220 protein-coding genes, 2 tRNA genes, 3 pseudogenes and 1 riboswitch (2 of these 226 cut by a window edge) are annotated in these 226,093 nt (G+C 71.9%); of the genes and pseudogenes, 100 read left to right on the top strand and 125 right to left on the bottom strand.

Annotation, left to right across the window (positions count from 1 at the left end; translation table 11 throughout):
• Nucleotides 1-366: the 3' portion of a CoA-binding protein gene (locus tag AC5L30_RS06260; protein WP_494865942.1), read on the top strand. 42 nt of this gene lie to the left of the window's left edge; 366 of the gene's 408 nt are visible here — the last part of the coding sequence; its start codon lies beyond the left edge, outside the window; it ends in the stop codon at nt 364-366.
• Nucleotides 367-492: 126 nt separating this feature from the next.
• Here AC5L30_RS06260 and AC5L30_RS06255 read toward each other — a convergent pair whose 3' ends face one another.
• Nucleotides 493-1,689: an acyl-CoA dehydrogenase family protein gene (locus AC5L30_RS06255; RefSeq protein ID WP_494865941.1), complete on the bottom strand. Its 1,197-nt coding sequence runs from the start codon at nt 1,687-1,689 to the stop codon at nt 493-495.
• Between the two features lie 177 nt (nt 1,690-1,866).
• Here AC5L30_RS06255 and AC5L30_RS06250 point away from each other — a divergent pair, with 177 nt between their 5' ends.
• Nucleotides 1,867-2,403, top strand: coding sequence for a DUF4190 domain-containing protein (locus AC5L30_RS06250; protein WP_494865940.1), 537 nt, complete (start codon nt 1,867-1,869; stop codon nt 2,401-2,403).
• 27 nt (nt 2,404-2,430) lie between these two features.
• On the opposite strand, the gene AC5L30_RS06245 is transcribed toward AC5L30_RS06250, so the two are convergent.
• A complete protein-coding gene (locus AC5L30_RS06245; protein WP_494865939.1) occupies nt 2,431-3,336 on the bottom strand; it encodes an SDR family NAD(P)-dependent oxidoreductase in 906 nt (301 codons plus the stop codon).
• A 118-nt stretch (nt 3,337-3,454) separates the two neighbouring features.
• Here AC5L30_RS06245 and AC5L30_RS06240 point away from each other — a divergent pair, with 118 nt between their 5' ends.
• Nucleotides 3,455-3,985 carry a DUF4190 domain-containing protein gene (locus AC5L30_RS06240; RefSeq protein WP_494865938.1) on the top strand — a complete coding sequence of 177 codons (531 nt, stop codon included), beginning with the start codon at nt 3,455-3,457 and terminating at the stop codon, nt 3,983-3,985.
• 75 nt (nt 3,986-4,060) lie between these two features.
• Here the strand turns inward: AC5L30_RS06240 and AC5L30_RS06235 are convergent, their stop codons facing one another.
• The gene (locus tag AC5L30_RS06235) at nt 4,061-5,017 is read right to left on the bottom strand and encodes an HpcH/HpaI aldolase/citrate lyase family protein (RefSeq protein WP_494865937.1); all 957 of its coding nucleotides are present in this window, start codon (nt 5,015-5,017) and stop codon (nt 4,061-4,063) included.
• A gap of 128 nt (nt 5,018-5,145) precedes the next feature.
• Between AC5L30_RS06235 and AC5L30_RS06230 the strand changes: the two genes are divergently transcribed.
• Entirely contained in the window at nt 5,146-5,970 is an 825-nt protein-coding gene (locus tag AC5L30_RS06230; RefSeq protein WP_494866088.1) for an SDR family NAD(P)-dependent oxidoreductase, read from the top strand.
• 10 nt (nt 5,971-5,980) lie between these two features.
• Nucleotides 5,981-6,256: a hypothetical protein gene (locus AC5L30_RS06225; RefSeq protein WP_494865936.1), complete on the top strand. Its 276-nt coding sequence runs from the start codon at nt 5,981-5,983 to the stop codon at nt 6,254-6,256.
• Nucleotides 6,257-6,280: 24 nt separating this feature from the next.
• Here the strand turns inward: AC5L30_RS06225 and AC5L30_RS06220 are convergent, their stop codons facing one another.
• Complete coding sequence (locus tag AC5L30_RS06220; RefSeq protein ID WP_494865935.1) at nt 6,281-7,225, bottom strand: DMT family transporter; 945 nt, start codon at nt 7,223-7,225, stop codon at nt 6,281-6,283.
• A 106-nt stretch (nt 7,226-7,331) separates the two neighbouring features.
• Here AC5L30_RS06220 and AC5L30_RS06215 point away from each other — a divergent pair, with 106 nt between their 5' ends.
• A complete protein-coding gene (locus AC5L30_RS06215; RefSeq protein WP_494865934.1) occupies nt 7,332-8,051 on the top strand; it encodes an HAD family hydrolase in 720 nt (239 codons plus the stop codon).
• A gap of 8 nt (nt 8,052-8,059) precedes the next feature.
• Here AC5L30_RS06215 and AC5L30_RS06210 read toward each other — a convergent pair whose 3' ends face one another.
• Nucleotides 8,060-8,590, bottom strand: coding sequence for a hypothetical protein (locus AC5L30_RS06210; RefSeq protein ID WP_494865933.1), 531 nt, complete (start codon nt 8,588-8,590; stop codon nt 8,060-8,062).
• A gap of 12 nt (nt 8,591-8,602) precedes the next feature.
• Nucleotides 8,603-9,472, bottom strand: a complete 870-nt coding sequence (locus tag AC5L30_RS06205) for a PhzF family phenazine biosynthesis protein (protein ID WP_494865932.1) — start codon at nt 9,470-9,472, stop codon at nt 8,603-8,605.
• 33 nt (nt 9,473-9,505) lie between these two features.
• Between AC5L30_RS06205 and AC5L30_RS06200 the strand changes: the two genes are divergently transcribed.
• From AC5L30_RS06200 to AC5L30_RS06190, 3 genes are all read left to right on the top strand, one after another.
• Nucleotides 9,506-10,792 carry a magnesium transporter MgtE N-terminal domain-containing protein gene (locus tag AC5L30_RS06200; RefSeq protein ID WP_494865931.1) on the top strand — a complete coding sequence of 429 codons (1,287 nt, stop codon included), beginning with the start codon at nt 9,506-9,508 and terminating at the stop codon, nt 10,790-10,792.
• On the top strand, nt 10,785-11,435 hold the full coding sequence (locus tag AC5L30_RS06195; protein ID WP_494865930.1) for a DUF1003 domain-containing protein: 651 nt from the start codon (nt 10,785-10,787) through the stop codon (nt 11,433-11,435). The genes AC5L30_RS06200 and AC5L30_RS06195 overlap by 8 nt, the downstream gene beginning before the upstream one ends.
• A 76-nt stretch (nt 11,436-11,511) precedes the next feature.
• A complete protein-coding gene (locus AC5L30_RS06190; RefSeq protein ID WP_494865929.1) occupies nt 11,512-12,660 on the top strand; it encodes an Mrp/NBP35 family ATP-binding protein in 1,149 nt (382 codons plus the stop codon).
• Between the two features lie 349 nt (nt 12,661-13,009).
• Here AC5L30_RS06190 and AC5L30_RS06185 read toward each other — a convergent pair whose 3' ends face one another.
• Both AC5L30_RS06185 and AC5L30_RS06180 read right to left on the bottom strand, forming a co-directional pair.
• Entirely contained in the window at nt 13,010-13,432 is a 423-nt protein-coding gene (locus AC5L30_RS06185) for a twin-arginine translocase TatA/TatE family subunit (RefSeq protein WP_494865928.1), read from the bottom strand.
• Nucleotides 13,433-13,508: 76 nt separating this feature from the next.
• Nucleotides 13,509-14,945 (bottom strand): S1C family serine protease, encoded by a 1,437-nt coding sequence (locus tag AC5L30_RS06180; protein ID WP_494866087.1) that lies wholly within the window; start codon nt 14,943-14,945, stop codon nt 13,509-13,511.
• 296 nt (nt 14,946-15,241) lie between these two features.
• Between AC5L30_RS06180 and AC5L30_RS06175 the strand changes: the two genes are divergently transcribed.
• Complete coding sequence (locus AC5L30_RS06175; RefSeq protein WP_494866086.1) at nt 15,242-15,814, top strand: O-methyltransferase; 573 nt, start codon at nt 15,242-15,244, stop codon at nt 15,812-15,814.
• A 54-nt stretch (nt 15,815-15,868) separates the two neighbouring features.
• Here AC5L30_RS06175 and AC5L30_RS06170 read toward each other — a convergent pair whose 3' ends face one another.
• Both AC5L30_RS06170 and AC5L30_RS06165 read right to left on the bottom strand, forming a co-directional pair.
• Nucleotides 15,869-17,344: a leucyl aminopeptidase family protein gene (locus tag AC5L30_RS06170; protein ID WP_494865927.1), complete on the bottom strand. Its 1,476-nt coding sequence runs from the start codon at nt 17,342-17,344 to the stop codon at nt 15,869-15,871.
• Between the two features lie 146 nt (nt 17,345-17,490).
• Nucleotides 17,491-17,658, bottom strand: a complete 168-nt coding sequence (locus AC5L30_RS06165; protein WP_007455245.1) for a DUF3117 domain-containing protein — start codon at nt 17,656-17,658, stop codon at nt 17,491-17,493.
• Between the two features lie 190 nt (nt 17,659-17,848).
• On the opposite strand from AC5L30_RS06165, the gene AC5L30_RS06160 reads away from it, so the two are divergent.
• Genes AC5L30_RS06160 through AC5L30_RS06145 form a run of 4 tightly spaced genes read left to right on the top strand, consistent with a single transcriptional unit; the run spans nt 17,849 to nt 22,077 of the window.
• Nucleotides 17,849-18,667, top strand: coding sequence for a PaaX family transcriptional regulator (locus tag AC5L30_RS06160; protein WP_091394799.1), 819 nt, complete (start codon nt 17,849-17,851; stop codon nt 18,665-18,667).
• A gap of 4 nt (nt 18,668-18,671) precedes the next feature.
• Entirely contained in the window at nt 18,672-19,463 is a 792-nt protein-coding gene (locus AC5L30_RS06155; protein ID WP_494865926.1) for an enoyl-CoA hydratase-related protein, read from the top strand.
• 59 nt (nt 19,464-19,522) lie between these two features.
• Complete coding sequence (locus tag AC5L30_RS06150; protein WP_494865925.1) at nt 19,523-20,821, top strand: DUF1800 domain-containing protein; 1,299 nt, start codon at nt 19,523-19,525, stop codon at nt 20,819-20,821.
• Nucleotides 20,822-20,835: 14 nt separating this feature from the next.
• On the top strand, nt 20,836-22,077 hold the full coding sequence (locus AC5L30_RS06145; RefSeq protein ID WP_494865924.1) for a DUF1501 domain-containing protein: 1,242 nt from the start codon (nt 20,836-20,838) through the stop codon (nt 22,075-22,077).
• On the opposite strand, the gene AC5L30_RS06140 is transcribed toward AC5L30_RS06145, so the two are convergent.
• Nucleotides 22,074-22,697 carry a hypothetical protein gene (locus AC5L30_RS06140; protein ID WP_494865923.1) on the bottom strand — a complete coding sequence of 208 codons (624 nt, stop codon included), beginning with the start codon at nt 22,695-22,697 and terminating at the stop codon, nt 22,074-22,076. The genes AC5L30_RS06145 and AC5L30_RS06140 overlap by 4 nt on opposite strands.
• Before the next feature lie 13 nt (nt 22,698-22,710).
• Entirely contained in the window at nt 22,711-23,292 is a 582-nt protein-coding gene (locus AC5L30_RS06135) for a DNA-3-methyladenine glycosylase I (RefSeq protein WP_494865922.1), read from the bottom strand.
• Nucleotides 23,293-23,404: 112 nt separating this feature from the next.
• On the opposite strand from AC5L30_RS06135, the gene AC5L30_RS06130 reads away from it, so the two are divergent.
• Nucleotides 23,405-24,325: a sterol desaturase family protein gene (locus AC5L30_RS06130; RefSeq protein ID WP_494865921.1), complete on the top strand. Its 921-nt coding sequence runs from the start codon at nt 23,405-23,407 to the stop codon at nt 24,323-24,325.
• Here AC5L30_RS06130 and AC5L30_RS06125 read toward each other — a convergent pair.
• Together AC5L30_RS06125 and AC5L30_RS06120 are read right to left on the bottom strand one after the other, a co-directional pair.
• A complete protein-coding gene (locus AC5L30_RS06125; protein ID WP_494865920.1) occupies nt 24,270-24,767 on the bottom strand; it encodes an SRPBCC family protein in 498 nt (165 codons plus the stop codon). The two genes, AC5L30_RS06130 and AC5L30_RS06125, sit on opposite strands and share 56 nt — an antisense overlap.
• Nucleotides 24,764-25,396 (bottom strand): DivIVA domain-containing protein, encoded by a 633-nt coding sequence (locus tag AC5L30_RS06120; RefSeq protein WP_494865919.1) that lies wholly within the window; start codon nt 25,394-25,396, stop codon nt 24,764-24,766. Before AC5L30_RS06120 ends, AC5L30_RS06125 begins: the two co-directional genes overlap by 4 nt.
• Before the next feature lie 156 nt (nt 25,397-25,552).
• Between AC5L30_RS06120 and folP the strand changes: the two genes are divergently transcribed.
• Nucleotides 25,553-26,422 (top strand): dihydropteroate synthase, encoded by an 870-nt coding sequence (gene folP / locus AC5L30_RS06115; protein ID WP_494865918.1) that lies wholly within the window; start codon nt 25,553-25,555, stop codon nt 26,420-26,422.
• A 67-nt stretch (nt 26,423-26,489) separates the two neighbouring features.
• On the opposite strand, the gene ndhC is transcribed toward folP, so the two are convergent.
• On the bottom strand, nt 26,490-26,867 hold the full coding sequence (gene ndhC / locus AC5L30_RS06110) for an NADH-quinone oxidoreductase subunit A (protein WP_088951356.1): 378 nt from the start codon (nt 26,865-26,867) through the stop codon (nt 26,490-26,492).
• Nucleotides 26,868-26,996: 129 nt separating this feature from the next.
• On the opposite strand from ndhC, the gene AC5L30_RS06105 reads away from it, so the two are divergent.
• The 3 genes from AC5L30_RS06105 to AC5L30_RS06095 all read left to right on the top strand — a co-directional run bounded on the left by AC5L30_RS06105 (nt 26,997) and on the right by AC5L30_RS06095 (nt 31,621).
• Entirely contained in the window at nt 26,997-28,466 is a 1,470-nt protein-coding gene (locus tag AC5L30_RS06105) for a hypothetical protein (protein WP_494865917.1), read from the top strand.
• Between the two features lie 280 nt (nt 28,467-28,746).
• Complete coding sequence (locus AC5L30_RS06100) at nt 28,747-30,594, top strand: 2-oxoacid:acceptor oxidoreductase subunit alpha (RefSeq protein WP_494865916.1); 1,848 nt, start codon at nt 28,747-28,749, stop codon at nt 30,592-30,594.
• Nucleotides 30,587-31,621 (top strand): 2-oxoacid:ferredoxin oxidoreductase subunit beta, encoded by a 1,035-nt coding sequence (locus tag AC5L30_RS06095; RefSeq protein WP_494865915.1) that lies wholly within the window; start codon nt 30,587-30,589, stop codon nt 31,619-31,621. Before AC5L30_RS06100 ends, AC5L30_RS06095 begins: the two co-directional genes overlap by 8 nt.
• 68 nt (nt 31,622-31,689) lie before the next feature.
• Here the strand turns inward: AC5L30_RS06095 and AC5L30_RS06090 are convergent, their stop codons facing one another.
• Nucleotides 31,690-32,334: an FMN-dependent NADH-azoreductase gene (locus AC5L30_RS06090; RefSeq protein WP_494865914.1), complete on the bottom strand. Its 645-nt coding sequence runs from the start codon at nt 32,332-32,334 to the stop codon at nt 31,690-31,692.
• A gap of 82 nt (nt 32,335-32,416) precedes the next feature.
• Between AC5L30_RS06090 and AC5L30_RS06085 the strand changes: the two genes are divergently transcribed.
• The gene (locus AC5L30_RS06085) at nt 32,417-32,896 is read left to right on the top strand and encodes a MarR family winged helix-turn-helix transcriptional regulator (RefSeq protein WP_494865913.1); all 480 of its coding nucleotides are present in this window, start codon (nt 32,417-32,419) and stop codon (nt 32,894-32,896) included.
• A gap of 108 nt (nt 32,897-33,004) precedes the next feature.
• Here the strand turns inward: AC5L30_RS06085 and AC5L30_RS06080 are convergent, their stop codons facing one another.
• Nucleotides 33,005-34,018, bottom strand: a complete 1,014-nt coding sequence (locus tag AC5L30_RS06080; RefSeq protein WP_494865912.1) for a potassium channel family protein — start codon at nt 34,016-34,018, stop codon at nt 33,005-33,007.
• Between the two features lie 262 nt (nt 34,019-34,280).
• Here AC5L30_RS06080 and AC5L30_RS06075 point away from each other — a divergent pair, with 262 nt between their 5' ends.
• A complete protein-coding gene (locus AC5L30_RS06075) occupies nt 34,281-34,766 on the top strand; it encodes a helix-turn-helix domain-containing protein (RefSeq protein ID WP_494865911.1) in 486 nt (161 codons plus the stop codon).
• Between the two features lie 137 nt (nt 34,767-34,903).
• Nucleotides 34,904-35,503, top strand: coding sequence for a ClpP family protease (locus AC5L30_RS06070; RefSeq protein ID WP_494865910.1), 600 nt, complete (start codon nt 34,904-34,906; stop codon nt 35,501-35,503).
• Nucleotides 35,504-35,616: 113 nt separating this feature from the next.
• On the opposite strand, the gene AC5L30_RS06065 is transcribed toward AC5L30_RS06070, so the two are convergent.
• From AC5L30_RS06065 to AC5L30_RS06055, 3 genes are all read right to left on the bottom strand, one after another.
• Nucleotides 35,617-35,689 (bottom strand) — tRNA-Arg (locus tag AC5L30_RS06065).
• Nucleotides 35,690-35,875: 186 nt separating this feature from the next.
• The gene (locus AC5L30_RS06060) at nt 35,876-36,703 is read right to left on the bottom strand and encodes an SDR family oxidoreductase (RefSeq protein WP_494865909.1); all 828 of its coding nucleotides are present in this window, start codon (nt 36,701-36,703) and stop codon (nt 35,876-35,878) included.
• Between the two features lie 294 nt (nt 36,704-36,997).
• Entirely contained in the window at nt 36,998-38,368 is a 1,371-nt protein-coding gene (locus tag AC5L30_RS06055) for a glycoside hydrolase family 6 protein (RefSeq protein ID WP_494865908.1), read from the bottom strand.
• 348 nt (nt 38,369-38,716) lie between these two features.
• Between AC5L30_RS06055 and AC5L30_RS06050 the strand changes: the two genes are divergently transcribed.
• Nucleotides 38,717-38,857: a helix-turn-helix domain-containing protein gene (locus AC5L30_RS06050; RefSeq protein WP_494865907.1), complete on the top strand. Its 141-nt coding sequence runs from the start codon at nt 38,717-38,719 to the stop codon at nt 38,855-38,857.
• 52 nt (nt 38,858-38,909) lie between these two features.
• Here AC5L30_RS06050 and AC5L30_RS06045 read toward each other — a convergent pair whose 3' ends face one another.
• Nucleotides 38,910-39,308, bottom strand: coding sequence for a ChaB family protein (locus tag AC5L30_RS06045; protein WP_494865906.1), 399 nt, complete (start codon nt 39,306-39,308; stop codon nt 38,910-38,912).
• Between AC5L30_RS06045 and AC5L30_RS06040 the strand changes: the two genes are divergently transcribed.
• Complete coding sequence (locus AC5L30_RS06040; RefSeq protein WP_494865905.1) at nt 39,307-39,477, top strand: hypothetical protein; 171 nt, start codon at nt 39,307-39,309, stop codon at nt 39,475-39,477. The two genes, AC5L30_RS06045 and AC5L30_RS06040, sit on opposite strands and share 2 nt — an antisense overlap.
• A 57-nt stretch (nt 39,478-39,534) precedes the next feature.
• On the opposite strand, the gene AC5L30_RS06035 is transcribed toward AC5L30_RS06040, so the two are convergent.
• The 9 genes from AC5L30_RS06035 to AC5L30_RS05995 all read right to left on the bottom strand — a co-directional run bounded on the left by AC5L30_RS06035 (nt 39,535) and on the right by AC5L30_RS05995 (nt 50,470).
• On the bottom strand, nt 39,535-39,684 hold the full coding sequence (locus AC5L30_RS06035; protein WP_494865904.1) for a hypothetical protein: 150 nt from the start codon (nt 39,682-39,684) through the stop codon (nt 39,535-39,537).
• Nucleotides 39,685-39,820: 136 nt separating this feature from the next.
• On the bottom strand, nt 39,821-41,095 hold the full coding sequence (locus AC5L30_RS06030) for a CE1 family esterase (protein ID WP_494865903.1): 1,275 nt from the start codon (nt 41,093-41,095) through the stop codon (nt 39,821-39,823).
• A 330-nt stretch (nt 41,096-41,425) separates the two neighbouring features.
• Entirely contained in the window at nt 41,426-42,571 is a 1,146-nt protein-coding gene (locus tag AC5L30_RS06025; RefSeq protein ID WP_494865902.1) for an alanine racemase, read from the bottom strand.
• Nucleotides 42,568-44,166: an IucA/IucC family protein gene (locus AC5L30_RS06020; RefSeq protein WP_494865901.1), complete on the bottom strand. Its 1,599-nt coding sequence runs from the start codon at nt 44,164-44,166 to the stop codon at nt 42,568-42,570. The genes AC5L30_RS06025 and AC5L30_RS06020 overlap by 4 nt, the downstream gene beginning before the upstream one ends.
• Nucleotides 44,163-45,791: an IucA/IucC family protein gene (locus tag AC5L30_RS06015; RefSeq protein WP_494865900.1), complete on the bottom strand. Its 1,629-nt coding sequence runs from the start codon at nt 45,789-45,791 to the stop codon at nt 44,163-44,165. The genes AC5L30_RS06020 and AC5L30_RS06015 overlap by 4 nt, the downstream gene beginning before the upstream one ends.
• On the bottom strand, nt 45,788-46,957 hold the full coding sequence (locus AC5L30_RS06010; protein WP_494866085.1) for an ATP-grasp domain-containing protein: 1,170 nt from the start codon (nt 46,955-46,957) through the stop codon (nt 45,788-45,790). The genes AC5L30_RS06015 and AC5L30_RS06010 overlap by 4 nt, the downstream gene beginning before the upstream one ends.
• Before the next feature lie 50 nt (nt 46,958-47,007).
• Nucleotides 47,008-48,507, bottom strand: a complete 1,500-nt coding sequence (locus tag AC5L30_RS06005) for an MFS transporter (protein WP_494865899.1) — start codon at nt 48,505-48,507, stop codon at nt 47,008-47,010.
• The gene (locus tag AC5L30_RS06000; RefSeq protein ID WP_494865898.1) at nt 48,504-49,763 is read right to left on the bottom strand and encodes an MFS transporter; all 1,260 of its coding nucleotides are present in this window, start codon (nt 49,761-49,763) and stop codon (nt 48,504-48,506) included. The genes AC5L30_RS06005 and AC5L30_RS06000 overlap by 4 nt, the downstream gene beginning before the upstream one ends.
• On the bottom strand, nt 49,760-50,470 hold the full coding sequence (locus AC5L30_RS05995) for a siderophore-interacting protein (RefSeq protein WP_494865897.1): 711 nt from the start codon (nt 50,468-50,470) through the stop codon (nt 49,760-49,762). The genes AC5L30_RS06000 and AC5L30_RS05995 overlap by 4 nt, the downstream gene beginning before the upstream one ends.
• A gap of 81 nt (nt 50,471-50,551) precedes the next feature.
• Here AC5L30_RS05995 and AC5L30_RS05990 point away from each other — a divergent pair, with 81 nt between their 5' ends.
• Nucleotides 50,552-51,112, top strand: coding sequence for a GNAT family N-acetyltransferase (locus tag AC5L30_RS05990; protein WP_494865896.1), 561 nt, complete (start codon nt 50,552-50,554; stop codon nt 51,110-51,112).
• Nucleotides 51,113-51,166: 54 nt separating this feature from the next.
• Here the strand turns inward: AC5L30_RS05990 and AC5L30_RS05985 are convergent, their stop codons facing one another.
• Genes AC5L30_RS05985 through AC5L30_RS05975 form a run of 3 tightly spaced genes read right to left on the bottom strand, consistent with a single transcriptional unit; the run spans nt 51,167 to nt 54,471 of the window.
• Nucleotides 51,167-51,865 carry a hypothetical protein gene (locus AC5L30_RS05985; protein WP_494865895.1) on the bottom strand — a complete coding sequence of 233 codons (699 nt, stop codon included), beginning with the start codon at nt 51,863-51,865 and terminating at the stop codon, nt 51,167-51,169.
• 24 nt (nt 51,866-51,889) lie between these two features.
• Nucleotides 51,890-52,573, bottom strand: coding sequence for a DUF305 domain-containing protein (locus AC5L30_RS05980; protein WP_494865894.1), 684 nt, complete (start codon nt 52,571-52,573; stop codon nt 51,890-51,892).
• A gap of 14 nt (nt 52,574-52,587) precedes the next feature.
• The gene (locus AC5L30_RS05975; protein ID WP_494865893.1) at nt 52,588-54,471 is read right to left on the bottom strand and encodes a sigma-70 family RNA polymerase sigma factor; all 1,884 of its coding nucleotides are present in this window, start codon (nt 54,469-54,471) and stop codon (nt 52,588-52,590) included.
• 321 nt (nt 54,472-54,792) lie between these two features.
• Between AC5L30_RS05975 and AC5L30_RS05970 the strand changes: the two genes are divergently transcribed.
• Both AC5L30_RS05970 and AC5L30_RS05965 read left to right on the top strand, forming a co-directional pair.
• Complete coding sequence (locus tag AC5L30_RS05970; RefSeq protein WP_494865892.1) at nt 54,793-54,978, top strand: hypothetical protein; 186 nt, start codon at nt 54,793-54,795, stop codon at nt 54,976-54,978.
• Between the two features lie 232 nt (nt 54,979-55,210).
• The gene (locus AC5L30_RS05965) at nt 55,211-56,017 is read left to right on the top strand and encodes a SigB/SigF/SigG family RNA polymerase sigma factor (protein ID WP_494865891.1); all 807 of its coding nucleotides are present in this window, start codon (nt 55,211-55,213) and stop codon (nt 56,015-56,017) included.
• 6 nt (nt 56,018-56,023) lie between these two features.
• Here AC5L30_RS05965 and AC5L30_RS05960 read toward each other — a convergent pair whose 3' ends face one another.
• The 7 genes from AC5L30_RS05960 to AC5L30_RS05930 form a co-directional block, all read right to left on the bottom strand.
• Nucleotides 56,024-57,091: a DUF2855 family protein gene (locus AC5L30_RS05960; RefSeq protein WP_494865890.1), complete on the bottom strand. Its 1,068-nt coding sequence runs from the start codon at nt 57,089-57,091 to the stop codon at nt 56,024-56,026.
• Between the two features lie 95 nt (nt 57,092-57,186).
• The gene (locus tag AC5L30_RS05955) at nt 57,187-58,404 is read right to left on the bottom strand and encodes a PP2C family protein-serine/threonine phosphatase (protein ID WP_494865889.1); all 1,218 of its coding nucleotides are present in this window, start codon (nt 58,402-58,404) and stop codon (nt 57,187-57,189) included.
• Between the two features lie 442 nt (nt 58,405-58,846).
• Nucleotides 58,847-60,337 carry a glycoside hydrolase family 130 protein gene (locus AC5L30_RS05950; protein WP_494865888.1) on the bottom strand — a complete coding sequence of 497 codons (1,491 nt, stop codon included), beginning with the start codon at nt 60,335-60,337 and terminating at the stop codon, nt 58,847-58,849.
• A complete protein-coding gene (locus AC5L30_RS05945) occupies nt 60,334-61,338 on the bottom strand; it encodes a glycosyltransferase (protein WP_494865887.1) in 1,005 nt (334 codons plus the stop codon). The genes AC5L30_RS05950 and AC5L30_RS05945 overlap by 4 nt, the downstream gene beginning before the upstream one ends.
• 44 nt (nt 61,339-61,382) lie before the next feature.
• Nucleotides 61,383-62,519, bottom strand: a complete 1,137-nt coding sequence (locus AC5L30_RS05940; RefSeq protein WP_494866084.1) for a glycosyltransferase — start codon at nt 62,517-62,519, stop codon at nt 61,383-61,385.
• Between the two features lie 116 nt (nt 62,520-62,635).
• Nucleotides 62,636-63,640 (bottom strand): glycosyltransferase family 4 protein, encoded by a 1,005-nt coding sequence (locus tag AC5L30_RS05935; RefSeq protein ID WP_494865886.1) that lies wholly within the window; start codon nt 63,638-63,640, stop codon nt 62,636-62,638.
• Nucleotides 63,637-63,810 carry a hypothetical protein gene (locus AC5L30_RS05930; protein WP_172862148.1) on the bottom strand — a complete coding sequence of 58 codons (174 nt, stop codon included), beginning with the start codon at nt 63,808-63,810 and terminating at the stop codon, nt 63,637-63,639. The genes AC5L30_RS05935 and AC5L30_RS05930 overlap by 4 nt, the downstream gene beginning before the upstream one ends.
• Before the next feature lie 420 nt (nt 63,811-64,230).
• Here AC5L30_RS05930 and AC5L30_RS05925 point away from each other — a divergent pair, with 420 nt between their 5' ends.
• Nucleotides 64,231-65,412 carry a low temperature requirement protein A gene (locus AC5L30_RS05925; protein ID WP_494865885.1) on the top strand — a complete coding sequence of 394 codons (1,182 nt, stop codon included), beginning with the start codon at nt 64,231-64,233 and terminating at the stop codon, nt 65,410-65,412.
• A gap of 7 nt (nt 65,413-65,419) precedes the next feature.
• On the opposite strand, the gene AC5L30_RS05920 is transcribed toward AC5L30_RS05925, so the two are convergent.
• The 4 genes from AC5L30_RS05920 to AC5L30_RS05905 form a co-directional block, all read right to left on the bottom strand.
• Entirely contained in the window at nt 65,420-66,451 is a 1,032-nt protein-coding gene (locus tag AC5L30_RS05920; protein WP_494865884.1) for a medium chain dehydrogenase/reductase family protein, read from the bottom strand.
• A gap of 88 nt (nt 66,452-66,539) precedes the next feature.
• On the bottom strand, nt 66,540-67,082 hold the full coding sequence (locus AC5L30_RS05915; RefSeq protein ID WP_494865883.1) for a TetR/AcrR family transcriptional regulator: 543 nt from the start codon (nt 67,080-67,082) through the stop codon (nt 66,540-66,542).
• A 67-nt stretch (nt 67,083-67,149) separates the two neighbouring features.
• On the bottom strand, nt 67,150-67,287 hold the full coding sequence (locus AC5L30_RS05910) for a hypothetical protein (protein ID WP_494865882.1): 138 nt from the start codon (nt 67,285-67,287) through the stop codon (nt 67,150-67,152).
• Between the two features lie 9 nt (nt 67,288-67,296).
• On the bottom strand, nt 67,297-68,229 hold the full coding sequence (locus AC5L30_RS05905; protein WP_494865881.1) for a helix-turn-helix domain-containing protein: 933 nt from the start codon (nt 68,227-68,229) through the stop codon (nt 67,297-67,299).
• A 155-nt stretch (nt 68,230-68,384) separates the two neighbouring features.
• On the opposite strand from AC5L30_RS05905, the gene AC5L30_RS05900 reads away from it, so the two are divergent.
• Entirely contained in the window at nt 68,385-69,251 is an 867-nt protein-coding gene (locus AC5L30_RS05900; protein ID WP_494865880.1) for an oxidoreductase, read from the top strand.
• Here the strand turns inward: AC5L30_RS05900 and AC5L30_RS05895 are convergent.
• A complete protein-coding gene (locus tag AC5L30_RS05895) occupies nt 69,248-70,810 on the bottom strand; it encodes an MFS transporter (protein WP_494865879.1) in 1,563 nt (520 codons plus the stop codon). The two genes, AC5L30_RS05900 and AC5L30_RS05895, sit on opposite strands and share 4 nt — an antisense overlap.
• Nucleotides 70,811-70,913: 103 nt before the next feature.
• On the opposite strand from AC5L30_RS05895, the gene AC5L30_RS05890 reads away from it, so the two are divergent.
• The 3 genes from AC5L30_RS05890 to AC5L30_RS05880 all read left to right on the top strand — a co-directional run bounded on the left by AC5L30_RS05890 (nt 70,914) and on the right by AC5L30_RS05880 (nt 73,277).
• Complete coding sequence (locus AC5L30_RS05890) at nt 70,914-71,393, top strand: winged helix-turn-helix transcriptional regulator (protein WP_494865878.1); 480 nt, start codon at nt 70,914-70,916, stop codon at nt 71,391-71,393.
• Between the two features lie 144 nt (nt 71,394-71,537).
• Nucleotides 71,538-72,788 (top strand): HNH endonuclease signature motif containing protein, encoded by a 1,251-nt coding sequence (locus AC5L30_RS05885; RefSeq protein WP_494865877.1) that lies wholly within the window; start codon nt 71,538-71,540, stop codon nt 72,786-72,788.
• 147 nt (nt 72,789-72,935) lie between these two features.
• The gene (locus AC5L30_RS05880) at nt 72,936-73,277 is read left to right on the top strand and encodes a hypothetical protein (protein ID WP_494865876.1); all 342 of its coding nucleotides are present in this window, start codon (nt 72,936-72,938) and stop codon (nt 73,275-73,277) included.
• 54 nt (nt 73,278-73,331) lie between these two features.
• On the opposite strand, the gene AC5L30_RS05875 is transcribed toward AC5L30_RS05880, so the two are convergent.
• Genes AC5L30_RS05875 through AC5L30_RS05855 form a run of 5 tightly spaced genes read right to left on the bottom strand, consistent with a single transcriptional unit; the run spans nt 73,332 to nt 80,705 of the window.
• Entirely contained in the window at nt 73,332-75,539 is a 2,208-nt protein-coding gene (locus AC5L30_RS05875; protein ID WP_494865875.1) for a DUF8189 domain-containing protein, read from the bottom strand.
• A 46-nt stretch (nt 75,540-75,585) separates the two neighbouring features.
• Nucleotides 75,586-77,673 carry an alpha-galactosidase gene (locus AC5L30_RS05870; RefSeq protein ID WP_494865874.1) on the bottom strand — a complete coding sequence of 696 codons (2,088 nt, stop codon included), beginning with the start codon at nt 77,671-77,673 and terminating at the stop codon, nt 75,586-75,588.
• A complete protein-coding gene (locus tag AC5L30_RS05865) occupies nt 77,670-78,491 on the bottom strand; it encodes a carbohydrate ABC transporter permease (RefSeq protein WP_494865873.1) in 822 nt (273 codons plus the stop codon). Before AC5L30_RS05865 ends, AC5L30_RS05870 begins: the two co-directional genes overlap by 4 nt.
• Nucleotides 78,488-79,408, bottom strand: a complete 921-nt coding sequence (locus AC5L30_RS05860) for a carbohydrate ABC transporter permease (protein WP_494865872.1) — start codon at nt 79,406-79,408, stop codon at nt 78,488-78,490. Before AC5L30_RS05860 ends, AC5L30_RS05865 begins: the two co-directional genes overlap by 4 nt.
• A 1-nt stretch (nt 79,409) precedes the next feature.
• Nucleotides 79,410-80,705 carry an ABC transporter substrate-binding protein gene (locus AC5L30_RS05855; RefSeq protein ID WP_238671294.1) on the bottom strand — a complete coding sequence of 432 codons (1,296 nt, stop codon included), beginning with the start codon at nt 80,703-80,705 and terminating at the stop codon, nt 79,410-79,412.
• 159 nt (nt 80,706-80,864) lie between these two features.
• Here AC5L30_RS05855 and AC5L30_RS05850 point away from each other — a divergent pair, with 159 nt between their 5' ends.
• The 9 genes and pseudogenes from AC5L30_RS05850 to AC5L30_RS05810 form a co-directional block, all read left to right on the top strand.
• Nucleotides 80,865-81,611, top strand: coding sequence for an SDR family NAD(P)-dependent oxidoreductase (locus AC5L30_RS05850; protein WP_494865871.1), 747 nt, complete (start codon nt 80,865-80,867; stop codon nt 81,609-81,611).
• 35 nt (nt 81,612-81,646) lie between these two features.
• Nucleotides 81,647-82,357, top strand: a complete 711-nt coding sequence (locus tag AC5L30_RS05845) for a FadR/GntR family transcriptional regulator (protein ID WP_494865870.1) — start codon at nt 81,647-81,649, stop codon at nt 82,355-82,357.
• Nucleotides 82,354-83,499, top strand: a complete 1,146-nt coding sequence (dgoD, locus tag AC5L30_RS05840; RefSeq protein WP_494865869.1) for a galactonate dehydratase — start codon at nt 82,354-82,356, stop codon at nt 83,497-83,499. Before AC5L30_RS05845 ends, dgoD begins: the two co-directional genes overlap by 4 nt.
• Nucleotides 83,493-84,335, top strand: a complete 843-nt coding sequence (locus tag AC5L30_RS05835) for a hypothetical protein (protein ID WP_494865868.1) — start codon at nt 83,493-83,495, stop codon at nt 84,333-84,335. Before dgoD ends, AC5L30_RS05835 begins: the two co-directional genes overlap by 7 nt.
• Before the next feature lie 9 nt (nt 84,336-84,344).
• On the top strand, nt 84,345-84,965 hold the full coding sequence (locus AC5L30_RS05830; RefSeq protein WP_494865867.1) for a bifunctional 4-hydroxy-2-oxoglutarate aldolase/2-dehydro-3-deoxy-phosphogluconate aldolase: 621 nt from the start codon (nt 84,345-84,347) through the stop codon (nt 84,963-84,965).
• Complete coding sequence (locus AC5L30_RS05825) at nt 84,962-85,903, top strand: sugar kinase (RefSeq protein WP_494865866.1); 942 nt, start codon at nt 84,962-84,964, stop codon at nt 85,901-85,903. The genes AC5L30_RS05830 and AC5L30_RS05825 overlap by 4 nt, the downstream gene beginning before the upstream one ends.
• A gap of 20 nt (nt 85,904-85,923) precedes the next feature.
• Nucleotides 85,924-86,805: an SMP-30/gluconolactonase/LRE family protein gene (locus AC5L30_RS05820; protein ID WP_494865865.1), complete on the top strand. Its 882-nt coding sequence runs from the start codon at nt 85,924-85,926 to the stop codon at nt 86,803-86,805.
• A 100-nt stretch (nt 86,806-86,905) separates the two neighbouring features.
• Nucleotides 86,906-88,009 carry an L-dopachrome tautomerase-related protein gene (locus tag AC5L30_RS05815; protein WP_494865864.1) on the top strand — a complete coding sequence of 368 codons (1,104 nt, stop codon included), beginning with the start codon at nt 86,906-86,908 and terminating at the stop codon, nt 88,007-88,009.
• Nucleotides 88,010-88,028: 19 nt separating this feature from the next.
• Nucleotides 88,029-88,901, top strand: a pseudogene (locus tag AC5L30_RS05810) (SDR family oxidoreductase); the annotation flags it as partial.
• A 115-nt stretch (nt 88,902-89,016) separates the two neighbouring features.
• On the opposite strand, the gene AC5L30_RS05805 reads toward AC5L30_RS05810, so the two are convergent.
• From AC5L30_RS05805 to AC5L30_RS05770, 8 genes are all read right to left on the bottom strand, one after another.
• On the bottom strand, nt 89,017-91,026 hold the full coding sequence (locus AC5L30_RS05805) for an FAD-dependent oxidoreductase (RefSeq protein ID WP_494865863.1): 2,010 nt from the start codon (nt 91,024-91,026) through the stop codon (nt 89,017-89,019).
• Between the two features lie 99 nt (nt 91,027-91,125).
• Entirely contained in the window at nt 91,126-91,806 is a 681-nt protein-coding gene (locus AC5L30_RS05800; protein ID WP_494865862.1) for a response regulator, read from the bottom strand.
• The gene (locus tag AC5L30_RS05795; protein ID WP_494865861.1) at nt 91,803-94,352 is read right to left on the bottom strand and encodes a sensor histidine kinase; all 2,550 of its coding nucleotides are present in this window, start codon (nt 94,350-94,352) and stop codon (nt 91,803-91,805) included. Before AC5L30_RS05795 ends, AC5L30_RS05800 begins: the two co-directional genes overlap by 4 nt.
• Nucleotides 94,353-94,424: 72 nt before the next feature.
• On the bottom strand, nt 94,425-95,306 hold the full coding sequence (locus tag AC5L30_RS05790; protein WP_494865860.1) for a potassium-transporting ATPase subunit C: 882 nt from the start codon (nt 95,304-95,306) through the stop codon (nt 94,425-94,427).
• A complete protein-coding gene (kdpB, locus tag AC5L30_RS05785; RefSeq protein ID WP_494865859.1) occupies nt 95,306-97,501 on the bottom strand; it encodes a potassium-transporting ATPase subunit KdpB in 2,196 nt (731 codons plus the stop codon). Before kdpB ends, AC5L30_RS05790 begins: the two co-directional genes overlap by 1 nt.
• A gap of 20 nt (nt 97,502-97,521) precedes the next feature.
• Nucleotides 97,522-99,177: a potassium-transporting ATPase subunit KdpA gene (gene kdpA, locus AC5L30_RS05780; RefSeq protein WP_494865858.1), complete on the bottom strand. Its 1,656-nt coding sequence runs from the start codon at nt 99,175-99,177 to the stop codon at nt 97,522-97,524.
• On the bottom strand, nt 99,177-99,266 hold the full coding sequence (kdpF, locus tag AC5L30_RS05775) for a K(+)-transporting ATPase subunit F (protein ID WP_036410889.1): 90 nt from the start codon (nt 99,264-99,266) through the stop codon (nt 99,177-99,179). The genes kdpA and kdpF overlap by 1 nt, the downstream gene beginning before the upstream one ends.
• A gap of 438 nt (nt 99,267-99,704) precedes the next feature.
• Nucleotides 99,705-100,745 carry a TRM11 family SAM-dependent methyltransferase gene (locus tag AC5L30_RS05770; protein WP_494865857.1) on the bottom strand — a complete coding sequence of 347 codons (1,041 nt, stop codon included), beginning with the start codon at nt 100,743-100,745 and terminating at the stop codon, nt 99,705-99,707.
• 72 nt (nt 100,746-100,817) lie between these two features.
• On the opposite strand from AC5L30_RS05770, the gene AC5L30_RS05765 reads away from it, so the two are divergent.
• Nucleotides 100,818-101,717, top strand: a complete 900-nt coding sequence (locus tag AC5L30_RS05765; RefSeq protein WP_494865856.1) for a zf-HC2 domain-containing protein — start codon at nt 100,818-100,820, stop codon at nt 101,715-101,717.
• A gap of 13 nt (nt 101,718-101,730) precedes the next feature.
• On the opposite strand, the gene AC5L30_RS05760 is transcribed toward AC5L30_RS05765, so the two are convergent.
• Nucleotides 101,731-102,375, bottom strand: coding sequence for a TetR/AcrR family transcriptional regulator (locus AC5L30_RS05760; RefSeq protein WP_494865855.1), 645 nt, complete (start codon nt 102,373-102,375; stop codon nt 101,731-101,733).
• A gap of 131 nt (nt 102,376-102,506) precedes the next feature.
• On the opposite strand from AC5L30_RS05760, the gene AC5L30_RS05755 reads away from it, so the two are divergent.
• The 8 genes from AC5L30_RS05755 to AC5L30_RS05720 all read left to right on the top strand — a co-directional run bounded on the left by AC5L30_RS05755 (nt 102,507) and on the right by AC5L30_RS05720 (nt 110,447).
• Nucleotides 102,507-103,673: an acyl-CoA dehydrogenase family protein gene (locus tag AC5L30_RS05755; RefSeq protein ID WP_494865854.1), complete on the top strand. Its 1,167-nt coding sequence runs from the start codon at nt 102,507-102,509 to the stop codon at nt 103,671-103,673.
• Nucleotides 103,663-104,877, top strand: a complete 1,215-nt coding sequence (locus AC5L30_RS05750; protein ID WP_494865853.1) for an acetyl-CoA C-acetyltransferase — start codon at nt 103,663-103,665, stop codon at nt 104,875-104,877. Before AC5L30_RS05755 ends, AC5L30_RS05750 begins: the two co-directional genes overlap by 11 nt.
• A gap of 14 nt (nt 104,878-104,891) precedes the next feature.
• A complete protein-coding gene (locus AC5L30_RS05745; RefSeq protein ID WP_494865852.1) occupies nt 104,892-107,057 on the top strand; it encodes a 3-hydroxyacyl-CoA dehydrogenase NAD-binding domain-containing protein in 2,166 nt (721 codons plus the stop codon).
• A complete protein-coding gene (locus tag AC5L30_RS05740) occupies nt 107,057-108,175 on the top strand; it encodes a CaiB/BaiF CoA transferase family protein (protein ID WP_494865851.1) in 1,119 nt (372 codons plus the stop codon). The genes AC5L30_RS05745 and AC5L30_RS05740 overlap by 1 nt, the downstream gene beginning before the upstream one ends.
• A 112-nt stretch (nt 108,176-108,287) precedes the next feature.
• Nucleotides 108,288-108,746 carry a YbaB/EbfC family nucleoid-associated protein gene (locus AC5L30_RS05735; RefSeq protein ID WP_494865850.1) on the top strand — a complete coding sequence of 153 codons (459 nt, stop codon included), beginning with the start codon at nt 108,288-108,290 and terminating at the stop codon, nt 108,744-108,746.
• Nucleotides 108,747-108,749: 3 nt separating this feature from the next.
• The gene (locus AC5L30_RS05730) at nt 108,750-109,091 is read left to right on the top strand and encodes a WXG100 family type VII secretion target (protein WP_494865849.1); all 342 of its coding nucleotides are present in this window, start codon (nt 108,750-108,752) and stop codon (nt 109,089-109,091) included.
• Nucleotides 109,069-110,154, top strand: coding sequence for an IQM protein middle domain-containing protein (locus tag AC5L30_RS05725; protein ID WP_494865848.1), 1,086 nt, complete (start codon nt 109,069-109,071; stop codon nt 110,152-110,154). Before AC5L30_RS05730 ends, AC5L30_RS05725 begins: the two co-directional genes overlap by 23 nt.
• Before the next feature lie 14 nt (nt 110,155-110,168).
• The gene (locus AC5L30_RS05720) at nt 110,169-110,447 is read left to right on the top strand and encodes a hypothetical protein (protein WP_494865847.1); all 279 of its coding nucleotides are present in this window, start codon (nt 110,169-110,171) and stop codon (nt 110,445-110,447) included.
• Here AC5L30_RS05720 and AC5L30_RS05715 read toward each other — a convergent pair whose 3' ends face one another.
• Nucleotides 110,448-111,275: a cytochrome c oxidase assembly protein gene (locus AC5L30_RS05715; protein ID WP_494865846.1), complete on the bottom strand. Its 828-nt coding sequence runs from the start codon at nt 111,273-111,275 to the stop codon at nt 110,448-110,450.
• Between the two features lie 17 nt (nt 111,276-111,292).
• Nucleotides 111,293-111,775 (bottom strand): DUF2243 domain-containing protein, encoded by a 483-nt coding sequence (locus tag AC5L30_RS05710; protein WP_494865845.1) that lies wholly within the window; start codon nt 111,773-111,775, stop codon nt 111,293-111,295.
• A gap of 223 nt (nt 111,776-111,998) precedes the next feature.
• Between AC5L30_RS05710 and AC5L30_RS05705 the strand changes: the two genes are divergently transcribed.
• The 4 genes from AC5L30_RS05705 to AC5L30_RS05690 all read left to right on the top strand — a co-directional run bounded on the left by AC5L30_RS05705 (nt 111,999) and on the right by AC5L30_RS05690 (nt 115,751).
• Complete coding sequence (locus AC5L30_RS05705; protein ID WP_494865844.1) at nt 111,999-113,261, top strand: DUF2786 domain-containing protein; 1,263 nt, start codon at nt 111,999-112,001, stop codon at nt 113,259-113,261.
• Nucleotides 113,262-113,408: 147 nt separating this feature from the next.
• A complete protein-coding gene (locus AC5L30_RS05700) occupies nt 113,409-113,765 on the top strand; it encodes a YciI family protein (RefSeq protein WP_240639083.1) in 357 nt (118 codons plus the stop codon).
• A complete protein-coding gene (locus AC5L30_RS05695; RefSeq protein ID WP_494865843.1) occupies nt 113,762-115,015 on the top strand; it encodes an RNA polymerase sigma factor in 1,254 nt (417 codons plus the stop codon). The genes AC5L30_RS05700 and AC5L30_RS05695 overlap by 4 nt, the downstream gene beginning before the upstream one ends.
• A 91-nt stretch (nt 115,016-115,106) precedes the next feature.
• A complete protein-coding gene (locus AC5L30_RS05690) occupies nt 115,107-115,751 on the top strand; it encodes a class I SAM-dependent methyltransferase (protein ID WP_494865842.1) in 645 nt (214 codons plus the stop codon).
• A gap of 67 nt (nt 115,752-115,818) precedes the next feature.
• Here the strand turns inward: AC5L30_RS05690 and AC5L30_RS05685 are convergent, their stop codons facing one another.
• The 4 genes from AC5L30_RS05685 to AC5L30_RS05670 all read right to left on the bottom strand — a co-directional run bounded on the left by AC5L30_RS05685 (nt 115,819) and on the right by AC5L30_RS05670 (nt 119,499).
• Nucleotides 115,819-115,992 (bottom strand): CsbD family protein, encoded by a 174-nt coding sequence (locus AC5L30_RS05685; protein WP_036410891.1) that lies wholly within the window; start codon nt 115,990-115,992, stop codon nt 115,819-115,821.
• Between the two features lie 74 nt (nt 115,993-116,066).
• Nucleotides 116,067-118,313, bottom strand: coding sequence for a heavy metal translocating P-type ATPase (locus AC5L30_RS05680; RefSeq protein WP_494865841.1), 2,247 nt, complete (start codon nt 118,311-118,313; stop codon nt 116,067-116,069).
• A gap of 12 nt (nt 118,314-118,325) precedes the next feature.
• A complete protein-coding gene (locus tag AC5L30_RS05675) occupies nt 118,326-119,276 on the bottom strand; it encodes a DUF8832 domain-containing protein (protein WP_494865840.1) in 951 nt (316 codons plus the stop codon).
• Between the two features lie 13 nt (nt 119,277-119,289).
• Nucleotides 119,290-119,499: a heavy-metal-associated domain-containing protein gene (locus AC5L30_RS05670; protein WP_091395144.1), complete on the bottom strand. Its 210-nt coding sequence runs from the start codon at nt 119,497-119,499 to the stop codon at nt 119,290-119,292.
• Nucleotides 119,500-119,594: 95 nt separating this feature from the next.
• On the opposite strand from AC5L30_RS05670, the gene AC5L30_RS05665 reads away from it, so the two are divergent.
• From AC5L30_RS05665 to AC5L30_RS05655, 3 genes are all read left to right on the top strand, one after another.
• Nucleotides 119,595-119,891 (top strand): metal-sensitive transcriptional regulator, encoded by a 297-nt coding sequence (locus tag AC5L30_RS05665; RefSeq protein ID WP_030329541.1) that lies wholly within the window; start codon nt 119,595-119,597, stop codon nt 119,889-119,891.
• Between the two features lie 299 nt (nt 119,892-120,190).
• A complete protein-coding gene (locus AC5L30_RS05660; protein WP_494865839.1) occupies nt 120,191-121,561 on the top strand; it encodes a YibE/F family protein in 1,371 nt (456 codons plus the stop codon).
• A 166-nt stretch (nt 121,562-121,727) separates the two neighbouring features.
• A riboswitch (cyclic di-AMP (ydaO/yuaA leader) is annotated at nt 121,728-121,858 on the top strand.
• A 4-nt stretch (nt 121,859-121,862) separates the two neighbouring features.
• The gene (locus AC5L30_RS05655) at nt 121,863-122,882 is read left to right on the top strand and encodes a coiled-coil domain-containing protein (protein WP_494865838.1); all 1,020 of its coding nucleotides are present in this window, start codon (nt 121,863-121,865) and stop codon (nt 122,880-122,882) included.
• Nucleotides 122,883-122,938: 56 nt separating this feature from the next.
• Here the strand turns inward: AC5L30_RS05655 and AC5L30_RS05650 are convergent, their stop codons facing one another.
• Nucleotides 122,939-123,676 (bottom strand): carbonic anhydrase, encoded by a 738-nt coding sequence (locus tag AC5L30_RS05650; protein ID WP_494865837.1) that lies wholly within the window; start codon nt 123,674-123,676, stop codon nt 122,939-122,941.
• A gap of 238 nt (nt 123,677-123,914) precedes the next feature.
• On the opposite strand from AC5L30_RS05650, the gene AC5L30_RS05645 reads away from it, so the two are divergent.
• Together AC5L30_RS05645 and mycP are read left to right on the top strand one after the other, a co-directional pair.
• Nucleotides 123,915-124,238: a helix-turn-helix transcriptional regulator gene (locus tag AC5L30_RS05645; protein ID WP_494865836.1), complete on the top strand. Its 324-nt coding sequence runs from the start codon at nt 123,915-123,917 to the stop codon at nt 124,236-124,238.
• Between the two features lie 51 nt (nt 124,239-124,289).
• Nucleotides 124,290-125,519 carry a type VII secretion-associated serine protease mycosin gene (gene mycP, locus AC5L30_RS05640; RefSeq protein ID WP_494865835.1) on the top strand — a complete coding sequence of 410 codons (1,230 nt, stop codon included), beginning with the start codon at nt 124,290-124,292 and terminating at the stop codon, nt 125,517-125,519.
• A gap of 92 nt (nt 125,520-125,611) precedes the next feature.
• Here mycP and AC5L30_RS05635 read toward each other — a convergent pair whose 3' ends face one another.
• From AC5L30_RS05635 to eccCa, 3 genes are all read right to left on the bottom strand, one after another.
• On the bottom strand, nt 125,612-125,890 hold the full coding sequence (locus tag AC5L30_RS05635) for a WXG100 family type VII secretion target (RefSeq protein WP_030329555.1): 279 nt from the start codon (nt 125,888-125,890) through the stop codon (nt 125,612-125,614).
• Between the two features lie 25 nt (nt 125,891-125,915).
• Complete coding sequence (locus tag AC5L30_RS05630; RefSeq protein WP_030329557.1) at nt 125,916-126,224, bottom strand: WXG100 family type VII secretion target; 309 nt, start codon at nt 126,222-126,224, stop codon at nt 125,916-125,918.
• Nucleotides 126,225-126,430: 206 nt separating this feature from the next.
• Nucleotides 126,431-130,396, bottom strand: a complete 3,966-nt coding sequence (gene eccCa / locus AC5L30_RS05625; protein ID WP_494865834.1) for a type VII secretion protein EccCa — start codon at nt 130,394-130,396, stop codon at nt 126,431-126,433.
• Nucleotides 130,397-130,562: 166 nt separating this feature from the next.
• Here eccCa and eccD point away from each other — a divergent pair, with 166 nt between their 5' ends.
• Nucleotides 130,563-131,960 (top strand): type VII secretion integral membrane protein EccD, encoded by a 1,398-nt coding sequence (gene eccD / locus AC5L30_RS05620; protein ID WP_494865833.1) that lies wholly within the window; start codon nt 130,563-130,565, stop codon nt 131,958-131,960.
• Nucleotides 131,961-131,982: 22 nt separating this feature from the next.
• On the opposite strand, the gene AC5L30_RS05615 is transcribed toward eccD, so the two are convergent.
• Nucleotides 131,983-133,170, bottom strand: a complete 1,188-nt coding sequence (locus tag AC5L30_RS05615; protein WP_494865832.1) for a type VII secretion protein EccE — start codon at nt 133,168-133,170, stop codon at nt 131,983-131,985.
• Nucleotides 133,171-133,332: 162 nt separating this feature from the next.
• Between AC5L30_RS05615 and eccB the strand changes: the two genes are divergently transcribed.
• The 8 genes from eccB (at nt 133,333) to AC5L30_RS05575 (ending at nt 139,903) form a co-directional block, all read left to right on the top strand.
• Nucleotides 133,333-134,922 carry a type VII secretion protein EccB gene (eccB, locus tag AC5L30_RS05610; RefSeq protein ID WP_494865831.1) on the top strand — a complete coding sequence of 530 codons (1,590 nt, stop codon included), beginning with the start codon at nt 133,333-133,335 and terminating at the stop codon, nt 134,920-134,922.
• 46 nt (nt 134,923-134,968) lie between these two features.
• Complete coding sequence (locus tag AC5L30_RS05605; protein ID WP_366332639.1) at nt 134,969-135,379, top strand: hypothetical protein; 411 nt, start codon at nt 134,969-134,971, stop codon at nt 135,377-135,379.
• Nucleotides 135,372-136,667: a WXG100 family type VII secretion target gene (locus AC5L30_RS05600; RefSeq protein WP_494865830.1), complete on the top strand. Its 1,296-nt coding sequence runs from the start codon at nt 135,372-135,374 to the stop codon at nt 136,665-136,667. The genes AC5L30_RS05605 and AC5L30_RS05600 overlap by 8 nt, the downstream gene beginning before the upstream one ends.
• Nucleotides 136,668-136,873: 206 nt before the next feature.
• On the top strand, nt 136,874-137,248 hold the full coding sequence (locus AC5L30_RS05595) for a hypothetical protein (RefSeq protein WP_494865829.1): 375 nt from the start codon (nt 136,874-136,876) through the stop codon (nt 137,246-137,248).
• A gap of 154 nt (nt 137,249-137,402) precedes the next feature.
• Nucleotides 137,403-138,221: a hypothetical protein gene (locus AC5L30_RS05590; protein ID WP_494865828.1), complete on the top strand. Its 819-nt coding sequence runs from the start codon at nt 137,403-137,405 to the stop codon at nt 138,219-138,221.
• A 33-nt stretch (nt 138,222-138,254) separates the two neighbouring features.
• Nucleotides 138,255-138,596 (top strand): YkvA family protein, encoded by a 342-nt coding sequence (locus AC5L30_RS05585; protein ID WP_494865827.1) that lies wholly within the window; start codon nt 138,255-138,257, stop codon nt 138,594-138,596.
• A gap of 31 nt (nt 138,597-138,627) precedes the next feature.
• Entirely contained in the window at nt 138,628-139,035 is a 408-nt protein-coding gene (locus AC5L30_RS05580) for a pyridoxamine 5'-phosphate oxidase family protein (RefSeq protein WP_494865826.1), read from the top strand.
• Between the two features lie 223 nt (nt 139,036-139,258).
• Nucleotides 139,259-139,903, top strand: a complete 645-nt coding sequence (locus AC5L30_RS05575) for a C39 family peptidase (RefSeq protein WP_494865825.1) — start codon at nt 139,259-139,261, stop codon at nt 139,901-139,903.
• Nucleotides 139,904-139,913: 10 nt separating this feature from the next.
• Here AC5L30_RS05575 and AC5L30_RS05570 read toward each other — a convergent pair whose 3' ends face one another.
• Nucleotides 139,914-141,230: an FUSC family protein gene (locus AC5L30_RS05570; protein ID WP_494865824.1), complete on the bottom strand. Its 1,317-nt coding sequence runs from the start codon at nt 141,228-141,230 to the stop codon at nt 139,914-139,916.
• A 169-nt stretch (nt 141,231-141,399) separates the two neighbouring features.
• Here AC5L30_RS05570 and AC5L30_RS05565 point away from each other — a divergent pair, with 169 nt between their 5' ends.
• Nucleotides 141,400-142,005, top strand: coding sequence for a hemerythrin domain-containing protein (locus AC5L30_RS05565; protein ID WP_494865823.1), 606 nt, complete (start codon nt 141,400-141,402; stop codon nt 142,003-142,005).
• 70 nt (nt 142,006-142,075) lie between these two features.
• Here AC5L30_RS05565 and AC5L30_RS05560 read toward each other — a convergent pair whose 3' ends face one another.
• Entirely contained in the window at nt 142,076-142,246 is a 171-nt protein-coding gene (locus AC5L30_RS05560) for an antitoxin (RefSeq protein ID WP_433270979.1), read from the bottom strand.
• Between the two features lie 213 nt (nt 142,247-142,459).
• Between AC5L30_RS05560 and AC5L30_RS05555 the strand changes: the two genes are divergently transcribed.
• Nucleotides 142,460-143,560 carry an AI-2E family transporter gene (locus AC5L30_RS05555; protein WP_494865822.1) on the top strand — a complete coding sequence of 367 codons (1,101 nt, stop codon included), beginning with the start codon at nt 142,460-142,462 and terminating at the stop codon, nt 143,558-143,560.
• Here AC5L30_RS05555 and AC5L30_RS05550 read toward each other — a convergent pair whose 3' ends face one another.
• Entirely contained in the window at nt 143,561-144,214 is a 654-nt protein-coding gene (locus AC5L30_RS05550; protein ID WP_494865821.1) for a dienelactone hydrolase family protein, read from the bottom strand.
• A 192-nt stretch (nt 144,215-144,406) separates the two neighbouring features.
• Between AC5L30_RS05550 and AC5L30_RS05545 the strand changes: the two genes are divergently transcribed.
• Nucleotides 144,407-144,601: a hypothetical protein gene (locus AC5L30_RS05545; protein ID WP_494865820.1), complete on the top strand. Its 195-nt coding sequence runs from the start codon at nt 144,407-144,409 to the stop codon at nt 144,599-144,601.
• 73 nt (nt 144,602-144,674) lie between these two features.
• On the opposite strand, the gene AC5L30_RS05540 is transcribed toward AC5L30_RS05545, so the two are convergent.
• From AC5L30_RS05540 to AC5L30_RS05495, 10 genes are all read right to left on the bottom strand, one after another.
• Nucleotides 144,675-147,047: a glycoside hydrolase family 65 protein gene (locus tag AC5L30_RS05540; RefSeq protein ID WP_494865819.1), complete on the bottom strand. Its 2,373-nt coding sequence runs from the start codon at nt 147,045-147,047 to the stop codon at nt 144,675-144,677.
• A complete protein-coding gene (locus AC5L30_RS05535) occupies nt 147,044-147,847 on the bottom strand; it encodes a beta-phosphoglucomutase family hydrolase (RefSeq protein ID WP_494865818.1) in 804 nt (267 codons plus the stop codon). Before AC5L30_RS05535 ends, AC5L30_RS05540 begins: the two co-directional genes overlap by 4 nt.
• A gap of 59 nt (nt 147,848-147,906) precedes the next feature.
• Complete coding sequence (locus tag AC5L30_RS05530) at nt 147,907-148,371, bottom strand: DUF4442 domain-containing protein (protein WP_494865817.1); 465 nt, start codon at nt 148,369-148,371, stop codon at nt 147,907-147,909.
• A gap of 61 nt (nt 148,372-148,432) precedes the next feature.
• On the bottom strand, nt 148,433-149,440 hold the full coding sequence (locus tag AC5L30_RS05525; RefSeq protein WP_494865816.1) for a hypothetical protein: 1,008 nt from the start codon (nt 149,438-149,440) through the stop codon (nt 148,433-148,435).
• A gap of 94 nt (nt 149,441-149,534) precedes the next feature.
• Nucleotides 149,535-150,833, bottom strand: a complete 1,299-nt coding sequence (locus AC5L30_RS05520; protein WP_494865815.1) for an ABC transporter ATP-binding protein — start codon at nt 150,831-150,833, stop codon at nt 149,535-149,537.
• Nucleotides 150,834-150,958: 125 nt separating this feature from the next.
• The gene (locus AC5L30_RS05515; RefSeq protein ID WP_494865814.1) at nt 150,959-153,169 is read right to left on the bottom strand and encodes a bifunctional glycosyltransferase/CDP-glycerol:glycerophosphate glycerophosphotransferase; all 2,211 of its coding nucleotides are present in this window, start codon (nt 153,167-153,169) and stop codon (nt 150,959-150,961) included.
• 14 nt (nt 153,170-153,183) lie between these two features.
• Nucleotides 153,184-155,244, bottom strand: a complete 2,061-nt coding sequence (locus AC5L30_RS05510; protein WP_494865813.1) for a DUF5941 domain-containing protein — start codon at nt 155,242-155,244, stop codon at nt 153,184-153,186.
• The gene (locus AC5L30_RS05505; protein ID WP_494865812.1) at nt 155,241-155,987 is read right to left on the bottom strand and encodes an ABC transporter ATP-binding protein; all 747 of its coding nucleotides are present in this window, start codon (nt 155,985-155,987) and stop codon (nt 155,241-155,243) included. The genes AC5L30_RS05510 and AC5L30_RS05505 overlap by 4 nt, the downstream gene beginning before the upstream one ends.
• Before the next feature lies 1 nt (nt 155,988).
• Nucleotides 155,989-156,816: an ABC transporter permease gene (locus AC5L30_RS05500; protein ID WP_494865811.1), complete on the bottom strand. Its 828-nt coding sequence runs from the start codon at nt 156,814-156,816 to the stop codon at nt 155,989-155,991.
• A 73-nt stretch (nt 156,817-156,889) separates the two neighbouring features.
• Complete coding sequence (locus AC5L30_RS05495) at nt 156,890-158,260, bottom strand: L-serine ammonia-lyase (protein WP_494865810.1); 1,371 nt, start codon at nt 158,258-158,260, stop codon at nt 156,890-156,892.
• Nucleotides 158,261-158,893: 633 nt separating this feature from the next.
• Here AC5L30_RS05495 and AC5L30_RS05490 point away from each other — a divergent pair.
• Complete coding sequence (locus AC5L30_RS05490) at nt 158,894-159,103, top strand: PspC domain-containing protein (RefSeq protein WP_030486383.1); 210 nt, start codon at nt 158,894-158,896, stop codon at nt 159,101-159,103.
• 277 nt (nt 159,104-159,380) lie between these two features.
• On the opposite strand, the gene AC5L30_RS05485 is transcribed toward AC5L30_RS05490, so the two are convergent.
• From AC5L30_RS05485 to pdxH, 7 genes are all read right to left on the bottom strand, one after another.
• Complete coding sequence (locus AC5L30_RS05485; protein ID WP_494865809.1) at nt 159,381-160,235, bottom strand: DUF4230 domain-containing protein; 855 nt, start codon at nt 160,233-160,235, stop codon at nt 159,381-159,383.
• Between the two features lie 99 nt (nt 160,236-160,334).
• Nucleotides 160,335-161,498: an acyl-CoA dehydrogenase family protein gene (locus AC5L30_RS05480; RefSeq protein ID WP_494865808.1), complete on the bottom strand. Its 1,164-nt coding sequence runs from the start codon at nt 161,496-161,498 to the stop codon at nt 160,335-160,337.
• 44 nt (nt 161,499-161,542) lie between these two features.
• Nucleotides 161,543-161,848, bottom strand: a complete 306-nt coding sequence (locus AC5L30_RS05475; RefSeq protein WP_030329612.1) for a type II toxin-antitoxin system VapB family antitoxin — start codon at nt 161,846-161,848, stop codon at nt 161,543-161,545.
• A 187-nt stretch (nt 161,849-162,035) separates the two neighbouring features.
• Complete coding sequence (locus AC5L30_RS05470; RefSeq protein ID WP_494865807.1) at nt 162,036-162,638, bottom strand: nitroreductase family protein; 603 nt, start codon at nt 162,636-162,638, stop codon at nt 162,036-162,038.
• Nucleotides 162,638-163,567, bottom strand: a complete 930-nt coding sequence (locus AC5L30_RS05465; RefSeq protein WP_494865806.1) for an aldose 1-epimerase family protein — start codon at nt 163,565-163,567, stop codon at nt 162,638-162,640. The genes AC5L30_RS05470 and AC5L30_RS05465 overlap by 1 nt, the downstream gene beginning before the upstream one ends.
• A gap of 18 nt (nt 163,568-163,585) precedes the next feature.
• Nucleotides 163,586-164,884: an MFS transporter gene (locus tag AC5L30_RS05460; RefSeq protein ID WP_494865805.1), complete on the bottom strand. Its 1,299-nt coding sequence runs from the start codon at nt 164,882-164,884 to the stop codon at nt 163,586-163,588.
• Nucleotides 164,881-165,510: a pyridoxamine 5'-phosphate oxidase gene (gene pdxH, locus AC5L30_RS05455; RefSeq protein WP_494866083.1), complete on the bottom strand. Its 630-nt coding sequence runs from the start codon at nt 165,508-165,510 to the stop codon at nt 164,881-164,883. The genes AC5L30_RS05460 and pdxH overlap by 4 nt, the downstream gene beginning before the upstream one ends.
• Before the next feature lie 278 nt (nt 165,511-165,788).
• Here pdxH and AC5L30_RS05450 point away from each other — a divergent pair, with 278 nt between their 5' ends.
• The 3 genes from AC5L30_RS05450 to sepH all read left to right on the top strand — a co-directional run bounded on the left by AC5L30_RS05450 (nt 165,789) and on the right by sepH (nt 169,481).
• Nucleotides 165,789-166,895 carry a citrate synthase 2 gene (locus AC5L30_RS05450; RefSeq protein WP_091395245.1) on the top strand — a complete coding sequence of 369 codons (1,107 nt, stop codon included), beginning with the start codon at nt 165,789-165,791 and terminating at the stop codon, nt 166,893-166,895.
• 193 nt (nt 166,896-167,088) lie between these two features.
• Nucleotides 167,089-168,216 (top strand): phosphoserine transaminase, encoded by a 1,128-nt coding sequence (serC, locus tag AC5L30_RS05445; protein WP_494865803.1) that lies wholly within the window; start codon nt 167,089-167,091, stop codon nt 168,214-168,216.
• Between the two features lie 185 nt (nt 168,217-168,401).
• Nucleotides 168,402-169,481: a septation protein SepH gene (gene sepH, locus AC5L30_RS05440; RefSeq protein WP_196920761.1), complete on the top strand. Its 1,080-nt coding sequence runs from the start codon at nt 168,402-168,404 to the stop codon at nt 169,479-169,481.
• A 54-nt stretch (nt 169,482-169,535) separates the two neighbouring features.
• Here the strand turns inward: sepH and AC5L30_RS05435 are convergent, their stop codons facing one another.
• Complete coding sequence (locus tag AC5L30_RS05435; protein ID WP_494865801.1) at nt 169,536-170,366, bottom strand: alpha/beta fold hydrolase; 831 nt, start codon at nt 170,364-170,366, stop codon at nt 169,536-169,538.
• A 15-nt stretch (nt 170,367-170,381) separates the two neighbouring features.
• Entirely contained in the window at nt 170,382-171,050 is a 669-nt protein-coding gene (locus AC5L30_RS05430) for a DUF4097 family beta strand repeat-containing protein (protein WP_494865799.1), read from the bottom strand.
• A gap of 237 nt (nt 171,051-171,287) precedes the next feature.
• Here AC5L30_RS05430 and AC5L30_RS05425 point away from each other — a divergent pair, with 237 nt between their 5' ends.
• Nucleotides 171,288-172,055, top strand: a complete 768-nt coding sequence (locus tag AC5L30_RS05425) for a helix-turn-helix domain-containing protein (protein ID WP_494865797.1) — start codon at nt 171,288-171,290, stop codon at nt 172,053-172,055.
• Here the strand turns inward: AC5L30_RS05425 and thpR are convergent.
• From thpR to AC5L30_RS05400, 5 genes are all read right to left on the bottom strand, one after another.
• The gene (gene thpR, locus AC5L30_RS05420) at nt 172,025-172,603 is read right to left on the bottom strand and encodes an RNA 2',3'-cyclic phosphodiesterase (RefSeq protein ID WP_494865795.1); all 579 of its coding nucleotides are present in this window, start codon (nt 172,601-172,603) and stop codon (nt 172,025-172,027) included. The two genes, AC5L30_RS05425 and thpR, sit on opposite strands and share 31 nt — an antisense overlap.
• A 13-nt stretch (nt 172,604-172,616) precedes the next feature.
• The gene (locus AC5L30_RS05415) at nt 172,617-173,126 is read right to left on the bottom strand and encodes a hypothetical protein (RefSeq protein ID WP_494865793.1); all 510 of its coding nucleotides are present in this window, start codon (nt 173,124-173,126) and stop codon (nt 172,617-172,619) included.
• Between the two features lie 96 nt (nt 173,127-173,222).
• Nucleotides 173,223-174,506, bottom strand: coding sequence for an MFS transporter (locus tag AC5L30_RS05410; protein WP_494865791.1), 1,284 nt, complete (start codon nt 174,504-174,506; stop codon nt 173,223-173,225).
• Nucleotides 174,507-174,578: 72 nt separating this feature from the next.
• A complete protein-coding gene (locus AC5L30_RS05405) occupies nt 174,579-175,028 on the bottom strand; it encodes a MarR family winged helix-turn-helix transcriptional regulator (protein ID WP_030486369.1) in 450 nt (149 codons plus the stop codon).
• Nucleotides 175,029-175,142: 114 nt separating this feature from the next.
• Entirely contained in the window at nt 175,143-176,621 is a 1,479-nt protein-coding gene (locus AC5L30_RS05400) for an NCS2 family permease (protein ID WP_494865788.1), read from the bottom strand.
• An 88-nt stretch (nt 176,622-176,709) separates the two neighbouring features.
• Between AC5L30_RS05400 and AC5L30_RS05395 the strand changes: the two genes are divergently transcribed.
• The gene (locus AC5L30_RS05395) at nt 176,710-176,955 is read left to right on the top strand and encodes a DUF2530 domain-containing protein (RefSeq protein ID WP_494865786.1); all 246 of its coding nucleotides are present in this window, start codon (nt 176,710-176,712) and stop codon (nt 176,953-176,955) included.
• A 36-nt stretch (nt 176,956-176,991) separates the two neighbouring features.
• On the opposite strand, the gene AC5L30_RS05390 is transcribed toward AC5L30_RS05395, so the two are convergent.
• On the bottom strand, nt 176,992-177,831 hold the full coding sequence (locus AC5L30_RS05390; protein ID WP_494865785.1) for a DUF3027 domain-containing protein: 840 nt from the start codon (nt 177,829-177,831) through the stop codon (nt 176,992-176,994).
• A gap of 88 nt (nt 177,832-177,919) precedes the next feature.
• Here AC5L30_RS05390 and AC5L30_RS05385 point away from each other — a divergent pair, with 88 nt between their 5' ends.
• Complete coding sequence (locus tag AC5L30_RS05385) at nt 177,920-179,521, top strand: MFS transporter (protein ID WP_494865783.1); 1,602 nt, start codon at nt 177,920-177,922, stop codon at nt 179,519-179,521.
• A complete protein-coding gene (locus AC5L30_RS05380; RefSeq protein ID WP_494865781.1) occupies nt 179,518-180,168 on the top strand; it encodes a futalosine hydrolase in 651 nt (216 codons plus the stop codon). The genes AC5L30_RS05385 and AC5L30_RS05380 overlap by 4 nt, the downstream gene beginning before the upstream one ends.
• 68 nt (nt 180,169-180,236) lie before the next feature.
• On the opposite strand, the pseudogene AC5L30_RS05375 reads toward AC5L30_RS05380, so the two are convergent.
• Nucleotides 180,237-180,410 (bottom strand): annotated as a pseudogene (locus AC5L30_RS05375) (helix-turn-helix transcriptional regulator); the annotation flags it as partial.
• A 335-nt stretch (nt 180,411-180,745) separates the two neighbouring features.
• Here AC5L30_RS05375 and AC5L30_RS05370 point away from each other — a divergent pair.
• Entirely contained in the window at nt 180,746-181,594 is an 849-nt protein-coding gene (locus AC5L30_RS05370) for a 1,4-dihydroxy-6-naphtoate synthase (RefSeq protein WP_494865779.1), read from the top strand.
• Here AC5L30_RS05370 and AC5L30_RS05365 read toward each other — a convergent pair.
• Nucleotides 181,555-181,941, bottom strand: coding sequence for a cold-shock protein (locus AC5L30_RS05365; RefSeq protein WP_074316242.1), 387 nt, complete (start codon nt 181,939-181,941; stop codon nt 181,555-181,557). The two genes, AC5L30_RS05370 and AC5L30_RS05365, sit on opposite strands and share 40 nt — an antisense overlap.
• Nucleotides 181,942-181,968: 27 nt before the next feature.
• The gene (locus AC5L30_RS05360; RefSeq protein WP_494865777.1) at nt 181,969-182,592 is read right to left on the bottom strand and encodes an HAD family hydrolase; all 624 of its coding nucleotides are present in this window, start codon (nt 182,590-182,592) and stop codon (nt 181,969-181,971) included.
• Between the two features lie 84 nt (nt 182,593-182,676).
• Here AC5L30_RS05360 and AC5L30_RS05355 point away from each other — a divergent pair, with 84 nt between their 5' ends.
• Nucleotides 182,677-185,163 carry a helicase-associated domain-containing protein gene (locus tag AC5L30_RS05355; protein WP_494865775.1) on the top strand — a complete coding sequence of 829 codons (2,487 nt, stop codon included), beginning with the start codon at nt 182,677-182,679 and terminating at the stop codon, nt 185,161-185,163.
• A gap of 30 nt (nt 185,164-185,193) precedes the next feature.
• On the opposite strand, the gene AC5L30_RS05350 is transcribed toward AC5L30_RS05355, so the two are convergent.
• Both AC5L30_RS05350 and AC5L30_RS05345 read right to left on the bottom strand, forming a co-directional pair.
• A complete protein-coding gene (locus AC5L30_RS05350; RefSeq protein ID WP_196920744.1) occupies nt 185,194-185,436 on the bottom strand; it encodes a hypothetical protein in 243 nt (80 codons plus the stop codon).
• A gap of 97 nt (nt 185,437-185,533) precedes the next feature.
• A complete protein-coding gene (locus AC5L30_RS05345) occupies nt 185,534-186,403 on the bottom strand; it encodes a L,D-transpeptidase family protein (RefSeq protein ID WP_494865773.1) in 870 nt (289 codons plus the stop codon).
• Between the two features lie 172 nt (nt 186,404-186,575).
• On the opposite strand from AC5L30_RS05345, the gene AC5L30_RS05340 reads away from it, so the two are divergent.
• Nucleotides 186,576-188,255 carry a DNA repair helicase XPB gene (locus AC5L30_RS05340; protein WP_124854244.1) on the top strand — a complete coding sequence of 560 codons (1,680 nt, stop codon included), beginning with the start codon at nt 186,576-186,578 and terminating at the stop codon, nt 188,253-188,255.
• Between the two features lie 232 nt (nt 188,256-188,487).
• Here AC5L30_RS05340 and AC5L30_RS05335 read toward each other — a convergent pair whose 3' ends face one another.
• Both AC5L30_RS05335 and AC5L30_RS05330 read right to left on the bottom strand, forming a co-directional pair.
• A complete protein-coding gene (locus AC5L30_RS05335; protein WP_494865771.1) occupies nt 188,488-189,450 on the bottom strand; it encodes a zinc metalloprotease in 963 nt (320 codons plus the stop codon).
• Nucleotides 189,451-189,609: 159 nt separating this feature from the next.
• Nucleotides 189,610-190,362 carry a TIGR03089 family protein gene (locus tag AC5L30_RS05330; RefSeq protein ID WP_494865769.1) on the bottom strand — a complete coding sequence of 251 codons (753 nt, stop codon included), beginning with the start codon at nt 190,360-190,362 and terminating at the stop codon, nt 189,610-189,612.
• Nucleotides 190,363-190,506: 144 nt separating this feature from the next.
• Between AC5L30_RS05330 and AC5L30_RS05325 the strand changes: the two genes are divergently transcribed.
• Complete coding sequence (locus AC5L30_RS05325) at nt 190,507-191,598, top strand: hypothetical protein (protein WP_494865767.1); 1,092 nt, start codon at nt 190,507-190,509, stop codon at nt 191,596-191,598.
• Between the two features lie 11 nt (nt 191,599-191,609).
• Nucleotides 191,610-191,966 carry an esterase-like activity of phytase family protein gene (locus AC5L30_RS05320; RefSeq protein WP_494865765.1) on the top strand — a complete coding sequence of 119 codons (357 nt, stop codon included), beginning with the start codon at nt 191,610-191,612 and terminating at the stop codon, nt 191,964-191,966.
• 314 nt (nt 191,967-192,280) lie between these two features.
• Here the strand turns inward: AC5L30_RS05320 and ligD (AC5L30_RS05315) are convergent, their stop codons facing one another.
• A complete protein-coding gene (gene ligD, locus AC5L30_RS05315; protein ID WP_494865763.1) occupies nt 192,281-193,192 on the bottom strand; it encodes a non-homologous end-joining DNA ligase in 912 nt (303 codons plus the stop codon).
• Entirely contained in the window at nt 193,182-194,123 is a 942-nt protein-coding gene (gene ligD / locus AC5L30_RS05310) for a non-homologous end-joining DNA ligase (RefSeq protein WP_494865761.1), read from the bottom strand. Before ligD (AC5L30_RS05310) ends, ligD (AC5L30_RS05315) begins: the two co-directional genes overlap by 11 nt.
• Before the next feature lie 85 nt (nt 194,124-194,208).
• Here ligD (AC5L30_RS05310) and ku point away from each other — a divergent pair, with 85 nt between their 5' ends.
• The 6 genes and pseudogenes from ku to AC5L30_RS05280 all read left to right on the top strand — a co-directional run bounded on the left by ku (nt 194,209) and on the right by AC5L30_RS05280 (nt 199,508).
• Nucleotides 194,209-195,234, top strand: coding sequence for a non-homologous end joining protein Ku (gene ku, locus AC5L30_RS05305; RefSeq protein ID WP_494865759.1), 1,026 nt, complete (start codon nt 194,209-194,211; stop codon nt 195,232-195,234).
• A gap of 73 nt (nt 195,235-195,307) precedes the next feature.
• Entirely contained in the window at nt 195,308-195,946 is a 639-nt protein-coding gene (locus AC5L30_RS05300) for a DUF4241 domain-containing protein (RefSeq protein ID WP_494865758.1), read from the top strand.
• Nucleotides 195,947-196,092: 146 nt separating this feature from the next.
• Nucleotides 196,093-196,764: an FKBP-type peptidyl-prolyl cis-trans isomerase gene (locus AC5L30_RS05295; protein ID WP_494865757.1), complete on the top strand. Its 672-nt coding sequence runs from the start codon at nt 196,093-196,095 to the stop codon at nt 196,762-196,764.
• 189 nt (nt 196,765-196,953) lie between these two features.
• Nucleotides 196,954-197,781 carry an SCO6745 family protein gene (locus tag AC5L30_RS05290; RefSeq protein WP_494866082.1) on the top strand — a complete coding sequence of 276 codons (828 nt, stop codon included), beginning with the start codon at nt 196,954-196,956 and terminating at the stop codon, nt 197,779-197,781.
• 33 nt (nt 197,782-197,814) lie between these two features.
• Nucleotides 197,815-198,469 (top strand): annotated as a pseudogene (locus AC5L30_RS05285) (HAD family hydrolase).
• 28 nt (nt 198,470-198,497) lie between these two features.
• On the top strand, nt 198,498-199,508 hold the full coding sequence (locus AC5L30_RS05280; protein WP_494865755.1) for an NADPH:quinone reductase: 1,011 nt from the start codon (nt 198,498-198,500) through the stop codon (nt 199,506-199,508).
• A 184-nt stretch (nt 199,509-199,692) separates the two neighbouring features.
• On the opposite strand, the gene AC5L30_RS05275 is transcribed toward AC5L30_RS05280, so the two are convergent.
• Complete coding sequence (locus AC5L30_RS05275; RefSeq protein WP_494866081.1) at nt 199,693-201,327, bottom strand: fatty acid--CoA ligase; 1,635 nt, start codon at nt 201,325-201,327, stop codon at nt 199,693-199,695.
• Between the two features lie 71 nt (nt 201,328-201,398).
• Between AC5L30_RS05275 and AC5L30_RS05270 the strand changes: the two genes are divergently transcribed.
• Both AC5L30_RS05270 and AC5L30_RS05265 read left to right on the top strand, forming a co-directional pair.
• Nucleotides 201,399-201,890, top strand: a complete 492-nt coding sequence (locus AC5L30_RS05270) for an NUDIX domain-containing protein (protein WP_494865754.1) — start codon at nt 201,399-201,401, stop codon at nt 201,888-201,890.
• Nucleotides 201,891-202,035: 145 nt separating this feature from the next.
• Nucleotides 202,036-202,188: a hypothetical protein gene (locus AC5L30_RS05265; RefSeq protein ID WP_494865752.1), complete on the top strand. Its 153-nt coding sequence runs from the start codon at nt 202,036-202,038 to the stop codon at nt 202,186-202,188.
• Nucleotides 202,189-202,202: 14 nt separating this feature from the next.
• Here the strand turns inward: AC5L30_RS05265 and AC5L30_RS05260 are convergent, their stop codons facing one another.
• Nucleotides 202,203-203,312 carry an NAD(P)/FAD-dependent oxidoreductase gene (locus AC5L30_RS05260; protein ID WP_494865751.1) on the bottom strand — a complete coding sequence of 370 codons (1,110 nt, stop codon included), beginning with the start codon at nt 203,310-203,312 and terminating at the stop codon, nt 202,203-202,205.
• Nucleotides 203,313-203,462: 150 nt separating this feature from the next.
• On the opposite strand from AC5L30_RS05260, the gene AC5L30_RS05255 reads away from it, so the two are divergent.
• Nucleotides 203,463-204,317 carry a helix-turn-helix domain-containing protein gene (locus AC5L30_RS05255; RefSeq protein WP_494865750.1) on the top strand — a complete coding sequence of 285 codons (855 nt, stop codon included), beginning with the start codon at nt 203,463-203,465 and terminating at the stop codon, nt 204,315-204,317.
• 42 nt (nt 204,318-204,359) lie between these two features.
• Here the strand turns inward: AC5L30_RS05255 and AC5L30_RS05250 are convergent, their stop codons facing one another.
• Together AC5L30_RS05250 and AC5L30_RS05245 are read right to left on the bottom strand one after the other, a co-directional pair.
• Complete coding sequence (locus AC5L30_RS05250) at nt 204,360-206,036, bottom strand: MDR family MFS transporter (RefSeq protein WP_494865748.1); 1,677 nt, start codon at nt 206,034-206,036, stop codon at nt 204,360-204,362.
• 175 nt (nt 206,037-206,211) lie between these two features.
• Nucleotides 206,212-206,754, bottom strand: coding sequence for a type 1 glutamine amidotransferase domain-containing protein (locus AC5L30_RS05245; protein WP_494865746.1), 543 nt, complete (start codon nt 206,752-206,754; stop codon nt 206,212-206,214).
• 182 nt (nt 206,755-206,936) lie between these two features.
• Here AC5L30_RS05245 and rfaE2 point away from each other — a divergent pair, with 182 nt between their 5' ends.
• Nucleotides 206,937-208,772, top strand: a complete 1,836-nt coding sequence (rfaE2, locus tag AC5L30_RS05240) for a D-glycero-beta-D-manno-heptose 1-phosphate adenylyltransferase (RefSeq protein ID WP_494865744.1) — start codon at nt 206,937-206,939, stop codon at nt 208,770-208,772.
• The gene (locus AC5L30_RS05235; RefSeq protein WP_494865742.1) at nt 208,769-209,647 is read left to right on the top strand and encodes a glycosyltransferase family 2 protein; all 879 of its coding nucleotides are present in this window, start codon (nt 208,769-208,771) and stop codon (nt 209,645-209,647) included. Before rfaE2 ends, AC5L30_RS05235 begins: the two co-directional genes overlap by 4 nt.
• A 1-nt stretch (nt 209,648) precedes the next feature.
• On the opposite strand, the gene AC5L30_RS05230 is transcribed toward AC5L30_RS05235, so the two are convergent.
• From AC5L30_RS05230 to AC5L30_RS05220, 3 genes are read right to left on the bottom strand one after another with little or no spacing between them, the layout of a single operon-like run.
• Nucleotides 209,649-210,755 (bottom strand): glycosyltransferase family 9 protein, encoded by a 1,107-nt coding sequence (locus AC5L30_RS05230; RefSeq protein WP_494865740.1) that lies wholly within the window; start codon nt 210,753-210,755, stop codon nt 209,649-209,651.
• Between the two features lie 8 nt (nt 210,756-210,763).
• Complete coding sequence (locus AC5L30_RS05225; RefSeq protein ID WP_494865738.1) at nt 210,764-211,315, bottom strand: Hsp20/alpha crystallin family protein; 552 nt, start codon at nt 211,313-211,315, stop codon at nt 210,764-210,766.
• Entirely contained in the window at nt 211,315-211,818 is a 504-nt protein-coding gene (locus tag AC5L30_RS05220; protein WP_494865736.1) for a DUF2231 domain-containing protein, read from the bottom strand. The genes AC5L30_RS05225 and AC5L30_RS05220 overlap by 1 nt, the downstream gene beginning before the upstream one ends.
• 166 nt (nt 211,819-211,984) lie before the next feature.
• On the opposite strand from AC5L30_RS05220, the gene AC5L30_RS05215 reads away from it, so the two are divergent.
• Nucleotides 211,985-212,602 (top strand): pyridoxamine 5'-phosphate oxidase family protein, encoded by a 618-nt coding sequence (locus AC5L30_RS05215; protein ID WP_494865734.1) that lies wholly within the window; start codon nt 211,985-211,987, stop codon nt 212,600-212,602.
• 39 nt (nt 212,603-212,641) lie between these two features.
• On the opposite strand, the gene AC5L30_RS05210 is transcribed toward AC5L30_RS05215, so the two are convergent.
• Genes AC5L30_RS05210 through AC5L30_RS05200 form a run of 3 tightly spaced genes read right to left on the bottom strand, consistent with a single transcriptional unit; the run spans nt 212,642 to nt 213,636 of the window.
• Nucleotides 212,642-213,196, bottom strand: coding sequence for a DUF4240 domain-containing protein (locus AC5L30_RS05210; protein ID WP_494865732.1), 555 nt, complete (start codon nt 213,194-213,196; stop codon nt 212,642-212,644).
• A gap of 31 nt (nt 213,197-213,227) precedes the next feature.
• Complete coding sequence (locus tag AC5L30_RS05205; RefSeq protein ID WP_494865731.1) at nt 213,228-213,401, bottom strand: VOC family protein; 174 nt, start codon at nt 213,399-213,401, stop codon at nt 213,228-213,230.
• A gap of 4 nt (nt 213,402-213,405) precedes the next feature.
• A complete protein-coding gene (locus AC5L30_RS05200) occupies nt 213,406-213,636 on the bottom strand; it encodes a hypothetical protein (RefSeq protein ID WP_494865729.1) in 231 nt (76 codons plus the stop codon).
• Between the two features lie 74 nt (nt 213,637-213,710).
• Here AC5L30_RS05200 and AC5L30_RS05195 point away from each other — a divergent pair, with 74 nt between their 5' ends.
• Entirely contained in the window at nt 213,711-214,355 is a 645-nt protein-coding gene (locus AC5L30_RS05195; protein ID WP_494865728.1) for a class I SAM-dependent methyltransferase, read from the top strand.
• A gap of 161 nt (nt 214,356-214,516) precedes the next feature.
• Here AC5L30_RS05195 and AC5L30_RS05190 read toward each other — a convergent pair.
• A tRNA-Thr gene (locus AC5L30_RS05190) sits at nt 214,517-214,590 on the bottom strand.
• Between the two features lie 144 nt (nt 214,591-214,734).
• Between AC5L30_RS05190 and AC5L30_RS05185 the strand changes: the two genes are divergently transcribed.
• Entirely contained in the window at nt 214,735-216,489 is a 1,755-nt protein-coding gene (locus AC5L30_RS05185; RefSeq protein ID WP_494865727.1) for a metallophosphoesterase family protein, read from the top strand.
• Between the two features lie 152 nt (nt 216,490-216,641).
• On the opposite strand, the gene AC5L30_RS05180 is transcribed toward AC5L30_RS05185, so the two are convergent.
• The 6 genes from AC5L30_RS05180 to tmk form a co-directional block, all read right to left on the bottom strand.
• Nucleotides 216,642-217,481: a PSP1 domain-containing protein gene (locus tag AC5L30_RS05180; protein WP_363609146.1), complete on the bottom strand. Its 840-nt coding sequence runs from the start codon at nt 217,479-217,481 to the stop codon at nt 216,642-216,644.
• A gap of 309 nt (nt 217,482-217,790) precedes the next feature.
• Entirely contained in the window at nt 217,791-218,471 is a 681-nt protein-coding gene (locus AC5L30_RS05175) for a hypothetical protein (protein ID WP_494865725.1), read from the bottom strand.
• Nucleotides 218,471-218,776: a hypothetical protein gene (locus AC5L30_RS05170; RefSeq protein ID WP_494865724.1), complete on the bottom strand. Its 306-nt coding sequence runs from the start codon at nt 218,774-218,776 to the stop codon at nt 218,471-218,473. Before AC5L30_RS05170 ends, AC5L30_RS05175 begins: the two co-directional genes overlap by 1 nt.
• 1 nt (nt 218,777) lies before the next feature.
• The gene (locus AC5L30_RS05165; protein ID WP_007454690.1) at nt 218,778-219,107 is read right to left on the bottom strand and encodes a YbaB/EbfC family nucleoid-associated protein; all 330 of its coding nucleotides are present in this window, start codon (nt 219,105-219,107) and stop codon (nt 218,778-218,780) included.
• 122 nt (nt 219,108-219,229) lie between these two features.
• Entirely contained in the window at nt 219,230-220,492 is a 1,263-nt protein-coding gene (locus AC5L30_RS05160) for a DNA polymerase III subunit delta' (protein WP_494865723.1), read from the bottom strand.
• A complete protein-coding gene (gene tmk / locus AC5L30_RS05155; RefSeq protein ID WP_494866080.1) occupies nt 220,492-222,591 on the bottom strand; it encodes a dTMP kinase in 2,100 nt (699 codons plus the stop codon). Before tmk ends, AC5L30_RS05160 begins: the two co-directional genes overlap by 1 nt.
• A gap of 308 nt (nt 222,592-222,899) precedes the next feature.
• Between tmk and AC5L30_RS05150 the strand changes: the two genes are divergently transcribed.
• A complete protein-coding gene (locus AC5L30_RS05150; protein WP_494865722.1) occupies nt 222,900-224,108 on the top strand; it encodes an amino acid deaminase/aldolase in 1,209 nt (402 codons plus the stop codon).
• Nucleotides 224,109-224,158: 50 nt separating this feature from the next.
• Here the strand turns inward: AC5L30_RS05150 and AC5L30_RS05145 are convergent, their stop codons facing one another.
• Nucleotides 224,159-224,764: a TetR/AcrR family transcriptional regulator gene (locus AC5L30_RS05145; protein WP_494865720.1), complete on the bottom strand. Its 606-nt coding sequence runs from the start codon at nt 224,762-224,764 to the stop codon at nt 224,159-224,161.
• A 226-nt stretch (nt 224,765-224,990) separates the two neighbouring features.
• Between AC5L30_RS05145 and AC5L30_RS05140 the strand changes: the two genes are divergently transcribed.
• On the top strand, nt 224,991-226,093 hold the 5' portion of the coding sequence (locus AC5L30_RS05140; protein WP_494865718.1) for a D-arabinono-1,4-lactone oxidase. 214 nt of this gene lie beyond the right edge of the window; the window shows 1,103 of its 1,317 coding nt (coding positions 1-1,103); the start codon lies at nt 224,991-224,993; its stop codon lies beyond the right edge, outside the window.

Raw genomic sequence — 226,093 nt, 5'->3', positions numbered from 1 at the left:
GCCGTCGTGGGCGCGTCCCGCGACCCGTTGAAGGCCGCGCACGGCGTGCCGTTGCAGATGCAGCAGTACGGCTGGCGCATCATCCCGGTCAACCCGACGGTCGACGAACTGTTCGGGGAACGGGCCTACAGGACCCTCGCCGACATTCCGCACCCCGTCGACCTGGTGGACGTGTTCCGGCCGGCGGCCGACGCCGTGCAGGTGGTCCGGGACGCGGTGGCGATCGGCGCCCCCGCGGTCTGGCTTCAACTGGGCATCGTCTCGGCCGAGGCACGGCGCATCGCCGAGGAGGCCGGCATCGACTATGTCGAGGACCGCTGCCTCATCGTCGAACGCGCCGCCGCCAACCTGACCCGCCTGACCTGACCCACCCGCTCACCCCACCCGCGCCGCCCTCCCCAAGCCGCGATCTTGGACTTACTGTCCCGACAAACCCGACGTAAGGGCCGAACGGGCAACCGGAAGTGCAAGATCGCGAAGACGGGGGGCGGGTCAGAGCTTGTACTCCTTGAGGAGGCCGCGGGAGATGATGGTCTTCTGGATCTCCGAGGTGCCCTCGCCGATGAGCAGGAACGGGGCCTCCCGCATCAGCCGCTCGATCTCGTACTCCTTGGAGTAGCCGTAGCCGCCGTGGATGCGGAACGCCTCCTGGACGACCTCGGCGCAGTACTCCGAGGCGAGCAGCTTGGCCATCCCGGCCTCGACGTCGTTGCGCTGACCGGCGTCCTTGAGCCGGGCGGCGTTGACCATGAGGGCGTGCGCGGCCTCGATCTTCGTGCCCATCTCGGCGAACTTGAAGGCGATCGCCTGGTGCTTGGCGAGGGGCTGACCGAAGGTCTTGCGCTGCTGGGCGTAGCTGACCGCCAACTCGAAGGCGCGGATGGAGATGCCGCAGGCGCGGGCGGCGACGTTGACCCGGCCCACCTCGATGCCGTCCATCATCTGGTAGAAGCCACGGCCCACCTGGTCGGCGCCGCCGAGGATCGCGGAGTCGGGCACGGTCACGCCGTCGAGCACCATCTCGGTGGTCTCGACGCCCTTATAACCCATCTTCTCGATCTTGCCGGGGATGGTAAGGCCGGGGGCGGTCTCGCCGAAGCCGGGCTCCTTCTCCAACAGGAAGGTGCTCATGTTGCCGTAGACGGACTCCGCGCCGGTGTCGGTCTTGACCAGGGTGGCCACCACCGAGGAGTACGCCCCGTTGGTGAGCCACATCTTCTGCCCGTTGAGCACGTAGCGGTCGCCGTCGCGGACGGCCCGGGACGTGATCGCGGAGACGTCGGAGCCGGTCTCGGGCTCGGACATGGAGAACGCCCCGCGCACCTCGCCGGTGGCCATCTTCGGCAGCAGCCGGGCCTTCTGCTCGGCGGAGCCGTGCTGGGAGATCAGGTACGCCACGATGAAGTGGGTGTTGACGATGCCGGAGATCGACATCCAGCCCCGGGACAGCTGCTCCACCACCAGGGCGTAGGTGAGCAGCGACTCGCCGAGCCCGCCGTACTCCTCGTCGATGGTGAGACCGAAGAGCCCCATCTCGCGCATCCCGTCGAGGATGTCGGTGGGGTACTCGTCGGCGTGCTCCAGCCGCTGCGCGTGCGGGATGATCTCCTTGTCCGCGAAGTCCCGGACGGTCTCCAGGATCGACTGTTGCACATCGGTCAGGCCGGGCGTCTGGGCGAGTCGGGCCATCTCAGCCTCCGGGGATCCGCGCACTACTCGTGGGTAACTGAACGCTGGGTCAGTATCGGCCCCTCGGGTCGACGAGGCCAAGGTGACCAGTCCACACAACCGCTGTGAAAAGGTTCACCGCTGCGGGTAGCGTCCGGCAAGAGGGACTTTTCCGGCACCGGCAGGAGGAGGACAGCTGTGAGCTACCCGCCGCCGTCGGGACCGCCCGAGGACGAGCAACCGCCGTCACCCTACGAGCCACCCAAGGACCAGTCGCCGTACGCGCCACCGCCGGCCGGCCAGCCGTACCCGCCCCAGCCGGACCAGCCGGCGTACGAACTGCCAGCGGAACGGTCACCGTACGGGCCACCGGCGGGCGAACCGTCACCGTACGGCCAGCAGGGGCCGCAGCAGTCGGCGCACTGGAGCCAGCAGCCGCCGTACCCCCCGCAGGGCCCCTACGGCCAGTACGGCCCGCCGCCGTCCGGGCCGGGTCGGGGCACCAACGTCCTGGCGATCCTGTCGCTGGTGTTCGCCTTCGTCTTCCCGCCGGCCGGCGCCGTCCTCGGCCACCTGGCCAAGCGGCAGATCCGCACCAGCGGCGAGGACGGCGACCAGCTCGCGACGTGGGGGCTGATCCTGGGCTACGCCTTCACCGGGCTCACCGTGTTGGCCTGCTGTGGCTGGCTGGCGCTGGTGGCCTTCGGCAACACCGGCGACACCGGCGGCTACTGACAGACGGGCCGGCGCGAACCGGCGCGGTCAGCGGAAGCGGGCCTCGCGGACGCTGTTGCCGCCGTCCACCACCAGCATCTGGCCGGTGATGTACGAGGCGGCCGGCGAGCAGAGGAAGCTGATCGCCGCGGCGACCTCGTCCGGCGTGCCCGGTCGCCCCACCGGGGTGCCCAGCCCTTGCTTGATCTCGGCCATGGTGGACGCCGCGGTGTAGATGGTGCCGGGTGCCACCGCGTTGACTGTCACGCCGTCGGCGATCATCTCCATGGCCAGGGCCCGGGTCAGCCCGACGACCCCGGCCTTCGCCGCGGCGTACGCGGCCTCGGTGGGCAGGGCGTTGACCGGGCCGGCCGTGGCCGCCAGGTTGACGATCCGACCCCAGCCCCGCTCGGCCATCCCCCCGATGAACGCCCGGCTGCACAGGAACGCGGTGGAGAGGTTGCGGTCGATCTCACCTCGCCACTCGTCGTAGGTCAGCTGCGCTACCGGCCGCAGCACGCCCTGGCTGGCCCGACTGGCCAGGCCGGCGTTGTTGACCAGCACCTCGACGTCGCCCAACTGCTCGGCGACCGCATCGGCCAGCGCGCCGACCTCGGACTCGTCGGTCAGGTCCGCGACGAAGCCGGTCACCCCCAGCTCGGTCGCCCGCTCGTGGATGCGTCGGGTGGTGGAGACGATGGCCACCCGAGCGCCCAGGTCGGCGAGTCGTCGGGCGGTGGCGTACCCGATACCGTCCGGGCTGCCCGCCCCGGTGACCAGGGCGACCCGCCCGTCCAGACGCATGGTGACCGGGTCGGCGAGCGCGGCCGGCTCGTCGGGGCCGGGGCTGCCCGCCGGGGCGGCCGTCCGGGCGCGCCGGGCCGCGCCCGGGCGGCTGACGTCCCGTCGGGGTCGACTGCCGGAACGGTCCGCGGCGCGCGCGTCGAATGCCATGCCAGGGATCCTGCCCGTTACGACCGGCCCGAGCAACGCGGCACCCGGAAGCAGGGGCGTCGGGTTTGGGCGGCGGTGGCTACCCTGTCTCCGCACCCCGACGTGACGGAGAGTTCGCATGACCAATCCCCCGCCGCCCGGCAACTGGACCGATCCCACGTGGTCGGCCCAGCCGTCGAGCCCCGCACCCGACCCGACCCTGGTGGCCGGTCAGCCGGTGCCCCCACAACCTGGCCCGTACGCGCCCGACCCGTACGCCCCGGTCGACCCGTACGCCGGCGCGCAGTCGCCAGCGACCCAACCGATGCCCGGGTACGCCCCGCCCGGTTACGCCCAGCCCGGCTACCCGCCGCAGTACCCCGGCTACGGCTACCCGCAGCCGCCGAAGACCAACGGGATGGCCATCGCGGCGTTCGTGCTGGCCCTGCTCGGTTTCACGTCCTGCATCACCGCGCCGGTCGGCGCGATCCTCGGGCACGTCGCGCAGAAGCAGATCCGGCTCAGCGGCGAGGGCGGCGCGGGGATGGCGAAGGCCGCCATCATCGTCGGCTGGATTCTCACCGGGTTCCTGGTCGTGGTGATCGCCATCTACGCCGCCGCGATCATCTACGCGATCGCGACGAGCGACAACAGCAGCAGTAGCTACTGACCGGCGGGCGGGCCGGCGTACCGCCGATTGTCGAGCCGGATCGACAGCCGGCGGCGGTCGTCCCGGCCCGGCCGGTCAGTGCTCCGGTGGGGTGAACGACGAGGTACGGCTCATCCCGGCGGCCCGGCCCTTGGCGGCGACCACCAACGCCATCTTGCGGGACGCTTCGTCGATCATTTCGTCGCCGAGCATCACGGCGCCGAGCCGGCCGCCGGCCTCCGAGGTGTAGTGCTCGTACGCGTCGAGGATCAGCTCGGCGTGGTCGTAGTCGGCCTGCGCCGGCTGGTAGACCTCGTTGGCGGCGTCGATCTGGCCCGGGTGCAGCACCCACTTGCCGTCGAAGCCCAGCGCGGCCGAGCGCTTGGCCACCTCGCGGAACCCGTCGACGTCGCGGATCTGGAGGAACGGGCCGTCGATGGCCTGCTTGTCGTGCATCCGCGCGGCCATCAGGATGCGCATCAGGATGTAGTGGTACGGGTCGCCCGGATAGTCCGGGATCAGGCCGCCGACCACCATCGACTTCATGTTGATCGACGCCATGAAGTCGGCCGGGCCGAAGATGATGGTCTCCACCCGCGGCGAGGCGGCGGCGATCGCGTCCACGTTGACCAGACCGGCGGCGTTCTCGATCTGCGCCTCGATGCCGATCCGGCCGACCTCCAGGCCGATCGTCTTCTCGATCTGGGTGAGGGTCAGGTCCAGCCACTGCACCTGGGCGGCGGTCTGCACCTTCGGCAGCATGATGCAGTCCAGGTTGGCGCCGGCGCCCTCGACGACCTCGATGACGTCCCGGTAGGTCCACGGCGTGGTCAGGTCGTTGACCCGGACCACCCTGGTCTTGCCGGCCCAGTCACCCTCGTTCAGTGCGGCCACGATGTTCTTGCGCGCGTCCGGTTTGGCCAGTGGGGCGACGGCGTCCTCCAGGTCGAGGAAGACCTGGTCGGCCGGGAGTCCCTGGGCCTTGCCGAGCATCTTCACGCTGGAACCCGGTACGGCGAGGCAGGACCTGCGGGGGCGACCGACTGCGGCCATGGATGCGCTCCTTCCAGCGTCCGGCGGGCATGCCGACGCCACCTGACGACAGATCCGAGACCTTAACGATCCCAAAGGGCGTTGTGACGCCACGGTAACCTCGCGCCATGACCGGGGTGAATGGACCTGTGGAAGATCTCACTGGGCGCCGGCTGGTGGTGGTGACCGGGGCCAGCTCCGGCATCGGGCTGGCCGCCGCCGTGCACCTGGCCTGCCGGGGCGACCAGGTGGTGCTGGTCGGGCGCGACCCGGCCCGCCTCCAGGCCGCAGCCGTTCGGGTGCGGGAGAACTCCGGTGAACGTCCGGAGCTGTTCCGGGCCGATTTCGCGATCCTCGACGACGTACGCCGACTGGCCGAGCAGCTCCGGGCCGCGTACGACCGGATCGACGTGCTCGCCAACAACGCCGGCGCGATCGCGCTGCAACCACTGAGCACCGTCGACGGCTTCGAGATGTCGATCCAGGCCAACCACCTGGCCCCGTTCCTGCTGACCAACCTGCTCGCCGACCGGGTGGGCCGGGTCGTGGTGACCGCCTCCGGCGCGCACCGCTTCGGCGCACTCGACCCGGACGACCTGAACAAGCCGCTGCGTGACTACCGGCCGATGGGCGCGTACGGCACCAGCAAGCAGGCGAACGTCCTGTTCGCCGCCGAGGCCGCCCGGCGCTGGCCGGACATCGCCGCGTACAGCTTCCACCCCGGCGTGGTCCGTACCCGGTTCGCCAACGACAGCAGGCTGGTCGCGTTCGGCATGCGTTTCATGCCGTTCCGCAGCCCGGAGAAGGGCGCCGAGACCCTGGTGTGGTTGGCCAACCAGGACCGCTCCCGGCTGATCAACGGGGGTTACTACGCCGACCGTCGGCCGCGCCGGCCACTGCGAAAGGCGGCCGATCCGCAACTCGCCGCCCGGCTCTGGGCGGCGAGCGCCAAGGCCGTCGGTCTGGACGAGTGACGTGGCCGGCGTGCTGACCCTTGTCGCGATCGTCGAGTTCGCCGCCGGGGCCGAGGCGGCCGGGCAGCGGTACGAGGACGCCGTACTGGCCCTGCTGGGACGGCACGGCGGCCGGTTGGAGCGGCGACTGCGCGGCACCGACGGGCAGACCGAGGTGCACCTGATCCGGTTCGACGGGCGGGCCGGCTACGAGTCGTTCCTCGCCGACCCGGACCGGGCGGCCCTGCGTACCGCCCTCGGCGAAGCCGCCCCGACGACCCGGGTCATCGAGGTGTACGAGAGCTAGCCCGCTCGGCGGGTGGATCTGCGATCAGTCGGCCAGCGGGGTCGGGTCGGCCGGCAGGGCGCTGGGTTCGCTCCGCCGGCCGCCGAGCACCACCACCGCCACCCCGGCCAGCAGCAACGCCATCCCGAGCAGCGCGTACGGGCGGGGCAGTTGCCCCAGCCAGGCCCAGCCGAGCAGGGCCGCGCCGGGCGCCTCCAGCAGGATCAGCACGCTCACCGTGGTCGCCGGGATCTTCCGCAGGGCGTAGTTGAACATCGAGTGCCCGAGCAGTTGGGCGCCGGCCACCAGGGCCAGGATGGCCAGCCAGGTACGCCCGTCGAACCCGGTCAGCCGTACGCCGCCGACCAGGCACAGGGCCAGCAGGATCAGCGCGCAGATCCCGTAGCAGATGGTGGTGTAGGTGGTGGTGCTGATGCTGGTCCGCGCCCGTTCCCCGAAGGCGGTGTAGACGGCGGCGAACATGGCGCCGACCAACGCCAGCACGTCACCGAGGACGGCCCGGCCGGAGACCCCCACGTCCACCCCGGTGGCGACCGCCGCGCCGCCGACCGCGACCGCGATGCCGATCCACACCACCCGGGGCAGGGGGCGCCCCTGGGCGCGGGCGATCAGCCCCTGCCAGACCGGCTGGGTGGCGACCAGGGCGGTCGACGTGGCGACCGAGGTGAGCTGGGCGCTCGGCACCCAGGTCGCGAAGTGCCCGGCCAGGGCGACCCCGGACAGAACGCAGAACAGCCCTTCCCGTCGACCCGCGCCTACCGTCAGCCTGCGGAGTTCGGCGCGACGCTGGACCAGCGCGAAGGGGCTCAGCACGGCCACCGCGAGCAGGTTGCGCCAGAACGCGATGGCCAGCGCGGGAGCGGCGGCGTACGCGATCAACGGCGCGGACGACGACACGGCGACCACGGCCAACCCGACCGCGCCGGTGGTCAGCGGGTCCAGAATCGGCCGGTGTGAAGGTGGGGGCACGGGACGTAATCCTCACACGTATGACGGTCAGCACGGAGGGTCATCACTCCGTTACGATCACGCGGTTCCGCGCCGGCGACCCTCGACCGCCCGGAGGCGTTCCCCCATGCCCAGCTACCAGGCGGTGCTGTTCGACTTCTTCGGCACCCTGACCCGTTCGGTGCAGCGCGGCGTCGCCCACCTCGGCACCGCCGAGCTGCTCGGGTGCCACACCGACACGTTGACCGAGGTGCTGGACCGCACCTACTACGAGCGGGCCACCGGCCAGCTCGGCAACGCGGAGGCGACCCTGCGCTGGGTGTGCGCCCAGGTCGGCGTGGACCCCAGTGACCACGCGGTGCGGGCGGCCGTGGCGTCCCGGCACCGGGCGGTCCGCGCGGACACCTGGCTGCGGACCGACGCGGTGCCGGTGCTGGCGGCCCTGCGCCAGCGCGGCCTGCGTACCGGCGTGATCAGCGACTGTACGCACGAACTGCCGGCCTTCCTGCCGCAGCTCGCGATCGCCCCGCTGCTCGACGTACGGGTCTTCTCGGTGCAGGTCGGGCGGTGCAAGCCGGATCCGGCGCTCTACCTGACCGCCTGCCAGCGGCTCGGGCTCGTGCCCGGCGACTGCCTCTACGTCGGTGACGGCGGCAGCCAGGAGTTAACCGGCGCCGAGCGGGCCGGGATGACCGCCGTCCGGCTCGCCGCACCGGATCTGGCCACGCACATGGTGTTCAACGCCGACCGGGACTGGCACGGCCGCACCCTCGGCACCCTGGGTGAGGTGCTCGCCCTCGTCGACGCCGACGCCGCGGTGGCGGGGGTCGGCGGTCGGGCGGGCTGATCAGTTGATCAGCGGCGGCGGACCCGGTGCAGGCGGAACGGCTTGCGGGTGGCCCGGACCGCCGGAGTCGGCCGGGGCGGCTCGGCCTGCGCGTCGGCCGGCAACTCCGCTCCGGCCAGCGGCGCACCGGCCGGGGCGAGCCGGTTCACCGCGCAGCCGTCGGCGGCCCAGCGGGCCACCAGATCAGCGGTCGGACCGGGCGCGTTGAGGCGCTTCGCCGCCACCAGCGGCGCGGTGACGTCCCACGCCTCGGTGCCCGGCCGCAACCGGCTCACCCGGGCCGGCCAGGTGACGATCCGACCGCCGTGGTCGCCGCGCAGGGTGACCTGGGCCTCGGTCGCGTCGGCCAGACCCGGTGCGGCCTGCTCGCCCGGCCCGCTGACCACCAGCAGCGCGCCCTCCAACGGGGCGCACCAGAGCGCGAGCGCGGGCCCGCCGGCAACGCTGATCCAGGCCACGGCGGCTTTCTTCATCGCCTCGTCGACCAGTGGGGTGCCCCCGGGGGCGTCCTCGTCCGTCACACCCGCATCCTCCCGCATCGGCGCCTCCGCTCAGCCCACGAACGGCGGCACGGCGATCTCACCCCGGGCCACCGGCATCACCTGACCGGCGACCGTCGCGCCAACCGCCACGCCGTTCGCCGCGGTGACCGTGCAGGCCAACGCGGACGGGCGGTTCATCTCCACGCCCTGACGCACCGCGTACTCCGACCGCCCCTCACCGGGCAACAGACCACTCGCCACCAGCCAGACACCGAGGCCGAGCGCCGCCGAACCGGTTGCCGGGTCCTCCGGAACGCCGATCCCCGGCACGAAGACCCGGGCGTGCGCGGTTTGCGCGTCCGCGTTCCAGGAGAAGACGCTGACGTGCGACACCCCGTACCGCTGCGCCGCCGCCGGGTTCACCCGGGCGCGGGCCACCGACTCCGGCCGCACCGGCAGGTACGGGAACTCCAGCCCGCAGCCGGCGACCCGTGGGGCGGGCCCGACGTGGTCGTCGGCGACCAGCCCGGCGATCTCCAGCAACGGCTCCGGGTCCAGCTCCGGCCCGAGGGTCGGGGTGCCACCGGTCAGCGTCGCGCCGGACGCGGTCACCTCGATCGGCAGCACACCGGCCCGGCACTCCTGGGTGACCTGCCCCACACCGAACATGCCCCGCCGGCACGCGGTGACCGCCGCGCCGACGCTGGGGTGCCCGGCGAACGGCAACTCCTCCACCGGCGTGAAGATCCTGGCCCGGTAGGTGCTGCCGACCTGGGTCGGGGGCAGCACGAACACCGTCTCGGAGAGGTTGAACTCCAGGGCGAGCGCCTGCATCTGCTCGGTGGCCAGCGCCTCCGCGCCGAACACCACCGCCAGCGGGTTGCCGGCGAAGGGGCGGTCGGTGAAGACGTCCACGATCTCGTAGGCCAAGGTCGACATGTTGATAAACACTAGGCGCTTAGGCTGGTGCCCGTGAGCACGCCGACCCGGGTCTACATCGCCCGCCTCGCCGGAGTCGCCGTCTTCGACCCAAACGGCGATCAGGTGGGGCGGGTTCGTGACGCCGTGGCCCGGCTCCGGGCGACCAAACGTCCGCCGGAGGTGGTGGGCCTCGTCGCCGAGATGCCGATGCGTCGTCGGATCTTTCTGTCCATCAACCGGATCACCTCCATCGACGCGGACGCCGTCGTGCTCGGCTCCGGCACCCTCAACCTGCGCCGGTTCGAAAAGCGCCCGAACGAGCTGCTGGTGCTCCAGGAGCTGCTCGACCGGCGGGTGCAACTCGACCCGGGCGGCCAGCCCGGCGCGGTCGTGGACGTCGCGATGGAGTGCAGCCGGGGCGGCGAGTGGTCACTGACCCGAGTCGCCGTACGCGAGCAGACCGGTCGACTCAGCCGCCGCGGCCACCTGCACCAGGTCGAGTGGGACCGGGTGCGCGGGCTCAGCGGCATCGCCGACAACCGGGGTACGGCCAACCTGCTCGCCGTCCTGGAGGACATGCGCCCCGCCGACCTGGCCAACGCGTTGCAGGATCTGCCCGACGCGCGGCGCAACGAGGTCGCGGCCGCACTGGACGACGAGCGGCTGGCCGACGTGCTCAGCGAGCTGCCGGAGCACGACCAGGTGGAGATCCTCGCCGCCCTCGACCGGGAGCGGGCCGCCGACGTGCTGGAGGAGATGGACCCGGACGACGCCGCGGACCTGCTCAACGAGCTGCCCCCACCCGAGCAGGACGTGCTGCTGGACCTGATGGAGCCGGACGAGGCCGACCCGGTACGTCAGCTGCTGAAGTACACCCCGGGCACGGCGGGCAGTGTGATGACCTCGGAGCCGGTCATCCTGCCGCCGGACGCCACCGTCGCCGAGGCGCTGGCCCGGATCCGGGAACCACAGCTCTCCCCCGCCGTCGCCGCGCAGGTCTTCGTGACCCGGGCACCGCAGAACACGCCGACCGGCCGCTACCTGGGCATGGTGCATTTCCAGGCGCTGCTGCGCGAGCCCCCGGCCGACCTACTGGGCAAGGTGGTGGTCAACGACATCGACCCACTACGCCCCACCACGCCGCTGCCGGAGATCACCCGCCGGATGGCCACCTACGACCTGGTCGCCATGCCGGTGATCGACCGGAACAACCGGCTGGTCGGCGCCGTGACGGTGGACGACGTGCTGGACCACTCGCTACCCCGGGACTGGCGGGACCGCGACACCCTGGCCGCCTCGGGCACCACCGACACCACGCTGGACGGCGCGGATGGCTGACCAGCGGCGGACGGAGCGTCTCGACCAGCCACGCGAGCCCCGGGGCGTGAAGCTGCCCCGGTTCGACGCGGAGGCGTTCGGTCGGTGGTCCGAGGGCATCGCCCGGGGCATGGGCACCGCGAACTTCATCGTCGTCATGACCGTGGTGATCACGATCTGGTTCGTCTGGAACACGTTGGCCCCGGCGAACCTGCGCTTCGACCCGTACACCTTCACGTTCCTGACCCTGGTGCTGTCCTTGCAGGCCAGCTACGCGGCCCCGCTGATCCTGCTGGCCCAGAACCGGCAGGCCGACCGGGACCGGGTGGCGCTGGAGGAGGACCGACGGCGAGCCACCGCACAGAAGGCGGACACCGAGTACCTGGCCCGGGAGATCGCCGCCCTGCGGATCGCGCTGGGTGAGGTCGCCACCCGCGACTTCCTCCGCTCCGAGCTGGCCCGGCTGGCCGAGGAGTTGGACGAGATGGGGCAACGTCGGCAACGACTGGAGCGCCGCCAGCAGGAGAAGGACAGCCGGCAGGAGCGACGGGGCCAGCGGCCGACCGACGGTGTCGGCCTGGACGAACCCCGTGACGACCTGGACGGCGACCTCACCCGGGAGGCCCGGCCGGACGGCGCCGGCCCGCGCCGGTCAGAGAGCTGACCGACGGGTCATCGATTGGCTCACACCGCCCCGGGCAGCGGCGGCAACGGATGCCCCGCGACGTAGCATTGCGGGCATGTCAGCACCCGTGAGCACCGTCGAGGACGCGATCCAGGCCGCCCTGGCCACCGTCAACGACCCGGAGATCCGCCGGCCCATCACCGAGCTGGGCATGGTCCGTTCCGCCACGATCGGTGCCAGCGGTGTCGTCCGCGTCGAGCTGCTGCTCACCGTCGCCGGCTGCCCGCTGAAGGACAAACTGCGTAACGACATCACCGCCGCCGTCGCCGCGGTGCCCGGCGTCACCGGCGTGGAGATCGACTTTGGGGTGATGTCCCCCGAGCAGCGGCAGTCGTTGCAATCGCAGTTGCGCGGCGGCGGCGCCACCGAGGAGCCGGTCATCCCGTTCGCCCAGCCCGGCTCGCGCACCCGCGTCTACGCGGTGGCCAGCGGCAAGGGCGGCGTCGGCAAGTCCAGCGTGACGGTCAACCTGGCGGCGGCGCTCGCCGCCCGTGGGCTCTCCGTCGGGGTGGTCGACGCGGACATCTACGGCCACTCGGTGCCCCGGATGCTCGGCACGGAGGCCCGGCCCACCCGGGTTGAAGACATGATCATGCCGCCGCAGTCGCACGGCGTGAAGGTGATCTCCATCGGCATGTTCACCTCCGGCAACGCCGCGGTCGTATGGCGCGGCCCGATGCTGCACCGGGCGCTGCAACAGTTCCTGGCCGACGTCTACTGGGGCGACCTGGACGTGCTCCTGCTCGACCTGCCGCCGGGCACGGGTGACGTGGCCATCTCGCTGGCCCAGTTGCTGCCCAACTCGGAGATCCTGATCGTCACCACCCCGCAGACCGCCGCCGCCGAGGTGGCGGAACGGGCCGGGGCGATCGCCCTGCAGACCCACCAACGGGTGGTCGGCGTCATCGAGAACATGTCCTGGCTGGAGCTGCCGGACGGCTCCCGGATGGAGATCTTCGGTGCCGGCGGCGGCACGGCCGTGGCCGAGTCGCTGAGCCGGACCATCGGCGCTCAGGTGCCGCTGCTCGGCCAGATCCCCCTGGACACCCGGGTCCGCGAGGCCGGCGACGCCGGCAACCCGATCGTGCTGGCCGAGCCGGAGTCCCCGGCCGCGCAGGCACTCGGCACGATCGCCGACCGGCTCGCGCTGCGCCGCGAGTCACTGCTCGGCAAGCCTCTCGGCCTCAAGCCCGCCGGTCGCTGACCAACCACGAACACCGTCAGCCCGTCGGCCACTGTTGGCCGGCGGGCTGAGTCGTGTCGGTGGGGGTCCAGGCAGGCCGCCAAGACGTGGCCGGCGTGGACTGCGGGGGCCGGCGTGGGCTGCTCGGGGCGTCGTGGGCTGCTCGGGGCCGTCGTGGGCTGCTCGGGGCCGTCGTGGGCTGCGGAGCCGGGCCGAGGGGCATGGCCGGCATGGTCAACTCGGGTTTCCGGAAGTCGCGGCATTCCACGCCGGTTGAAGGGCCGACTTCCTGAAAACCGAGTCGATCAAAGAAAGCGACCGGCCGGAGTCCGGGCCGCGCGGGTACGAGCCGGTCAAGGGTACGGGTCGGTCAGGTGGCGTCGTCGTAGCTGGCCCGAGGGGCCGGCGCCGAGGGGGTGCTGGTGGCCGTGCCGGGCCGGGCCTCGTTCGACCGGAGGTCGGCGGCGTTGGCCACGTCCTTCAGGTCGTTGTGTACGCCGCTGACGTCCGCGCGCAGGTTGTCGTAGACGCCCTGCAACGGCTTGCGGATCGCCGCCTCGTCCTCCTCGCTGAGGAGGTGCTTGCGGATGAACGCCTTCGGGTGCAGGTCTTCCAGCTGGATGTCGGTGCCCAGCTCGCGGCTCAGGTCGCCGGTGGCGTTACGGGCCATGTTGCGCAGGTTGCGCACCAACCGCAGGCCGTCGGTGATGACGGCGGGGAGCCGGTCGCCGAAGATCAGCAGCGCCAGGAGCAGCAGCGCCCCGATCTCCCACCAGTTCAGGTTGTCGAGCATCCCGCGGGCCTCCTCTCGGCGTCAGCAGCAAGACTACGCACGGCGGACCGCTTTCGGGCAAGGGGTGCGCCGCTGTTCACTTGGCGTCCGCAGCGAGAGTTACCGAGGTGTTCTGCCGGGCGGAGCCCCGCCGATACTCGACGGTCACGACCGAGCCCGGCGCGTACTTGCGGACCAACGCGGTCAGGTCCGTCGGCTCAGTCATCGGCCGCCCGTTGATCTTGAGGATCACGTCGCCGACCTTCAACCCGGCGCCGTCCGCGGGGCCGGACGGCTCCACCTCGGCCAGCCGCAGGCCACCCCCGACAACCCCGGTCGGGCCGTCCGCCCGGGCGCCGATCACCGTACGCCGGGCCTTGCCGGTGCCGATGATGTCCTGGGTCACCCGCTTGGCCTGGTTGATCGGGATGGCGAAGGCGAGCCCGATGTTGCCCGCCTCCTGCCCCTCGGCGACCAGTGACTTGATGGTGGAGTTCACCCCGACCACCCGGCCGGCGCCGTCGACCAGTGGACCGCCCGAGTTGCCGTGGTTGACCGCGGCATCGGTCTGGATGGCGGCGTAGTAGCGCACCGGGCCGCCCGGCTCGCCGGCCTGCATCGTCCGGTCCAGGGCACTCACGATGCCGGCGGTGACCGTGTTGGCCAGCGACAACGGCGAGCCGATGGCGAGCACCGGGTCGCCGACCGCCAGCGCGTCGGAGTCGCCGAACTCCACCGGCCGCAGCCCGGGACGACTCACCTTGATCACCGCGATGTCCGACTCCGCGTCCTGGCCGACGATGGTCGCCGGCGCGGTGCTGCCGTCGTTGAAGACCACCGAGGCCTTGCCGGTGCCGCCGGCCACCACATGGTCATTGGTGATCACATGGCCGTCGGCGGTGGCGATGAACCCGGAGCCCTCACTGGTTCCGCCGAGGCTGCTCACCCGTACGGTGACCACGCTGGGCAGGACCCGCTCGGCGACCCCGGCCAGCGACTCCGGTTTGCGCTGCGCCAGCGCTGGCACCTCCGCGGGCGCAGCACCGAGGACCGCCGCACCAGCGCCGCCACGGACTGCGAACGCGTAGCCCAGCGCACCGCCGAGGGTGCCGGCCAGCAGCGCGGTGATCACGGGGATGAGCAAGAGGTGGCGCAGTGTCGGCCGGCCTGGCGCGTCGGGGTCGGTGACCGGCTCGGGCTCGGTGCCGGGGGTCACCACTGCGGGCACCACCACCGCGGTCGGCGCCGCCGGGTCGCGCCAGGGATCGGCGAGCGCGTCGGACCACCAGGGCGACGCGTCGGCCGAGTTGGGCCCGCCTGCGGCCGATCCCGGCCAACTCGGTGCCGGCCCGGTCGGAGACGCCGGCCAACTCGGTGCCGGCCCGGCGCCTGGCGAGCCGAGGGGCGTGCGGTCAGCCCCCGGCATGGTCGGCGGCCCCACCGACAGGGCTCCTGCCCCGGGCGGTCGCGCCGGAGCCGGAGTCTCACCGCCCCGGCGCCAGTCCCAGCCGTCGGTCACGTCGGTGCCTCCCAGTCCGTCCCCGGATCCCGCGCCGCGTCGCCCGGCCACGGGCCGGTCTGGTCGCGGCTGACGGGATACCGCCTCCAGGATTGCACGGATGTACGCGGTGCAGTCAGCGGTTGCCCCGGTGATCGCTTCCGGCGGAGGCGCGGCTGCGCCCCACGACGGTCGCCTCTACGCTCACAGTGCCAACCCGCCCCCGCACCACGCACCGCCCCCGGAGGTGCCCCATCGCCACGGTCGCCGGTTCCGGCAGTTCGACGACGCAGGCTCAGCAGTTCGCCGAGTCGTACGTCACCGAGGATCTCGTGCTCCGCACCGCCCGCAGCCTGGCCCGGGAGGTGGGCCTCGACGCGGTCACTCCCGGCGCGGGAGCGGCGCTGCGGCTGCTGGCCGCCGCCGGCAATGCCCGTGCGGTGGTGGAGATCGGCACCGGCACCGGGGTGAGCGGCGTCTGGTTGCTGCGCGGCATGCGCGCCGACGGCGTGCTCACCACCATCGACGTGGAGGTGGAGCACCAGCGGATCGCCCGGCGGATCTTCGCCGAGGCCGGCTTCGCGGCCGGCCGCACCCGGATCATCACCGGCCGGGCGCTCGACGTGCTGCCCCGGCTCGCCGACGGTGCGTACGACCTGGTCTTCGTGGACGCCGAGGCGACCGGCTTCCATGCCTGTGTGGAGGCGGCGCTGCGGCTGTTGCGCCCGGGGGGCGTGCTGGCGCTCAACGGCGTGCTGGCCAGCGGCCGGATCGGCGACCCGGCCGCCCGGGACGCAGAGACGGTGACGGTTCGCGAGACGATCAAGGCGGTCCGGGAGTCCGAGCACTGGATTCCCGCGCTGCTTCCGGTCGGGCACGGGCTGCTCGCCGCGGTGAAGTGCTGACCGGGGCCCAGGACGGGTCGAAGCCTCGGTCGAGCCGAGTCTTCGACCCACGCCCTAGTTGACGTCGGCGAGCCAGCGGAGCAACGACCGGACGCCCCAGCCGGTGGCGCCGCGGCTGACCTCTGCCTGGTCGCCGTCGGCCCAGGACGGGGCGGACATGTCCAGGTGCAGCCAGCGGTCCCGTAGTTCGCCGGTGAACTCGCGCAGGTAGAGCGCGGCCAGCACCGAGCCGGCACCCTGCGTCGGCGCGCTGTAGAGGTCGGCGATCTCGCTGCCGAGGTATTCGACGTAGTCGGTGTGCAGCGGCATCCGCCATGCCGACTCGCCGGCCGCCTCGGCCGCCGCCTGCACGCTGGCGGCCAGTTCGTCGTTCTCGCTGTACAGGGCGGCGGTGCGCTTGCCCAGCGCCACCGAGTTCGCGCCGGTAAGCGTTGCCAGGTCGAGCAGCAGGTCCGGCTTGAGCTGCTGCACCGCGTACGCCAGCGCGTCGGCGAGGACCAGCCGTCCCTCGGCGTCGGAGTTGGTCGTCTCGCTGGTGATGCCGCCGTAGTGCCGGATGACGTCGCCGGGGCGGAACGCCGAGCCGCTGACCATGTTCTCGGCGAGCGGGGCCAACGTGGTGATCCGGACCGGCAGCCGCAGTGCGGCGGCGCCCAGGGTCGCGGCGACGACCGCGGCCGCGCCGGCCATGTCCTTGCGCATCAGCTTCATCGACGCCACCGGCTTGATCGAGATTCCGCCGGTGTCGAAGGTGATGCCCTTGCCGACCAGCACCACGTGGGTACGCGCATTGGCGGGGTGCCAGTCCAGTTCGACGAGCCGGGGTCCGCTGGCGGAGCCACCGCCCACGGCGAGGATTCCGCCGAAGCCCTCGGTGGCCAGCTCGGCCGGGCCACGGACCCGCAGCCGCAGGTCCGGAAGATCGGCTGCGGCGGAGGCCACCTGGTCGGCGAACCACTGCGGGGTCTTCACCGAGGAGGGGGTGTTGGTCAGGTCCCGGGCGAGATGGGTCATCGCGGCCGTGGTCCGGGCGGTGGCGAGAATGTCCTCGTACCCGGTCGGGTCGTCGAGCAGCAGGTCGACGCCGGTGAGCGCCGGCCGGTCGCCGGCCCCGGTGAGTCGGAACCGGTACGGGGCGAGCAGCAGGCCCTCGGTCAACCCGCGAACCGCGGCCGGGGTCACCTCGGCCGGCAGGGCGATGGTGATATGCGTCTCAGCTGTGGCGGCGCGGGCCAGGGCCGCGCCAGCGGCCCGCCAGGCCGCCTCGTCGCCGTCACCGATGCCCAGCAGCAGCAGCCGGCCCGGGGTACCTCCGGGGCGCAGCTGGGTGTGGATCTCGCCGGCCCGGCCCGTCAGTCGGGCGGCTGACGCCAGCGCGGCGGCCTCGTCGGCCGTGCCGTCCGGGGCGGCCACGGCGGTCGACATGGGCTCGGCCGAGGTGTCACCTTCCACCGTCGAATCGGCCGGGCGGACGGGCAGGACGAGGACGTCGAGCCGGTCGGGCTCGGCGATCAGACGGATGGCGAGCACGCGGAACCGAACCTCCAGGAAGTGTCGCGGACCGGAGGCGAACCCACCTGCCCGCAGCGTTGAAGACCCTGAGCCACCGGCGATTCCGGTGGCTCAGGGTCCGAAGAACGTTCCGGGCGGCTCGCGCCGCCCGGAGCACTCCTCACTCAGCCGGCCGCTGCCTTCAGTGCGTCACCGAGCGCGTTGGCCTCGTCGGGAGTCATCTCGACGACGAGCCGGCCACCGCCCTCCAGCGGGACCCGCATGACGATGCCCCGCCCCTCCTTGGTGACTTCCAGCGGACCGTCGCCCGTCCGCGGCTTCATCGCCGCCATGTTGTCTCCCCTCAGACCTACACCAGGGTCGGTGGGTTGCCCCACAGCCACTTCGTCACGACCACCCGCAACGGTCACGGGGGTGTCGACCAACGATTTTCCCTGATGAACACCGCCGGACCCAAACCGGAGCAGCATTGATGTAACAGCATCTAGCTTATCTTGAGAAGGCCTGTCACAATGTGCGGTCATGCAGGCACGGTCGGCACTCTTCGACCTGTACGGCGACCACCTCCGTCCGAGGGGTGGCCGGGCACCGGTTGCTGCCCTGGTCAAGCTACTGGCGCCGCTGGGAATCGCACCGCCGGCAGTTCGCACCGCTGTCTCCCGGATGGTGCGTCAGGGCTGGCTCGAGCCCCTCCGGTTGGTCTCCGGACCGGGATATTCGATCACACCGAAAGCCGCCCGCCGACTCGACGAGGCAGCGGCCAGGATCTACCGGACCGGCCGGGTCACCTGGGACGGCCGGTTCGATCTGCTGGTGTTGGAGGCCCCGGGCTCCCGGCGGGACCGCCAGCGGCTCGCCGCCAACCTGAGCTTCCTCGGCTACGGGACGCTGGACGAGCAGACCTGGGTCGCCACCCGCCCGGCCGAGGATGTCGACCTGCTCCTCGCCGAGACCGGCATCCGGTTCGAGCGGTTCACCGCCTCGCACTTCTCCGGCACCCCGGGCGCGATGGGCGTGGTCCGACGCGCCTGGAACCTGGCCGAGATCGGCCGCGCCTACGAGCGGTTCGTCGCCGACCAGCGTCCGCTGCTCGCCGCGGTCACCGTGCGCAGCAGCGACGAGGAGGCGTACGCGACGCGATTCCGCCTGGTGCACGCGTGGCGTACGTTCCTCTTCCAGGATCCGCAGCTGCCCCCGGCGCTGCTGCCCGAGCGGTGGCCTGGCACCGCGGCGGCCAGTTTCTTCGATCGGCACGCGGCCCGCCTGCGTCCGGCCGCCGACCGGTACGTCGAACAGTGCCTCGACGCCGGCAACCGCATCGTCCGACAGAAGGGTCGTTAGACACGTGACCGAGCCGCTGCTGGTCGACCGGACCGACGCCGTCGTCACCCTCACGCTGAACCGGCCGAACGCGATGAACGCGCTCGACGTGGCGCTCAAGGAGGCGCTGCGGGACGCCCTGGCGGAGCTGGAGACCGACCGGTCCTGCCGCGCGGTCGTCCTGGCCGGGGCCGGCGGGTCGTTCAGCGCCGGTCAGGACCTGCGCGAGCACGTGGCCACCCTGGAGAACTCCGCCAGTGACCCGTTGGGCACCGTGCGGGCGCACTACAACCCGATCGCCGCCCGGCTCGCCAACCTGCCCAAGCCGGTGATCGCCGCGGTCCGTGGCATGGCCGCCGGGGCGGGCGCGTCGCTGGCGTTCCTGGCCGACATCCGCATCGGCGGTCCGACCACCAGCTTCCTGATGGCCTTCGCCAAGGTCGGTCTCGCCGCCGACACCGGCGCCTCCTGGACGTTGCCCCGACTGGTCGGCCACGCCAAGGCGGTGGAGTTGTTGATGCTGGCCGAGCCGGTGCGCGCCGAGGAAGCCTGCCGGTTGGGCCTGCTCAACCGGTTGGCGGACGACGACGAGCAGGTGTTGCCCGTCGCCCAGGAGTTGGCCGCCCGCCTCGCCGCCGGCCCGACCGTCGCGTACGGGGCGATCAAGCGGCAGCTCTCCATCGCCGACGCCGGCACCCTCGCCGACGCCCTCTCCGCCGAGGCGCAGGCCCAGTCGATCTGCGGCGCCACCGCCGACCACCGGGCGGCCACGCTCGCCTTCGTCGGCAAGCAGAAACCGGTCTTCGAGGGACGCTGAACGCGATCCGGACGCCGCCCTTACCGTCCTCGAATACGGGCCGCCTAGCGTCGGCCGGTATGAGCGATCGTGAAGCGGTGGCGCACCTGCTGCGCCGGGCCACCTTCGGGCCGACCGCCGACGAGGTGGACGCGGCCGAGCGGGCCGGGCCGGCGGCAACCCTGGAGCGGCTGCTCACCCCGCCGGCGACGGACCGGGGTGCGGCGGCCACTCCGGTCCCGGCACTGCCCGCCGACCCGTACGCCGAGCTGACCAAGGATTCCACCCGCGAGCAGCGGCAGCAGGCCAACGCGGAGCGCCGCAAGCAACTCCAACAGGTCACCGAGGGGTGGCTGGACCGGATGGTGGCCGCCGAGGACGGGCTGACCGAGAAGTTACTCTTCTTCTGGCACGGGCACTGGGCCACCAGCGCGCAGAAGGTCAAGTCGGCGCGGCTGATGGTGGGCCAGTTGGCGACGCTACGCCGGCACGGTCGTGGGCCGCTGGGCCCGCTGGTCGCCGCGATGGTGCGCGACCCCGCCCTGATCCTCTGGCTGGACGGGCAGAAGAACACCCGCAAGGCGCCGAACGAGAATCTGGCCCGCGAGCTGATGGAGCTGTTCACCCTCGGCATCGGCGCCTACAGCGAGGCTGATGTGAAGGCCGGCGCGCGGGCGCTGACCGGCTGGGTGGTGGACCGGCGTACCGGCGCGGCCCGCTTCGAGGCCCGTCGGCACGATCCCGGCGAGAAGAGCATCCTCGGGCAGAGCGGCCGGTTCGACGCCGAGGCGTACGCCGGTCTGCTGGCCGCCCAACCGGCGGCGGCGACGTTCGTGGCCGGTCGGCTCTGGTTCCGTTACGCGGGCGCCGAGACCCCGGCACCGGGCGGCCTGGCCGGCCCGGACACCATCGCTACCCTGCGCGCGCTCTTCTCCGCACCGGCCTTCGCGCAGACCCGGGGCACGCTGGTGAAGCAGCCGGTGGAGTGGCTGGTCGGTGCGCTACGGCAGCTCGGCATCCGACCGTCCGCGCTGCCCGAGCAGCAACGCAAACAACTACTGGCCGGCCTGAACGCGCTGGACCAGGTGCCGCTGCGCCCACCGAGCGTGGGCGGCTGGCCGGCCGGGGCCGCCTGGCTGACCACCTCGTCGTTGCAGGCCCGGCTGCGGACGGCCGGCGTGCTGGCCGCCGCCACGGCGCCAGCCGTGCTGGCCCGGCTGACCGCCGCGCCCACCGCCGGCCGACCCGACGCGCTGGCCCGACTGCTGGTGGTCGACGGCTGGGGCCCACGCACCCGCGCCGCCCTCACCCCGCTGGCCGGTGAGCCCCGCAAGCTGCTGGCCGCCGGCCTGGTCAGCCCCGAATACACCGTCAGCTGAGCGGAGGAGTCGACATGGACACCCTGACCCGACGCAGGTTCCTGCTGACCAGCGGGGTGGTCGGCGCGGGCGCGCTGGCCGCCGGGGCCGGCGCGTACAGCCTGCGGGACCTGCTGGACACCGCCGGGGACCGCGACCCGCAGTCCCGCACCCTGGTGCTGGTGACCCTCTACGGGGGCAACGACGGGCTCAACACGGTCATCCCGTACGGCGACCCGGCCTACCGGGCGGCTCGCCCCGAGCTGGCGTACCCGGACGGGGAGGTGCGGCGGTTGGACGACGACTTCGGTCTCAACCCGGCGCTGGCCGGCCTGCACCAGCGCTGGTCCGGTGGTGGGCTGGCGATCGTGCGCGGGGTCGGCTACCCGAAACCGGACCGCAGCCACTTCCGGTCGATGGACATCTGGCACACCGCGCAACCGGACCGGCCGGGCAACACCGGGTGGCTGGGCCGTTGGCTGGACTCCGCCGGCGGCGACCCCCGGCTGGCGGTCTCCTTCGAGCCGGCGCTGCCCCCGCTGCTGGCCGGGGCGCAGAGCGCCGGCGCGGCCGTGCCGGTGACCGACCGGAAGGCCGCCAAGGGGCTGCCCGCGGAGACGCTCACCGCGTTCGCCGCCGCGGAGGCGGGCGAGTCGGCGGCACGGGGTCGAGCCGCCGCCTGCTTCGCCGACCTACGGTCGGTGGACGAGATGATCCGCCAGGTACGCGATTCCGCCGACCCCGACACGGCGGACCCGGACGGCGAGCAGGCCCCCGCGACGGCCACCGGCGGGGCACGCACCCCGCTGGACGCACAGCTCGACCTGGTCGCGCAGTGTGTCGAGGCGGGAGTCTCCACCCGGGTCTTCTCGGTGTCGCTGGGCGGCTTCGACACGCACGCCGACGAGTTGCAGTTGCAGGCCGTCCTGCTGAGTCAGCTGGACCGGGCGTTGACCGGGTTCGCCGACCGGATGAGCCGCACCGAGGCGGGCCGGAAGGTGGTGGTGGCGGTCTACTCCGAGTTCGGCCGTCGGGTACGAGCCAACGCCTCGGACGGCACCGACCACGGCACCGCCTCGGACGTGTTGCTGCTCGGCGCGGGCGTCCGGGGCGGCTGGCACGGCGCGCCGCCGAGCCTCACCGACCTCGACGACGGCGATCTGAAATTCACCACCGACTTCCGGGACGTCTACGCCACGCTGCTGGAGCGGGTGCTGGACACCGACCCGGGCCCGGTCCTCGCCGACTGGCGGGGACGGGTGGACAAGCTCTTCTAGTCGTCCTCTTCCGGGTCCTGGTTGGCCTGCTCGCCCAGCACGAAGGCCCGCATGGCCAGCTCGTCACCGGCCGGCGAGACGAAGGCGGGCAGCTCACGCGGCCCCAACTCCTGCACGTAGGACCAGAACAGCCGAACCGCCTCGGCGGGGGTGCCGGCCTCGATCGGCAGGTCGAGGCTGACCAGCCAGGTGCGCCGCGCCGGGGGCGGGCCGAGCTGGTCGGCCAGCGCCCGGAAGGCCGCCGGCTCCAGTGCGGTGACCGGCCCGTCGAGCGTCAGCAGGTCGGCCGGCACCGGCTCGTCGAAGGCCCGCCGGGTGTACGCGACGACGAGCGTCCCCGGCTCGACCGGGGACTGCGGGTCGTCCGGGTCTTCGCGGTGGCGTTGACCCGGCGCGCTGACCCGGCCGAGGGCCACCAGCCGTGGCGGCGCGTCGACCAGCACGGCCACCTGGTCTCCCGGCCCCGGCCGGGAGACGTCGGTCAGCCCGGTCAGCTCCAGCGTGTCGTGGTGCACGAGCCGCTCGGCCTCGTACCGCTCGGCGGGCAGCAGCACCGCCCAGGCGCCCACCCCGTCGGCGTTGCCGGCCGCACCGGCCCGGTGCGCGGTCTCGGTCGTCATGCCTGCCATCTCATCACGCCGCCGATGGGAGGGTGACATGACAGCCGACGATGTGATCGTCGACCATTCCGGTGGCCTGCATCAGCGCGTACGCGGTGGTGGGGCCGACGAACCGGAAGCCGCGCTTCTTGAGTGCCTTGGCCATCGCCGTCGACTCCGGGGTGATCGGCGCGAGCTCGGCGAACGAGGCGGGGCGAGCCGGCCGGGGCTCCGGCGCGAAGGACCAGAGCAGCGCGGAGAGGCCCTCGGGCAGCTCCAACGCGGCGCGAGCGTTGGCGATCGCCGCCTCGATCTTGGCCCGGTTGCGGACGATGCCGGCGTCGGCGAGCAGCCGGGTCACGTCGGTGTCGTCGTAGCGGGCGACGGTCGGGATGTGGAACTCGTCGAAGGCCAGCCGGAACGCCGGACGCTTGCGCAGGATGGTCAGCCAGGACAACCCGGACTGGAACGCCTCCAGCGTCATCCGTTCGTAGAGCGCGTCATCGCCGTGCAGCGGCCGCCCCCACTCGGTGTCGTGGTAAATGGCGTAGTCGGGGGTGCTCGACCCCCAGGCGCAGCGAGCCAGCCCATCGGCGCCGATCACCAGGTCAGTCACCTCGTACACGCTAGGGCATCGGTCCGACACCCATTGCCACCGGCCGTCGAGCTGCCTATGGTGCTTGTTACTGACCGGTAGATCGAGGTGACCCAACGGTGCGCCCCGACCGGTGACGGCGAGCGGAGGCCGCACGGTGAAGGAGTTCCCGGACGTCATCGCCTGGTCGATCCCGGCCTTCGTGCTGCTCATCGTGTTGGAGCGGGTCTCCTACCTGCTGCACCGCGACGACGACGAGGTCGGCTACGGCGGCGCGGACACCGCGACCAGCCTGGCGATGGGGCTGGGCAGCATCTTCGCCGACCTGCTCTGGAAGGTGCCGATCGCCGCCGCGTACGCACTGCTCTACGCGCTCACCCCGCTGCGGATCGCCGAACTCTGGTGGACCTGGCCGCTGATCCTGCTCGCCCAGGACTTCTGCTACTACTGGTCGCACCGCAGCCACCACGTGATCCGCATCCTCTGGGCCTCGCACGTGGTGCACCACTCGTCGCAGCGGTTCAACCTCTCCACCGCGCTGCGCCAGCCGTGGACCGGTCTGACCAGTTGGGTGTTCTACCTCCCACTGATCGTGGCCGGCGTACACCCGGCCGTGGTCGCGTTCTGCGGCTCGGTCAACCTGCTCTACCAGTTCTGGATCCACACCGAGCGGATCGACAAGATGCCGCGCTGGTACGAGGCGGTGTTCAACACCCCGTCGCACCACCGGGTGCACCACGCCTCCCAGGGCAGCTACCTGGACCGCAACTTCGGCGGCATCCTGATCGTCTGGGACCGGCTCTTCAGGTCGTTCGCGCCGGAACGGGAGCGCTGCGTGTACGGCCTGACCAAGAACGTCGGCAGCTACAACCCGGTCCGGGTGGCCTTCCACGAGTACGCCTCGATCGCCCGGGACCTGCGCGTCGCGGTGACCTGGCGGCACCGGGTCGGGCATCTCTTCCGCGCACCGGGCTGGCAGCCGGCACCGGGCTCCCCGGTCAGGGCAGCCGGCCCTGCTCGACCAGACGCGCAAACCTCTTCAGCGCCTGGGTGAGGCCGAGCTTGGAGCCGGGCCAGAGCACCGGCCACGCCAGTCGACCGGCCCGGCCGCCCGGCAGGTGGAACCACTCGTGCCAGACGACCTGGGTGCGGTCCCGGCCCAGCTGGGTGCAGCGCAACACGCCCGGGCCGCGCAGCAGCTGGCCGTGGTGCACGACGCCGATCTCGTACGGCTCGTCGACCCGGACCACCAGCATCTCGTCGCGCAGCGTCGCCCGGCCGAGCGCGGTCACCGCCTCGATCCGGCTGCCCTCGCGCCCGTCGCCCTCGACCACCCGGACGCGGGTGAACGGAATCCAGTCGGACTGGCGTTCCCAGGCGAGCAGCGCGGCGAACACCCGCTCCGCCGGGGCGTCGACGATCACCGTGGCGGTCACCTCACCGGCACCGGGTCGGGCCGCCTCCCGAATATCGCCGGCGCCCTCCGGCTCGGTCACGCGGACTCCGACCGAACCGCCGCGTCGCGCTGCTCGGTGCCGTCGGCGGGCGCGCCGGCGGTCTGCTCACGATCGGCGGACACGGCGGCAGGCGCCACTCCGTCGGAATCCGCCGGGGACGAGGTGGCGGCCGGCAACGGGCCGGGGGCCGTCGAGCCGACCGGGGCCGAGCCCGCCTCGCCGGCCAGCGGCACGTCCTTGCCCGGCTCGGCTGCCTTACCCGACTCGGCTGCCTCGCCCGGCTGCGCCGCGTCCGCGGTCGTCACCTTGCTGGTGGACTGCTCGCGGGCCTGCCGCAGCACGTCCGCATCGTCGGTGCGCCCCTCACGCAAGGCGATGACCTCCGACTCCAGTACGCCGATCAGCTCGGACTTGTAACCGATGTCGTAGGCGGCACGGCGCATCGCCTGATCGACCTGGTCCATCCGGTACCCGCGTAACCCGGTGTCGAAACGGACCGCCCCCACGTCGGACTCCCGCAACGGGCGGGTGCCCGGCAAGGCCACGGCCTGCGAATCCGGCTCGGCCGGCGCCAGGCCGGGATCACGGCCGCTGACCAGCACCGTCACGCCGAATATCACCGCCGCGACGGTCAACGCCACGACCAGGAGGAGCAGAAGCTGACCCATGTACTGATCGTGGCATGGCGGCCGGCCCGGAGCGACCCCGCCACCCGTCCCGATCACGATCGGCGCCGACGCCCGCCCGGAATTGCCGACGGGCGACCGACTAGCGTCGGGACCGGCCGACGCGGCGGCGGCGGCGCGAACTTCCAGGAGGCGGGCATGGCCGGGGCGCTTCGGCTGGGTGGGCAGACGTTCGCCCCCGGCGAGCTGGTGGTGATGGCGATCATCAATCGCACGCCGGACTCGTTCTTCGACCGGGGGGCCACCTACGCCGCCGACAGCGCTCTGCGCGCGGTGGAGCGGGCGGTGGACGAGGGCGCGGCCATCATCGACATCGGCGGGGTCAAGGCCGGTCCCGGTGCGGAGGTGGGCGTCGCCGAGGAGATCCGGCGCACGGTGGACACCATCGCCGCCGTCCGAGCCGCGTTTCCGGAGGTGGTGATCTCCATCGACACCTGGCGTGCCGAGGTGGCGACGGAGGCCGTGGCGGCCGGCGCGGACCTGCTCAACGACACCTGGTCGGGTGCCGACCCGGCGCTGCTCCGGGTGGCCGCGCGGACCGGCGCCGGCCTGGTCTGTTCACACGCCGGCGGGCTGACGCCGCGGACCAGGCCGCACCGGGCCGCCTTCAGCGACGTGGTCGCCGACGTGGTCGCGACGGTGACCGGGCTCGCCGAGCGCGCGGTCGCGGCCGGCGTACGCCCCGACGGCATCCTGATCGACCCGGCGCACGACTTCGGCAAGAACACCCGCCACTCGCTGGAGATCACCCGCCGACTGGACGAGCTGACCGCAACCGGCTGGCCGGTGCTGGTGGCGCTCTCCAACAAGGACTTCATCGGCGAGACGTTGGGCCTGCCGGTGGCCGAACGGCTGGAGGGGACGCTCGCCGCGACGGCGGTCTCGGCCTGGCTGGGCGCCCAGGTCTTCCGGGCCCACCAGGTCGGCCCGACCCGACGGGTGCTGGACCTGGTGGCCTCGATCCGAGGCGACCGCCCGCCCACGGCGACCCGCCGGGGACTCGCCTGACCGGCTGTCGCCGTAACCGACCGCGAACGGCCGGACCGACCGACACGATCGCCGGAGGCTGCGGCGCTCAGGTCCAGCGGAGGATGTTCCTACGCCAGGCGTAGAGGATGCCGAGCGCGAGCACCGCCACGAACACCGCCATCTCCACCACCGTCACCAGACCGAAGCCCGGCCGGTCGAAGACCACCGCCCAGGGAAAGAGGAACACCGCCTCGACCGCGAACAGCACGTACAGGTAGGCGTACACGTAGTAGCGGATCTGCATCTGCGCCCAGTCGGCACCGACCGGATCGAGCCCGCACTCGTAGCTGGTCCGCTTGCCGGGCGGGTCGGCCGGACGCGCCGGACGTAACACCCGGTTGGCCGAGAACGCCGTAACGAAGAAGAGAACGCTGGCGAGCAGCAGGAGCCCGAGCGTCGCGTACGAGCCCAGGTATCCGGTCACAGTCGGCAGCCTACCGCCCACCCGGACGGGCCGTCCCAAACACGTTACGGATTTGTTTCCGGATGGGACTAGTGCACCGGGGCAACTGTTACCGAATATTGGACACCCACCCATGTCACCGGAGGACAGATGGCCCGCGTGAAGGCATCGCCCGGTAACCGGGCGGAGGGGCGGCGTTCCACGCCCCTGCTGGCGACCGCGCTCGCGCTCGGCCTGCTCACGGCGCTCGCCGTGGGACCGGCCTGGGCCAGCGCGGCCACGCCGGACGCGGATCCGGTCGTGACCTCGGCCGAGCCGGTCAACGAACCGGGCGGCGAGGGGCCCCCGACCACGCCGGCGGAGGAGCCCACCCCGACCGAGGACCCGGGCGGCGAACCGGGGCCGACCGACCCGGCACCGGAAACCAGCGCGCCACCACCGGAGACGCCACCGGCGCCGGTGACCACCGCCCCGGAGGTCCCGCCGGTGCCGACCACCAGCGCGCCCGCGCCGGGCGGCACCACCCGACCGCCCAGCCCTCCCCCGGTGCCACCGACGGCGCCCCCGGTCCCGCCAACACCACCGGCGCCGACGGTCCGCCCGCCCGCGCCGGGTTCGCCGCCGCCGCAGAGCCCGCTGGGCGTGCAGGTCACCACCGGCGACGTCACCCTCACCGAGGCGTACTGGAACACGCCGAGCACGGCCGCCACCCTCCAGGTCACGGTGCACAACACCGGTAGCACCGCGGAACGGATCCGACTCTCGTACACGCTGCCCGCCGGGCTGACCGACGCCGGCACGAAGGGCTGCGCCGCCGCCGGTGGCGGGGCGTACCGCTGTGGGGCCTGGACCGCCGGGGCGGGCGTCCGGTTCAGCACCGTGCTGCGCCTGCGGGTCGCTGGCACGGCGTGGAAGAAGATGCCGCTCAGCGGTTCCGTCCAGGTCATCGCGGACGCGCCGGGAGTGCCCGGCGAGGCGACCGACGACCAGGGCTTCGCGGTGCTCTTCCCACCCGGCCCGCCGGTGCCCGGGATCACGCTCGCCGCCGACGAGGTGGCCTTCGACATCAGCGGCGGCCCCAGCACCCTCGCGCTCCGGCTGGGCAACACCGGCGCGGTGGACGCCGCCGGCCGGGTCGAGATCGTCCTACCCGCCGGGGTGACCGTGCCGACCCCACCGCTCGGCTGCGTGGCGGTCGACCCGACGCGTACCCGATGCGACGCCGGCCTGGTGCTGGCGGGCGCGGCCGCCGAGTTGCAGCTGCCGGTGGAGGCGACGCCGCAGGCCCAGCGGGAAGCCCCGTTGTCCGGTGCCGTGATCGGTCAACTCGATCCACGCAGCGGCCCGACCCGTCGGGTGCAGATGAGCTTCCGGATCACCGCGGCGGCCGCCCTGGCCACGCCGGTGGTCTCCCCGCCCGCGCCGACCGGCTCGCAGGGCGTACTCCCCGCCGGCGCCGCGACCGGAGACGACGGGTTGACCTCGGTGCAGCGCACCGCGGTCATCCTGATCGGGGTCTCCACGCTGCTGGTGGTGCTGGCCCTCACGCTGGCCATGACCTCGCTGCGGCGCCGGTTCGGTGGCCCGCCGCCCGCGCCCGCGGCCAACCCCACCGACTGATCGACGGACGACCCCGGCACCGCGTCGTCGGGGTCGTCGGCCCGGCCCGGTGGTGATCTGAATTACGGCGGGCGGGGCGTAATACCGCAAAGGCGGACATTTCGCGCCCCTGTCTGGTCTCAGTCGGCGGACCTCCGGGGATAGTTAGGGCTCCCTTAGACGTAGGCTCTCAGGTGAGGAACGACAGCGGCCGGACCAGCCTGGGGCGGTGCGGTGAAGCGTTGCGTCAAGGAGGTTCCGTGGCCGGGCAAGCCCCGAAGTCGCGAACGAAGGTGGCACAGTGACCAAGCAGATCCGTCAACTCGACCGGGTCGTCATCCGGTTCGCCGGTGACTCCGGCGACGGCATGCAGCTGACCGGCGACCGGTTCACCTCGGAGACGGCGCAGCTCGGCAACGACATCTCCACGCTGCCAAACTTCCCCGCCGAGATCCGGGCTCCCGCCGGGACCCTGCCCGGCGTGTCGAGCTTTCAGGTGCACTTCGCCGACTACGACATCCTCACGCCGGGTGACGCGCCCAACGTGCTGGTGGCGATGAACCCGGCGGCCCTCAAGGCCAACCTGGCCGACCTGCCGCGCGGCGCGGACATCATCGTCAACACCGACGAGTTCACCAAGCGCAACCTCGCCAAGGTCGGTTACCAGGCCAGCCCACTGGACGACGACTCGCTGGCCGGCTACGTCGTGCACCCGGTGGCGCTGACCTCGATGACGGTCGGCGCGCTCGCCGCCCACCAGGTGTCCAAGAAGGACGCCGAGCGGTCGAAGAACATGTTCGCCCTCGGCCTGCTCTCCTGGATGTACTCCCGGCCCTACGAGTCGACGCTGCGCTTCCTGGAGCGCAAGTTCGCCGCCCGTCCGGAGCTGGTCGCCGCGAACGTCGCCGCCTTCAGGGCCGGCTGGAACTTCGGCGAGACCACCGAGGACTTCGCGGTCCGTTACGAGGTCAAGCCGGCCAAGATGAAGCCGGGCACGTACCGCAACATCACCGGCAACGCGGCGCTCTCGCTGGGGCTGGTCGCCGCCGGGGTCCGCTCCGGGCTGCCGGTCTTCCTCGGCGCGTACCCGATCACGCCCGCGTCGGACATCCTGCACGAGCTGAGCAAGCACAAGCGTTTCGGCGTTCTCACCGTGCAGGCCGAGGACGAGATCGCCGCCGTCGGCGCCGCGCTGGGCGCCTCCTACGGCGGGTCGCTCGGGGTGACCACCACCAGCGGCCCCGGCGTGGCGCTCAAGAGCGAGACGATCTCGCTCGCGGTGGCGCTGGAGCTGCCGCTGGTGATCGTGGACGTGCAGCGCGCCGGCCCGTCGACCGGCATGCCGACCAAGACCGAGCAGGCCGACCTCAACATGGCGCTCTACGGGCGGCACGGTGAGGCGCCGGTCGCGGTGATCGCGCCCCGGTCACCGTCGGACTGCTTCTTCGCGGCGCTGGAGGCGGCCCGGATCGCGCTGACCTACCGCACCCCGGTGATCCTGCTGTCCGACAACTACGTCGCCAACGGCTCCGAGCCGTGGCTGCTGCCGGACGTGGAGTCGCTGCCCGACCTGCGGGTCGAGTTCGCCACCAAGCCCAACGGCGAGGACGGCACCACCTTCCTGCCCTACCTGCGTGACCCGGAGACCCTGGCCCGGCCGTGGGCGATCCCTGGCACGGCGGGCCTGGAGCACCGGATCGGCGGTCTGGAGAAGGCCGACAAGACCGGGGACATCTCCTACGACCCGGCCAACCACGACTTCATGGTGCGCACCCGCGCCGCTCGGATCGAGACCATCCCGGTGCCGGACATCGAGGTGGAGGACCCGGACGGCGACGCTCGGGTGCTGGTCCTCGGCTGGGGCTCGACGTACGGGCCGATCGGCGCGGCCTGCCGCGGGGTCCGCCAACGTGGCCTCTCCATCGCCCAGGCGCACCTGCGGCACCTGGCGCCGATGCCGGCCAACCTCGGTGAGGTGCTGCGCTCGTACGACAAGGTGGTCATCCCGGAGATGAACCTGGGCCAGCTCGCCCACGTCATCCGGGCCCGCTACCTGGTCGACGCGATCAGCTACAACCAGGTCCGCGGCCTCCCGTTCACGGCCGCCGAGCTGGAGACGACGCTGGAAGAGGTGCTGAAGAATGTCTGAGCCCGTCGCCGTCAAGCTCACCGCGAAGGACTTCAAGTCCGACCAGGAGGTGCGCTGGTGCCCCGGCTGCGGTGACTACGCGATCCTGGCGGCCATCCAGCAGTTCATGCCGGAGCTGAACATCCCCCGGGAGCGCACCGTCTTCGTCTCCGGGATCGGCTGCTCGTCCCGCTTCCCGTACTACATGAACACGTACGGGATGCACTCGATCCACGGTCGGGCCCCGGCGATCGCGACCGGCCTGTCGGTGTCCCGGCCCGACCTGTCGGTCTGGGTGGTCACCGGCGACGGCGACGCGCTCTCCATCGGTGGCAACCACCTGATCCACGCGCTGCGGCGCAACGTCAACCTCAAGATCCTGCTGTTCAACAACCGGATCTACGGTCTGACCAAGGGCCAGTATTCGCCGACCTCCGAGGTCGGCAAGATCACCAAGTCGACACCGGCCGGCTCGGCGGACGCCCCGTTCAACCCGCTCTCGCTCGCCCTCGGCGCGGAGGCCAGCTTCGTCGGCCGGACCATCGACTCGGACCGCAAGCACCTCCAGTCGGTGCTGCGGGCCGCCGCGGAGCACGAGGGCTCGGCCTTCGTGGAGATCTACCAGAACTGCAACATCTTCAACGATGGGGCGTTCGACCAGCTCAAGGACCCGTCCACCCGGGACGACTATCTGATCCGGCTGGAGCACGGGCAGCCGATCACCTTCGGTGCCGACGGACGGTTCTGCGTGGTGCACCCGCCGGGCGGCTTCGGCCTGGAGGTCCGGGACACCAGCTCCGTCCGCCCGGAGGAGATCGTCGTGCACGACGCGACGGTGACCGACCCGGCGTACGCCTTCGCGCTGTCCCGGCTGCCCGGCCTGGACCTGCGCAACACCCCGATCGGGGTGTTCCGCTCGGTGGACCGGCCGTCCTACGACAGCGTGGTGCAGGCTCAGCTCGCAGCCGCCAAGGCCAAGGTCACCGAAACCCCCGAGCAGCAGCTCGCCGGGCTGCTGGGCAGTGGCGACACCTGGACCATCCTCTGACCCGTCCGCACTGACGAGAGCGGCCGTCCCCGATCCGGGGCGGCCGCTCTCGTCGTACCGGCGCTGCCTCAGCGCTGGGCCGTGGTCGGCGTCCAGAGGTTGTCGATCTCTTTCTCGGCCGCCGCGAGGCTCGCCTCGTGCAGCGGGATCAGCTCGGCCATCGCCGGCACCGACGGTGCCAGGGTCAGCTCGGCGCTGATGAAGCGCGGCTGCATGCCGGTCATCGACAGGCCGTGCGGGAGCCACGGCTCGGCGTGGTCCCAGCCGTAGCGAGGGGTGCCCTCGCCGTAACCGCCGCCCCGGGTGGCCACCACCACGAACTCGCGCCCACCGAGCAGTCCCTCCTGCGTCGTCGGGTCGTACGCCAGCCCGGGGACGATCAGGTGGTCGACCCAGGACTTGACGCTGCTGGGCGCGCCGAAGTTGTAGAGCGGCAGACCGAGCAACACCACGGTGGCCTGCTTCACCTCGTCGACCAGCCGCTCGCTGAGCTCCCAGGAGTCGCGCTGCGCGGGCGTGTGCTGGTCCGGGGGCGTCATCCGCGCCAGCCCGCCGTCCGCGTCCAGGTGCGGCAGCGGTTCCGCGCCCAGGTCCCGGTAGGCCACGGTGCCGTCCGGGTGGGCCGCACGCCATGCGTCGACCGCGCGGGCGGTGAGTCGCCGGCTGACCGACCAGTCACCGCGGATGCTCGAGTCAATATGCAGCAGATGCATTATTCCTCCCTCAGAAATCGTCTGTGAAGCATCAACTATTTATAGCAGGTCGATGTTCCGCTGAGTCGGTAGACTGGGTCACATGTCCGCGCAGCCGCTCGACTCCTCGGAGCACCGCTCGGGGGCACTCCTGGACCATCTGGCCCGGCGGATGCGGCTGCGGTCGGAGTCGGTGCTGGCGCCACTGGGGTTACGCCCCCGGCATCTGGTCGCGCTCACCGTGCTGCGTGCCGGCGGCGGCACCGGCCAACAGGCGCTGGCCACCATCCTGGAAATGGACAGCACCAACATCGTCGGGCTGCTCAACGACCTCGAGGCCAAGCAGCTGATCGAGCGTCGGCGCTCCCCCGAGGATCGCCGCCGACACGTCGTCGAACTCACCGAAGATGGGGCAAAACGCCTCAGCGAGGCCGAATGCGCCCTGGCCGGTGCCGAGGACGAGGTGCTGGGCGCACTGGATCCCGCCGAGCGGGAGACGCTCTACAAGCTGCTCAGCCGGGCCTCCACCGGCACGTCGATCAACTGCACCGAGGCGATCTCCGCCACCGACGAGATCTGCTGACGCCGCGTCACCTCAGCGGCGCAGGGTCACCTGGCGGCGCAGCGTCACACCAATTGCCCGCAGCCGCCACGCCGGCCGTCCACAACCGGGCCGACAGCGACGTGACGGTCAGGCGGTCGTGGCCGACTGGGGACGATCGTCGCGCACGTGCACCAACATGTCGCCGGTCTCGATCACCGCGCCGGCCCGGTCGGCCAGGGTGACCACCTTGCCCCGCCGCACCAGGGCGATCACCAACGACTCCAGCTCGCGCGGCGAGCGACCCACCTCGTCCCGCTCCGCGGAACGCATCGCCAGCGCCATGCCCTGGCCGGGAGTGAGCAGGTCCTCCACCACGTCGATCAGCGGCGGCGCCGAGGTGGACAGGCCGAGCAGCCGGCCCGCCGTGGCCGAGGAGACGATCACATGGTGCGCACCACTCTGCTTCAGCAGCGGGGCGTTCTCCGCCTCCCGCGCCGCCGCGATGATGCGGACCTGCCCGGCGGTGAGCTGCCGTACCGTCAGCGCGACCAGCACCGAAGCGTCGTCACTGTCGGTCGCGATGATCACGGCCTTCGCGTTCTTGACGTGCGCCTCGTTCAGCACCGACGAGCGGGTCGCCGAGCCTTCGATCGCCACCAACCCGGCGGAGGTGGCCTGCCGCAGGGCGGCGGCGCTGCGCTCCACCACCACGATCCGCGAACGGTCCAGACCGTTCTCCATCAGGGCGGAGACAGCGCTGCGCCCCTTGGTGCCGTAGCCGCAGATGATGACGTGGTCCTTCACGGCTCTCCTCCACCGCGACAGGCGACGGCCGGTCCGGTACTGCTCGGTCAGAACTTCCAGGGTGGTGCCGACCAGGATGATAAGGAAGATCACTCGGGCCGGGGTGATGAAGAGGACGTTGACCAGCCGGGCCGACGGCGTGGCCGGGGTGATGTCCCCGTAACCGGTGGTCGAGAGCGACACGACCGCGTAGTAGAAGCAGTCGAGGAGGGTGAGGCCGTCCTCGTTGACATCGCGGTAGCCGTCCCGGCCCAGGTAGACCGCGGCGACCACGGCGAAGACCAGGCCCAGGGCGGCGGCGAGCCGAAGGCTCAGCGCGCTCAGTGGGCCCCGGCGCTGCGCGGGAAAATGGATCACCGTCGAACCTGCTCCCCCGCTGTCGCCTGCACGACCACAACATAGCGGGTACACCGCCAACCGCACGTCCGGGTCGCAGCAGACAACCGACGCCGCGCCAACTACCGGACGACAACGACGAACCGGTGCAGGCCCGCAGACGGAGGGGCGCGACCCTTGTGACGACGAGCGGCAGACGGCGGGCCCGGACGGGTCGGCCCGAACGGCCGGGGACGGGCATGATGAGGGTGTTCCCGACGACGACCGCGAAAGTGAGGCCGGCATGTCGTTGCTGCGACGAGTCATCGGCGGAGTGCTCCGCCGACTGCGCCAGAGCCAGGGCCGCACGCTGCGCGAGGTGGCCGCGTCCGCCGGGGTCTCCGTGCCCTACCTGTCCGAGGTGGAACGGGGCCGCAAGGAAGCCTCCTCGGAGGTGCTCGCGGCGATCTGCCGGGCGCTCGGCATCCGCCTCTCCGACCTGCTGGAGGAGGCCCGCGACGACCTGCGCCGGGTCGAGCCGCGCATTCCGGCCGCACCCCGGGCCGCACTGACCCGGTTCGAGCGGGCCACGGTCGCCCGCCCCCAGGCGAGCCAGCACACGCTGCGGACCGGCGGCCCGATCCTGCACCGAGCCCCCGGTGCGAGCGGGCCGACCCTCCGCGTCGGGGCGATGGCCTCCGCTGGCGGCTCGCGCCCCGGTCCGCGTACCGCCGCCCTGCTGGGTTGCGCGCGGGCCCGGGCGGGTGCGCGGCGGGTGACCGTCGCGTAGGCCGCGCGGGTTCTGCCGTCGGCGGATCTGCCGGCGGCAGAATCACTGGGCCATCGCCGCCGTGGCCCGCACGCTGGAGGGGGCCGGTCCACCGGGTGGTCCCCACCGCCCGCCGGCACGGTGGAAGGCGGCGGCACATGATGAGGTACGGCGCACAGATGTTGGAGGGCGGGCAGCCGTCCTTCGGTGATCAGGTGTTCGAGCGGCTGCTACGGGAGCGGATCGTGTTTCTCGGCACCGAGGTGACGGAGGAGTCGGCCAACCAGATCTGCGCGCAGATCCTGCTGCTCGCCGCCGAGGACGCCGACCGGGACATCTTCCTCTACATCAACTCGCCAGGCGGTTCGGTGAGCGCGGGAATGGCGGTCTACGACACGATGCGCTACGTCCGCAACGACGTGGCGACGCTGGCGCTCGGGTTCGCCGGCTCGATGGGGCAGTTCCTGCTGTGCGCGGGCGCGGCCGGCAAGCGGTACGCGCTGCCACACTCGCGGGTCATGATGCACCAGCCGTCCGGTGGAATGGGCGGAACCGCCGCCGACATCACCATCCAGGCGGAGAACATGCTGCACGTGAAGCGCACGATGCAGGAGCTGATCGCCCAGCACAGTGGACACACCCTCGACGAGATCCAGCGCGACTGGGACCGGGACCGTTGGTTCACCGCAGAGCAGGCCCGGGAGTACGGCCTCATCGACGAGGTGGTCACCCGAGCCGAACAACTACCAACGCTCTGATCAACGTCTGGCGGCTGCGGTACCGCTGGACCGCCCCACCCCGCTCTGGGCTGGCTGGGCTTAACGGAGTCAAGCTTATCTACGCCGCCTGACTGGCCTTCTGTTCTGTGAGGTGCCCCCGGCAGGATTCGAACCTGCGACACACGGTTTAGGAAACCGATGCTCTATCCCCTGAGCTACGGGGGCGCGAAGGGCCAGTGTAACGACCTGAGGGTCGACCCGTGTTGGCAGGGAGTGACCCACGTTGACCCGGTGAAACACCCGGCTTCCTCGACGTCACGGCGCGATCCTGGCCCCAGCCACTTCCTTGCGTCGCGGCTCGGCTGACCCTCTGGGGGCACGCCCAGTTGGCGAGGAGCGTTTCGCACCTGCTCACGCGACGGTGTGATGGCCCGCCTTGATCACCTGGTCGTACTCACTGCGACGCGCCTCGTAGGCGGGCTCCAGGAACGCCTCCGAATCGGGTCCGATCGGCAACCGCAGCGGCGGCGAGTCCATCTGCCCGAGCCGCCAGACCACGTCGGCGAAGAGCTCGGGGGAATTGATCTCCGCCTTGGTGTTCATGCCACGAAGCGCGCCGAGCATGCCGTCGTCGACCGGCGTGTAGTCGGCGATACGGTGCTCCGGCATCACCAAGTTGGCGCTGTAACCGGTGGCGAAGCCGCCCGGTTGCAGGATGGTCACCTTCACCCCCAGGTGCCCAGCCTCGACGGCCAGCGACTCGGCCGCTCCCTCCACCGCGAACTTGCTCGCGGTGTAGGCGGCCAGGCCCGGAAAGGGAACCATGCCGGCGACCGAACTGACGAAGACGGCGTGTCCGCGGCGCTGCGCCCGCCACACCGGCAGCACCGCGCGAGTGAGCCGCCACGGCCCGAACACGTTGGTGTCGAACTGCGCGGCCAACTCCGTGTCGGAGACCTCCTCGAAGGTGCCGAACTGTCCGTAGGCCGCGTTGTTCACCAGGACGTCGATGCCGCCGAAGGCGTCCACCGCCCGCTCGACGGTTGCCGCGCACTGCTCCGGATCCCGCACGTCGAGGGCGGCGGCCACCACGTTGCCCGGATGCCGCGCCACCAATCCGTCCAGGGTCTCCAACCGGCGGGCCGTCGCCACCACCTGTTCACCCTCGGCGGCGAGCCGGACCGCGAGGGCCTGACCGAGTCCGCTCGAACACCCCGTGATCAACCAACGCTTCGTCATTCCCTCGACCCGCCCTATCCACTAAGTCACCTGGCGATTGCAGAGTGTCAAAGGCGGCGGGAGAGGCATAGAGGAATCGACCGTCGTCAACCGGACGCGTCGGGTATCCGGCACGAAGCCCGGATGCGGTCGGACCTGACCGCGCCGGAACCTCGAGGTGTTGAGCGCTGGCCTACGTTCGGGCCGAGGCGCTGCTCGCCGCAGACGCCAGTGCCCCCGGCCCGTACCGCCGGGACGGGGACGGCCCGGCGCGGAGAATGGTCCTCCACGCCGGGCCCGCCGCATCGGCTGGGTTCAGCTGGTCACGCAGGCGGCCGTCACGCCCGGGCCGGTGCCGGTGCCCTGGAAGCCGAAGGTGGTCGACTGCCGGCCGAGGACCCGTCCGTTGTAGCTCACGTTCGTGAACCCTACGGTTCCGCTGGTGCCGCTGACCTGGGCGTTCCAGGCGCTGGTGACCGCGCCGCCGGGCAGCGCGACGGTCACGGTCCAGCCGTTGATGTCCGACGTGCCGGCGGTGACGGTCACGCTCGCGGTGAAGCCGCCGGCCCACTGGTTGACCGCGATCGACGCGTAGCAGCCGTCACCGGCCGGCGGCGTGGTTGGCGGCGTGGTCGTCGGCGGGGTCGTGGTCGGGGGAGTGGTCGTCGGCGGCGGCGTCGTCGGCGGGGTGGTGGTGGGCGGGTTGGGCGCGCCGTTGGCCAGGCTGAAGGCCAGGTCGGGCTGGAACGAACCGGCCGTGAAGCGGCAGCCGTCCGCCTCCCCCGGCGGCTTCACCCAGAGGTAGGCATCGATGTTGCCGTCGCCGGTGTTGGTCGTCGGGTACTGCCCGATGCGCCGGTCGGTGTTGTCGTCGCCGCACCAGTCCCCGCTGGCGCCCCCGTTACGGCTGGTGTCGATGACCTGGCGCTTGCCGGAGATCCCCATGCCGTTGAGGGCGGAGATGACCGCCCGCCCGAAGTTCGCCTCACTGGAGGTGGAGTTGTAGTTCGACACGTTGGTAAAGAAGCCGTCGGCGTACTGCACGCCGGCTGCCCGGAGCCGGTTGGCCGTCTCACCCGCGCTGTTCCAGGTGGAGTGGCCGCCGTCGAGGTACACCTTGGCGTTGGGGTTGCCCGACTTGATGGTCCGGGTGGCCGTCGAGATCGCCTCGTTGCGCGCGTTGATCTCGGCGCCACTCAGGCACGTCAGCAGGGCGAGCGAGTCGGTCTCCAGGATGATGATGACGGTCTGGTTGCCCAGTCCTCTGGCGAAGTTGGACACCCACGTCTGGTACTGGTTGAGGTCCGGCGCCCCACCGGCGCTGGCCCCGCCGCAGTCCCGGTTGGTGATCTCGTAGACGGCCAGCACCGGGATCTGCTGCGCCGCGTTGGCGGCGCCGATGAACCCGGAGACCTCGGACTGCACGGTCGACGGGTTGAAGTTGGCGAACCAGCGGGCCTGCGGCTGACTGGCGATCTTGTCGCGGATGACGGCGGTACGCGAGTCGCCGGGGTTGGCGGCGACCCAACGGACGACCGCCGAACTCGGGTCGCGGTAGAGCGACCCGGACAGCGTGCCCGCGGAGGCGCTGCTGACGGCGAGGCAGACGCCGACTGCGGTGGCGCCCGCGACGGCCGCCACGCTGATGGCCGCCGATCTGCGGCGGAGCGAGGAGAGGATAGCCACGACGTGTTGCCTCCAGATCACATAGATGTATCTAAGTTCATGGGAGCGTTCCCATGGACGGTAGCGGAGGCGCGCACGGCTGCCAAGGTGTGGACGGTCGTCGATGGGGGCAGATACCCCGCTTCTGCATGCGAGCCGACGCCAAACCCCCCTGACGTCGCTGGATCGATCAGCAGGCGGTTCACGTGCCGTGGCAGCAGACGATCTCCGGGTGCGCTTTTCCCCGAACCCAACTCGCCCCTGCCACCCTCGCAGACGCGAACGGTTGGACGCGGATGCCCGTGCCCGACTGCTTGACCAAGGGCGCCCCCAGATCACCCTGGCAACGACCCGAGCGGGATCTACCTGTTGCATCAGGCCGCCGACCCGGACGCCGGTGTCACCGTCACCATGATCGCCAAGCGTTGGGGCTTCACCCATCTCGGACGCTTCAGCACCGACTACCGCGCCGCCTACGGCAGCAGCCCCAGCCACACGCTGCGCACCTGACGCCCGCCTCGTCGCGGACAGGCACGGACTCGACCGGACCGCTGGCCCACGTCTACTTCCCGCGGGCCTTGCGGGTGCTGCCGTCATTGGCCTTGCGGATGGCCTCGACGAGGTCCGCCTTCTTCATCCGGGAGCGGCCACGGATGTCGAGCTTCCGCGCCACGTCCATCAGGTGTTCCTTGCTGGCGTTGGCGTCGACCCCGCCGGCCGTCCTCCCCGACGAGCCGCGACCGCCGGCGGCCTTCTTGTCACTCGGCCCCTTCCTGCCCTTCGGCTCCCAGTGGTCACCCACCTTCTCGAAGGAGTGCTTGACGGCCGCGAACGCCGTCCGGTGGGCGCGCTCGCCCTCGCCGTACGAGTCGACCGCCGAGTCGTGGGCCTCCGCGTAGGTGTCCTGTGCCTTCTTCGGCGACCGCTTCAGGGTGCTGGGCATGTCCTTCCGTGCCGGCATGGCCGCTCCTCTCATCGCGCTCCTGTCGAAGGTCCGTGCCCCCGTGGTCACCGCCCAAACCACCGCCGACTGGTACGGGGGTCTCGTCTCGCCCGTCGTGCTGATCCAGCGCACCCGGGCCGGCGCGCAGGCGACCCCAGCTGCGGCGGCGTCTCAGCCCGGCCGATGACCGTCCCGACGGGGATCCATCCTCGTCGGGACACGCCAGCGATCCCGGCTGGCCCGGTCAGACCCGGGCCAGCCCCAGCGCACGCACATCGACCGCGACATCGGGGCCGTACGACTCGGCGACGCGGCGCTCGAAAGCGTCCGCGTCGATCGTGTATTCCTGCGGGCCCTCGACCTCCAGCACGTGCGCCGCCAGGACGCAGCCCACCGCCCTCGACGCCCTTCGCGACCTGCTGGAGAGCGAAGCCTGAGCACCGCATGAACCGCTCGGGCCGCACCTGCCGCCGGCGGATGTCACCTGCGGGCCCGGAGCCGGTCGGCTCCGGGCCCTCATCCTGCCCCCGTCAGGGGCTGGTGCAGGTGACGTTGCTGGGGGCGGTGGCTCCGTTGCCCGTCGCGGTGAACCCGAACGTGGTCGACGCGTTCGCGCCCACCGTGCCGTTGTAGGCGGCGTTCCTGACGGTGACGCTGCCGGTGGTGCCCGTGTTGGTGCCGCTCCAGAGGCTGCTGATGGCCTGACCACTGGCCAGGGTCAGACCCACGGTCCAGCCGTTCAGAGGCGCGGTGGAGTTGTTGGTGACGGTCACCTCAGCCTGGAAGCCGCCGGGCCAGGTGTTGAGCGTCCGGTAGGTGGCGGTGCAGGTGCCCGGTTCGCCGGTCGGCGGCGGAGTGGTCGGCGGCGGATCGGTCGGCGGTGGGGTCGTCGGTGGCGTGGTCGACTCGAACTGGCTGAAGAACCTCCAGATCTCACCCGAGGTCCAGGTCCGGGAGTCGTTGGGGCTGCCCGACCCGTCGACCGGGCTGGGGGTGTGGTCACCATCGAACGCCGCCCACTGCACCGGGTAGCCGGCCCGGCATCCCGCGTAGGTGGTGGTGATGTGGGTGAGGCTGCCCCGGCTCGGCTCGCGCGGGCTCTGCGCCGTACAGCCGTTGTTCCGCACGAACGTGTCGCGCAGCTGCCGACCCTGGGAGATGTTCAGCACGCTGTCGTAGGTGCCGTGGATGCCGAAGTAGGCGACGGGTTGGGTACCCCCGTTGCATCCGCTGAGGTTGGCACCGGAGATGACGGTGACCGCGCGGATGATCGTGGGCCGGGCGCAGGCCACCGCGTAACTCATCGCCCCGCCGTAGCTCCAGCCCAGGGCGAAGCGCTGGGTGGTGTCCACGCAGAGGTCATTCTCGACCTGCCGGGAGATGTCGTCGAAGAGGGTCAGATCCCGACCGTTGGTGTTGGCCCAGCCGGCGTTGAGACCCTGCGGAGCGACGAAGATCGTGCTGTTGTTCGACAGTGGTTGGAGCCCGTAGTAACCGGCCGAGGTGACGTTGTTGGCCGAGCCGTTCAACCAGTGGAAGCCGAAGATCAGTCGGTAGGGGCGGTTCCGGTCGTACCCGTCCGGGATCCGCAGGTTGTAGGTACGACTCTGTCCGCTGCTCTGAATCGTCCGCGTCCCGCTGGCGAGCGTGGGGGCCTTGCCGCAGCCGGCGGTCGCCGCGAGGGTGCCGTTGGTGGCGGCCACCGCCGTCGCACCGAAGCCGCCGCTCAACACGCCGCCGGTGGTGGCCGCGAGGAGAAGCGCCGCGGCCGCGATGGATGGGAGGAAGAACCTACGTCTCAGCATTGCTTGGGCTCCTTGCCGTTCGGCTTCTGGTGCTCGTGGCGTGACAGCGGCACAGGGGGTGTGCGGCGGCCATCCGTCGGCGCCGGGGCGGCCTGCGGTGGAGCGTCGGAAGCTGGGCATGCGGCCGGCGCGACATCGTCCGACGACCAACCATGGTCGCCTGGCATCGACGGGGCCCGGACTGGTCACCGACCGGGGAGGCGGCGGGAGGCGCGGGCCCCTCGGCGCGTCTTCGCCGGCTGGCTCAGGTGACCGGGAGCGTGCCCTTCACTCCCGGGTGAAAGATAGCATGTTATCGATAACATGCAGAGCCGGTCGAGCCTCCCGGGCTCAGCCCTCGAGCGGCCGAGCCGCCCACTCCGCAGCCACTTCCCGCAGGTCACCGGTGCGGAAGAGCGGAGGCTCGTGCAGCAGGAAGTCACGGTGGCTGATGTTCCAGGCGTACGCCCCGGCCATGGCGAAGGCCAGCACGTCACCCACGCCGATCGGCCCGGCGGTGGCCGACCGGGACAGCACGTCCTTCGGTGTGCAGAGTTGCCCGACCACGGTGACCGGCCCACCGTCGGTGCGAGGGCCACCCGCACCGCGTCGCGGGTGCACGGTGAATGGCTGCGGGTGCCCCTTCGCCGCCGGGGTCCGCAGGTGGTGCGTCCCGCCGGCCACCACCACGAACCACTCGCCGTACGAGCGCTTCACGTCGATGACCTCGGTGAGGTACGCCCCGCAGTACGCCGTGACCGACCGGCCCGGCTCGATGCGCAGCCGCACGCCCGGATGCCTGTCGAGGATCTCCGCCAGGGCCTGGCCGTAGCCCTCCCAGTCGAACCGCGCGGCCGGGTCGGTGTAGTCGACGGTCATGCCCCCGCCGACGTCGACCTCGGCGGCGTCGACCTCCTGCGCTGCCCAGCCGACCACGGCGGCCGCGACCGTCGCGGCGAGCGGTGCGTCCAGCCCGCTGGCCAGGTGGGCGTGGATTCCGCGCACCTCGATGCCGGCGGGCGGGCGGCGGGCGCAGGCGACCGCGTCGGCCGGGTCCATGCCGAACGGGCTGGGCCCACCGCCCATGACCAGGCTCGCGCCCGGCGCGTCGACCGGCAGGTTCACCCGCAGCAGCACCTGGGCCGACCGGCCCGCTGCGGTGGCCAGCGCACCGAGTCGCGCCAGCTCCGTGGGCGACTCGACGTGGATGCGGTGCACCCCGGCGGCGAGCGCGGCGGCGAGGTCCGCGTCGGTCTTGCCCGGCCCGGCGTACGCGGCCGGCGCCCGCCCCGGCAGCACCTCGGCCAGCCTTCGCAGCTCGCCCCGGCTGGCGGCCTCGAACCCGTCGACGATCGGAGCGAGGGTTCGCAGCACACCGGGGTCCGGGTTGGCCTTGACCGCGTAGAGCAGCTCCACCGGCCGGGGCAGCGCCGCCCGGATGGCCCGGGCCTGCCCGGTCAGCGCGTCGAGGTCGTGAACGTAGACCGGGCGGGTCATCGTGTCCCACCCATCGGGTTCGGCACCGGCACGAACGGGGCGGCCCGGTCGGCGTCGCGCCGCCACCGGACCAGCAGGTTCGCCTTGGCCAGCAACGGCTCCCCGGTCAGCAGCGCGCGCAGCTCGGCGGGATCACCGAGGTCGCTGGACACCGCCTCGACGACGGCCCGCAGCTCCTGCCACAGCCGCCGTTCGATCCCCGGCCGCGCGTCGGCGAGGGCTCCGCTGATTCCACCGAGATGGTTGACGAACAGGCAGTAGACGATCCGGCGCTGGGCGGCCCGGGGACCGTAGCGGACCTGCGGCGGGACGCCGTCCGGCCAGCTGCCCCACCGACCGGCGTCCAGCTTCACCCCCTCCAGGTCGCGCAGCAGCATGCGTACCGGGCGGCGATCCCGGTCGAGCACGACGACCACGTTCTGCAGGTGCGCCTCGTGCACGACGCCGTGACTGAGCCAACTGCGCAGCACCGCCGGCACCAACAGGCCGACGTACCCGCGCCACCAGGCAACCGGATCCGGTGTCACCAGTGGCGTTGCGGCCAGCGCCGCCGCCAGCACCGGGGTGTCGCCGGGACGCAGGTGCGGGCGCAGACCGCCGCGCAGGATCGTCCCGTACGCCTCGTCCGGGCCGGGGACGTCGACCGTGCGGTAGGCGGGCTCGGCGAGCAGCCCCACCCCGTCCGGCAGCGGCACCCGGGCCAGCAGGTCGGTCAACGCCACCGCGCCGATGAGCTCATAGCGGGCGTTCTTACGCAGGCAGTTGGTGATCCGCACGTGCAGGCTGGTCTTCACGAACAGGTCGGCATCGGGGGCGTAGAGGGTGCGAACGCTCGCCGTCGGCCGTACCGGCACACCGGCCGCCCCCAGGTCGCGCAACCGTGGGTGGGTGGGTGGGATCAGCGACAGCTGCCAGGGGTGCACCGGCAGGACCCGGTGCCCGCGCGGAGGCCGTGGCGGGTCGAGGGCGGCCACCAGCGGATCGAACGGTCCGGCGTCGGCGACCAGGTCGTCCGGTACGGCCAGCCAGTGCAGCCGGAACGCCGAGCGCAGCTCCGGGGCGTACGCCCGCCAGCTGTCCGGGTCACCGCTGCGCCACTTCGGGGTGGGGTGGTGCGGGTGGCCGAAGACCAGCGACTGCTCGGAGTCGACGTACGCGTCGATGGCGGGTTCCCCGGTGGGGGTCGGATCCTCGGCCGGTCGGTCGGCCAGCAACCGGGCCACGGTGTCCCGGCTGGCCCGGACCTGCTCGACGAACTCGTCGTTCACCAGCCCGGTACGGGTGGTGAGCTCCGCCGCGACCAGGGTGGCCAACCCGTCCGCGTCCAGGGCTTCCCACCGTCCGCCGCCGAGGCTGCGGTGGACCGGCCCGGTGTAGCGGTGCGCGCCGAGCGGTGAGGCTCGCGCGACCTCGCAGCGCACGGTGACGTCGAGGTGCCGCAGCAGCAGCCGGACGGCACCGTCGACCACGGTCGGGGCGCCGTCTGGCGGGGCCAGCTCGCGCAGCAGGCAGCCGAAGACGGCGTGGGCGGCGGCCAGGTCGGCGCGCTGACCGGTGTCGCTGGCCGGCCGGGAGCGCAACTGCGCGCTCGTCATCGTGTCTCCCGGAGGTAGTTCGGGCCGGTACGCAGGTAGTACTTGTTGATGTCGGCGCAGCCCAGCCGCTGTTTGGGCAGCAGGGTGCCGGCGGTCAGCATCGCCTTGATGGGCAGGTGGGTGGCGTGCAGGACCCGCTCGGTGAAGGTCCGCACCGCCGGTCCGTCGCCCCACCGGTCGCGGGCGGCGGCGAGCCGGGGCGCCAGCGCCTCGGCGGGTGACGGCACGGGCAGCCCCCGGGCGGCCAGGGCGACCAGGGGCGCGGCGGCAGCCAGGTGCAGGGTGATGGTGATGAACACGTCGGCCAACTCCTGCGGGTCACCCGCCCACATCCGGTCGTCGTGCAGGGCGAGCCCGCCCGGGCTGTCGTGCCGCGGGTCGAGCCGGGCGCCGTCGTTGTCCTTGTAGAGCAGGCCGACCGTGCCGTCCGGGTGCACCAGCAGGTGGATGTTCTGCGGGTGCGCCTCCAGGGCGATCCCGTGGCGTAGCCAGAGGTAGACGTGCCAGTCGAGCAGCAGGTCGAGGTAGGACTCCAGCAGCCGGACGGGCCGCTCCGGGCTGATCCGTTCGAGGACGGTGCCCGCCGCCGGGTCGGCGGCGGCGAGGGCCGCGACCGGCACCACCTGGACGCCGGCCAGGTCACCCGGAAATCGGCGCAGCAGAAAACCGCGCCGTTCGTCGCCGTCGACATGCGCCCAGGTGCTCTCGTCGGCGTGCCGGATCCGGCCGGCGAAGCCGGGTTCGGCGGTGGCGATCCGGTCGAGCAGCGCGGCGACGGCCGCGCCGTCGGCGAGCGAGCCCGGTTGCAGCGTGCGCCGGTTGCGCGCGCCGAGACTCGCGGTCGGTAGCGGCAGTTTGAGATGCAGGTACGGGTCGTCGTCGAGCGCCACCGTCCGCATGGAGAGGGTGGGTCGCACCGGGGTCACCGGCAGGTCGACCACCGGGAGGGCGTGGCGGGCCACGGTGATCGGATGTGCCGGCAGCAGCAGCTGGTCCGGTCTCGGCGCGGGCGGCCACCACGCCGGGAGCTGGCCCGCGAGCCGGACGTCCTCGGCGGGGACGGCGTACCAGCGCAGCGCGAAGCGTGGGGCGTGCTCCGGGGCGTACCGGAGCAGTTCGTCGTCGCGGAGTCCGTGCCGGCACCGGTCGGTGGGGTACACGGGGTGGCCCTGGTGGGCGGCGAGCACGTCGTCCAGGAGCGCCGCCGGCAGGCCGGTCGGGGTGGTCGCGCGTTCGGCGGCCACCTCGGTGAGCACCCGCTGCCGGTTGCGGGCGACGAGCCGTCGGGCCCGCAGGTCGGCGTGGCACTCGATGCCGAAGTCTCGCCAGCCGGCCTCGGCCTCGGCGTTGTCGCGCGGTGCGAGCAGCGTCAACAGCCCGTCCAGCGTCTCCGTACGCTGCGGGTCGCCGTCGCCGACCACCAACAGCACCATCGGCGCGGCGCTGCGCAGGGTCTGCTGGAACCCGTCCGCCCGGACCGGAATGCGCAGCAGGCCAGCCCGGTGCGGCGTTTGCCACCAGTCGGGCCCGTCCGCGCGGCCGGCGCTGCGCAGGCCGAGGTGATCCTCGCGCAGCAGGGCGTCGAGCACCCGGGCGAAGACCTCCCGCTCGCAGTCGTCGCTCACTCGACGATGGTCCACTGGAGGTCGCTGCGGAGGGCGGCCAGCGACTGCCGGACGGCGCCCTCGTCGGGGCCGATCCCGTGCAGCACGGCGAGGTAGTCGCGGTTCGTGCCGGTGTGCTCGGCGGTGCGGCCCACCTCGCGTAGCGGATGGCAGCCCAGCCGGACGTCGCCGTGGACGGTGTCCAGCGGGCCCGGTGCGGCGACGAGCCGGCCGGACCGGTCCGCGCAGACGTACTCGACCTGGGCGTAGCGGTCGACGGTGTCGGGCAGGCCGAGGGCGGCCAGCGGCTCGCCGAGGTGCAGCCGGATGACGTACTCGAACAACGGCACGCCGAGCAGTTCGGCGAGGATCAGGTCCATCCGGTCGCCGATGAGGCGGTAGTTCACCTCGATGAGCCGGACCCGGCCGTCGGAGACGACGTACTCGGTGTGGCAGGCGCCGAAGCCGACCCCGAGCGCGTCGAGCCGCGCAAGCAGCTGGGTGCGCGCCTGCTCTGCCGGGGGTGACCAGGCGAGGCTCTGCTCGGTGAAGGTCGGTGGCGGGCCGAGGCCGGTGCGCCACCCGCCGAGGGAGGCCAGCTCGGTGCCGTCGCCGAGGGTTTCGAAGGTCCGCAGCTCGCCGTCGAGGTACTCCTCGACCACCAGGGCCACGTCCGGCCGTCGAGCACGGATCTCGGCGACCCGGGCGGCCAGCTCGGCCTGGTCGGCCACCAGGTACGCGTCCTCACTGGCCACCCCCTCGCGGGGTTTGACCACCGCCGGGAACGTCCCGGTCGGCATCTGCGGTGCGGCACCGGGGTCGACAGTGACGGTGCGTACCAGATCGAGGCCCGCAGCGGCGATCGCCCGGCGGGCCGCGGCCTTGTCCTTGCAGAGACGGGCGGCGTCCGGGTCCTTGCCGGGCAGGCCGAGCTTTCGGGCGGCGATCGCGGTGGCCTCCTGGAGATGGTCGCTATTGGACAGTAGCGCCACCGGTCGGGTGGGTGCCGCCGCGGCGACCACCGCGGCGGCGTCGCGGACCGCGCACCGCGCCACCCGCACGCCCGCCGGCCATTCGCCCGGCCGGTCGGTCAGCACGGTGGCCGGCAGCCCGAGCGACGCCGCAGCCGGGAGGAACCCGTCCAGGACGGCGTCGGTGGGATTGAGCGCGGTCAGGTAGAGCCGCATACCGCCTCCGTCGACTACCACGATGTCACTATTAGGGTAGCCTACCCTTATTAGGCGGATTTGATGCGGTCTGCCCGGTGTAGCAACCCGGCAGCCACCAGACCACCGATCAGCACCGCAGCCGCGCCCACCAACTGCCCCGTCTCCAGCGCCGAGGCGAAGGCGGCCGTCACGACCTCCCGTTCGGCTCCTTCGCCGGCGGCGGCGAGAGCCGCGGGAAACGACCCGGCACCGGCCAGGGCCGCCGGCAGCAGCGCCGCGAACCGGGCGTTCAGCACGGCACCCAGCACCGCGATGCCGAGGCTGCTGCCGACCTCGGTCATGGTGCCGTCGACGCCCGCGCCCGCGCCGGCCTTCGCCGCCGGGATCGCGCTCATCACCGCCTCGACGATGGCCGGGTTGGCCAACGCGCAACCGACACCCATGACGAGCAGCCCGGCCAGCAGCACCCCGTACCCGTCGGACGGAAAGAGGGTGACCAGCGCGAGACCAGCCGCGAGCAGCGTCATGCCGACGGCGATGGCGACCGCCAGGCCGAGCCGACGGATCACGTTCGCCACGACGCCGCTGACGTTGAGCAGCACGATGGAGAGCGCGAAGGGCGCCATCCGCAGACCGGCCTCCCAGGCGGGATAACCCCGAACGAACTGGAGGTGCTGGGTGAGCAGGAAGAGCGCGCCGGTGGCACCGAACGTGATCAGCACGACCCCGGAGATCGCACCGACGAAGCGCCGGTCCCGGAAGAGGCGCATGTCCAGCATCGGGTGCGCGATCCGTCGCTCCCACCGCACGAAGACCCCGAGCAGGAGTACGCCGACAATCGCCGCGCCGAACACCTCGGCCGACGCCCACCCGCGCTCCGGACCGGAGATGATCGCCCAGACCACCGCGGTCAGGCCGGCGGTGGAGAGCACAGCGCCCAGCACGTCGAGTCGGCCGCCGGCAGGGCCACGGGACTCCGGGACCAGCGCGCGACCGACGAGCAGGCAGGCCAGCACGATCGGCACGTTCATCAGGAAGATCGCGCCCCACGGCAGATACGCGAGGATCGTGCCGCCGATCGGTGGCCCGATGGCGAAGCCCAACGCGCTGGTGGCGGCCCAGATGCCGATCGCCCGGGACCGCTCGACGGCGTCGAAGACCTGCATCGCCACCGCCAGCGTCGCGGTGACCAGCAGCGCGCCACCCACGCCCATCCCGGCCCGCGCGGCGATCAGCTGCCCGCTGGTGCTGGCGAGCCCGGCGGCCAGCGAGCCGACCCCGAACAGGACCAGCCCGGCGAGCAGCATCCGGCGGCGGCCGTACCGGTCGGCGGCGCTACCGGCGGTGAGCAACAACCCGGACAGCACCAACGCGTACGCGTTGATCATCCACTGCACCTCGGCGGTGCTGGCGCCCAACTCGGTGGTGAGCACCGGCACCGCCACCGTCAGCACGGTGTTGTCCAGCACCACCACCAGCTGCGCGACGCACAGCACGGCCAGGATGAGCCACCGCTGTGGCAGCCGTGCCGAAGCCGCGGTGTCGGTGGCCGGCTGAACCGTGGTCACGCCACCGCCTTGACGCCGTCCACTGCTGGCTGCTCGGCCGGCGGGCCGGCGGCGGGACCGGTCCGCTGCGGGAATCGCCGCTGGTGGGCGAGACCGAGAGCGACACCCGCGGCCACCAGCACGATGGCCGCGACCGCGACCGCCGGGTAGCCGACCCGGTCGGCCGCCGCGAGACCGATCGACGCCGCCACGAACGAGCAGACCAGACCGAACGACGACAGGACGGTGAAGTCGGTGCCACCGGTGTCGGGCCGGGAGTAGTCCATGTTGACCGTGTAGAGCACGACGTTGGCGATGGTGTAGGCCGCCATGAAGCAGCAGAGCGCGGCGACCGTCCCGCCCAGCGGCGCCTGGCCGTTCATCAGCGGCAGCAGCAGCAACGTCGACACCGTGAGCGCGACGCCGCCGACCACGAGCACGCCACCGCGCCCGAACCGCCCGATCCCGAGCCCCGCGACCAGACCCGCCACGATGGCCGGGGCGCTGATCACCACGCCGGTGACCACGCCGATCCGACCCAACGACCACCCGGCGTCGACCAGCGCCGGGGTGACCAGGGCGTACGCCATCCCCGCGCCGACGTAGACCAGCGGCACCACCCCGAACGTCCACCACCGGCAGCCCGGCTGGCCGAACACCGACAGCAGCGCCCGGTAGGCCGTGCCGACCCGTTCCACCCGATCGGTACGGGGAGGCTCCTGGAACCGCCACACCACCAGCAGGCCGACCGCCGTCATCGCGACCAGCAGGCCGATCGCCGGCGCCCAGCCGAACTGGTCGTAGACCAGGACGCAGGCGCCGCCGCCGAGCAGGTTGCCGAGGTAGCTCGCGGCGACCTGGATGCCGTTGCCGGTCCCCCGGGCCGAGTCGGCGAGCATCCGGACCGCGACGGCGTCCACCGCGATGTCCTGGGTGGCCGAGAAGAACACGTACGCGGCGCAGATCGCGATGATCGGGCCGAGCGCGTCGGCCGGGCTGGCGAACGGCAGCAGCGCCAGCAGGGCGAGCACCAGGGCGGTCTGGAGCACGAGCAGCCAGGAGCGGTAGTGGCCGCGGTGCCGTGAGCCGTACCGGTCGAGGATCGGCGCCCAGAGGAACTTGATGGGCCAGATCAGGCCGACGATCTGCAACAGCGCCAGCGTGTCCAGCGAGGTGCCGCCGTCCCGCAGGATGGCGGTGAGCCCGACGGTGATGAAACCGACGCCGAGGTACTGGGTGACGTAGAGCGCGGTCAGGGTGCCGAGCCGGCCCTTCATGCCGCTTTCCAGTAGCCGAGGGAGGTCAGCCGTTCCTTGTCGACGCCCAGCGTCTTTCGGATGTGTCGGGTGATGCCCCGGGTGGTGGCCGCCTCGCAGGCCACCCAGTAGTGGCCCGCGCCGCCGCTCGGCAGGGCCGCGCAGACCGTGTCGACAAGATGCTGACCCGCGTCGCGCCGTGGCACCCAGGTGACGTCGTGGTGCGCCCGGGCCCGCAGGGCGAGCGCCTTCTCGCCCTCGTGGGCGTACTCCAGCCAGACCGTCGCCGGGATGTCCGCGCCGGCGTCGAGCAGGCTGTTCACCGCGGGCAGGGAGGCCGCGTCGCCAACGAGGTAGAGGTGCTCGGGCGCGGGGTCAGGCAGCTCGAACGCGCTGCCCTGAACGGTCGCGCCGATGGTGTCGCCGACCTTGGCGCTGGTGGCCCAGCGGGCCGCACAGCCGTCGTGGATGGCGAATTCGAGGGTGAATCGGCCGGTGGTCGGATCGGGATCCACCAGCGTGTACGCGCGCTGGTGGGCCCGGCCGTCGTTGTCGAACCACAGCCGGATCCACATCGTCGGGTGCACCCCGCACGCCTCCAGCAGGCCGCCCCCGTCCAGGAGAAGCCGCTGGTAGTGCCCGTCGATTGACTCGGTGCTCAGGACGGTCAACCGAAAGTCCCGACCTCCCATGGCCTTGAGGACCAGGGCCTCCCAGTTCCGTTTCACGCACCCCTCCAGGTAAGGTCATCCTTGGTTAGGGGAGGTTAACCTAAGTAGCGCCCCGGATGGAACAGAGGACAGCGCCCGATGACGTACCAGGAGAAGATCGCCGGTCTCGGCGAGCTGTCGTTGGTGACCGTGGACCCGGACCGGGACGCCGCACTCCTGCACGGCTGGGTGACCCTCCCGCGCAACTCCTTCTGGGGCATGGGTTCCCACACCCTCGAAGAGGTACGCGGGACCTACGAATTTGTGGACAGTCTGCCCACCCACCACGCGTACCTGATCATGATCGATGACGAGCCGGTCGGCATCTTTCAGAGCTATCAGCCCGAGGCGGACCCGGTCGGCGAGCGCTACCCCGTCCAGCCCGGTGACGTGGGGATGCACCTGCTGCTCAGCCCCGACCGCCGCCTCGCCCGCAGCCTCACCAACGCGGTCGGCCCGGCGGTGGCCCGCTTCCTGTTCCGCGACCCGGCCGCGCAGCGGATCGTGGTCGAGCCGGACGTCCGCAACCACCTCGCCCTACGCCGGCTGGAGATCGAGGGCTTCACCTTCGACTCGGAGATCGACATGCCGGACAAGCGGGCTCAACTCGCGTTCCTGACCCGCGCCCGGTTCGCGGCGAGACACCAGATTCCGGTCTGACCCACCAACGCGGCCGGCGCCTGTCGGCCGTTGGCTGCTGGCTGCTGGTGACCGTCAGTTGTTGGCGTTCCAAAAGCCGACGAGGGTCGCGGTCCACCAGCCGATCTGCGAGATCGAGGCGGCGGCGACGCCGGGCAGCAGCGCGGACCAGGGCAGGCGGCCCCGCACGGCCACAAGCCGATCCCGCACCCGGCCCAGGAACAGCCCGTTGACGCCGACCACCAGCACCGCGAGCAACTTGACCCAGACCAGCCCGGACGACGTCTCCGGCCCCAGGGCGGCCCCACTGGCGAGCAGGCCCACCAGGCCCAGCCAGATGAGCAGGTGCGCGCCGCGGGCGGCGGTCAGCACCGTGCCGAGCGGTTCCCGGCGCAGCAACCAACGCAGGCTGAACCAGTCCACCGTCAGCACCGCGCCGAAGCCCACCACGAGGCAGGTCAGGTGGCAGAAGAGGGCGACCATCCGCGCACCCGGAGAGAGGGTGATGTGCGGCGCGACGAGGATCGCGAGCAGCCACCCGAAACTGACCGTCAGAACCGAGGCGGCGACCGTGGCGCGGCCGGCAGCGCGACGGTGGCCACCGCGCCAACCTGCCGCCGGCCCCGAGACGACCGCGTCGGGCGGCGATGCGCTCCGGGTCCGGTGGGTCGCGCGCCGGGTTGGGCGGACGGCGTCGGACGTGACGGCACGGTGGGCGGGGTGGAACGCCCGGGCCGGAGGGTGGACGTCGGCGTACCGGTCAGACGTCCGCATCGGCCGGTCTTCTGGGCCGCACGGTCAGCTGCCGGGTGCAGCGGTGGGCGCGTCGGGCCGGTTGTCCAGCCTGCTCAGCGCGGCGGCTCGTGCCTGCTGGATCCGGCCGGCGAGCGCCCTCAGCTCCGGGCTCCCCCCGGCGCTCTGCTCGCCCCGGCAGAGCACCACGGTCTGCGCGAGGTGCGCCCGGATCAGGGCAGCCGCCCGGGACGGCACCTCGGCATCGGGCGTGGCCCGCAGCTCGGCGAGGCTGGCATCGGTGACCATGCCAGGCATCTGATGCCCCTCGTGGATGTTCAGCTCCGGCACGTTGCCCGCGGCCAACAGCCCACGCAGGTCCCGCAATTCCGCCTGATGAGCCGTCCGGAGCTCGCCGAGGAGGGCCCGCAGCGGCGGATCCGCGTCCGCCGGGCGGGTGTCGAACTGGTCGATCAGCGCGAGCGCACCCTCGTTCATCGGGATCAGCAGTTGGATGAACGCGTCGTCGGTCCCGTTGAGCACCACCGGCGCGGTCGGCACCGCAGCGGCCGGCGAGGCTGTGGCCGGCGAGGCTGTGGCCGGCGACGCCACGGGTGCCCGCTCGGCGCGACCCCAACCCTGGGTGATACCGACGGCCAGCGCCGTGCCGACCAGGGTCGCGACCACGCGGGCCAGCCGCCCGGCCCGGACGCGAGGCTCGGGGCGCTCAACCACGATCTGCTCGTCCATCCGTTCGCCCCCGCTCAACGGGCGGCTTGGAACGCGCGGCCGACCACTGTCGCCTCGGTTCCGTCGCTGAACAACCCGGACCGATCCTTGTCCGTGGCGGGTAGCCCGAACCAGGCGTAGCGCTGCAGGTAGGGGAGTTGGCCGAGCATGGCGGTGGCCGCTGTGAGGAAGGCCGCCTGCTGCTCCTGACTGGGAAACTGCGAACCGCCCCCGGCGAAGCGGATCAGCGCGAACTCGGTCAGCCAGATCGGCTTCCGGTACCGCTGGTAGACGGCCTGTAGGTACTGCCGGAGTTGGGCCACCGCGGTGGCGGTGGTGAAGTCGGCGCCGAACCAGTGCAGCGTGATGAAGTCGACCCGGTGGCCGCGGGCCTGGGCGCCGGTCATGAACCTGTCCAGCCAACTCTGCGGATCCGGGCCGCCCCAGGCGACCGCTGGGCTGCCCAGCCTGCTGCCCGTCGCCATCAACTGCGGCCACAGGTCCAACGCCTGCTCGACCGTCATGTTCGCCTGCTCGGGCAGGTCCGGCTCGTTGAAGGTGAGCAGGTACGGCCCCGCGGCCTTGGCCCGGGCCAGCTCCGCGGCGGTGACGTTCTCCGCGCTACGGATCATCGGCACGAACGTCGCACCGCGCGGAGTGCTGATCCCCGGGTGCTGGGTCCCCCAGGTGTAGTACCAGCTGGCCTTGGAGTTCGCCAGCGCCTGACTCGCCCCGGCGAAGTTCCACACCCCGACGCCCTTGCGGGCGGAGCTGACCGCCGGCGCGACCGGAGCTTTCGACGAGGGCCGCGCGCTCGGCGAGGGCGCGACGCTCGGGCTGGCGACGACGGTGGGCGCAGCGGACGGCGGAGCCGCCCACGAGGGTGCGGGCGGGTCGTCCGGCAGGATCACCACCGCCATGGTGATGGCCAGGACAGCGGCTGCCACACCGGCGGCGAGGGACGGCACGAGGCCCCGGGGCCGGCTCATCGCGAGGTCGACGACGCTCGGGCCGCCGCCCGCATCGGTGGACACCGCGCCGGATGGGGTCGGCCCGGCGGCGGGTCCGACCGTCGGGCTCGGCGGCGCGACGGCCTGCGCGGCTGCTGCCGGGGCGGGCGCGCTCGGCAGATGGGCGCCGAGGCCCGCCGGCAGCGGCAGCAACGGCAGGCCGGCGAGCAGCCGGTCGATCGGCAGGAGTGTGGTTCCCAGCCGTGCGCAGAACGCGCAGTCGCGGACGTGTCGAGCCAGTCGCTTGCGCCACAGCGAACTGGGCGTGCCGTCCCACTCGGCGGTCACGACGCCGAGATCCGGGCAGCCAGGGCGGGCGCGGAGCGCGCGTACGACGCCGCGGGCGCTCTGGATCTGCTCCTTCATCCGGTGGATCCGCACCGCGACGTGCCCGGGTGACAACCCGAGCGCGTCGGCGACCTCGTTCCGGGTGATCTCGCCGGTCTCCTCCAGCCACCACAGCGAGAGCAGTTCCTGGTCGTCCGGGTCGAGCCAGCGGGTGGCCTCGGCGACCTCGCGTCGCTGGTCGGTGAGGCCGAGCCGGAGAATTGTCATCCCGGCGAAGTCGGAGGCGGGGTCGGGCACGTTGTGGATCGCGTCGAGCCCGGCGTCGCGGTTGAGCGCGACGCGGCGGCGCGTCTCCCAGTCACGCACCTGGCGGATGGTGATCGCCACCAGCCAGGACCGGTACGCCGCCGGGTCGTTGAGCGCGGGCAGATACCGGATCACCCGTACCAACGTCTCCTGGACCACGTCGTCGACGTCGGCGTGCCCGCGCAGCGCACGCCCGACGATGTTGTAGACCAGCGGCAGCGAGGCCGCGACGACGTCGTCCAGAGCGCGCTGGTCGCCCTGCCGGGCCGCGACGACCAACCCGACATCGGGCAGTGCTCGACCGGCTGACGACATGGGACTCACTCCTTGGGTGCTCATCCGCGCGGCGCCCACGCTGGGTGCGCTGACCGCCCTCAAGATCGGAGACTCGCGGCAGCGGCTGGGATTACAGAATTCCCGGGCGGCCGGTTCGCCACAAGCGAGGCGGGTCTGTCGGCGGCGCATACGGGGCGAGGATCCCGGGTATGGTGCGGGGTGTAGGTGTCGCCGGGCGCTCGCCCGTGCACAGGACACCAGCATTCGGGCGCCAGCGTGTGCGCCGAAGCGTCACCAGGTCGCACGGCCGACGTTGCCGAGGCCCCAGACGCACCCCTTTCGTAGAGACAGGATCCCTGCATGACATCGAACGACAACGGTCGACCCGCCCTCTTCCTCGCCACGTCGAACGGCGACGGGCTGGACGGACCTGCGGTGGCCTTCGACAGCAGCGAGGAGGCCATGCGGCAACTGCGCCACCCGTTCGCGGTGAGGCCGGCCCAGCCGGCCCCGGCTGCTGTCGACGCCTCGGATCAGCGCGGCTGATCCCCGCGCGCTGCCTTCTCCCCGAACACCCCCGTCTCATACTTTCGGCTAGAAAATAGTCAGTCTTTCGGGTAGTGTCCGGGTCATCAAGTGAACGACATGACGCGGTGGCGAGGCCCGTGCTCGTGGCCTGCGACAGCGCACCTTCGCCCGTACGTGCGCCCCGGCGGTAGCCGGTTCGGAGACTCTTCCGGTCGACTCGATCGACGGGCCTGCGGGAAGGACCACCCACATGGCCACCATCGTCGACAACGCCACCAGCACCCGCATCGATCAGCGGAGCAGCGAGCAGAGCCCGGATGCCCTCCTCGCCGCCCTGGCGGCGACCCCGGCGGACGATCCCGGCCGCCCCGCAGCGCGGGACCGCGCCATCGAGGCGTGGCTGCCGCTCGCCCGGCACCTGGCGCGCCGCTACGGCGGACGCGGCGCACCCGACGACGACCTGGCCCAGACCGCCTTCGTCGGGCTCATCAAGGCCGTCGACAACTTCGACCACAACCGAGGCGTCGACTTCAGCGGGTACGCCATCCCCACCATCATCGGCGAGATCAAGCGGTACTTCCGGGACCGCACCTGGGCGGTGCGCGTGCCCCGCCGCCTCCAGGAGCTGCGCCTGTCGATCAGCGCGGCGAACAGCGCCCTGACCCAGAACCTCGGCCGCTCGCCGACCGTCGCCGACATCGCGGCCCACCTCGACGTGACCGAGGAGACCGTCCTGGAAGGGCTGGAGGGTGCGCGCGCCTACCGGGCCACGTCGCTGTCCACTCCGACCGGAGCTGACGGCAGCCGGGAGCTCGGCGACACCCTCGGCGACGACGACCGCGCGTTCGATCTCGTCGAGATCCGGGTCGCCCTCGGCCCGGCCCTCGCCACGTTGCCGGAACGCGAGCGCCAGATCCTGAGCCTGCGCTTCCACGGCAACCTGACCCAGGCCCAGATCGCCGACCGGATCGGCGTCTCGCAGATGCACGTGTCCCGACTGATCACCCGCTCGCTGGCCGCGCTGCGCCTCCAGCTCACCCCGGACATCGCAGCCTGAGCCCGATCAGAGCTGGACGACGTGGCCCACCCGCGGCGGCGTACGACCGGCGAGAACGTCGAGCCAGGCGTGTTGGAGCGCCGTCGACCCGGCACCCACCCGGACGTCGAGCCACCCGGTCACGACGGCGGCGAAGCGTTGCCATGCCTCGGTGAACCGCTGGTCGAGTCCGTCGCGGCCCCAGTCGTGGCTGCGCTTGCGCATCTGCACCGGCGCGAAGAACACCTCCTCGGCGGCGGCGGCGTTCGGCGTCTGGTTGGTGAGCCCGACCGCGATGTCCCGGACGAGTTGGTCGCCGAGGCGCCGACGCAGGGCGGCACGGGTCGAGGGCGCGCCGGACAGGTCGAGGTAGACGGTCGGGGCCACGTCGAGGGCGTCGATGTCGTCGTACGACACGACCTCGTCGTAGCAGCCCAGTGACCGGGTGAAGGCCAGATTGCCGGGTGAGGTGAGACCGACCAGGCGCGGCCCGCGCCGGTGCAGCTCGAACGCGGCGGCGTACGCGGTCTTGCTCGACGCCGATGACACCAGCAACGCCTCGGCACGGTAGAAGTCGTTGTCGACAACCTGGTCGGCCAGCATGAACGAGGTGAAGAACAGCGGCCGGAACAGGATCAGCAGATCTTCCTGGTCGCGCTGGTACGCCGGGTCGCCGGTGGTCGACCGGTACGCGTTGTACGGCGACGGCAGCTCGGCCCGGTGCGGGCTCGCCTCGCGGAACCCGGACGCGTCCACCCGGTCCGGCCGTACCACGAGGTGACCGGCGGGCGGGAGGTAACCGTAGATCCGTTGCCCCACCTCGACCCCCGCCACCGCCGAGGCGACCACCTCGGCGAAACCCCAGAGCGGCGGAAGCCCCCACTGCGGCCCGAGCCCCTGGGCCGCTGGCGGAAAGAACTGCCAGTAGCGCATCGAGTCGCCGAGCACCGCGTAGGTCACGTTGTTGGCGGTGAGGCCGACGCGGTCCACCCGCAGCAGCGCCTCGCCGTCGGCCACGGCGGGGGTGGGGCCATCGACGAGCGTGGTCTGCCCGAGGTCGTCACGCGCCACGGCGAAGGTCCATGAGTCAGCCATGAGGTGACGCTAGACAGCCCCGCAACCGGAGACAAGTGCACTGTGAGTGCAAAATCCCACTGCGGGATCGGGGCCGGAGAGGCGGCGGCGCGCGGTCAGGGTCCGGTGCCGGTGGCGAGGTCACGGAGGTGCGCGAGCGGCAGGTGCGGTGGCTGCCACTCCACGAAGAGGGCCGTCGCGTCGTCCTCGAGCTGGTCGTCCTGGTAGCCGACGACCGCGCGGACCAGCCGACGCATCGTCTCCGGGCTGGGCAACCCGTCGTTGAGGGCGCGGTTGACGAAGTCGACGAGCCGGTCCAGCCCGAACTGCTCCCCCTCCGCGCTACGGGCGTCGGTGATGCCATCGGTGTAGGCGAGGATGCGATCACCGGGGTGCAGATTCTCCACGTGCACCCGCGGTCGGCGACGAGACAGGTGGCCCAGGCCGAGCGGCAACACGGTCGGCCCCGGAAGCTCCCGAACAGCCTTGCCGTCGCGCAGCAACATCGCACCGGGATGCCCCGCGTTGATCATGCTGAGCTGGCCGGTCCGACGGTTCAACTCGATCAGCAACCCGGTCGCGAAGAAGTTCGGGTGCTCGGATCGCACCCACCGGTCGATGCTGATCGCCGTGTCGACCAGGTCGAGGCCACACCGACGGGCGTTGCGGTACGCGCTGACCACCAGCGAGGCCAGCGTGCTCGCCTTGATGCCGTGCCCACAGGTGTCGAAGAGCCCGACGCTGAGCACGTCATCGTTCAACGCGTAGTCGAAGATGTCGCCGCCGACGTCGTAGCACGGTTCGAGGATGGCGGTGACCAGCAGGTCGTCGGTGGCGAAGGTCAGCGGCGGGAGTAGGCCCCACACGATCTCGGCCGCGACCTGCATCGGCATCCGCCGCCGCATCCGCTCGACCACGTCACCGTAGAGCCGGCGGTTGACCAGGATCTGGGCGATGTTGACCGCCACCTCCCAGGCCGGACCGTCCATCGCCTGGTCGGCGGCGGCCGGCGAGACGACCTCCAGGACGCCCATCCGCTCACACCCGAGCAGCAGCGGCACCCACACCCGGTCCGGGTTGTCGGGGGCGCGCTGGATGTCGAGGGTGGTGAAGGCCCGGCCGGCGAGCGTCGTCTCGATCGGCAACTGGTCCCGGTCGAGACCCGCGCCGAGCAGCGGCACGAGCAGGGTCTGCCTGTAGTCGGCCAGATAGATCACGATCTCGCTGGCGTTGATCGCCGGCGCCGCCCGGGCGACCAGCTGCGACACCTCGTCCGGCCCGCCACGGGGCGCGTTGAGCTGCAGCCAACGCACCACCTCGCCGACGTCGACCACGTTCCACCTCCCCCTGTCCTCCCCGATCGCAGGAGCACCTAGTGCGAGCGGTGAGGCTACCTCGCTCCGCCGCGTCGCTGCCTGCCGCTGGTCCGCGCCTGTGTTTCGTGCGGCCTCCAGCCGCCGCACGACTGGCGTCTGATGAGATGCCTTCGCGAAAGGGCACGGAGTGACAACCAAACAATCCAGTCAGCCGAGACGCGCGGTCCTGTCCGCACTGGCGGCCATCGCCGCCAGTGGCACAGCCGTCGCCGTCCTTCTCGTCAGGGGCACCGGCGCGAGCGCGGCGGAAGCACCGGTCGGACTCGGAACGGCGGCGAACTTCTCCGTGCTTGCCGGTTCCACGGTCACCAACACCGGGCCAACCTTCCTCGCCCAGAGCCTCGGCGTCAGCCCTGGCAACACCGCGCCCGGCTTCCCGCCGGGGCAGCACCACCGGCGCTCAATCGTCCCGGGTGCCCGATGGTGGGGCCTCGACCATCGCGCTGAGGAGCGCGGACAGCGGCACGGTGGCGAATCCCACCCGCGCGTCGCTCGCCCCGTACGGCATCCACAGCTCGCCATCGTGCACGAGCGCACCGCAGGAGTAGACGACGTTCGGTACGTACCCGTCCCGGTCGTTCTCGTCTGGGGTGAGAAGAGCACCGGGCAGGTGGGCGACGACCCGCTCCGGTGTGTGCAGGTCGAGCAGGAGCGCACCGATCGCGTACCGACGCATCGGCCCGACACCGTGGGTGAGCACGAGCCAGCCGACGTCGGTCTCGATCGGTGATCCGCAGTTGCCGACCTGGATCAACTCCCAGCTCTCGCCCGGCGCGTGCAACGGGGTCGGGGCCTGCCAGCGGTTCTCGCCGTCCAGGGCGGTCAGGCCGATGGTCTCGCCGTCGGCACGGCACAGTGCCAGGTGCCGGCCGCCGACGGTACGCGGAAACAACGCGAGCCCCTTGTTCCGGGCACCCGGCCCGCGCATCGGGGTCATCTCGAACCGGCGCAGGTCGTCGCTGGCCAGTGCGCGGGTGGCGATGTTCCGGCCGTCGTAGGCGGTGTAGGTGGCCCGGTACGCCGGCCCGGATTCATCGACGAAACGGACGAACCGCGCGTCCTCCATGCCGTTGCTCTCCGCCGGGGTGGCTGGCCAGAGCACCCGTTGGTGGAGGACCGTGTCGGCGGGGAAGGCCGTGGCGTAGCTACCGGCGTTGGTACGACGCAGTTGTTCGACGGTCCCCAACCCGGTGCTCCGCGAGAGCAGATCGGGTGGCAGGTTGCCGAGCACCCGCTCGAAGGCGGCCTCGTCGTACCACTCGGGCAACGCGTCCAGCACCGTGGCCGCGACCTCGTTGTCGCAGTCCTCCTCGGCCAGGCCGGCAACGAGCAGGTCCCGACGGTGCCGTACGCCCATCCGCTGCCCGACGGCCAACGGCCCGGCCCGATCGGCGATCGTGAGCTGTTCCCCCGGTCCGACGATCGCGGTGGCGAAACCGATCGAGGACACGTGGCCCTCCCCGACCTGGCGCAGGCTGACGGCGACGCGCAGCTGCCCGGGGCCGAGATCGGTCTGGTCCGGGTGGGCCACCATCGACGGGTTGCACAGGGCGGCGGCCTCGACGGCGTACTCGTGACTGAAGTAGGCGCCGACCAGCAGCCGGCTGTTCGGCGAGAGATCCCGGGCCCGCGCGGCGCGGTGCCGGACCAGGTCGTAGTGGTGGTGGAAGGTGCCGGCCAGATCGCGGTGCCGGGCACCGAACCGGTCGAAGGTCTCCCGCAGCAGCCGGGCGGTTTCCTCGTCGTCGAGGTGCGCGACCCGGTCGATGAGCGCCTGCGCGCGGGTCCGTACCACCGCGGCATCCTCACCCGGAACGAAGAGCTTGATGATGACGCGGCGTGGATCCGGGGTGAGGGTGACGTCCTGCCGGACGGCCAGACTCCGGGTCACGACCACCGCCGGGCGTGCTGCAGGGTGGAGATGAGCGCGAGGGTGGACTCGGCCCCCTGGTTGAGGTTGGGCCCGTGCGCGGTCAGCCCGTCGTAGCCACCGCCGGTCGCCGGATCCCACATCGGCGTGCCGAGGTCGTTGTCGCCGAGGAACCACCCGACCGCCTGCCGCACCTCGTTGTCCCACTCTGGATCCCCGGTGACCGCGGCCGCCGTGGCGCAGGCATCGGCGAAGGCGGCGACCTCGATCGGCTGCTGGTCGTGCCGCAGCCGTACGGCCCCGCGCCGCCAACCCCCGGCGGGCACCACCGACAACCGCCCTTCGCGGAGCTGGACATCGCGCAGCCAGGTCAACATGCGCAGGCCGTCGTCGAGAGGTGGGCCACCCTCGCGAAGCTGACTCGCGACGATGACCACTTCGGCGAGGGCGGCGTTGGCGTACGTCAGCTCCTGCCGTGGCCACGGCCACCCCGGATCGGAGCCCGGGGGGCCGATCGTGTTGGCCGCATCCGCCAGCAGGGACGCGGCGGCGACGTGGCCCGGATGGCGACGGAGCACCTCGGCCGCGCCCAGACCGGCGAAGGCCATCGTGTGCGGGGCCTTGGCCCGCCGGGTGGCACCCCGGCTGAAGGCGACCAGCGCCTCCTCACGTACCCATGGGACGGGGCTGCGGGCGACGGCCGTGCCCAGGCCCCACAGAGCTCGACCCCACCAGTCGCCGAGCCCTGGTTCGTCGACCCAGCGCCGGTCGTACCCGAGTCGGTTGTGGAACGCGCCACCGGGGTCCTGCGCGTGGGTCAGGAACGCCAGGTACCGCTCCGCCAGCCGGAGCAGCTCCTCGCTCGGCTCCGGCTCGCGGCTGACGACTACCAGGCCGCGAGCCACGTCGTCGGTGCAGTAGCCGTGCTCGCGGCGGACGATGGCGTGCCGGGCATGCTCGAACAGACCGGTGTCGTCGCTCAGCCGGGCCAGGTGCGCGAAGCTCGGCGCGGGTGCCGTCACCCAGCGCCCACCCGACGATATCCGGGGGCGTCCGGTGGTCGCCGTCACGCCGGCACAGCGCTGACCGCGGGTGAGCGGGCGTCGAGGAGCTCTTCGGCGAGGGTGCCGTAGCGGGCCGCCACCGCAGGCCAACGCAGGTGAGCGGCCAGCGGGCGAACCCGCCCGGCCAACCGGGCCGTCAGGCCCGGTTCGGTCAGGACCCGCCGGATCGCCTTGGCCAGTGCCGCCGGGTTCTGGTGGGGTACGACCAGGCCGGGCCCACCGGTGAGCAGCTCGACAGCGTGCGGGAACGCCGTCGCCACGACGGGCACCCCGGCGGCCACCGCTTCGATGAGTACGCCGGAGGTGACCTGTTCGCGGGAGTCGTAGGGCAGCACGACCACGTCGGCCGAGCGGATCAACCGGCCCAGCGCCTCCTGGTCGTGGTAGACGTCCTGGTAGTCGACGGCGTGCGCGACGCCCAGCTGGGCACCGAGCTGGTGCAGCCCCGCCCGGTACGCCTCACCGTGGTGCTCGATCACCTTCGGGTGGGTCCGCCCCGCCACCGTGTAGGTAGGAGTCGGTTCCAGGTCCTGCAACCGCGCAAGGGCCCGCAACGACCACTCGATGCCCTTGCCCGGCCCGAGCAGCCCCCAGGTGAGCAGGTGCGGGCGGGTACGCCGGTCGACGGGTACGCCGGCAAGCTCGGCCGCGCCGTGCGGGATCACCGTCACCTTGCCCGCTGACACGGCGTACCCGACGAGCAGCCGGTCGCGGGCGGTGTCGGTCATCGTGACGACCGCCCCGGCGGTCGCCACGATCTGCTCCAACAGGGATTTCTGCCGGGGCGAGGGCTGGCTGAGCACGGTGTGCAGAACCACAATGCTCGGCACGCTGAGCCGCCGCAGCAACGGCAGGACCTCCTCGCCGTCGGTGCCGGGGTAGATGCCGTACTCGTGCTGGACGATCGCCACGTCGTACGCGTTCAGGGCAGCCGCCGCCTCCCGCCAGCCGGCCGGGTTACGCGCCGACCAGGTGTGCACCACCCCGGGCACGGGCCGCTGGTCGTCACCGTGATCGGTGACCCGGACGATGCCGCCGCGGGTGCCGTCGGCGATCAGCTGGGCGGCGAGGGCCGCGTTGAACGTGGCCAGTCCGCACCGGGTCGGTGGGTGGGTGCTGAGGAATCCGTAGCTGGGCATGAACGTCGGGCCTTCCGGTTGTCGGCCACCGCAGGAGTTCGGGGCGAGCCTCACGCGGGGACGGTGCACGCCGGTCAGCGTGTGTGACCGGCGGAACGGAGAGCGGTGCGGTTCAGTCAGTCGCGGACGAGCTGGTCGTAGACGGCGAGATAGTCGGTGACCATCCGGTCCGCGCTGAAGCGCTGCAAAGCCCGCGCCCGACACTCCATCCGATCGAGGCCGGTGACCCGGGTGATCGCTTCGACGGCCTGGTCGACGGTGGAGACGAGGAAACCCGTCACCCCTTCGTCGACAACCTCGGGCATGGACCCCCGCTTGTAGGCGACGACCGGAGTGCCACAGACCATCGATTCCACGACTGACAGCCCGAACGGTTCGTCGAAGGCGATCGGGTGCAGCAGTGCGGTGCTGTCACCCAGCACCTCGGCACGCCGCCGCGGACCCACCGACCCGAGGAAGACGACCTGGTCGCCATCGATGTGCGGGGCAACCTGCTCGGCGAAATACCGCTCGTCCTGCACGATCCCGCAGATGGTGAGCGGTCGGCCGGCGCGGCGGGCGATCTCGATCGCGGTGTGGGTCCCCTTGTCCGGGTGGATCCGGCCGAAGACGGCCAGCCCAGGACCGGCCTCGTTGGTGAACGGCAGTCCGCCGACGTCGACGCCGTGGTAAACCGTGGCCACGTAGTCGAGCTCCGGCGCCCGGTCGGCGTCGGAGATCGACACGTACGACGAGCGGGCTCGGCCATAGGCGGGCAGGATCCCCGCGCCGGAGAAGCCGTGCACTGTGGTCAGCAGCGGCGCGCGGCAGTGTTCCGCGAACGCCAGGGGCAGCCAGTCCAGGTGACTGTGCACCAGGTCGAACTGCGCCGAGCGGGCCATCGCGTGGGAGACGTGCATCGCCTCCCACACCCGCCCGTCCAGGTCCGGGTCGTCCGCGTACCCCCGTGGGCAGACTCCGTCGAGTTGGGCGGACGTGACGGAGTCCAGTGTCGCGAAGAGCGTCACGTCGACCCCGCGGCTGACCAGCCCCTCGGCGAGCAGACCGGTCACCTGCTCCCACGGGCCGTAGTGGTGTGGGGGCGTACGCCAGGCGACCGGTCCGAGCAGCGCAACCCTCAAGGGGAGGATGCGTCGACTAGATCAGCTGGGTTGAGATGCAGGGTGGCGAGTAGCCCGGAGTGCTTGGCCGGGTCCACGCGCTCCGGCAGCTCGCGCTCGACCCAGTCGGCCCGGGCCTGCTGACCCCGGTCGCGAAGTGCGGTGACGATCCTGTCCCTGGCGATCCTCATCTGGTTCTCCCCTGGTTAAGGTGTTCAAAACGATCATTCGTACGGACACTGGTATGCACGCGCGGTCGGATCCGGATCACCAACCGTTCCGACCGCGATGGCGGTCGAACCCGACGGCCGAGACGTGGTCGGCGATCGGCCAACACGACCAGTGAGTCGCGACGACGGGGATGACGTTCGATAACGCCCCTGATGGGCTGACGGCGACGGCGCCTGGCGGCCACCGGGATCCCGGGCGACATGTTCACCGTACGCCCTTGAGACGTGCGGCTGCACATGCACGGGCAGCCGGGCAGGTCGGAAGGCGCCGCCCAGCCGCCTGGATCCGGCACCTCGACGAGGCCGGCCCACGGCTTTGCCCAAGTTACCGCCCCAGATCTCACTAGGATCGAAGGTCCGGAGCAGGTAGGCGGGCACCTGATGACAACCGACCAAGCGGTAGGGCTGACCCGCGAGGATGAGGGGCCCCAGCGGGCGACCCTGCTGGAGCTCTTCCTCGACCTGGTGTTCGTCGCCGCCCTAGCCCTGACGTCGCGGACCCTGGCCCAGCGTCTCGACTGGGTCGGGGTCTTCGAGACCGTGGTGCTGTTGATGGCCATCTGGTGGGTCTGGGCAGCTACCGCGCTGGCCACCGAGCTCCAACACCCCGGCCGATCCTCGATCTTCGCCGTGACGCTCTGGGTCATGTTCGGGACGATCCTGATGGCCGGTGCGCTGCCCGAAGCCTTCGCCGAGCACGGCCTGGTCTTCGCGGGCGCGTACGTGGCGATCCAGGTGGGACGTGGCACCTTCCTCGTCGCCGCGCTGGGCGGCCGCATGGAGCCGCAGCGCTCCAGCCGGTTCATGTTCTGGTTCGCTGTGTCCGCCGTGCCGTGGCTCGCCGGCGCCTTCGTCAGCGCCCCGGCCCGAGGCCTGCTGTGGACCGCCGCGCTCGCTGTCGACTATGCGGCCGCCTGGCTTCGTTACCCCACACCGCGGATCGGTCGTCTGCCCACACCCCACTACGCGGTGGCGGCCGACCACCTGGCGGAGCGCTACCAGCAGATCTTCACGCTCGCCCTCGGCGATCTCATCCTCGTCATCACCCTGACCTACGCCGCCCACGACCTGACCATCGAGCGGACGGCGGCACTCCTGGTCGGGTTCGCCGCGACCGTGCTGCTGTGGCAGATCTACGTCCATCGCGCCGGGGCGCTGCTGAAGGCCGCCATCGAGGCTTCCCGGGACCCGGGCGGGTTCGTACGGTCCGCGCCCAACACCCACCTCCTCATGGTGGCCGGCGTCGTGGCCGTCTCCGCCAGCTTCGAGGACATCATCAGCGAGCCCGCCGAGGAGACGTCGCCGTGGTTGGCCGGCGTTCTCCTCGGCGGGCTCGCGCTGTTCCTGCTTGGACGCGCCCGGTTCGAGTACGAGGTGTTCAGCCGCGTGTCTCCGTCTCGGCTGCTCGCGCTGCTCGTGCTGGCGGTCGCGGGGCCCGTCCTGATGCTTGCCCCCGCGCTGGTGACCGGCCTCGCCGCGGCCCTGGTGCTCGCCGGAGTTGCCGTCACCGACAGCATCCGGGCCCACGGAAAACCGCCCGAACCACCCATGCCCTCGACGTAGTCGGTGATCAGGGCTCCAGCACGACCTTGCCGGCCCGGCTGCGATTCTCGGCGAACACCAGCGCCGCGGAGACCTCGCTGAGGGGGTAGCGGGCGGCGATCCGCGGCACGATCACTCCCTGCCGCAACAGGTCGAGCACGATGCCGAGGTCGGCGCGCAGGCGACGACGGAACGCGGCACGGCGGGTGAGCCGACCGGCCCAAAAGTTGTAGAAACCGGCCCGGTGGCCGTTGGGCAGCGCGTTCCAGGTGTAGAGGCGGGTCAGCAGCTTCACGAAGACCCACCCGACCGACTGTCCGGTGCCCACGGCGGCGGCGTTGCCGTACACGACCAGCTTGCCGCGGGGGGCGAGCAGGGCGTACGAGGTGCGTACACCCGGGCCGGCGACCGGGTCGAAGACGGCGTCGACGCCACCCGGCGACAGCTCGCGGACCCGCGCGGCCATGTCCGGGTCGCGGTAGTCGAGCGGTTCGACGCCGAGTTCGCGCAGACCGGCGTGGTGCCGTGCGGCGGCGGTGCCGATGACCCGCAGACCGAGGTGTCGGCCGAGCTGGACGAGCACGCTCCCCACGCCGCCGTTCGCGCCGTGCACGAGGATGGTCTGCCCGGCCGTCAGGTCGGCGTCGCGCAGCATCTGCCAGGCGGTCACCCCGTTGACGACGACGGTCTCGGCCGCAGCGGGGTCCAGACCCACGGGTACGGGGGCCAGGGCGTCGATGTCGACAAGCGCGTGTGTGGCCCAGGCGCCGGTCTTGGTGACGGCTGCCACCCGGGTGCCGATCAGCGCGTCGTCGCCGCCGGGACCGACCGCCCGGACCGTGCCGACGAGGTCGTAGCCGGGCACGAACGGGAACTTCGGCTGACCGGGATAGAGCGCGTGGCGCATCTGCTGCTCGGCGAACGAGATGCCGGTGGCCTCGACCTGGACCAGCGCCTGCCCCCGGGCGGGGACGGGCATCGCGCGCCGGTGCAGCCGGAGGCCGTCGGGCTCCACCACGCCGGGCAGCACCACTTCGGTGATCGTCGTGTCGGTGGTCATCGGGGTTCTCCCTGTTTGTAAGTGCACACTCACACACTTCAGCGGGTCGAAAGATGGGCCGCCGAAGCGGCCCAGCATCGGGGGTCGGTCAGGGGTGGCGAATGCCGGCGGTGAGGGCGCGAGCCCAGGGCTCCGGGACCTGCTCCAGGCCGGCGGTCACGATCAGGTGGCACAGCTGGCCGTACGCGAAGAACTGCTGCACCTGCGCGTCGCTGGCGCCGGCCCGGCTCTGCACGAAGGTCGCAACCCGCCGGTAGCCGGCGCGCACCGCCTCGGCGACCTCCGGGATGTCCGTGACGGCCTGCGCCTGCACCTGGAAGAGCAGCAGATCACGATCGGCGATCAGCTCCGCGTAGGCACCGCCCATGGCGTCCAGGATCTTCTCTGGGCTGTCGCCCTCGGCGCGCTCCGCACCCGCCTCGATCGCGGTGGCGATCCGGTCGAAACACGCACCGGCCGCCGCCACGAACAACCCGAGTTTTCCGGAGAAGAGCCGGAAGACGTACGCCTCGGAGATGCCGGCGGCGGCGGCCACCGCAGTGACCGGGGTGGCATGGAAGCCGGTGCGCGCGAACGCCGACACGGCGGCGTTCAGGACGGTGACCCGGCGGGCCTCGGCGGTGGATCGCATGTTTGTAAGTGTGCACTCACAAACAAGCATCGTCAAGCCGCGCAGCCGCTCGGCAGCCGCCTGGTCGTCAGGGCGCGATACGCAGTACCCGGATGGCGCTGTCGTCGTAGTCGCTGAAGCGGTACCGGAGGCCGGCAAACACCGGTCGCCCGCTCGACGACGCCGACTTCGTCTTCGCCGCCGGCCCGGCCGCCAGCGAAGCCATGCGCAAGCGCTACGCGCACGTCCCCACCCAGGCGGCGACCCCGCAACGGCCCGGAGGGGCTAACTCCAGCGGATAGAGCCGAGCCGGGTCGCCGGGTCGGAGGCTGTCCGGGACGTCGTCCGTGGTGCTGGCGGCGATCGAGCCGAGCAGCGCCAACGAGCGGGCGGACTCCGTACCGGGCTCGGCGTGGTAGATCACCAGCAGCTGCCCGTCGGCGCCCGCAACCGCGAGCTTGTCGCAGTACAGGTCGAGGTCGCCCACCTCGGGGTGGCTCAGCCGGGTGACCACGCCCTCCCGTCGACGCACCTCGTGGCGCGCCCACAGCCGCCGAAAGCAGTCATCCTTGATCGACAACTCCCCCACCAGCGCCGCCAGCCGCGGGTCGTCGGCCGCCCCGGCCGAGTCGGCACGCATCTGCCCCACCACACTCTGCATCGCCTGCCGCCAGTCACGGAACAGCTCCCGCTCGGCCGGGTCCAGAAACACCGCACGGAGTCGGTTGGCGCCCGGGGCGAGATTCGGCGACAGGGCCCTCGCCATCGGGTTCGAGGCCAGGATGTCGAGGTAGCGATTCTGCACGAAGGCCGGCATGGAGAGCTGCCGCAGCAGGTGCAGGATGCTGGCCGGCACCCGCTCGGCAGCCGGCCGGACCGCCCGGCGCGACCGCGCACGGCTCAGCCCGATCATGTACGCGGTCGCCTCCGGGTCCAGCCGCAGCACCCCGGCGAGGGCGTCGAGGACCTGCACCGAAGGGTGCCGCTCGCGACCCTGCTCCAATCGGAGGTAGTAGTCGGCGCTGATGCCGGCCAGCATCGCCACCTCCTCGCGGCGCAGCCCCGGCACCCGGCGCAGGCCCACGCCCGGGCCGAGCCCGACGTCCTCGGGCCGGACCTGCTCCCGGCGGGCGCGCAGGAAGTCACCGAGTTGGTTCGTTGCGTCCATACCACCGACGGTAGATCGCCGGGCGGCACGGTGACTGGCTGTGTCACTACCAGGAACAGCTCGCCCTGCCGCCCGGGTGAACGCCGGCGGAGAGTCGTCGGAGGGCCGGTTCCGAACGGCCGCAGATGTCACCACGACAACGGACAGAGGACGAGATGAGCGAGAACCTTCCCGGTGGTGCCCTCACCCCCGCTGACGGCCTCACCCTGAGCCGGATGGGTTACGGGGCGATGCAGTTGGCCGGCCCCGGCGTCTTCGGCCCGCCCCGGAATCGCGAGCAGGCGCTGGCCGTCCTCCGCGAGGCCGTCGACCTGGGCGTCCGGCACATCGACACCAGCGACTTCTACGGGCCCGTCGTGGTCAACGAGCTGATCCGCGAGGCGCTCTACCCGTACCCCCAGGGTTTGCACCTGGTCACCAAGGTCGGCGCGCGACGCGGCGCCGACGGGTCCTGGATCCCGTCTCTGGCACCGGACGACCTCAAGGCCCAGGTCCGGGAGAACCTGGAACACCTCGGCCTGGACGCCCTCGACGTGGTCAACCTGCGGGTGGGGGGAACGGAAGGCGCCAGCGAAGCGCCGCTCGGCGCGCAGTTCGCCGCGCTGGCGGAGCTGCGGCAGGAGGGCCTGATCCGGCACCTCGGGCTCAGCAACGTCACGCTCAACCAGCTCACCGAGGCCCAGGCCATCGCGCCGGTGGTCACCGTGCAGAACCTCTACAACCTCGTCAACCGGCAGGACGACGCCCTGGTCGACCGGTGCGCGGCGGAGAACATCGCGTTCGCGTCGTTCTTCCCGCTCGGCGGGTTCACGCCGTTGCAGTCCGACACGCTCGACGGCGTGGCCGCCCGGCTGGGCGCCTCGCCGCAGCAGGTCGCGCTCGCCTGGCTGCTCCAGCGCTCCCCCACCACCGTGCTGATCCCCGGCACCTCCAGCCTGGCGCACCTGCGGGAGAACATGGCGGCGGCCGACCTGAAGCTGCCGGCCGACGCCATCGAGAAGCTGGACGGGCTCACCTCCTAGTGCTGGTGCGGCCGGTTGCGGATCAGGGTGACCGCCAACACGGCGGTGACCAGGAAGACGACGCCGTTGATCCGCAACCCGGCCTGGACACCGGAGGTCAGTGCCTCGGCGAGCGCCGCCCGGACCGGGTCGGGCAGCGGTTGGTCGCCGTTGACGCCGGCGGCCACCGCCGCCTGCACGGCGGTACGGGTGGGTTCGCCGACCTGGTGCGCGGCGAGCCGGTCCGGCAGGTCGGCCACCATCGTGGTGGTGAGGAGCGTGCCGAGCAGGGACGAGCCGAGCACCGAGCCGACCTGGCGGGCGGCGTTGACCGCCCCGGAGGCCATGCCGGCCTGGGCGGGCGCGACGCTGGCCAACGCCGCCGCCGTCGCCGGAGCGACCACCAGACCGCTGGCCGCGCCGAACAACGCGAACAGCGCCCAGCGGTGACCGAACGACGTGGTCGGCCCCTGGCTCGCCAGCGCGAAGCTCGCCACCGCACCGAGGACCAGGCCGAGGGTCAACGGCGCTTTGAATCCGGTACGACGGATCGCCCGGCCCGCGCCGAAGGCGACCAGCACGTAGACGCCGAAGAGCACCAGCATCCGCCAGCCGGTGTCCAGCGGGCTGAGCGCCTGGGCACGTTCGTGGAAGAGGACCAGCAGGATCGCCACCCCGGTGAAACCGAACAGCGACACCGCGCCGACGACCATGACAGCGCTGAACGACGCGGACCGGAACAGCCGTACGTCCAGCATCGGCGCGCTGGTCCGCAGCTCGACCAGCACGAACGCGACAAGTGCGACGGCCGCGACCACCCAGGCAGTCGATACCACCGGGCTGGTGTAGCCGACCTTGCCGCCCTGGATCAGCGCGTAGACGGCGGTCGCGATGGCGACGGTGCCCAGCAGCAGGCCGGGCACGTCGAGACGGGCGGCGTTCGGCCGGGACTCGGCCACCCCGACGACGGCGACGACGAGGGTGACCAGGCCCAGCGCGATCGTCGACAGGTAGACGCTGTGCCACTGGTAGTGCCGCAGCAGGGTGCCAGCGATGAGCGGGCCGATCGCGAGCCCGATGCCGGACGCCGCCGACCACGCGGTGATGACCTCGGTCCGTCGGTGCGGGTCGGTGAAGGTCGCGCCGAGGATCGCCAGGCTGTTCGGCAGGATCAGGGCCCCACCGAGACCGGCGACCAACTGCCCGACGATCACCCACGCGACGGTCGGAGCGCCGGCCACGACGGCCGCCCCGACGATCATCGCGACGACCCCGGCACCGAACATGCGCCGACGCCCGTAACGGCTGCCCAGGGTGGCGGCGGACAGCACGACGCTCGCCACCATCAGGGTGTAGGCGCTGGGGATCCAGACCAGGGTGGTCGGGTCGACCCGCAGGTCCCGCTGGATCGTGGTCAGCGCGGAAACGGTCGCGGTGATCTGCAGGAACGTGATCATCGCGCCCAGACACATGGCGATCAGGGTCACCGGGCGGGAGCCGCGCAGGGATGAGCGGGCGGTGGCGGTCGGCCCGGGCCCGGCCGGTCCGGCTGGGTTCGGGGCCGTGGTGCTGGTGGTCACTGAAGATCCTTCAAGCCGAGGGTCTGACTTGCGTCCGCTGAAGCCAGCGTGACCCAGTGAAGCACCTGGCTAGCGCCCACGCAAGCCAGGTACGCTGGATGGCATGGAGGACCTACGAGACGATCGCGATTCCTGGACGAGCGAAAACTGCTCGGTGGCCCGGGCGATGGACATCGTGGGCAGCAGGTCGACCGTCCTGATCATGCGCGAGGCCCTGCTCGGCACGCGCCGCTTCGACGACTTCGTCCGCCGGGTCGGCGTCGGCGAGCCCGCCATGGCCGCCCGACTCAAGGAGATGGTCGCCGCCGAACTGCTCGAACGAATCCCCTACCGGGAGCCCGGGCAGCGCACCCGCCACGAGTACCAACTCACCCGCAAGGGCCGCGAACTCCTGCCCGTCATCACCGCGCTTCGCAACTGGGGCGACACCTGGGCCGCCACCGACACCGGCCCGTCCATCGTCGCCACCCACCACGACTGCGGCGAGCCGATCCGCGCGGTGCTCCGCTGCGCCGCCGGCCACGAGATCGCGGACGGCGACATCGACATCATCGCCGGCCCGGGCCTCGTCCGGCGCGACTGACACTCCGAGCCACGACCTCGCCCCGAAGCCACACTGCCGGCACACTTCAGCCACAGCGCGGCCCTGCCAGCTCCAGGGCGGGTGCCGCCAATCCAATCGATCATGGTGACTGAAAGTGTCGTACACCTGTTCTAGTCTCGGGTCATGGTCGAGGAGTTGGCGCAAGCAGACGACGCGGTCACCGCCTGCGTCGACGCGCCCGCCTGGGCCCTTCCGGAACACGACCTGATCGCCGCGCTCGACGTCACGCACCGCCTTCAGCAACGCCTCGCCGCCGTCACCCTCACCCTGATCCGCGAGGTCGACGGTCGCGGCACCGCCCGCACGCAGGGCGCCTCCTCCACCGCGGTTTGGCTCCGCGAACGCCTGCGACTCACCATCCCCGCCGCCCGCCGCCTGATCGAGCTCGCCACGACTCTCGACGCCGGCAACCCGGGGATACGACGAGCGCTGGCTGATGGCGCCATCAGCCTGGATCAGGCCCGGGTCATCGTCGACACCGTGAACACCGTGAACAGGTCGGCCGACGCCGAGACCGCCGACAAAGCGGTTGGTGTGCTCATCGACTGGGCCAGGCAGTTCGACCCCACGCACCTGCGCAAACTCGGCACCCGCATCCTCGACCACGTCGCCCCCGACATCGCCGACGCCGCCACTCGCGCCGCACTGGAAGCAGAAGACCGCCGCGCCACCCGCGACCGGCACCTCACGCTGTCCGAGCAGACCGACGGCCGACTCCGGCTCACCGGCACCCTCGACGCCGAAACCGCCGGCCTGCTCCGCGCCGCCATCGACCCACTGAGCGCACCCTGCGGCCCCGACGACCAACGCTCCCCGGGGCAACGCCGTCACGACGCCCTCGCCGACCTCTGCCGACTCACCCTCCGGACCGGCGAGTTGCCCGACAGCGGTGGCGACCCGGCGCAGATTGTCGTCACCACCAGCTACGACGGGCTGACCCGGCAGCTGTCCACCGGCACCCTCGACACCGGCCTGCACCTCACCCCGGAAACGGTGCGCCGACTCGCCTGCGACGCCACCCTGCTGCCCGCCGTCCTCGGCGGCGCTGGCCAGGTCCTCGACGTCGGGCGACAACGCCGCCTCATCAGCGGCCCACTGCGCCGCGCCCTGGTGCTGCGCGACGGCGGCTGCGCCTTCCCCGGCTGCGACCGACCACCGCGCTGGTGCGACGCCCACCACATCCAGCACTGGGCCGACGGCGGCGACACCAGCGTCGGCAACGCAGTACTGCTCTGCGGCCACCACCACCGACACCTTCACCACAGCGACTGGAGCGTCCGACTCGGCGGCGACGGCCACCCCGAATTCATCCCACCCGCCTGGCTCGACCCCGAACAACTCCCCCGCCGCAACCACTACCACCGGCGAACGTAGGAACAGCCAGCCGACGCCACCCAGCATCTCAAGCCGTCCCCGCACCGCAATCCGCAGCAACGCTGAGGGGCGTGGCGGCAATGCTGAGGGGCTGGCGGCAACGCCGGAGGACCCGCCGACGGCGCTGAGGGGCGCGACGAGGTGGGGGTGGCCGAGCGGGCGCTGCGGGAGGTGGTGGTCGACGCCCGGCGGGTCGGTGCGATCTGGCCGCTGGTGCAGGCGCTCTCGGCGCTGGCCCGGCTGACCCTGACCGGGCGTCCGGACGAGGCCGTCCGGCACGCGGCGGACGCGCTGTCGCTGGTACGTGGAAAGGGCATCCTGACGTGGGCCGCCGACGCCGTGTTGGTGCTGGCCGAGGCGGCAGCCGCGGCCGGTGATCCGGCGCGGGCCGCGGGAGCGGTCGCCGAGCTGGAGGCCGGGATCGCGGGCCGGGACGCACCGCTGGCCCTGGCCGCCCTGCGTCGATGCCGGGAACTCGTCCCAGCCTGAGCGAGGTTGGCTGGCTGGGTGGCGGGCCGCCGGTCGACGGCCCGCCACCGTGGATCAGAGGATGACCTGGTGCACCCGGTCGTCGACGCCGCGTACCGCCAGCCAGGCGCTGCCGTTGGCACCGGCGGCGGCCCCGGGCGCACCCCGGAACGCGTCGGTGGCGAACTCACCGCGTCGGAACCAGCCACCCCAGGCGCCGTCGGCCAGGTTGCGCTGCCAGAGCCGGTTGTCGGCGGCCAGCGCGAACAGGTAGACCCGGCCGGAGGTGGCGAGCAGGGTCGGGCTGCCGCTGGTGGTGCCGCCCAGGTTGGTCCAGGCCGACCAGGTGGTGCCGGTCCGGCTGCTCCACCACACCTCGTCGGTGCGGCTGCGCACCGCCACGTGCAGCACGCCGGCGTCGTCGACGACCGCGCTCGGCCGACCGTAGAACGGCCGGTTCTCGGGCGCCCCGACGCCGGTCCAGCCGGCGTTCGGCGTACGCGACCAGAGCTTGCCGTCGGCACCGCGGGCGACCAGCGTCCACTGCGTCGGGCTGGTCCAGGCCACCGTGGGCGCGTCGGTCAGCGTGCCGCCGAGGCTGCGCCACGGCCCCCAGTTGCCGGCCACGTAACTGCGCTGCCAGGCGGCGTTGTCGGTGCCGCGGACGAAGACGTCGAGCCGCCCGTCGGCGGAGCCGTACGCCGCCGGCTGGCCGAGGATCCGGCCGCCGACCGGGCCGCCGAGGGAGGTCCACCGGCTTCCCCAGGTCGTACCGGAGCGGGTGTTGACGGCCAGCGCACCGGAAGCGTCGCGGACGAAGGCGGTGGCGTGCGTGTCGTCCACCCGGACCAGCGCCGGGCTGGCGCTGGCCGTGCCACCGAGGTCGGCACCGGCGACCTGGTCGGTGCCGGTCAGGCCGAGCATGGCCACCCCGTGCGCCGGCACCTCGACGGTGTACGAGCCGGTGAACGGCTGCACGCCCGGGGTGCCCGGCTGGGCGTCCACGGTGGAGCGGGACCACAGGTCACGGACCCGAACCGACCCGCCGAGCGCGACGTCGGCGAATTTCACGGTGATCTGCTGGGCGGTGTCGTGCCGGTTGAGCAGCGCGACGGCCCGCTTGCCGGAGCCGGCGAGCACCTTGCTCCAGACCTGCACGTCGGTGCCGGTGTCGGCGACCTTGACGCCCTGCCGGACCAGCGGGTCCTGGTCCACCGCGATGATCTCCGGATTGGTCAACGCCGAGATCATTTCCTTCGGCAGGCCACGCGGGTCGGAGCCGATCACCAGCGGCGCGGCCATGATGGCCCACATGCCGAGCTGCGTCTTGGACTCCTCCAGGCTCAACTCGTACCCGCCGCCGGGCAGCGGACGCATCGGCAACAGGTAGTCCGGGTCGTTGTAGTGCCCCGGTCCGGTGGCCGCCGGGTGGTACGCGTTGACGTCCATGTTGCGCAGCACCCACGGGTACGCCCACTGCGGGCTCGGGTCGGTCAGCCCGACGTCGGTGTAGGTGCGCCAGGAGTCGGCGATCATGGGCGCGTACGTGTAGCTCCAGGTGGAGAGCTGCTCCGGGGGGTACGGGCCGCCACCCCAGTCCGAGCTGACCGGGTTGCAGATGTTGAGCAGCATCGGCCGGGGCGACTGGCGTACCGCCTCGGCCAACTCCCGGAAGGTGCTCTCCGGGTCGAGGCCGGCGGCCCGGCCGCAGAGCCAGTCGGCCTTCAGCGCGTCGAAGCCCCAGCTGGCGAACTGGGCGATGTCCGTCTGGTAGTGGCCGTTGCTGCCGAGCCCGCACTGTCCCGGCAGGTACGGGCCGGCGTCGGTGTAGATGCCGGCCTTCATCCCCTTGCTGTGGATGTACGCGGCCAGCGCCGCCATTCCGCCGGGGAAGCGCGCCGGGTCGGCGACCAGATTGCCCGCCTCGTTACGCGGGGTGGGCGCGGCCCAGTTGCCGTCGATCCACACGTAGGTGTAGCCGGCGTCGCGCAGGCCACTGTGGACCATGTAGTCGGTGACCGACCGTACTTCGGCTTCGGTGGGGTCGCCACCGAGGCCGAAGTAGGTGTTCCAGCCCTGGTAGGGCGTCGGGGCGAGCCCGCTGTTGAAGAAGGTCGGCGCGCCCTGGTCCTCCGCGCCGGTGGCCGCCGGGGCGTGACCGGGGCGGCCGGGGCCGGCCTGTGGTGGGTCGGCATGGGGTGGGCCGGCCATCGCCGGCATCGGGCTGGCCAGGCCCAGGCCGAGCACGGCCAGGGCAGCGGTCAGCGGTCGGTTCAGGCGCATGGAGGTACTCCTGTCCCTCGGGGGTGGGGGTGGTGGTGCTCCGATCTCAGTCGCGGGTGAGCACGATGAGGTCGGCGTCGTGGGTCGCGCTCCACTGCACGGGCAGGCCCACAGTGGCGAGGTGGCTGCCGGAGTAGTGCCGGTCGCCGTGCGAGTAACGGGCCGCCGGGTCGAGCCCGCGCAGCGGCAACCGGACCGGGCGGGACGGAAGCAGCCCGGCACCGTCGAGCCGGCCGGTGTGCCAGGCCAGCACGACCACCTGGTTCTCGTCCGGCGCGGTGTACTGCACCGCGCAGCGGGCCTGGTCGGGGCCACCGATCAGGTGCACCTCGCCGTGCGTGACGACGTCCCGGATCTCCTTGTAGCGGGCGATCCAGCCGGCCGCCTCGGCCCGCTCGGCGGGGGTCCACGCCCGGATGTCCGCGCCGATGCCGAGCACACCGGCCATCGCCAGGACGAACCGGAACGCCAGCGTTCGAGGCCGCGGGTCGAACAGGCCGGCCGCGTCGGTGACCCAGGAGCTGAGCAGGTGCGGGGCGTTGGCGTGCAGGAAGCCGTACTGGATGGCCAGCCGGTCCAGCGGGCCGGTGTTGTCGCTGGGCCAGAAGACGTCGGCGCGGGCGGCCATCGCCAGGTCGGTCCGCGCGCCCCCGCCGGCGCAGGCCTCGATCAGCACACCGGGATGGTCCCGGCGCAACCGCTCGTAGATCCGGTGCAGGTTGGCGACGTGCGCGCCGTCCAGGTCGAGCGGGCCCACCCCACCGGACCGACCCGGCTCGGTACGCGGCCGGTTGAAGTCCCACTTCAGGTAGTCGATGTCGTACCGGCGCAGCAGGCCGTCAACGGTGGAGTGGACGAACTCGGCGACCTCCGGCCGGCCCAGGTCGAGCAGGTACTGGTTACGGACCGGGGTGAGCGGTCGGCCGTCGACGGCGTAGACCCAGTCCGGGTGCTCGGCGTACAGGGACGACTTCGGGTTGACGCACTCCGGCTCCACCCAGAGCCCGAAGTTCAGCCCGAGCGCGCGGACGTCGGCGATGAACGCGTCGAACCCGGCCGGGAACTTCACCGGGTCGGGCGTCCAGTCGCCCAGCCCGGCGGTGTCGCCGTTCCGGCCGACGAACCAGCCGTCGTCCACGACGAACGTCTCCACGCCCAGGTCGGCGGCGATCCGGGCGAGCGCGAGCTGGCTCTGCGCCTCGACGGCGAAGTAGGTCGCCTCCCAGGAGTTGTAGAGCACCGGGCGGGGGGTGAGCCGCTCTCCGGCCAGCAACCGCTGGTGGGTGTGCCAGACCCGGGCCAGCCCGTCCAGGCCGTCCGGGCTGTACGCCCCGGTGACCACCGGCAGGGTCAGCCGTTCGCCCGCGGCCAACGCCAGCGGGCCGTCGACCAGCTGACGACCGACCCGGACCCGGGTCAGGCCGCCGGTGTCCCGCTCGGCGCTGATCTCCCACGAGCCGGTCCAGGCCAACGCCATTCCCCACGCCGGGCCGGCCGGCTCGGCGGTGTCGCGCACGGCCAGCCAGGGCACGTGCAGATGCCCGGGTACGCCCTGGGAGCTACCGATGCTGAACGCGCCGTGGCCCAGCTCGACGTGGGAGAGCTGGAACTCCTGCTCCCACTGCCCCCACTGGTGGCTGAGCAGCGCGCCGTGCGGCGTCGGTACGCAGAACCCGCCCGATCCGGCCCGGATGACCCGCAGCGCGCCGGTGCCGTCGTTGGTCAGCTCGACCCACCGCTGCACCACGTCGGTGCCGACGGGAACCCGGTAGTGCACGGTGGCGCGCAGCCCGGTGACCGGGTCGGCGAACTCGACGGCCAGCTCCCGCTGGTCGGCGTCGATCCGCGCGTCGGTGTGCACGAAGCCCACCCGGCGCTGCCCGTTCGAGGTCTCGATCACCAGGTCGGCGCCGGTGAACGGGCGGTCGGCGTCGGTGGCGTACTCGATGGGGGCGGCGTCCCCTGCGGTGAGGAACGGGACCGGGCCGTCGTAGGCGACCGGCGAGGGCCCGTCGGAGACGCCGTGCGGCCCCCACGCGACAAGTTCCAGCCAGCGACCGTGCGCGGGCACCCGCACGGTGTACTCGGTGTGCGTGCCCCGCAGCGTCCAGCGCTGCCCGGCCTCGGCGGTCACTTGACCGCTCCGAGCGCCAGGCCGGAGACGAAGTGCCGCTGGAAGCGGAGAAACACCGCGACGGTCGGAACGGCCGCGATGACCGTGCCGGCGGCGATGACGTTCCAGGACGAGACGAACTGGCCCTGGAGGGCGAGCAGCGCCGGGGTGACCGGCATGTTGTCGTCGGTACGCAGCACGGTGATCGCCCAGAGCAGGTCGTTGAAGATCCAGGTGAAGGAGAGCGCGCCGAGGGCGGCCAACGCGGGTCGGGTCAGGGGCAGCATCACCCGGGTGAAGATCTGTGCCGTGCCGGCGCCGTCGATGGTGGCCGCCTCCTGAATCTCGCCGGGCAGGTCCCGCATGAAGCCGTGCAGGACGAAGGTGTAGAAGCCGAGCCCGAAGCCGACCTGCACCGCGATCAACGCCCAGAGCGTGTCGTACAGGCCGGTCAGCTCGCTGAACTTGGCCACCGGGATGAGCAGGATCTGCGGTGGGAGCAGGTTGCCGGCGAGCATCAGCAGCAGGATCGTGCGCCGCCCGGGGATCCGGAAGCGACTCAGCGCGAACGCGGCCATCGCGGCCAGCGCCAGGCTCATCGCCACCGACGGAACGGTGACCAGCATGCTGTTGATCAGCGCGCGCAGCTCACCACCGTCGGTCCACGCCTGCCGGTAGGTGTCGAGGGTGAACGACCGGGGCAGGCTGCCCACGCCGTGCGCGGCGATGTCGTCGAACGACCGGGTGGACATCACCACCACCCAGAGCACCGGGCCGAGCCAGAGCAGCGAGAGCAGGATCATGCCGGTGTGGAAGGCCCCGGTGCGGAGCTTGTTCATGATGCTTCCTCCCGGAACGCGCGGACCAGGTAGCCGAGGATGACGGCCAGCGCGAGCACGAAGATCACGACAGCGATCGCCGAGGCGTAACCCAGCCGCAGGCTCTGGAACGCGGTCGAGTACATGTAGGTGCTGAGCAGCTCCGACGAGTGGTACGGCCCGCCCTTGGTCAGCGACCAGACGATGTCGAACGAGCGCAGCGAGTCGATCACGATGACCGACAGCACGACGGCGTTGACTCCCTTGAGCTGGGGAATGGTGACGTGCCGCAGCCGCTGCCAGGAGTTGGCGCCGTCCATCCGGGCCGCCTCGTGCAGCGCCGGATCGATCGCCTTCAACCCGGCCAGGAACAGCACCATCACGTACCCGATCTGCCGCCACAGCGCGGGCAGGATCACCGCGTACAGGGCGGTCTGCGGGTCGGCGAGCCAGGGCCGGATCAGCTGCTCCAAGCCCACCGCCCGCAGCAGCGTGTCGGCGATGCCGTCGGGCTGGTAGAAGACCCGCCAGACCAGCGCGGTCACCACCAGTGAGAACACCACCGGGGTGAACAGCGCGGCCCGGTAGAAGCCGACCCCGCGCCGCTCCTTCTGCAGGACGAGCGCCATCCCGAAGCCGCCCAGCACGGAGAGGCCGCCGAAGAGCACCAGCCAGATCACCGTGTTGACCAGCGCGCCCCGGAAGGTGGCATCGCCGGCCAGCTCGACGTAGTTGTCGGCACCGACGAAGGTCGGCGGTGTCATCCCGTCCCAGCGGGTGAGCGAGAACCAGAAACCCTGGATCGCCGGCCAGAACACCCAGACGCTCTCGACCGCGAACGGCACGAGGACGAACGCCACCAACAGCGGCGACAGTCGAGCCGACCGTCGCCGCCGCCGGGTGGGGGTGACCGAAGTCGTGGAGATCGTTGCTGTCACGTCAGCCCTTGAAGACCTTCTCGGCGCCGGCCTGCCACTCCCGCAGGATCGCGTCGATCTGGTCCGGCTTGTCGATGAACTTGGTCAGCGCGGTGTCCGCGGTCGGCTGGAGCGCGTCGCTGGAGTCGCGGTTGAAGAACTGGGTCAGCTCCTTGGCCTCGTCCAGCATCGCCTTGCCCTTGACCACCAACGGCGAGTCGGACGCCTTGGCCTTGGGGTTGGCCGGCAGCACGATGCCGGAGCTGGCCTTGACGTACGCCTCCTGGGCCTCGACCCCGGAAAGGTAGCTGAGCAGGGCCTTGGTGCCGGTCGGGTTGGCGGTCTTCGCGCTGGCGAAGAAGCCGTCGGTCGGCGCCTCCTCGGCCAGCGGCACCGCCGGGTCGATGATCGGGAACCGGAAGAAGTCCAGGTCACCGAGGGCGTCCTTGGGTGCCGCGTCGGCGAAGAACGTGCCGATCAGGAACATGCCGGTCTTGCCGGCCAGCAGCGCGGTGGTCGCCTCCTGGAACGGGTACGCCTTGCCCTTGGGGTCGAAGTAGGGCAGGGCCTCGCGCCAGCGGGTGAAGACCGCCTTGACCTTCGGGTCGTCGAAGCGCTGCTTGCCGGCGAGCAGCTCACGGTGGAACGGCGCGCCGTTGATCCGGATGTTGAGGTAGTCGAACCAGGCCGAGGCCACCCACGGGGTGTCGCCGAGGCCGATGCCGATCGGCGGCACGCCCTTGCTCTTCAGCGTCTCGCAGAGTGCCAGGAACTCGGTCCAGGTCTTCGGTTCCTGCACGCCCCACTTGGCGAAGTTGGACTTGCGGTAGAAGAAGCCCCACCAGTAGTTGTTCATCGGCACGAAGATCTGCTTACCGCTGGCGTCGGTGGAGAGGGTGCGCAGCGACTGGGGGTAGTCGTCCAGTGACTTCCAGACCTCGGAGACGTCCAGCAGCAGGTTCTTGCTGGCGTAGTCGTTGGCGACCGAGCCTGCGTACCAGGTGTAGAGGTCCGGCGGGTTGGCCGAGGTCAGGTAGGTCGGCAACTGGGTCCGGAAGGTCTCCGAGGCGATCGTGTTGAGGCTCGCCGTGCCCTTGCCCTGCGCGTTGAAGGTCTCGATCAGCTTCTCCATCGCCGCCTTGGCCTGCGGCGAGGAGAGGTTGGACTGGATGGTGACCGCGCCCGAGCCGTTGCTCGTCGTCGGCCCACTGGCGGAGCTGGCGCACGCGCTGAGGAACGAGCTGGCGCCGAGCGCGCCCAGGCCGGCGAGCCCGAGGTGGCCAAGGAATCGCCGGCGACCGGGGTCGAAGTCGCTCACGGAGGTATCCCTTCCTTTACGACACTCAGCGTCACCACGCGATGTGTCGTCCATGTGAATGCTGTGACGAGAAGGTTGCATCGACCCTCGCCGGCTGTCAAGATATCTTCGTAATTAATGATTAGACGAGACCAAGGCGGAGGTCAGGTGGATCAGCCTATGCGCCGGCTTGAAGGCAAGAATGCGCTGGTCACCGGCGCGATGGGCGGGATCGGCGCGGCCATTGCCCGGCGGCTCGCCGCCGAGGGAGCAGCGGTCGCGCTGCTCGACGTGGCCGACCCGGCCCCGCTGGCCGAGGAACTGACCGCGCGGGGCAACCGCGCACTGTCCGTAATGGGCGATGTCAGCGACGAGGCCGACTGGACGGCCGCCGTGAGCGCCGTACGGGACCGCCTCGGCCCGGTCGACATCCTGGTCAGCACCGCGTACGCCGTGCGGGTCGCCCCGGCGCACGAGACCAGCCGGCAGTCCTGGGACCACCAGCTCGACGTCAGCCTCACCGGCTCCTTCCTCGGCGTCCGCGCCTGCCTGGACGACCTGCGGGCACGCTCCGGCGCGGTGGTGCTGATCTCCTCGGTGCACGCGCTGGTCGGGTTGCCCGGCCGGCCCGCGTACGCCGCGGCCAAGGGTGGCCTGGTCGCGCTCGGCCGCCAGCTCGCCGTGGAGTACGGCCCGCAGGTCCGGGTCAACACCGTGCTGCCCGGGCCGATCCTCACCGCGGCCTGGGCCGAGGTGTCCGAAGAGGACCGCCAACGCAGCATCGCGGAGACCGTCGCGAAGCGCTTCGGCACACCGGACGAGGTGGCTGCCACGGTCGCCTTCCTCGCCTCGTCGGACGCCGCCTACATCACGGGCGCGAGCCTGGTGGTGGACGGTGGCTGGACAGCGGTGAAAGCCTCGGCCTGAGAGATCGATACCGACCAGCGAAAAGGCCAGGAGCATTGGCACAGTACGCACGCCGCGGCGTCCACGGGCAGACCGTCGAAGCGATCGCCCGTCGCATCCTCACCGGCGAGATCGCCGCCGGCGCGACCCTGAACATCGTCGCGTTGCAGGAGGAGTTCGACGTCAGCCTCACGGCGCTCCGCGAGGCGCTGAAGGTCCTCTCGGCCAAGGGCATCGTCGACGCCCGACAGAAGCGCGGCACCTTCGTCCGACCCCGCGCCGACTGGAACCTGCTCGACGGTGACGTGATCCGCTGGCAGTTCGCCGAGGGCACCGACCAGCGGTTGCTCGACCAACTGCACGAGGTGCGCGCCATCATCGAGCCGGCCGCCGCCCGGCTGGCCGCCACCCGGGCCACCGAGGACGACCTGACCACCCTCGACCGGGCGCTGACCGAGATGGCCCAGGCCAACGGTGATCCCGCCGCCGCCATCGCCGCCGACCTCGCCTTCCACCGCGCGCTGCTGACCGCCACCCACAACGAGCTGCTGGAGCGGATGGAGGTGGTGATGGAGACCGGGCTCGCCGAACGGGACCGGCTGGTGCACGGCGGCACCCCGCACGACGACCCGGTGCCCAGCCACCGCGCGGTGGTCGACGCGCTGCGCGACCGGGACGAGACGGCGGCCGAGACCGCGATGCGTCAGTTGCTGGACAAGGCCGTCCGCGACGTCGAGAAGGTACGGGGAGGAAGGGGCAGTCAGTGAAGATCGAGCGGATCGAGACCTTCCTGGTCGCGCCACGGTGGTTGTTCTGCCGGGTGGAGACCGACGACGGGCTGGTCGGGTGGGGTGAGCCGGTGGTCGAGGGCCGCGCCGAGGTGGTGCGCAGCGCGGTCGAGGTGCTCTCCGAATATCTGATCGGCGCGGACCCCCTGCGCATCGAGCAGCACTGGCAGGTGCTCACCAAGGGCGGCTTCTACCGGGGCGGCCCGATCCTCTCCAGCGCGGTCGCCGGCCTCGACCAGGCGCTCTGGGACATCGCCGGGCAGGCGTACGGCGCGCCGGTGCACGCGCTGCTCGGCGGGCCCGTGCGCGACCGGGTGCGGATCTACTCGTGGATCGGCGGAGACGAGCCCGGCGAGGTAGCCGACGCCGTCGCCGCGCAGGTCGCCGCCGGCCTCACCGGGGTCAAGATGAACGCCTGCGGGCGGCTCTCGCCGATCCCCACCTCGGCCGAGGTGGACGCGGTCATCGGCCGGGTGGCCGCCGCCCGCGAGGTGCTCGGCCCCGACCGGGACATCGCGGTGGACTTCCACGGTCGCGCCGGAATGGCCGCCGTCCGCCGGATCCTGCCCGAGCTGGCCGCCCTGCGCCCGTTCTTCGTGGAGGAGCCGGTCCTGCCCGATCAGGCCCACCACCTGCGCGACATCGTCGCCAGCACACCGATCCCGGTGGCCACCGGCGAGCGGCTCTACGGTCGGTCCGAGTTCCTCGGCCCGTTGCAGGCCGGGGTCGCCGTGATCCAACCGGACCTGTCGCACGCCGGTGGGATCTCCGAGGTCCGCCGGATCGCCGCGCTGGCCGAGACGTACGGCGCGCTGCTCGCCCCGCACTGCCCGCTCGGCCCGATCTCCCTGGCGGCCAGCCTCCAGGTGGCCTTCGCGACGCCGAACTTCCTGATCCAGGAGCAGAGCATCGGCATCCACTACAACGCCGGCTCGGAATTGCTGGACTACCTGGTCGACCCGGAGCCGTTCCGGTTCGTGGACGGGCACATCGCCCGCCTCGACCGGCCCGGGTTGGGCATCACGGTCGACGAGGCGGCGGTCCGCAAGGCCGCCCAGACCCCACATGCCTGGCGCAACCCGGTCTGGCAGCACGCCGACGGGTCGTTCGCCGAGTGGTGATCGACGCGCGGCCGGTGGCCCTGCGGGTGGCGTACGACGCGGCGCACGGCGGCCGGTGGACGAGTCTGCGCGGCGGTGGCCGGGAGTGGCTGTGGCGTGGCCCGGAACCCGGCCGGCACGAGGTACGCCCCGACGACGCGTTCGTCGACGCCGGTGGGCTGGAGGAGTGCCTGCCCACCGTGCGCGGCGAGCCCGACCACGGCGAGGTGTGGTCGCGGCCGTGGCGCGCCGCCGGCCCCGGCACCCTGGTCATCGAGCGGGCCACGTTCACCCTCACCCGCCGGATCACCGACTCCGGCGGCGTAGTGGTGGCCGACTACCGGCTGGCCGCCAACCCCGGGCACCGGTTCGTCTGGGCCGCGCACGCCCTGCTCGACCTCTCCCCCGCCGCCCGCCTCGACGCGCCCGCCGGCACCCCGACCCGGCTGCACCCGGAGGCCGCCGCGCTGCTGCCGCCGGGCGGCTGGCCCACCGGCGACCCGTGGTTGACCGGGCCGTGGCCGGCCCCGGCGGCCGGGCTGACCCTGGACACGTTCGGCCCGGACGACGGGACCGCGCTCGGCGCGGTGCTGCTCGACTGCCCCCGGGTCCAGGTGATCGACGGAGCCGACCGGCTGACCATGGAGCTGGAGTGCGCGGACCAACCCCGCAGCACCGCGCTCTGGCGCAACCTGGGCGGCTGGCCGACGAACAGCCCCTACCGCAGCGTCGGCGTCGAACCGATGCTCGGCGCGGCCTTCGACCTGGCCGACGCCGGCCCCGACGACGCGGCGGTCGTCCCGCCCACCGGCGAGGTCACCTGGCGACTGACCATCTCCGCCCACCGCATCCACTGAGGACACGTGATGAACCTGCTCGACGAGCTGCGTACCCACCGACTGTTGGCCATCGTGCGCGGTCCGGACCCGGCCGCGGCGCTGACCGCTGTGCTCACCCTGGCCGAGAGCGGCGTGGCCCTGGTCGAGGTCTCGATGACCAGCGCCGACGCGCTCGGCATCATCAGCCGCGCCCGGGCCGCCCTCGGGCCCGACTTCGCCCTGGGCGCGGGCACCGTGCTCAGCGCCGAGGACGCCCGCTCGGCGGCCGAAGCGGGCGCCGGCTTCCTGGTCACCCCGGCGATCGCACCGAGCCTCGCCGCGGGTGGCCGGCTCGGGCTGCCGGTGCTCGCCGGTGCTCTCACCCCCACCGAGGTGGTGCAGGCCAACGACGGCGGGGCCACCGCGATCAAGCTCTTCCCGGCCTCCCTCGGCGGACCCGACTACCTCGGCGCCCTGCGCGACCCCTTCCCCGGTACCGCGTTCGTGCCGGTCGGCGGGGTCGACGCGGACGGTGCACGTCGCTACCTCGACCGGGGCGCGACAGCGGTTGGCGTCGGTTCCCCGCTGCTCGGCGACGCCGTCCGCGGCGGCGACACCGCGGCGTTGCGGGAGCGCGCCGCCGCCTTCCTCGCGGCGGTTCGGCCATGACCGACCTGCTCACGCTCGGCGAGACGATGGCGGCGTTCCGCACCACCGGCCCACTGCGACTGGGCGGCACCGCCGGGATCTCCGTCGCCGGGTCCGAGTCGAACGTGGCGATCGGCCTGGCCCGGCTCGGCCACCGGGCCGCCTGGGTCGGTGTCACCGGCGCCGACGAGCCCGGTGAGCTGGTCCGCCGGACGCTGCGCGCCGAGGGTGTCGACCTGACCTGGTCCCGGGTCGACACGACCGCCCCGACCGGGCTGATCCTCTTCGAGAACCGGGTCGCCGACATCAACCGGGTCACCTACCACCGCGCCGGGTCGGCCGGCTCCCGGCTGGGCCCGGCCGACGTGGCCCGGGCCTTCGACGCTCCCGGGCCACCGCCGCGGCTGCTGCACGTCACCGGCATCACCTGCGCGCTCGGCGTCGAGCCGTACCAGGCGGTGAGGGAGGCCGTTAGGCGCGCTGGCGCGGCCGGCAGCACAATCTGCCTGGACGTCAACCACCGCAACCGGCTCTGGTCGGTCGCGGAGGCCGCCGCCGCGCTGCGCCCGCTGCTGCCCTCGATCGACCTGGTGATCGCCTCCGACGACGAGCTGGCGGTGCTGACCGACGCGAGCGACCCGGCCTCGGCGCTACTCTCGGCCGGCGTCACCGAGGTCGTGGTCAAGCACGGTGCCGGTGGAGCGACCAGCCACCGCGCGACCGGCACGACCCACCGTCCAGCCCGGACGGTGCCGGTGGTGGACACCGTCGGCGCGGGCGACGCCTTCGTCGCCGGGTTGCTCTCCGGCTGGCTGGACGATGCCGACGCGCCGGCCCGGCTGGACCGGGCGGTCACCACCGGCGCGTTCGCGGTCGCCACCCGGGGCGACTGGGAGGGCCTGCCCGACCGGGCCGAGCTGGCGCTGCTCGACCACGGCCCCGGCGGTACGGTCCGCTGACGATCCTTTGGAGGAGCACCATGGAGCTGACCGAGCCGACCGTCTGGAGCACCGACCGGCTGGAGTTGGGTGAGGGCCTGCGCTGGGTCGACGACCGGCTGATCCTCGTCGACCTGCTGGCCGGGCGACTGTTGGAGACCGACGGCGACGCCCCGAACCCACTGCGGGAGCTGCGCCGCCTCGACGTGCCGCTCGGCGCGGTCGCCCCGGTGGCCGACCGACCCGGCGACTGGCTGGCCGCCGCCGGGACCGGCGTCACCCTGCTACCCGCCACCGGCGATCCCCGACCGGTCGCCGAGTTGGTCGCCGACGCGCCCGAGCCGACCCGGATGAACGACGCCGTCGCCGACCCGCACGGCCGCTTCTGGGCCGGCAGCATGACGTACGCGATGGTGCCCGGCGGGGGCACGCTGTTCCGCCTCAGCCCCGGTGCCGAGCCGGTCCCCGCGGTGACCGGGCTGACCATCCCGAACGGGCCGGCGTTCGACGCGGCCGGCACCACCATGTACCTGGCCGACACCCCGCGTGGCGAGATCGACCGGTTCACCGTCGACCCCGCCACCGGGGCGCTGCACGGGCGGGAGCCGTTCCTGCGGCTGTCCCCCGCCGACGGCGGCCCGGACGGCATGACGCTCGATGCGGCCGACCACCTCTGGATCGCCCTGTGGGGCGGCTCCGCGGTACGGCGCTACCGGCCCGACGGCACCCTCGACCGGGAGATCCGGCTGCCGGCCAAGCAGCCGGCCGGCATCTGCCTGGGCGGTCCCGACCTGCGGAGACTCTTCATCGGCACCGCCCGGGTGGGGCTGGACTCGGCGGGCCCCCAGGACGGCGCGCTGCTCGCGGTGGACGTCCCGGTGCCCGGCCTGCCCGCCGCGCGGGCCGGCGTGGCAGCGAGCTGACCGGAGGCATATCGGACGCCAGGGCGGGAACAACCGCACCGACGCGCGGTAACAGCCGACCGGTAGGGAGCGAGCCGATGAGCACCATGGGGCGGACGTCATGAACGGGCCGGTCGGCGACGAGCCGATTGGCGAGCTGGAGCTGGTGCACACCTTCACCGGCCCGATGCCGACCGGGGTGAGCGTCTCGCACCAGGGCCGGATCTTCGTCAACTTCCCGAAGTGGGGCGACGAGGTGCCGGCCACCGTGGTCGAACTGCGCGACGGCCGGGAGGTGCCCTACCCCGACCAGGCGTGGAACGACCCGTCCGGCGACGACGACGCTGGCGCGTTCGTCTCGGTGCAGAGCATCGTGGTGGACCCGGCCGACCGGCTCTGGGTGCTGGACACCGGCAGCCCGATGTTCCAGCCCACCAAGCCGGGCGGCCCGAAGCTGGTCCGGATCGACCTGGACACCGACACCGTCGCCCAGGTGATCACCTTCCCGGCGGACGTGGCGCTGCCGACGACGTACCTCAACGACGTCCGCTTCGACCTGCGGCGAGGCGAGTCGGGGGTCGCCTACATCACCGACTCGGCGGACTCCGGGCCGAACGGGATCATCGTGGTGGACCTGGCCAGCGGGGCCTCCTGGCGGCGGCTGCACGACCACCCGTCCACCAAGGCGGAGCCGTTGACGTCGTTCCGCCCGGTGGTCGAGGGCCGGCCGTTCCTGGAACGCCCGGCTGACGGCGCACCGAAGCCGGTGAGCATGGGCTCCGACGGCATCGCCATCTCCGCCGACGGCGCACGGCTGTACTACTGCCCGCTGGCCTCTCGGCGCTTGCACAGCGTCTCCACCGAGGCGCTGGCCGACCCGGGCGTCACCCAGGAGGCGGTCGCCGCGACAGTGGTCGACGAGGGCGACAGAGGCACCGCCTCGGACGGGTTGGAGAGCGACGACGCGGGTCGGCTCTACCTCACCTCGTACGAGCACAACGCGGTGCTGCGTCGACTGCCCGACGGCGAGTACGAGACCCTGGTGCACGACCCGCGACTGCTCTGGCCGGACACCATGTCGGTGGCCACCGACGGGTACCTCTACGTCACCGCCAACCAACTGCACCGGCAGCCGCAGTACCAGCGGGGCAAGGACCTGCGGCGCAAGCCGTACGCGCTGTTCCGCACCCGGATCGACGCCGGCCCGGTGCTGCTGCGCCGCTGAGCACCGGGCCGGCGGCAGCGACGGGCTGGGCCTCGGCCTGGCCGTCCGGCTGGCGCGCGCCGGTGCCGAGGTGGTGCTGCCGGTCCGCAACCCGGCCAAGGGCACCGCCGCGCTGGAGGCCGTCCGGGCCGCCGCGCCGGGTGCCGTCGTGTCAACCCGGCCGCTGGATCTCGCCTCGCTGGGGTCCGTGGCCGCGCTGGCCGACACGCTGCTCGGCGAGGGCCGACCGATCCACCTTCTCATCAACAACGCGGGCGTGATGAGCCCTCCCACCCGGCATGCCACCGCGGAGGGCTTCGAGCTCCAGTTCGGCACCAACCACCTCGGCCACTTCGCGTTGACCGGACGGCTGCTGCCGCTGCTACGGGTGGGGCAGGCCCGCGTCACCACGATGTCGAGCAGCGCCGCCCGCTCCGGCCGGCTGGACTGGGACGACCTCCAGAGCAACCGCAGGTACGCGTCGATCCGCGCCTACAACGCCTCGAAGCTCGCCACCCTGCACTTCGGGCTGGAACTCGACCGGCGCAGTCGGGCCGGCGACTGGGGCATCGTGAGCAACGTCGCCCACCCGGGCACCACCATGACCAACCTGTACGCGTCCGGCCCCAATCTGGGCCGCAGCCGCCCCTCGCTGCACCACTCGATCATGAGTCGGCTGGCCCGCTGGGGGATCCTGGTGCACTCGGTGGATGCTGGCCTGCTTCCCGCCCTGTACGCGGCTACCAGCCCACAGGCGCAGGGCGGCCGGTTCTACGGCCCGGACGGTGTGGGCCAGTTCACCGGCGCACCAACCGAATTGACCGTCTACCGCTCGGCGCGCAGCACCGACGACGCCGCCCGGCTCTGGGCCGCCTCCGAGCGGCTGGTGGGCGTCGAGTACCCCGGCAACTGACTGGGGCGCCCCGCCGTGAACGCGGCGTCGAGAAATGGCGGTGGCCCGTCGAAACGGCGTATCGACGGGCGCTCCACCGCCGCGCGGTGGTGACGATGGGTCCGTGAGTCCTTGCTCAGGCGCGGACGAAGCGGACCGCGTCGGCGACCACGAAGCCGTCGGTGTCCTCGGTCCGGATCAGCACGCTCCCGTCGCTGCCCGCGGTGAACGGGTAGGTGCCCAGCACCACCCACTGGCCGCCGGCCTGCCGCTGGTCCACCGTCCGAGTGATCAACCCCCCGGAGTACGCGATGTCCACCGGCACGTTGGTCGCCCGGTTCGGGTGCCCGGTCCAGCGCAGCTGCACCGTCCACGACCCGGAGGCGGGCAGCGTCGGGCGGAACCGCAACCGGTTGACCCCCTTGCCGACGTTGCCGTCGTGCTCGTAGTCCGGGCCGTAGTAGCCGCCGGTGCTGGTGCTGCGTACCCACGTCCCGGCCCGGGTGATCCCGCTGGCCGACGCGTTGTCCAGGATCACCTCGCTGGTGGAGCCCCACTCCAGCACCGCGCCGTCCTGGCGCAGCCGGGCCTGGAGGGTGGGCACGGAGACGGCCTGCACGGTGACGTTCCCGGCGAGCGCCAGGGACGCCGCGGTGGCCGCCGCCTGCCCGAGGATCATGAACACGGGTTCCATCCGGATCGAGCCGTACGCGATGTGGCTCGCCGAGAGGCAGACCGGCACCAGCAGGTTGGCGCACTGCGCCTGGTGCGGCACGATCGCGCGGTAGCTCACCGGGTACGGCGCCGGCACGCCGATCTGCACGTCCCCCTCGTTGCGGACCCGGCCGTCGACGACCACCCGCTGGCAGTTGTGCGAGTCCATCGTGTAGCTGGCCAAGCCCACCGAGTCGGTGGCGCGTATTCGGCCCCGACAGTCGGCCTCGGTCATCACGTACGCGGAGACCATCCGGCGCGCCTCGCGGATGTAGAGCAGCGGTGGCCACCCGCCCGTGCTGGTGAACTCGTCCACCGGCAACCCCCACCGGGCGGTCGAGTCGCGTACCGACGCCGGCAGTCGGGGGTCGTTGGCCAGGAACCACATCAGCCCCTGCTGGTAGGTGCGGTGCTCGGCGATGATGCTCTCCCGCGCCGCCCAACTCGCCGTCGGGTACGCGTAGTTGAAGCCGATGTTGTCGGTCGACACCGCACCGTTGTTGTTGGAGTCGGTCTTCCCGCCGCCGATCGAGTGGGTGGTGAAGTACGGCCCGGCGTAACCGGCCTGGATGTGCCGCAGCAGCAGCTCGTACCGGATCGGGTCGTAACCGGACGGCTTGCCGAACGGGATCCGGTTGGCCGCCTGGGTCAGGCACATCCGGAAGCAGTACGCCTGGATCCGGTCGTCGCCGCTGCCCTGCGGGGCGAGTGGGGTGGTGGAGATGCCCGGCAGCAGGCCGCTGGCGGGCGACCCGGCCATCACGTACGGATCGACGGGGTAGGCGAACTGGTGGGTGTTGCGCGACTGCACCCCGTTGATCGTCTCGCCGTAGGTGTCGTTGGACTCCCGCCCGACGGTGAACCCCACCCCGGCCATGGCCAGCAGATCGCCCTCGTAGGTGGCGTCGACGAACACCCCGCCCCGGTAGATCGACCCGTCCTCGGTACGCAGCTCGGTGATCCGGTTGCCGGTTCGGCCGAGGCCGACCAGCCGGGCGTCGACGAACACCGGCACGCCCGCCTCGGCCAGCATCTCGGCGAAGACGGCGGTGGCGACGTGCGGTTCGAAGGTCATCCGCAGCGGCGACGTCGGAGTGAGGGTTCCGCCGTGGTACTTCACGTGCACCCGGCGGTAGAACTCGGCGGCCAGCCCGCCGATGGACGCCTGCACGCCGGTGTCGGTGGCGCCCAGCCCGGCGGTGCTCAACCCGCCGACGTGGCTGGTGGGCTCCACCACCACGGCGGTGCGGCCAAGGCGGCGCATGGTGATCGCGGCGGCCAGCCCGCCGGAGGTGGCACCGTAGACGACCAGGTCGGCGGTGGTGACGGCGGCTCGGGCGGGGCCGGCCCGGAACGGGTCGGCGAGACCGGCCAGGACGAGGCCGGCGCCACCGGCGGTCAACAGCCGACGACGGGACAGGGGCAGGGACACGGCGGGCTCCCGAGGGGTAACCGGATGGGACGGTTACAGAAGCACGCCGCTGCCGCTGTGAACGAAATTCTTCAATCTCTGCCGGCGGGTGTCAACGGGTCACGGCCGGTAGCGGTAGCCCATTCCGGGTTCGGTGATGAGGTGCCGGGGGCGGGCCGGGTCGTCCTCCAGCTTGCGCCGCAGCTGAGCCAGGTACTGCCGCAGGTAGTTGGTCTCGTTCTGGTATTCCGGCCCCCACACGTCCTGGAGCAGCTGACGTTGGCTGACCAGCTTGCCGGGGTGGCGCAGCAGCTTCTCCAGCACGCTCCACTGGGTGGGGGTCAGCTTCACCTCGACGCCGTCGTCTCTCAGCACGCGGTGGTCGGCCAGGTCGACGGTGTGGTGACCGATCCGCAGTGCCGGCACCGCCTCGCTGGGCGCGCCGAGGCGGCGGGTGACCGCGCGGATGCGGGCCAGCAGCTCCTCCACCCCGAACGGCTTGGTGACGTAGTCGTCCGCGCCCGCGTCGAGCGCCGCGACCTTGTCCTCGCTGCCGGCCCGGCCGGAGAGCACGATGATCGGCACGGTGGTCCACCCGCGCAGGCCCCGGATCACCTCCACGCCGTCGATGTCGGGCAGGCCGAGGTCCAGCACCACCAGGTCGGGCGGGTGGCTGGCGGCGGCCTTCAACGCGGCGGCCCCGGTGCCGGCGACGTCCACGTCGTACCGGCGGGCGCGCAGGTTGATGCGCAGGGCCCGCAGGATCTGCGGTTCGTCGTCGACGACCAGGATGCGCGTCATTCCCGCGGCCCTTCCGAGCTGGTCGGCGCGGCCGGCAGCCGCAGCACCATGGTGAGCCCACCGCCGGGCGTGGTCTCCGGGGTGATGCTGCCACCCATCGCCTCGACCAACCCCCGGGACAGGGCGAGGCCGAGACCGACACCGGTCTGGTTGTCCCGGTCACCGAGGCGTTGGAACGGCAGGAAGACGTGCTCCCACTGGTCCTCCGGAATGCCCGGCCCCCGGTCGATCACCCGCAGCTCGACCTGACCGGCGTGGGCGCTGGCGGTGATCATGGGCGGCTGACCCTGCGGGCTGTACCGCAACGCGTTGGCGACGACGTTGACCAGCACCCGTTCCAGCAGGCCCGGGTCGGCGGTGGCGGCGGGCAGGTCGGCCGGGATGTCCGTGCCGACCGTCGCGGCCGCCGGGCCAAGTTCGTCCAACGCCAGGGGTACGGCGTCCTCCAGGCCGATCGCGGTCGCCGAGATGCCCAGGACTCCCGCCTGGAGCCTGCTCATGTCCAGCAGGTTGCCGACCAGCCGGGCGAGGCGGTCCAGCGACTCCTCGGCGGTCTCCAACAACTCCTCGCGGTCGGACTCGTCGAACTCGATGTCGTGGCTGCGCAGGCTGGTCACGGCCGCCTTCGCGGACGCCAGCGGCGTACGCAGATCGTGGCTGACCGCGGCGAGCAGCGCGGTGCGCATCCGGTCCGCGGCGGCCAGCGGCCGGGCCGTGGCGGCCTCCTCGGCGAGCCGCTCCTGGCGCAGCGCGACGGCGGCCTGGGCGGCGAACGCCTCGACGATGCGCCGGTCGGCGGCCTCCAACCGCCGGCCACAGAGCACGACGGTGATCCGGTCGTCGACCGGTACCGTCGTCTCACCGCCTTCGGGCGTGCAGGGTGGGCTCTCGCCGACGCTGGCCACGACACACCAGGCGTGCTCCTCGCGGGCTCGTTCGGGGCGCCCGCCGGCGTCCTCGGCCAACTCCAGGACGCTCACGGCGCGCAGCCCGAAGGTCTCCCGGAGCTGTTCCAGCAGTGCGGGAAGTGGGCGTTCGCCGCGCAGCACACCACCGGCGAGGGCGGCGAGGGTCTGCGCGTCGGCGGCGGCGCGGGCGGCCTCCCGGGTGCGCCGGGCGGCCACGTCGACGACCCAGCTCACCGCCAGCGCCACGGCGACGAAGACGGCCAGGGCGAGCAGGTTGTCGGCCTCGGCGATGGTCAACGTGCGGTAGGGCGGTGTGAAGAACCAGTTGAGCAGCAGCGAGCCGCCGAGCGCGGCGACCAGGGCCGGCCACACCCCACCGACCAGCGCGACGCCGACGACACCGGCGAGGAACAGCAGGATGTCGTTGGTCAGCGTCAGGTCGGGCAGTGTCCTCAGCAGCAGAGTGAGCAGCGGCATCCCCAGCGCGGCCAGACCGAAGCCGAGCAGCCGTCGACGCCGGGACAGCGCCGCCGGCACGGCCATGGCTCGACGGCCCTTGCCGGCCTGCTTGTGGGTGACCAGGTGCACGTCGATCGAGCCGGAGAGCGCGGTGGTGGTCACCCCGACACCCCGGGCGAAGATCTGCGCGAGGCGACCCCGCCGACTGGCACCGAGCACCAGCTGGGTGGCGTTCACGCCCTGGGCGAAGTCCAGCAACGCGGCGGGCACGTCGGTGCCGAGCACCTGGTGGTACGTGCCGCCCAGGCTCTCCACCAGCACTCGTTGCCGGGCCAGTTGGGCCGGGTCGGCGCCGGCCAGACCGTCGCTGCGGGCCACGTGCACGGCGAGCAGGTCGGCGCCCTTGCTGCGGGCCGCGACCCGGGCCGCCCGACGGATCAGCGTCTCGCCCTCCGGGCCACCGGTCAACGCGACCACGACCCGTTCCCGAGCCTCCCAGGTGGCCGCGATCCCCTGTTGACTGCGGTAGCGGTCGAGCTGCTCGTCGACCTTGTCAGCCAGCCAGAGCAGCGCCAGCTCGCGGAGCGCGGTGAGGTTGCCGACCCGGAAGTAGTTGCCCAACGCGGCGTCGATCTTGTCGGGTCGGTAGATGTTGCCGTGCGCCATCCGTCGGCGCAGCGCCTCCGGGGTCATGTCGACCAGCTCGACCTGCTCGGCGGCGCGGACGATCTCGTCCGGCAGGGTCTCCCGCTGGGTGGTGCCGGTGATCTGCGCGACGACGTCGTTGACCGACTCCAGGTGCTGCACGTTGACCGTGGACAGCACGTCGATCCCCGCGTCGAGCAGCTCCTGGACGTCCTGCCAGCGCTTGCCGTGCCGGGAACCGGGCACGTTGGTGTGCGCCAACTCGTCGACCACCGCGATCTCCGGCCGACGGGCCAGCACCGCGTCGAGGTCCATCTCGGTGAACTCGACGCCCCGGTACTCCATCGTGCGACGGGGAACCTGCTCCAGGTCGGCGAGCATCGCGGCGGTGTGCTGGCGACCGTGGGTCTCCACGAAGCCGATCACCACGTCGGCGCCGCGCGCGGCCCGCCGCTGGGCCTCCTCCAACATGGCGTACGTCTTACCGACGCCGGGGGCGGCCCCGAGATAGATGCGCAGTTCTCCGCGTGGCACGGGGACCATCCTCCCTGGTCAGATCGGCGGGCGGGGCCGCGCCCGGTTGGCACGGCCCCGCCCGAGGTGCGCTCAGCGTGCGGGGAACTGCTTGTCGAGGGCGATGTTGAGCTCCAACACGTTGACCCCCGGCGAGCCCATGAAGCCGAGCCCACGCCCGTCGGTGTGCTCCTTGACCAGCTTGCGCACCGCCGCCGGGTCCGCGCCGCGCTCGCGCGCGACCCGGTTCACCTGCAACTCGGCGTACGCCGGGCTGATCTGCGGGTCGAGGCCGCTGCCGCTGGCGGTGACCGCGTCGGCGGGCACTGCCGGCTCGGCGGGCGCGTCGCCGCGGATCGGGGTGACCACCCCGCCGGCGGCCACGTAGTCCTCGCCAGGCTGGGCCGGCTCCACCGCGACACCCTGGTACTCGGTGACGAACGGAGTGGCCGGGGCGGCCTGGTTGACGCTGACCACCCGGGTGACCGGGCCGGTCAGACCGTCGGCGCGGAAGACCGCGAGCACGGCACCCACCCCGTCGTCGGTGCAGTACGGGCGCCGGCCGTCGACGCCGTTGAGCTCGCCGACGGACTTGCTGCGCCCGCACACCTGGGTGAGCAGGCTCTCGCTGGATTCCTCCGGGTCGGTGGCGATGGTGTCGACCACGCTCTCCGGGCCCAGGTTGCTGGCCGAGGTGGACGTCGGGTCGTAGCCGTCACCGGCGGCGGAGGGGCGGGACTGGAAGTACCGGGGCACGGGGTTGCCGTCCGCGTCGGTGAAGGACTGACCGATCAGCGCGCTGCCGACAGTCGTCCCGCCCGAGGAGATCAGCGAGCCGTCGGTCTTGTGGTGGAGGCCGGGCAGCTGACCAACCGCTACCAGGGCCAGCGGGTAGACCAGGCCGAGCAGCACCGTGAAGACGAGTACGGCGCGCAGCGCGGCGAGATGTTGGGCGATCCAGGTGGGTAGACGCATCACGAAATCCCCGGGATGAACTGGATGAGCAGGTCGATGAGCTTGATCCCGATGAACGGCACGATGATGCCGCCCAGCCCGTAGACCAGCAGGTTGCGGCTGAGCAGCTTCGACGCGGCGGCCGGCCGGTACCGCACGCCCCGCAGGGCGAGCGGGATCAGCGCGATGATCACCAGGGCGTTGAAGATGACCGCGGACAGGATCGCCGACTCCGGGCTGGACAGCCGCATGATGTTCAGCGCGTCCAGGCTCGGGTAGAGGCCGGCGAACATGGCCGGGATGATCGCGAAGTACTTCGCGATGTCGTTGGCGATGCTGAAGGTGGTCAGCGCGCCACGGGTGATCAGCAACTGCTTGCCGATCTCCACGATCTCGATCAGCTTGGTCGGGTCGGAGTCGAGGTCGACCATGTTGCCGGCCTCCTTGGCGGCCGACGTACCGGTGTTCATCGCCACCCCGACGTCGGCCTGCGCGAGCGCCGGCGCGTCGTTGGTGCCGTCACCGGTCATCGCGACCAGCCGACCACCCTCCTGCTCCCGCTTGATCAGCGCGAGCTTGTCCTCCGGCGTCGCCTCGGCCAGGAAGTCGTCCACCCCGGCCTCGTCGGCGATCGCCTTCGCGGTACGCGGGTTGTCGCCGGTGATCATCACGGTCCGGATGCCCATCCGGCGCATCTCGTCGAACCGCTCCCGCATGCCGGACTTGACCACGTCCTTGAGGTGGATGACGCCCAACGCGCGGGCGGGTTCACCGTCGACGTGCTCGGCGACGACCAGCGGGGTGCCGCCGGTGCCGCTGATCCCGTCCACGATCTCGCCGACCTGCTCGGTCGGGTGGCCGCCGTTCTCCCGTACCCACTTCATCACCGCTGCGGCGGCGCCCTTGCGCACCCGGCGGGCCGTGCCCACCGCGCCGGCGTCCACGCTGGCGTCCGGGGTGAGGTCGACGCCGCTCATCCGGGTCTGCGCGGTGAACGGTACGAAGGTGGCGTGCGGCATCACCCCGGGCTCGCGCTCGCGCAGCCCGAACTCGTTCTTGGCCAGGACGACCACCGAGCGCCCCTCCGGGGTCTCGTCGGCCAGGCTGGACAGCTGCGCGGCGTCGGCCAGCGTCGGGGCGTCAACCCCCTCGACCGGTACGAACTCGGCGGCCTGCCGATTGCCCAGAGTGATGGTGCCGGTCTTGTCCAGCAGCAGCGTGTTGACGTCGCCGGCCGCCTCGACGGCCCGGCCGCTCATGGCCAGGACGTTGCGCTGCACCAGCCGGTCCATGCCGGCGATGCCGATGGCGGAGAGCAACGCGCCGATGGTGGTGGGGATCAGGCAGACCAGCAGCGAGATCAGCACCACGCCGGTGACACCGGAGTCGGTGATCGCCCCGCTGTTCGGCGCGGCCGCCTGGTACGCCTTGGAGAAGATGGCCAGCGGCTGGAGGGTGACCACGGCCAGCAGGAAGATGACCGTGAGCGCGGCGAGCAGGATGTTCAGCGCGATCTCGTTCGGCGTCTTCTGCCGGTTGGCCCCCTCGACCAGGGCGATCATCCGGTCGATGAAGCTCTCCCCCGGCTTCTGGGTGATCTTCACGATGATCTGGTCGGAGAGCACCTTGGTGCCGCCGGTGACCGCGCTGCGGTCGCCGCCGGACTCCCGGATGACCGGGGCCGACTCGCCGGTGATGGCTGACTCGTCGACGCTGGCGATGCCCTCGACGATGTCGCCGTCGCCGGGGATGATGCCGCCCGCCTCGACGAGCACGACGTCGCCCTGACGCAGGTCCGGCGCGGGCACCGCCTCGTCGCGGTAGGTGTTGGCCCGGGCACCCGGCTTCCAGTCGATCAGCCGGGTGGCGATGGTGTCCTTCTTCGCCTGGCGCAGGGTCGCCGCCTGGGCCTTGCCCCGACCCTCGGCGACGGCCTCGGCCAGGTTGGCGAAGACCACGGTCAGCCAGAGCCAGATGGTGATCGCCCAGGCGAACACCGACGGGTCGGTCACCGCCAGGACGGTGGTGAAGGCCGCACCGACCTCCACGATCAGCATCACCGGGTTGCGCCACAGCGTGCGGGGGTCGAGCTTGCGTACCGCGTCCGGCAGGGACCGGATCAACTGCTTGGGGTCGAGCAGGCCCCCGCCGATCCGGTTGCCCTGGGTGGCGGGCGTGCCGGGGAGTTGCTCTGTTGGGGCGGACGTGACGGACATGTCCTCGTTCCTCATGATGGTCAGAGCCCCTCTGCCAGCGGGCCGAGCGCGAGCGCAGGCAGGAAGGTCAGCGCGACGAGGACCACCGTGACCCCGACGACCATGCCGATGAACAGCGGTCGGTGGGTCGGCAGGGTGCCCTCGGACGCGGGGGTGGGTGCCTGGCGGGCCAGCGAGCCGGCCAACGCGAGCACGAAGATGAGCGGCAGGAACCGGCCCAGCAACATGCACAGCCCGAGCGCGGTGTCCCACCACGTGGTGTTGACGGTGATGCCGCCGAAGGCCGAGCCGTTGTTGTTGCTGGCCGAGGTGAACGCGTACAGCACCTCGGAGAGACCGTGCGGGCCGACGTTGAGCGCCGTGGAGTTGTTGCCGGTGGCGAACGCCGCCGCCGTACCGACGAGCACCAGGATCGGCGTGATCAGGAAGTAGAGCGAGGCGAACTTGATCTCCCGCGACCCGATCTTCTTGCCCAGGTACTCCGGAGTGCGGCCCACCATCAGCCCGGCCACGAAGACCGTGATCACCGCGAGGATGAGCAGGCCGTAGAGACCCGAGCCGGTGCCGCCCGGCGCGACCTCGCCGAGCATCATGTTGACCATCGTCATCATGCCGCCGAGCGAGGTGAACGAGTCGTGGAACGAGTTCACCGCACCGGTCGAGGTGAGCGTGGTGGCGGCGGCGAAGGTGGCCGAGTTCGACACGTCGAACCGCACCTCCTTGCCCTCCATCGCCGCACCGACCGCCTGCGGCACCGTGCCGTGGCCGGCCAGCTCGAAGATGTTGGTGATGGCGACGCTGAGGATCGCGAGGATGCCCATCACCGCGGCGATGGCGTAGCCCTGCCGGTTCTGTCCGACCATCCGGCCGAAGACCCGGGGCAGGCTGAACGGGATCAGGAAGATCAGGAAGATCTCCAGCCAGTTCGTCCAGCTGGTGGGGTTCTCGAACGGGTGCGCGCTGTTGACGTTGTAGAAGCCGCCGCCGTTGGTGCCCAGCTCCTTGATCACTTCCTGGCTGGCGACCGGACCACCGGTAATGGTCTGGGCGCCGCCGGTCAGCGTGCTCACGTCGGTGCCGGCGGACAGGTTCTGCACCACCCCGCCGATCATCAGCGCGATGGCACCGAGCACCGCGATCGGCAGCAGGATCCGCAACGTGATCCGGGTCAGGTCGACCCAGAAGTTGCCGAGCTGCCCGGTGCGGCTGCGGGCAAAGCCGCGTACCAGCGCCACCGCCACCGCGATGCCGACCGCCGCCGAGACGAAGTTCTGCACGGCCAGGCCGGCCATCTGCACCAGGTGGCCCATCGTCGACTCACCCGAGTACGACTGCCAGTTCGTGTTGGTCACGAACGACACGGCCGTGTTCCACGCGCCGTGCGGCACCACCGGGTCGAACCCCAGCGACAGCCACAGGTGGTTCTGCACCCGCTGGAACAGGTACAGAAACAGGATCGAGACCGCGGAGAACGCCAGCACACTGCGGGCGTACACGCCCCAGGTCTGCTCGGCGGCCGGGTTGACCCCGACCAGTCGGAAGATGACCCGCTCGGCCCGCGACTGCTTGGTGCCGGAGACCGCCCGGAACATGTAGTCGCCGAACGGCTTGTAGACGGCGACCAGGGCCGCCACAAGCGTCAAAACGACGATGACGCCCGCTGTTGTCATGGTCATCAGAAGCGCTCCGGAAACAGCAGGGCGAACACCAGGAACGCGCCCAGGACGACCGCGAGCACCAGACCAACGGCGTTGACCGCGTTCACAGCTTCTCCACCGCCCGGACCACCAGGGCGAGCACTGCGAACAGCGCCACCGTCAGGACCACGAACACCACGTCAGACACGCTGACTCCTCAGCCGGAAAGGTTCGTCGCGACCGCCTTCCGGTCGCGCCGGGCAATCAAAGCCCCACCACCCGCCGAACGGCAGGGGTCATAACGCGACCATGACGGGGGCGAACCTTTTCTTGACGTGGTTTTCACACCTGCCCACTGAACAGGTGAAATGGGGCACAGATCCTCTATGGCCCGCGAGGCCGAGGCCAGTTGCCCGCCCTTTGCTCTGCACCCGCGGAGGCGACACTCACGGTCTGTAGCTGGTGCCTCCGCGGGTGCAGAGCAAAGGGGAATGCACGAGAGAGACCATGCGCGCGACCCGGATGGGGTGGCTCATGGTGCGGCGGGGGCGCAGGTGCGAGGCCGTTCAGGCCGGGCGGCGGGCCACCAGCACGTCGCGCATGATCGACTGGTCCACCCGGTGCCGCAGCGCGCGGTAGGGCTCGGAGTCGACCACGGTCAGGCCAGCGTCGGCCAATGCCGCCGCCGCGTCGTCCCGGCTGGCGACGTGGGTGTTCCACGAGATCCCGAGCGCACCGCCGGGGCGCAACAACCGGGCCCAGACCGGCGCGGCGTCCGCGAGCAACGCCAGCGGGTCGCGGGTCAAGCCCTGCCCAGCGGTACGACTGCCGTGCTGCACGCCGTACGGCGCGTCGGCGACGACCAGGTCCACGGTCTCCGGGCGGAAGAACTCCGCCGAGCGGGCGGTGTCGGCGTTGACCACGTCCAACAACTGGGTCTGGCCGGCCTTGTGCTCCTCGCGGGTCGGTGCCAGCTCGATCCGCACCCGTCGGCCGACCACCTTGCGCTCCCGCCGCACCGGCCCCGACTCCAGCACCCGGTGCTTGACCCGCTTCTGCTTCAGCCAGGTGGTGATGAACGCCCGGTACGCCTCGACGTCCTTCTGGTCGCGTTCGATTCCGGCGGCGTCGAAGCCGTACATCAGCGCCTGGTTGAGGGTGGTGCCCCGACCACAGAGCGGGTCGAGCACCCGGAACCGGCGGCTGGTCATCTCGGCGGCCCAGTCAGAGGCGAGCAGGGTGACGTTGAGCAGCAGCTTGGTGAACTGCTCGTTGGTCTTGCCCGGGTACTTCTGGATGGTGAGCAGGTCGTCGTCGTAGCGGTCCAGCCGGCTCCACTCGATCGGCCGCAGCAGCTCGCCGACGATCTCGAAGAGCGCGTACCCGGCGGAAAGATTGCCCAGGACGGCCAGATCACGCTCGGTCAGCCCGTCCCCGGTGAACGTGATGTAGGACGCCCCGCCGACAACCTCGGTGCCCAGCTCGCCGACCCGGCCATCCAGCGCCGAGCGCCCGAAGATCTCCAGCTCGGCGCGGGTGAGGTCGACGGCGGCGCGGGCGTACACCCGGTTGGTGGCGGGCAGGATGAGCAGGCCGTAACGCGTCATGATCCGGCGAGTATTCCACAACCAGTCACGGTCGCCGGGAACCGGAGCGGCTGCCGGAGCGACTACCGGTACATGGGGTGTGAGCAGTGGCGGGAGGTCCTGTCCGCGCAGCTGGACGGGGAGGAGACCGCCGGCGAACTGACGGCGGTGCAGGGGCACCTCGACGGGTGTGCCGAGTGCCGGGCCTGGTTCACGGCGGCGGCCGCGGTGACCCGTCGGGTTCGTACCCGATTGGTGGTTGAGGTGCCCGACCGGACGGCCGCGATCCTGGCCGCCACCAGCGCGGCCCCGGCCCGCCGGTCGCGGTGGCGGCGTTCGGACGGACGCGGCCCACTGGTCACCGGCCTGCGGAAGGTGCTCGGACGCGGCCAGCTCGTCCCCGGCCTGCGCGCGGCGTTCGGACGGGGTCCGCTCGTCACCGGCCTGCGCGCGGCACTCGGGCTGCTCGGCGCGGTGCAGCTCGTTCTCGGCCTGGCCCAGGTGGGCCGGGGCGCGGCCGCCGACCATCTGCACCCCACCGGCCAGCACCTGTGGCACGAGTCGGCGGCGTGGAACGTGGCCGTGGGCGCGGGCTTCCTGTTCGTGGCGGTGCGCCGCAGCCCACCCGCCGGGCTGCTGCCGATGCTCAGCGCATTCGTCGGCACGCTGCTGCTGCTGTCGGTCAACGACCTGGCCACCGGATCGGTGGGCGGGGATCGGCTGATCAGCCACGGCTTCCTGGTGGTCGGCTACCTGATCACCGTGCTGCTGTCCCGGCCCGGTCTGCGCCCCGGCGGGCCGGCGCCGCAGCGGCAGCCGACGCCGTCCCGCTGGCGGTTCGGGGCCGACGAGGTGGACCGGCCGCTTCGGGTGGTACGCCCCGACTCCTATCCAGCGCAGGCCGCCGACCGGTACGCCGCTCCGGCGGCGCGTACCGGACAGGCCGCTCCGGCGGCGCGTACCAGCCAGGCCGGCGACCGGCGCGCCGCCTGAGCGGCCCCGGCGTTCAGCGCTCTGGTCGCGTCGGTTCGCGCTCGGCGAGGACCTGTGGGATGACCTGCTCGACGATGGTCAGCAGGGTCGTGGTGAGCAGCAGGTGCACCTGGGCGCGGGTCAGCGCGCCACGCTGGAGCCACTCCCGGGCGGTGGAGGTGGCCAGCCCGCCGTACGCCCGGACCATCCCGCGCAACTCCTCGCGGTGCTCCGCCTCGCCGGCCAGCCCGACGGCGACCAGCATCCGGTCCGCGGCGACCTCCTCGGCCTCGGCGAGCACCCGCTCCACGTCGGCGTCGCCGCCCATCCCCCGGGCGGTGACCGCCGCCAGCCATGAGGTGCTGTGCCGGGAAACCACGTCGAGGAACCAGGTGACGCTGGCGTCGACCCGGGTCCGGAGATCACCCTTGGGTAGCCGCTCCAGGGCAACCTCGGGGATGGTCACCATGACCCGGACGACCTCCAGGTAGAGGTCCTTCTTCGCACCGAAGTAGTGGTTGACCAGGCCGCGAGCGACACCAGCCTCGCGGGCGACGTCGGTGGTCGACACGTCCGCGTACGGGCGCTCGCCGAACAGCCGGACCGCGCAGGCCAGGATCTGCCCACGCCGGGCGTCCGGCTCCAAACGGCGGCGGCGCGGAGCCGTCTCGACACTCATCTGCCCGACCCTATCGACCGCTCAAGGATCAGCCACCGCCCTCACCCTCGATCAACTCAGGTTCTCGACGAGACCTGGCCACTGATCACGACTTATTGACATGCCGCCAACAGCGCGCGAGGGTGATGCACATGCCGACTCCCCCGCCCGACGGCTCACCCTCACCCTGGCGCGAGCCGGAGCATGACGACCTGGCCGAGCTGGCCTGCACCTTCTTCACCAGGGAGGTGTTGCCGCACGCCGAGCGCCTGCTGACGCAGGGCCATCCAGACCGTGAGCACTACCGGCGCGCCGGCGAACTGGGGCTGCTCGGCCTGTCGGTCCCCGAGGAGTACGGCGGTGGAGGCGGCGGTTTCACCCACGAGGCGGTGCTGCTGCACGAGCAGGCGTACACCGGGGAGAGCAGCCTCGGCCTGGCCGTCCACAGTGGCATCGTCACCGGTTACCTGGTGGCGTACGGCAGCGAGGAGCAGAAGCGACGCTGGCTGCCCGGTCTGTGCAGCGGCGAGCTGGTCGGCGCGATCGCGATGACCGAGCCGGACGGCGGTTCCGACCTCCAGGCGATGCGGACCCGGGCGGTCCGGGACGGCGACGACTACCTGGTCACCGGCGCGAAGACGTTCATCACCAACGGCGGTCTGGCCGATCTGGTCATCGTGGCCGTGAAGACCGATCCCGACCAGCGGGCGGCCGGCGTCTCGCTGCTGGTCTGCGAGGTGGGCGGCGACCCGGAGGGCTTCCGCCGGGGCCGGCTGCTCTCCAAGATCGGGCTGCACGCCAACGACACCGCCGAGCTGTTCTTCGACGAGTTCCGGGTGCCGGCGGACAACCTGCTCGGCGGCGCCGAGGGGCTGGGGTTCATCCAGCTCATGCAGCAGCTCCCGCAGGAACGGCTGGTGATCGGCGTCGGCGCGGTCGCCGCCATGGAACGGGCCGTCGCGCTGACCGTCGCGTACGCCAAGGAGCGCACCGCCTTCGGCAAGACCCTGATGGGCCACCAGAACACCCGGATGGTGCTCGCCGAGTGCGCCACCCGAGCCCGGGTCAGCCGGGTCTTCCTGGACGACTGCATCGTCCGGCACTCGCGGGGCGACCTGGACGTCTCCACCGCGGCGATGGCGAAGTCATGGCTCACCGACGGGCAGTGCGAGGTCGTCGACCGGTGCCTGCAGCTCTTCGGCGGCTACGGCTACACGACGGAGTACCCGATCGCCCGGATGTACGCCGACGCCCGGGTCCAGAAGATCTACGGCGGCACCAACGAGATCATGAAGGAGCTGATCGCCCGTGCCCTCTGAGGCGTACGTCTATGACGCGGTCCGCACCCCGCGCGGACGCGGCCGGGACACCGGCGCGCTGCACGGGGTCAAGCCGATCTCCCTGGTGGTCGGCCTGATCGACGCGTTGCGCGAGCGCAACCCCGGCCTGGACGTCGGCCGGCTGGAGGACCTGCTGCTCGGCATCGTCACCCCGGTCGGTGAGCAGGGCGGCGACCTGGCGCGGGCCGCCGCGCTGTTGGCCGGGCTGCCCGACCAGGTCGGTGGGGTGCAGCTCAACCGGTTCTGCGCCTCCGGGTTGGAGGCGGTCAACTCCGCCGCCGCGCGGATCCGGTCCGGCTGGGAGCATCTGCTGCTCGCGGGCGGGGTCGAGTCGATGTCCCGGGTGCCGATGGGCTCCGACGGCGCGGCCTGGGCCACCGACCCGCAGACCGCGCTTGCCACGTCGTTCGTGCCGCAGGGTGTCAGCGCCGACCTGATCGCCACCCTGGAGGGCTTCACCCGAGACGATGTGGACGGCTACGCGCTGCGGTCGCAGGAGCGGGCCGCCAAGGCGTGGGCCGGTGGGCACTTCGCCCGCTCGGTGGTGCCGGTGCGCGACGGCAACGGGTTGGACATCCTCACTGTCGACGAGCACCCGCGCCCGGAGACCACCCGGGAGGCGCTGGCGAAGCTCACCCCGTCCTTCGCCACGATGGGCGCGGCGGCCGGCTTCGACGCGGTCGCGTTGCAGAAGTTCCACTGGTTGGAGGCGATCGAACACGTCCACCACGCGGGCAACTCGTCCGGCATCGTGGACGGTGCCGCGCTGGTGCTGATCGGCTCGGGCGACGTCGGTCGGGACCTCGGCCTCACCCCGCGCGCCCGGATCGTCGGCGCGGCGGTCACCGGCGCCGACCCGACACTGATGTTGACCGGCCCGATTCCGGCCACCCGGAAGGCGCTCGCCGTCGCCGGGTTGACCCTCGACGACATCGACCTGTTCGAGATCAATGAGGCGTTCGCCGCGGTGGTGCTCAAGTACGTCCGTGACCTGGGCCTCGACCCGGACCGGGTGAACGTCAACGGCGGCGCGATCGCGCTCGGCCACCCGCTCGGCGCGACCGGAGCGATGCTGCTCGGTACGGCGTTGGACGAGTTGGAGCGCCGCGACCTGCGCCGGGCCGTGGTGACCCTCTGCATCGGCGGCGGCATGGGCGTCGCCACCGTTCTCGAGCGCTGCTGATCCGGAGGACGACCATGACCAACACCATCCGGTACGACCGCGGCGCCGACGGCATCGTCACGCTCACCCTGGACGACCCCACCCAGTCCGCCAACACCATGAACCGGGCGTACGCAACCTCGATGAGCGCCGTGCTCGATCGACTGGAGGCCGAGCGCGATCTCGTCGGCGTCATCGTGACCAGCGCGAAGTCGACGTTCTTCGCCGGCGGCGACCTGCCGGAGATGATCCGGGCCACCCGGGCCGACGCGCCCGCGCTGGCCGACCTGCTCGGCACCATCAAACGGGATCTGCGCCGGCTGGAGACGCTGGGCCGACCGGTGGTCGCCGCGGTCAACGGCTCCGCGCTCGGCGGTGGCCTGGAGATCGCGCTCGCCTGTCACCACCGGATCGCGCTGGACGCGCCCGACAGCCGGCTCGGGCTGCCCGAGGTGACGCTGGGCCTGCTGCCCGGGGCGGGCGGGGTCACCCGGACGGTGCGGATGCTCGGCCTGGCCGGCGCGCTGACCACGGTGCTGCTCACCGGCCGGCGGATGCGCCCGGCCGAGGCCCTGTCCGCCGGGCTGGTCGACGAGGTGGTCGCCACGCCCGCCGAGCTGCTGGACCGGGCACGGGCCTGGGTCGCGGCGAACCCGCACCCGGCACAGCCGTGGGACCGGCCGGACTATCGGATGCCGGGCGGCACCCCGGCCAGCCGCTCGCTGGCCGCACAACTGCCCGCCTTTCCGGCGACGCTGCGCAAGCAGCTCAAGGGCGCCCGGCTGCCCGCGCCCGAGGCGATCCTGTCCGCCGCCGTCGAGGGGGCACAGGTCGATCTGGAGACCGCGCTGACCGTGGAGACCCGGCACCTGATCGGCCTGCTCACCGGGCAGGTCGCCAAGAACATGATCGGCGCCTTCTTCTTCGATCTGAAGGCCGTCAACGGTGGCGCGGCCCGACCGGCCGTCGTGGACGCCCCACCGGTACGCCGGGTGGCGGTGCTCGGGGCCGGCATGATGGGCGCGGGCATCGCGTACGCCTGCGCCAGCGCCGGGCTGGACGTCGTGGTCAGGGACGTCACGCCCGAGGCCGCCGGCCGGGCCCGGGAGCACGCCGAACGGTTGCTGGCCCGCAGGGTACGCAAGGGCCGCGCCACCGAGGCGGACGCCCGCGCCGTGCTGGACCGGATCACCACCACCGACCAGGTGGACGCGCTGGCCGGCTGCGACGCGGTCATCGAGGCGGTCTTCGAGGACCCGGCGCTGAAACAGCGGGTCTTCGCCGAGGTGTTGCCCGTGCTGGCGCCCGACGCGCTGCTCGCCTCCAACACCTCCACCCTGCCGATCACCGGGCTGGCCGCCGGAGTGGACCGGCCGGCGGACTTCATCGGCATGCACTTCTTCTCCCCGGTGGACCGGATGCCGTTGCTGGAGATCGTGGTGGGCGAGCGGACCGGGGACGTGGCGCTGGCTCGGGCGTTCGACCTGGGCCGGCGGATCGGCAAGACCCCGATCGTGGTCAACGACGGCCGGGGTTTCTTCACCAGCCGGGTGATCGGCCGGTTCATCGACGAGGCGGTCGGCATGGTCGCCGAGGGTGTCCCCGCCGCGTCGGTGGAGCAGGCCGCCCTTCAGGCCGGCTACCCGACCGGGCCGCTGGCGCTGGCCGACGAGGTCAGTCTCACGCTGATCCAGCGCATCCGCCGCCAGTTCGAGGCGGCCAGCGAGAAGTTCCGGCCGCTGCCGGCGCACCGGCTGGTGGACGAGTTGGTCGACGCGTACGACCGGCCGGGGCGCGCCGCCGGACGGGGCTTCTACTCCTACGACGACGGCACCCGGGGCCGACTGTGGCGTGGTCTCGCCGACCTGATCACCGAGGCGGGTCGGGGGGTGCCGTTCACCGACCTCCAGGAACGGATGCTCTTCGCCGAGGCGCTGGACGCGCTGCGCTGCCTCGACGAGGGGGTGCTGCGCACCGAGACCGACGCCAACATCGGCTCGATCTTCGGCATCGGCTTCCCCGCCTGGACGGGCGGGGTGATCCGCTACGTCCGGCAGTACGCGGGCGGCCCGGCCGGCTTCGCGGCCCGTGCCACCGAACTGGCCGACCGCTACGGCGACCGGTTCACGCCCCCCGCCGACCTGGTCGACCGGCTCGCCGCCTCGGCCGACCGCCCCGCCGAACCGGCTGGGGTCGCGTGATGACGAGGCGCGGTGGTCCGCTGGCCGGGGTACGGGTGGTCGAGCTGGCCAGCCTCGCCCCGGCGCCGTTCGGCTGCATGGTGCTCGCCGACCTCGGCGCGGACGTGGTGCGGGTGGACCGGCCGGGCGCCCCGAGTGCGGGCCGGCTGGCCGCACCGACCAGCGGGCCGTTGCAGCGCGGCCGGCGGGTCACCGCGCTGGACCTGAAGTCCGCGGCCGGGGTGGCGGACCTGCTGCGCCTCGCCGAGCGGGCGGACGTGCTGGTCGAGGCGTACCGGCCCGGGGTGGCCGAGCGGCTCGGCTTCGGGCCGGAGGTGTGCCAGGCCCGCAACCCCCGACTGGTGTACGCGCGGATGACCGGCTGGGGTCAGGATGGCCCGCTGGCGGCCCGGGCCGGGCACGACATCGACTACATCGCGGTGGCCGGGGCGTTGGAGCCGCTGGGACGGGCCGGCGAACGCCCGTACGCGCCGATGAACCTGCTCGGCGACTTCGGCGGCGGCGGGATGCTGCTCGCCGTCGGCGTGCTGGCCGCACTGCTGGAGCGGGAGCGCTCCGGCATGGGCCAGGTGGTCGACGCGGCGATGGTGGACGGCTCGGCGTTGCTCACCTCGTTCCTGCACGGGCTGCTCGGCACGGGCCTGTGGGCTGCTCCGCGCGGGCGCAACATGTTCGACGGCGGGGCGCCGTTCTACGACACGTACGCCACCGCCGACGGTGGATTCATGGCCGTCGGCGCGATGGAACCGGCCTTCTACGCCGTACTGCTCACCGGCCTCGACCTCGCCGACGACCCGGACCTGCCCGCCCAGTACGACCCGAGTGGCTGGGACGAGCTGCGCCGCCGGTTCACCGCGCGGTTCGCCGAGCGCACCCGGGACGAGTGGACGGCGGTCTTCGCCGACCTGGACGCCTGCGTCGCGCCGGTGCTCGCCCCCGGCGAGGCGCCCGGGCACCCGCACAACGCGGCCCGGGGCACATTCGTCGAGGTGGGCGGCGAGATCCAACCAGCCCCCGCACCCCGCTTCGACCGCACGCCGACCGACCGGCCAACCCCGGCACCGGACCCGGAGCAGGACGTCCTACCGGTCGAGGAGATCCTCACCGACTGGCAGTGATCTCGGCGGTCGGCAGCCGAGACATTCCACAGAGGACTCTTCGGGGCACCGGTGCAGGTGCCGCGTTGATACCGTCGTCCTGATCGTGAACTGCAGACCAAAGGGGACGAGCATGGCGAGCGGGATCGATCCGGCCAGCCTCAGCCGCTCACTCGAAGAGGCGATGCGCCTGCTGAGCCAGGTTCCAGGTTCTCCCGCAGCGCAGCCGGACGGCGCAGCCGAGCGGGATGACCAGGCCACACCCGCCGTCGAACACCTGGTGGGGCGGGGCACCAGCGGGAACGGTCTCGTCGAGGCGGAAGTCTCCGCCTTCGGCGCCCTCCAGGCCCTGGTGATCGACCCGAGCCTGTCCCGGAGCGGCACCGGCGCCATCGCGGAGCACGTCCTGGAGGCGGTCCAGGCGGCACAGGCCGACGAGCGCGCACGCAGAGCCCAGCTGACGTCAGCCGCTCACGTCGATACCGTGGCCCTCAGCCAGCAGCTCGAACGTGTCTCGGAAGACGCGTTCCGGGGTTTACGGCAGATGATCGGCGACCTGGACGGGGCCACCCGCCGAACGGACCAGCGCTGAGTCATGTCCGACGGGATTCAGGTCGACCTCGACGCTCTGCACAGTGCGGCAGCGTCGCTCGCGGCGACCGGCCAGCAGCTTGGCGAGGAGATCGCCGGCCTCGAGTCGTCGGTGAACGGAACGGGTAATCCGTGGGGCGCCGACGAGGCGGGCTCGCTCTTTGGTGCCGCGTACGTGGAAGTCCTGACGCACGCGCTCGACGTCTACCGGTCGATGGCCGACCAATTGTTGGAGGCCGCCGGGAACCTCGACAGCAGTGCCGACGCCCACGAGGCGACCGACATCGCGAATGCCGAACTCTTCACGAGGATGGAGCTGCCCAATGGGTATGCAGCTCCCTCCTGAACTCGCCGAAGCCCTGGGATGGGTCGGATTCACCTGGCCGGCCGCCGACGAGGAGTTGCTCTTCCAAGCGTCCCAACTGTGGTTCGCGTTCGCCGGCCGGCTGCGTACGGCGGTCGGGGAGGCTGAGGCGGGCGCAGCGAAGGTCGGGGTGACGAACAGCGGGGACGACGTTCGGGCGTTCGAGCAGGCGTGGCAGGGCGAGGAGGGTGCACCACGCCGGATGGAGGACGGCGCTCAGGCAGCCGAACTGATCGGCATGGCGTTGCTGGTGATGGCCATCATCACCCTGACCCAGAAGGTCCTGGTCATCGTCCAGCTGACGATTCTGGTGATTCAGGTGGCGATTGCGTTGGCAGCGGCGGCACCCAGCCTCGGCTCGTCGCTGGCCTCGATCCCCGTCTCGATCGGCCTGGCCCGGATGGCGATCCAGCGGATCATCAAGGAGATCATCGAGCGGGTCGTCAAGGAGATCATCCCGCGGTTGTTGAAGCGTGCGAAGACGCTGCTGCGACGTTTCCACCGCAAGGGCACGAAGCCGGGTGGCCCCGGACGACCCGCTGTACCCGGCCCACACACCACCCCGCGCTACCACAACACGAAGCCGATGCTCGACAAGTACCGCAACGAGCACCTGCCCGGAGGGCACTTCCCGACGGCGGTGCGCCGGCTCAGTCCAGAGGAGCTCGAACAGCACCGAGTCTTCTTCGACAGCAACGGCATGTTGCGCAGCGCCAGAAGCGGCGAACCATTCGACACATCGAGCGCTCAAACCGTCTTCAGCGGAAACGGTCAGGCGATCTTCGTCATGGACCGGAACGGCAACCTCTACGCGTCCAACTACCAGAAGGTCGGCGACTTTCACCACTCGACACTGGGCAACGGGCAGCCGGTCGCCGCGGCGGGCGAGTTGGTCGTCAAGGACGGTAGAGTCCAGTACGCGACGGCGCGCAGCGGTCACTACCAGCCCGACGTTAGCCACATGGCCAATCTCGACGCCGAGTTCAAGCGTAACGGCGTGGGCGGGGTTCCGATCCTCGCCTGGGACGGCAGTCAGATCTTCTAGGGGAGTCGACGAGCATGGGTACGGACAGTTGGAAGGGCCACGTCAACGGGATCCTCTACGGGATCCAGTTCGACCGGGTGCTCGACGACTCGGTAGTGACCCGGGTCGTCGACGGGGTGACCGCCGGGCTCTACCCGGGAGACCGGGTTGAGACGCGGGACGCGCTGGACCAGGCGCTGCGCTATTCGGGCCCGCTGAACGACCAGGCTGAGACGCACCACGGTGAGGACGAGATCCGCTCGTTCTTCCGCCGACTCTCCTCCGCACTGGCGGCCACGCCACCTTCGAGCTGATCACGAAGGTCGCGTCAGAGCCTCGTCCTTCGGCGACGCGAACCTCTTGATCGAGTGGGTGGGGCGAGGGCGGCGGTGGGCGTGGTACCAGCTGGCGAAGAGGGCTACGGCCAGGAGCAGTTCGGCCAGGTCGCCGCCGTAGTACATGAGTTGGGCGGCCGACCGGAACGCTTCCGGGTCCCGGTCGGTGAGGCCGGGTGGGAGCCTTTCGGCCTGGGCGTACAGGTACTTGGCCAGCACGGCGTGGCCGGCCGCCGCGCCGAGGAGCGCGCCGACCCGTACCGCCAGTCCCGGGCGACGCGGCGCCGGGTCCGGCCCGGCCAACGACCAGGCGAAGAGGTACCCGGCGGCCAGGTAGTGCAGGTGCACGGCGTGATGGAGGACCGGTTGCCGTTCGGCCGCCGCGTACAGCGGGGTGAGCAGCACCAACGCCAACCCGCCGGTGGTCAGCAGCGCGGCGGTGACCGGGTGGGCGAGCAGGTGCAGCGGGCGGGCGCGCAGCAGCCGGCCGACCGCCCGGCGTACCGGCGGCGGCGCGACCCGCAGCAGCAGCGTCACCGGGGCGGCGAGCACCAGCCCCAGCGGGGCCAGCATGCCGAGCAGCAGGTGCTGCGCCATGTGCCCGCTCGGGTTGTCGGGGAGGTGGGCCAGCGGCCCGACGGCGACCGCCAGCAGGGTGCAGCCGACCAGCCAGGAGGCGGTGCGCCGGTGGTCCCAACCCCGCGGGTCGCGGACGGCAGCCAGCAGGTAGCCGCCGGCCAACAACACGATCGGGAGCAGCGGCATCCAGCCCGGCCCGTCCGCCGCGTGCCCGTCGTGCGCGAACACGGGTTGTCCGGCCGCCGTCATCGGGGGCCGGCGCCGGGCCGGCGGGACCGGGCCCACCACAGGACAGCGACGCCGGCCAGCAGCAGCACCGCGCCGGCCACGTTCCAGGCCACGTCGTACGGCACCAGGTGTACGCCGTAGCGGATCTGGTGCAGCCGGAGCACCTTGTGGTCGACGAGCCCGTCGAAGAGCTGGAATCCTCCGGCGCCGAGCAGGAAGCCACCCCAGGCCAGCCGGCTCGACAGGGCACGCCGCCGGCGCAGGTCGGCGAACCAGAAGAACCCGCCGACCAGGGCGATCACCTCGGCGGCGTGCAGCAGCCCGTCCGAGAGCAGCGCCACCGAGGGGGTGGAACGGTCGTAGAAGTGGTGCCAGGCAAGCAGCTGGTGAAAGACGATCTCGTCCACCGCAGCCATGATCGCGATGCCGATCAGGACGCCGACGAGGGTGGAGGAACGCACGTCGACGATGCGTTGACTCGACAGGCGTGAATCGGGCATCACACACCTCGTATCCGCGTCAGGTCAGCCTCAACTACCCAGAACCGGACGGACCATGCCGCTGGAGCCGATGACGGACGCCGCACGGGCGTGGTCAACACGAGTGCGGACGGGAGGCCGAACGGGTCGGTGACATCCCCGTTTCGCGACTCCCGGGCCACGGGCGGCATGATCATGGAGCCTGGAGAGGCAGCGACAGCCAGATCCCGAGAAGGAGGTGCCCGTGCCGGACGCGGACGAACTCGTCGCCAACGCGCTCGCGGCGGTGCGCGGCACGGACGTACGGCAGGCCGAACGGCAGCTGGACCAACTGATGGTCGGCACCGGCACCGCGGACGGCACCACGGCGGTGGACGCGGCGCTGCTCCGTCGCCTGGTCCGGGGCCTGGGCCGGCTCTGGCCGCGCGGCTGGCAGCCGGTCGACGTGGACCGGATCACCAGTCGCCGGCTCGACGCCCGCGCGGCCCGGCTGGTCCGCGCCGCGATGGCCGCCCAGCGACGCGACCAGGCCGAGCCGGTCCCCGCCTGGTGGGACGACCAGCTACGCGAGCTGGCGGCCACCGAAGCTGGCGACGACCGCAGCGTGCTGAACGGCTGGGCTACCCGGGAGGGTCTGGACCGGGCCGACGCGCTCCGCGCGGCCGTGGACACGCTCGCGCTGGTGGAGAGCCTGCCGCCGATCGCGGTGCTACGCCCACCGCCGGGCACGAGCGGCGCGGCACTGCCCCGCACGGCGGGGACGGCCCGCAGCGGGTCGCCGATGCTGGACCGGGTACGCGCGCTGCTGGCCAAGGCCGAGTCGACCACCTTCCCGGCGGAGGCGGAGGCGCTGACCGGGAAGGCCCAGGAGCTGATCGCCCGGCACAGCATCGACGAGGCGCTGCTGGCCGCCGGGGCGGAGCGCGGGGACCTGCCCGGCGGGGTGCGGCTGAGCACCGACGCCCCGTACGCGGGCGCGAAGGCGCTGCTGGTGCAGGAGGTGGCGGCGGCGAACCGGTGCGAGGCGGTCTGGTCCGACGATCTCGGCTTCGCCACCGTGCTGGGCTGGCCGGCCGATTTGCTGGCGGTGGAGTTGCTCTACACGTCGCTGCTGGTCCAGGCCACGGCGGCGATGCTGCGGGGGCGCGCCGAGCGTCGGCCGGGGTCGGGGCGGCGGACGAAGGTCTGGGACGAGTCCTTCCTCAACGCGTTCGCGCTGCGGATCGGCGAACGGCTACGCGCGGCCACCGAGGCGGCGACCGACGAGGCGGACCGGGCGGTGGCCGAGACGGCCGGGGCGGAGCGGCTGTTGCCGGTGCTCGCGGCGCGGGGCGAGGCGGTCCGGGAGCGGTTGGACACGCTCTTCCCCGGGGTCACCCGGCACCGGCTCAGCGTGCGCGACGCCGAGGGCTGGTCGTCCGGCACCTCGGCCGCGGACCGGGCGTCGCTGGACGTCGGCGGCGGCCGGAAGCCCCGACAGGTGCCCGGTCGACCCGATCCGCGCTGAACCACCCGGCGTGGGACCACCCCCGGCGGGCATTTCTGCGCTTTTCTTCGGTACACGGTAGGGATCGGGGGAACGGCTCCGACCCTCCGGTGAGTCGCACCCCGGTCGGGGTGCGACCAGAGCCTGAGGAGCATCGCCGTGAAGTACATGCTGCTGATCTGGAACCGGCCCGGCTTCACCGAAGGGCTGAGCGAGCAGGATCGCACCGCCCTCTTCGGTGAGGTCGACGAGATCATGAAAGAGCTGACCGAGACCGGCGAACTGATCGGCGGCCAGGCGTTGGCCAATCCGTCGCAGACGTTGACGGTCCGGCTCGTGGACGGCAGCCCCGAGGTCCTCGACGGCCCGTTCATGGAGAGCAAGGAGCAGTTCGCCGGTTACCTGGCCGTCGAGTGCGACAGCCCGCAACGGGCTGCCGAGATCGCCGCCCGCTGGCCGGACGTCCGGTACGGCGGAGCGATGGAGGTCCGCCCGATCATGGACGAGGCCGGGACCGAGATGTGACCGGGGACCGGACGGTCGAGGACCTGCTGCGCACGTTCGCGCCGCAGGTCCTCGGCCTGCTGGTCCGCCGGCACGGACAGTTCGACAGGTGCGAGGACGCGGTCCAGGAGGCCCTGCTCGCCGCCGCCACGCAGTGGCCCGGGCAGGGCGTACCGGACAATCCGCGCGCCTGGTTGTTCACCGTGGCCACCCGCCGACTCACCGACGAGTGGCGCAGCGAGAGCGCGCGCCGGGACCGCGAGCTGGCGGTGGCGCGGCGCGAGCCGGCGTACGCCGGAGTGGCGCCGGCGGCGGACGCGGAGCCCGCCGTTGCGGCCGACGACGACACCCTCACGCTGCTGTTCCTCTGCTGCCACCCGGCGCTGCCCGGGTCGGCGCAGGTGGCGCTCACCCTGCGGGCGGTCGGCGGTCTCAGCACCGCCCAGATCGCCCGGGCGCACCTGGTGCCCGAGGCGACGATGAGTCAACGGATCCGGCGGGCCAAGCAGCGGATCGAGGCTGCCGGGGCCCGGTTCGCCATGCCCGGGGCGGCCGAGCGGGACGAGCGGCTGGGAACGGTGCTGCGGGTGCTCTACCTCATCTTCAACGAGGGCTACACCGCGTCCAGTGGCTCGGACCTGCACCGGGCCGAGCTGACCGGCGAGGCGATCCGGCTGGCTCGCATCCTGCGCGGACTGCTGCCCGACGACGGCGAGGTCACCGGGCTGCTGGCGCTGATGTTGCTGACCGATGCGCACCGGGCGGCCCGGGTGGGGCCGGACGGGGAGTTGGTGCCGCTGGCCGAGCAGGACCGTTCACGGTGGGACGCGGCCGCCATCGCGGAGGGCGTCGCGCTGATCACCGAGGCGTTGACCTGGTCGCCGCCCGGCCCGTACCAGCTCCAGGCGGCGATCGCCGCGGTGCACGCCGAGGCGTCGACGGCGGCGGAGACGGACTGGCGGCAGATCGTCGCGCTCTACCGACTGCTGGCCCGGATCGCGCCGAATCCGATGGTCACCCTGAACCAGGCGGTGGCGGTGGGCATGGTGGACGGGCCCCGGGCCGGGCTCGCCCTACTCGCGCCGTTGGAGGCCGACGACCGCACGGCCGGGCACCACCGGCTCGCCGCCGTCCGGGCGCACCTGTTGGAGCTGGCCGGGGACGTCGGCGCGGCCCGGAAGGCGTACCTGGCCGCGGCGCGGGGCACCACGAGCCGGCCCGAGCAGCGCTACCTGGAGGTGCGGGCGGCCCGGCTGACCGGACAGGGGTGAGGACCGCCTCCTTGCCGTTTTGGCAACAATCTTTGCGCATCGCTGGGTTGCCGGTAACAGTCGTGGGCGACGCGCGAAGGAGCAGGCACAGATGAGCGAGCAGCACGAGTTCGACAAGGACTACTGGGAGCGGCACTGGCACCAGGCGCAGCACGACCGCCCCGGCGCGATGAGCACGAGCCCCGCCCACCCGTACCTGGCCCGGGAGACCGCCGGGCTGGTGCCGGGCTTGGCGTTGGACGCCGGGTGCGGCACCGGCACCGAGGCGATCTGGCTCGCCACCCACGGCTGGCAGGTCACCGCGGTCGACATCGCACCGGTCGCCCTCGCCCGGGCCGCCGAACGCGCGACGGAGAGCGGGGTGTCCGAGCGCGTGCGATGGGTGGAGGCCGACCTGACGGCCTGGGCTCCGGAAACCCGGTTCGACCTGGTCACGACGCACTACGCGCACCCCGCGATGCCGCAGCTGGCCTTCTACGACCGCATCGCCGGATGGGTGGCCCCCGGCGGCACCCTCCTGATCGTGGGGCATCTGCACACCTCGGAAGCCACCGAGCAGGGGCACGGGCATGGGCACCACCCGCCCGACGAGGCATCGGTCACCCTCGCCGACATCACCGCCGGCCTGGACAGCGCCACCTGGGAGATCCTCACCGCCGAGGAGCACCGCCGCACGGTGCCGGGCCGGGAGGTCCCGCTGCACGACGTGGTCGTACGCGCCACTCGCCGCCCCTGAGCACCCGCTGCCGACGCACGCCGGGCCGGTGATGATCACCGGCCCGGCGTGCCTGGTACGTCGTACGTCAGCTCTTGAAGGCGTCCTTGATCTTCTCGCCCGCCTGCTTGAGCTTGGCGGTGGACTGGTCAGCGCGACCCTCCGCCTCCAACTGCTCGTTGTCGGTGGCCCGACCGGCGCCTTCCTTCAGCTTGCCGGTCGCATCCTCGGTGGCGTTGTTGATCTTGTCGTCGAAACCCATTGCCAACCTCCATTGCCAGCGTCGCTACAACCACAGAGGTACCCCCGCCGTCACCAGCCCAACCATTGCCGCCGTCACAGATCGGCAGCGGCCGAACGGAACCGGCGCAGGCGCAGACTGTTGGCCACCACGAAGACCGAGGACAGCGCCATCGTGGCGCCGGCGATCATCGGGTTGAGCAGCCCGGCGGCGGCCAACGGCAGGGCCGCCACGTTGTAGCCGAACGCCCAGAACAGGTTGCCCCGGATGATGCCGAGGGTGCGACGGGACAGCCGGATGGCGTCCACCGCGGCGTCCAGGTCGCCCCGAACGAGGGTGAGGTCGGCCGCCTCGATCGCCACGTCGGTGCCGGTGCCCATGGCCAACCCCAGGTCGGCCTGGGCCAGTGCCGGGGCGTCGTTGACACCGTCACCGACCATCGCCACCGACCGCCCCTCGGCCTGGAGCCGCTTGATCACGTCGACCTTCCCGGTCGGCAGGACCTCAGCGATCACCTCGTCGATGCCCACCTCGGCGGCGACCGCGCGAGCCACGACGGTGTTGTCCCCGGTCAGCAGGACCGGGGTCAGCCCCAGCCCGCGCAGTCGGGCCACCGCCGCCCGACTGCTCGGCCGGACCACGTCGGCGACCGCGAGCACGCCGCGGGCGCGTCCGTCCCAGCCGGCGACGATCGCCGTACGGCCGGCGGCCTCCGCGTCACGCACGGCCCACTCGACCTCCGGCGGTACGTCGAACTCACGCTCGCGCAGCAGCCGGACCCGGCCGACCAGGACGGTCTGCCCGTCGACCGTGCCGGTCACCCCCAGCCCTTCGAGGTTGCCGAAGTCGGTCACCGGGGGCAGGGTGCCCGCATCGGTGGCACCGGCGGCGACCGCACGGGCGATCGGGTGCTCGGAGGCCGCCTCCGCCGCCCCGGCCAGCCGGAGCAGTTCGGCCCGGTCCACACCGCTCGCCGGCACCACGTCCACCAGGGTCATCCGGCCGCTCGTCACGGTGCCGGTCTTGTCGAGCACCACGGTGTCCACCCGGCGGGTCGACTCCAGCGCCTCCGGCCCCTTGATCAGCACGCCGAGTTGGGCGCCCCGACCGGTGCCGACCAGCAGCGCGGTCGGGGTGGCCAGGCCGAGCGCGCACGGACAGGCGATGATCAGCACGGCCACGGCGGCGGTGAACGCGGCGGTCGGGCCGGCCCCGGTGCCGAGCCACCAGCCGAGCGTGCCGACGGCGAGGGTGATGACGATCGGCACGAAGACTCCGGAGATCCGGTCCGCCAGCCGCTGCACGGCCGCCTTGCCGCTCTGCGCCTGCTCGACCAGGTCGGCCATCCGGGCGAGCTGGGTGTCCGCGCCGACCCGGGTGGCGGTGACGATCAGCCGCCCACCCGCGTTGATCGTGGCGCCGACCACGCCGTCGCCCGGGGCGACCTCGACCGGCACCGACTCACCGGTGAGCATGCTGGCGTCGACCGCGGAGGTGCCCTCGTCGACCACCCCGTCGGTGGCGATCTTCTCCCCGGGGCGGACCACGAACCGGTCACCGACGGCGAGCCGGTCCACCGGGATCAGGGTCTCCACGCCGTCGCGCAGCACCGCCACGTCCTTGGCGCCGAGGTCGAGCAGGGCGCGCAGCGCGGCGCCGGCCGTCCGCTTGGACCGGGCCTCGAAGTAGCGGCCGGCCAGGATGAACACGGTGACCCCGGCGGCCGCCTCCAGGTAGATGTTGCCGGCGCCGTCGGTCCGGGTGATGTCGAAGCGGAACGGGTGCGTCATCCCGGGCATCCCCGCGTCACCGAGGAAGAGCGCCCAGAGCGACCAGCCGAACGCGGCCAGGGTGCCGAGCGACACCAGCGTGTCCATGGTGGCCGCGCCGTGCCGCAGGTTGGTCCAGGCGGCCCGGTGGAACGGCAGCCCACCCCAGACCACCACCGGGGCGGCCAGGGTCAGCGAGAGCCACTGCCAGTAGTCGAACTGCCAGGCCGGGACCATGGCCAGCAGGACCACCGGCACGCTCAGGGCCACCGACACCCAGAGCCGGGTACGCGGCCCCCGCAACGGGTCCACCGGAGGTTCCGCGCTGGGCGGGGCCGGCAACGCCGCCGTGTAACCGGTCTTCTGGACGGTCACGATCAGGTCGTCCGGCGTGACGCCGTCGGCGTACCGGATGGTGGCCTTCTCGGTGGCGTAGTTGACGGTGGCGCTCACCCCGTCCATCCGGTTGAGCTTCTTCTCGATCCGGGCGGCGCACGCTGCGCAGGTCATCCCGCCGATCGCCAGTTCGATCCGGTTCGGCGCCTCGGGTAGCGGTCTGCTGGTGGTGGTCATCGTCTGGTCCCGTCAGTTGTGCCCGTGCCCGGGGGTGCCGTGGTCGGCCCCGCCGGTCGGTTCGGGTCCGCTCGGCGTGGGGACGTCTCCGGTCGGGGCAGCGCCGGCGACCACGGTGAACTCGGCGGTGTGCACCCGGCCGCCGTGTTGGAAGTCGAGGTAGAGCCGGTAGCTGCCGGCCGAGGGCACCTCGGCGAGGAAGGTGACGGCCGGACCGGGCCGGGTGCGCCCGTCGCCGGGCGTCCCGTCCGGGTGCACGTGCAGGTACGCCAGATCACCCCGGCGCAGTGCCACCAGGTGCCCGTACGCGCCCAGGTAGGGCTCCAGGTCGGTGACCGGCTGCCCGTCCCGGCTGACGGTCAGGGTCAGCGACGACGTGCGGCCGGGCTGTGGCACTCCGGCCAGGGTGACGGTGTAGCCGTCGACGGTGGTGCTGGTCGCCGGGGCGGGCAGCGGCCGTTCGCTGAGCTCGCCGGGGACGGTCACGTCGACGCCGAGGGTCAGCGGCTCGCCCCCGGTCGGGGTGAAGTCGGCGAACGCCCGCCACTGCCCGGGGCCGGTCAGCGGGGTGTCGACCCGCCAGGTGCCGTCCGGGGTCAGTTCGGGGTGCACGTGGCGGAAGCCGGAGAGGTCCCGTCGGGCGACGATCAGGTGCATCTGCCTGTCGTGTGCCACGTCGTACCGGGTGACCGGGCGGCCGTCCGGGCCGGCGATCCGGAAGGCGAACTCGCCGGCCGGGGCGTCGACCGGTTCGAGGGTGTAGCCGCGCTCGGAGACGAGCAGCCCGCCCGGGATCCGGTCGGCCGTCCCGTCCGGCCCGCCCACCGTCGGGGTGGTGGCGGCACTGTCGCGCCGGCTCTCGGCGGCCGGGGCGGGGTCGACGACCCGGCCGATCCCGTAGGTCGTGCCGAAGACCGCCGCCAGGCCGACGGCGAACCCGGCAAGTCTCGTCACGGTACGCACGCCGGCCCTCCGATCACGCGTCGACGAGGTCGTAGCCGGCCTCGTCGACGGCGGCCCGGACAACCGCGGTGTCCAGCGGCTGATCGCTGCTGACGGTGACCCGGCCGGCCGCGAGGTCGACCTGGACGTCCCGCACGCCCGCGATGGCACCGACCTCGGCGCTCACCGCGCTGACGCAGTGCCCACAGGTCATGCCCTGCACCTGGTACGTCGTGTTGACCATCGGATCGTCTCCTTTACGGTACCGGTACCCCGTGGGGGTATGCCATCCGAGCACGACCGTACCATACCCCCCAGGGGTACGCTATCCTGGTTGACATGACCGCACCCACCCCGATCCGCGGATACACCGCCAGCAAGGACCAGCTGCTCGCGCGGCTCCGCCGCGTCGAGGGGCAGGTCAGGGGCATCGAGAAGATGGTCGACGACGACCGCTACTGCATCGACGTGCTCACCCAGATCTCCGCGATCCAGGCGGCCCTCGACAAGGTGGCCCTGGGGCTGCTCGACGGGCACGCCCGGCACTGCATGCACGAGGGCGCCGCCGAGGGTCGGGCCGACGAGATGGCCACCGAGATGATGGCGGCGGTCGGCCGACTCATGAAGCGCGGCTGAGCGCCCGAGGTCCGCCACGCGGGCGGTTCGACCACCCGACACTCCGCCACGACCTGCAGCCCTCGGGCGGTCTGGCTAGCATCTCCCACGATGGCCCTCCGTATGCCGCCGCACAGTCGGGCACCGGCGCCGCCAGGTCGTGGCGGCGCCCCCGGCCGACCGGGCCGAGCTCTGACCGTCCGTGATCAAAGTGTCGTCAGGCAGCGATCCGCCCCGCCGTTCCGCCGCGTTTCCACCGCAACGGTGAACCGCCCGGCCCGCTGACCCGTACCCCGCACCGGATCGTTGGGAGTCTCGCCTTGGGTTCCGACCACACCCGCCCTGCTCCGTCCGCCTCACCGAGGGTGCGACGGATCCTTGTCATGACGGTGGTACCCCTCTTCGTCGCCACCGTGCTCGCCGCGGTGCTGCTCTGGCCGCGCGGCGGGTCACCGCAGACCGACGGTGGTGCGGACGTGCCGCGCTACCCCGGCACGGTCACCCGGGTGGTCAGCGAGCCGTGCCCGCCGGCGCCGTCGGTTCCCGAGGGCACGCCGAGGGTCGGCGACGGGCGGTGCGGCACGGTCGACGTCCGGGTGGACGACGGGCCGACCGCCGGCCAGCAGGTACAGACACCGGTTCCCGACGGACCCGGCGCACCCCGGGTCGAGGTCGGCGACGAGGTCATCCTGGTCGAGCTGGCCGATCCCACCGATCCCACCACCAGCAACTGGAACATCGCCGAGCACCAACGCGGCACCCCGATGGTGTGGCTGGCGGTGGTCTTCGCGGCCGCGATCGTCGCGTTCGGTCGATGGCGGGGCCTGGCCGCGCTCGCCGGATTGGCCGCCAGCTTCGCCATCCTGCTCACCTTCGTGCTGCCGGGCATCGGCGCCGGCAGGTCACCACTGCTGGTGGCGGTGGTCGGCGCGGCCCTGATCATGTTCGTGGTGCTCTATCTCACGCACGGGGTAACCGCACAGACCTCGGTCGCGGTGCTCGGCACCCTGGGCAGTCTGGTGCTGACCGGCGTCCTCGCCACCATCGCCACGGCCGCCACCCACCTCACCGGCTTCGGCAGCGAAGACGCCACCACCCTGTCGATGTTCCAGGGCGACGTGGACCTGCACGGTCTGCTGCTCGCCGGGATCATCATCGGATCGCTCGGGGTGCTCGACGACGTGACAGTCACCCAGGCGGCCACCGTCACCGAGCTGGCGAACGCCAACCCCGGCCTGACCCGGTTGCAGCTGTACCGGGCGGCCACCCGGGTCGGCCGCGCGCACATCGCCTCCACTGTGAACACCATCGTGCTGGCGTACGCGGGCGCGTCGCTGCCCCTGCTACTCCTGCTCACCGCCGACTCGCGGCCGATCGGGCAGATCCTCACCAGTGAGTTCCTCGCGCAGGAGATCGTCCGCAGCGCGGTCGCCACCCTCGGTCTGATCGCCGCCGTGCCGCTGACCACCGGACTGGCCGCGGTGGTGACCGCCGCCGGGCGCACCGGTGCGACGCCGTCCACCGACGCCGCGTCGTCCCGGCCCCAGCCGGACCGCTCGGAGGCACTGGCCGCTCTCATCTCACCGCGAACGACCGGCTCCGACGAGCCGGACCGGACGCGGACCGCACCCCCATCCGAGGCCACCGACCGGTGGCCGGAGTCGAACAGGAGCACGGATACGGCATGGTGACACTCCTCAGCGTGACCAGATCGGGCATCCACCCTGAGAACCACGTCACTGGTCACTCAACGCTATGGCGAAATGACACTTTTGGTCGGCATCCAGGCGTAGCTCACCCGGTCGACTCTCGGGTAACCTCGCTGCCGGTTACCGATGAAGGCGCGAAGCGGCGCCTGCGGTGCCACCGCCCAATCGCCAACCGGCGAGCCGGGGACCCAGGTACCTGGGGTGAATCCGCGTCAGCGGTAGGGGCCACTTCCGCCCCGAACCCGTCAGCTAACCCGGTCGGCGGTCGACGGAAGGGAACATTGTGACGGCACCCCTACGCCGCTGGTTGACTCCCGTGGTGGCCGTGATCGCCGCACTGACCGTGCTCGCCGGGCCGCTCCCAGCGAACGCCGCTCCGACGAACCCCACACCGTCCGGGCACGAGGAGGACGGCGAGCCCAAGCTGCTCAACGACGTCATCGAGCAGGCCAACCGCGACTACTCCGCCGCCAAGTCCAAGCTGGACAAATCCAAGAAGCGACAGGGCGAGTTGGCCGCAGAGGTCAACCGGGCCAAGGCCGACCTGGACGCGTTGGCCCCGCAGGTCGGGCAGATCGCCGCCCAGGCGTACCGGACCGGCCGGATCGGCGCGGTCGCGATGCTGCTGGAGAGCGAAGCGCCCGACTCGTTCGTCCGGCGCGCCGGGATGCTCGACGAGATAAACATGGTCAACGAGAAGAAGCTCTCCGAGGTCAACGCGGTGAAGGCCCGCGCCGAGCAGGCCAAGCTGGCCCTCGACACCGAGGTCCGCGAGCAGCAGAAGCAGACCGCCCTGATGGCGAAGCGCAAGAGCGAGGCCGACAAGGCGCTCTCCCTCGTCGGCGGCAAGGGTTTCACCGGCGGCCTGGTGGATGCCACCTCCAAGGTCGCGAAGATCGGCCCGGGTCGCACGGCCGACGGTGACTGGAAGCCCCAGTCGTGCAGCGAGAACGACCCCACCACGTCCGGCTGCGTCACGCCGCGCACGCTGCACGCGTACAAGGAGGTCAAGGCGGCCGGCTTCAACCGGTTCGTCGGCTGCTACCGCCCCGGCGGGCCGTGGGAGCACCCGAAGGGCCGCGCCTGCGACTGGTCGCTACAGAAGAGCGGGTTCTCCCCGTGGCACAACAACGACACCCGGACGTACGGCAACAACGTCGCCGCGTTCCTCATCCGTAACGCCGACCGGCTCGGCATCTACTACGTGATCTGGAACCGGCAGATCTGGTTCCCGGCCACCGGCTGGAGTTCGTACAGCGGGCCGTCGAACCACACCGACCACGTCCACATGTCGCTGCTCTGACCCGCACGATCCCCATCGAGGGCCGTTCCGCGTGACGCGGAGCGGCCCTCGTCGCGTCAGACGGTGGCAGCGGCGGCCGGGCCGGTCGGCTCGGGCGATCCGGCCGGGCGGTCCAACGTCGCGAAGCCGGCCGGCACGGCGGCCACCGGGCGCACCGCTCCGGCGGCGAGTCGGTAGGACACCCCCACCACCGCGCACCGCCCCCGCGCCACCTCGTCGGCCAGCACCGGGGACTGCCCGAGCAACGTCTCGACGGTCTGTGCGATGTGGATGTCGACGATGCCGTCGATGTCGTCCACGCCCTCGGCCTCGGCCCGGCGCAGGCTGGGCAGCACGGCGTCGACCACCGCGCGCAGATGGCCACTCGGTGCGGTACCCGTCGCGGCGGACTCCCGGGCGGCCTGCACCGCACCGCACGAGTCGTGGCCGAGCACCACCACCAGCGGGGTGCCGAGCACGGTCACCGCGTACTCGACGCTGCCGAGCACCTCGGGGCCGGCGGTGTGCCCGGCGGTGCGCACCACGAACAGGTCGCCCAGACCCCGGTCGAAGATGATCTCAGCGGCCAGCCGTGAGTCGGAGCAGCCGACGATCACCGCGAACGGGTGTTGCCCGTCGGCCACGGCGGCCCGGCGCCCGGCATCCTGGTTGGGGTGGCGGGGGGCGCCATCGACGAAGCGCCGATTGCCGGCGACCAGCTCGGCGTACGCCCGGGTCGGCTCGCTGAGCGCGGTGGCCCGGTCGGTGGTCCGCTGCGAACCCGGCTGACCGCCGGAGCTCCCGGTATGACTCATCCCGCACCTCGTCTCGACACATCTGGCCTGGTCAAGCCGGCTTTCCGCCGGCCGGGCGGGCTGGCGCTGGCTCGTGCTCCACCGTCACACGCACCGTAAGATGCGTCAAGGTATGCGTGATTTAGATTTCATACGTTGACTCCGGCCGCCCCCTGGGCAACCTCCCCTGGGCAGGGCGGGCCAGACTCTCGCGAAGGCAGGCGGACACCAGGAAGGCGGTCACACGATGGAGAGCACGGTGACGGGTGACACCGGCGGCGGGCGGAACTGGACGTTCCTCACCAATCACGGGCACGTCCTGCTGGCCATCGCCCGCGATCCGACCGCCCGGCTGCGCGACGTCGCGGCCGAGGTCGGCGTCACCGAACGGGCCGCGCAGGCGATCGTCGCCGACCTGGAGGCGGGCGGTTACCTGCACCGCACCCGGGTCGGGCGACGCAACGAGTACACCCTCAACCCGGCCGGCCGGTTCCGGCACCCCGCCGAGGCGGACCGGCAGGTCGGCGACCTGCTCGCGCTGTTCGCCGACACTCCCACCGCGAAGGCGTCCCCCCGTCCCTGACCCCCGTCACCGGGGGCCGCTGCCCGAGGGCCACGGCGGTAACCTTTGCAGGTGCGCGAATGCCCGCCGTTGAGCGCGTCCCCGTCCCGCCGTGCCCTTCGCGGCGTCCTCAGTGGAGCGCTGGCGGCCCTGCTCGGTGCCGGCCTGGTGGCACCCTCCCCCGCGACCGCCGCGCCGCCCCTCTGCGGTCCCTCCGGCGCCGAGAACCTGACCCAGCTGCCGTGGGCGCTACGCCGGCTGGAGCCGTCCTCGGCGTGGCCGCTGTCCCGGGGCGCCGGGATCACGGTGGCCGTGATCGACTCCGGCGTCTCCGCCGCCCATCCGCTGCTCAAGGGCCAGGTGCTCGAGGGTCGCGACTTCAACGGCCTGCCGGCGCAGCAGGGCCAGTGCGACGAGGCCGGGCACGGCACGCTGATCGCCGGCATCATCGCGGGCCGGGAGGGCACTGTCGTCCCCTTCAGCGGCATCGCCCCGGCTGCCCGCATCCTGCCGATCCGGGTTCTGCCGCAGCTCGGGGAGGTCAGCAACCCGCAACTCCCCGCGCAGATCGCGGCGGCCATCGACTGGGCGGTCGCCCAGGGCGCAGACGTGATCAACCTGTCCCTGACCACAATTCCCCGCCCCGAGCTGACGGCCGCCGTCGAGCGCGCACTGGCCAAAGGGGTGGTGCTGGTCGCCGCCGCGGGCAACCGCACGGAAAACTCGCAGAACCGGCCGGGTTACCCGGCCGCGTACCCGGGGGTGATCGCGGTCGGTGGGGTGGACGAGCAGGGCGGTCACGTCGGCACCTCGATCAGCGGCGACTACGTCGACATCGCCGCGCCGGGGATGAACATCGTCGGGCCGGCGCCCGGAAACAGCGGCTACCGCACCGTTCCGGAGGGCGGCACCAGCTACGCGGCCGCGTACGTCTCCGGGGTGGCCGCGCTGGTCCGGGCCGCCTACCCGGGTCTCAACCCGCAGCAGGTCGCGGATCGGCTGAAACGCACCGCGGACAACCCACCCGAGGGTCAGAACGCCGACATCGGCCACGGGATGGTCAACCCGTACCGGGCGGTGTCGAGCCTGCTCGGCGTCCGGGCGAACCCGCCCGCCGAGGCGCTTCCGGCACCCGCCGTGCGGGACGACCCGCTGAGCTGGCAGCGCCCCGCCGCGATCTGGGCGGCGGTCATCGGCGCTCTGCTCGCCGGGCTGCTGCTGGTCGCGCGACCGATCATGGCCCGGGGCCGCCGACGCGACTGGCGCCCCGGCCGACGCACCGACGCGCCAACCGCCGGCTGAGCACCGCACCGCAGCGCGGAGCCGTCACCTACGCCGACGCAGAACGGCTCCGGGCCGGGTGAACCGGACCGGAGCCGCTCGGGCGAAATGCCTCAGCTCCACACCTTGGAGTTGCTCATCTCCGTGGTGAGGTAGTTTTCGCGGGCGATGCCCACGGCACCGCCGATCTCGTTCAGGATCCGGTTGATGTCCCGGACCGCCGCGTCCCACTTCGCCTGGTGCTGCTCGTAGGCAACCCGGTCCTCGCCGTCCCAGTGCAGCTTGGTCAGCATCGACCGCAGCGTGTCAAGCTTTTCCTCGAGGGTCTTCGAGATGGCCTGCATCTGCTGGTTGCTGCTCTCGAGGACCGCATAGTCAACTTTGATCGTCACGATTTCCTCCTCTGCCGGCTACGGATCACGGGTTGAGAGCAGAGTGGAACTTGTCCAGCATCTGCTGCTGCTCTTCGTCGTTGACCTGGTGCGTCGTACCCGACTTGTCGAGCAGGTCAGCGATGCTGTCCATCGCCGTCAGCAGTTTGACGGTGTCCTCGTTCCAGCGCGTCATCAGCGACTGGAAGCCCGTGGACGCCTGACCCTTCCACGCGATGGCCAGGTCGTCGACCACGTTCCACAGCTTCTTCAGCTCGCCGTCGACCTCGCTGCGCGTGGACCGCACGTCACTCGCGGCGGTATGCAGAGTCGCAGCTTCGACCTCGAACGCCATGCTTCACACCCTTCCGTCTGTTGTGGTGGCGGCTTTGCCGCACCCCTCCCCCGCGGCAAGGCAGCAACACCCCACCGACGGACACTCCTGTGAAGACCGTAGCGGAACCTGTCCAGCCCTCGCAGCCCTGACCGGTGACGTTCGATGGATGGTGGTGAATCGGGCCGAGACGGGCCACCACCCCCTACCGAACGACCGACCCCCGCTCAGGCCGGCTCAGACCAGGCGGTCTGAATCAGCTGCTGGCCATCACGGCGGCGAACCAGGGTGCCCCGGCCGGGCGGTTGCGGGCTCGGTCGCAACGTGCCGAAGACCGCGCCCTCCTCCCGGTTGCCGGACATCAACAGGCCCGGCGAGTCCAACTCGCGCAGCCGTTGCAGCACCGGCTCGTAGAGCGCCCTGGACACACCGCCGACGCGGCGCGTGATGATCAGGTGCAGACCGATGTCGCGGGCCTGCGGCAGCAGCTCCTGCAGGGCACTGAGCGGGTTGCTGCCGCCGGAGGCCACCAGGTCGTAGTCGTCCACCAGGATGTACAGATCCGGACCCTTCCACCAGCTCCGATCGCGCAGCTGGGCGGTGGTCACGTCCGGTCCGGGCAGTCGGTTGGAGAGCGCGCTGCGGATCGACCCGAGCCCCTGGGCGAACGCCTGGTTCGACGGAGCGTAGTCGAGCAGGTGGTCGCCCTCCACCGCCCCCAGCAGGCCACGCCGGTAGTCGGCGATCACCAGCCGGGCCTGCGCCGGGGTGTACCGCTCGGTGATCCCCCGGGCGATCAGACGCAGCAGGTTGGTCTTACCGCACTCCGCGTCGCCGAAGATCGTCAGGTGTGGCTCGTTGGCCAGGTCGAGGTAGACCGGCGCGAGTGCCGACTCGTTGACGCCGATCGGCAGCCCGGGCGCGGACCGGTCGATGATCCGGGCCAGCTCCGCCACCGGCAGCCGGCGCGGCAGCAACCGCACCTTCGGCGCCGGGCGACCCGGCCAGTTCGCCGCCACGTGCCCGGCCAGTGACAGCGATGCCTCGCTCAGATCCTCGATGTCGCGACGACCGTCGATCCGCGAGATGGCGGTGAGGAAGTGCAGCTTGTCCCGGGTCAGGCCCCGACCCGGCGACTTCTCCGGCACGTTGCTCGCCGCGCGGCGGTCGATCTCGGACTCCGACGCGTCGCCGAGGCGCAGCTCCAACTTGGTGCCGAGCAGATCCCGCATGTTGATCCGGATCTCCGCCCACCGCACGGCGGTGAGCACCACGTGCACACCGAAGCCGAGGCCCCGGTTGGCCAACGTGGTGATGGTCTGCTCCAACTCCTCGTACTCCTGGCGCAGCGTGTTCCACCCGTCGACCACCAGGAACACGTCGCCGAACGGGTCATCCGCGAACTCGCCAGCGGCACGGCGACGGCGGTAGCTCGCCACCGAGTCGATGCCGTGCTGGGCGAAACGCGCCTCCCGGTCGTCCAGCACGGCGACCACCTCGGCCACCGTCCGGCGAACCGCCTCGACGTCGCGCCGACCAGCCACCCCGGCCAGGTGCGGCAACCGCTCCATGCTGCGCAGCGCGCCCCCGCCGAAGTCCAGGCAGAAGAACTGCACCTCCCGCGGCGTGTGCGTGAGCGCCAGCGAGGCGAGCAGCGTACGCAGCATGGTGCTCTTGCCGCTGAGCGACCGACCGACGATGACCACGTTGCCGCCGGCCCCGGCCAGCTCGACCATCATCGGGTCCCGGCGCTGCTCGTAGGGGCGGTCCACGACGCCGACCGGCACGGTCAGTCGCCCGCGACCGGGCCACGACGCGGTGCACAGCCCGTAGGTCGGGTCGACCGCCAGCGGGCCGAGCAGCTCACCCAGGCCCGGCGGGTCGGCCAGCGGTGGCAGCCACACCTGGTGGGCCGGGCGGCCCCGACCCTTGAGCTGGTCGATCAACACGTCGAGCATCGCGACGGCCTTGCCGTCGGCCGGCTGCTCCGGCTCGGGGACGGTGTCCACCGGCACCTGCGGGACCTGCACCGGCACGAAGTCGAGGCCGTACGGCACGATCCGCCGCTGCACCAGCGCCTGCGAGGCGGAGGCCTGCTGCCCCGGCGCCCGGTACGCCCCCGACACGTACGCGGCCCGGAACCGCAGCATGGTGCTGGTGTCCGTCTTCAGGTAGCCGTGGCCCGGCGCGTTCGGCAGCTCGTACGCGTCCGGCACGCCGAGCACGATCCGGCTCTCCACCGCGGAGAACGTCCGCAGACCGATCCGGTACGACAGGTGCGTGTCCAGGCCCCGCAGCTTGCCCTCTTCGAGGCGCTGGCTGGCCAGCAGCAGGTGCACGCCGAGCGACCGACCCAACCGGCCGATCATCACGAACAGGTCGATGAAGTCCGGCTTGGCGGCGAGCAGTTCGCTGAACTCGTCACAGATGATCAACAGGCTGGGCATCGGGGCCAGCGGCTCACCGGCCGAGCGCGCCTTCTCGTACTCGAAGCGGGAGACGTAGTTGCCGGCCGCCCGCAGCAGCTCCTGCCGGCGCACCATCTCGCCGGCGAGCGCGTCGCGCATCCGGTCGACCAGCGGCAGCTCGTCGGCCAGGTTGGTGATCACCGCGCTGGTGTGCGGCAGCGCCTCCAGCGAGGCGAAGGTCGCGCCGCCCTTGAAGTCCACCAGGACGAAGTTCAGTTCCTCCGACGAGTGGGTCACCGCCAACGCGGCCACCACCGTACGCAGCAGCTCGCTCTTACCGGACCCGGTCGCGCCGATCACCAGACCGTGCGGGCCCATGCCCTCGTGTGCCGACTCCTTGAAGTCGAGCTCGACCACGTTGCCGTCCGGGCCGACGCCCAGTGGGATGCGCAGCCGGTCGCGGTGCCCACGTGGACGCCAGGTGTTCTGCACGTCCACCGCCGCGGCGTCACCGACACCGAGCAGGTCGGGCAGCTCCGTGCTGCGGGCCAGCGGCTCCTCGCCGCCGGTCTGCTGCTGGGAGAGCCGGAAGGGGGCGATCTGTCGGGCCAGCCCTTCGGCGGCCTCGGCGCTGAGCCGGTCGGGCCGACCGAGTGTCGACGACGTGCTGCCCCGGACCAGATCGAGTGAGCTTCCGTCACCCACGTCGAGGCAGAGCAGCCAACGGCCGGCGTCGCGCGGGACCGTCCCGGAGAGGTCGATCACGGTGGCGCCGAGCAGCCCCGGGCCCACCAGCTGGCAGGTCGGGGAGATCTCCCCGCCGTCGATCACCACGACCAGATGCGGGGCGGTGGTCAGCGGCTTGGCCTCCGGCGCGAACCGAGGCCGCCCGGCCAGCTCGGCGGTGAGCGACGCCTCCGCCTCGGCGAGGCTGGCGAAGACCAGCCGGCGCGCGCCCGCCGCGTCCGTACGGCCGCTGTGGTGGGCGTGTGGCAGCCACTTCACCCAACCCCAGGACGACTGCCGGTCAGGTGCGGCGACCACCGCGATCACCAGGTCGTCCGGGGCGTGGAAGGTGGCCAGCTGCCCCAGCGCCGCCCGGGTCAGGTCGAGCACGGGCTCGCGGTCACCGCGCAGCACCACCCGGCTGAACGCGCGCACCGACAGCGCGGTGGGCAGATCGGGCACCGTGGAGTGTGCCCGGACGAAGCGGCGAAGCGCGATGGCGCTCATCGGCTCCAGGTCCTCCACCGGCTTCGTCTCCGGCGGGACGATCTCCACCGCGAGTCGCTGCGGGCCGAGGGCGATCCGGGTCTCGCCGAAGTCGTCCTCGGTGATCCGCCGCTCCCAGAGTCGCCGGGACGCGGCGATCGACCAGAGCGCGTCGGGCTCCGGGTGCCGCCAGGCCATCGCCGCCCGCTGCTGCTCGGCCGCCCGACGGGTGCGCTTACGCATCTGAGCCAGGTAGCGCATGTAGTCGCGGCGATCGGCGTTCAGCTCGGCCTTGTCCTTGCCACCGCTGTTGGCCAGCGAACCGATCGCCATGCCGAGCATCGAGACACCGAACAGCCCACCGGCGACGTACGTCATCATGCCGCCGCCCTTGCCGGCGTAGAGGAACGCCATGGCACCGACCCCGCAGAACATCGGCAGGATCATGAGCAGCTGCCCCATCCCCCGGGGCGTCGGCTCGGGCAGCTCGGGAGGCGACTCCAGCAGCACCTCGCCGCGCGGTAAGGCCGGCCCCGGCTGACGCGGGAGCCGGCGGAACACCACCGTGCTCACGGCTGTCTCCTCCCCAGAAGCGGCCCTGATGACGTGCGGCCGCGGAACACCGCCCGCGGGTGGGCATCGTACGTGCCCGTCATCGTAGGTAATCTGCCGTGTGCGCGGTGGACCCGGACCGCAGCATCACAGCCAGCCGATCACAGACGCACACCTGGAGGCCACTGTGGCGACGAAGACGGCGACCGGTGGTCTGAGCCGGATCACCATCGTGGCTCCGCGTACCCGGATGGATCTGGCGCTGCCGTCGGATGTGCCGTTGGCTGACCTGCTCCCCACCCTGCTGCGCTACGCCGGCGAGGACATGGCCGACGAGGGTGCCCGGCACGGTGGCTGGGCACTGTCCCGGTTGGGCGGTGCGCCCCTCGACGGTGGTCGTACCGCGGCGCAGCTCAGCGTCCGCGACGGCGAGGTGCTCTACTTCAACCCCCGGTCCGACGCCGCGCCGGAGATCGTCTTCGACGACGTGGTGGACGCGGTCGCCACCGCGACCAACCAGCGCCCCGGCGCCTGGCAGGTGGCTGCGAGCCGCTCCTTCGCCGTTATCTTCGCGGCGGCGGCGCTCGGCGTCGGTGCGCTGGCCGCGCTCTTCGCCGGCCCGCCGCACCTGCCCGGTGCGCTGGCCGCCCTGCTGGTCGCGGTGGCGTTGCTGGTGGGCGCCGCGGTGCTGTCCCGGGCCGCCGGTGACAGCGGCATCGGCGCGGTGCTGGCCCTGGTCGGCCTGGTGCACGCGGCCACCGGCGGCCTGCTGCTGCTCGCCGGCGATCGACCGCTGACCGACCTGGCCAGTCCCCATGTCCTGCTCGCGGCGACCGCCGCGGTGGTGGCCGGCGCGGTGGCCGTGCTGGCGGTCGGTGACCGGTACCCTCTCTTCCTCGCCGCGATCGGGGTCGCTGCCGCGACCGGTCTGGGCGCGATGCTCTGCCTGGTCCTCGGCCTCGACGCGGCGGCCGCCGCCGCGGTGGTCGCGGCGGTGGCGTTCGGCGTGGTGCCGGCGCTGCCGATGATGGCCTACCGGCTGGCCCGGCTGCCGGTGCCCTCGATCCCGACCGGTCCGGAGGACCTGAAGACCGACAGCGAGTCGGTGGACGGCCGACAGGTGCTCCAGCAGAGTGAGCGCGCCGACCAGTTCCTCACCGGTCTGCTGTGGACGGTGTCGCTGCTGGTGCTGGGTGCGCAACTCGTGCTGGCCCTGGATGGACGGCTGCCTGCGGTGTTGCTGTGCCTGGTGCTGGCCCTGCTGGCGTTGCTGCGGGCTCGACCGCTGCTGGGTCGCGCCCAGCGCACCCCGGTGCTGCTGGCCGGCACCGTGGGTCTGGGCCTCGCCGCCGCGGCCACCTTCGCCGGTGGGTCGCTGCCGGTCCGGCTCGGCCTGATCCTGGGCGGGCTGGTGCTGACCGCCGTGATCAGTCTGATCTACGGTCTGACCGTCGCCGGCAAGCGCATCTCGCCGGTCTGGGGGCGCCTGCTCGACATCGCCGAGATCCTGCTCATCATCTCGCTGGTGCCGCTCGCCTTCTGGGTCTGCGGCCTCTACGGCTGGATCGTCAACCTCCGACCCTGACCGCGCGCCGCGGCCGCACCGGTCAGCGCGACCGCAGACCGGTGGAGACGCCCAACGCCGACGCGACGGGGGCGGTGGCGTAGACGCCCGGGGCATGCTGACCGTCGATTGGCCGGGTGGACGAGCCCACCCGGTCCGCGACCTCGCGGACCACCTTGACCAGGGCCTCGACGTGGTTGTCCATCGCCGCGACCCGCAGCAGCGGTGCCGCCACCCGACCGTCCGCCGAGACGGTCACGGCCACCGTGTGCGACGGCGCCGAGGTCGCGGTGATCGCGTCCACGAGCGGGCCGAGCGGTGCGTCGGAGCGGCCCCGCAGAGTCATGCAGCGGTGCGTCCAGCCGCCGCCGCGCAACCCACGCCAGCTCTCCGCCGGCGCCTCGGGCACCAGGTCCAGACCGGCGGCCGAGACGATGGCGGCGCGTAGTTCGTCACGGCCCAACGGACGATGGGCCAGCCCCGCCGAGGTCAGCGCCTTGCCGAGCCGACCGATCCCGGCGGCCACCGTGCGGTGCACACCGGTCAATCCGCCGCCCCGGCTCACCGCCTCGACCCGGGCGTCCCGGACGGTGAGCCGCACCGCCACCCAGACGGTCCGGTGCGCGGCCGGCGGGGCACCGGGTGCCGGGTACCAGACCAGCGTGTGCGCGACGACCTGGGCCCGGGAGACCGGGGCGCTGAAGTCCGCCAGCACCCGTAGCGCGCGGTCCACCGCGGCGGCGTCGACCGAGCCGACCGCCGCGCCGGTGGCCGACTGCAGGGCGACGGCCGCGAACCAACCCTGGTCGTCGCGCCCGATGCCGAGCCGGGTGCCCCGGTCGGTCAGCTCGATGACGCTCAGCTCGGGGGCGAGCGCAGCCAACCGCGGGTCGGTCGCCGTACCGCTGGCCAGCGCGGCCGACGCGCGCTCGCCGCGTCGCCGCAGCCGTCGGCGCAGCAGCAGGTCCTCGAACCACCAGCGGCCGCCCCGGCGGGCGAAGGCCGCCAGGACGATCAGCAACGCCGCCGCGCCCACCGCGGCCAGCACCCAGGCCGGTCCGGCCGTGGCGGCCCAGACGCCGACCACGCACAACTCCAGTACGACGAGCTGCCCGACCAACACGGGACCGACCCGTCCACGGCCGGGCCGCTCGGCCGGGGCCGCCGGCCGGGTCGGAACGTCGACAGGGTCCGTGACCGCTCGGGCGGGTGGCGCCTGAACCTGCGTCATCGCTGACTGTCCCTCCTGCACGGTACGGCTCTGCGCCGGGTCGGTCCGGTGCCGGCCACGAGCGGTGGTCCCAAGGAACCACCGTCGGCCCCTTATCGTAGGGAAGCCCGCGACGGCACCCCGACCCTGATCGTCGCGGATCCACCCCGCCGGAGGTAAGTCATGCGGACCCGCCGCGATCAGGTGCAGGCGTACCGCTTCGTCACCCGCCGCATCGTCTCCGCCTTGCTGTCGGGCGATCCGGAGACCACCAACCTGCCGATGCGACGGCTCGGCATGGCCGTCTTCGGCAGTGTCCTCGCCGCGGCCATCGTGCTCGGTGGGGTGGGTGCCTACGGCCAGTTGACCGGCCGCACAGCGCCGCTGAACGACCAGACCCTGGTCATCGAACGGGAGACCGGCGCGACGTACGTGTTCATGGAGGGAAAGCTGCACCCGACGCTCAACTACACCTCGGCGCGCCTCATCGTGAACGATGCGAGTGCCGAGGTGCGGACGATGTCGCAGGCGTCGCTGCGGGACCGGCCCCGCGGGGTCACCGTCGGCATCGTCGGAGCGCCGGACGCCCTGCCGGACCGTAAGTCGCTGACCGGGTTGCCCTGGTCGGTCTGCGACGTGCCCGATCCGGTCGACCGGCGGCGGTCCAGCACCCGTCTGGTGATCGACCGTGCGCTGCCCGGCGGCACGCCGCTGGGCGACCGGGGAGTGCTGGTCTCGGTGGACGAGCAGCGGTATCTGATTACCAACAACAGCCGGCTTCAGCTGCTCGACCCGTCCCGCACGATCACGGCGCTGCGGATGGCCGGCACCGAGCGGCTCCAGGTTGGGCAGCAACTGCTCAACGCCGTGCCGGCCGGTCCGCCGCTGCGCAGGCCGTCGCTGAACGGCGAGGGTGAGCCCAGCAGCCGCAAGGTGGCCGGGCAGTCGTACAACGTCGGTTCGGTGTTCAAGGCCGCCGGGCGGCACTACGTGCTGACCCGGGACGCTCTCGTGTCGATCAGTGAGATCACCGCTCTGCTGCTGATCAGCAACGGTGGTCGGATTACCGACATCACCCCGAATCAGGCCAGCGAGGCGTTCGAGGAGCGGCGGATCGAGGAGGAGGGGATACCCGCGACGATGCCCGCCCTCTACCCGGCCCAGCCCGGTCAGACCACGCTCTGCGCGACGTACCGGAAGGGCAGCGCGGGCGGCCCGCCGACCACCACCCTGGAGGTCTTCGACCGGGTGCCGGACGAGCTGACCGACAGCGATCCGGGCCTGGTGCCGGTGCGTCAGACCAGGCGCGACGGCGTACGCACCGCCGAGGCGGTGCTGTTGCCCGGCGGCAAGGGTGTCATCGCGCAGGCCTCGCCCGGAGCCGGGACCAGCGGGTCCGGCGCCGCCGGGTCGACCATCTACCTGATCAGCCCGCAGGGCATCCGGTATCCGCTCGGCTCACCGGCGACACTGGACGTGCTCGGCTACGGCGGGGTCACCCCGCTGGCGGTGCCCGGCTCGCTGCTCGCACTGATCCCGACCGGGCCGACTCTGGACCGCGAGGACGCGTTGTCCGTCTTCGCGGCCGACGGACCGGCACCGGCCGCATCGCCGTCGGCCGCACCGACGTCAGGCTCGCGGTCCGTGGCGCCGCCCTCAGGCTCCCCGTCCGCCGTGCCACCGTCGGGTTCGACACCGTCGACGCCGGCCAGTGGCGCTCCGGCTAGCGGCGGGACCGGCGGCGGAACCGGATCGACCGACGCCGACGGCTGAGCAGCTTCGACGGGTCGCCCGGAGTCGCACTGGTGGACTAACCTGGATGTCGCTGACGGTTGTCAACCAGAACGACGGGGATGTTGCCATGGCCGGGCGTACGGAAGTCGACCTGTTGTCCCTTGAGGACTTCCACGAGCACCTGGCGTCGCGGTTGAGCCAGGCCGAGTCGGTGCTGCGCAAGCTCAACACTGAGATGCAGTGCCGTCCGCCGGCGTTGGGCTCGTTCTTCGACGCCACCGACAAGGCGCGTCGCTACAGCGAGGTGCACCAGTCCTACGTGGATCAGGCCGAGCGGATCCGGCAGGCGGTGCTGGCGGCACAGCAGGCGACCAGCACGATCCTGAGCAACTACCGCACCGCCGAGGCGCGTAATGCGGCCAACGCCGACGATGTCACCGCCGCGCTGACCCCGGTTGACCGGGCGTTGCAGCCGAAGGAGGACGGGCGTGTCTGAATACACCCAGCGCTACCAGGGCAGCAGCCACCAGCAGCTGTACGACGGCCTGATGGCGGGCAAGCCGGAGCAGATCGAGGGTGTGGCCACCCAGTGGGCCGAGCTCAAGGGCATCCTCGACGGCCTCGGCCGGGAGCTGAGCGGCGACCTCGACAAACTCTCCAACACCTGGACGGGTTCGGCAGGTCGGGAGTTCCACCGGCGACTCAGCCTGATCGTCGCCCACACCGACGCGTTGGGCGAAGGGATGGCCGGCATCAAGCAGGGGTTGACCATGATGGCCGACCACCTGCGCGCCGCCCACAAGCAGGCCGAGAGCCCGGAGGAGACCGACGACAACGACAAGGCGATCGGCGGTGCGATCAAGGGTGGCGCTGCCTTCGGTCTGACCGGTCTGATCGTCGGGGGCATCGCGGGTCACCAGCAGGACAAGGCCGAGCAGGAGAAGGCCCACCAGCGGATGGTGAACCTGGTGGCCGAGCTGGCCAGCAGTTACGACCTCTCCGCCTACGACCGGGTGGTCGAACCGCCCCCGCCCGACCCGGACACTCCGAGCACCGCCAGCAAGGATCCGACGACGCCGCAGAGCGTCTCGGCCGTCGCCAAGGTGACCGCCGGCCCTAACACCGGCCATGACACCGGGCGCACCGGTGACGCGACCATCTCGACGCCCGACCGTGTTGGCGAACTGCCGGGCGACGGTTCGACTCCGGGCGAGGTCGGCTCGGGCGCCGGTGGCGGCCCGGCTGTCGTCACCGGCCCGATCGGCGCTGGCAGCGACCCCGCTGACCGCGGCACCTCCCTCGCCGGTGCGGACCCCCTGGTCGGCGGCGCGCTGCTCGGCGGGGGTGTCGCCGGGCTGGCCGGCCTGTCCGGGCCGGCCGGCGCGCCCCCCGCGGCGAACACCGGTCCTGGCCTGCTCTACGGAACGCAGGGCGGGGCACCGGCCGGCGGGGTGTTGCACAGCGGCGCACTCGCGGGCTCGGGCAGCCCGCCCCCCACTTCGGCTCGACCGACCGGCGGTGGTGCGGCCCCGGCGGAGAGCCGCGCCGCCAGCGGGATCGCGCGCAGTGTCGACGGCCAGCGCGGCGGGAGCGGCGGACGCGCGGCCATGACCGGTGGCAACGCCCGGCCGGGTTCCGGCGGCGGCCGTCCCGGCGTGCTCGGCGGGCACGGTCGAGCGCAGGACGACGACTCCGACGACCGGCTGACCTGGTTGACCGAGGACGAGATGGTGTGGCAGGGCGACGAGAAGGCCGCCCCCCGGGTGCTCGGCACCGGCGACTGACCACGGTCCGCAGCCGGCCAGCCTGCACCACCGGCGGTGCCACCCGGACGATGCGCGGTGCCCCCGATCGGGCCTGATCCGGTCGGGGGCGCCACCGTTCTCGGGTCCTGGCCGACGGCGTCCACTGTGCGCATGGTGGTGGCTGTCACGCCAGCGCGGTCCGTCGCCGTGCTGCGATACGCCAGGACGGACGATAGGTTGGTTGGGTGTCGTCCGCAGCGTTTGTCCGCCCAGCCCGGTGGGCTGTGCTGCGGTCACTGCGGGACCTGACCCGCCTGGCGGTCACTGCGCTGGTGCTCGCGGTCGGCCTCGGTGCCGCTCTCGCCGCGACCCCACCGCCCGCCCCCACGCAGCTGCGGCCCAGTGCGGTGAGCAGCCGGGTGGCAGGTGTCCACCCCGACGCCAGCCCGGCCATCGAGCGGGCCGGCCAGCCCGCTGTCACCCCGCCGGGTGACGCGCTCGATGCCGCCACGGCCGATACCGCCACGGCGACCGGTCCGGTCGCGGCGGGCCTGTCGCACGTCCCGGCCATCGATCCCGGCCGTGGCGTTCCCGCGCGACGCGGCCCGCCCGCCCGCTGAGCCAGGCCCGGCGATCCCCGGGGCCCGACCCCGGCTGATCCCGCGCGGCACCTGAGTTCGCCGTCGACGGGACGACCCCGCCACCGGGCCGACCGGTGCTGCCGCGCCCTCCTGCCGCCCGTCGATACCCGCCTTCGACCGCGAGGTGCTGATCATGCAAACCATCCTCTCCGCCGTCCTGCCAGACCTCTCCCGGGCCGCCGTCATCTGGCTGAGCCTGCTCGGGGTGGTCGCAGTCGCTGTCTCCGCTCTCCTGCTGCAACCCGGGCGGCTCCGCCTCGACCCGGGTGCCCGGATCCGTCGCGCGGCCATGCCCAGCCAACTCGAAGAGGCGCAGGAGGAGCGGGAGCAGAGCCGCTACGCGCAGGAGGTCGCGGTCGCCGCGGAGCGGGCCACCACCACCGTGCGGCGCCGCCGGGCGGAGTGGGTGGCCGCGCAGGAGGCGGTCGAGGCGGCCTGGCTGGCGTACGAGGCGGCCGAGGCTGGCGTGCGACGGCTCGACGCGGCGGCCGCGATGCCACTGCCGCAGACCGCACGGACCCCCGCCGAGTACGCGGACCGCGAGCGCTACCTGCACCGGGCGGCGCTGGACGCGTACTGGCGGCGGGAACTGTCGGTGGAGCAGCTCAGCGACGTCTTCGCGCACCGCGACGGCTGGGACCCGCGGCTGCACCCGGTCGAGCAGGAGCTGGTGCTCCAGCGGGCGATCCGGGACAACCTGGCGGCCAGGCACACCGCTGCCCGTGAGCGGGAGCAGGCCGCGTGGCGGGCGGCGGAGTTGGCGGTGGCCGCGGCGCGCAGCCTGCGCGAGGAGGCGCACGCGGCGACCGGACGGCGGGTCGCCGAGTCGGCGTCGGTGCTGCCGTTGAGTGAGGTCGCCCGACCGTTGGGCGCGCAGACCCGGGAGAACGTCGAGCAGACCCGGGAGAACAAGGTGACCGCTCGCGGCCGGGCGACAGTGCCCGCGTTCTGAGCCCTGCGGGCTCAGGTGGGTTAGCGTGACGGCATGTCCCGACAGGCGTGGGTCCTCGTGGTGATCGCCGGCATCCTGGCGCTCGCCACACTGGTCGGTGCGGTGGTGCTGGCGGTGCGGGTGGTGCGTACGCGGCGGATGCTGACCGGGCTCGGCGCGGGCGGCAAGGTCGCCTTCTACGGGGCGCTGATTTACACGATCTTCCCGGTCGACGTGCTGCCGGACCCGATCTACCTGGATGACATGGGGGTCCTGGCCGCCGCGCTGATCTACCTGACCCGGCTGGTGCACCAACGTCGGGCGGCGGGTCGCCAGTTGCCCGGTCAGCCGGATGCCCCGCCGGATCGGGACCGGGTGCGCCGCCGCGTGCCATGATCGAGGTCGGTTCGGCGGACAGGGGACGGGCATGGCGGGCGATCGTCGGTTGGACGTGCACGATGAGCGTGTTGTCGCCTTCTGCGCGGAACGTCACCTCGCGACGCTGACCACCCTGCGGGGGGACGGCACCCCGCACGTCGTACCGGTCGGGGTGACCCTCGACCCGGCGGCCGGGCTGGCCCGGGTCATCACCTCGGGCGCCTCCCAGAAGGCCCGCCAGGTGGCGGCGGCCGGCGCGGCGGGCGCGGCGGTGGCCGTGTGCCACGTGGATGGCCGCCGCTGGTTGACCATCGAGGGTCGCGCGGTGTTGCGGTCGGATCCGGCCGCCGTGGCGGAGGCGGAACGGCGCTACGCCGAGCGGTATCGGACACCACGCCCGAATCCGGAGCGGGTGGTCATCGAGATCACCGTGACCAGGCTGCTCGGGAGCCTCTGAGCTGACCGCGTATCCCCGATGACCGGTTCGGGCCGGGCCGGGATGCCGCGCGCCCCCGGTGCCCGCAGCCGGCGGAATTCTCGGTGGAGCAGAGCGGTTACGCCCTCGGTACGCCCAGGGCCGATACCACCGATGGTCGGCCCCCGTGTTGCGCCGAGCGCCATTCCCGGTGCTGCCGTCCTCCGCTGATCGGAGGCGCCAACCCCCGAACGGAGACTCGACCATGAACCCGATCGTCCAGAAGAGCGGTCTGTCCGTCGTCGGCCTACTGGTCGCCGGCGGTTGCACCCTCGGCCCGGCGGTGGCCGCGCAGGCCGCCCCGGTGCAGTCCGCGCCGGCCTCGTCGAGCCAGAACGACCGGCACGCCGAGCGGATCCTCGGCATCGACTACCAGGCTCAGCCGAACTTCTACTACTGCGGCCCGGCCGCGACCCGGATCGCGTTGTCCGCCCAGGGCAAGGCGCTCTCCCAGGACGAGGTGGCCCAACTGCTCGGCACCACCGAGGCGGGTACCCCCTCGGCCCTGGACACCACTCGGGTGCTGAACGAACTGACCGGCGGCAAGTACCGGACCACCGAGATCCGTGATTCGGTGGCCCGACCCGACCAGGTCGAGCAGCTGCGGCGCGACGTGCTGGCCGCGGTGGACGCCGGGCGACCGGTGGTGGCCAACATCAAGGGCACGACCGTGGACACCGACGGCAACCCGCACTCGTACGAGGGCGGCCACTACCTGACCCTCGTCGGCTACCGCGACGGTGGTGACACGATCCGGGTCGCCGACCCGGCCGACCCGGCGTTGGGCGAGTACTGGATGAGCCTGCCGAAGGTCGCCAACTGGATCGCCGAGCGCGGCTACTCCTCCTGAGCATGACGGTTCACCGGGCCGGTCTCTCCCGTGCGGGGAGGCCGGCCCGTCCGTCGTTGCGGGCCCGGGCGGCGAGGTGCGCCCGTCGACGGGCTCGGGCGGCTCGCGTCGGTCGGGCCCGGTGCAGTTGTCGCCGGACCGGCGGGTGAGTCTCCGCCTCGCCGGCGCCGGCCGCCCGGCGCACGATCCGGTTGGCGTCGTCGGGTTCATAACCGGCGGCCCGGAGCAGGTCGCTGGCCGCGGTGCGCAGTCCGGTGACGAGGGATTCGCCGAACGATTTGACCCCGCTCGCCGAGGCCCGTCCGGCCAACTCGGCGCACTGCTCGACCAACCGGCGGGTGCGCTGGGGGTCGTCACCGACCCTGCACTCCGTACGCATCTCCGCCACCGCCTGACCCAACCGGCTCATCGCGTCCGGCAGTTCCGGCGGAATCGGCTCGTCGTACTGCAACGCGGTGCTCGACCAGCGGGCCATGGCGCGAGTGTCCAGCAACAACCGCTCCAGGTGACCCGCGCTGCGGGCGTAACGGTGGTACTGCTGCCGGCGGTGCCAGCGCACCGGAGCGATGGTCACCACCTCCTCGGCGCCGCTCAGCGCATCGTGTAGCCGGCTCAGGTCGTCCTCGGTGCCGCGGAGCCGCTCCAGGACGCCCAGGGTCCGCTCGCCGTCGCGCTCCCGCAACGCCTGCGCCAGCTCGGCGAGCTGCTCGCAGAGGACCGCGAAGACCGGTGCCGCGGCACGGTCCAGCACTCGCATCGGGTTGACTGGCAACAACAGCGCGACCACCGCCAGGCCGACCGCCCCACCGACGAGCGCGTCGAAGATCCGGGGTAGCTCCAGGCCACGTTCCATCGGGGTCAGCGTGGCGATCAGCACGGCGGTACCGCCGGCCTGACCGACCAGCGGACCGCCCTTCCCGGCCACCAGCAACGCGGCGGCGATGGCCAGCGCGACCACCACGCCGGTCTGCCACGGGCCTGAGCCGAGCAGGAATCGCAGCGTGTCGCCGATGATGATGCCCAGGGCCACGCCGGCCAACAGCTCGAAGGTGCGCCGAGCCCGCTGCCCGATGGCGGTGGCGATCGTACCGACGGCGGCAGCGGGGGCGAAGACGTGCGATCCAGGGCCGAGCAGGTTCTGGGCGAGCAGGGCGGCGATCGCCGCGGCCAGGCCCGCCTGGATGGAGATCACCAGGGTGACCTCCCACTGCCGGGCCCGGATCCGGCCGGCCTCTCCGCCACGGTGCCGCACCCGTCGAACCGTCCGCTCGGCGATCGCATCGAGCCGCGAGTGGTCGCGGCCGGCGGGTGGGCGGTCGTCGGCCATGGCGGCGGTTACCCCGGCGGCGGCAGGGCAATCGTGGGCGGCCCGGCACCAACCCCGCCGGCCCCAGCCACACCCCCAAACCCATCGTCAACCGTAGGTTTGTGCAGCCCCGTGGGGGTACCTGAGCCACACACCTCCCACCGATCCGCAACCGGTAAGGGGCCGTGACATGACCAATCCAACGACCGCCGACGACCACGATGCCGTCGACATCCTGGTCTCCGATCATCGTGAGATCGAAGAACTCCTCGTCGAGTTGGCGACCCGGCAGGGCACCCCCGAGCACCGCCGGCACCTCACCGACGTGGTGATCGCCGAACTCGTCCGTCACTCGGTGGCCGAGGAGGCGTACGTGTATCCGATCGCCCGCAAGGCACTGCCCGACGGCGACGAGATCGCCGACCGCGAGATCGCGGAGCACGCCGATGCCGAGCGGACCATGAAGGAGTTGGAGTCCGCCGAGCCGTCCGACCCCCGCTTCGACGAGTTGCTCGCTCAGCTGACCAGCACCGTCCGACACCATGTGGCGGAAGAGGAGAAGGAGTTGTTTCCCCGGCTGCGCGCGGCGACGGCCCGGGAGGAGCTGGTCGAGATTGCCGCCAAGGTGACGGCGATCAAGGAGATCGGGCCGACCCGGCCGCATCCGGGGAGCCCGGAGCGCCCGTCGGCGAACAAGCTGCTGGCCCCCGGCATCGGTCTGGTCGACCGGCTGCGCGACGCGTTGAGCGGCCGACCCACCTCGATGGACGAGCTACGCGACAAGCAACAGCGCTGACCCCAGCGCCATCCGGACCCGGCTACCCCCGGGTCGCCGAGGGCTCGGCGACCCGGGAGGGGCGAGCGGGTCAGCGGACCTGGTCGCCCTCACCGGTGCGCGCCTGGGCCTGGTCCACGCCCTTGTCGATCTGATCGCCGTACTTGCCGCCGCTGCGCTTGTCGGCCATGTCGCCAGCCTTCTCCGCACCCTGGTCGACCTGCTTGTCATGCTTGTCCGCGAAGTCCTTGGCCTTGTCCATGAAGTCACCCACGGCGTTCCTCCTCAGTCCGGTCCGTCCCCTTCGCGTTCCCTCCGCCCGACCGCGCAAACGCCGTCGTTCCGGATGCGATTCGCGAACAATCAGCCGCGTCACTCCGGCCGGCGTACGATCCGCGCGGGCGACGGCCAGCGATACGGGTGTCGCGGCGCGACCGACCGGGTACCGACCTCGTCGAGATCGAGGAGGACCGACATGGCCGCAGAGGAACCCGGACCGACAGGCGGCCCCGGGCCGCGCCAGACCTGGGCGGCGCTGCCCTGGCTGGTACGAACCGCGGTGTTGTGGAGCGCCTGCCTGGTGGTGATCGCCGCCGGGCTCTACCTCCTCGGCCGGATCGCCGTCCTGCTGGCGCCGCTGGCCATCGCGCTGGCCGCCACCATCTTCCTCACCGCGCTGCTCGACCCGGTTCTGCTGTTGCTGCGCCGGTTACGCCTGCCGGCGGCGCTGGCCGCGCTCTGCACCGTACTGCTGCTGCTCGGCATCCTGGTCGGCGTCGGCGCTCTGGTGTGGAACCTGACCGCCAGCCAGTTCGATCAGCTCAGCCAGGAGTTGACGCAGGGGGTCGAACGCAGCCGGGACTTCGTGACGTCCACGCTGCCGGTCACCGAGGCGCAGTTGGACCGACTGGTCGACCAGGCCCGGGACGGGCTCAGTGGCAGCTCCCCGGACCCGGTGGCGGGTGCCCGGACCGCCACCGAGGTGTTCGGCTCCGCGCTGCTGGCTCTGGTGCTGCTCTTCTTCCTGCTGAAGGATGGCCGGTCGATGTGGCGCTGGGTGCTGTCGCGGGTGTCCGGCCCGAACCAGCCCGTGCTGGCCGAGGCCGGCCGGGCCGGTTGGCAGACGTTGGGCGCGTACAGCCGGGGCACCATGTTCATCGCCGCGATCGACGCGCTGGGCATTGGGCTGGCCCTCGTGGTGCTGCGGGTGCCGCTCGCCCTGCCGCTGGCGTTGATCACGTTCCTCGGCGGGTTCGTGCCGATCATCGGGGCGACGGTGGCCGGTGCCGTGGCGGTGCTGGTGGCGCTGGCCGCGAACGGTCCCACCACCGCGCTGCTCACCCTCGCAGCGGTGATCGCCGTGCAGCAGATCGAGGGCAACCTGCTGGAGCCGCTGGTCATGAAGCGGCAGGTCCGACTGCATCCGGCGGTGATCCTGGTGGCGGTCACCGCGGGCACGCTGATCGCGGGGATCGCCGGTGCCTTCGTCAGCGTCCCGATCACCGCCGTTCTCTGGCGCGTCATCGACACCGTTCAACAGCGCCGCGCGGCCTCGGCCCTCCTGCCGGCGGACTGATCATCGACTGAGGTGGCTGGTGAACCAGGCGCCGGCCTGGTCGGCGACCTGCTCCAGGGTGCCGGGCTCCTCGAAGAGATGGGTGGCGCCGGGGATCACCCGCAACTCGCCGACCTCGCCCAGCTCGGCCAGCGCCCGCTCATTGAGCGTGATCACCTCTTCGTCCAGCCCGCCGACCAACAGCAACGTCGGGGTACGCACCTGGGCCAACGCGGCTTCGGCCAGGTCCGGCCGACCACCCCGGCTGACCACGGCAGCCACCCGATCGGCGCGGGACGCCGCCGCCACCAGGGCAGCGGCAGCACCTGTGCTGGCCCCGAACAGACCGATCGACACGTCCCCGGCAGGACGCTCGACGGCCAGCCAGTCGACGATCCCGACCAGCCGGCTGGCCAACAGCCCGATGTCGAAGCGCAGTTCGGCGGTTCGCGCGTCCACCTCGTCCTCGGCCGGGGTGAGCAGGTCCGCCAGCACCGTGCCGAGCCCACGGTCGTTCAGCGTCCGGGCCACCGCCACGTTGCGCGGGCTGTGCCGGGAACTGCCGCTACCGTGCGCGAACAGCACCACGCCGACCGGTTGGGCGGGCAACGTCAGGTCAGCGGGGAGTTGTGCGTCCCCGATCGGAATCGTCACCGTGCCGCGCTGCTCGTCCATGCCCCACCTCCGCGTGCTCGCCGGTGGTCCGGGTACCCGGTCCGCCGCCCGGCACGCCCGCCGACGGCGGCGTCCACCCCGGGCCGTGCGCCCGCCGCCGGGCCGCGTTTGCCCGCTGGGGCGTCGGGTACGCGACGAACGACCGCAGACCGTGTCGGCGCAACCGCGCCCCGACGGATCGCGAGGATCGCCATGGCCAAGCAGCAGATTTCCCGGCAGCAGGAGCTGACCGAGCGGACCCGGCGTGAACAGGATGCCGAACGTCATCAGGACGTCGGGGACCAGGATTTCGGGGACCAGGCCGCTTCGGCCCGGCTGCCCGACGATCCGAAGGCGGCGGCGCCCCGGGACGCGATCGGACGTCCGTCGACCGGCGAGCCGGTCTGATCGAACGGGACCGGCGAGCCGGTCTGATTCACCGGCGCGGGCGGGCGGGGCGGGAATTCTCCCGCCCCGCCCGTCACTGTTCGCGCTCGGGCAACCGCAGAAGCGGAGAACGGCCTGGTGGTTGCTCGGGCGGCGGGCCGGACGGCTTGGCCGGCGGCACCGGCACCGTCACCGGCTCGTCGCAGGTCACCCGCAGCACCTGGTCGTGGTGGCGCAGCTCCACCACGTCGTCCGGGCCGCCGTGGCGCAGCGAGTACGTCGTCTGGTGCGGCCGGACATCCACTCGCAGCGCCAGCCCTCGCCACTGGAGCGAGAACTCCAACCGGCTGAGTCGGCTGGAGAGCCGGGGGGCGAAGGACAGCTCTCCGTCGTGGTCCCGCAGGCCGCCGAGCCCGCTGACCAGGGCGAGCCACGCGCCGGCCAACGACGCCATGTGTACGCCGTCGCGGGTGTTCTCGTTGAGGTCGTGCAGGTCCATGAGCGCCGCCTCACGCAGGTAGGTGTGCGCGAGTTCCGGGTGGCCCACCTCGGCGGCGAGGACGGACTGAGTGCAGGCCGACAACGACGAGTCGCGCACGGTGCGGCGCTCGTAGTAGAGGAAGTTGCGCACCTTCTCCTCGGGGGTGAAGGCGTCCCCCCTCCAGTGCATGGCAAGGACCAGGTCGGCCTGCTTCACCACCTGCTTGCGGTACAGCTCGAAATACGGGTAGTGCAGCAGCAACGGGTACTTCTCCGCCGGTGTGTGCGTGAAGTCCCATTCCTGGAGGCGGGTGAAGCCCTCCACCTGCTGGTGGACGCCGATCTCCTCGTCATAGGGGACGTGCATGGAGGTGGCGGCGTCCCGCCAGCTCGCGGCCTCCTCGTCGGTGACCCCGAGGTGGAACGCCTCATCCCGGTAGCGCATGACCACGTCGGCGGCGGCGAACAGGTTCCGCTGCGCCATCAGATTGGTGTAGATGTTGTCGTTCTTCACGGCGGTGTACTCGTCCGGGCCGGTGACACCGTCGATGTGGAACTGCCCGTGCCGGTCGTGGTGGCCGATCGAGCGCCACAGCCGGGCGGTCTCCACCAGCAGCTCCAGCCCGATCTCCCGTTCCAACTGGGTGTCCCCGGTGACCATCACGTAGCGGCGCGCGGCGTCGGCGATGTCGGCGGCGATGTGGAACGCCGCCGTACCGGCCGGCCAGTATCCGGATGATTCCGGGCCCTCGATGGTCCGCCAGGGAAAGGCGGCGCCCCGGAGGTTGAGCGTCTCGGCACGTTCCCTCGCCGAGTCCAGCGTGCTGTGCCGCCACTGCAACGCGCTGCGCACCGCGCTCGGCTGGGTGTACGTGAGCACCGGCAGGACGAACATCTCGGTGTCCCAGAAGGCGTGACCGTCGTAACCGGGGCCGGTCAGCCCCTTCGCCGAGATCGGCCGTTGCTCGGCCCGGGCGCCGGCCTGCAAGACGTGGAAAAGACCGAACCGGACCGCCTGCTGCACCTCCGGGTCGCCCTCGACCAGCACGTCCGAGGCGTCCCAGAACGCGTCGAGGTAGCTGCGCTGCTCGCGGTGGAGCCCGTCCCAACCGTCGAGCCGGGCGCCGGCCAGTGCCGCGCCGACCTGGTCGCGCAGCGCCGGCAGGGACCGGCGGCTCGACCAGCTGTAGGTCAGATACTTGATCACCCGCAGCTTCTCGCCGGGCTTGAGCACGCAGGCGATCGTGGTACGCACCCAGTCCTGGTACCCCTCGGACTCGATGGTGGTGTGGTCCGGGCCGTGCACCTCGTGCTCCATGGCGGCGGCGACCCGCAGGCCGGAGACCTTGGTGCGGTGGATCAGCTGCCCGCCGTCGGGGGTGGTCAGCTCCTCCTCGGCCTGGAGCGGCGATTCCAGCACCGCCGCGACCCGGGGGTCCTTGCTCTGCGCGGGCAGCGACTCGTTCGCCACCAGCTCGGACTGCACGATCAGCCGCAGCGGGCCGTCGACGGCCTCCACCTCGTAGCTGATGGCGGCCACGGAACGCTGGGTGAACGAGACGAGGCGGGTGCTGCGGACCTTGACCTCCCGGCCGGCGGGCGAGCGCCAGTGCAGCTCCCGGTGCAGCGTGCCGGCCCGCAGGTCGAGGATCCGCTCGTGGGCCATCAGCTCGCCGTACCGCACGTCGAGCGGTTCGTCGTCGACCAGCAGCCGGATCAGCTTGCCGTTGGTGACGTTGACGATGGTCTGCCCGGACTCGGGGAAGCCGTAGCCCGCCTCCGCGTACGGCAGCGGACGCAGTTCGTAGAACGAGTTGAGGTAGGTGCCGGGCAGGCCGTGCGGCTCACCCTCGTCGAGGTTGCCCCGCAGGCCGACGTGCCCGTTGGAGAGCGCGAAGACCGACTCCGACTGGGCCAGCACGTCCATGTCCAGCCGGGTCTCCCGGACGTGCCACGGCTCGACCGGATAGGCGCGCTCGCGAATCATGCGGGGTCTCGTTCGGCGGCGAGCGGGTTGGTCGCGGTGCGGGTCGGCGCTGGCGGGTCGGCGGCGTCGAGCAGGTCGGCGAGGTCCGTCACCACGATGTCGGCGCCGTGAGCGAGCAATTCGTCGGCCTGCCCGACCCGGTCGACGCCGACCACGTAGCCGAAGCCACCGGCGCGGCCCGCGGCCACCCCGGAGAGCGCGTCTTCGAAGACGGCGGCCTGGGTCGGGTCGACGCCGAGCAGCCTGGCCCCGGCGAGGAAGGTGTCGGGGTGTGGCTTGCCGCGCAGCCCGTCAGCGCGGGCGACCAGCCCGTCCACCCGGACCTCCAGCAGCGACTCCAGCCCGGCGGCGGTGACCACCTCGCCCCCGTTCGCGCTGGCGGTGACCACGGCTCGGCGGAGCCCGGCGGCGGTCGCCGCCTTCAGGTACCGCACCGAGCCCGGGTAGACCTCGACGCCGTCGGTACGCAGGTGTCGCAGCAGCAGGACGTTCTTGCGGTTGCCCAGGCCGTTGACGGTCTCGGCCTCCGGCGGGTCGTCCGGGCCGCCTTCGGGGAGCACGATCCCACGGGAGGCGAGGAACGACCGGACGCCATCGGCCCGAGGTCGACCGTCGACGTAGCGGTTGTAGTCCGGGCCGGGGTCGAACGGTTGGAACGGTTCGCCGGAGACCGTGGCGCGCTGGCGAAGGAACTCGTCGAACGTCTGCGTCCAGGCGGCGTTGTGTACGCGGGCGGTCTGCGTCAGCACACCGTCCAGATCGAAGAGACAGGCGGTCACGTGAGCAGGTAGGCCCAGCACGGTACGAATCTATCCACCCTGCTGGGCCCGCAAACCCGTTTCGGCCGCTCTGAGGCGGTTCAGTTCGGTCGCAGAGTCCAGATCACGGTCATCTCCGAGGTCGGCTTGCCGTCCTCGGAGGCGATCTGGACCGCGACGGGGAATTCCGGGCGTCGACCGGCGGCCAGCTCCTCGATCACCTCGACCGCCGGCCGGCCGAGTCGCGCGGTGGCCAGCACCGGGCCCATGGCGAGTTTCCGGTAGGCGATCTCGGCCCGGACGGCCAACGGCACGGCCCGGTCGAGCAGCTGCCCGAAGGCGGCCAGCACGACCGCGCCGGAGGCCGTCTCGCCGAGGGTGAACATGGCACCGGCGTGCGGCCCGCCGATGTGGTTGTGGGTGGCCGGCGAGTCGGGCAACCGGACGACTGCCCGCACACCACCCTCCGCCTCGGGTGCCACCTCGACGAACTCGATACCGAGCGTACGAGCGAACGGCACCGCTTCCAGCATGCCGACCGCCACCTGGCGGGAGTCGATAGTCATGGCCTGACGTTACTCACCGGTAACCAAGCCGGCAACCAGCGACTTCCCCGTCAGGGCACGCTCAGAGGTTGGCGATGATGCGCAGGATCTCCGCGTAGAAGTTGCCGTCGATGCTGCGGAAGAAGGAGAAATTCTGCCCCGGGTCGCCAAAGAACGGCCGCAACGTCCAGGCCAGCTGGGTGCCGACAAAACCGAAGAGCAGGATCCAGATGTAGAGCAGGGTCATGCTGGCCGGCCGCTGCGTCGGCTCCCCGCGTCGGACCGGACGGCCCTCCAACGGGCGTTGCGCCACGTAGCCGGGCGGGAAGGAGGCACCGGCCGGCTGCCCGGCCCACTGGGTCGGAACCTGGACCGGCGCCGGCGCGGTGGTCACGGAACCGTTCGACGTCGACTCGGCAACCGCGGCCCCGGCCGGCACGGCGACCGGCTCGGCGCTCTCGGCGACCGGCGCGGTGGCCGGTGTCGCCCCGGCGGCCGGCACAGCCTGGACCGGCACGGCCGGCACGGCCGGCACCGGCGCCGGGGCGCTGGCCTGCTCGTCGACCTTGGCGTTGGCGGCCTCCGGCGCGAGCAGGCCGTGGTCGTTGAGCACCTGCATCCCGCTGGTCAGGAAGCGCAACCCCACCAGCGCCGACAGGGTCAGGATCGCCACGTTGAGCAGCTTGAAGAACCCGTAGTCGTTGGCGGTGATCAGGAAGAAGAGGCTGATCGGCGCGAACGCCACCGCCAGCATCGAGGTGACCGTGATCGCCACCATCACCAGCGCCAACGACTGCCGCACCGAGAGCCGGGCGCCGAAGACCAGGTTGAACAGGTAGAGCGTGGGCAGGCAGATGGCCAGGGTGACCAGGAACAGCAGCGGCAGTTTCAGCGCCGAGGTCAGCGCCATCAGCGGGCTGTGGAAGAAGCCCAGCACCGCCCCGTAGCAGGCCAACGCGATGGCGGAGCTGGTCAGCATCCGCCCGGTCAGGACGTTGAGGTCGCGCTCGGCCACGATCTGCTGCCAGATGCCCTCGCGATCCCGCAGGATGCGCTCGATGACGAGCGGGCTGGGACGGTCACCCGACACGGGTGCACCCCTCTCGGTGGTCTTTCACAATGGACTGGGTGGGCAGACGGTAGGGCACCGGGTGGCAGGCCCGCCACCCCGCTCCGGCAGATCGTCAGCGCCAACCCACGTCGATCCGGTCGCCACGCTCGTCGAAGAAGTGCAGCGCATCCATCCGCACCGACACGGCGAGCGGGTGACCGGCGCTGACCGCCGGGTACGGTGCCAGCCGCACCGCCAGCTCCGCCGGGCGTCGGTGGTGCCGGCCCGGATCGGGGAGCACGCTGGTCTGGACACCACCGGAAGGGGCGTCCCGCGCCTCCACCGGCTTGCCGGTGAGCCGCTGCATCACCGAACCGAACCGGCGCAGACCACGCTGGCCGACCGGTGGCGGTTCGAGCGGCGCGCCCATCTCGTCGACCATGATCGCGGTCGCACCGATGTCGAGGAACGCCAACGACTCGTGCCCGTGGTGCTCCAGGTAGCGGATCCGGCCGCGCAGCACGTCGCCAGGGCTGTCCGGTGCGACCGGGGTGAGCGCCTCGGCCCGCATGCCGACCACGATCCGCTCACCGTGGTAGTGCGCCACCGCCCGGCTGCGGATGTCGTTCCAGGGCAGGTAGAGCGACTGGTCACCGAGGTTGAGCGTGACGTACCGGTCCAGGTGGACGTAGACCGACGCTTCCAGCAGGTTCATCCGTGGGCTGCCCAGGAACGCCGCCACGTAGAGCGTCGCCGGCCGGCCGTACACCTGGGTTGGTGTGCCCACGTCCTGGAGCACGCCGCGGCGCATGATGGCCACCCGGTCGGCCATGGTGAGCGCCTCGGCCTGGTCGTGCGTGACGTAGACGGTGGTGACGCCCAGCTCGCGGGTCAGACCGGAGATCTCCGCGCGCAACTCGGCCCGAAGACCGCTGTCCAGGTTGGACAGCGGTTCGTCCATCAGGAACAGCCCGGGCCGACGGACGATCGCCCGGCCCATCGCCACCCGCTGCCGCTGCCCGCCGGAGAGCTGACCCGGCTTGCGGGCCAGCACGTCACCGATGCCCAGCGCGCTCGCCACGTCACTGACCCGTTCACCCCGCGGCTCGGGCTCGATGCCGGCCAGCCGCAGCGGAAACGCGATGTTGTCGCCGACGGTCATGTGCGGATAGAGCGCGAAGTCCTGGAAGACCATGGCGATCTTGCGGTCCCGTGGGGGGAGGTCGTTCGCCAACTCCCCGTCGAGCATGACCGCACCGGTGGTCGGGTCCTCCAAACCGGCGATCATCCGCAGCACCGTCGACTTGCCGCACCCGGACGGCCCAAGCAGCACCATGAACTCGCCGTCGTTCACATCGAGATTGATGCTGTCGACGGCCAGCGTGCCGTCCCGGAAAACCTTGGTCACATCCTTGAGCGTGACGGTGCTCACCGTCGTCCCCCCCAGTGCGCGATTGCCGAACCCCAGAAGACTGTGACCAGGATCATGACTTTATGACATCGGGTAAACGTCTCATGTTCGATCGATGTCGCTGCTATTACACGACAGAAGCCTGATCAGCAGCTCGTGGATCGCTCGCCCGGTTCCCCGAGGAACACCTGGCGCACCACCCGCTCCGCCGCCCGTCCGTCGTCCAAAGTGCAGAACCGGGCCCGAAAATGCTCGCGGGCCTTCTCCGCCGCGTCCGAGCGCACCGCGTCGGTACGGAACAGGTCGAGCAGATCGGCGAAAGTGGAGGCTACCGCGCCCGGCGGTTCGGCGGTGACATCGAAGTAGACCCCCCGGGCCAGCCGGTACGCCTCCCAGTCCGGGGTGTAGAGCACGATCGGCCGGTCCAGCACCGCATAGTCGAACATGGCCGACGAGTAGTCGGTGACCAGCACGTCCGCCACCAGGTAGAGATCCTCCACCCGCTGATGGCCGCTGACGTCGCGAACCCGCTCCCAGTCCCTCGGCTGGCCGGGACGGCGGTCCCGGTCGTGGAAGTAGTGACTGCGCATCAGCAACCGGCCCGAACCACCCAGCGCCTGGACGAACCGGTCCGGGTCGAACGGCGGCCGGTAGCCGGGCAGGTGCTCGCGGTGCGTCGGGGCGTACAGGACGACCTGCTCGTCGGGGTCGAGGCCGAACTCCGCGCGAAGTCGACGCACCTCGTCCGGACCGGCCGTGACCAGGCGGTCGTTGCGGGGGTACCCCACCTCCAGAGTCGTGTACGTGGCCGGGTACGCCCGGTCCCACATCTGGGTGGAGAAGCTGTTGGCGCTGACGCTGTAGTCCCAGCGGTCCACCCGGCGCAGCAGCCCGGCGAAGTCCATCGGGCCCGCGCCGATCGGGTAGCGCTGCTGATCCAGCCCCATCACCTTGACCGGCGTGCCGTGGTGGGTCTGCACGTGCACCTGATCCGGTCGCTTGCGGACGAAGTCCGGAAAGTTGACGTTGTTGACCAGCCACCGGGCGCGGGCGAGCACCCGGTAGTACGCCGGCGTGCCGGCCACCACGTACTCCACCCCGGTCGGCACGGTCTCCACCCGGTCCCGGCGCACCACCCACACCCCGCGCACCCCCGGCGCCAACCGGCGGGCGACCTCGTAGATGGCCGCCGGGTTGCAGGAGTAACCCCGGTACCAGTACGCGGCGTACACCGCGAGCGTCGGGTCGACCGGCCGCCGCAACTCGGCCCGGTAGTACTCGCGCAGCAGCCCGTCACGGGTCAGCCGGGCACCGCGCCGGGCGACCGGCCCGACCTTGCGCCGCGCGGTGCGGGCCTGCCGGCGGGCGGCGTCGCGGGCCCGGCTGGCGGCCCGCAACGCGCTGAAGGTGCGCCACCGGCCGGAGGCGACCAGCTTGTGTTTGATGCCCTCGACCCCGTCCGGCACCGGATAGCCACCGGGCGGCAGCCAGCGCTCGTAGTCGGCGGTGATCTGCGCGAAGAACGCCTCCCGCAGCTCCGGCGCGATCCGCTGACCGTTGCCGAGGACGGTCAGGTAGTGCCAGATCATCCGCTCGAAGACCGCCGGCCGCAGGGCCTCCGTCGCCGACCCCCACAACTCCATCAGGTGGAAGACCCGGTGCCACTGCGGGAAGACCTCGAAGTGCCGGTCACCTCGGGTCCGAGTGATCGCGCCGGCACGGCGTTGGCGGTAGTTGACGCAGACCCGGTCCAGTACGCCGATCCGCCGCGCGGCCATCAGCACCGGGTAGCTGAACGAGACGTCCTCGTACCATCCGGGCGCGAAGCGCAGCCCCAGGTCGACGAGGAACTCCCGACGGACCAGCCGGTTCCACGCGGTGTGCAGCAGGTGCATGGCCTGCGGCCGGTCCCGCAACCGGAAGGTGCCCGGACCCGGCGACTCCGGAAACACCTCGGCCATCGCGCTGCGGGTGGAGGTGTCGTTCCAGTGGGTGCGGACGTGGTCGACCAGCAGGACGTCCGGGCGGGTGACCCGCAACCGCTCGGCAACCTCGATCAGGCACTCCGGAGCCAGCCAGTCGTCGCCGTCGAGGAACCACACGTACTCGCCGACGGCCCGGTCCAGCCCGATGTTGCGGGCCGGACCGAGGCCGACGTTCTCCGGCAGCCGAACCGAGTGGACCCGCTGGTCGCGGGCCGCGTACTCGTCGATGATGTCGCCGCTGGCGTCCGGCGAGCAGTCGTCGACGGCGATCACCTCGATGTCGGTCTCCGGCTGACCGAGGATGGAGTCCAGGCATTCCCGCAGGTAACCCTGCACCCGGAAGGCCGGCACCACGAAGCTGATCAGGGTCATCCGGCCGCCCTCCGTCAGCGCGGCACGGCACCTCCAGCGCCCGCCGGCGCCACCGACGCCCGCGCGCTACGGGCCGGTCGCACGAACCAGGCCAGGACGACGCTCACCACGAAAACCACGAGAAGGTACGCACCGAGTGTAGCCAGTCCGATACCCGCAATACCGGCGATCGCCGCGAGGGCCAACAGCACCGAGCGCCCCTCCCAGCCCAGCGTCATCGCGTGCAGAGGCGGTGCCGTCTGCCGCTTCTCCAGCCGGGCGGTCAGGTCGTAGTGGTGCACGGTGAGCACGAAGACGTACCCGAAGATCAGCCAGCCGGGCGCCGCACCGACCACCCCGACCGCGATGGCGAACAGGTACTCGGCGGCCCGCAACGCCGCGGGCACCAGCCAGTCCAGCGGACCGTTGTGCGCCGCCCCGGCACCCAGACCGCCGACCAGCAACACCAGCAACGCCACCGGCACCGCCCAGCGCAGCCCCTCGGGCGCGTCACTCAGCAGCGCCCCGACCAGCAGCACCGCCGGGCCGAGCGCGGCGATCACCGCCAGGGTCAGCGGCCCCATCGGGCGGACCACCGGCAACCAGCGGGCCAACGGCCCGTCGTCGCGGTGCAGGGTGGCATCGACCGTGTCCAGCACCGGCACCCACATCCAGCGGGCCCGCAGCGTCCGCAGCGCCCCGGTGTACGCGAACGCCAGCACCCCCCAGACCAGCACGGCGATCAGGCTGACCAGCGGGTTGAACAGCGCCACGGTCAACGCGATCAGCGCCCACCGCTCACCGATCGGGAAGACCACGGTCCGCTTCAGCCAGTACGACACCGACCCGGTGTCCGCCTGCACCCGGGTCGACGCCGCGTTGAGCCGGTCACCGATCCCGCCGCTGGCGTTCGTGGCCGTACGCGGCCGACGGGCCGCCTCGTCGTGCAGCACCCCATACCAGGTGTCGGTCATGTGCCGGACGGTCTGCAACGTCATCGCGGCGATCGCGAGCGCCCACCCGTTACCCAGCCCGGCGTGGCTCACCCCGAAGCCCAGCCCGGCGTAGACCAGGTACTCCTTGGCCCGGTCCGCCATCGTGTCCAGCCAGCCACCCCAGGCGCTGAAGTGCCGGGTGTAGCGGGCCAGCTGGCCGTCCACGCAGTCCAGCACGAAACCGAGGTAGAGCAGCACCGCGCCACCGACCAGCGCGGGTCGTCCACCGATCCCGAACAGCACCGCCGCGCCCAGTGCGAAGAGCACCGAGATCACCGTCACCCCGGTCGGGGTGAGCCGGAGCCGGGCCGAGAGCCGGACCAGGTACGGCGACCAGGTGCTGACGAAGTAGGTGGAGAAGAAGTCGTCCCTCTCCTTCACCGACAGCCGCAGCTCGGCCCGGTCCTCGTCGACCGCGGTCACCGCGGCCTCGGCAGCGGTCAGCCCGGCCGGGTCCTCGACCCGGTGGGCGACGAGCAGGCGTACCCGCTGGGCGAAGACCAGGGTGCCGAGCGCCGCGAGACCCGCGAAGAGCCGGTCCACGGCGGACCCGGGGCCACCGGCCGCGACCGACCCACCGGACCCGCCCCCGCCGGCCGCCGGCAGCGGCGCCACGTCACCGGCCGGGCCGATCGGGGCGGCCACGGGGAGCATCCCGGACGCGGCGGCCCGGGCGGCGGCCGCGAGGGTCGGCAGGTCGTCCACGCCGACCCGCAGCGCGCCGCCGAACACGCCCGTGGCGTCCCCGTCGAGGGCGTCCAACGCGCCGGCGTCGACCACCTGGCCGCGCTCCTCCCGCACGGCGGTCCGACCGGGCACCGGCGGGTCGCCGAGCACCAGCGCCACCGTCGGCCCCACCGGGCTGGTGGCCAGGTGCCGCAGGACGGCGGTGTGCGCCACCAGGTCCGTGCCGGTGATCAGCACGGGGGCGGTCGCGGCGGCGACCAGGTCGGCCAGCTCGTCGAGGTTGGCGGCGAAGCGCACCTCGTCCGCCCCGGCCAGGCGCAACTGGGCGGCCAGGCGGTCGGCCAGCCGCTCACCGGTCGCCGTGGTCAGGCCCGCCGCGGTCGTCCCGGCGGCGAGCACGATCGCGAGCGTCACCGCGGGACCGCGGCGTGGTACGCGTCGAGCGCCTCGGCGATGGTGCCGTCGAGCGTCAACCGGCCCGCGTCGAGGTACAACCCCCGACGGCAGAACCGGGTCAGGTCCTTTTCGTTGTGTGACACCAGCACCAGCGTGCGCCCCTCCCCGAGCAGACGATCAATAGTCGCGTAACACTTCTTGCGGAACTCCGCGTCCCCGACCGCGGTCACCTCATCCATCAGCAGGATCGGGTGCGGCAGGTGCGAGATGATCGCGAAGCCCAGCCGCACCTTCATTCCCGACGAGTAGTGCCGCACCGACGTGTCGATGGCCCTTTCCACCTGCTCACCGGCGAACTCGACGATCTCGTCGAAGTGCCGCTTCAGGTAGCTCGTCGACAGTCCGTGCAGCCCACCGACCAGGTGCAGGTTCTCCCGCCCGGTCAGGTCGTTGGAGAAACCGGCGGACAACTCCAACAACGGCGCCACCGCGCCGTGCACCTGGATGCCACCCTCGTCCGGAATGAGCACCCCGGCGATCAGCCGCAGCAGGGTGCTCTTGCCGGTGCCGTTACGCCCGATCACCCCGACCGTCTCGCCGGGCTGCACGGTGAACGACACGTCCCGCAGCGGCCAGAACTGGCCGGGCAGCGCACCACGGGCACCCCGGTGGATGAACAACTCGCGCAGCCGTAGTTGACGGCGACGGTTGCGGACGAACCGGATGCCCAGGCCATCCGCCTCGATGATCGGCCCGGCCACCTCAGAGCTCCTTGAGCACGGCGGGCTCCAACCGGCGGAACGACCACCAACCGGCGGCCAGCACCAACAGGCTGCCGACGGTCGTGGTGGCGAGCAGCCGGGCGTCCGGGAACTCGTCCGGGTACCAGATCGCGTGGTGCAGCTGGAAGATCCCGACCAGCGGGTTCAGCTCGTACACCACCTTCAACCAGCCGGGCAGCCCGGACTCCCGGACCAGGCTGAGCGGATAGATGATCGGCGTGGCGTAGAAGAGCACCCGGATGATCAGCCGCATCAACCGTTCCACGTCGCGCATCAGCACGTTCCACGCGGACAGCAGCAGGGCGAGCCCGGTCAACAAAACGGCCTGAACGGCCACCGCGAGCGGCAGGGAGAGCAGCGACCAGCCGGGGTGGATCCGACCGTGCACCGCATAGATCACCGCGATGGCGATCAGGATCGGCAGGCCGGCCGCGTACTCGGCGAACCGGCCGGTGACCCGGCCGATCGGAAAGACCTGACGCGGCACGTTCATCGTGGTGATCAGTCGGGACTGGCCGGTCAGCGCGTTCGTCGCCTCGCTCAGCGCCGAGCTGGTCCACATCCAGGCGAAGATGCCGGTGATCAGGAACAACGGGTACGACCCGGCCGCCTCACCGAGGTGCCGACCGGTGTCCCGGGAGTAGAGCACCCCGAAGACGAACCAGTAGATGGCGCCCATCCCGAGCGGCTCGATCAACGACCAGAAGTAGCCCAGCACCGACTGCTGGTACTTGACCGCCAGATCCCGCCTGACCAGGATGCGCAGCGAGTTGCGGTGCGACCACAACGCCGCGACGCCAGAGGTCACCGCAGCCCCTCCCGCCTCCTGAAACGGACGACAGGTTAGCAGTCGGTGAACGATTGCCCCGAATCGACCGGACTCAGCACTCGATCACGTTGACGGCCAGACCGCCACGCGCCGTCTCCTTGTACTTGACCTTCATGTCGGCGCCCGTCTCCCGCATGGTCTTGATGACCTTGTCCAGCGACACCTTGTGCACCCCGTCGCCGCGCAGCGCCAACCGGGCGGCCGTGATCGCCTTGATGCTAGCCACCGCGTTCCGCTCGATGCAGGGGATCTGCACCAGGCCACCCACCGGGTCACAGGTCAACCCGAGGTTGTGTTCCATCCCGATCTCGGCCGCGTTCTCCACCTGCTCCGGGGTGCCCCCGAGCGCCTCGGCCAGCCCCGCCGCCGCCATCGAGCACGCCGAACCGACCTCACCCTGGCAGCCCACCTCGGCGCCCGAGATCGAGGCGTTCTCCTTGAACAGCACACCGATCGCGCCCGCCGTCAGCAGGAACCGCACCACACCCTTGTCGTCGGCGCCCGGCACGAACCGGGTGTAGTAGTGCAGCACCGCCGGAATGATCCCGGCCGCGCCGTTGGTCGGCGCGGTGACCACCCGGCCGCCCGCGGCGTTCTCCTCGTTGACCGCGAGCGCGAACAGCGTCACCCAGTCCATCGCGTGCAGCGGGTCGGCCGTCCCGGCCTCCGCCTCCAGGCCGCGCCGCAGCTCCGCCGCGCGCCGCCGAACCTTCAACCCCCCAGGGAGTACGCCGTCCCGCTCGCAGCCGCGCTGCACGCACTCCTGCATCACCCGCCAGATCTCCAGCAGACCGGCCCGGATGTCCGCCTCGCTGCGCCAGGAACGCTCGTTGGCCAGCATCACCTCGCTGATCGACAGACCGGTGCGGGTGGTGACGTCGAGGAGCTGCGCCCCGGTCAGGAAGGGGTAGCGCACCGCCGTGCTGTCCGGTTTGATCCGGTCCGCGCCGGCCGCCGCCTCGTCCACCACGAACCCGCCACCGACGGAGTAGTAGGTGCGGCTGCGCAGCTCCGCGCCGGCCCCGTCGTACGCCGCGAAGGTCATCCCGTTCGGGTGGTACGGCAACGACCGGCGGCGGTGCAGCGTCAGGTCCCGATCCGGGTCGAAGTCGATCTCGTGCGCGTCGAGGATGTTGATCCGCCGCTCAGCCCGGATCCGCTCGACCCGAGGACCGACGGTGTCCGTGTCGACCGTCTCCGGCGACTCACCGGCCAACCCGAGCAGCACCGCCGGGCCGCTGCCGTGGCCATGCCCGGTGGCGCCCAGCGAGCCGAACAGCTCGGCCTGCACCCGCGCCGTGTCGGTGAGCAGCCCGTCGGCCTTGAGCCCGCCAACGAAGGTACGCGCGGCCCGCATCGGCCCCACCGTGTGCGAGCTGGACGGCCCGATACCGACGCTGAAGAGGTCGAAAACACTGATCATGGCTGCGCTTCCTCGCCGTCGTCCCGGCGTACGGGACCCGGCCGGGTCGTGACCACCGATCTGGCGGCCCCGCTGGTGACCGTCCGGGGTATGGGGTGCCGGCCCTCCGGGGTGTGGAAGGCCGATCAGCCAGCCTACCCGCCCAGCTCATCGCCCACCCGGTCCGGGACGTGAACACCCAACCGCCATCTCCCGCCGCGCCCCGCGCCCCGCGCCCGCAAGATCGTGCTCAATCCAGGACCTGGTGGTATCCCCGCGCCTCGATGCCACTACAACCAGGATCGAGCACGATCTTGGCCCGGCAGAGGCGGGCGCCGCAGACCGGAGGGGGCGACAGCCCGAGCCGCAGGCCGACAGCGGGCGGGCGGGCGCAGGCCCGGCGGGCAGGCGGGCGCAGACCGACGGGCAGGCGGGCGCAGACCGACGGGCAGGCGGGCGCAGACCGACGGCGGACGGCCGGCGGCCGGCAATGGGTGCTGGGGCGGCTCGGGAAGGCGTCAGCGGGGGCGGCCCGGGTAAAGCACCTACGGGTCCACGGGTTGCCGCTCCTCCTCGGGACCGAGGGCGAGGTGGTCATCCCTTTCTACCGTGGATTGCAGACGCGGCGCACCGCCGCAGAGTGGGAGTACGACGATGAGTCGCAAACTGGTCCGGCCCCGCGAGGGGCGCATGATCGCCGGTGTCTGCGCCGGCCTCGGACGGCGGTTCGGCATGTCGGCCGGCATGGTCCGGCTGCTGTTCCTGCTGTCGCTGCTGCTGCCCGGCACGCAGGTGATCGTCTACCTGATCCTGTGGGTGCTGATGCCGAACGAGGACCGCTACCTAGCCTCCACCGGCCACTGATCCGCCCCGCGCACCTGACGTAATCGCAGATCTTGGACAGTTTCCGTCAGCTGCTAACGGAAACTGTCCAAGATTGCTCGGTCGGACCCTTGGCTACCGTTCCTCACGCCCCTTTCACGCGCCGATACTCATGGCCAACGCAGCGACGTGCAACAGGGCCAGGGGCGCGGCATCGCCCAGTCGGCACCGAGGGCAAAGGGCAGCACGGGAACAGAGAGGCAAGACGAAAGCGCCCGCCCCGTCCGGGGGCGGGCGCTTCGGCGTACGGGGGTGCAGGTCAGGGGGCTATGTAGGTGACCGTGATCTGCTGGTAGCCGAGGGAGCGGAGCAGCCCCTCCAGCATCTTGCGGGTGTTCTCCTCGGCTCGGGCCGAGAGCCCGCTGTCCCGGGCGGCGGCGGTGATCCGGTCCTCGGCGAGCTGGTAGACCTGCTGCTGCCGGTTGGGGTCGTTGCCGACCAGGTCACCGAGTCGGTTGAGCAGACCGCGCTGCTCGGCGAAGACGTAGCTCTTCTCCATGTCGAGGTTGGTCTCGCCGAGCTGCGGCGCGGGCAGCTTGATCTCGACGGACTTGCCGTCGGCGGACTGGACGACGGCACCCTCACCGATCTTGGTGAAGTCGACGTACGCCTCGACGCTGCCGGCCCCGACGAACAGGGTGCGCTCGTTGAGCAGGAAGTCCGGAACGTTGCGCCGGTCGTTCTGCGTGTCGACGACGACCTGGAAGTTGCCTTCGGCGGCCACGTAGCGGCTGAGGTCCTGGATCGACTTCAGCAGCGGTGGCTGACTGCGGTCGGTCTGCTCCTTGGCGAACGGGTTGCGGAACTCCGGCAGGATGCCGGTCGCCTGAATGCCGAGCAGCACGACCACGGCCAGCGCGGCGGCGCCGAGCAGCAGGAGCAGCCCTCGGGCCGCCCCACCACCGCCACCACCACCGGGACCGTCGCCACCGGTCGTCGGGCCGCCGGGCCCACCAGGCCCACCGGGGCCACCAGGCCCAGCAGGCCCACCGGGGTCACCCGGCGTATCCGTGGTCCACTCGGGTGTCGCGCTCGACCGCGCCTTGAGATCGTCACCGGTCGGGTAACCGGGGAACTCTCTCGTGGGCTCGTTGCTGCCAGCGTCGCGGGCCATCACGCTCACCGTCCTCGTCAGACACGTCGTCTGTCAATGACGGTACGGCCCCGATACGACAGTCGCGCGGCGAGCGCCTGGAAGTGACAAACCAGCAGGTCAGGCGAACGCGGAGAGCCCGGTGAGCCGCTGCCCGATGACCAGCTGGTGGATTTCGCTGGTGCCCTCGTAGGTCAGCACGCTCTCCAGGTTGTTGGCGTGCCGCATCACCGGGTACTCGCCGGAGACGCCATTGGCGCCGAGGATGGTGCGGCACTGCCGGGCGATGGCCAGGGCCTCCCGCACGTTGTTCAGTTTGCCCACGCTGACCTGCTCGGGCCGCAGCCGGTGGGCGTCGGCGAGCCGGCCCAGGTGCAGCGCGAGCAGTTGCCCCTTCACCAACTCGACGGCCATGTCGGCGAGCTTCGCCTGGGTGAGCTGGAAGCCGGCCAGTGGGCGACCGAACTGGGTGCGGGTGGTCGCGTACGCCAGGGTGGTTTCCAGGCAGTCGCGGGCCGCGCCCACCGCGCCCCAGACGATGCCGTAGCGGGCCTCGGTGAGGCAGCTCAGCGGCGCCTTGAGCCCGACCGCCTCGGACAGTTGGGCGTCGGACGGGAGCCGGACGTCGTCGAGCACGATCTCGCCGGTCACCGACGCGCGCAGCGACATCTTGCGGCGGATCTCCCGGGCCGTGACGCCGGGCGTGTCCATTGGTACGGCGAAACCCCGTACGCCCTCGTCGGTGCGCGCCCAGATCACCGCGACGTCCGCGATCGGGGCGTTGGTGATCCACATTTTCCCGCCGGTGAGCACCCAGTCGTCGCCGTCGCGGCGGGCCCGGGTGGCCATCGAGGCGGGGTCGGAGCCGTGGTCCGGCTCGGTCAGGCCGAAGCAGCCGATCGCCTCACCGGTGGCCATCGACGGCAGCCAGCGTTGCTTCTGCTCCTCACTGCCGTAACGCCAGATCGCGTACATGGCGAGTGATCCCTGTACGGAGACCAGGGAGCGGAGGCCGGAGTCGCCGGCTTCCAACTCCTGGCAGGCCAGCCCGTAGGCGACCGCGGAGGCGCCGACGCAGCCGTAGCCGGTCAGGTGCATGCCGAGCAGGCCGAGCTTGCCGAACTCGCGGGCCAGTTCCCGGGCGGGCACCCGACCGTCCTCGTACCAGTCGGCGACGTGGGGCCGCACCCGGTCGTCGACGAGCTGGCGGACGACGTCACGGATCTGCCGCTCCTCCTCGCTGAGCGACGGGTCCAGGTCGAGCAGATCCAGCGGAGCGGTCATGGACGCCACCCTAACGAAGGTTCAGCGCACGAAAGAAGGGCTCGTCACTCGATGGGTTCGGAGAGCACCAGCACCCGCGCGTGGATCTGGTTGCGCTGCTGGAGGGCGGCGCGCAGCGCCCGGTGCAGCCCGTCCTCCAGGTAGAGCCCGCCGTTCCACTGCACGACGTGCGGGAAGAGGTCACCGTAGAAGGTGGAATCCTCCGCGAGGAGTTTGTCCAGCGCCAACTCGCGCTTGGTGGTGATCATCTGATCCAGGCGCAGTGGCCGCGGCGGGATCTCCGCCCACTGCTTGAGCGTCAGATTGTGCTCCGGATAGGGACGCCCGTCCCGGACCGCTCTGAAGATCACGACGGCACGCTCCCCTCCCCGTGGCCGGGCCGACCGACGGCGCCGAGCCGGGCCGCGGCGGGCACCGCGCGGCGCGGCACCGATGACCGTGCCAGCCTAGCCGCCCAGCGCACGCTGCGTTCTGCTCCCTGATGTCAGTTTCGCTATCGCTCGTCCGATCCTCAACCGGACGAACGGGACGTCAGCCTCAGTTCCACCGGCCCCGCCGCACAACCTCGTCCATCGGGCGACGCCCGCGGCGCAACGACGGTGACCGATGGTCGGCTGCCCGGTAACCGATTGTGACGGCACCGATGGGTTGGTACTCCGGCGGCACGCCGAACGCGTCCCGGTAGGCGGCGAGCCGCTGCGGCGGAATGCCGAAGAAGCACGCCCCCAGCCCCTCGTCCACGGCGGTGAGCAGCATCAGCAACGCGGCGAAGCCGGCGTCCACGTGCCAGTACGGCACCGGCCACCGGTCCGTGGACTGATCCGTCCAGCCCTTGTCCGGCTCCGCGTACCGCCGCAGGTAGGCCGACTCGTTGGCGTGCGGCACCACGATCAGGGGTGCTCGGCGCATGCCGGCGAGCCAGCGCTCCCGCCCACCGCCATCGGGGGTGGTGGCGGCCCAGAACCGGTCCCGATCGGCCGGCTCCTCCAACACCAAAAAGCCCCAGCCCTGGGCGAAGCCGGCCGACGGCGCGCGGACCGCGTGCTCGAGCAGCCGGTCCACCACGTCGGGCGGGACCGGACGGTCCGGGTCGTAGTTGCGCACCATCCGCCGACGGCGGACCACCTCGGCGAAGTCCATCAGGCGCCGGGGCGGATGCCCCAGGCACCTCGCCAGGTCGTGCCGGGCTTGAGCGTGAGCAGATCCTTGCCCGACCGGAACGCGTCCGGTGGGCAGGTCATCGGCTCGATCGCCACCGAGCGGCGGTGCCGCTCGCCGGTGAGGGCGTCCCCGGTGAACACCTGCCACCAGCCGAACTCGGCATCCGCCCAGATGCTCACGCCGGCCGAACCGTCCGGCGCGGAGAGGCTCACCGACGAGCCGCCGTCGGCGTCCCGGATCACGTCGCCGAAGCAGTCGTCCAGCACCGCCGGGCCGATCCGGCGCGGGCTGGTCCAGTCGTACTCGGTGCCGACCACCGGGGTCACTCCCACCGGCAGCAGCCGACCGTCCACCAGCACCCGGCTCCGGGTGGGCAGCCGCAGCAACAGGTCGTCCACCGCGACGCCCGGTAGTTGCAGGTACGGGTGCACGGAGAAGCCGAACGGGGCCAACTCCCCGCCGATGTTGATCACCTCGTGCTCGGCGCGCAGCCCGTCCGCGTCCACGCTCCACCGGCTGCGCAGCCGCAGCGGCCACGGGTAGCCGGGCTGTGGCGGCAGGTCGTAGCCGACCGTCACGGCGGCCGCCGACTGCTCCAGCAACTGCCACGGCACCCAGTTGACCAACCCGTGGATGGCCACGTGCCGCTCCGGCTCGGTCAGTGCGAGCTGGTGCGTCCGCCCGTCGAACGGGTAGCGACCATCGCGGATCCGGTTCGGCCAGGGTGCCAGCACCTGCCCGGTGCAACCGGGGCAGACCTCGTCGGTCTGGTACCCGTCGACCAGGTCGACACCGTCGTGCCGGTACGTCCGGAGCCCACCGCCGACCTCCACGATGACGGCCTCGTGCCCGGCGGCGGAGATGGTCCACTGGGCGCCGGAGAACGGGCGCTGATCGGGGCTTTCCATGCCGGCGACCCTAACCGGTCAGGCCCGCTTGTCGCTCGACGCCGTCGCCGCCCGGTAGCGCACCAGCGCCGGGAATGCGACCGCGAGCACCACCACGAGCACCGCGGAGGCGAGCCCACCGGCCACCCAGGCCACCCCGCCACCGAACCCGGCGGCCATGGTGCCGGCGCGCAGGTCGCCGAGGCGTGGGCCACCCGCCACCACGACCGTGTTGACGCCCTGGAGTCGGCCGCGCATCCGATCCGGTGCGTAGACCAGCAGCATCGACTGACGCAGCACCGCGCTGATCAGGTCGGCGGCGCCGGCCACCGCGAGCAGCACGACCATCAGCCAGAGCTGGTGGGCCAACCCGGCCGCGGCGATCGCCAGGCCCCAGCCGACCACCGCGAGCACCAGGCCGAGCCCCTGCCGGCGGAGCCGGCCGATCCAGCCGGAGGTCAGCCCACCGATCATCGAGCCGATCGCGATGGCGCTGTAGAGCAGGCCGACCGAGCCACCGCCGCCGAACCGCTCGTGCGCGATCTCCGGGAAGAGGGCCCGTGGCATGGCGAGGATCATCGCGATCAGGTCCACCCCGAAGGACAGCATCAGCACCGGGGTGGTGGCCAGGTAGCGGAACCCGTCGACGACGCTGGCCAGGCCGGCACGCCGGGCCTGGCCGTCGGCGGTGGGCTCGGGCGGAAGCGAGGGGAGCCGCAGCGCGGCCCAGAGCATCGCGGTGAACAGCACCGCGTCCAGCCCGTACGCGATCGGCAGGACCACCGTGGTGTCCGGCGAGGCGGAGAGGATCAGGCCGGCGGCGAGCGGGCCGGCGACCGAGGCGGCGGTGAAGGTCGTGTAGTTCAGCGTGGTGGCGGACGCCACCAGGTCTTCCGGCACCAGCCGGGGCAGCATCGCGCTGCGGGCCGGCGAGCTGATCGCGAAGGCCACCGACTGCAACGCCATCAACGCCAGCAGCAGCACTGGGCTGCCCACGTCCAGCAGCGCCTGGACCAGCAGACCGAGGGTGGATGCCCAGAGCAACAATGAGCCGCCAAGTAGCACCGCACGCCGGTCGCGGGCGTCGGCGACCGCGCCGCCCCAGAGCCCGAAGACCAGCAACGGTACGAAGGCAGCCACCCCCAGCAGGCCCACCCAGAACGAGTCCCGGGTCAGGGCGTACATCTCCACCGGTACCGCGACGGCGGTGAACTGGAAGCCGAACATCGCCACGGTGTTGCCGAGCCAGAGCCGGCGGTACGCCGGAACCCGCAGCGGGCGTACGTCGATGGCCCAGCGGCGCGCCGCGCGCGGCCGGGTCTCCTGCACACCTGTCACGGCGCCAACCGCTCGACGATCCAGCCACCCTCATCGAGACGACGGAAGCGCAGCCGGTCGTGCAACCGGCCGGCCCGACCCTGCCAGAACTCCACCGACTCGGGTTGGACCCGCAGCCCGCCCCAGTGCGTCGGGGTCGGGATCTCGGCCTGGTCGGCGAACCGCTCGGCCGCCTCCTGGTACCGCTCCTCCAGCACCGCCCGGCCCGACACGACCTGGGACTGCGGGCTGGCCCAGGCGCCCAGTTGGGAGCCGCGCGGCCGGCTGGCGAAGTACGCCTCGCTCGTCGCGCGGTCGACGTGCGCGACCCGCCCGGCGACCACCACCTGACGCTGCATGGGAAACCACGGGAAGACCAGGCTGGCGTACGGGTTGGCGGTCGCCTCGACGCCCTTGCGCGACAGGTGGTTGGTGAAGAAGACGAAGCCTTCCGGGTCGTACCCCTTCAGCAGCACCGTCCGCCCGCTCGGCCGGCCGGCCGAGTCGGCGGTGCCCACCACCATGGCGTTCGGTTCGGGTAGCCCGAAGGCCACCGCGTCGGCGAACCAGCTGTCGAACTGGGTGTGCCAGTCGGCGGCCAGGTCAGCCTCGGTCAGGCCCAGGTCCGCGGCGTACTCGTTACGCATCGCGGCCGGGGCGGGTGTGTCGCCCGTCACGTCCCCACTCCTTCTCGGGGGCCCCGCCAGCACCCTCCCGCGCTGACCAGCCCGCCCTGCCCAGTCTCACTGAGCCGTGCGGAGAATGCGCGTCCGGGGATGTCGCGTGCAGCACAGTCGCAGCGGGTCGCGTATCCCTTACTCAACAGGCAGTATGTTCCGAACACATCCCTGAGGGTCGCCTAAGGCGCTCGGCCGATCGGGCCGGATGAGCGATCGGGCGCACCGACCAGATCCAGGAGAGCGACATGGCCGATTTCAAACCCGGGCTGGAGGGCGTGGTCGCCTTCGAGACCGAGATCGCCGAACCTGACCGTGAGGGCGGTGCGCTGCGCTATCGCGGAGTCGACATCGAGGATCTGATCGGCCAGGTGTCGTTCGGCAACGTGTGGGCCCTGCTGGTCGACGGCCGGTTCGGGCCGGGCCTGCCGCCGGCGGAGCCGTTCCCGGTGCCGGTGCACTCCGGTGACATCCGCGTCGACGTGCAGTCCGCGGTCGCCATGCTGGCCCCGTACTGGGGTCTCAACCAACTGTTGGACATCTCCGACGAGCAGGCCCGTGAGGATCTCGCCCGGGTCTCGGTGACCGCGCTCTCCTTCGTCGCCCAGTCCGCCCGCGGCCTCGGCCTGCCGGCGGTGCCGCAGAAGGAGATCGACAAGGCCCAGACCATCGTCGAGCGGTTCATGAAGCGCTGGCGCGGCGAGCCCGACCCGCGGCACGTCAAGGCCGTCGACGCGTACTTCATCTCGGCCGCCGAGCACGGCCTGAACGCGTCCACCTTCACCGCTCGCATCGTCGCCTCCACCGGGGCGGACGCGGCTGCCTGCATCTCGTCGGGCATCGGCGCCCTCTCCGGCCCGCTGCACGGCGGCGCCCCGTCCCGGGTGCTCAGCATGCTGGAGGCGGTGGAGCGCAGCGGCGACGCGGAGGGCTACGTCAAGGGCGTCCTCGACCGCGGCGAGCGGTTGATGGGCTTCGGCCACCGCGTCTACCGTGCCGAGGACCCGCGGGCCCGCGTGCTCCGGCGCACGGCCAAGGAGCTGGGCGCGCCGCGCTTCGAGATCGCCGAGGCGCTGGAGAAGGCCGCCCTCGCCGAGCTTCAGGCCCGCCGCCCGGACCGGGTGCTGGCCACCAACGTCGAGTTCTGGTCGGCCGTCGTGCTGGACTTCGCCGAGGTGCCGGCGCACATGTTCACCTCGATGTTCACCTGCGCACGGATGGGTGGCTGGAGCGCGCACATCCTGGAGCAGAAGCGCTTGCAGCGGCTGGTCCGCCCGTCCGCCCGCTACATGGGCCCGGAGACCCGCAAGCCGTCCGACGTCGAGGGCTGGGCGGCCATCCCGCACGGCGTCTGAGCGGTAGGTGAGGGCCCCTTCTCGACGCCGCGCGTCGAAGAGGGGTCATTGTCGGGCTGCCCGAGCCGACTGTGGCGAAGGACTCAGACCGACCGCCGGGACCCCGGCCATCGCCGTCCGGCCCGGGTGCGAGGATGAGGGCCGGCAGTGTCGCCGGGCCCGCCCTCGCCCTTGCGGAAGGATCTTCAAGACCGTGGCTGACGCACCGATCATCCGGATTCCCGATGAGATCAAGCCCGCCGACGGACGCTTCGGCTGCGGCCCGTCCAAGGTCCGCCCGGCGGCGGTGTCCGCTCTCGCCGAGGTCGCGACCAGCTACCTCGGCACCTCTCACCGGCAGAAGACGGTCCGTGACCAGGTGGCCCGGCTGCGCTCCGGGATCGCCGAGTTCTTCTCGCTGCCCGAGGGCTACGAGGTGGTGATCGGCAACGGTGGCACCACCGCGTTCTGGGAGGTCGCCAGCTTCGGCCTGATCCGCGACCGGGCCCAGTTCGCCAGCTTCGGCGAGTTCGGCGCCAAGTTCGCCAAGTCGGTCAAGGACGCCCCGTTCCTGGGTGAGCCGACCGTCCGTAAGGCCGACGCGGGCAGCGCCCCGACCCTGGTCGCCGAGTCCGGCGTGGACGCGTACGCGACGCCGCAGAACGAGACCTCGACCGGCGTGGCCGTCCCGATCAGCCGGGTGGCCGGTGCCGACAAGGGCGCGCTGTTGCTGGTCGACGCGACCTCCGGCGCGGGTGGCCTTGAGGTCAACGTCGGCGAGACCGACGTCTACTACTTCGCTCCGCAGAAGTGCTTCGGCTCCGACGGCGGTCTCTGGCTGGCCCTGATGTCGCCGGCCGCACTGGACCGGGCCGCCGAGATCAAGGCATCCGGGCGTTACATCCCCGCCTTCCTCGACCTGGTCACCGCGATCGACAACTCGCGGCTGGAGCAGACCTACAACACCCCGGCGCTGGCCACCATCTTCCTGGCCGCCGAGCAGACCGACTGGATGAACGCGCAGGGCGGTCTGGCCTGGGCGGCGAAGCGCACCGCCGAGAGCGCCGCCACGGTCTACGGCTGGGCCGAGCGGTCCAGCGTGGCCACCCCGTTCGTCACCGACCCGGCGCTGCGCTCCAACGTGGTCGCCACCATCGACTTCGCCGACGGGGTGGATGCCACCGCGATCGCCAAGGCGCTGCGCGCCAACGGCATCGTCGACACCGAGCCCTATCGCAAGCTCGGTCGCAACCAGCTGCGGGTGGCGCTGTTCCCGGCCGTCGAGCCGGCCGATGTCGAGGCGCTGACCGCGTCCATCGACTACGTGGTCGAGCGACTCTGACGTTCGTCACGGTCGGTGTCCGTTGGGGCCTCCACGGACACCGACCGTGATCATCGCCGCAGCTCAGTCACGACATGCGGGGTGTCGCTTCCCCCACCCCGAGGCAGATGCGCGTACGGTGGTCCGAGACGCCTGGGTGGCCGACTCGTGGCGTGCGGCCAGCGAAGCGGGACGGAGGCAACGCTATGCGCCCAGTACGCTTCGTCGCCCTCTCCGAGGACGGCCATGCCCTGGTTCTCGCCGACGAGGTTGGGCGGCTGCTCGCCCTGCCGATCGACGAACGGATCTCCGGTGCGCTGCACGCCGAGCCCGGCGCGCCGCCGCTGGCGGTGGCACCGACCGCGGCCGACCCGGTTCCGTCACTGTCTCCTCGGGACATTCAGGCCCGCATCCGCTCCGGTGAGTCCGCGGAGGATGTCGCCCGGATCGCCGGGGTGCCGGTCGACCGGGTGCTGCGCTATGCCGGCCCGGTGTTGCAGGAGCGGGCGATGCTCGCCCAGCACGCCCGCCGCACCCGCCTCAAGGGCGCGGAGAAGCCCACCCCGCTCGCCGAGGTGGTCAACGGTCGGCTGAGCCAGCACGGCATCGACACCGAGAAGATCTCGTGGGACGCGTATCGGCGTGACGACGGCACCTGGCGGATCATCGCCACCTGGCCGTCGGGCAAGGCCACCGCGCAGGCCATCTGGGACCTCGACAAGACCCGACAGTCGGTCGCCCCGCACGACGACATGGCGCAGTACCTGTGCGCCGAGCGGCCCACCCCGATCCTCGGCCAGGAGCCGGCACCGGAGCGGGGCGGACATGCCCTGCCTGGTCCGTCGCGCGGCGAGCCGAGTCGTGGCGGGCACGGGTTGCCGGCGGCGTCCGAGCATCCGCGACCTGGTCGCGACCCGATCCGGGCCGGCCGTGACGCGCTGCTCGCCTCGCTGGACCGCCCGCTCGGCGCCTCGTCGGGTCGCGGGCTGGAGCCGCGTACCCCGGCTGCTCTGGCCGGGTCGGACGCCCCCCGGCAGCGGCCGGTCGGTGGGGGTGCCGCCGCGCTGCTCGGCGGTGGCCAGGGCTCGGCCTTCGACGACGATTCGGACGCGCCCAAGGAGGTGCCGGCCGTGCCGTCGCTGGCGGTGCTGCGGCCCCGCCGGACGGGCGCCGCGGCGGCCGCCGGCGGCGAGTCGACCGACGCCAATGGCAAGCCGCGCAAGCGGCTGCCGAGCTGGGACGATGTGCTCTTCGGCAGCGGCCCGGCCGCCCGCGAATCCTCCTGACGCCTCGCGTTGACGGGTGACCTTGCGTCACCCGTCAACGCGAGCGTTCGGACCTCACCGAACGTCTCCGGCGCCTTCGCGATGAGGGGCGGTGACCCCGCGTACGGCCTCGGCTACGGCTCGGAAGTCCTTCTTCAGGATCGCACCGTGGTTACTGGCGACCTTCGCGCCGATGGTGATGTTCGGGTTGCGGGCGGTCACCGCGTCGAGGCTGGTGCGGATCTGCTCCTGTTCGTCCCCCCGGCTGCCGAGGGACGTTCCGGAGGCGACGACATACCGCACCGGGACGGTGATGGCGTCCAGCACCGGGCCCAGTTCGCGCTCGCGGGACAGTTCGCCGAGTTCGATGTTGCTGTCCGCCATCTGGTCGGCGTTCATCCGTGGGGTCAGGCCGGTCGGGCGCAGCAGCGGCATGAACAGGTTCATCCGTCGGAACATCTTGCGGATCCGCTGCGCCATGGCCTCGTCGAGCCAGTCGTGCGGGAACGCACCGTCGACCAGGACCGCGCCGAGGGCACGCTCCGGGTTCCGCTTGGCCCAGTGCGCCCCGACCACCGCTCCGTAGGACCAGCCCACCAGCACCGCCTGGTGCACCCCACGGGCGGCCAGAACGGCGTCCACGTCCCGGACGGCCGCCTCGAACGAGTAGTCGGCTGAGCGCTTCGACTTCCTGCCGCGGGCCCGTTCGTCGTAGGTGATGTGCCGGTACCCGGTGCCCAGGTCGGCGATGACCCGCCGCCAGTAGCCCTGGGTGGCGAACTGCCCGTTGAGGTAGATCACGGGGATGCCGGGGCCGCCGGTGTCGGTGACGGCCAGGGCCGTGTCGTCGACCGACACCATGCCGGTCCACGTCGAGTTGGTCGAGGACGTGCTGTTGTTCGTCATCTGGGTTCGTCCTTTTCAGAGGCTGCGGGCGGTGATGTCGCCATGCAGGGTGCTGGCGTGGATGTCGAGTTGAGCGGTGCCGTCGTTCTTGAGGGTGTTGTCGATGCGGCCGTTGCCGGTGCCGGCGTCCAGGGCGGATGAGACGCCAGCCGCTGCGGCGACCGAGATGTCGCCGGCCTGGGTACGGAGGACGACAGTGCCGCGCGTCGCCTCGGCGATCGTGATGTCGCCCCGCGCGGTGCTGATCTCGGCGGGGCCGTTGAGTCGGCCGATTTCGACGTCGCCCTCGATTGCGGTGAGGCGAACGCTCGCGGCCTCGTCGATCTTGATTTGTCGGTACGCCCCGTCGAAGGCGACGTCGCCGAGGCGTCCGACACCCCGAAGCTCGGCGCTGGCGACCCTGGCCTCGACGTGGGAGTCGGCGGGCAGCCGGACGGTGACTTCCAGGGATCCTGCGGGGCCGAAGAGCTTGTTGATGGGTCGTGCGGTCGTGATTCGCAGGACGCCGTCGGCGTAGGCGACGGTGGTCTGCTCAGCGGTCCTGGTGTCGCGGCTCTTGGCGGGGTCGGCCGGGAGGACCTCGACGGTGGTGTCGGTGCGGTCCGCGGCGATGAACTGGATGCGCCCGGCGGGGATGTCCAGGACGGCGGAGATCGGGGCGGGGGTGTCGAACGTCTGCATCATGCTCTCCCATGTTCGCGCTTGTTCGCGATGTACGAAAAGCTACGTTGCTTTCCATGTGCCGGCAACAGCGTCGTTGCAAGGAGATGCTGTCTCCCCAGATCACTGCACTATATTTGTTGCAACTATCCTGAATCTAATGCAACGGGATCTACCTCAACGTTGCATTGAGCAGTGAGTTAACGCTATGGTGACGGAGTCCGGTACCGCCCCCACAGGACCGACCATCAGGAGATCGCTATGCCGGGAGGCAGGCTCAGCCAGCAGGAACGCCAGCAGATCGCGCTGGGGCTGGCCGACAGCCTCCCCTACGCCGAGATCGCCCGACGCCTCGATCGTCCCACCTCGACGGTCACGCGTGAGGTGATGCGCAACGGCGGCCCCATCGGCTACCGCGCCGACCTGGCCCACCGCGCGAGCGAACGCCGCGCCCACCGGCGCAAGCCCGTCCCTTCCCGTGGGGCCGAGGCGGCTCCCCGACCGGACGGACGCGACGCGCAGGCCGTGGCCGAGTACGAGGAGGCGTTCACCACCGTCCTCATGGCCTCCGGTCTGACCAAGATGGCGGCCCGGGTGCTGACCAGCCTGTTCATCACCGACTCGGGCAGTCTCACCGCGTCTGAACTAGCCCGACGACTCCAGGTGAGCCCGGCGTCGATCTCCAAGGCGATCACCTTCCTGGAGAGCCAGAGCCTCGTCCGCCGCGAACGCGACGAACGCCGCCGTGACCGTTACGTCGTCGACGACGAGCTCTTCTACCAGGCGACGATCGCCAGCGCCCGGGCCAACGACCATCTCGTCGCCACCGCACGCCAGGGCGTCGCCCTCCTCGGCGCGCACACCCCCGCCGCCGCCCGTCTGGAGAACATCGCCCGCTTCCTCGACTTCATCAGCGAGAGCGTCACCCGCGCCGCCGAACAGGCCCGCGAGGTCCTCCGCAGCAGGCCGTCCGCCGCGACCAGCCAAGCGCCGCCGGGTCACAGCGACCAGGCGGCGATCCGCTCGTAACGCGGTCGACCGCCCAGGTGACTGCGCACCAGCAGCAGCTCCGATGCCGGCCACGATGGCCCCTCGTACCCGTCCAGGCTGGCCCGGTCGGCCTCGACGTCGGCCGGGCTCATCCGGTCGCCGGGTCGGGCGACGGTCAGATGCGGCCGGAACGGCTTCTCGTCGCACGGCAGCAGGCCGTGGCTCAGTCGGGACCGGATGAACCCGGCCAGCACGTGCAACGCCTCGACCTCCCCCCGCACGTCCACCCAGAGCACGGTGGACCGGTCCCCACCGAACCGGCCACCGCCGCCGAGACTCAACCGAGGTACGGCGTCGCGGCCGTCCCGGAACCGCTCGGCGGCCAAGCCGAGCGCACTCTCCACCTCGACCAGGCGGGCAGACTCGACGGCACCGAGGAACGCCAGGGTGAGGTGCAGGTCGGCCGGGTCGGCGAGTCGGACGTTGACGCCAGCGGCGGCCGCCGCCGCGACGCGCAGACGGGCGACCTGTGCGCCGAGGTGATTGACGGCCTCGACGGACGGGCAGACCGCGACGAAGAGTCGCACAGCGTGCGGCCGGTCAGCGGTGCCGCTGCCGGTGCCCGGCCCGGGCCGCCGGCAGGGCCAGCCCGGCGGCGTGCAGCACACCCTCCACCCGGACCCGCTCGATCTCCTGATCGACGCCCTCCAACTCGGCGAGGTGCTCGGTGATGCCGAGGGCGCGGCAGGCGAGGCGAAGCCGGTCGTCGTACGCCTGGAGCAGCGCACTGTGCCAGACCATCGAGCGACCGGTGCCGCCGATCCGCTGACCGCCGAGACGGCGCAGGTCGGCGGCGAGTTGCTCCAGCGGCCGGCGGTCGGCGCGGTCGAACTCGCTGAGGTCGATGTCCCGGGTCAGCGCGTCGGCCTCGATGGCCCGGTCGAGACGGGCGATCGTGCGCTTCTCCCGCCGGCGGTCACGCCACTCGGACCAGCCGCAGACCACCCGGTCGAGGATCTCGTCGTAGCAGAAGAGCAGGGCGAATGCCGCCGGCAGAGTGGCCACGGCGAGCAACGCCAGGGCCAGCATCAGCGCGCGTCCGACTCCCACGTATCGACGCTAAGCCCCACCGTGCCACCCCGCCACCGGTTTGGCCGCATCCGCGCGATCCGCGCAACCGGACGCGGCCCAGCCACGCCGTAAACCTCAGCAGTCGGTGGAGGTGACGTAGAAACGGGGCATCGGCAGCACCCGGAAACGCAGCCGGGCACCGGAGTGGCGCAGCTGCCAGGTGAGCGCGATCACCGCGGCGGCCAGCGAGATGAGCCCGCCCATCCAGATGCTGGCACCGGCACCGTAGTGCTCCGCGACCCAACCGATCAGCGGCGCGCCGACCGGGTTGGTACCCAGGAACACCAGCACCCACAGCGCCATCACCCGCCCCCGGAAGGCCGCGTCCACGCCCATCTGGATCCGCTGGTTGGCGGCCTGGGCGAAGAAGACCATGCAGAAACCGGTCGGCACCAGCAGCGCCACGACCAGCCAGTACGCCGAGGAGAGGCCAACCAGGGTGCCGAAGCTGGCACAGGCGATCGCCGCGCCGAGCACCAGCCACACCGACGGGCGGCTACGCCGACCGGTGCCGCTGAGCGCGCCGCCGAGCGCGCCGACGGCCAGCGCCGTGCTGAACAGGCCGAAGGAGGCGGCACCGGTGTGGAAGACGGTCTTCGCCAACGCGGCCAGGGTGAGCTGGAAGTTGAACAGCGACATGCCGATCACCGACATGACCGCCATCGGCAGCAGCAGGTCGGGGCGACGCCACACGTACCGCAGCCCGTCGACGACCCGGGCGGACGCCCGCTCGTCGCGCGGCAGCAGGGCGTCGCGGTGCAGCTCGGTCGTACGCATCCGGACCACGTTGACCAGGGGCGCGACCGAGCTGAGGGCGGTGAAGAGGAAGACCGGGCCCACGTCGAACGCGGCGATGGCCAGGCCGGCCACGGCCGGGCCGACGATCCGGGCGGAGTTGAACACGGCGGCGTTCAGCGACAGCGCGTTGGGCAGCAGCGGCGTGCCGACCAGTTCGGAGACGAACGCCTGCCGGACCGGGGTCTCCACCGCGTTGGCCGTGCCGAGCAGCGCGGCGAAGGCGAAGACGTGCCAGAGCTGCACCAGGTCGGTGAGGACCAGCACCGCCATGCCGAGCGCGAGCAGGCTCCAGAAGGCGTTGGCGGCGAAGAGCAGCACCCGCTTGTCGTACCGGTCGGCGAGCCGGCCGGAGAGCAGGGTGAGCAGGAGCACCGGGGTGAACTGACAGGCGGTGACCACGCCGAGCGCGGTCGCCGAGTTGTTGGAGAGCTCGAGGACGAGCCAGTCCTGGGCGATGAACATCATCCAGACGCCGATCAACTTGATCAGCTGCCCGGATGCGAAGAGGCGGTAGTTGCGGACCTGTAGGGACTGGAACATCGTGCTCAGCTTCGCCTGCACTCTTGGTGCGCCTCCTCCGGACGTACGCGTCATCGACAGGTGACGGCACGGACCCGGTGGCGCGGGTGCGGCTCAGGCGCGAGCGAGCTGCTGAAGAATCTCGGCGGCCCTCTGCAGGGTCTCCCGTTCGTCCTCGTCCAGTGCGGCCAGCCGGTGGGCCAGCCACTCGTCGCGGGCCCGCTCGAACTGGTCGAGCACGGCCTGCCCTCCTTCGGTCGCCGCGAGGATGACCTGCCGCCCGTCGGTCGGGTGGGGTGTCCGCCGCACGAGGCCGCGGTCCTCCAGCTTCCCGACGATTTTGGTCATCGTCGGTGGCTGCACCCGCTCCACGTCGGCCAGCTCCCGGGGCGTCATCGCGCCCGCCAGCCGCAGGCTGGTGAGCGCGGAGACCTGGGTGACCGTGAGGTCGCCGACCGGTCGGGCCTGTCGGACCCGCCGGTTGAGTCGGGTGATCGCATCACGCAGCTGGGGAGCCAGCTGCGCCGGTGGCACGCGTTCCGCCGTCACCGTCCGCTCCGTCACAGTAGTTAGCTTAACTAATGAGCATGGCTAACGACATCCGTTATGACCAGGCTCACGAGGGGATTCAGATGGTACGGGCGGGGAATCCAGATCGACTCCCCGCCCGGAGGTACCTCAGAGCACCAGGGACTCGATCGGCCCACGCAGGAAGTACAGCACGAACAGCGCGGCCACCCCGTACAGCAGGGGGTGGATCTCCCGGGCCTTGCCCCGCGCCAGTTTGACCACCACGAAGGTGATCAGACCAGCGCCGATCCCGTTGGAGATCGAGTAGGTGAACGGCATCAGCACGATGGTGAGGAACGCCGGAATGGCGATCTCGTAGTCGGACCAGTCGATCGTCCGCACCGCGGTCATCATCAGGAAACCGACCACCACCAGGGCCGTCGACGCCGCCTCGAACGGCACGATCACGACCAGCGGCGCCAGGAACATCGCGAGCAGGAAGAGCGCGCCGGTGACCAGGTTGGCCACGCCGGTCCGGGCACCCTCCGCGACACCGGCGGCGCTCTCGATGTACGACGTGTTGCTCGATGTGCTGGCCGCACCGCCGGCCGCCGCCGCGATCGAGTCGACCAGCAGGATCTCCTTGGCCTTCGGCGGGGTGCCCTGCTCGTCGAGGAGGTCGCCCTCCTGGCCGACCGCGACCATCGTGCCCATGGTGTCGAAGAAGTCCGTGATCAACAGCGTGAAGATGAACATCAACACGACCAGCCAACCGGCCCGGCCCCACGAGTCGAGCACGTTGAACTTGCCGAGCAACGACAGGTCCGGCAGGTCGACCACCGTCTTGGGCAGCTCCGGAACGTTCAGCGACCAGCCCTTCGGGTTGGGCTGACCGTTGACGAACGACGGGCCGATGTTGCCGATCGCCTCCACGATCACCGCCAGCACCGTCGAGGCGAGGATGCCGATCAGGATCGCGCCCCTCACCCGACGGACCACCAGCACCAGCGTGATCAGCAGGCCCACCACGAAGACCAGCATCGGCCAGCTCACCAGCTTGCCGCCGATACCCAGGCCCACCGGAACGGTGGTGTTGGCGGCGTCCGGGATGCGCCGGACGAAGCCGGCGTCCACCAGGCCGATGATGGTCAGGAACAGACCGATGCCGACCCCGATCGCGGTCTTCATCTGGGTCGGCACCGAGCGGAACACCGCGGTCCGCAGACCGGTCAGCACCAGCACCGCGATGATCAGACCCTCGATCACCACCAGGCCCATCGCGTCGGCCCAGGTCATCTCGGGGGCGATCTCGTACGCCACCAGGGCGTTGACGCCCAGACCGGCGGCGAGCGCCAGCGGGAACCGGCCGACGATCCCCATCAGGATGGTCATCAGGCCGGCGACCAGCGCGGTCGCGGCAGCCAGCGCCGGAATCGGGAGGCTCTTGCCGTCACCGTCGACGGCGCCGCCCAGGATCAGCGGGTTGAGCACCACGATGTACGCCATCGTGAAGAAGGTCGCCAGGCCACCGCGTACCTCACGGCTCATCGTCGAGCCACGGGCGGAGATCTCGAAGAACCGGTCGAAACCGTTACGCGGATGAGCGGGGTGGGGAGGTGTGCCGTTCTCGGGCGGCGCTACTGCCATCAGGTCCTCGCAGGTGATCTTCCGGTTGTCGCGCGCATCGTCCCAGATCGTCGGCGGGCAGGGGAAGTAGATCCCGTACGCTTGCCGAATGCCGAACGAGCAGCCACCGCGGCCCGCACCACTGGACCCGCCGATGGTGCCGTTCGCCCTCGCCGGGTTGATCGGGTGGGCGGTGGCCGGGCTGGTCCTGCTGATCTTCTTCCGGGGTTGGCTGACCGAGCACGGTCACCAGAACTGGCTCTGGACCTGCCTCGCCGGTTTCCTGTGGGGGTTTCCGGGCCTCGCCGTGATGATGCGGCACGACGCCAACCGACGCCGCCGCCGCGCTGGGTGAGCTGGGCACCACGCCGGAGCACTCCGGCGCGGACGATCAGGAGTGCCCGTACGGCTCCGCCGGCTCAGCCGCCTCCACCGAGCCCGGAGCCCGGCTGACCGACATGGCCTCCACCGCGCTGTCGTCGTACACCGTGGGCAGCTCTTCGACCGCGGTCTCGGCCGCCTCGATCAACGTCTCGGAGTGGGCGCCGCAACCGTGATCGGCGCTCACCACCCGGCCGTCGTCGGGGGCGTAGAAGTTGCCGCACGCCCCGAATGCCTGCCGCATCGCGCCGGCCAGCGGCAGGTAGAAACCGCAGGTGCCGCAGCGGGCGGCGGCCGGAGCGGCGGTCGAGATGGCCGCGGCGGGGCCGTGGTCACCCTCGTACCAGCGCTGCGCCGTGTCGATGCGGCCCTCCCGGGAGAGCACGCGGGCGCGCCCGAGGCCCAGCTCCCACGCCGTCTCCTCGACCGCCGGGTCGTCGGAGAGCAGGTAACCGGGGACCAGTCGATCGTCGTCAGGCGAGGTCGGGAGCAGGTCGCCCGGACCCAGATCGCCCGGCTTGAGCCGCTCCTGCCAAGGCAGCCAGCCGGGCGCGAGCAGCGCGTCCGGGCCGGGCAGCAACACCGTCTCGCAGATGGTCACCGTCTTGCTGCGCGGGACCCGGGTGACGGTGACCGCCCAGCGCCAGCCGTTGTAGCCGGCGAGGCGACATTCGAAGTAGTGGGTGACCAGCCGATCACCTTCGGCCACGACCTGCAGGTGGTCGCCGACATCGTCGGCGTCCACCTCGGTGATGCCGGCGCGGGCCACCTCGACGGCGGCGGCGCAGACCTGGTCGAGACGGGCGGCACGGGTGGAGGCGGGCCTGGTCACCTCACCATTGTTCCCCATGCGCCTCGCAGGGGTGACAGGGACTCCCGGGGAACCTTTCCCAGCGGTGGTGCGGCGTACCCGGATCAGATGGGCGAGGATGGTGCACATGCCGTCGTACTCCCGCTCCGGGCGATCCGTCCTCGGGCGGACCGTCGGCACCGGCATTCGCGTCATCCGTCTGCTGCTGCGCGGTTCGGTGGGCAGCGGACGCTGGGTGACCCGCCGGGCCGGTCGGGCCCGGGCCCGGGGCGCCGGCGGCGAGGTCGGCATGGTTCGCCTGTTCGACCTGCACGCGCTGTCCTGTGCCGGTGACACTCTGATCGCCATCGGTCTGGCCGGCACGATCTTCTTCAACGTGCCGCTCGGCGAGGCCCGCAGCAAGGTCGCGCTGTACCTGCTGGTGACCATGGTGCCGTTCGCGATGCTCGCCCCGGTGGTGGGCCCACTGCTGGATCACTTCCGGCACGGCCGGCGGTACGCCCTGGCCGCGACGATGCTCGGCCGCGCCTTCCTGGCCTGGTTGATCTCCGACTACATCCACGGCTTCGGGCTCTATCCGGCCGCGTTCGGGGTGCTCGCGCTCTCCCGGGCGTACGGCGTGGCCCGCTCCGCGGCGGTGCCCCGGTTGTTGCCGGAGGGCCTCGGCCTGTCCCAGGTGGGTGCCCGGGCCAGCGTCTACGGCACGGTCGCGGGGGCGCTGGTGGCGCCGATCGGGTTGGCCGCGTTCTGGTTCGGGCCGCAGTGGCCACTACGGGTCGCGTCAGTGATCTTCCTGGTCGGCATGGTGATCTCGCTGCGGCTGCCTCCGAAGGCCGACTCGGAGCCACCCGAGCGGGTCCCCCGGCCACTGCGCGCGCTGGGCCGCCGCCGTGGTGACCGCCCCCTGGGCCGGGGCCGACCGTCCGGCCGGCTGGTGATCGCCACCCTGATCGGCGCCGCGACACTACGCGCGCTCTACGGCTTCCTGCTGCTCTTCCTCGCCTTCGCGATCAAGAAGGGCGACCTGACCACCGTGGTGTTCGGCCGGGATCTGGGCGCCGAGTGGGCGCTGGGCGTGGTCGGCGGCGCGCTCGCGGTCGGCACCTTCCTGGCCACCGCCATCGGCACCCGACTGCGCATCCACCGGCCGGCCGCCATCCAGTCCAGCAGCATGGTCATCGTGGCCGGGGTGGCGGTGCTCGCCGTCATCCAGTTCTCGCTGGTGATGGTCGCCTTGCTCTGCCTGGTCGCCGCGCTGGTCAGTGGGATCGCGAAGCTGGCCGTGGACGCCTCGATCCAGGAGCGCATCCCGGAGCGGTTGCGGGCCAGTTCCTTCGCCCACTCCGAGACGGTGCTGATGCTCGCCTTCGTCGCCGGCGGCGGGCTCGGGCTGGTGCCGTTCGATGGCCGGATGGGCATCGCCGTCGCCGCCGGGGTGGGCGTACTGGCCGCGATCCGGGGTGTGCTGGCCGCCGCCCGGCTGCGCGGCGAGAAGCTCGCCGGCCGGCCGGTCGGCGACGACGAGCTGATTGAGGACGAGTCGACGGACGAGCCGGGGGATCCCGCGCCCACCTCACCGGCACCGGCCCAGTCCAACTCACCGCAGCACGACGACCCGAGCCTCGCCCCGCCGGGCTACCACATCTACCGCCCGTCGTCGGCGGTTGGCGGCCCCGGTGGTGGGGTCGACGACGACACCCGCCGCGAGTCCCCCGGCTCTCTCTCGTGACCGGTCTGCTGGTGGTGACGGCGGTTCCAGCCGAGGCGGACGCGGTCCGCGCCGGGCTGACCGACCGCACCGTGACCGTCACCCCGATCGGCGTGGGTCCGGCCGTCGCCGGTGCCGCCACCGCCCGGCTGTTGGCGCTGGCCGAGGCCGCCGGCCGCCCGTACCGTGCGGTGGTCAGCGCTGGTGTGGCCGGCGGCTTCACCGGGCGGGCCGAGGTCGGCGACACGGTGCTCGGCACCGCCAGCATCGCCGCCGACCTGGGCGCCGAGTCGCCGGGCGGCTTCATCCCCGTCGACGAGCTGGGCATGCCGCCCGCGCTGCTCGGTGCCGGCGGCAGGGTGCCGACGGACCCGGGCCTGCTGGCGGCACTGCGGGCCGCCCTCCCGACGGCCAGGGCCGGCCCGGTGCTCACGGTCAGCACCGTCACCGGCACCACCGCCAGCACCGAGGAGCTGCGCCGGAGGCATCCGGAAGCGGTCGCCGAGGCCATGGAGGGGTACGGCGTGGCGGTCGCCGCGGCGCAGGCCGGGGTGCCCTTCGCCGAACTGCGCACCATCTCCAACCCGATCGGCCCGCGCGACCGGGACGCCTGGCGGCTGCGCGAAGCCCTCGCCGCCCTGACCGCAGCAGCCCCGGCACTGCGCTGAACTGGCCTCGGCTCAGGAGAAGCAGCGCCTGCCGGGGTAGCCCAGGCGGAGCGCGGGACGAGGCGTTCCACTGTCCGGAATCGGGGATCGACCGCCCGCCCCGACTCGATCCGGGCCAGCGTCGGCTGCGGCACCCCGGATTTGTCGGCCAACTGCCGCTGACTCAGATCGGCTCGCCGGCGCAGCGCGCGGAGCGCCGGGCCGAGATCGGCCCCGCCGGCCTCGTCGCTGTGCTCGCTCACCTCGGTCACAGCCCGATGTTCCCGGCTGGTCAGTGAGCTATCAACACCCTGCGTCGAGCTGTGGATAACCCTGTGGACAACCTCGCCGAGCGGTGGACGACCTACTCTCCCGATCCCTTTGGAGCTGAATCGTTTACGGCATCACCACCCGACCTTGCCCATGGTCACCAACGCTGGGCGATTCGTTTACGACATCAGCTCCAAAGGGAGACCGGGGTGGGTGCTCGACCCGACTGGGCCAGTCCGTCAGGCGCCCCGGTCGCGGGTCACCGACCCGGATCACAGTCGCGGGGTGGGCACGAGCCCCGGGCGGAGGGCGGGGCTAACGTGAGGGTGTGGCGCTCTCCCTGGCGATCTCGCCCTGCCCCAACGACACGTTCGTCTTCCACGCCCTGGTGCACGGGCGGGTGCCCGGCGCGCCTCCGGTCGAGGTGACGTACGCCGACGTGGACGTGACCAACACGGCGGCCGAGCGGGGCGCGTTCGACCTGGTGAAGGTGAGCTTCGCGGCGCTGCCCTGGCTGCTCGACGACTACCACCTGCTGCCCTGCGGCGGCGCGCTCGGTCGCGGTTGCGGCCCGCTGGTGCTCACCCGGGGGGACCGTGACGGCGGGCCGGAGCGCACCGACCTGACCGGGGCCACGGTGGCGGTGCCAGGCGACCGGACCACCGCGTACCTGCTGTTCCGGCTCTGGTCGGCCGGGCGACCGCCGGCCCGGATCGAGGTGGTCCCGTTCCACGAGATCATGCCGGGCGTGGCGGCTGGGCGTTACGACGCTGGGCTGGTCATCCACGAGGCCCGGTTCACCTACCACCGGCACGGTCTGAGCGCCCTGGTCGACCTGGGCGAATGGTGGGAGGCCGACACCGGCCTGCCCATCCCCCTCGGCGCGATCCTGGCCCGACGCGGGGCGGTCGACCCGGAGGCCGCGGCCGGCTGGGTCCGCGAGTCCGTCCGGCATGCCTGGGCCGACCCGGCAGCCAGCCGCGAGTACGTGCTGGCGCACGCCCAGGAGATGGAGCTCGACGTCGTGGACCGGCACATTGGCCTCTACGTCAACGAGTTCACCGCGGACCTGGGCGAGGCCGGTTTCGCCGCGGTGGCGGCACTGCTCGACCGGGCCGCCACCGCCGGCCTGGTGCCTCAGACCTCCAGCTCGCGCGCCACCGCGTGGACCAGCTGAGCGATCTTCTGCGCGGCCTTCTTGTCCGGGTACCGACCCCGGCGCAGGTCCGGTTGGACCTTCGCCTCCAGCACCTTGATCATGTCTTCGACCAGGCCGTGCAGCTCCTCGGCCGGCCGACGGCGCAGCTCCGCCATCGACGGCGGCGCGTCCAGCAGCTTGACTCCCATGGCCTGCGCGCCCCGGCGGCTGTCCACCACGCTGAAGTCGACCCGCTGGCCACCCTTGAGGTCGGTGACACCCGCCGGCAGCGCCCCCTTGGGCAGGAACACGTCGCCGCCCTCGTCACTCGTGACGAAGCCGTATCCCTTGGCCGTGTCGTACCACTTCACTCGACCCGTAGGCACCTGAAAACCCCTGCTTCACTTGAGCCGCTACTGCTCCAAGGCTAGCTGGATCATCCCGTCCAGCGCCGCTGGGAATTCGGTGAGCTCGTCCAGCACCACTTCCGCCCCGGCCGCGCGCAGCTCATCGGAGGAGCACGGACCGGTCGCGACACCGATGCCGGGTACCCCGGCCGCAGCCGCCGCCACCATGTCAGCGACATGGTCACCGACGTAGTGGGTCGCGCCGTGCTCGCGCAGGGCGGTCGCCTTCTGCTCGGCGAACAGGTCGCCGGCCAACTCGTCGACCGTGAGACCGAGATGGTCCAGGTGCAACCGGGCCAGCCGCCCGATCTTGGACGTGACGACCAGCACACGGCCACCTCGCGCACGGATCGCGTCGATGGCCTCCCGCGCGCCGGGCAGCAGGAGCGTCGGGGTGATCGCGTACGCCGGGTACAGCTCGCGATACACCCGCACGGCCGACTCGATCTGCTCCGGCGGGAACCAGTGCGCGATCTCGGTACGCAGCGGCGGCCCGAGCCGGGACACCGCCAGCTCGGCGTCGACCGGCACACCGGTCCTCGCGGTCAGCGCCCGGTACGCCGCGGCGATGCCGGGGCGGGAGTCCACCAGGGTCATGTCGAGGTCGAATCCGACGGTCAGTGCGGGCATGTCGAGAAACGTACCCGGCGACTCCCAGTCGGCCGGACGTCCGAGGGGCGCGAACGCCCGGTGCCGGGCTAGCGTGGAAAGACGATGACCACCTCACTCGCCGACCACCTGCGGTCGCTGCCCGACGAGTCGCTGGCCGCGCTCCTCCAGCTGCGGCCGGACCTCGTCGTACCCGTGCCGGCCGACGTCTCCGCCCTGGCCATCCGGGCCCAGTCCCGGGTCTCCGTGGCCCGCGCGCTGGACGGGCTGGACCAGTTCACCCTCCAGATCCTCGACGCCGCCCGCCTCACCCGGAATCCGGACGACGCCACCACGGCCACCGACACGGTGCTGGCGATGGCGACCGCCGGGCCGCAACCGCCGGCTCCGACGGCCGTCCGGGCCGCCGTGGGCCGACTGCGTGCGCTCTTCCTGCTGTACGGCCCGGAGCACGCGCTCCAGGTGGTGCCCGCCGTCGACGAAGTCGCCCCGTACCCCGCTGGGCTCGGTCGGCCGGCTGCGGAGCTGGACCCGCGCACGGCCGCGCTCTGCGCGGACCCGGCGAAGCTCCGACGGACGGTGCTCGCCGCCCCACCCTCGGCCCGGGCGATCCTGGACCGGTTGGCGGCCGGCCCGCCGGTGGGCAGCGTGCCGCCGGGGGCGTTGCAGGCGCCGCCGCTCGGCGCGGAGGACCCGCTCCTCTCCGACCCGACCAACGGGGGCGCCCCCACCGGCTCCCCGGTGCGGTGGCTCGTCGACAACCGGCTGCTGGTCCCCGTGACGACCGGCTCGTCCACGGCCAGCGGAACGGTGGAGCTGCCCCGCGAGGTCGGCCTGCTGCTGCGCCGCGAGAGCGGCCCGCTCGGGCCCCTGCGCACCAGCCCACCGCCGGTGGCCGCCGCGCCGCGCGAGCCGAAGGCGGTCGACTCGGCCGGGACCGGGCAGACCATGGAGGTGGTCCGGCACACCGAAGGGCTGCTGGAGCAGCTCGCCGACGAACCCGCGCCGGTGCTGCGTTCGGGCGGCATCGGGGTGCGGGATCTGCGCCGGTTGGCGCGTACCGCCGGGCTGGACGAACCGACCACCGCGCTGCTGCTGGAGGTGGCGTACGCGGCGGGGCTCGTCGGTGAGCTGGAGATGCCGGGCGCGACCACCGGCCGGTACGGGGCGGATCAGCAGGTGCTGCCGACCGGCGGGTACGAGGTGTGGCGGGCCGCCTCGCTGGCCCAACGCTGGGAGCAGCTCGCCCGCGCCTGGCTGAGCATGACCCGGCAGGTGGGGCTGGTCGGCCGCCGTGACGACCGGGACCGGCCGATCACCGCGCTCTCCGCCGAGGCCGAGCGGGCCAGCGTGCCGGTCACCCGACGGGCGGTGCTCGGCGTACTCGCCGATCTGGAGCCGGCGACGGCACCCACCCCGGAGGAGGTGCAGGACCTGCTGGACTGGCGGGCACCGCGCCGCAGCCGGGGCCGGGACGCCGCCCACCGGGAGGTGCTGGCCGAGGCCGCACAGCTGGGCGTGACGGGGCTGGGGGCGCTCACCTCGTACGGTCGGCTGCTGCTGGGTGACCTGACGTCGACCGACGAGCGGGGCGGCGACGACCCGCTGGGCGTGCACACGGACGTCGAGAGCGGCGACCCGTCCAGTGCCGCCCGGGCTCTGGACGCGCTGCTGCCCGCCCCGGTCGACCACTTCCTGGTGCAGGCCGACCTGACCGTTGTGGTGCCCGGCCCACCCGAGCCGGCGCTCTCCGCCGAGCTGGAGGCGATGACCGAGCTCGAGTCGGCCGGCGGGGCCAGCGTGCACCGGGTCACCACGGCGAGCGTGCGGCGCGCCCTGGATTCCGGCTACACGGCCGACGACCTGCACGACGTGTTCCGGCGCCGGTCGCGTACCCCCGTACCGCAGGGCCTCACCTACCTGATCGACGACGTGGCCCGTAAACACGGCGGGCTGCGGGTCGGCCTGGCCGGGGCGTACCTGCGCAGCGACGACGAGACGCTGATCAGCGAGGTGCTGGCCGACCGGCGGCTGGAGTCGCTGGCGCTGCGCCGGCTCGCCCCGACGGTGCTCTGCACGCAGTACCAGGTTGGGCGGCTGCTGGGTGCGCTTCGCGACGCGGGGTACGCCCCGGTGCAGGAGGACGGCACCGGTAGCACCGTGCTGGCCCGGCCACGAATTCGGCGGGCACCGCCCCGGGTGTCGGTGACCACCCGGACGATCGATCCGCTGGCCGCCCCGAAGCTGCCCATGCCCCGGCTGCTCGGCGTGGTGGAGCACATCCGGCGGGGTGACGCGGCGGCGCGGGCGGCCCGGCGGGCACCGGCGGTGGTGCGCGGCGGCGCGCCCGGGCTGGGCGGCGGCCCGGTGCCGGCGCACACCCACAGCGAGGCCCTGGCGGTGCTCCAGCAGGCGGTCCGGGACAAGGCGCTGGTCTGGGTCGGTTACGTCGACGCGCACGGGGCGACCGCGTCACGCCTGCTCAAACCGGTCTCGATCGGTGCCGGCTACCTGCGGGCCGAGGACGAACGGACCGAGATGCTGCACACGTTCGCGCTGCACCGGATCACCGCGGCGGTGGTGGCGGACTGACCGACGGCGCCACCGCGCGGGCGCTGTCGGTCAGCGGCGGCTGCGACTGCGGCGTACGGTGCCGACCACCGAAATGATCAGCAGCAGCGCGAAGCCGGCACCGGCGGACTCCCCGACCGAGTCGACGAAGCCCTGCTGAAGCACCAGCCAGCCGAAGAGGAACCACCCGAGGAGGAGCGTCGCCGCGACGGCGTAGGCGATCACGGTCGCTCGGGACACCTCGTCGGGTGGAGCTTGCTCGTGCTCCGCGATCACGTCACGGTCGACCGTCATCCCCAGCCTCCCCGCCCGGTCCGGTCCTGGACTCCAAGGGTGACACTCGTTAGTCCGGTCGGACAGGGGGCTACCGCAGCGATTCGCTCCGTGTCGGTCAGGTGCCGGGACGCCGGCCGATCAGCACCACCCGGGTGCCGACCTTGCCGAGCTCCCACATCCGGACGGCGTCGGCGTGCAGAAGGTTGACGCACCCATGCGAGCCGATCGGCTTGTCGTGCAGGTAGGTGGTGGTCTCGTGGAAGCCCATCCCCTGGGTGAAGTGCTGCCAGTACGGCAGCCACACCTCGTACGGGTCGGACCACTCCTTGGGGTTGCGGTAGTTGACGGCGTACGTGCCGGCCGGGGTGCGGTAGCCGGACATGCCGGTGCGGGTCACCGTCGGCGCCATGATCACCTTGCCGCCGCGGAGCGCCCAGACGGTCTGCCGGGTCAGGTCCACGCAGAACGTGGTGCCCGTGCCGGCCTTGCACCGGGTTGTGTCGGTGGTGGCGAGGCGCTGGGCCACGTCGAAGGTGGTCGGTCCGGCGCGACCCTCGACGGGGCGAATGCCGTACCTCTTCTGGAACTTCTTGATCGCGGCGCAGTCGGCGGCGGACTGCCGACCATCCACGGTCACCGCCCCGAACCCGCCCAACTGGGTCAGGTAGGTCTCCACCGCGCGCTGGTGCTGACCCTGGGGGCAGCTGGCGACGGTCGGCGTACCGGTCGTGGTCGGAGCCGGGCGGGTCGGCTTCGGCGTGGGTTTCCGGGAGGGTTTCGGGGTGGGCGCGGCCGGCGTGGGCCGGCCGTGCTGGTCGGGCCCGAGCGTGTCGCTCGCCCCCGTTCCCTGTTCCGCCGCACCGGCTGGGGCGGCTCCCCCGCCACCACTCCCGCCGGACCGCGGATCGAACGCGCACGCACCTGCGCCGACCAGCACGACCACCACAAGGGCGACCAGCCGGGAAACGATCCGGACACGCTCCATGGGACCTCCCCAGACAGTCGTCCCTTTACTAGACGTTCGTGAGTGCCGTCACGGTTGCGGCTGGTGAGCATCTTTCTTCCGTCGTCCCGCATCGTGCAACACTGGATGGTCGGCCAGCAGCGGGTATGCGACCCGTTTCGGCCGGTCGGCCAACCGAGGAGAGGACGCTGGCGTGAGCGGTGGACCACTGATCGTGCAGTCGGACAAGACCCTGCTGCTGGAGATCGACCACCCCGACGCGCAGGCCTGCCGGATGGCGATCGCGCCGTTCGCGGAGCTGGAACGCTCGCCGGAGCACGTGCACACCTACCGACTGACCCCGCTGGGTCTGTGGAACGCCCGCGCGGCGGGGCACGACGCCGAGGGCGTCGTGGATTCGCTGCTCAAGTACTCCCGCTACCCGGTGCCGCACGCGCTGCTGGTGGATGTGGCCGAGACGATGGACCGGTACGGCCGGCTTCAGCTCGCCAACGACCCGGCGTACGGGTTGGTGCTGCGCGCACTGGACCGGCTGGTGCTGATCGAGGTGGCCAAGAGCAAGAAGCTCGCCGGGATGCTCGGCGACAAGATCGACGACGACACCATCCGGGTGCACCCGTCCGAGCGCGGCCGGCTCAAGCAGGCGTTGCTCAAGCTGGGGTGGCCGGCGGAGGACCTGGCCGGCTACGTCGACGGTGAGGCGCACCCGATCGAGCTGGCCGAGGCCGGCAAGGACGGGCGCAAGCCGTGGACGCTGCGCTCGTACCAGCGGGAGGCCGTCGAGGCGTTCTGGGCCGGTGGGTCGGGGGTGGTGGTGCTGCCCTGTGGCGCCGGCAAGACCCTGGTCGGCGCGGCGGCGATGGCCGAGGCGAAGGCGACCACCCTGATCCTGGTCACCAACACGGTCGCCGGCCGCCAGTGGAAGCGGGAGCTGATCGCCCGTACCTCGCTGACCGAGGAGGAGATCGGCGAGTACTCCGGCGAGCGCAAGGAGATCCGTCCGGTCACCATCGCCACGTATCAGGTGCTCACCTCGCGGCGCGGCGGCGCGTTCACCCACCTGGACCTCTTCGGGGCCCGCGACTGGGGTCTGGTCGTCTACGACGAGGTGCACCTGCTGCCCGCGCCGATCTTCCGGTTCACCGCGGACCTCCAGGCCCGCCGCCGGCTGGGCCTGACGGCGACTCTGGTACGCGAGGACGGCCGCGAGGGTGACGTGTTCAGCCTCATCGGGCCGAAGCGGTACGACGCGCCGTGGAAGGACATCGAGTCGCAGGGTTGGATCGCCCCGGCCGAGTGCACCGAGGTCCGGGTGACGCTGACTGACGCGGAGCGGATGTCGTACGCGACGGCGGAGGCCGAGGAGCGTTACCGGATGGCGGCGACCGCCCGCACCAAGCTGCCGGTGGTCAAGGCACTGGTGGACCGGCACCCGGACGACCAGGTGCTGGTGATCGGCGCGTACATCGATCAGCTGCACCAGCTCGGCGAGTACCTCGACGCGCCGATCATCCAGGGCTCGACCACCAACAAGGAGCGGGAGCGGCTCTTCGACGCGTTCCGGTCGGGTTCGTTGCGGACCCTGGTGATCTCCAAGGTCGGCAACTTCTCCATCGACCTGCCCGAGGCGGCGGTGGCGATTCAGGTGTCCGGGACGTTCGGGTCCCGCCAGGAGGAGGCACAGCGGTTGGGTCGGGTGCTGCGGCCGAAGGCCGACGGCCGGCAGGCGCACTTCTACACGGTGGTGTCCCGGGACACGATCGACACGGAGTACGCGGCGCACCGGCAGCGCTTCCTCGCCGAGCAGGGGTACGCGTACACGATCGTCGACGCCGACGACGTCCTCGGCCCGAAGCTGCCGACCGTCGACTGACGCACGCGCGGCCTCGATCGACTCGGTTTTGCGGCGCGGGACCCCAGTGTCCGACGTGTACGCCTCGACGCCATGTGTCCTCCGCCGAAGAAAGTGCCGGATGCCTTCGGCGAAGCGTAGGAGCAGGCAGAACGCGAGGATCGAAGGAACGAGCGGGCTCCACCGGAAGGGTGAGGCGATCGGGGCCGGCGGTTCGCCGCAGAGCGACCCGCCGGCCCCGACCTCCAGTGGGCTAAGCGGCTCCGCCGGCCCGGAACGCCACCCAGGCGTCGCTCATCCGGTCGGCCTGCCCGGCGGTGAACATGTTCATGCAGGAGTCCTGGGTGTAGTCCATGAAGTTGTGGATCGGGTCGAGCCCGGGGGCGGTGCAGGAGTCCGCGCCCACCGGGCAGTCGAACTGCGGCGCCGCCTCGCGCGGGGTGTCCGCGACGAAGTCGCCGGACGCGGAGCAGCCGTGCGCGAAGGTGTGCTCCAGCATCAGCCAGTGTCCGACCTCGTGCGTCAGCGTGTCACCCAGGGCGTACTTGCCGGCCGTGCCGCCCGGCATCGACTCGTCGAGCATCACCACGCCGTCGATGTAGTCGCGCCCGTTGTTGTAGCCCTTAGGGAAGTACGCCCAGCCGAGCAGCCCGTCGCCGATGTTGGCCGCGTACACGTTCAGGGTCTTCGAGTCGCCGGTGTACAGCGCCTTCTTCATGTCCCGCTCGTTCTTGCCCGGCACGACCGTGTACCAGGCGCTGTTCACCGTCCACGTGGTGTCGACGAGCGAGAACCGGAACGGCGTGTTGGAGGCGTCTCCCGCCGTGCGGCCCGTGAACGAGTCGTTGAGCACCGTCATCTGCGCGGCGATCAGGGTGTTCCACCTGGTCGTCTCGGCTGCGGTGAGCGGATGGTCGGAGATCATGTGGAAGACCGTCGGCACGGTGACGCTGCCGTTCGGCAGGCGCGGCGCGTCCTTGATCACGCCGTAGGCCTTGGCTTCGTTCGTGGAGTACAGCTCCGGCTCCTGGGCGGTGGCGCCCTCGGCTACCCGGGCGGCGCTGTGCGCGTCGGTGCCCGGGTCACACGCGGTGACGCCCGGGGAGGCGGTCGCGGGCGCGGCCGTGGCGAGCGCCCCGGAGGCACCGCCGGATGCCAGGAGCGTCGCGGCGGTGGCGGTGAGGACCGCCAGTCGGAAGGTTGGTCTTCTGCGCATCGGTGCACCTTTCGATGAGGGAGGCGGTGCGGAGTCGATGAGGTCGCTGTTCGGGTATGAGAACACGCCGACGGCATCGACAGAAGACCCTCTGAGCAGGGCAGATGGCGATGTAACGGAACCGGGTCGGCCAGCGCTGTTTGGGCCGTTCCGGCGGGGTCAGAGGACCCGGGTCACCTGCTCGGCGGCGACGACCGCGTCCCGCCGCGCCGGGTCGAGGTTGGCGCTGATCACCACTGACGCGCCGGCCGAGAGCGGCGCGAGCAACCACTTCAGCGGCTGCTCGGTCTCGGCGGCGTCGACCAGCAGCCGATCGCCGGCGCGCAGGTCCAGCATCGTGGCGAACTCCTGCGCGAGCGCACCCCACTGCCCGTAGGTGGTGCCGTCCGCGGTGGCCGGGTCCGACGGGTGGATGGCGGTGTGGTCGGGCGCGCCGTCACCGTGCCGAAGCACCTCGGCGGACCAGTCCAACCAGCCCAACGGCACGTCTTCCAACTGCCCCGGCCCGGTGCCGACGAGATAGCGGTGCGGCGCGTCCGGCACGTCCTCCAGCCAGTCGTCCTGCCGCTCCGGTGTCACGAAGACCGCGTCGAACGGCCGGTCGCCACCCGGTTCCAGCACCGCCAGGCCCGCGGTGGCGCGCGGTCGGAACGACACCGCCAGGCCGGAGGCCCAGGCGCCCAACAACACCGCGGCGGTACGCCAGTGCGGCGGCAGCAGGACCGCTACGCGGCTGCCGGGGCCGAGCCCGCAACCGTCCCGCAGCAGGCCCGCGCTGCGCGCAGCCCACTGGCCGACCTGCTGGGCGGTCAGGTCGACGCGTTCGCCGGTCGCCTCGTCGCGGTAGCTGAGCAGCGGACGCTCGGCCTCGACGGGTCGGGCCGCCAGGTCGGCCGTGACGGTTGGCTGCATCTCCACGCTCCCCGGGTCGACGTCGGCACCACCCTACTCAACGACTTTGGTCGCACCGGTCGTCGGCCGATGGCCGTATCGGGTGACCGGGTGGCCCGCGCACGGTGCAGAGAACGATCCCCGAAACGCCGCCGAGGAGCGCCCATGCCGACCGGACCCGACCCCGTCACCGCCGACCCTCCCGCCACCGACCGCCCTGTCGCCGTCGACCGTCTGCCACTGCGTCGACGGCTCCTGCCGGTGATCGCGTTGCTGCTGCTCGCGCCGTGGGCGGCCGAGTGCTCGTGGGGTGGCTTCGCCATCGACGACTTCCTCCCGGTGTTGATCTTCCTGGGCCCGATGTACGGCGGTGCGGCGATCCTCATCCGGGAGACCGCCCGGCACATCGGCGCGGGTTGGCCGACCATCGTGCTGCTCGCCGCCGCGTTCGGCGTACTCCAGGCCGGGCTGGTCGACCAGTCGCTGTTCAACCCCGACTACCTCGACGACACCCAGTACGCCGACACCCGTGCCGCCGCCGAGGCGTCGCTGGTGCCGGGGCTCGAATTCAGCGTCCGGCAGGCGTTCGACTACGTCGGCAACCACATCGTGCTGACCATCTGCGCGCCGATCGTGCTCATCGAGTCGTTCCTCGGGCCGAAGCGGCGGCTCCGGCCGTGGCTGGGCCGGCCTGGTCTCGCCGTGGTCGGCGTGATCTACCTGCTCGGCAGCCTGTTGATCTTCTCCGACAGCAGCGGCCGGAAGGACTTCCTGGCCAGCCCGCTCCAACTGGCCTTCGCCGCCGCGCTGGTCCTCGCCCTCGTCGCGACCGCCCTGCTGCCCCGCTGGCGTCAGCCCCGCCCGCGACCGACCGGGGCGAGCACGGGGCGTCGCGGCAGCCGGGCACCGCACCCGCTCTGGGTGGTTCTGGCGGTCGCCGTCATCCCGCTCGGCGCCAACCTGGCACCCGGTTGGCCGGGAGTCGTCATCGCGCTGGTGCTGGCCGCCAGCACCGGAAGCCTGGTCGCGTACTGGTCATCGCGGAGCGAGTGGGGGCAGCGACATGTCCTCGCCGCGGGGTCGGCGAGCCTGGTCATGGCCGCCGCGTTCGCGTACCTGGTGCCGCCGTATTCCCCCGCGAGCCCAGCCGCGGCCCTCGCCGGCGACATCGCGGTCACCGTCATCACGGTCGCCCTGGTCGGCGGTGCCTGGTGGCGGCTGCGTGCTTCGCCCGCTGTTCACGTCGCCGCAAGCTGATGCTCCCCGCCGTGCCCGGCGACTGGATGGGCCTCTCCGAGATCACCGTGGTCGGCGACCGGCTCGCGGTCATCGAGCGGGACAAGCTGAACGGACCGGCCGCCGCGGTCAAGCGGATCTACACGGTGCCGCTGCCCGGTGCGGCGGCGACCGGCCCGCTGACCGTGCTGCCGAAGACGCTCGCCGTCGACGTGCTGCCCGCGCTGCGCGCCAGCGACGGCTGGACTCAGGAGAAGCTGGAGGGTCTGACCGTGGCCGGCAACGGCGAGGTGTACGCGATCACCGACAACGACGCGGTCCAGGACGCCACCGGTGAGACGGTGCTGCTGCGCCTCGGCTCCAGCCGCAAGGTCTTCGGCCGCAACTGACCCACCGCCAGTTCCCTTTCGGCCGGCGTCCACCCTCACGGTGGGCGCCGGCCGATCACATCAGGTGAGCCCGGTACTGACCACCGCCCCCGCTCACCGCCTTTGCTCTGCTTACCTATACGCGACACGCACGCTCCGTGAGGAAAGTTTCCACCCCTCGACTGCGCGAACGTTACGAAGTCCCAGCTAGACGCGGTGGCGCATATTGGTAAGCAGAGCAAAGGCTGTGAGCGGCCCGCGCGGGACGCCGAAGCCCGCAACACTCTGTTGCGGTACCGGCACCCGCCCATCCGGGCAAGGATCGTCACCTGGCTTCAGCCGGGCAGCTCCGGGCCGCCGTCGAGCAGCGGGCCGAGCAGGTCGTCGTACTCGTCGACCCGGGCCAGGACCTCGGCGGCGGTGAACTGGCGGACGGCCGGCTTGCGGCCGCGCGCGCCGGCCTCAACCTCGTCCCAGGTCAGCGGCGTCGACACCGACGGCACCGACTGGGCCCGCAGCGAGTACGGCGCGACGGTGGTCTTCGCCGCGTTGTTCTGGCTCCAGTCGATGAAGACCTTGCCCGGGCGCAGGTTCTTCGCCATCTTCGACACGATCAGCTTCGGGTGGGCCTTCTCCAGCTCCTGGGCGATCCGCCGGGCGTAGTCGGAGACGAGGTCGGACGACTGGGTGCCGGCGATCGGGCAGCAGAGCTGCATGCCCTTCTTGCCGGAGGTCTTCGGGTACGACTCGATGCCGTCGTCGGCGAGCCGGTCGCGCATCAGCACCGCCACCGGGCAACACTCGGCGAGCCCGGCCGGCGGCCCCGGGTCCAGGTCGACGACCATCATATCCGGGTGCTCGCCCACCTTCCACTGCGGTGTGTGCAGCTCCAACGCGGCCAGGTTGGCCAGCCAGACCAGGGTGGGCAGGTCGTCGGCGACCACGTAGTCGATGGTCTCCCGGCCCTTCGTCGACCCGGGCGCGGGCAGGTTCTCCACCCGCACCCAGTCCGGGGTCGCGGCCGGCGTGTTCTTCTCGAAGAACGACTTGTCGTCCACCCCGTTGGGGAAGCGGATCCGGGTGACCGGTCGGTCCCGCAGGTGCGGCAGCAGCACCGGGGAGATCCGGGTGTAGTAGTCGATCACCTCACCCTTGGTGAACCCGGCCGCCGGGTAGAGCACCTTGTCCAGGTTGGACAGCTCCAGCGCGCGGCCCTCGACGTCCACCCGTAGCCGTTCAGCCGGCATCGTCGACCTCCTCCGGGGGCTTGTCCGGGCGCAACCGCAGCACCCGGGGGAAGCGCAGCCGGCCGTCGGGGGTGCGCTGGCCGTACTTCACCTCCACCACCACCTGGGGTGTTACCCAGATGGCGCCCCGCGCATCCTCGCGCGGCACACCCGGCGCGAACGGTGACACGCCGGAGCGCAGTGGCTCCAGCTCGGCGAGGAGCTGGCGTTCGATGGCCGCGCCGATCCCGCCGCCGACCCGACCCCGGTAGATCAGCCGGCCGTCCGGGCCGGGCACCCCGACCAGCAGCCCGCCGACCCGGCGCGCGCCCGGTCGCCAACCGCCGATGACGAAGTCTCCGGTCACCTCCAGCTTGACCTTCACCCAATCCGGCGAGCGCACCCCCGGGCGGTAGACGGCCCCGACCCGCTTGGCCATCACCCCCTCCAGGCCGTGCTCACCGGCCGCCTCGTAGGTGGCCGGCCCGTCGGCGAACACCGGCGGCACCGCCCACCGGAGGCCGCCGAGCGCGAGCGCGTCCAGCGCCTCCCGGCGACGCTCGTACGGCCAGCCGGTCAGGTCGTCGCCGTTCAACCGGAGCAGGTCGAAGATCATGTACGTCACCGGCATGACGGCGGCCAATCGGGCCGCCTTGGCCCGGTCCCGGACGTGCATCCGCTCGGCCAGCGCGGTGAACGACGGCTGCCCGCCCTGGCCGAGCAGCACCACCTCACCGTCGAGCAGCGCGTCGTCGACCTGCTCGGGCAGGGTGGCCAACTCCGGGTACGCGGCGGTGATCTCCACGCCGGAGCGGGCATACAGGTGCTGACCGCCACTGGAGATGTCGGCCAGGGCGCGGACGCCGTCCCACTTGAACTCGTACGCCCAGCCGTCACCCGCCGGGAGCGGCCCGGTCATCGCGAGCATCGGCTTGAGCGGCGCGCCGGGCACGACCCGACTGTAGTAGCAGGCCGAACACCTCGCGTCCGGTTCTTCGGGATGCGAGCATGGTCGATACCGGGGAAGGGAGCGCAGGATGCGTGCCATCTGGAAGGGAGCCGTGTCGTTCGGGCTCGTCTCGATCGGGGTGAAGCTCTACTCCGCGACCGAGGAGAAGGACATTCGGTTCCACCAGGTGCACCGCGAGGATGGCGGCCGGATCCGCTACAAGCGCACCTGCTCGGTCTGCGGCGAGGAGGTCACCTACGACGACATCGCCAAGGGTTACGACATCGGCGGCGGCGAAATGGTGATCCTCACCGACGAGGACTTCGCTGACCTGCCGTTGACCAGTTCCCGCGCCATCGACGTGCTGGAGTTCGTGCCGGCCGAGCAGGTCGATCCGATCCTCTACAACAAGGCGTACTTCCTCGAGCCGGAGGGCGCGGCGACCAAGCCGTACGTGCTGCTGCGCGACGCGCTGATCGACTCGGAGCGGGTGGCCATCGTCAAGGTGGCGCTGCGCCAGCGGGAACAGCTGGCCACGCTGCGGGTCCGCGAGGGTGTGCTGCTGCTCAACACCATGCTCTGGCCGGACGAGATCCGTACCCCGGACTTCGGTTTCCTCGACGAGGACCTCAAGGTGCGCCCACCGGAGCTGGCCATGGCCAGCTCACTGATCGACTCGATGACCGGCGAGTTCGAGCCGGACGTCTTCACCGACGACTACCGGGCCGCGTTGCAGGAGGTCATCGACGCCAAGGTGGAGGGTCGGGAGGTCGTCCAGCCGGAGGAGGTCGAGGAGGCCCCGGCCGCGGCGGTGGATCTGATGGCGGCGTTGAAGGCGTCGGTGGAGCGTGCCAAGGCGGCGCGCGGCGAGCAGCCGGCCCGTGGCGGCGGTGGCGGCGAGCCGACGCCCATCTCGTCGGCCCGGTCCGCGCAGAAGGCAGCCGAGAAGAAGGCGGCCAAGGCACCCGCGAAGAAGACCGCGGCGAAGAAGACCGCCGAGAAGAAGGCGGCCGAGCCGGCGAAGAAGACCGCCGCCAAGAAGGCAGCCGCGAAGAAGGCGGAGCCGGCGAAGAAGACCGCCGCGCGCAAGACCGCACCCCGCAAGAGCGCCTGACCGTACGGCAGCGGCGGCGGTGTCCGCCGGGCCGGGTACGCTCCGCCGGCCGCTGGCGACCGGAGGAGCCCTCATGCCGTACACCCCTGATCTGGACCGGTTGCGGACGCCCGGCGCCCGCTTCACCGACGAGCACGGCGGGTACCTGATCGAGGTTCACCCGGTGGGCGACGTCGTGTTGCCGACCGGCCGCGTGGTCGGGTGCGACCCCCTGGTCTGCCCGGAGGCCGAGCCGTTCACGGTGACCGTCCCGCCGGGGCGGTATCCCGCCCGCGCCTGGGTGGCGGTGGTGCTCCGGGAGGACGCCGAGGTGGACCGCCGGGTGGCCGCGTTCGAGCTGGTCGTCTCCGACGAGCCCACCAGCCGGTGGGAGCCGGCCGTCGCGGGCGACCAGGACGTCGCCACACTCGGCGCGAACGACTACTTCGGGTACGGGGTGGACGCCGGTGCCGGCACCCTCGCCGACCCGACCGCGCTCGCCGCCCTGGAAGGTTGGGACGAGGACCGGATCGAGGAGGTCTTCAACCCCTACGAGCTGCCCATGTCGCCGGTGCGGGGGCTGATCAGCGCTGTCCTGGACGAGGCCAGCGGTGCCAACATCGTCACCGTGGCCACCGGTTGGGGCGACGGCTGCTACGGCACCTGGATCGGCCGCACCGCCGACGGACGGATCACGTCGTTCGTGACCGACTTCATGGTCATCCCGGAATAACCGCCCGGGAAAGCCCCGGAACTGCCTCGCTGGGCGATCCGAGGCGTCCACGGCAGGCACGGTAGGCCGCGGTGCGGGTACCGTGTGCGTCGGCTTTCCCCCCGGCACCGGGTGCCGGCCACACTTCGCAGCAGGGAGTCGACGACGTGAGCGAGCGGACGCAGCAGACGGGCCAGGACCAGAGCCCGGCGACCAAGTCGGGGCGCCGCCTGGCCGCCCAGTTGGCGGAGAAGAAGGCCGCCGACGCGAGGCGGAAGCGCAACGCGTGGCTCAGCGGTCTCCTCGCCGTCGCCGTGGTCGGAGGGCTGATCGCCGTCTTCGTGGCGATCGGCGGGGGCGACGACAAGCCCAAGACCCAGGCGGACGCGACCCCGTCCGCCTCCGCCCCGGCCCCCGACGAGGCCGGCGCACCCCCCGCTCCGCAGCTGCCCGAGGGCGCCGATCCGGCGCTGGGCACCAAGCCGACGGTGACGCCGGGCACGGGCGACCTCAAGAAGCTCACGGTCACCCCGCTGATCGAGGGCAAGGGCCCGGCCGTGCAGAAGGGCCAGAACATCACCACGAACTACGTGGGGGTGTTCTACAAGGACGGCAAGGAGTTCGACTCCTCCTGGAAGGCCGGGCAGCCGGCCACCTTCCCGATCGGTGTCGGCCAGGTCATCCCCGGCTGGGACCAGGGCCTGGTCGGCGTGACCGTGGGCAGCCGGGTGCAGCTCGACATCCCGGGCGAGCTGGCGTACGGCAACGACGAGGCCGCCGCCGGTGGGCGTCCGACCGGCCCGCTGCGCTTCGTGGTGGACGTGCTCGCCGCCCAGTGACCTGTCCGGGTCGTCCCGGTTGTCGCCGGGCCGCGATGGAGTTGTTCACATGGGGCTTCCGGCCCGTCACCCAGCGGCAGTAGGTTCGGCGTCACCCCGGGCGGTTCGCCGCCCGGGGTGAGCATCCGGAACCGGGACGCGGAGGTGCATGTGACGGCGCTGGACGAGCCTGGGCGGACCGCCCGGTCGATGTGGGCGTACCTCGAGCCGGTGCACACGGTCACCTACCTTCACCCCCGGGCCCGGGCCGCGTACGAGGCGGTCGGGCTGCGTGGTTATTGGCGCGGTTACTTCGCCGGCCGGGCCGCGCCGCTGGGAGCGGCCGAGGCGGCCCCGGTGATCGCCGCCTTCTTCAACTTCGCGCCGCCGATGGTGGCCCGCGCGTTGCCGGCGGTGTGGCGGTTGGCCACCCCGCAGGAGGCGCTGCGCGCCCGCCTGACCGGTGCCGTGCAGGCGCTCGCCGAGCTGACCTACGAGCTGCCGGAGTCGCACCTGGTGGAGGCCGCCGACCTGCTGGAGCGGGCCGCCTCGGCGGCGCAGACCGCCGGCCGGGTGCTCGGCGCGGCCAACGCGGCGCTCCCGGCCGGCGAGTACCCGCTGGCGCGGCTCTGGCAGGCCGCCACCACGCTGCGCGAACACCGGGGGGACGGGCACGTGGCGGCGCTGGTGGCCGCCGGCCTGGACCCGGTGGAGACGCTGACCGGGCGGGTCGCGCTGGACGGTTCGTCGCCGCAGTACCTGCTGGGCCGGGGCTGGTCCGAGGAGCAGTGGCACGCCGCCCGCGAGCGGCTCACCGAGCGGGGCTGGCTGACCGGGGACGGCACGGCCACCGACCACGCCCGGGCCGAGTTCCAGGCCATCGAGGACGCCACCGACCGGGCCGCCGCGCATCCGTGGCAGGCGCTCGGCCCCGCCGACACGGACCGGCTCCGGGAGCTGCTGGAGCCGATCGCCCGGTCCGGTCACACTCTGCTCCCCGAGGGCAGCCCGCTCGGCCTGCCCGCGCTGCCCGGCTGACCGGGCACCCACCGGTCGGGCAGGATGGGGCCCGTGACTGATGCGGTGGTCTTCGACCTGGACGGCGTGATCGTGGATTCCGAGCCGGTGTGGGAGGAGGTCCGCCGGGCGTACGTGGCGGCGCACGGCGGAACGTGGCAGCCGGACACACAACGTCGGCTGATGGGCATGAGCACCGGCGAGTGGGCCCACTACCTCAGCGGGGAGCTGGGCGTCGACCGCACCGCCGAGCAGGTAGCCGTCGAGGTGGTCGAGGAGATGACCCGACGCTACCGGGATCACGTACCCCTCATCGACGGCGCCGACCAGGTCGTCCGCCGGTTGGCCGCGCGGTGGCCGCTCGGGTTGGCCAGTTCGTCGCCGACCCGGCTGATCGAGGCGGCGCTGGCGGCGACCGGTCTGACCGACGCGTTCGGGCGCGACCCTCTCCACCGAGCAGACCGAGCGGGGCAAGCCGGCACCGGACGTGTACCTGAGCGTGGCGCAGCGCCTCGGCGTCGATCCGACCCGGTGTGTGGCGGTGGAGGATTCGTCCAACGGGGTGCGCTCCGCCGCGGCGGCGGGGATGCGGGTGGTGGCGGTGCCGCATGGCTCGTACCCGCTCGATCCGGACGCCGCCGGGCTGGCCGCGGCGACGCTGAACGCTATCGGTGAGTTGACCCCCGAGCTGGTGGACGAGCTGGGTTGACCCGGGTCGAGCGGGGTAGAGACCACGGATGAAGGCCATCGTGTACGAGCGCAACGGCGACCCTTCGGTACTTGGTCTGATCGACCGGCCGGTGCCGGAGCCGGACGCGGGCGAGGTGCTGGTGCGGATGGCGGTCTCCGGGGTGAACCCGACCGACTGGAAGTCCCGCCGCAACGCCCCGCCGGACGGGTGGCAGATCCCCGGGCAGGACGGCGCGGGGGTGGTCGAGGCGGTCGGTGAGGGGGTCGACCCCGACCTGATCGGTGAGCGGGTGTGGGTCTGGGAGGCCGCCTGGCAGCGACCGTGGGGCACGACGGCGGAGTACACGCTGGTGCCGGTCCGGCAGGCGGTACGCCTCGGTGCCGCCGCGTTCGAGCTGGGCGCCGCCCTGGGCATCCCGTTCCTCACCGCGCACCGCTGTCTGACCGCTGGCGAGTTCATGCCGGACACGCTGCGGGCCGGCGCGCTGGCGGATCACACCGTGCTGGTGCAGGGCGGCGCGGGGGCGGTCGGCAACGCCGCGATCCAGCTGGCCCGGTGGGCCGACGCCACGGTGATCGCCACGGTGAGCAGCGCGGAGAAGGCGCAGCTCGCTGCGGCGGCCGGCGCCTCCTTCGTGATCAACTATCGGGAACAGGACGTGGTCGAGGAGGTCCACAAGATCGCCCCCGACGGGGTCCACACGATCGTGGAGGTCTCCCCCGCCCGCAACGTCTCGATCGACGCACAGGTGCTGCGGCATGGCGGCGCGGTCTGCATGTACGCCGACGACGGCGGGGACGAGGTGAGCATCCCGATCCGGGCGATGATGGCGCCGAACGCCCGTTGGCAGTTCGTGCTGGTCTACACGGAGCCGAGGGCGGCCAAGGCGCAGGGCGTGAAGGACGTGGCGGCGGCGGCCAGCCAGGGTGGCGTCCGGGTCGGCGCGGACGCCGGCCTGCCGCTGCACTACTACCCCCTGGCCGAGGCGGCCGCGGCGCACCAGGCGGTGGAGGACTCGACGGTGGGCAAGGTGCTCATCACCACCAGCGACGCCTGATCGGGTCGCTGACCGCCCGATTTCCCCGTCAGCAGGACAAAGGCGAATAACTTTCGCAACAATGACGGTGCGGGGTCACCCCGTGTGAAGCGGGCGGCCCCGGCGCGGTGCGAACGCCGGGGCCGCCCCTGGGGAGGGTTTAGGAGTACTCCCGCCCCAACAGGCGACAGTGCCCGGGAAAACGTTACGGGGCTGTCAGCTCCCGGACAGTCAGCTCGCCCTCGGCGTACCGCGAACGGACGACCTTCTTGTCGAACTTGCCGACGCTGGTCTTCGGCACCGTGTCAATGAACGCCCAGCGCTCGGGCAACTGCCAGCGCGCCACCGACCCGGCCAGGAAGTCCCGCAACTCCTCGGCGGTCACCGAGGCGCCCTCCCGGAGCACCACGGTGGCCAGCGGACGTTCGTCCCATCGCTCGTCCGGGACACCCACCACGCACGCCTCCAGCACCGCCGGGTGGGCCATCAGCGCGTTCTCCAGCTCCACCGACGAGATCCACTCGCCCCCGGACTTGATGACGTCCTTGGCGCGGTCGGTCAGGTTGATGTACCCGTCCGGCGAGAGGGTGCCCACGTCGCCGGTACGCAGCCAGCCGTCGCGGAACTTCTCCTCGTCCGGGGCGTCGTCACCGACGTACCGGGCGGTCACCCACGGCCCACGGACCTCCAGCTCGCCCACGGCCTTGCCATCGGCGGGCATCGGCTCGCCCGACGGGCCGACGATCCGCGCCTGCACGCCCGCCGGCACCCGGCCCTGGGTGTAGCGGTAGCGCCACGCCTGCTCACCGGTCGCCCCTGCGGGCGGACGCGAGACCGACCCCAGCGGGGACATCTCGGTCATTCCCCAGGCGTGGATGACGTCGATTCCGTGCCGCTCGTCGAACGCGTGCATCAGCGCCGGCGGGCACGCCGAGCCGCCGACGATCACCTCACCGAGCGAGGAGGTGTCCACGTCGTGGGTGTCCAGGTAGGCCAGCAGATCGGTCCAGATGGTCGGCACCGCGCCGGCCAGGGTGGGCCGTTCGGCGGCGATCATCTCCGCGATCGGCGCGGCCTGGAGAAACCGGTCCGGCATGATCAGCGACGCGCCGGAGAGGAAGGCCGCGTACGGCAGCCCCCAGGACATGGCGTGGAACATCGGCACGATGGCCAACTCGCGGTCGGTCGGCCCGAGACCGAAACCCTCCGGCATGCAGACCTGCAACGAGTGCAGGTAGATCGACCGGTGCGAGTAGGCCACGCCCTTCGGGTTGCCGGTGGTGCCCGAGGTGTAGCAGAGCGCCGCGGCGTCGCGCTCGTCGACCTCCGGCCAGTCGTAGGTGTCGGGCCGGTCGGCGAGCAACGCGTCCCAGTGGTGCACCGTGATCCGGTCACCGGCCGCCGCCACCAGCGGCGCCGGGTCGCCGCCGCCGACCACCACGACGTGCCGCACCGTGGTCAGCTCACCGATCACCCGGGCCAGCAGCGGGAGCAGCGTGCTGTCGACGAGCACCACCCGGTCCTCGGCGTGATTGGCGATGTAGACGACCTGGTCGGGAAAGAGCCGGATGTTGAGCGTGTGCAGCACCGCGCCCATGCTCGGCACCGCGAAGTAGGCGACCAGGTGCTCGTTGTTGTTCCACATGAAGGTGGCGACCCGCTCGTCGCCGGTCACCCCACACTCGTCGCGCAGCCCGTGTGCCAGCCGGGCGGCGGCCCGGCCCACCTCGGCGTACGTCATCCGGCGGGGTTCGGCACCCGTCCAGGTGACCACCTCGGCCGTGCCGTGCACCCCTGCACCGTGGTCGAGGATCCGGGAGATCTGCAGAGGGGCGTCCATCATCGTGCTACGCATGGGTAACAAGCTAGTGTCGGCGGTCACACGTTGGGAACCCCCGTAAGTTGTCGCAGGTGAGCATCTCCTGGGCCGACTCGTACGTGGGGCAGTTGCGCGCGCTCGCCGGGGACCGGACGCTGATGTTCGTCGGCGCCCGTGCCGTGGTCAGCGACGACGCCGGACGCATTCTGCTGATCAAACGCTCGGACAACGGCCAGTGGGCCATGCCGGCCGGCGCGATGGAGCTGGGCGAGTCGATCGCCGACTGCGCGGTACGCGAGGTCCGTGAGGAGACCGGGTTGCGCGCGCTGCGGGTCTGCGCGTTCGCCCTCTACACCGGCCCGGACCGGACGAGCACCAACATGTACGGCCACACGTACCAGGTGTTCACGACGGCGTTCAAGGTGGAGGAGTGGGACGGGCCTTTGGCCCGGGTCACCGACGAGACCACCGACGCCGGGTTCTTCGCCCGCGACCGGTTCCCCGCGCCACTCTCCACCTCGGTCATCGAGACCCTGGCCGACCTGGACGTCTTCGAGCAGACGAACCGGCTCATCCTCAAGTAGGGAGGCCCCGGGGTCACCGACCCCGGGGCCGTGCCTCACTGCGGGTGGCGGAGCCCAGCGAAGTACCCCTCCTGGATCCAGTTCGGGTACGCGACCGGCAGCTTGGTGGCCTCGTCAGGCCGGGCGTACCCCCGCCGACCTGGACGTGACGACGGCCAGCCGGCTGATCGTGATCGGCGGCGACCGCTTCCTGGCCGACCACGTCAGCACCACCTCAGCCGACCCCGAGACCGACGCCGCGGCCGTCCGGGAGTTGGCCGCAACCTGGTGGTACGGCGCCTACCGCCGCCCCGCCTGACCACCGCGGTTGTCTCAGGCCGCGGTGGGGCCGAACTGTTCGGTGAAGCGCCCGGTGAACAGGTCGCCGCCCTTGTACTCGGCGACCGTCGCGGCAGGGACGACGGCCGGGCCGTCGGGCGTGGGCATCTGGCCGATACCGTGTCGCGACCCGAGCGGGATCAGGATCATGGGATGAGGCATCGGTTGGTAGGTGGCCGTCGGCTGCCCGCCATTCAGCTGCGCGGTGATGTTCCGCGCCACGACCTCGGCGTGCTGCAACGCGTACGCGGCCATCTTGTCCTCTGCGACATCGGTGAGGTCCCCGATCGCGTAGACGTGGTTGAGGATGTCGTCGGGCCCGCGCACGTTGAGAGTCTCGGTGACGGCTACCTGCCCCTGCGAGGTGAGCGTCGTCAGCCGGCCGTCAACGAGGTAGTCACTGTTGATCCGAAGGCCATAGGCACGGAACCAGATGTCGGCGGTGATCTCGTCGCCATCGGTGGTGGTGGCCGTGACGGTCGCGAACCGATTGGCGTCGGTCGTCAACGGCGCGGCCAGGCTGGTGCCCAACCGCACCTGGATGCCCAGCTCGTCGAGCTGCCGGTGCAGGTCATCGCGCAGCTCCGGCCCGAAGCCGGGCAGCAGTTGCTCGGCCGGATCGATGAGGGTGACGTGCTTGTCCGGCCAGACCTCCTTGATCTCGCCGGCCAGTTCCAATCCGACCGGCCCGGCACCGAGGATCAGGACCCGCTCGGCGCTGGCCAACTCCTTGTTGGTCTGACGCAGGTCGTCGAACGCCGCGTCCATGGAGTCGGCGTTGAGCCTCGCCGGGTAGGCGTAACTGGAGCCGGTGGCCAACACCAGATAGTCCGCCGCGACACGCTGACCTGAGGCCAGCGTGACACCACCGGAATCCACCGAGACCGCTCGATCCCGGATCACCGTGCCCCGAGTGAGCACCGTGTCGAAGGGGAAGAACATGTTGCCTGCCCACTCGGGCCGGACCAGCGCCCGCAGCGCCCCGGCGACGTTGACGAACGCGTCCCGAGGATTGATGAGGACGACATCGGCCACCGACTCCAACGCCTTGGCGACCGCCGTACCCCCGTAACCGCCGCCGACGACCGCAACCGTACGACTCATGACTCAACTCCAACCGACCAGGAATTCCGCTCGACCGCTGCCGAGCGCCTTCCATCACGGTCGTCGGCCGACAGGAGGTCAGGGAGGCCCGACTGAGACTGGTAGTGGCAGGGACACCATCCGTTCGGCTGGCGTTGTTACGTTCGGCTGGTGAGCGACAACGAGCTTGGGTTGTTCCTGCGCCTGCACCGGGAAGCGGTGACACCGGCCGAGGTGGGGCTACCCGCCGGGCCGCGCCGTCGCGCCCCGGGGCTACGCCGATCCGAGGTGGCGGCCCTCGCCGACGTGAGCGTCGAGTACGTCACGAGACTTGAACAGGGCCGCGATCGCCGACCGTCACCGCAGGTGCTCGCCGCGCTCGCGAACGCACTCCGGTTGAACTGGCACGAACGCGCCCACCTGCACCGCCTCACCAAGGCGGCCGATCCCAGCTACAACTGCCGGGGCCAGACCACCCCGAGCAGCGAGGTACGTCCGACCGTGCGGGCGCTGCTCGACCGTCTCGAACCCGCACCGGCGGTGCTGCTCAACCAGCTCAGCGACGTCCTCGCCCACACCGCCGGCTACCTGCGGCTGGTCGGTCCGATCGGTCTGCTGGACGCGACACCGGCCAACCTCGCCCGATTCATCCTCAGCGACGCCCGGGCACGCAGCGCGTTCCCTGACTGGGACCACCTGGCCGACGAGCAGGTCGCCAGCCTCAAGCAAGGTCCGTTCCGGGCCTACCCGCCGATGGCCGCCCTGGCCGACGAGTTGACCATCACAGCGGGCGACGCCTTCACCCGGCGCGTCGACACAGTGCCCAGCCTGCCGAAGGCCAGCGGCATCTTCCGGCTGGCCCATCCCGAGGCGGGCATGCTCCGGCTCGGGTACGAGACCCTCGAACTCCCGGCGGACGACGACCAGCGTCTGATCGTGTACCTGCCCGCCGATGCGGCGACCTCCGACGCGCTCGACCTCCTCAACAGTCAACACCCGCAGCCGCTACGCCTCGTGGCCGGTTGACATTGACCGCCCCGGCGGTCCGGGTCGGTCGGTGTCGAGCGCTCAGATCATCGTCTGGGACTTGGCCTCCATGTCGGCGGCGGCCTCCTCCTTGGACTCGCGGGTCAACGGCTTGCCGCCCGGCGCCGGGGCCTCGCCGCCGAGCGGGTCGGCACCACCGGTGGCGCCCTTCGGGCCGGCGCCTTGCAGCTGCGTGTTGGGCAGCGTCAGGGTGACCACCACCGCCACGATGGCGATCAGGCCGGCGGTCAGGAAGACCAGATCCAGCGCGTCGACGAAGGCGCCCTGGATCGCCGCGCGTACCGGCCCCGGCAGGGCCAGGATGGTGGCCGGATCGTTGATCGAGATGTTGGCACCGCCACTCGCCGTCACGGCCGCCTGCTCCTGCGGCGGGAGCTGCGCGATCGCGCCGGGCAACCGGTCGGCGAGCCCGCCGGTCAGCCGGGACGTGAGCACCGTGCCGAGGATCGCCACCCCGAACGAACCACCCAGCGACCGGAAGAAGGTCGCCGAGGAGGTGCCGGCCCCCAGGTCGCGTACGGAGACCGCGTTCTGCACCGCCAGGATCAGCGACTGCATGCACAGACCCAACCCGACGCCGATCACCACCATGAACCCGAACGCGACCCAGAGTGAGGTGGTCACCGCCAACTGGGTGAAGAGGAACATGCCGACCAGCAGGGTCACCGAACCGGCCACCGGGAACCACTTGTAACGGCCGATCCGGGTCATCGCACGGCCGGTCAGGATCGAGGTGATGATGATGCCGGCCATCATCGGCAGCATCAGCAGACCGCTGCGGGTCGGCGAGGCGCCCTTCACGATCTGCAGGTACAGCGGGATGAAGATGATCGAACCGAACATCACCAGACCGATGATGAGCAGGGCCGAGTTGGCCAGCGCGAAGGTGGCGCTCCGGAACAGCCGCAGCGGCAGGATCGGCTCGGCCACCCGGGCCTCCTGGAGGACGAAGAGCACCCCCAGCACCGCACCGACGACGAAGAGCGTGATGATCACGCCGGAGCCCCAGGCGTACTCGTTCCCGCCCCAGCTCAGCGCGAGCAGCAGAGAACTCACCCCGGCCACCAGCAGGCCGGCGCCGAGCCAGTCGATCGAGTGGTCGCGACGTTCGAACGGGATCAACCGCATCACGTGGTAGCAGACGACGATGGCCAGGATCGCCAGCGGCACGTTGATGTAGAAGATCCACCGCCAGTCGGTCTCCGCGAAGTAACCGCCCACCAGCGGCCCGGCGACCGACGAGATCCCGAAGACCGCCCCGAACAGGCCCTGGTAGCGACCACGCTCCCGGGGTGACACCACGTCCGAGATGATGGTGAAGGCGAGCGTCAGCAGACCACCGGCGCCAAGGCCCTGGATACCCCGGGTGACGATCAACTGGGTCATGTTCTGCGACAGCCCGGCCAGCAACGACCCGAGCAGGAACGTGCCGATCGAGAAGAGGAAGACCGGTCGACGCCCGTACAGGTCGGCCATCTTGCCGTAGAGCGGCGTCGACGCGGTCGAGGCGAGCAGGTACGCGGTGACCACCCAGGAGTAGTGGTTGATTCCGCCCAACTCGCCCACGATGGTCGGCAGCGCCGTACCGACGATGGTCTGGTCGAGTGCGGCCAGCAGCATGCCGGTCATCAGGCCGAACATGAGCAGCCGGATCTGCTGACGGTTCAGCACCGGTGCGTCGGAGGCTTCGGTGGTCATCTGGCCTTCTATCCCGCGAGCCGCAGAACATGCGCCGAACGCTAAAAAACCCAACCCTTGCACTCCCTCTCGCGCTTCCGCCTCCTGGCGTTGATCAAGAGGTTTGCGTCATGGCGCACGGCGTTTCGTGACGCAAACCTCTTGATCACCGGGGGAAAGGGGGGTAGAGGCGGGGTTAGGCCGTGGTGAAGGTCTTGGTGATTGTTGCGCAGAAGGCGGGGAGGTCGTCGGGCTTGCGGCTGCTGGTCAGGTTGCCGTCGGTGACGCACTCCTCGTCCACCCAGGTGGCGCCGGCGTTGGTCAGGTCGGTACGCAGGGTGGGCCAGGAGGTGATGCGTCGACCGCGCACCACGTCCGCCTCGATGAGCGTCCACGGGCCGTGACAGATCACCCCGACCGGCTTGCCCGCGTCGAAGAACGCCTTCACGAACCGCACCGCGTCCGGGTCGCCCCGCAGGAAGTCCGGGTTCGCCACCCCGCCGGGCAGCACCAGCGCGTCGTAGCCGGCGGCGTCCGCCTTGTCGACGGTCACGTCCACCTCGTACGTCTTGGAGTGGTCCAGGTGGTTGAAGGACTGGATGGAACCGGGCTTCAGCGAGACCAGCTCGGCCGTCGCGCCAGCGTTCTCGACCGCCTCGCGCGGCTGGACGTACTCGACCTCCTCGACGCCGTCGGCGGCCAGGAAGGCGACCCGCTTGCCCTGCAATGTCGCTGCCATCTCGGTACATCTCCTTTCCGGGGGTACCTCACTCCCCTTCCCGCCCTCGAACGCCCGAAACAGGTCGGACAGGTGTCGGACCGGCGCGGACCGGTCAGGGGGCCATCGAAGGCGGCATGACCAGCGGCGGGACCGGCTGCCGCGCAGGTTTGTCCGGCAGGCCGCTGGGGACCCGGGGAGGCATGGCAGGAGCAGCAGCGGAACAGCGCCGGCTCGCCACCGTCGTGGAGAGCTGGCTCGGACGCCCCGTCCTGATCGTCGGTGACGCCATGTTGGACGAATGGCGGTTCGCCGACTCCGACCGGCTCTGCCGGGAGGCGCCCGCCCCGGTCCTCACCCTGCGTCGGCGGATCTCCGCCGCCGGTGGGGCCGCGAACACCGCCGTCAACGTCGCCACCCTCGGCGGCCGGGCGGTACTGGTGGCACCGGTCGGCGCCGACGTCGCCGGCGACGAACTCCACGACTGCCTGGACCGCGCGGGCGTCTGGGACCGCACGGTCAACCAGCCCGGGCGGCCCACCCCGGTGAAGCGGCGGATGTTGGCCGGCAACCAGATCCTGCTGCGCGAGGACTCCGGCGACCCGGAGGACGCCCTGGACCACGACGGGGTGGCCCGGCTGCTCACCGCCCTGAGCTGCGCCACCGAGGAGCTGCGCGCCGCCGCCGGTGGGGAGGCGCCGACCCTGGTGGTCTGCGACTACGGCCTGGGCGCGCTGCCCGCGCCGGTCCGCGCGTGGCTGGTCGAGAACCGCGAGCGGTACGCCACGGTCGCGCTGGACGCCCACGACCTGGCCGACTGGCGGGGCCTCGCCCCGACGGTGGTCACCCCCAGCTTCGCCGAGGCGACCCGGCTGTTGGCCCGCGCCGGCGGTACGAACCGACCGACCGGCGGGACCGAGCTGCACCTGGAGCACCCCGACGGCGACCCGGCCGACGGGCCCTCCGAAATGACAGTGGGCGCGGCCCCGGGCGGGGTACGCGTCGACGACACGACCGCCGAGCTGGCCCGGGCCGATCGCCCGGGACCGGTCGGCGAACCCACCCTGGGTGAGGGACGGGTGGCCCTCACCGGCGACGGGCTCAGCGTCACCGGCACCGGCGTCACCGTGAACACCCGGGCCGGGGAGGGCGTCGATCGGGCGGTCCTGGCCGAGTCGCGGCTGGCCGAACTGCGGGCGCACACCGGCGCCGACGTGGTGGCGGTGACCCTGGACACCGAAGGCGCGGTGGTCGGCGGCGCCGACGGGGAGCCCCGACGCAGCCACAGCACCCCGGTGCCGGCGAGCCACGCCGTGGGTGCCGGCGACGCGTACCTGGCGGCGATGACGCTGGCCCTGGCCGCCGACGCGCCCCTGCCCACCGCCGCCCAACTCGCCCAACTGGCCGCCACCATCACCGTCTCGGACACCGGCACCTGTGTGTGCCGTCGGGACGACCTGCTCGCCGCGCTCGACCAGCCGACCGACACCACGAGCCACCCCGCTCTGGTCGGCGGCGACGAGTTGGACGCGATCGTCGCCGAGTACCGCGAGGCGGGACGGTCGGTGGTCTTCACCAACGGCTGCTTCGACGTGCTGCACCGCGGGCACGTGCGCTACCTGGAGCAGGCCCGCGCGTTGGGTGACCTGCTCATCGTGGCGGTCAACTCGGACGGCAGCGTACGACGGCTGAAGGGCCCGGACCGGCCGGTCAACCCGGTCGAGGACCGGGGCGCCCTGCTCGCCGCGCTCGCCTGCGTGGACCACGTGGTGGTCTTCGAGGAGGACTCACCCGCCGCGCTGATCGAGGCGGTCCGACCGGACGTGTACGTCAAGGGCGGCGACTATCCGCCGGAGCTGGTGCCGGAGGCCCCGCTGGTGCGCCGGCTGGGCGGTCAGGTGCGCACCCTGGGGTACGTGCCGGACCGGTCCACCTCGGCGATCATCGAGCGGATCCGGTCGCACAGCCAGGACCCGTCGCCACACGTCGAGGAGCGGGAGCCGGACCCGTCGCTGCGCACCCGCACCCAGGCGTCGTGAACCGCCCGCTCGACCTCGGCACCCCGGAGGAGTTCCGCGCCGACCGGCTGGTCGACGTGCTGATTCCGACCCGGAACCGGCCCGCCGAGCTGGCCGTCACCCTGGGCGGGCTCGCCGCCCAGGACGGACTGCCCGGCTTCGGCGTGGTCGTCAGCGATCAGTCCGATGGGGAGCCGGCTTACGCGCATCCCGCCGCGGCCACCATGGTCCGGGCACTGCGCCACCGGGGCCACCCGGTACTGCTGACCCGCCGGCTGCCCCGACGGGGGTTGGCCGAGCACCGGGCGTACCTGCTCGCCGCCTCGGCCGCCCGGTACGTCCTCAGCCTCGACGACGACATCTGGCTGGAACCGGGGGCGCTGCACCGGCTGGTCACCGCGATCGGGGAGCTGGGCTGCGGGTTCGTCGGCAACGGCGTGCACGGGCTCTCGTACACCGACGACGTGCGGCCGGAATCGCACGGCCACTACGAGGAGTGGACCGGCCCGCCCACACCGGAGCGGATCCGACCCGACACCCCGGAGTGGAACCGCGCCCGGATCCACTCGGCCGCCAACCTGCTGCACATCACCGAGCAGTTGGCGCTGCCGCCGGGCGCGTGGCGGGCGTACAAGGTCTCCTGGATCGGCGGGTGCGTGCTCTACGACCGGGCCAAGCTCGTCGACGCCGGTGGCTTCGACTTCTGGCGTCGCGTGCAGGAGAAGCACCAGGGCGAGGACGTGGCCGCGCAGCTCGCCGTGTTGTCCCGCTACGGGGGCGCGGGCATCCTGCCCAGCGGCGCGTACCACCTGGAGTCCCCGACCACGGTCACCGACCGGGACGTGGAGGCGTGGGAGGTCGTCCTCGCCGACGAGGACACCCCGCAGCCGGTTTGAACTACGGGGTGAGCAACTCCCGGGCGGCTTCCAGCACCTCGATCACCGGTACGTCGGTGACGAAGGAATCCCGGTGCGGGCACTCACCGTCGCCCGGCCGGTGCGGATAGATGCCCGGTGTGCAGTCGACCCCGCAGACCGGGCAGTGCACCGTCCACGAGCTGATCGGCCGGTGCCGGCCCCGCAGCGGGCTGGCCCCGTTGATCAGGTTGCCGACCCAGAAGATCCCCACCGTGGGCGCGCCCACCGCGGCGGCCAGGTGCAGCGGGCCGGTGTCGTTCGAGACGACCAACGCGCAGTCGGCGTAGCAGCCCACCAGCCCACCGAGGCTGAGCGTGCCCACCTGTGGGCGTACCGGCACCTGCGCCGCAGCGACGACCCGGTCCACCACCTCCTGCTCCGAGGGCGTGCCGGTGACCAGCACCTCGTACCCGTCCTCGTGCAGCGCCCGGGCCACCTCGGCGAAGCGCTCGGCGGGCCAGCGGCGGCGGGTGTCGGTGGCGCCCGGATGCAACGCCACCCGGGGACGGCCCGCCGGGCCGAGCACCTGGGCGGCCTCGGCCCGGTCGGCGTCGGTCACCGCCAGCGTCGGCGTGATGGTGGTGGCAGGCGCTCCCACCAGCGCCACCACCTCCAGGTAGCGGATCACCTCGTGCTGGTAGTAGACGTAGCGGAGCCACCGGCCCAGCGGCGGCGCGTCCTCGGTACGCAGGCCGACGGTCATCCGGGCACCGAGCCGACTGACCAGCGGATTGGAGTTGGTGCCGCCACCGTGGATCTGCACCGCCAGGTCGAATTCGGCACCGGTGGCGACGGCCAGGAAGTCGTCCATCGAGGACTCCGGCTCGCCCGGCTCCGCCGTGCGGATGCCGGGTGCCGGCGGCACCACCAGCACCCGGTCCACCGGGCCGGGCCGGTCGCGCCAGAGCTTCGCGTGCCACGGCGCACCGAGCAACACGATCTCCGCCGAGGGGTACGCGCTACGCAACGCGTCCAGCGCCGGCAGGGCGAAGATGAAATCGCCGAGCGCGTTGGCGCGCAGCACGGCGATCCGCCGCACGTCGGGAAGGCGCTCGGCGGTCGGGCCGAGCACGGAAGGGCTGACCACCCGGCCCGCTACGGCCGGTCGATCTCGCCGGCGGTGTCCGGGCTGTGCAGCTCCCGGTCCGCAGCGGGATCGCCCGGCATCGGCGTACCCGTGGAGAGGTCACCGGAGCGCGGCCCGGTGCGACCGACGGTGATGGTGCGCGGCGCGGGCCGGGTCGCCCGAGGCAGCCGGACCCGGAGCAGGCCGTGGTCCATCACCGCGTCGATGGCGTCCGGGTCGACCCGCGACGGCAGGTTGACCCGGTACTCGAAGCCGCGCGTCTCGAAGCCGCCGGGGATGCCCTGGTCGGCGTTGACCTCCGCCTCCGAGCGGGCCCGCACGCACAACTCGCGGTCGTCCAACTCGACCGCCACCTCCTCCGGCGCCACCCCGGGCAGCCGGACGACGACCTCCCAGCCGTCCGAGGTCTCGGTCAACTCGACGTCGGACGTCCCGCCGCGACCACCGACCAGGCGGCTCAGCTCGGCGCGCAGCGACTGCAACTCCCCCATCGGGTCCCAGCCCTGCTGCCGGCTGCCCCGCCACCCCCGGCCGAAGCCACCAAACTGCTGCTCGCTCATCACACCTCTCCGATCCGCTGAGTGGCCGCCGGCGGCCGTAGTGAGCTGGGCGCGTCCAGGCCGGCGTCGCGGTCGACGCCCACACCGAGCCGGTCGACCAGCTCACCACCGAGCCAGGCGCTGATGCCGAGAATCGCCACCGCGACCACCTCGATGGCGACCAGTGCGCCGCCGGCGGCCCGGGAGTCCGCGTTGAGCCGCACGGCCCACACGGCGGCGAAGAGCAGGATCACCGCGACGTTGGCGCCCGCGTGCAGCAGACCCACCCGCTTGGCGCGGGTGCCGGTGGGGATCGCCAGCAGGTCGAACGAGCCGGCCGCTGCGGCGAGCAGGCCACCGATCAGACCGACGGTGATGTTCCAGTACGCGACCTCGCCGAGGAAGTCCGGACCACCCACGGTGTCCACCACGTCGAACAGCACCGCCGTGGCCAGCAGCGCGACCGGGAACATGACCAGCATCGGATGGACTGGGTGACCCAGCACCTTGAGTCGGCTCTCCATCTTCCGGCCTCCACTGGTCGGCGTCCTGCGGAACGGTCTCGTGCGGCGAGCGCGTCGGGTGAGGCCGTACCCCCGGCAACCAGGCACAAACCTCGCGCTGGTCACGGCGGCCTAGGCTGACGACGGTGGTGCCCGCCACCGGGTCAACGGCTGAGGGAGGATCAACGTGACGGTGGAGATCACCTCGCACGAGGAGCTGCGCGAGCTGCTCGGCGTGCCGAACGCGCGGGCCGCCAACAAGGAACGCACCCGCCTGCACGAGCGGGACCGCGATTGGCTCGCCGCCTCGCCGTTCTGTCTGCTGGCCACGGCCGGCGCGGACGGCAGCTGCGACGTCTCACCCAAGGGCGACCCGGCCGGCTTCGCCCTGGTGCTGGACGACACGACCATCGCGCTGCCCGAGCGGCCCGGCAACAGGCGGGCCGACGGTTACCGCAACATCCTCGACAACCCGCACGTCGGGTTGATCTTCCTGATCCCCGGGCGGACCGACACGCTACGGATCAACGGACGGGCCCGCCTGGTCAGCGACGCGCCCTGGTTCGATGACATGGTGGTCAAGGGGCACCGGCCGGTGCTCGCCGTGGTGGTGGAGATCGAGCAGATCTTCTACCACTGCGCGAAGGCGTTCCTGCGGTCCGCGCTGTGGCGGCCGGAAACCTGGCAACCCGAGGCACTGCCGTCCCGAGCGCGCCTCATCAAGGAGGTCGAGGCGCCGACGGAGAGCCTCGAGGACCTGGAACGGCACTACGGCCCGGAGTACGCCACGAAGATCTACGTCTGATCCGCACCGGGCGACCCGGGCGGACGCCGACGACGCCGGTCAGGCCGACCAGCCGGCCGGGTTGCCGAACGACTCCCGGGAGATCCCGGAGCCGGTCTCCGGCCACGAACCGAACCGGTCATTGTGCAGGTGCGCGAAGAGATAGCACATGCCTTCGCAGTCGGCGTCAGGCAGCGCCATCGCGGGGTCGGCGCGGACCGCTTCGTAGTACGCCCGCCCGAGGGCGACGATGAAACCTCGGGCGTAGAGGAAGCCGTCGTCCGAACCGTCGGTCACCTCGTGGATGTCCTCCCGATCGATGTCGTGCAGCTTGCGCTCCACCACCCGGTCGAGATCGGTCAACTCCTGCCCGGTCAGCTCGGCGGTCAACTGCCCGAGGTTGTCCAGGAACGCGTCCAACCAGGCGTCGATCGCGTAGGACGGGCCGTCATCGTCATCGCCGTCGTCATCGGCTGGGTCGCGCTCGACGAGAGCCTGGCGCAGGGCCAAGGGCTCGGCACCCAAACCGGCCCAGGCCGCCTCGATGAGTGCCCACAGCCGGGCCTCGTCGGCGGGGGTGGGCAGCGTCCCAGGGGCATCGGTGGTCACGGTCACCGCCGGACCATATCGAGCACCACCGACGCTTTCAGGACCCCGAATCGGCAGACACCATCCACAGGTGACCGTCCGGGTCGGCGAACACCCCCGTGTACCCCCAGGGTTGGGCTGTCGGCTCGGTGACCACATCGGCGCCGGCGGTGCGCGCCCGGTCGACGACCGCGTCCGCGTCGGCCGGAGCGGCGACGCCGATGTTGAGCACGCACTCACTCCGCCCCCTCGGGGCGACCTCGTGCCGACCGATGACCCAGCCGAAGCCCCCGGTCGGAACAAGCATCAGCCGCAGGCCGTCGTTGAACCACGAACTGCAACGGCTCCGGAACACCGTCGTCGGCCAACTCGCCCACGGCCTCGAACCCGAGGCCGTCCCGGTAGAAGCGGTACGCGGTGGCCCGGTCGGCGATGGGCAGACTGACGATCACCGGTGCGAAGGTCATGAGTGGACGCCCTTCATAGGGTCGGTCTAGTACGGTCACCGCCCAGTGTGCCGCTCTGAATTAGGGTTGGCGCGGTGAGCGTCGACGACTGGCTGTCAGACACCCGCACCTCCTACGACACCGTCGCGGTGAGCTACGCGCGCCTGGTGGACGACCTCCTGACCCAGACGCCGTACGAACGAGCCGCACTGGCCGCATTCGCGGACCTCGTGCAGGACGTCGGTGGCGGGCCGGTGGCGGATGTGGGATGTGGGACGGGCCGGATCACCGCCCATCTGCACACGTTGAACGTCGACGCGTTCGGCATCGACCTGTCGCCCGGGATGATCGCGGTGGCCCGCCGTCATCACCCTGAGTTGAGGTTCGAGATCGGCTCGATGACCGCCCTGGACCTACCCGACAACTCGCTGACCGGGCTGATCGCGTGGTACTCGCTCATCCACGTCCCCGACGACCAGCTCGGCGCGGTGTTCGCGCACTTTCGGCGGGTGGTACGTCCCGGTGGTCCGCTGCTGCTCGGCTTCCACGTGGGCGACGAGACGACCCTCAAGACGGAGGGCTACGGCGGCTACCCGATGAAGGTCAACGTGCATCGCCGCCAGCCCGCCCAGATGGCAGCCTGGCTGCGTACGGGCGGTTTCCGGGTCGAGTCGCAGACGACTCTCACCTCGCCCGAGAGCAAACTCGGGGCGATCATCTTCGGGCGGCGCGAGCCCTGATCCGGGCGGCGTGCCTGGTGCGCGTCGACGCCTCGGATGCCTGGATCGCAACCACCGGAGCAGCCCTGGGTGCACGGATCTTTCCCTGCGATCGTGACAACAGAGAAAAGGGCCTCTGCCACCCGGGCTTCCACCCGAGGCCAGAGGCCCTTCCGTTGCAGAGCCGCCTGACGGAATCGAACCGTCGACCTACGCATTACGAGTGCGTCGCTCTAGCCGACTGAGCTAAGGCGGCAACGATCAGCAAGTGTACGGCACCCCGGCGGCACCGACCGAACCGGATACCCCCGCCGCACCCGCCAGCACCAACCGGACATCGGCCGTCATCTGGACGCTTACCGGACAGCGGATGATCGGGTCCGGGACTACGCTGCGGCGGGTGAGCGACGAACGCGACCACCCCGAACGTCACGACGAGCCCACCGAACGCCCTGAACGCGCTCCGGCCGGTGAGCGCGCCGCCCACCGGCCGCGCAGCACCGACCCGCTGGAGTTGGGCTTCACGCCGCGCAAGCCGGTGCCGTGGCTTGCCCCGTTTCTGCTGATCAGCACCGGAATCCGGACGCTGCTGGCGGTGCTCTTCGGGGCGTACCTCGACAAGCGCGAGTTGCAGAACGCGTTCGGCGACGGCGTCTTCCGCCAGGTCGGGCCGGACGGCGGGCTGTGGCTCGACTACGTGGCCGACCTGGGTGACGGCTTCAACGCCACCTACTCGGTGGCGTACCTGCTGGCGCAGCCCGAGCTGACCGTCGACGGGCACCGCCTGCCCCGGGCGCAGACCCTGCTGATGGGCGGCGACCAGGTGTACCCGTCGGCGGCATACGCCGCGTACGAGGACCGGTGCAAGGGCCCCTACCAGGCCGCCTTGCCGGTGCCGCCGGCCGAGAAGCCGACGCTCTTCGCGGTACCGGGCAACCACGACTGGTACGACGGCCTCACCGCGTTCCTGCGGTTGTTCGTCCGGTCCCGGGACCGCAACTTCGCGGGCTGGGGCACCGGGCAGTCCCGGTCGTACTTCGCGGTGGAGTTGCCGGCCGGCTGGTGGTTGCTCGGCGTGGACGACCAGTCCGGTTCGTACCTCGACGATCCGCAGCTGGCCTACTTCGACGAGATGGCCCGGCGGCTCGGTCCGGAGTCGAAGGTCATCATCGCGACGCCGGCGCCGACCTGGGTCAAGGCCGCCGACAACCCCACGGCGTACGACTCGATCGACTACTTCATCCGGACGATCATCGACCCGACCGGGGCGCGGGTGCGGCTGCTGCTCTCCGGCGACCTGCACCACTACGCCCGCTATTCGGGGCCGGACCGGCAGCTGATCACGTGCGGCGGGGGTGGCGCGTACCTCTATCCCACGCACAAGCTGCCGGAGCGCATCGAGGTGCCACCGCGGGACACGCTGGCCCGCAAGGCCAGCTCCGCCCAGCCGTACGACCTGGCGGCCCGTTACCCGGACGCCGCGCGGTCCCGCCGCTACGGCTGGGGCATCTTCCCCCGCTTGCCGTTCCGCAATCCCGGCTTCACCACGTTGCTCGGCACCCTGCACACCCTGCTGATGCTGGCCATGGCGGGTGCGACGGCGAACTGGGCCGACAGCACGGACCAGCGGCTGTTCAGCGTCCCGCTGGTGGTGATGGTGCTGGTGACGGTGCTGGCGGCGGCCCTGTTCGCCAAGCCGCCGAGTGCGAGCGGCAAGCGCCACGCACGGCACTGGATCCTCGGCGTCGGCCACGGCGTGGCGCAGGTGGCCCTGGCGGCGGCCGGCACCTGGGTCTGGTTGGCGCTGCCGTTCTACGACTGGCCGTGGCCGCTGCCTGCGGTCGCCGCGGCGGTGCTCTACGGCCCGGTGATCGGCCTGGTCGCCAGCCAACTGGTGGCGGCGTACCTGCTGGTGGCGGGCTCGTTCGGGGTGAACGTCAACGAACTCTTCGCCGGCCAGGGCATTGAGGACTCCAAGTCGTTCCTGCGGCTGCGTATCGACCCGGACGGCACGCTGACCATCTACCCGTTGGGGGTGGACCGGGTCTCCCGCGACTGGCAGGTGAACCCCGACCAGTCCCCCACGAGCAGCTGGCTGATCCCCAAATCCCCCCTAACCCCCCACCTAACCGAACCCCCCACCGTCCTGCACTAACCCACCCCCACCCACCCCCACCCACCCACAGAGCTCAGTTGATCAAGAAGTTTCGGTCACGCCAGGCCTGATTCCTGACGCAAACTTCTTGATCAACGCCGGCGGAGGGTGGGGCGGGTGGGCGCGGCGGTTGGGTGGGCGGGGTGGGCGGGTTAGGGGGTGTAGTGCTGGTCGTGGGCTTGGCGGGGGGCGCAGACGGAGGCTCGGGAGCAGGAGCAGCGGGAGCCGTCCGCGTCCAGGCGTACGGTCACCGCGTCTCTCGGGACGCTGTGGCCGACGACCCGGCCGTCGCCCTCGGGAGTGGAGACCCGACTGCCGACCGCCGGGGCGGTCTCCTGGAAGCGCTGGTACAGCGGGTGCTCGTACTTGAGGCAGCACATCAGCCGGCCGCAGGCGCCGGAGATGCGCAGCGGGTTGAGCGGCAGATCCTGGTCCTTCGCCATCCGGATGGTCACCGGCTCGAAGTCGGTGAGGAAGGTGGCGCAGCACAGGTCCCGACCGCAGGAGCCGATGCCGCCCTGCACCCGCGCGGAGTCGCGTGCGGAGAGCTGGCGCAGCTCCACCCGACAGTGCAGGGTCGCGCCCAGGTCGCGGACCAGGGACCGGAAGTCCACCCGGTGCGGGGCGGTGAAGTACACGGTGCTGCGCTCACCGCCGCTCTCGGCGGAGCCGAGCACATGGTCGACGGCCACCACCTTCATCGGCAGGCCGTGCGAGCGGATCAGCCGTTTCGCGGCCACCTTCGCCTCGGCCTTGCGTCGACGCAACGCCTCGTCGCGGCGCAGGTCGTCGTCGCCGGCCAGCCCCACCAGGCGGGGGAAGCCGTCGGTGTCCTCGGTCACCCACTGCGCGGCCCACACGCACTCCGCCACCTCGGGCCCGTCATCGGTGGGCACCAGCACCCGGTCGCCCACCTGCGGACGTAACTCACCCGGGTCGAGGTAGTAGAGGCGCCCGTACCGGTTGAAGCTGACCGCGCAGAGCATGCCCATCCCCCCACCCTACGACGGGTCGCCGCGCAGAGCGCACCGGCCGGCTACACCCCGCTGCCATTCATGACCGTCGACTTGACCTATTGCCGGGCGTCCCGTCGTGCCGTTGCTCCTCGCCCGGACGGTTGAATCCGGTGCCGGGCAGGAGACAAGACGTGCCTCGGCGGCGTTGAGTGGGAGGCAGACCTGCGGGGGGTGCAGGGGGAAGACCACGGCGTCGCCGTGGGCGCCGGCTCAGGTCAGGCGCCCGCGAGCGACGCCGTGGCCTGTCCGAGGCCACGCGACCACGGCCGCAGACCGCGATCTGGGTTACCAGCCAACCCGGGTGGGCTGGTCGTAGCGGGGTCGCCCGTCCGCCGGCGGACGCCACGCGGCCTCGGCCAGGCTCGGCGCCCACTGTCGCAGCAGCGTCTCCGCGCCGTCGTACGCGACACAGAGCACCGCCAGCACCCGGGCGGCGATCTCGGCCGCGTCGGCCACACCGGGCCCGACCGGCCCGGGGCGTGTCGACGCACCGGTGGAGGTGGCGGCGACCACGGCGACCGCCTCGGCCGAGCGGAGCACGTCGGCCAACGTGCGGGCCAGCGCGAGCCGGCTGCCCTCCACCCAGTCGGCGAGGGCGTCGGCGTAACCGGCGGTGGATTCGAGTCGCCCGACCAGGCTGTCCGGCCCCTCGTCGAGGTGGCGCAGCAGCGCCGCCCGCTGTTGGCCGTACGCCGTGGCGGCCGGGCCGGACCAGAGCACCGAGTCGGTGAGCGCGGCGGAGACGTCGTCGTACCCCCGGACGAGCCGGCGCACCGCGTGCCCGGCGGTGGCGAGCGGCCCGGGGTGCAGGTCGAGGAAGCCGCGGACGGCGTCGCCCGGCAGCACCTGCATGCGGCGCAGCAGCGGCCAGACCCGGTGCCCCTCGGGGACGCCGGCCGCGATCAGCGAGTCCACCCGGCGGAGCAGGTCGAGGCCGGGCTCGGCGAGCCGGTCCAGCGCGTCCATCACGGTTCTCCGGCGAGCCGGCGGCGGGCCGCCCGGTCGACCTCGGCGTAGCGGTCGGCGGCCTCCCGCACCGCCGCCGCGGCGGCGGCCAGTCGACCGGCGGCGGCGCGGGCCTCGCGGGCCCGGTCGTCGGCGGCGGCGGTCCACTGTCGGTGCAGCGCCCGACCGATCTCTCCCGGGCGGCCCGGCGCGTCGGCGCCGAACGCGGTCTGGGCCGGATCGTGGGCGGTGACGGTGTGCGAGACGAGGGTGAGCGTGGCGCTCGCCTCGTCCAGTCGGGCGGAGAGCGCGCGCAGTGTGTCCATCTCAGGCCCCCGCGAGCGGTCGGTAGGCGGCGAACGTCTCGTTGTGCAGCTTCTCCCGGGCCCACTCGGCGGCGTCGGCGGCCGCGGTGACCGCGGCCTGCACGGAACCGGCCACGTCGCGCGGACTGCGGGTGTGCAGCGGCCCGAGGAATCGGACGTCGGTGATCCGCCCACCGGCGGTGACCACCACCTCGACCAGGCCGTCCGGCGAGCGGACGGTCACCTCGACGGTCGACACTGCCTGGTCGAACTCGGCTTGGAGGGACTCGATCCGGCGGTAGCGTCGCACCGCCTCCTCGATCCAGGCTTCGTCGATCTCCCCCCGCGGCATCGGCCGACTCCTCCCGGGTGATCCATCACTCAGTGTGCTGCCACCGTCACCACGGCACAGGGACCGTACCGCACCACAATCGGGCCTGTCGATGCCTGTGGACAACGGCCGGGAAGTGCGGGTCAGCCCTTCCAGAGGGCGAGCATCATCGCCTCGACCGCGATCCGCGGCTTGACGTTCGCCTCGATCGCCGCGCGGCAGGCCAGCACGGCCTCCAGCCTGCGCAGCGACCCCTCGGCGTCCCACTTCTGCGCGCCGGCACCGGCCAGCGCGGCCGTGTCGGTGTGTACCGGGGCGACGGGTGCGCGCAGCGCCATGGTGAGCGCGTCCCGGTAGAAGCCCGCCAGGTCGACCAGCGCCCGGTCAAGTGCGTCCCGCTGGGCCCGGGTGGCCCGGGACTTCTGCCGCTTCTCCAACTCCTTGAGCTGCCCGGCGGCACCCCGCATCGCGCCGGCCGCGCCCCGGCCGGTGCCGCCCGCGCCGAGCGCGGTCTCCAGTGCCGCCCGCTCGGTCGCGTCGGCCTCGGTGACCGACGCCTCGGCCTCCGCCTCGGCTGCCTCGATCAGCGCGGACGCCGCGTCGAACGCCGCGCCGACACCGGTCAGCCGGCGGGGCACCGCGAGCACCGCCTCGCGCCGCTTGCGGGCCTCCGGGTCGCGGGCCAGCCGGCGGGCCCGACCCACGTGACCCTGCGCGGCCGCCGCCGCCCACTGCGCCACGTCGGGCGCGATGCCGTCCCGACGAACCAGCACCTCGGCCACCGCGGCGGCCGGCGGCTGCCGCAGGGGTACGACCCGACAGCGCGACCGGATGGTCACCGAGATGTCGTCCGGGTGGGTGGACGGCGCGCAGAGCAGGAAGACCGTCCGCGGCGGAGGCTCCTCGATCGCCTTGAGCAGCGCGTTGCCGGCGGCCTCGGTGAGCCGGTCGGCGTCCTCGATGACCACCACCTGCCACCGCCCGCCGGACGGGGTGCTGGCCGCGCGGAGCACCAGCGCGCGCATCTCGCCGACGCCGATGGAGAGCCCTTCCGGCACCACCATCCGCACGTCGGCGTTGGTGCCGCCCATGGTGGTGTGGCAGCCGGGGCACTCACCGCAGCCGGTGCCGTGCACGCACTGGAGTGCGGCGGCGAACGCCCGTGCGGCGACCGAGCGGCCGGAACCGGGCGGCCCGGTGAAGATCCACGCGTGCGTCATCCCGGTGGATGGGTCCACCGCGCCGGTCACGGCCTCGTCGGCCGCTGACGCGTCACCGCTGACCGGGCCGGCGGCGACCAACGCGGCCGCGCCAGCACGCAGCACGGCGGCAGCCGCGGCGGCGGCGCGCCGCAGCTCGACCACCGCCTCGTCCTGACCGACCAGGTCGGCGAAGACGTCCGGCATCAGGTCTTGTGCTCCATCGTCACCAGCTCCGCGTCGGATAACTCAGGCTGCACCGAGGTGTCCGGGCCCTGCGCCGGCCGCGGGTGCACGATGCCGCCCGGCTTGCCGAGCATCTCCTCGACCCGCCGGACCACCAGCGCGGTGATCTCGTCGGCCGACCGGGACGCGTCGAGCACCAGGTAGCGCTTCGGGTCGGCGGCGGCAAGGTCGAGGAACGCGTACCGGACGCGCTCGTGGAAGGCGATCGACTCGGCCTCCAGCCGGTCGGTGCCGGTGTTGCGCGAGGCGACCCGGGACAGGCCGGTGCGCGGCTCCACGTCCAGCAGCACCACCAGGTCGGGCTTGAGCCCACCGGTGGCCCAGGAGGAGAGCCAGGAGACCTCGTCGACGGGCAGGGTCCGGCCGGCGCCCTGGTACGCCAGGGACGAGTCGACGTACCGGTCGCTGATCACCACGCCGCCCCGGACCAGCGCGGGCCGGACCACGGTGGCCACGTGGTGTGCCCGGTCGGCGGCGTAGAGCAGCGCCTCGGCCCGGGGGGAGGGCGCGTCGTCGCCGGAGGTGTCCAGCACCAGCGACCGGATTCGCCGACCGACGCCGGTTGCTCCCGGCTCGCGGGTGACCACGACGTCGCGACCCTGGCCGCGCAGCCGCTCGGAGAGCGCGGTGAGCTGGGTGGACTTCCCCGCGCCCTCGCCACCCTCGAAGACCACGAAGAGCCCGGCGGAGACGAACGGCTCGGCGGGCATCAGCGGACGACCCCGGATGGAGCCCCAGAGGTCGGCGAGGACCGGTACGCCCTTCTTGTCGTCCATCTGGCCGAACGCGCTGATCCCGGCGAAGATGCCGGCAGCACCGGCGGCGAGCAGCAGCAGTCGGGTGGAGGAGACGGAGATGCCGAGGTCGGCGATGGTCAGTTTGCGGGAGCCGCCGACACCGACCAGCACACTGCTCAGCCCGATGGCCAGGATCAGCACCAGCCGGGTGCCGATCTGCACCACGGCGAAGACCCGGCCGCGCACCTCGTCGGCCACCTCGCCGCCGAGCAACGTGGTGCCGGCCAGGAAGGCCATCCCGGCGCCGGCGCCGACCAGCACCGCGCCGACGATCGCCATGGACAGGTGGATGGCGAAGGCGAGGGTCATCACGGCGGCGCTGGCCAGCACGATGCTCATGCCGAACCAGCGACGCCGGGACATCTCCTTGACGATCATCGGACCGAGCCCGATGCCGAGCGCCAGGCCGACGAAGATGGCACCGAAGAGCAGGGAGAACGCCGCGTCCCCAGCGCCCAGCGAGTTGGCGAAGAACTTGGCCGTGCCGACCACGATGCCGCCACCGGCGAACGCGCCGAAGATGCCCAGCACCAGGCCACGGACGAGCGGGGTCTCGCCGATGTACTTCCAGCCCTCGGAGAACTGCCGGAACATGCTCTGCTCGGCACGCGCGGCCTCACCGCGTTGCGCCTCGCTGATCTCCTTGATCCCGAATGCCACCACCAGTGCGGTGGCGAGCCGGGAGAAGGCGTTGATCCAGAGCGCGAGCTGGGCCGGCTCGGCCCAGGAGGGCAGGTCGCCGCCGACGGCACCACGGACGCCACGGTCGAGCACGGCAAGGCCGATGGCGGCGGCGACCGGGGTGAGGCCGTACGTGGTGATCAGGGTGAGCTGGTTGGCCGCCTCCAGCCGGGCCCGCGGGATCAGGTTGGGGACCGCGGCCTCCTTGGCCGGGATCCAGAGCAGGGTGAGCGACTCGATCAGGAAGGTGGCGATCACCGCCCAACCGACCACCAGGCCGCCTGCGGCGCCGCTGAGGGCGTAGAGCGGAATGGAGGCGAAGAGCACGAAGCGCAGCAGGTCGCAGATGACCATCGTCCAGCGCCGGTCGAACCGGTCGGCGAAGACGCCGGCCACCGGGCCGAGCACCAACGCGGGCAGCAGCCGGATCGCGGTGACCCCGCCGAACGCGGCACCCTGGGCGGTGCTGCCCTGCACCTGCGAGGCGGCGAAGAGGGCAGTGGCCAGCAGGCCGAGCCAGTCACCGAAGGAGGCCGCGCCGAGCACGATCCAGAGCCGGCGGAACGGCCGGATGCGCAGCACGGAGCGGATCGCGGCATAACCGGACGGATCTACCTGACCGCCGTTGGGCTGGTCGGCGGCGTTGCCCGACTGGTCGCTCGAGCGCGACACGCCGGGCGACTCGCCGCTGTTCTGGCTTTCGATGGCCGTACCTCCACGTGCCGGCCCATCGCTGGGCACCTCCGGTGCAACACTCTAGACCCGGTGGGGGGCCACCCCCCGGGCGACATTCTCCTGCTCGCTGAGCCTAGGCCGCCGATGGTGCCGACCGCAGCCCGGACGTACGCGAGGGTATTTCGCATTCTCCGTCAGACAGTTAGCGTGCACACGTGGCCATCGAAAGCGACAAACTTCGCGAGCGCCTGGATCGGGCGACTGCCCACCTCGACCCCCCGTACGCGGTGGTCGACCTCACCGCCTTCGACGGCAATTCGGTCGCCCTGGCCGATCGCGCCGCCGGAAAACCGGTCCGCCTCGCCAGTAAGTCGGTCCGCAGCCGGGAGTTGATCAGCCGGGCGCTCGCTCGGCCCGGCTGGCAGGGCGTGATGGCGTTCACCCTGCCCGAGGCGATCTGGCTGGTCCGCGCCGGCGTCAGCGACGACGTGCTGGTCGCGTACCCGAGCGCGGACCGGGCCGCCCTCGCCGAGCTGGGCGCCGACCCGACGCTCGCCGCCGCGATCACCCTGATGATCGACGGCACCGGCCAACTCGACCTCATCGACGCCATCCAGGCCCCGGGGCAACGCGCCGAGCTGCGGCTCTGCCTGGATCTGGACGCCTCCTGGCGACCGCTGCGCGGGCGGGTGCACGTCGGCGTCCGCCGCTCACCGGTGCACAGCGCGCGGGCAGCCGGCGCGCTCGCCGCCGTCGTCGCCGGTCGGCCCGGCTTCCGGCTGGTCGGGCTGATGTCGTACGAGGCGCAGATCGCCGGCCTGGGTGACGCGCCGCCGGGGCAGACGCTGCTGGCCGGCGCGATCAGGCTGGCCCAGCGCGGGTCGTACCGCGAGTTGTTGGCCCGCCGTGGCGCGGCGGTCGCCGCGGTACGCGAGCACGCCGACCTGGAGTTCGTCAACGGTGGCGGCACCGGCAGCGTGGCCGCGACCAGCGCCGATCCCGCGGTCACCGAAGTCACCGCGGGATCGGGCCTGTACGGGCCGACGCTGTTCGACGCGTACCGCGCCTGGCGGCCCACCCCGGCGGCGTTCTTCGCCTGCGCGGTGGTCCGCCGGCCGACGCCGGAGCTGGCGACGGTGCTCGGTGGCGGCTGGATCGCCTCCGGCCCGGCCGCCGACAGTCGACTGCCCCGGCCGTGGCTGCCGGCGGGGCTGAAGCTGGTCGGCACCGAGGGCGCTGGTGAGGTGCAGACTCCGCTGTCCGGAGCGGCGGCGGCCGAGCTGCGCGTTGGCGACCGGGTGTGGTTCCGGCATGCCAAGGCGGGTGAGCTGTGTGAACGGGTCAACGAGCTGCACCTGATCGAGGGGGATGAGGTCGTGGCGACCGTCCCCACCTACCGGGGTGAGGGGCGGGCCTTCCTCTGAGGCCGGACAGCCGCCCCCACCGCCGGCCGAGGCCCTCGCCCCGCGCCGACTCAGGCGGGTTGGGCGGCCTCGGCCTGCTTCCCGACGCTGGACCGGTCGTTGTCCGGGCCGTCGACCTGGCGGTGCAGGTACTCCCGGATCAGCGCCTTCGCCTCCAGCAGCACCCGCTCGTCGCCGTCGGACCTGCGGCGGAACGCGAGCTTGATCAGCGCGTCCGCCGCCTCGACCGCGATCTCCAGCACGAAGCGCAGCTTGGGCACGTCGGTGAGCCCGAAACGCTCGGTGAGCACCCGGGCCAACTGGTCGGCGATCACGCCGTTGTTGTCCCGCTGCTCGTCGAGCAGGTGCAGGTCGACCACGTCGCCGAAGTGCAGAGTACGGAAGCCGGGGACGGTGCGGTGCATCGTGATGTACTCGTCGATCCCCGCGTCGACGCCGTCCCACCAGTGGGTCATCTCGTCGGAGGCGAACCGCTCGTCGAGCCGCTGGAGGTAGGACTCCATGGTCCGCAGGGTCAACGCCTGCACGATCGCCCGCTTGTCCGGAAAGAACTGGTAGACCGACCCGATCGCCACCTCGGCCCGCTCGGCGAGCAGGGTGGTGGTCAGCCCCTCGTACCCCACCTCGTCGACGAGTTCGGCGCAGGCATCCAACATGCGCTGTACCCGCGCGACACTTCGACCTTGCACCGGTACGCGGCGCAGCGGCCCGGTCGTGGCGGCTGGTGTGGACACTCTGCGCCACCCCCCTTCGACGGATGAACATATCTCCACGTCACGAGTCCGTGACTACCGGTACAACGAGCGGATCGCAATTGCGGTATTTACCAGCTAGAACGTTCCTGATATGAAGTCAGTTCATATTCATGAATGAGGAGTGCGCATGGTCCGCACCGCATCGCTCGGGGCTGGCTGGTCCAACTGGGCCGGGAACCAGCGTGGCAGCGCCAGCGCGATCCTGCGCCCCGGCTCGCCGACCGACGTCGCAGAAGCCGTCCGATCTGCCGCCGCCGACGGCGGTCGGATCCGGGTGACCGGCAGCGGCCACTCGTTCACCGCCGTCGCGCTCGCCGACGACCGTCGGATGGATCTGTCCGACCTGGACACCACGGTCAGCGTGGACGTGGCACATCGACTGGTCACCGTACCGGCGGGAATGACCCTGCACGCGCTCAACGGCCTGCTCGCCCGACACGGCCTCGCGCTGCCCAACCTCGGCGACATCGACGCGCAGACAGTCGCCGGGGCGATCTCCACCGGCACCCACGGCACCGGAGCGGGCTACGGATGCCTCTCCACCTTCGTCGAGGCGATCACCCTGGTCACCGGCACCGGCGAGGTGCTGCGCTGCTCCGCCGACGAGCATCCCGACGTCCTCGCCGCCGCCCGGGTGTCACTCGGCGCGCTCGGCGCGCTGGTCGAGGTGACCCTGCGCTGTGTGGACGCCTTCGTCCTGCGCGCCCACGAACGCCCAGCCGAACTGGCCGACGTGCTCGCCGAGCTGCCCGCGCTGATCGGCCGGCACGACCACGTCGAGTTCTACTGGTTCCCGTACACGTCCCGGGTCCAGGTCAAGGCCAACGACCGGGTACCCGCCAACGACCGGCCGCTGTCCCGCTGGCGCGGCTGGGTGGACGACGACTTCCTGTCCAACCGGGTCTTCGCCGGGGCCTGCCGACTCGGCCGGGCCGTGCCCGCGCTGGCCCCGGGCATCAGCGCGGTCTCCGCCCGCGCCCTCACCGAACGCCAGTACACCGGCCGCTCCGACCGGGTCTTCTGCACCCCGCGCCGGGTCCGCTTCATGGAGATGGAGTACGGCCTGCCCCGCGAGGCGTTGCCGGAGGCGCTCGCCGCGCTCCAGCGGATCGTGGACGGCCTGCCGTTCAAGGTGCTCTTCCCGGTGGAGGTGCGATTCACCGCCGCCGACGACATCTGGCTGTCGCACGGCTACGGCCGGGACAACGCCTACATCGCCGTGCACCAGTA

It is taken from the genome of Micromonospora sp. BQ32 (assembly GCF_059358895.1).
This window is presented reverse-complemented; position numbering and strand designations above follow the sequence as displayed.

Bases quoted from the DNA above. Each gene is read 5' to 3' on its own strand.
- AC5L30_RS06255 (WP_494865941.1), bottom strand. From the start codon at position 1,689: ATGGCCCGACTCGCCCAGACGCCCGGCCTGACCGATGTGCAACAGTCG.
- AC5L30_RS06245 (WP_494865939.1), bottom strand. From the start codon at position 3,336: ATGGCATTCGACGCGCGCGCCGCGGACCGTTCCGGCAGTCGACCCCGA.
- AC5L30_RS06240 (WP_494865938.1), top strand. From the start codon at position 3,455: ATGACCAATCCCCCGCCGCCCGGCAACTGGACCGATCCCACGTGGTCG.
- AC5L30_RS06235 (WP_494865937.1), bottom strand. From the start codon at position 5,017: ATGGCCGCAGTCGGTCGCCCCCGCAGGTCCTGCCTCGCCGTACCGGGT.
- AC5L30_RS06215 (WP_494865934.1), top strand. From the start codon at position 7,332: ATGCCCAGCTACCAGGCGGTGCTGTTCGACTTCTTCGGCACCCTGACC.
- AC5L30_RS06210 (WP_494865933.1), bottom strand. From the start codon at position 8,590: ATGCGGGAGGATGCGGGTGTGACGGACGAGGACGCCCCCGGGGGCACC.
- AC5L30_RS06205 (WP_494865932.1), bottom strand. From the start codon at position 9,472: ATGTCGACCTTGGCCTACGAGATCGTGGACGTCTTCACCGACCGCCCC.
- AC5L30_RS06195 (WP_494865930.1), top strand. From the start codon at position 10,785: ATGGCTGACCAGCGGCGGACGGAGCGTCTCGACCAGCCACGCGAGCCC.
- AC5L30_RS06190 (WP_494865929.1), top strand. From the start codon at position 11,512: ATGTCAGCACCCGTGAGCACCGTCGAGGACGCGATCCAGGCCGCCCTG.
- AC5L30_RS06185 (WP_494865928.1), bottom strand. From the start codon at position 13,432: ATGCTCGACAACCTGAACTGGTGGGAGATCGGGGCGCTGCTGCTCCTG.
- AC5L30_RS06165 (WP_007455245.1), bottom strand. From the start codon at position 17,658: ATGGCGGCGATGAAGCCGCGGACGGGCGACGGTCCGCTGGAAGTCACC.
- AC5L30_RS06160 (WP_091394799.1), top strand. From the start codon at position 17,849: ATGCAGGCACGGTCGGCACTCTTCGACCTGTACGGCGACCACCTCCGT.
- AC5L30_RS06150 (WP_494865925.1), top strand. From the start codon at position 19,523: ATGAGCGATCGTGAAGCGGTGGCGCACCTGCTGCGCCGGGCCACCTTC.
- AC5L30_RS06145 (WP_494865924.1), top strand. From the start codon at position 20,836: ATGGACACCCTGACCCGACGCAGGTTCCTGCTGACCAGCGGGGTGGTC.
- AC5L30_RS06140 (WP_494865923.1), bottom strand. From the start codon at position 22,697: ATGACGACCGAGACCGCGCACCGGGCCGGTGCGGCCGGCAACGCCGAC.
- AC5L30_RS06120 (WP_494865919.1), bottom strand. From the start codon at position 25,396: ATGGGTCAGCTTCTGCTCCTCCTGGTCGTGGCGTTGACCGTCGCGGCG.
- folP (WP_494865918.1), top strand. From the start codon at position 25,553: ATGGCCGGGGCGCTTCGGCTGGGTGGGCAGACGTTCGCCCCCGGCGAG.
- AC5L30_RS06105 (WP_494865917.1), top strand. From the start codon at position 26,997: ATGGCCCGCGTGAAGGCATCGCCCGGTAACCGGGCGGAGGGGCGGCGT.
- AC5L30_RS06095 (WP_494865915.1), top strand. From the start codon at position 30,587: ATGTCTGAGCCCGTCGCCGTCAAGCTCACCGCGAAGGACTTCAAGTCC.
- AC5L30_RS06090 (WP_494865914.1), bottom strand. From the start codon at position 32,334: ATGCATCTGCTGCATATTGACTCGAGCATCCGCGGTGACTGGTCGGTC.
- AC5L30_RS06085 (WP_494865913.1), top strand. From the start codon at position 32,417: ATGTCCGCGCAGCCGCTCGACTCCTCGGAGCACCGCTCGGGGGCACTC.
- AC5L30_RS06075 (WP_494865911.1), top strand. From the start codon at position 34,281: ATGTCGTTGCTGCGACGAGTCATCGGCGGAGTGCTCCGCCGACTGCGC.
- AC5L30_RS06070 (WP_494865910.1), top strand. From the start codon at position 34,904: ATGATGAGGTACGGCGCACAGATGTTGGAGGGCGGGCAGCCGTCCTTC.
- AC5L30_RS06060 (WP_494865909.1), bottom strand. From the start codon at position 36,703: ATGACGAAGCGTTGGTTGATCACGGGGTGTTCGAGCGGACTCGGTCAG.
- AC5L30_RS06040 (WP_494865905.1), top strand. From the start codon at position 39,307: ATGGCCGCTCCTCTCATCGCGCTCCTGTCGAAGGTCCGTGCCCCCGTG.
- AC5L30_RS06045 (WP_494865906.1), bottom strand. From the start codon at position 39,308: ATGCCGGCACGGAAGGACATGCCCAGCACCCTGAAGCGGTCGCCGAAG.
- AC5L30_RS06030 (WP_494865903.1), bottom strand. From the start codon at position 41,095: ATGCTGAGACGTAGGTTCTTCCTCCCATCCATCGCGGCCGCGGCGCTT.
- AC5L30_RS06025 (WP_494865902.1), bottom strand. From the start codon at position 42,571: ATGACCCGCCCGGTCTACGTTCACGACCTCGACGCGCTGACCGGGCAG.
- AC5L30_RS06020 (WP_494865901.1), bottom strand. From the start codon at position 44,166: ATGACGAGCGCGCAGTTGCGCTCCCGGCCGGCCAGCGACACCGGTCAG.
- AC5L30_RS06010 (WP_494866085.1), bottom strand. From the start codon at position 46,957: ATGCGGCTCTACCTGACCGCGCTCAATCCCACCGACGCCGTCCTGGAC.
- AC5L30_RS06000 (WP_494865898.1), bottom strand. From the start codon at position 49,763: ATGAAGGGCCGGCTCGGCACCCTGACCGCGCTCTACGTCACCCAGTAC.
- AC5L30_RS05990 (WP_494865896.1), top strand. From the start codon at position 50,552: ATGACGTACCAGGAGAAGATCGCCGGTCTCGGCGAGCTGTCGTTGGTG.
- AC5L30_RS05985 (WP_494865895.1), bottom strand. From the start codon at position 51,865: ATGCGGACGTCTGACCGGTACGCCGACGTCCACCCTCCGGCCCGGGCG.
- AC5L30_RS05980 (WP_494865894.1), bottom strand. From the start codon at position 52,573: ATGGACGAGCAGATCGTGGTTGAGCGCCCCGAGCCTCGCGTCCGGGCC.
- AC5L30_RS05975 (WP_494865893.1), bottom strand. From the start codon at position 54,471: ATGTCGTCAGCCGGTCGAGCACTGCCCGATGTCGGGTTGGTCGTCGCG.
- AC5L30_RS05970 (WP_494865892.1), top strand. From the start codon at position 54,793: ATGACATCGAACGACAACGGTCGACCCGCCCTCTTCCTCGCCACGTCG.
- AC5L30_RS05965 (WP_494865891.1), top strand. From the start codon at position 55,211: ATGGCCACCATCGTCGACAACGCCACCAGCACCCGCATCGATCAGCGG.
- AC5L30_RS05960 (WP_494865890.1), bottom strand. From the start codon at position 57,091: ATGGCTGACTCATGGACCTTCGCCGTGGCGCGTGACGACCTCGGGCAG.
- AC5L30_RS05940 (WP_494866084.1), bottom strand. From the start codon at position 62,519: ATGCCCAGCTACGGATTCCTCAGCACCCACCCACCGACCCGGTGCGGA.
- AC5L30_RS05930 (WP_172862148.1), bottom strand. From the start codon at position 63,810: ATGAGGATCGCCAGGGACAGGATCGTCACCGCACTTCGCGACCGGGGT.
- AC5L30_RS05925 (WP_494865885.1), top strand. From the start codon at position 64,231: ATGACAACCGACCAAGCGGTAGGGCTGACCCGCGAGGATGAGGGGCCC.
- AC5L30_RS05920 (WP_494865884.1), bottom strand. From the start codon at position 66,451: ATGACCACCGACACGACGATCACCGAAGTGGTGCTGCCCGGCGTGGTG.
- AC5L30_RS05915 (WP_494865883.1), bottom strand. From the start codon at position 67,082: ATGCGATCCACCGCCGAGGCCCGCCGGGTCACCGTCCTGAACGCCGCC.
- AC5L30_RS05910 (WP_494865882.1), bottom strand. From the start codon at position 67,287: ATGGCTTCGCTGGCGGCCGGGCCGGCGGCGAAGACGAAGTCGGCGTCG.
- AC5L30_RS05905 (WP_494865881.1), bottom strand. From the start codon at position 68,229: ATGGACGCAACGAACCAACTCGGTGACTTCCTGCGCGCCCGCCGGGAG.
- AC5L30_RS05900 (WP_494865880.1), top strand. From the start codon at position 68,385: ATGAGCGAGAACCTTCCCGGTGGTGCCCTCACCCCCGCTGACGGCCTC.
- AC5L30_RS05890 (WP_494865878.1), top strand. From the start codon at position 70,914: ATGGAGGACCTACGAGACGATCGCGATTCCTGGACGAGCGAAAACTGC.
- AC5L30_RS05885 (WP_494865877.1), top strand. From the start codon at position 71,538: ATGGTCGAGGAGTTGGCGCAAGCAGACGACGCGGTCACCGCCTGCGTC.
- AC5L30_RS05875 (WP_494865875.1), bottom strand. From the start codon at position 75,539: ATGCGCCTGAACCGACCGCTGACCGCTGCCCTGGCCGTGCTCGGCCTG.
- AC5L30_RS05865 (WP_494865873.1), bottom strand. From the start codon at position 78,491: ATGAACAAGCTCCGCACCGGGGCCTTCCACACCGGCATGATCCTGCTC.
- AC5L30_RS05850 (WP_494865871.1), top strand. From the start codon at position 80,865: ATGCGCCGGCTTGAAGGCAAGAATGCGCTGGTCACCGGCGCGATGGGC.
- AC5L30_RS05830 (WP_494865867.1), top strand. From the start codon at position 84,345: ATGAACCTGCTCGACGAGCTGCGTACCCACCGACTGTTGGCCATCGTG.
- AC5L30_RS05825 (WP_494865866.1), top strand. From the start codon at position 84,962: ATGACCGACCTGCTCACGCTCGGCGAGACGATGGCGGCGTTCCGCACC.
- AC5L30_RS05820 (WP_494865865.1), top strand. From the start codon at position 85,924: ATGGAGCTGACCGAGCCGACCGTCTGGAGCACCGACCGGCTGGAGTTG.
- AC5L30_RS05815 (WP_494865864.1), top strand. From the start codon at position 86,906: ATGAACGGGCCGGTCGGCGACGAGCCGATTGGCGAGCTGGAGCTGGTG.
- AC5L30_RS05800 (WP_494865862.1), bottom strand. From the start codon at position 91,806: ATGACGCGCATCCTGGTCGTCGACGACGAACCGCAGATCCTGCGGGCC.
- AC5L30_RS05790 (WP_494865860.1), bottom strand. From the start codon at position 95,306: ATGCGTCTACCCACCTGGATCGCCCAACATCTCGCCGCGCTGCGCGCC.
- kdpB (WP_494865859.1), bottom strand. From the start codon at position 97,501: ATGTCCGTCACGTCCGCCCCAACAGAGCAACTCCCCGGCACGCCCGCC.
- kdpA (WP_494865858.1), bottom strand. From the start codon at position 99,177: ATGACCATGACAACAGCGGGCGTCATCGTCGTTTTGACGCTTGTGGCG.
- AC5L30_RS05770 (WP_494865857.1), bottom strand. From the start codon at position 100,745: ATGACGCGTTACGGCCTGCTCATCCTGCCCGCCACCAACCGGGTGTAC.
- AC5L30_RS05765 (WP_494865856.1), top strand. From the start codon at position 100,818: ATGGGGTGTGAGCAGTGGCGGGAGGTCCTGTCCGCGCAGCTGGACGGG.
- AC5L30_RS05760 (WP_494865855.1), bottom strand. From the start codon at position 102,375: ATGAGTGTCGAGACGGCTCCGCGCCGCCGCCGTTTGGAGCCGGACGCC.
- AC5L30_RS05755 (WP_494865854.1), top strand. From the start codon at position 102,507: ATGCCGACTCCCCCGCCCGACGGCTCACCCTCACCCTGGCGCGAGCCG.
- AC5L30_RS05745 (WP_494865852.1), top strand. From the start codon at position 104,892: ATGACCAACACCATCCGGTACGACCGCGGCGCCGACGGCATCGTCACG.
- AC5L30_RS05740 (WP_494865851.1), top strand. From the start codon at position 107,057: ATGACGAGGCGCGGTGGTCCGCTGGCCGGGGTACGGGTGGTCGAGCTG.
- AC5L30_RS05735 (WP_494865850.1), top strand. From the start codon at position 108,288: ATGGCGAGCGGGATCGATCCGGCCAGCCTCAGCCGCTCACTCGAAGAG.
- AC5L30_RS05730 (WP_494865849.1), top strand. From the start codon at position 108,750: ATGTCCGACGGGATTCAGGTCGACCTCGACGCTCTGCACAGTGCGGCA.
- AC5L30_RS05725 (WP_494865848.1), top strand. From the start codon at position 109,069: ATGGGTATGCAGCTCCCTCCTGAACTCGCCGAAGCCCTGGGATGGGTC.
- AC5L30_RS05720 (WP_494865847.1), top strand. From the start codon at position 110,169: ATGGGTACGGACAGTTGGAAGGGCCACGTCAACGGGATCCTCTACGGG.
- AC5L30_RS05710 (WP_494865845.1), bottom strand. From the start codon at position 111,775: ATGCCCGATTCACGCCTGTCGAGTCAACGCATCGTCGACGTGCGTTCC.
- AC5L30_RS05700 (WP_240639083.1), top strand. From the start codon at position 113,409: ATGCTGCTGATCTGGAACCGGCCCGGCTTCACCGAAGGGCTGAGCGAG.
- AC5L30_RS05690 (WP_494865842.1), top strand. From the start codon at position 115,107: ATGAGCGAGCAGCACGAGTTCGACAAGGACTACTGGGAGCGGCACTGG.
- AC5L30_RS05685 (WP_036410891.1), bottom strand. From the start codon at position 115,992: ATGGGTTTCGACGACAAGATCAACAACGCCACCGAGGATGCGACCGGC.
- AC5L30_RS05680 (WP_494865841.1), bottom strand. From the start codon at position 118,313: ATGACCACCACCAGCAGACCGCTACCCGAGGCGCCGAACCGGATCGAA.
- AC5L30_RS05670 (WP_091395144.1), bottom strand. From the start codon at position 119,499: ATGGTCAACACGACGTACCAGGTGCAGGGCATGACCTGTGGGCACTGC.
- AC5L30_RS05665 (WP_030329541.1), top strand. From the start codon at position 119,595: ATGACCGCACCCACCCCGATCCGCGGATACACCGCCAGCAAGGACCAG.
- AC5L30_RS05650 (WP_494865837.1), bottom strand. From the start codon at position 123,676: ATGAGTCATACCGGGAGCTCCGGCGGTCAGCCGGGTTCGCAGCGGACC.
- AC5L30_RS05630 (WP_030329557.1), bottom strand. From the start codon at position 126,224: ATGGCGTTCGAGGTCGAAGCTGCGACTCTGCATACCGCCGCGAGTGAC.
- AC5L30_RS05615 (WP_494865832.1), bottom strand. From the start codon at position 133,170: ATGACGCAGGTTCAGGCGCCACCCGCCCGAGCGGTCACGGACCCTGTC.
- eccB (WP_494865831.1), top strand. From the start codon at position 133,333: ATGCGGACCCGCCGCGATCAGGTGCAGGCGTACCGCTTCGTCACCCGC.
- AC5L30_RS05605 (WP_366332639.1), top strand. From the start codon at position 134,969: ATGTCGCTGACGGTTGTCAACCAGAACGACGGGGATGTTGCCATGGCC.
- AC5L30_RS05590 (WP_494865828.1), top strand. From the start codon at position 137,403: ATGCAAACCATCCTCTCCGCCGTCCTGCCAGACCTCTCCCGGGCCGCC.
- AC5L30_RS05585 (WP_494865827.1), top strand. From the start codon at position 138,255: ATGTCCCGACAGGCGTGGGTCCTCGTGGTGATCGCCGGCATCCTGGCG.
- AC5L30_RS05580 (WP_494865826.1), top strand. From the start codon at position 138,628: ATGGCGGGCGATCGTCGGTTGGACGTGCACGATGAGCGTGTTGTCGCC.
- AC5L30_RS05575 (WP_494865825.1), top strand. From the start codon at position 139,259: ATGAACCCGATCGTCCAGAAGAGCGGTCTGTCCGTCGTCGGCCTACTG.
- AC5L30_RS05570 (WP_494865824.1), bottom strand. From the start codon at position 141,230: ATGGCCGACGACCGCCCACCCGCCGGCCGCGACCACTCGCGGCTCGAT.
- AC5L30_RS05565 (WP_494865823.1), top strand. From the start codon at position 141,400: ATGACCAATCCAACGACCGCCGACGACCACGATGCCGTCGACATCCTG.
- AC5L30_RS05560 (WP_433270979.1), bottom strand. From the start codon at position 142,246: ATGGACAAGGCCAAGGACTTCGCGGACAAGCATGACAAGCAGGTCGAC.
- AC5L30_RS05555 (WP_494865822.1), top strand. From the start codon at position 142,460: ATGGCCGCAGAGGAACCCGGACCGACAGGCGGCCCCGGGCCGCGCCAG.
- AC5L30_RS05550 (WP_494865821.1), bottom strand. From the start codon at position 144,214: ATGGACGAGCAGCGCGGCACGGTGACGATTCCGATCGGGGACGCACAA.
- AC5L30_RS05545 (WP_494865820.1), top strand. From the start codon at position 144,407: ATGGCCAAGCAGCAGATTTCCCGGCAGCAGGAGCTGACCGAGCGGACC.
- AC5L30_RS05540 (WP_494865819.1), bottom strand. From the start codon at position 147,047: ATGATTCGCGAGCGCGCCTATCCGGTCGAGCCGTGGCACGTCCGGGAG.
- AC5L30_RS05530 (WP_494865817.1), bottom strand. From the start codon at position 148,371: ATGACTATCGACTCCCGCCAGGTGGCGGTCGGCATGCTGGAAGCGGTG.
- AC5L30_RS05515 (WP_494865814.1), bottom strand. From the start codon at position 153,169: ATGACCCTGATCAGCTTCGTGGTGCCGGCCTTCCGGGTGCAGGGTTAC.
- AC5L30_RS05495 (WP_494865810.1), bottom strand. From the start codon at position 158,260: ATGATCAGTGTTTTCGACCTCTTCAGCGTCGGTATCGGGCCGTCCAGC.
- AC5L30_RS05490 (WP_030486383.1), top strand. From the start codon at position 158,894: ATGAGTCGCAAACTGGTCCGGCCCCGCGAGGGGCGCATGATCGCCGGT.
- AC5L30_RS05485 (WP_494865809.1), bottom strand. From the start codon at position 160,235: ATGGCCCGCGACGCTGGCAGCAACGAGCCCACGAGAGAGTTCCCCGGT.
- AC5L30_RS05480 (WP_494865808.1), bottom strand. From the start codon at position 161,498: ATGACCGCTCCGCTGGATCTGCTCGACCTGGACCCGTCGCTCAGCGAG.
- AC5L30_RS05470 (WP_494865807.1), bottom strand. From the start codon at position 162,638: ATGGACTTCGCCGAGGTGGTCCGCCGTCGGCGGATGGTGCGCAACTAC.
- AC5L30_RS05465 (WP_494865806.1), bottom strand. From the start codon at position 163,567: ATGGAAAGCCCCGATCAGCGCCCGTTCTCCGGCGCCCAGTGGACCATC.
- pdxH (WP_494866083.1), bottom strand. From the start codon at position 165,510: ATGCGTAACGAGTACGCCGCGGACCTGGGCCTGACCGAGGCTGACCTG.
- AC5L30_RS05450 (WP_091395245.1), top strand. From the start codon at position 165,789: ATGGCCGATTTCAAACCCGGGCTGGAGGGCGTGGTCGCCTTCGAGACC.
- sepH (WP_196920761.1), top strand. From the start codon at position 168,402: ATGCGCCCAGTACGCTTCGTCGCCCTCTCCGAGGACGGCCATGCCCTG.
- AC5L30_RS05435 (WP_494865801.1), bottom strand. From the start codon at position 170,366: ATGACGAACAACAGCACGTCCTCGACCAACTCGACGTGGACCGGCATG.
- AC5L30_RS05430 (WP_494865799.1), bottom strand. From the start codon at position 171,050: ATGATGCAGACGTTCGACACCCCCGCCCCGATCTCCGCCGTCCTGGAC.
- AC5L30_RS05425 (WP_494865797.1), top strand. From the start codon at position 171,288: ATGCCGGGAGGCAGGCTCAGCCAGCAGGAACGCCAGCAGATCGCGCTG.
- AC5L30_RS05400 (WP_494865788.1), bottom strand. From the start codon at position 176,621: ATGGCAGTAGCGCCGCCCGAGAACGGCACACCTCCCCACCCCGCTCAT.
- AC5L30_RS05395 (WP_494865786.1), top strand. From the start codon at position 176,710: ATGCCGAACGAGCAGCCACCGCGGCCCGCACCACTGGACCCGCCGATG.
- AC5L30_RS05390 (WP_494865785.1), bottom strand. From the start codon at position 177,831: ATGGGGAACAATGGTGAGGTGACCAGGCCCGCCTCCACCCGTGCCGCC.
- AC5L30_RS05385 (WP_494865783.1), top strand. From the start codon at position 177,920: ATGCCGTCGTACTCCCGCTCCGGGCGATCCGTCCTCGGGCGGACCGTC.
- AC5L30_RS05360 (WP_494865777.1), bottom strand. From the start codon at position 182,592: ATGCCCGCACTGACCGTCGGATTCGACCTCGACATGACCCTGGTGGAC.
- AC5L30_RS05355 (WP_494865775.1), top strand. From the start codon at position 182,677: ATGACCACCTCACTCGCCGACCACCTGCGGTCGCTGCCCGACGAGTCG.
- AC5L30_RS05350 (WP_196920744.1), bottom strand. From the start codon at position 185,436: ATGACGGTCGACCGTGACGTGATCGCGGAGCACGAGCAAGCTCCACCC.
- AC5L30_RS05345 (WP_494865773.1), bottom strand. From the start codon at position 186,403: ATGGAGCGTGTCCGGATCGTTTCCCGGCTGGTCGCCCTTGTGGTGGTC.
- AC5L30_RS05335 (WP_494865771.1), bottom strand. From the start codon at position 189,450: ATGCGCAGAAGACCAACCTTCCGACTGGCGGTCCTCACCGCCACCGCC.
- AC5L30_RS05330 (WP_494865769.1), bottom strand. From the start codon at position 190,362: ATGCAGCCAACCGTCACGGCCGACCTGGCGGCCCGACCCGTCGAGGCC.
- AC5L30_RS05325 (WP_494865767.1), top strand. From the start codon at position 190,507: ATGCCGACCGGACCCGACCCCGTCACCGCCGACCCTCCCGCCACCGAC.
- ligD (WP_494865763.1), bottom strand. From the start codon at position 193,192: ATGCCGGCTGAACGGCTACGGGTGGACGTCGAGGGCCGCGCGCTGGAG.
- ku (WP_494865759.1), top strand. From the start codon at position 194,209: ATGCGTGCCATCTGGAAGGGAGCCGTGTCGTTCGGGCTCGTCTCGATC.
- AC5L30_RS05300 (WP_494865758.1), top strand. From the start codon at position 195,308: ATGCCGTACACCCCTGATCTGGACCGGTTGCGGACGCCCGGCGCCCGC.
- AC5L30_RS05290 (WP_494866082.1), top strand. From the start codon at position 196,954: ATGTGGGCGTACCTCGAGCCGGTGCACACGGTCACCTACCTTCACCCC.
- AC5L30_RS05280 (WP_494865755.1), top strand. From the start codon at position 198,498: ATGAAGGCCATCGTGTACGAGCGCAACGGCGACCCTTCGGTACTTGGT.
- AC5L30_RS05275 (WP_494866081.1), bottom strand. From the start codon at position 201,327: ATGGACGCCCCTCTGCAGATCTCCCGGATCCTCGACCACGGTGCAGGG.
- AC5L30_RS05260 (WP_494865751.1), bottom strand. From the start codon at position 203,312: ATGAGTCGTACGGTTGCGGTCGTCGGCGGCGGTTACGGGGGTACGGCG.
- AC5L30_RS05250 (WP_494865748.1), bottom strand. From the start codon at position 206,036: ATGACCACCGAAGCCTCCGACGCACCGGTGCTGAACCGTCAGCAGATC.
- AC5L30_RS05245 (WP_494865746.1), bottom strand. From the start codon at position 206,754: ATGGCAGCGACATTGCAGGGCAAGCGGGTCGCCTTCCTGGCCGCCGAC.
- rfaE2 (WP_494865744.1), top strand. From the start codon at position 206,937: ATGGCAGGAGCAGCAGCGGAACAGCGCCGGCTCGCCACCGTCGTGGAG.
- AC5L30_RS05225 (WP_494865738.1), bottom strand. From the start codon at position 211,315: ATGAGCGAGCAGCAGTTTGGTGGCTTCGGCCGGGGGTGGCGGGGCAGC.
- AC5L30_RS05220 (WP_494865736.1), bottom strand. From the start codon at position 211,818: ATGGAGAGCCGACTCAAGGTGCTGGGTCACCCAGTCCATCCGATGCTG.
- AC5L30_RS05200 (WP_494865729.1), bottom strand. From the start codon at position 213,636: ATGACCTTCGCACCGGTGATCGTCAGTCTGCCCATCGCCGACCGGGCC.
- AC5L30_RS05180 (WP_363609146.1), bottom strand. From the start codon at position 217,481: ATGGGCATGCTCTGCGCGGTCAGCTTCAACCGGTACGGGCGCCTCTAC.
- AC5L30_RS05175 (WP_494865725.1), bottom strand. From the start codon at position 218,471: ATGGACGCGCTGGACCGGCTCGCCGAGCCCGGCCTCGACCTGCTCCGC.
- AC5L30_RS05170 (WP_494865724.1), bottom strand. From the start codon at position 218,776: ATGGACACACTGCGCGCGCTCTCCGCCCGACTGGACGAGGCGAGCGCC.
- AC5L30_RS05165 (WP_007454690.1), bottom strand. From the start codon at position 219,107: ATGCCGCGGGGGGAGATCGACGAAGCCTGGATCGAGGAGGCGGTGCGA.
- AC5L30_RS05160 (WP_494865723.1), bottom strand. From the start codon at position 220,492: ATGCCGGACGTCTTCGCCGACCTGGTCGGTCAGGACGAGGCGGTGGTC.
- AC5L30_RS05145 (WP_494865720.1), bottom strand. From the start codon at position 224,764: ATGTTGGATGCCTGCGCCGAACTCGTCGACGAGGTGGGGTACGAGGGG.